The following is a 229,410-nucleotide window of genomic DNA, read 5'->3' on the forward strand; positions in this document are numbered from 1 at the left end:
ACTCCCCATCGTCGTGAAGGCCAAGTAGATGCCACGATTCGAACCCAATCCAGTACGCCGACCCGCGATCGTGGCCGGCGCCTCCTCCGGCATCGGCGCGGCGACGGCGGAGGCGCTCGCCGAACTCGGACACCCCGTCGCGCTCGGGGCCCGGCGCGTCGATCAATGCGAGGCCCTCGCCGCCAAGATCCGCGCGAACGGCGGCGACGCCTTCGCCCACCAGCTCGATGTCACCGACGCGACATCCATCGACAACTTCGTCACGGCGGCTGAAGACGCCCTCGGGCCCACCGAGATTTTGGTCTCCGGCGCGGGCGATATCGAATTCTCACTGGTTCACGACATGGAACCCGAGGTGTTCCTGCAGCAGGTGCAGGTGCATCTGGTGGGTGCGCAACGGCTGGTCCACCGCGTGCTGCCGGGCATGATCCGAAGGCAGCGTGGCGATTTCGTCTTGATCAGCTCCGACTGCGCGGAGGAACCGCGCCCGCGCACCGGCGCATATAGCGCGGCCAAAGCGGGGCTGGAAGCGATGGTCCAGCAGATTCGGATGGAGTTGGAGGGCACCGGGGTCCGAGCCTCGCTGGTGCGGCCGGGGCCGACGCTGACCGGCATGGGCATGAACTCCACCCCCGAAGTGGTCGGCCCGGTGCTGGAGGACTGGAAGGCCTGGGGATTCGCCCGCCACCCATACATGCTGCGCGCCAGCGACCTGGCCGCCGCGGTAATCGCCGTCGTATCCACACCGCGCGGCTCCCATCTCGTGCTGGTCGAGGTCCAGCCCGAGGCGCCGCTGCGACCGATACCGGATTCGAATGACAGGAGCCGACCTTGAGGATCATCGCCGATCTGGATCTATGTCAGGGGCACGCCGTCTGCCAGGACGAAGCGCCATCGGCCTTCACCGTGCCCAAGCGCGGAAAGGTCGAAATCCTCGACCCCGCACCGGGTCCCGACGCACGCGCCGATATCGAACGCGCTGTTCGCTACTGCCCCACCCAAGCGCTGTCGATCCGCGAGGACCCTGGCGGATGGCAGCCGGCGGAGCAGGTAAACACAGCGGTGAAAGGAACACGGTAATGCCAGATTTCGACCGGGCCGAACTCGACGAGATGGTCCAGCGCTGGATCCTGGAGAACCAGCGCTGCGAGGAGAAGGGCGACTGGAAGCCGCTCGCTGAGATGTACACCGAGGACGCCACCTACGGCTGGAACTACGGGCCCACCCAGGAATTCATGGCGGTCGGGCGGGCCGAGATCCGTGAACTCGCGCTCGGTCAGGAGATGGCGGGACTGGAGGGCTGGTCCTATCCGTACCAGCAGTTCGTCATCGATGAGCGCAGCGGCGATGTCATCGGCTTCTGGAAGCAGGTGAGCGACAACAAGCGCCCGGACGGCCGCAATTACAGCCCCGAGGGCATCGGCGGCAGCTGGTTCCGGTACGGCGGTGACTACCAATGGTCGTGGCAGCGTGACTTCTTCGACTTCGGCAATGTCTCGCAGCTGTTCGTCGAGATGATCCAGCACAAGGCGCTCACGCCCGGCATGCAGAAACGCATCGAACGATCCGTCTCCGGTAAGCCGCTGCCGGGCTGGTACCGGATCGGCGAAGCGCCGGTTCCACTGTGGTGACAGATATGTCGAGCGGCTTCGACCAGCTGTCGCGGGCGGAACTGGCGACGCTACTGCCCGAACTGCTGTTGTGCGGGCATCTGATCGACCGATCCGGCATGGCGCACTCCATCGGCGCCTTCGGCCGCGCGGGCATGACGGCCGTCGCCATCGAGGAGTGGCAGCTTGCCAGCCCCGTCTACACCCGCCGCATGCGCGAGGCCCTCGGCTTCGACGGTGACGACGTGCCGACGATCTTCAAGGGCCTGCAACTCGATATCGGTGCGCCGCCGCAGTTCATGGACTTCCGGTTCCGCGTCGACGATCGCGATCACGGCGAGTTCTGGCTCGATCACTGCGGCGCACTGGCGGATGTGGAACCACTCGGCGAGGACTTCGTGGTGTCGATGTGCCACGACATCGAGGATCCGACCTTCGACGCGACCGCCCTCGCCACCAATCCACACGCCCAGGTCCGGCCGATCCACCGACCGCCGCGCCATCCGGCCGACCGGAAACCGGTGTGCGCGTGGACCGTCATCATCGATCCGGCGCATACTCCGCCACCGACGCCACCGAACGCCGCGGCGGTGGCGAACTCCCGAGCCGCACTGCTGCGGTTACGACCGGTCGATAAGGCCGATCCCGGCCACAGCGATTACGCGGGACCACTGCTCAGCGATCTGCGCTTCGCCGACTTCTCGAAATCGGCCCTCGTGCGCATGGCCGATGAGGTCTGCCTGCAACACCATCTGCTCACCCTCGGATTCATGACCGCGGTGCGGCAGCGGGCCGCCGACACCGCGACCGAGATCGGGCGCAAACAATTCACGGGCATCGCCGGACTCACCTCCGAGCGCATTCGCACCGCGCTCGGGCTCGGCGACGATCCGGCCGGACTCGCCCAAGTATTGCGACTACACCCGGCATGGAACCCGCTGCCCTACACCGATATCGACCTCTCGCTCACCGACGACGCGGTGCGACTGCGGGTGCCGTGGCACAGCGACGCCGGCACCGATCGCGCGTGGCCATCGATGATCGATCCCGACCATCTCGCCCCGCTGGAGGCCATGGTGCGTGGCGTGAACCCCCGGTTCTTCGCCCGCTCCGCAACCGCCGACGAACACGGCTGGACCGCCGAAATCGCGCTCGCCGCAGCACCATTCAAGGAGGCGACCGAGGTGGCGATCACCCGGATCAGCACCGGCGCCGCCTTCACCTTCACCGATCGCGGCATCCCACTGCCGCTCACCGTGGTCCGATGAGAGCGAATTGCCATGTCACACAACTTCGCCGACCTGTTCGAGCACTCCGTCGACGCTATGCCGGAGCGCACCGCACTGATCGAGGGTGATATCGCGCTGACCTTCGCCGAGATCGACGCCCGCGCCAATCGACTGGCCGACCATCTGATCTCGATCGGCGTCGGCCCCGGCGTCCATGTGGGTTTTCAGATGCACAACGGCATCGCGACCATGGTGACCCTCATCGCGTGCTTCAAAGCGCGAGCCGTCCCCATCAATATCAACTACCGCTACGGCGTCGACGAGTTGCGCTACCTCTACGACAACGCGGACCTCGAAGTGCTGGTGTACCACGCCACCTACACCGCGGCGGTGCTGGCGGCAGCCGCACAGGCACCCGGACTCCGGCACCTGATCGTCGTCGACGACACCACCGCACCAGATGCCCTGGTAACCCCCAATGTCGCGGCAACCGTCATCGCGACGAACGCCGGAATCCATCGTCCACCAGCAGATCCGGTGCCATACGCGAAGGCCCTCGCCAACGGCGACCCCACCCGCCGCAGCATCGACCGCACCCCCGACGACCTGTTCATGATGTACACCGGCGGCACCACCGGCCGCCCCAAGGGCGTCATGTGGCGACAGGAGGACATGTGGCGCGTCCTCGGCGGCGGCATCGACTTCTATACCGGCGAACCGGTTTCCGACGAATACCAGCAGTCCCGGGTCGGCGCGCAAGGCGAGTCGAGTACGTGGTTCGTGCTCCCACCCCTCATCCACGCCGCCGCGATGATGCCGACCTTCGCCGCCCTGTTGTCGGGCAATGCCGTGATATTCGAACCGAAATTCGACGCACGCCGAGTCTGGCGGGTGGTCGAACAGCGCCGTCCGCAGATCATGGTCATCACCGGCGATGCGATGGCGCGCCCGCTGATCGACGAATACCGCACCGCACCGGTCGACGCCGCCTCGCTCGTCGCCATCGCCTCGGGTGCGGCATTGCTATCGCAACCGGTGAAAAACGCACTGCTGGAACTGTTTCCGTGGGCCGTGGTCTCCGATTCCATCGGCTCCTCCGAAACCGGTTTCGGCGGTATCGGTTTCGCGCAGAAGGACGACAATCCGGGGCGCGGTCCCCGCGTGCAGAGCGGCCGGGGCGCCATCGTGGTCGATGACGCGGGGTGCCCGGTCGAACCGGGTTCCGAAGGCTGGCTCGCCAAGACCGGCGCGGTGCCGATCGGCTATTACAAGGATCCGGCGAAGACCGAGCGACTCTTCAAGACGGTCGACGGCACGCGGATCGTGGTGACCGACGATCGTGCCAAGGTCGAGGCGGACGGTTCGGTGACACTGATCGGCCGCGGCAATATGGTCGTCAATACCGGCGGCGAGAAGGTCTTCGTCGAAGAGGTCGAGAGCGTGGTGAAGGCGCACGACGCCATCTACGACGCCGTGGTGATCGGGGTACCGCACGAGCGCTGGGGCCAGCAGGTGGCGGCGGTCGTCTCCGTCGCCGGCGGCGAACCGGTGGATTTCGCCGCGCTGGAGACCCATGTGCGCCGGCATCTGGCGGGCTACAAGGTACCGAGGAAGATCTGGCTCGCCGAGGTGGTCACGCGGGCGCCGAGCGGCAAGCCGGACTACCGTTGGGCCACGGAGTTCGCGGCCGGTCACGCACCGGATCATCAGGCGGATTGAGTATGTCTCGATGGGCATTCAACCAGGTCATCCCTACCGAGGCTCTGGCAGCGGCAGTGAGAACGTGTTCTAATTCGAGAACATCTGCCGTCGTTGAAAAGTAGGTCTGATGAGCACAACAGAAACCAATAAAGATGCCGCACTCGCCTTGCCCGCCCGGATCACCGCGGAACTGGTCGGCCGACTGACCGATCTGGTCGCGTCGAGCGGAACCGCCGCCCCGTACTCGATGATCGAGGTCTACACCGGAGCCGTCGTCGGCGACCTGCCCCAGTCGACACCGGAGGACCTCACCACCGCCTACGCGACCGCGCGAGCCGCCCAACAGGAATGGGCCACCTGGCCGCTGCAGCGCCGCCTCCGAGTCTTCGAACGCGCACACGAGCTGATCCTCGCCGAACACGAGACCATCGCCGACCTGATCCAGATCGGCTGCGGCAAGACCCGCCGGATGGCCTTCGAGGAGTCCTGCGACGTTCCGATGGTCATCAGCCATTACCTCAAGACCGCGCGCCGGGTACTGAAGCCCAAGCGCCGCGGCGGCCCGGTACCGCTGATCACCACCTCGACCGAGGAACACCGTCCCAAGGGCGTCGTCGCGGTCATCGCACCGTGGAATTTCCCGTTCGCCATCGCGCTCTCGGATTCGATGCCCGCGCTGATGGCGGGCAACGGCGTCGTACTCAAGCCCGATAACAAGACCGCGCTCTGCGCGCTGTTCGGGGTGGAGCTGCTGTACCGGGCGGGCCTGCCGAAGGGGCTGTTCCAGGTCGTATGCGGCGAGGGCCCCGATGTCGGTCCGACGTTGATCGACAATGCCGACTTCGTCATGTTCACCGGCTCCACCGCGACCGGACGGGTGGTCGGCGCGGGCGCGGGCCGCAATCTGATCGGCTGCAGCCTCGAACTCGGCGGCAAGAACCCGATGATCGTGCTGGACGACGCGAATCTCGACGAGGTCATTCCCGGTGCGGCGTTCTCGGTCTTCGCGAACTCGGGCCAGGCGTGTATGCATATCGAGCGGATCTACGTGCAGGACCGCGTCTATGACGAGTTCGTACGCCGATTGGTCACGGCCGCGGACGAATTGAACGCCCACATCGGCGCGGCTTACGACTACACACCGGAATTCGGTTCACTGGTCTCGGTGCCGCATCTCGAGCGGGTAGCGGCCCATGTCGAGGACGCCCGTGCGAAGGGCGCGACGGTATTGACCGGCGGCAAGGCGCGACCCGATATCGGCCCGGCGTTCTACGAGCCGACCGTACTTACCGGCGTCACCCCCGAGATGACCCACGCGACCATGGAAACCTTCGGCCCGGTGGTCAGCGTTTACCGATTCACCGACGAGCAGGAGGCGATCCGGCTCGCCAACGACACCGACTACGGCTTGAACGCCAGCGTCTGGAGCCGAGACCTGACCCACGCCAACCGCATCGCCGCACACCTCGAGGCCGGGAATATCAATATCAACGACGGCTTCGTCACCACCTACGCCGCCAAGGCCACGCCCTCCGGCGGCATCAAACAATCCGGCGTCGGCACCAGGCACGGCGATCAGGGCCTGTTGAAGTACACCGACACCGTCAATATCGGCGTGCAGAAACGCCAATTGATGGCGGCCCGCGCGGGCCTGCCCTACGCCAAGCAGCTGCAGACCACGTTGACGACCCTGCGGCTCATGCGCCGAATCAGGTTGCGCTGAACCGCATTTCACCCAGGAGGTAGCTATGGCAGCGCCCGCTTTCCCGGCAGGCTTCGATTTCACCGATCCCGCGCTGTGGGAAAACCGCATGCCGATCGAGGAGTTCGCGACCCTGCGCCGCACCGCACCGGTGTGGTGGTGCGCGCAGCCCGACGCGACCTCGGGCGGCTTCCGCGACGGCGGGTACTGGGTGGTCAGCAAATACGAAGACGTGAAGGAGATTTCGCGCAGTCCGGAGATCTACTCCTCCGCGCAGAAGGGCGCCATCATCCGGCTGCCCGACGATATCACCCCGGAACAGATCGAACTCACCGGCGCGATGCTGATCAATATGGATGCGCCGAAGCACGCCAAGACGCGCCGGATCGTCTCCAAGGGTTTCACCCCACGTGCGGTAGAGGGCCTGCGCGCCGCGCTGACCGAACGCGCGGCGCGAATCGTGCACGAGGCCAAGCAGACCGGCGGCGGTGACTTCGTCCAGCAGGTCGCCTGCGAACTTCCACTACAGGCCATCGCGGAACTGCTCGGCGTGCCGAATGACGACCGCCACAAGCTGTTCGAATGGTCCAACCAGGCGCTGAACTACGACGATCCGGAGTACGGCGACGCGAATGCCGCCTTCGCCGAAATCCTCGGCTACGCCTGGAATATGGCCGAACAGCGGCGCGCCTGTCCGGTCGACGACATCGTCACTCAATTGGTGCAGGCCGATGTGGACGGCGAGTCGCTCGGCTCCGATGAGTTCGGATTCTTCGTCATCCTGTTGGCCATCGCCGGCAACGAGACCACCCGCAACGCCATCACACACGGTATGAAGGCCTTCGTCGACCATCCGGAACAGTGGGAGCTGTATCGGGAGCAGCGCCCGCGCACCGCCCCCGACGAGATCGTGCGCTGGGCCACCCCGGTGAATGCCTTCCAGCGCACGGCGGCAGCGGACACCGAACTCGGTGGGCAGCAGATCAAGAAAGGCCAGCGGCTGGGAATCTTCTACAGCTCGGCCAACTTCGACGAGGACGCCTTCGAGAATCCGTTCACCTTCGACATACTGCGCGATCCCAACCCGCACGTCGCTTTCGGCGGCACCGGCGCGCATTACTGCGTCGGGGCGAATCTGGCGCGGCTGGAAATCGACCTCATGTTCAATGCGATCGCCGATGTGATGCCCAAGATCAGCCAGGTCACCGATCCGGTACGGTTGCGGTCGGGGTGGATCAATGGAATCAAGAACTGGCAGGTGCGATACGAATGAACATTCGCAACATTCCACTACGTACCCTCTCCGGCGACCCGGCCACACTGGGCGAACTCGTCGGGGACAAGGCGGTACTGCTGGTCAACGTGGCCTCCAAATGTGGTCTGACACCGCAGTACACCGGTCTCGTCGAACTGCAGAAGACCTACGGAGATCGCGGCTTCAGTGTGGTCGGCGTCCCATGTAACCAATTCATGGGCCAGGAGCCGGGCACGGCCGAGGAGATCGCGGAATTCTGTTCGACCACCTACGGCGTCGACTTTCCGCTACTGGAGAAGACCGATGTCAACGGCGAGGAGCGGCATCCGCTCTACAGCGCGCTGGTGGAAACCGCGGATACCGAGGGCGCGGCCGGTGATATCCAGTGGAACTTCGAGAAGTTCCTGATCGACCGGGAGGGTGCGGTGATCGGCCGGTTCCGGCCGCGGACCACACCCGATGACGCGGCGGTCGTATCCGCCGTCGAATCGGTGCTGTAGCAACCAGCAACAGACTTGGGCCGGAGCTCGTGACGCGAGCTCCGGCTCGTTCTGTTCCCCTACGCCATCGCGAAGCGCAGCAGCGCCTGCTTATCCCCCTGCTTGATCTTGCCCTTGCGGTTGAGCACTTCCAGCTGCCAGCTGTCGCCGCTGCGGAAGGCGCGCGCGACGGCATTGGCATTATCGGCGCCGAGCAGCGAGGGCCAGATATCGGCCACCTGCTGGGCGGCGCCACCGGTCGCGTCGTAGACCTTGAAACTGATGTTGTTCGCCTTCTCGAACGAACTGCCCTTCTTGAACGCGGCGGCCACGAAGATGATGGCGTCGATACCGCCGGGCACATTGGCGAAGGTGACGTGCACCGATTCGTCGTCACCGGTGGCGGCGCCGGTCTGCTCATCGCCGGTGTGCTGGACCGAGCCGTTGCCCAGCGGGTCGAGGGAGTCGAGACCGGCGAAACGCACTGGCTCGGAGCCTTGCATCAGGATGGCGATCAGATCCAGGTCCACCCCGCGCTTGCGGCGCAATATGCCGAGCGCGCCGCCGCTGGTCCCGCCGGACGGGTCCCAACTCACCCCGACAGTCAGTTTGGTGATGCCGTTGAGATCCGCGGCGCCATCTTCCTTTTTGAGCGTGATCATGGCATCGACACTACAAGCGATTTCGGAACGACATGCGGCGCAAGTGTTCCGGAACACCCGCGCCGAACAGCCGTTTGTGCACTGTGTCTTGCGCCGCCTGCGGTAGCGGACCGCGCAGGGCTGCTGTAGTTGCACGACCATCGTGCTGTGGTCGTTGCGGTAGCTGTCCGAGGGCTGAGCCGCCTCCCGCGTCGGCCTTGTTGAGCGCCACCACGACCTGACGCGCGAGCAGCACATGCTCGGCCGTCTGCGGCATGACGCCATCCTGCGCCGAGACCACCAGAATGGCCCCGTCGAGCTGGACGCGCCGGTGATCATATTCTTCACGAAATCGGCGTGCCCCGGCATATCGATATGGGCGTAATGCCTGGTGGCGGTCTCATATTCGACGTGCGCGATATTGATGGTTATCCCGCGCAACGCCTCCTCCGGCGCCCGGTCGATCCGCTCGAACGGCACGAAGCTGCCGCCGCCGCGCTCGGCGAGCACCTTGGTGATGGCGGCGGTCAGCGTCGTCTTCCCGTGATCGACATGACCCATGGTGCCGATGTTGAGATGCGGCTTGGTGCGAGCGTAGGTCTTCTTGGACATGACTTTTCCCTGGCTAGGAATGATGGGGGACCTCTCTGCGACGGGCCACCTTCCCCGTCAGAGGTCCCGGGACATCCCGGGGAAGGTCACTTCGGGCGCCGCCGAAGTGCGCCGCAGCCATTGCTGCCGACGCCACCAGGGCAGCCGCCATCGCGCCCGCGACCGCGGACTCCAGAGCGATGGTGTGGCCGAACATGCCGAGAACTGTACGGTCCGAGCCGAACCGGGCGCGAGCGATTTTTCGCTCGCGCCCGGTTCAGCGGGATGACATCAGTTCAGCGGGGCCGAGCGCCACCAGCGCAGGACCTTGTCCTGGGCGCCGGCCAGGCCGTCGGCGTACATCAGGAATTGGGCCCGGTTCTTGTCGCCGGTGAAGGCGGTGACGATCTTGGGGCCGTCGTTGACGAATTTGTAGTTGGTGTAGGACTTTCCGCCGTTGGTGTCGGTCGACTTGGTGGCGTCCGACGGCAGCTTGCTCAGCACGCTCTGCACGTCGGAGGCGTTCTTGTAGACGTAGATGGTGTAGAACGGGTCGTCGTTGTCGCCGCCGCCGTAGCAATCCCATTGCGCGGTCCAGGCGCCGAAGTCCGGGGAGCCCGGTGTCGGCAGGGTCAGGTCGCCGGTCTTGTGGGCGTTGCATTTCGCGCCGTTGTAGCCGACCGAATCGGATTCGCTGGCGGGCACCATGCGCGGGAACTCTTTGCTGATCGCGGCCGCGGTGGCGTCGACGCCACCATTGGACGTGACGGACGTGGTCGTGGTGCCGCCGCCCCCGGAGGTCGACGAACCGCCGCCCGAGACGACGCCGATGATCACCAGCACGATCACCAGCAGAACGACCAGCCCGACACACAGGGCGACGATCAGCCCGGTATTCGACTTGCGCTGTGGCGGCGGAACCGGCCGCACGCCACCGATCGGCGGCCGCGGCGGGCCCGGCGGAGTCGCGAACCCGAGCGGCTGCTGGTTGTAGGGATTGCTCGGATGCGGCTGCTGTTGCGTCGGCGCGGTCTGCATCGGCTGTGGACGCTGCGTGCTGTGTGCGGGATTGACGGTCGTCGGCGCCAGTGGCTGCGGCTGCATGGTCTGCGGTCCGCTGGTCTGCGGATACGGTCCGGCGGTCTGTGGGTATGGTCCCGCGGTCTGCGGGTACGGCCCGTTGGTCACGGGCATCGGCTGCCCGGTGGTCGGGCGCGGGCCACCCGTCACGGGTATCGCCGGTCCGGTGCCGGGACGCGGTCCACCGACCACCGGCATCGACGGAACACTGGGGTTGGTGAGCGCCTGCTTGGCCGCGAGCGCGAATTCCGAGCAGGAGGCGAACCGGTCATCGGGCCGCTTGGCCATGGCCCGCGCCATCACCGCGTCCAGCTGGTAGGGCAGGCCGGGACGCACGCTGCTCAGCGCGGGGGGCGCGGCCTGCAGATGCCCCTGGATCACCGCCGCCGGATTGGTCGCCACGAACGGGCCGGACCCGGTGAACAGCCAGAACAGTGAGCACGCCAGCGAGTACTGATCCGATCGATGGTCGAGCGAGACGCCGGTGAGCTGTTCGGGCGAGGCGTAGGCCAGGGTGGCGGTGAAGGTGCCGGTCTGGGTGAGGTGACCGGTGTCGTCGCGCAGCCGCGCGATACCGAAGTCGGTCAGATAGACCCGCTCACCGCGTCCGCCACCGGAACGGGCCAACAGGATATTCGCCGGTTTCACATCGCGGTGCAGTACGCCCATGCCGTGCGCGTAATCGAGCGCGTCGGCGGTCTCCTTGATGATCTGGACCGCCCGCTCCGGCGGCAGCGACTTCGGATCGACCGACGCGGCGTCGATGCCATCGACGTACTGCATCGAGATCCACAGCTGCTCGTCGTCGAGGCCGCGGTCGTAGACGGTGACGATATTCGGGTGATCGAGCTGTGCGACCAGGTCCGCCTCCCGCTCGAACCGCGCCCGCACCTCCTTATCGAAGAACATCTCCCGATTCAGCAGTTTGAGCGCTGTCATCCGCGGCAACCGCGGATGTTTCGCCAGGTACACCGAACCCATGCCACCGCGACCCAATTGCCGATCGATGACATAGCCGGCGAATACGTCACCGCTGGCCAGCATGTCTGCTCCACTTCCCGCCGCGCATCGGGACCCACCGATGCACTGGCGTACCGCATGAGAATCCGCAATCAGGGCCCTGACCACGGAAAACATCGAAACCTTAGCAGGATTCGCTTAACCCCTGGTTATCGTCCGCTTATCGTTATTCGATAGCGCCCGGCTATGGCGGAGGGCGTGCGGCGGGCCCCGGCGGCGTCCGGCCGGGACGGCGCGGGATGTCGGGCAGCGCGATCGTGCCCGGCCGCACCGGCCGACGCGGCAGCAGTGGCATGCGCGAGCCCGCGGGCTGGGTCGATCTCGGTGATTCGGTCGACTGCGGCGGTTCGCCCCGATTGGTCGGCTCCGTCGGCCGGGTGGTTCTGCCGCGGCCGGCTCGCTCGGCGGCGTTGGGCGGCACGGCATTTCGAGGCGGACCCGCATTATGCGGCGGTTCGTGGCTCGGTCCCACCGGCGGTCGATGCGGCCCCGGCCGACCGTGTTGCGTCGACCCGTTCGCCTGCGGCGGGTGCGGCGTGGACGACACCAACACCCGACGAGCGGCGACGGCGAATTCGGTACAGCTGCCGAACCGGTCCGCGGGGCGCTTCGCCATGGCGCGGGCCAGCACCGTGTCCAACCCGGGCGGCACATCGGGCCGATGGCGGCGCAGCGACGGGATCGACCCGTACAGGTGGCCGTTGATGACGGCCATCGGGTTCGGTCCGTTGAACGGGGCCGTCCCGGTCAACATCCAGAACAGCGAGCAGGCCAGCGAGTACTGATCGGCCAGATAGTCCGGTGTTCCGGTCAGTTGTTCCGGCGCGGCATACGCCAGGGTGGCGGTGATCGTTCCGGCCGAACCCAGCGTGGAGTCGCTGTCGCGCATGCCCGCGATGCCGAAATCGGTGAGCAGCACCCGTTCCGGCTGTCCGATCGGCGCCTTGGCCAGCAGGATATTGGCCGGTTTCACGTCGCGGTGCAGCACGCCGTTGGCATGCGCGAAATCCAGGGCGGCGGCGGTATCGGCGATGATCTGCACCGCGCGTCCCAGCGCGAGCACATTGACATCCGCGCAGGACGCGTCCGCGCCGGGCACGAATTGCATCGAGATCCAGAGCTGTTGATCCTCGGCGCCGCGATCGAAGACAGTCACGATATTCGGATGGTCGAGCTGGGCGACCAGATCGGCCTCACGCTCGAAGCGCTGCCGGATCTCGGCGTCGGTATACAGCTCGCGTTTGAGCAGCTTCAGCGCGGTCAGGCGCGGCAGGCGCGGATGTTGGGCCAGGTAGACGGTGCCCATACCGCCCTGGCCGAGCACCCGTTTGATGGTGTAGCCAGCGAAAACATCGCCACTTCGCAGCACAGTGGATTCACCCCCCATATCGGGTCGAGCACCTGGATCCTACCGATGTATCTGTTCGGGCGGCCCGGACGCAACATCTTCGTTGCGGTCCGTTCCGGCCGTTCGCCGGTAGTCCGAGGCCATGTCGGAGACGTTGTCGGTGGTACTCGATACGCTGGCCCCCATGCGCATTGGAGCACACGTCCGGCTCGACAGCGATCCGATCGGCTTCGGTGAGAAACTCGGCGCCGATGTCATCCAGCTGTTCGTCGTCGACCCGCAGAGCTGGGACAAGCCGGCCCCGCATCCGCGGACCGAGGAGATCCTCGCGAGTCCGATCGATGTGGTGGTGCACTCGTCCTATCAGATCAATGTGGCCAGCCTGAACAACCGCCTGCGCATGCCTTCGCGCAACGCGGTCGCGCAGCAGGCGAAGGCCGCCGCCGAGATCGGCGCGTTCGGCCTGGTCGTGCACGGCGGGCACGTCCGCTCCGACGCCGAACTTGAGACCGGAATCGACAACTGGCGCAAGCTGTTCGAACGCCAGCAGGACAAGGGCGGCTTCGCGGTGCCGATCCTGATCGAGAACACCGCAGGCGGCAACCATGCCATGGCGCGGCACTTCGATTCGATCGGCCGGCTCTGGGACGCGGTCGGCGATTTCGGCGCAGGCTTCTGCCTGGACACCTGCCACGCCTGGGCGGGCGGTGAGGATCTGGTCGGCGTCGTCGAGCGGATCAAGGCGATCACCGGCCGAATCGACCTGGTACACCTGAATTCCTCACGCGATGAGTTCAATTCGGGCGCGGACCGACACGCCAACTTCGCCGACGGCACCATCGATCCGCAACTGCTGGCCGAGGTATGCCGGACGGCGGACGCACCGGTCATTCTGGAGACCCCCGCCGAGGGCGTCGCCGACGATCTGGCGTACCTGCGCGAACACCTCGGCTGACCGGCCTTCGTCGGATGGCGCAGTGTGGCGGGGTCGGCGGGCGTCCTTGGGATCACGGCGACGAAAACCCTGGTGAGGCTCCTGGTTTCGGTGGTGTGCTCGATGGTGCATCAACCGATCTCAACCAGCGAAGGTGATCCCATGACGGTCGACTACGCCACCACAACCGCCACCGTGACCAAACTCGGCGCCCGTATCGGCGCTCAGGTCGACAACGTCCGCTTGGGCGGCGATCTGGATCCGGCCACCGTCGAGGTTATTCGGCGCGCGCTGGTCGAGAACAAGGTCATCTTCTTCCGCGGGCAGGATCACCTGACCGAGGACGGGCAGTACGAGTTCGCGCAGTTGCTCGGCACCCCGACCACCCCGCACCCGACGGTCACCTCGCACGGCGTCAAGAGCCTGGCCATCGACTCCGAGTACGGCCGCGCCAACAGCTGGCACACCGACGTCACCTTCGTCGACCGGATCCCGAAGGCCTCCATCCTGCGCGCGGTCCACCTGCCGTCCTACGGCGGCTCGACCACCTGGGCCTCCACCGTCGCCGCCTACGAATCGCTGCCCGAACCGCTCAAGCGCCTGGCCGAGAGCCTGCGGGCCGTGCACACCAACGTCTACGACTACGCCGCCGTCAATGTCGAGCGCAGCAACCCGAATACCGACGCCTACCGCGCCGAGTTCCAGTCCGACTACTACGAGACCGAGCACCCGGTGGTGCGGGTGCACCCCGAGACCGGCGAGCGCGCACTGCTGGTCGGGCACTTCGTCAAGCATTTCGTCGGCGTCTCCACCAGCGAGTCGCAGGCGCTGTTCCGCCTGTTCCAGGACCGGGTGACCCGGCTGGAGAACACCACCCGCTGGACCTGGCAGACCGGTGACGTCGCCATCTGGGACAACCGCGCCACCCAGCATTACGCCATCGACGACTACGACGACCAGCCCCGCAAGCTGACCCGGATCACCCTGGCCGGCGATATCCCGGTCGGCGTGGACGGTGTACCGAGCACGGCGCTGCAAGGCAATGCCGAGCACTACTCGATCGTCGAGGAAGTAACCCGCGCCGCCTGACAGCTGACCGCCGGTTACCGCAGATGAGGGGACCGGCGGTGATCATCGGGAGCCGAGCGCCAGCGAGGCTGGTAATCGCAATTGGGCGCGCCAGCGACCAATCCGCTGCGGAGTCCGCGGCGGACCACGAAAGCCGAGCGCCAGCGAGGTGTCGTGGTGCGCCGCCCGCCGGGGTGGCGCGATGGTACACACTGATCCCATGAGCATCAGCCCGCTGGACGGGGTTCGCGTCCTGGAACTCGGCAACTACATCGCCGCGCCGACCGCTGGTCGCATCCTCGGCGATTTCGGTGCCGAGGTGATCAAAGTGGAGCGGCCCAAGGCCGGAGATGAGCTGCGCAATTGGCGGCTCTACGGCGGCGATACCTCGATGCTGTACCGCACCATCAACCGGAACAAGAAGTCGATCACGCTGGATCTACGCACGGAGGCGGGCCGCGGCATCGTCCTCGATCTGCTGCGGCAGTGTGACGTGCTGCTGGAGAACTTCCGTCCGGGCATGCTCGAGAAGTGGGGCCTGGGCCCCGAGGTGCTCGACGAGGTCAATCCGAACCTGGTGATCACCCGGATCTCCGCCTACGGACAGACCGGGCCGCTTGCCGCGCGGCCCGGTTTCGCCGCGGTCGCCGAGGCGGTCGGTGGTCTGCGCGAACTCGTCGGCGATCCGGATCGGCCGCCGGTGCGGGTCGGCGTGTCCATCGGCGATTCGATCGCGGGCATCTACGCGGCCTTCGGGACGGTGATGGCACTGTTCCAGCGCGAGCGCAAGCCCGATGCGGCATCCATCCCGCTGGGCGAGCGCATCATCGACGTCGCGCTCAACGAGGCGATCCTGTCGGTGATGGAATCGCTCGTCCCCGACTACCTTGCCTACGGCATCAACCGTGCGCGGGTCGGCGGACGCATGGAAGGCATCGCGCCGAGCAATGCCTACCCGACCAGCGACGGCGCGAGCATCATCATCGGCGGCAACGGCGATGCCATCTTCCAGCGCTATATGGAGGTGATCGGCCGCCCTGATCTGGCCGCCGATCCAGAACTGCGGGACAACGCCGGACGCTGGCGCCACCGCGAACGGCTCGACGCGTCGATCGCCGAATGGAGCGTGCGGCACACTCGAGACGAGGCGCTGAAGCTGCTCGAGGCGGCGGCGATCCCGTGCGGCCCCATCTACACCGCGGCCGATATCGTCGCCGACGAACAGTACAAGGCCCGCAATATGATTCAGCACTTCCCGGTGGATGTCGGTGCGCCGCAACCGAAGACGGTCGGCTTCCCCGGCATCGTCCCGGTGATCGGCGAACAGTCCCTGCCCATCCGCAACGTCGGTCCCGATCTCGGCGAGCACACCCGCGAGGTGCTGTCGGAACTGCTCGGTATGACCGATACCGAGATCGACGGGTTGGCGGTGCGATGACCCGGCGAGTTTACGGCCGCAGGCGGCCCCCCGGCCGCAGTGCGTATGAGCTGCGGGCGCCCGGCCACGCCCGCCCCACGGTGCACCCCACCCCCGCGACGAACGAAAAGCCCTGCGGCGGTGTGATGTGCGTGCCGCCGCAGGCACGCCAGACACCGCCCCACCCCGCGCGGGAGGAAGAATGATCGGCTCGGCGCTGCTGCGCGATGTCACCCTGCGCGACGGACTGCAGCTGACCGGAAAGGTGCTGCCGGTCGAGCGCAAGGTGGATATCGTCCGCCGCCTGCTCGCCCTCGGCGTGCCCGCACTGGAGATCGGGTCGATGGCCCGCCCCGATCTGGTCCCGCCGATGGCCAACACCATGGAACTCATCGCCGCGCTGACTCCCGAAGAGTTGCAGAGCTGTTGGGTCTGGGTGGCCACGCCGCGCCACGTCGAGAAGGCCGCCGCGGTGGGTGTGCGCAACTTCCAATACTGTTTCTCCGCCTCGGACGCGCACAACAAGGCCAATATCGGCCGCAGCACCGAGGACAGCGTCGCCGCCATGCCGGCTGCCGTCCGCCTGGCACACGAGGCGGGTGGCGAGATCCAACTCTGCCTGGCCACCAGCTTCACCTGTCCCTTCGACGGACCGGTGGCGCCCGAGCGCGTCCTCGCCATCGCCAACGACCCGCGCACCGAGGGCGCCGCCGATATCGTCATCGCCGACACCCTCGGCCAGGCGCACCCCACCCAGGTGTTCGACCTCATCACGGCCGTCCGCGAACGAACCCCCAACCGCCGCATCGTCTTCCACGGCCACGACACCTGGGGCATGGGCGTCGCCAACACCCTTGCCGCCCTGCAGGCCGGAGCCACCATGGTCGACGGCTCCCTCGGTGGCCTCGGCGGCTGCCCCTTCGCCCCCGGCGCCAGCGGCAACACCTCCAGCGAAGACATCCTCTTCGCCGCCCGCCCGGACTGGTTCACGCCGACGACGCTGGCCGCTCTCGTAGAACTCACCGAAGACCTACTCGCCGAACTGAACGAACCCAACCGCTCCCGCACCGCCGAAGGCGCCCGCTCCAAGGCCGAAGCCTTCGAATGGGTTATCTGACCCGTAGCCTGCAATAACGACACGGACGGCGGCACCAGCCTCGGTCAAGTCGACGCACGGGGCGACATCGGATTCGGTTGCGCGAGGCAGTAATCCGGCGGCATCGGGGAAGCGCAGCGCGCCGAGGCGGTAGAGGCGGGTGGAGTATGCCTGCTCGTATCCGGACAATGAACGCTCCGACGAACCATCGTCCTAACAGTGGAGCTGGGTCGCACGGTTCCACTGGAACCGGGGACCGGCTACGCCATCCGCGAAAGCGGTCCCTCGGTCGCCTATGCCCTCAACCTTGCGTACCCAGCCGGTCACCGACCAAACTGCAGCACGTCCTCATGACCATTTCGGCGACACCAACTCACGATGTATCGAGCATGCAGGCCACACCAGCGATAGACCACCCCGACGGTCATCGGAAGATCTGGATCATGTTCGCCCCGTTGCTCGATGATCGGGCCTAGATAGGCGCTGGTCACTTTATTCGCGGTGTTGATCCCGACTCGGGCAGCCGTTGCCAGGGTCGAGGTATCGGATGCCCGTCCTGCCGCGATGGCTCCTGCCAGTCGCCCGGCCGTAGTGCCCCGTCGGTCACCGAAGAACTCGTAAAGTGATCGGGGCCTGAACAAAGGCTTCAGATCATAACGACGCCCCACCGCAGCTTCCCTAATCGCATCCAGCAGCGGAGGCACCCCAGAGGATTTCAAATAGATGCCCACTGCCTCGGCTGGACGCAGACGTGCTTCATCTAAGTGATCGCGCTCCATACTGTGCCCTTGCGCGGCGAGCAGGACAGCCGCTTGCCGTTCTTCGCATCGAAGTATGTCCAGAACATCAAGACCATCGAACGTAAGCTCCAGACTGGGGTTGTTCCAGATCAGATCGGCGAGCACGACGTCGAACCGGACTCTGTTGGCAATGTATTGCCGCACAGTCGCCGGATCAACGGCTACCTTAACCGTCGATCCTGTAAAGGTGGCTGACAGGGTCGGCTCGATCACTGCTCCCAACGGTGAAGCAACCAGAATCCGCATCGGCGATTCTACGGGCACAATATTGCTCCTAATTCAGCCGACCGGGCAAGATCGAGCCATCTGTGGTTCATGCCGGGCAAACTTGTGCTTGACACCCGGAAATCAGGCACACAGCCACACGAATTTACCACGGAGACAGCGGATGATGGAGTGGCTGTCGCAAGCTGGTGCACTGCCAGACTTCTACTGCGGCCACACAGGAGGAAACATGAAGAACCGTAAGAACAAGGTTCAGTCGTACACAACCCTCAGCCCTAAGCGCCCCATAAAGCTGATGTACTAGGGCACAATTTGTGTGGGCGCGAATTGTAAACTGAATTTTCGCGCCCATGCAATGCCCCGACGACCGCGCCGGTACGGCTATCCCCGAACCGTTACCATAGCAAGCATTGTCGATCTAATGAGGGTGAATCACGAGTGGCAAGTAAAATTCTGCCGTCGCAAGCTCAACACAGAATACCCCGCTGGTCAACGTACCGGCCATACTTGGACTTCGGCCCGGCCGTCAGTAATGCTCCATTCCACGTGGTCGGATTAGACTGGGCCATCGATGATGCTATCAACGGTACTAATCATCCTGAAATCCAGGCCTCTGTCAATGAATCATTCCGCGATGAGCTAACGATATCGCCGTTGACCGCGTACTCCGTTGATCACCCGAAGGACGTGCCGAGAGATCTTATCAGTAATAGAGGGCGAGCGTTCATCGACGTCCTCGAGTCCCACGGGCGCGATATCTACCCGGATGGTTTGCGGGCGTGTTGGGCGTTAAGTAAGATGGGATACCATCATTTAGTTCTAGAAATTGTACCTGACGATGTCTCACGCGACCTATCGTCTGCGTCATCATCGGTGGATATTGAATTTGCATATCTGCGCACCTGGGCGATGTTCAGGTGCTGGCTCGATGATCCGAGGATACCGTACCGGGTCCAGTCATTCGAGGATATCGCCCTACACGCACCGGTGTCACGACCCAAATTGCATGCCGCCTACCAGGTAGTCATGCAGACCGCGAAGTTCAGCGGCGACCGCGCGAAATGCGGCGAGTGGCAAGAGCGGCACGCGAAGATTCTTTCAGACATCAGCCTAGATCTCGAGCCGCCAGAAATAGCGCGTTTAACGAGTCGGTTCCATCGTGTCGGCGGCTTTCTCCCCCAAATGGACGCCGATGCCGATGGCGTCGAGCGTGAGATGACCCTCGCCGAGCGCGCAATCCGGGACGCACCGGCTCCGGATGAATTCGAAGAAACCGCCCGACTCGAAATGCTATTTCCCTGCATAGAAAGTCGAATGCGCGAGTCGTTATGGCGTGGCGATCTCGACAGCGCAACGAGTCGGGCCGAGGAGTACATCAACATCAGACCAACCGATCCGAAGGGCTGGTCATACCGAGCCGATATCCTCGTGGAACAGGCGCACTTCAATGCCGCAGCCGCGAACTTCGCAATGGCCGCTGCACTCGCGCCGCCAGGACGAAGCATTGCGCTGTACATGCGTGCGCAATGTCTACAACAGGTCGGCGATGATGAAGGGGCACTTCTTTCATTGCTAGACTGCATAGAGGCTGATCCCCTCGCAATCGGCGCAGTCGCCGCAACAGCCGATCTTTCTACTCGAATGGGACGCAAGGAGATAAGCACCTGGTGCTCGACCCGATTGGAAGAGTTGGTCGCAATGTCCAGGGAAGACCATATTCCGTCGATACCCGAGCCGTACCAGAAATACTGATCCTGATCAACGGAGTTGGAAACAAGCATGACGATGCCAATAGCAGGCCATTCGTGGCCGCCGGACTGGTGGGAGAATGTTGAGGACGCCGATGGCGCCGGGCATGCACTTTCCACCGAGGCGGCCTATCATCTGGCCGAACGCGCCAGGAAAGCAGTGCCAGTCACGCGCGTTCACCGTTTGACAGATTTGGGATCAGTCAAAATTCCGGTATGGGCCGCGGTCACGCCGTGCACGAAAGACCTCACGGTTCACTTGGGCAAAGGTAGCAGCGACACACTAGCCGAGTTGAGCGCTATCTTCGAAGGAATTGAGCGATTCAGCGCCGAGAACGTACCTGCACACCAGATCGTGAGCACCGATGAGGACATCGACCTCCGCCGAGAAGTCATACGCAGATTGAGACTGCCTCATATAGAAGCCGAGCTGCTGTCCGACCAGTGGGTCCATGCATGGGATCTGATTCGACACGAGCACACCAGCCTGCCCGCTAAGACGGTACTGTCTCCAGTTGTCGTAGATGGCGTCTATAGAGCCGACACCACCGGGTTGGCTTCCGGAGGTCACCACATTGAGGCTGTGCTACATGGCATATACGAATTGATCGAACGGGATGCCGTCGCAGCATTGGAATTCGACCAACAGTTCGGCAATCGTAGCCGACGATATCGCCCGCAGATACTCCACCTGCAAGAGCACCCGGAGCTCGCATCAATTATCGATCGCATCACGTACGCTGGATTTTCGATATCCGCATTCGGACTAGATGCAGTCGGTCGAACGGCTACGTATTGCGTCTACCTAATAGATCGCATCGGCGCCAACTCGATCGGACATCCGTCGGTGTTCATGGGTGCCGGGTCCGCCAAATCGGGTTCTCGTGCCCTGACGCGCGCAGTATGTGAAGCAGTCCAATCATACGCGGGCTTTACTCTCGGCGCCCGGGAAACATTCGAAGGGTGGTCTGAGGATATCATGGATGACGACGAGAAAATTGAATCTCGTCAGACATATCTGCTCAACCTATTAGATGCAACAAGTGCGCCGCCGGAGAGATCCGCAGCGTTGAGCGGACCCGAGTACGACTCCCTCCTGGAGGAATTGGAGAACTTGATCGACAGATTGCGGGACGATGGTGCAGAAGACATATTCATCGCAGATCTCACAAGACCGGACCTACATGTACCGGTCATTCGCGCAGTAATTCCCTGCCTTGCCCGCCCTCATGGCGCAACATTGTTTCCGACAAGCTTGAGACTCTACGCGCGGATGCTGGATTACCATGTCTGACATAATATTTGTGGGATCATCGCTCGCGCAAGAGGAAGCGAAACAGCTGCATCCAAATGCGCAGATAATGGATCCCGTTCGACGCGGGGAACTCAACGGGTTAGTACTGGGCGATCCAGACACGCCATTTCGCATCTTAGTGGTCGACGGCATCTTCAGCGGTGCATCCGCACCGTCTCCCAGCGAATTCGCGGACCTGAGCTCCCGCCAGCGCGTTTCGCTATATGGGTGCTCCAGCATGGGAGCCGTCCGCGCTGTTGAGTGTGAGCCGGCGGGCATGCGTGGCACCGGAACCGTTTTCCATGGATTTCGATCGGGAATTCTTCGTGACGACACTGAGGTGGCGGTAGCCGTAGATCCCGACAGTGGGTTCAGGTCCGTCACCGTAGCTCTCGTAGACATCAGGTGGTATATCGCCAAACGACGGCGCTCTGCCGGCTTATCCGCGAAGCAGTGCAAAATGATTACGGAAGAAGCCGAACGCATCCACTTTCTTGAGCGTTCAAAGTCCGCAATCCGAGCCATGGCGAGCGCAGCTGAGCTCGACGTCCGTTTCTGGGATCCGCTATTCCACTCAGGAGGCGTCAAGCGCCTCGACGCTATTCGGGCTATTCGAAGAATGGCTGCGACAACTACTGCGTACGAATCAACAATCGCACACTCGAAGACAATTCCGGGACCGCGACCACTTCGCTACATCGACCCGATTCGATCAGACCCGACAACGCAAACGGTCTCTTTCCTAGATTGGTTCATCGGCTCAGGAAAGTATCAACACTGGTTGTGGCCGATTGTCATCGCCAATGCAGGTCTCGTCAGCAACGATATGAAACTGCCGAACGATACAGAGAGCTCGAGGGCCTTCGCCTCCAGAGTAATGCGGGGTCTTATTGCACTGGAAGCCGATACATTGGAGCCACTTATCATCGCCGAACTCGAGTATATGGGGGACTATGCCGCTTGCCGGTTCGAATGGATCGCTGAGCTGAATCTTGCCGCCGAGTGTGGATCGCCCTCATCCGAGGATCTGGCTTTTGCCAAGGAAGAGATCGCGATCGCGCACGGATTCGATTGTTGGGCCGAGATTCGCGCTGCTGACACAGATGGACTCATATATGATTTTTTGCCCACATCGACTGTCGAGCAGGCAGTCCGTCTCCGTGGGGCGGCCCGCACTGCGGCGCGGGCCTTGAGTCCACGAATTCTGCGATGATCCACTGAGAGAGGAGCAAAAGGGCGATCGCTCCTCCCCCAACGCTCGGGACCACAGCTAGCGAGCGGCGATGGATTCGCCGTCCAGCTTGACGAACAGTGGCTTGATCGGTTGCAACTCAATATCGGTGACAAGAGCAGGCCGTTCCCATGCCAAAGCCCCTGCGATTCCCAGTGCGTCGAGAACCTTTCTGCTCGAGGCCGGCAGAAATGGCGACAGGCCGAGTGCAAGGCCGGTCAACGCGCACAGAACGTTGGACACTACCTGCGCAGCCGCTTGCGCATCATGCTTCCGCAACGTCCATGGCGCAGCATCGCTCAGGTAAGCATTGGTGTCCTGAACTGCGGTAAGCATTATCCGCAGCGCACGTCGGATCTCAACAGACTCGAATGCTTTGGCGGATTCGACGAGTGCGGAATCGACTACCGCCATCAAGTTCGAATCCTCGGCTGAGGACAGTTGCGATGGATTCGGCGTCCGGCCGTCGAGCTGCCCGACTGCAAGCGCGAATGTGCGACTGACGAGATTGCCCCAACCGTTCGCGAGCTCGGTATTCACTCGTTCGACGAGCAGATCTTCGGTCAGTTCAGTGTCATCCGCTTCGGGCAAAAGAGTTGCCAAGCCGTACCGCAGAGCGTCGGTGCCGAAGGCCTTCGCATAGTCGACTGCAGGTTTGCCAAGGCCAGCCGATTTGGATGCCTTCTTGCCGCCGAGGAGAACATAATTGTTGGCCGGCACATTGGTTGGCAAGTTCAGACCTTGATGGGCAATAAGCATAGCGGGCCAGATCACTGTGTGGAACGGAATATTGTCCTTGCCCACAAAATAATACGACGCGGTATCGGGACTCACCCACCAGTCGTGCCAGTCGAGCCCGTTCTTATCAGCGTACTCGATGGTAGCCGACAAGTACCCCATCACAGCCTCGAACCAAACATACACCCGCTTGTTCGCATTCAGGCCCAGCCATTCGGGAACAGGAACACCCCAGTCGAGGTCCCGGGATATCGCGCGGTCATGGAGTCCACTGCCAACAAATCCTTCCGTCCATTTCTTGACGTGATTTCTCCATCCGATCTTTGGTCGCACCCATTCGAGTAATGCGTTCTCAATATTCGATAGGCGAAAGAACGCGTGCTGAGATGTACGTAGAACTGGCTCGCTGCCAGATATCTTGCTGATTGGACTTATCAGATCGGTTGGATCAAGAGTTCGTCCACAATTCTCGCATTGATCGCCGCGCGCGTCCTGGTACTTACAATGCGGACACTGACCTTCGACGTATCGGTCAGGCAAGAAACGGTGAGCGATCGGATCGAAATACTGCTCCGTTTCCTTCTGGTAGATATAGCCATTCTTATCGAGAGTCGCGATGAACGATTGAACAACATTACGATGATTCTCGGTTGCGGTGGATGTGAAGATATCGAATGAAATATCGAGAACATTCCACAGCTCATCGAACTTTGCGGAGTATCGATCAACGATCGACTGCGGTTCGAGCCCCTCCGCTTCGGCGCGGACGAGAATTGGAGTGCCGTGGGCATCGCTCCCGGAAACCATAAGTACATCGCAACCCTTGAGTCGCATGTATCTGGCGAATATATCCGCTGGCAAATAAGCCCCCGCCACATGGCCAAGGTGTAATTCCCCGTTGGCGTAAGGCCATGCGACACATACGAGAACCCGCTGTTTGACTTCACCTTCACTCAATGATCGTTCTCCTGAACTTTCCGGTAAGGATGGATCATGGTCTGGCCGACTGGCCTGTCAAGTTCGCGGACCCGTCTACAGTCCGAGAGATGTTGCCATTTCGGCTGCGTGCGGCGTCTGTTCCCAGGTAAAATCAGGATCTTGCCGCCCAAAGTGCCCGTACGATGCGGTTTTGTAGTATATCGGCCTCCGCAGGTCGAGATCGCGAACGATCGCAGCTGGCCGAAGATCAAATATATCGTCAACTACTTCCGAAATGAGTTTTCGATCAACTCGCTCGGTACCAAAGGTGTCGATCATGAGCGATACCGGCCTTGCGACACCGATAGCATAGGAAACTTGCACTTCACATTTCGTGGCAGCACCAGCGGCAACGATATGTTTCGCTACCCATCGCATAGCATACGCCGCCGACCGGTCTACTTTCGACGGATCCTTTCCTGAGAATGCTCCGCCACCGTGCCGACCGACACCTCCGTACGTATCCACGATTATTTTCCGACCAGTGAGGCCCGCGTCGGCATACGGTCCACCGAGGACGAATTTTCCAGTAGGGTTGAGCAGAAACGTGACATCAGGGTCCCGTAGATCCTCAGGCAGAGACGGCATCACCGCTTTGTCGAGCAGCGCCTGCCGAAGATCAGGGTCGACATCGATATCCGGATCATGCTGGACGGATATGACGACTGTCGAAATAGCGGTTGGCCGACCTGCGACATATTCGACTGAAACCATAGCCTTCGAATCGGGGCGGAGCCCGGCGACAACCGCGTTCCTGCGTGCCTCGGACGTCGCCTTGGTGAGCCTGTGGGCAATCGCGATCGGCGTTGGCATCAGCTCAGGCGTTTCGTCACAAGCGAATCCGTACATCATCCCTTGATCGCCCGCGCCCTGTTCATCGAAACTTTCTCCGTCAACTCCTTGGGCTATGTCAGGCGACTGCTGGACCAGGGCCTGCAATATTTGTAGATTTCCTGGCGCGCACGCGAAGGAATCATTGAAGGCTTCGGGCGAATACTCGATTCTTGCGAGCGTGTCGGCAACGATTTGCCCCACATCCACCCGAGCGGTTGTCGTCAACTCACCTGCCACCAGCACAAGATTCGATTTCAGTGCGGTTTCGACCGCCACCCGTGCGGCCGGGTCGGTACGGAGACAAGCGTCAAGGACGCCATCCGAAATTTGATCGGCAATCTTGTCTGGATGACCTTCGCTGACCGATTCACTGCTTATGTAGTGCGTCATGTAGTGGTTCTTCCCGCCGACTGTGAAACACCGGCCAATATTTCGCACCTGCCAGAACGCTGATTTTGACCCAGCAACGGTAGTAGCTCAAAGCCTGTCTGTCTCGGACGCTGCCAGTATGCCGGGCATTGCTCGCCGATACAGCTAGCAGGATCGCACGCCGGACTAGCATATTGGTGTGATCAGCTCAGTATTCAGCTGTGGCGGCAAGATGTTGCCTACTGGGCGGCAGTGGATAGGCGACCAGGCGGCTTCCCCCTTCCCGGTCGGCCGTCCAGCGGCGGCTTAAAGTTCGAGTTCCGCACAGCGAAGTCTCCTCAGACAGCGCGGCATCGGATTCGGTTGCGCGACGCGGCAATCCGGCGGCGTCGGGGGAAGCACGGCGCACCAAGTGGGAAAAGGCGAACACCACGCCGTCGGTCTCGACACCACCGGGAAACGACTGTTCGACAAGGCATTACCGAACGACGAGTCCCGGCTACGAGCGGTGTTCGACCAGCTTGCCGCCCGTGGCCCGCTGCTGATCGTGGTCGACCAGCCCAACACCATCGGTGCGCTGCCGGTCACTGTCGCCCGCGCCTGCGGCCACGACGTCGCCTACCTGCCCGGCCTGTCGATGTGCCGCATCGCCGACCGCTATCCGGGCCAAGCCAAGACCGATTGTGGGCATGATATCCGCGGCGTTCTTCCGGCGGCCTGACCCGAAGACCGATCGGCCGCGTGCCTTCCAGGCGACAAGTCGGCTGTCGGGAGAATGCCGTTCGGTGTCCTCGATCGGGCGCGCTGTGGCCTGATAGGGGCTTGAACTTCCCACCACAGTCCTGCCCGCGCCGCCTCGGAGTCCCGCACGACAGCACTACCGTCGACGCGAGCGCGGCGATCACGAGCAATCATACCCGTTCACGGCGACCGGACCGCGGAAGACACACCGCGCCAACCGAATCCGGGTCGGCCACCACCGTCGCTAGGTCCGCGGCCTATTGCGAGGACTGCAAGCCCCGTGTAACCCGAGGGATCCCGGCGACGACACCAAATCGGCCCGGCCACAGCACCTGCTGCCTATGGTGAGGGATCACAGTCCCCAGGACACCCGAGAGGTCACCGCGCCAGACCCGAACGATCAACCAACGGTTCGATCGTTCGGAGATAAGTAGGGACACGCCCCGTGCAGTTTGCCCCAGCGCTCGGCGAATTCGGTGGCGTCATCGATCACACCCTCGACACCCTCGACACCGTGGGCGACCTCCGCCATCGCATCGGCAACGGCCGCAACACTTCCCGCGGGGAGCGCACCGAGGTATATCCCGCGTCCGGCGGCGCGCATGGCGACACCGACGACCGTCGCATCGTCGTCGTGCACCGACAGGAACCGCGAGTGCTCGGCATCGGTCTGCATGCCGGTCAGGTGATTGGCGATGCCCGTGGTGATCACCGTGTGCCGCAGGGGATCACGCAGCAGGAAGGCCTCGGTGGCCGACCGGAACCGCGCGGCATCGGCGGTGGTCTCGATCCTCATATCGCATCACGCTAGAGCCCGAAAGCCCTGCGCGCTCGTGATTTTCCGGCGTCACCGCAGCCTGGCGACGCCTGGTTCAGCTGGTTCGACCCGCCCCATCGGCGCGTAGCTTCAGCAGGACCAAACCGGCGGTGCACGCCAGAATCAGTCCGGCGACGGTGATTTCGACATGTAGTCCGGCGATGCCGAGTACGGCTCCGACGATGCCGCCGGTGAAAATCAGCCAGGCAAGTATCCGCGACAGCATCGTGGACGTGGTGCGCACTGGCGGGTTCGACACGACTTGCTGCGAAGTTTCCGGGGCCACCGATTCGGCGGCCGTGGCGGAGGCTCGCAACGGAGTTGTCGAGTAAGCTCCCATCATCAACTCCTCGATGACGCCGATCAGAGTATTGCCGTCGCACGAATTCCACCGCGCGTCTCTCATCTAGGTACTGGCGTCTCACGCGTAACTTTGATCACACACGCTACGTCCATGTCGGAGGGTTCGACTGCGACACGTGCCCGCGACACGCCGAAGAGACCAATTCGATATCTGAATTACCAATGTTTAATTTGCGCTGGCGCCGCGGGTGCCCAGCGTGTTCTCACCTGGCCGGAGCGACCGGCCTCGATTATTGTGAGCCCCACTTGAACGACGAGGAGTGTCACCGATGGAGAGCAGCAGGGCCAAGATCGCCGGTCCGGTGATCGCCGCGGGCGCGGTCTCTCTCGGTCTCGTTCTTATCGGCGCCTGCGGGCTCGGCAAGCACGACACCTATGTCGCACCCCCACCGATCAAGTCGGTCGGGGATGCCGCCCCGGTAGTCCGCGACGGCACCACCGCGACAGCGCCGAGAGTGGTCATCCCGCCCTCGCCGAGCTGGCAGGTGGCACCCGCCGGACCGCCGCGCAAGCCGGTCGGCTTCACCGATCCCTCGACCTCGCCGGAGTCGGAGTCGGAGTCCACTACACGAGTGCCGCGGACCATGACGATGCCCGCCACCACCGCGCCCCCACCGATCGTCACCGCGCCCGAGTTCGACCTGCCGACCACCAGGCCGCGGCCGACCACCGATGAGCCGACTACGACTCGACGCCAGGCGACCACGTCAGAGGGTCCGTACGGCGACGACGGATAGCCGACAAACCAACGGCGCGTGCACCATGAGGTGCACGCGCCGCCGTTCGGAGTCCTACAGCTCGGGCAGGTCGTAATCACCGACCTGGCCGGTCAGCACCCGCAGATGCTCCAGCCCGCCACCGAGCGTGCGCTCGATCGCGGTGAGCCTGGCGACGTAATGACTCACCGGATACTCCGCCGTGACACCGATACCGCCGTGCATCTGGATCGCCTCCTGGCCGATGTGCCGAGCCGCGCGCCCCACCTGCAGCCGCGCCCGCGACGCGACCACGGGGTCGTTCGCTCCGTCGGCAATCGATGCGTTCGCGTAGAGGCTCATGCTGCGCGCCAGTTCCAGTGAGACGTACATATTCGCCGCCCGCTGGGTCAGCGTCTGGAACTTCGACAGCGTGACGCCGAACTGCTTGCGTGTCTTCAGATAGTCGGTCGTCAGCCGCAGCGCCTCCTCCATCGCACCGATGGACTCCGCGCACAACGCGGCCTGGGCATGCCCGATGGTCACCTGCACTGCCTCGGCGGCGTCGATATTGTCACCGAGCAATTCGCCGGAGGCCTTGTCGAATTCGATCTGCGCGCCGCGCTGCCCATCGACCGTCCGGTACGACGTGCGCCGCACGCCGGCGGCATCGAGGCCGACCAGGAACAGTCCGGTGCCGCCGGTCGGCAGCACCGCGCTGACCACCAGCTCGTCGGCGCAGTCGCCGTGCGGAACCGGGTTCTTCAGACCCGTCAGCACCCACGAATCGCCCTGCCGCACAGCGGTGGTCGCGAGCTCGGTGGACGGCCAGCGGACACCGGGCTCGGCATGGGCGAACGCGAGCAGCTTGGTGCCGCCGAGGACCTCGGGCAGAATCCGCTGACGCTGTTCGGCACTGCCGACCCGCGCGACCAGACCGCCCGGCACCAGCACCGCGTCCAGCAGCGGCTCCGGCGCGAGCCGGCGCCCGATCTCCTCGAGTACGACCATCGTCTCCACCGGACCGGCGCCGACGCCGCCGTCCTCCTCGGTGAAGCTCAGACCGAGCACGCCGAGTTCGGCCAGCTGGTTCCAGACATCGCGGCTCCAGCCGAGTTCGGTGTCGAGGACCTTCAGGCGGGTCTCGGGATCGTAGTCGCGGGCAAGCAAGTCGCGAACCGTGTCGCGCAGCATGACCTGTTCATCGGTGAGTTCGAAATCCATGGCGGCGCCTCACAATCCGAGGATCGTGGAGGCGATGATGGTGCGCTGCACCTCGCTGGAGCCTCCGTAGATGGTGGTCTTGCGGTAATTCAGGTAGCCGGGACCGCTGCGCTGCGCCCAACCGGGCGAGGCGATGTCCTCGGCGCCGACCGGCAGCGCGTCCTGGCCCGCGATATCGAGCAGCAGTTCGGTGGCGGCCTGCTGCAGTTCGGAACCGCGCAGCTTCAGCACCGACGAGGCCGGATTCGGCTTGCCGTCCGAGGAATTCGACACCACGCGCAACTGGGTGAGCTCCAGCGCGAGCAGTTCGTTCTCCAGCTCCGCGATACGAGCGGCGAACAGCGGATCTTCGAGCAGCGTGCCCGAACCCGATGTCGTCTGGCGCGCGTAATCCTTCGCGACGCCGAGTTTGACCTTGGTGCGGCCGACACCGGTGATGCCGGTGCGCTCGTTGCCGAGCAGGAACTTGGCGTAGGTCCAACCCTGGTTCTCCGCACCGACCAGCTGATCGGCGGGCACCCGCACGTTCTCGAAGAAGACCTCGTTGACCTCGTAGCCGCCATCGATGAGCTTGATCGGGCGGATCGTCACGCCGGGAGACTTCACGTCGAACAGCAGGAAGGAGATGCCCGCCTGCTTCTTCGGTGCGTTCGGATCGGTGCGGACCAGACAGAAGATCCAGTCCGCGTACTGACCGAGCGTGGTCCAGATCTTCTGGCCATTGACGATGTAGGAGTCACCGTCGCGCACCGCGGTGGTGCGCAGCGAGGCCAGGTCGGAACCGGCGTCGGGTTCGGAGAAGCCCTGGCACCACCAGATATCCAGCGCCGCCGTGGCGGGCAGGAAGCGCTCCTTGACCTCCTGGGAGCCGAAGTGCGCGATCACCGGGCCGACCATCTGGGCATTGAAGGTCAGCGGCTCGGGCACCGAGGCCAGCTGCATCTCGTCCTGCCAGAGGTGGCGCTGAATCGGCGTCCAGTCTTTACCGCCCCATTCGACCGGCCAGTTCGGCACGGCTAGACCGTGGTCGTTGAGGATCTTGTTCGCGGTGACGATGTCCGCGCGGGACAGTTCGTGGCCGTACTTGACGCGCTCACGGATGTCGGCGGGAATCTCGGTTCGGTAGAAGTTCCGCAGTTCGTCGCGGAAGCTCACCTCGTCGGGCGTCAAAGATAGTTTCATACACATCTCCCGGTGTGTCTCGTACGTCCGAGTCCAAACCTACCCCCCAGTAATCTCTCATTGTCGACGGGGTCACAGGGGTAGTTCGCGGGTATCCGGCTGCCGAGTCGCACGCCGGATGTCGCATGCCGGATGGTTGGTCGCGACTCCCTGGGCGGCCGCAGCAACGACCTGGTACGTTGTGCTGCACGCGGGTCGGGGATACCCCCGTGGTCGGTATCGAGGAGAACGAGTGAACGGCAGATCCATCGCACGCGCCGCCGCGGCAGTGACAGCTCTCGGCTTCGGTGCGGTCCTGACCCTCACCGGCACGGCGGTCGCCGAGCCCTCTCCCGTCGATACCGGACTCGAACAGCTCACCACCGCCGCCGGTGCCGATCCGGCCGCGCAAGCCGGCGTCGGCGCGCTCGACCAGTTCACCAAGCTGGTGGACGTCGCCGAATTGCACAACGTCGCGGCAGCCTTCACACCCTTCGCGTATGCCGCGCCGACCTTCGGCTGCGGCAGCGTCGGCCCGATCACCACGATCATCGCGGCCGCCTCTACCGACGGCAACACGATCAACGGTGGCGTCGACCCGGTCCCCGGCACCCTGCGATTCAGCGCCACACCGGCGCATTCGGGCTCGCCGCTGTCTTCCGGCCTCGTGGTGGCCTGGCTGAATGTCAATACCGGCGCGAGCGGCCTCACCACCCTCGACGACCGGACCGAACTCGGCCTGCCGACGCTGTCGAAGACCGTGGCCAGCGGCCCCGGCACCGTCATCGCCTCGATGTGGGGCATGATCGACTACCCGTCCGCGCACTGTGTGATGACACCGACGGTCGGGATGTTCTTCGTTCCGAATCTTCCGGTGCAGGCCCCGCCGCCGCCCGCACCCGAGGTCGCACCGGCCGCCGCGGGGGCACCGCAGGCCGCTCCCGCACCTTCGCAGCCCATCGCGGCGCAGGACGAGATCGCCCACCAGACCCCGGCCAACTGAGGCGCGGGGCCCAGCCGGTTCCCTCAGCGCACCTTGCCGAAGAACGCGCGGATGTCGGCGACGTGCATATCCGGGAGTTCCATCGGCACGAAATGGTTTCCGGTATTGCCCTCGGGCCAGTGCGCAATGATGTTGTCGCGCTCGGCAAGTCGCAGCATGAGGGCGGAGCCGCCCGCGTAGACGCCGGTCGGCACCAGCTTTTGCCCTGCGGGCCAGACGAATCCGCCCGCGCCCAAGCCGTTGTACATCGGCCACGACGATGTGCCCGCGGTATTGGTGAACCAGTACAGGCTGATGTTGGTCAGCAGCTGATCGCGGTCCATGACGTCCTCGGCCAGCTCGGCCAGCGGTGTGAATTCGTTGAATTTCTGCATCAACCAGGCCAGCAGGCCGACCGGGGAATCGGTCCACGCGTGCGCGAAAGTCTGTGGCGCGGCATGCAATAGCACGTGATGGTTCACGCCGCCGGTCATCCACCCCTGCATCTGATCCCATTCGGCACGTTCGTCCGGCGCCATGGTCGGCACATCGGCCTCGGTCGGCATGCCGATGCCGCCATCGATATGCACACCGACCACCCGATCCGGTGCGATGCGGGCCATTTCGGGCGCGACGTAGGCACCGAGATCGCCGCCCTGAGTGCCGTAGCGCGCATAGCCGAGCCGGTCCATCAACTCGACCCACATCTCGGCCACCCGGCGCACGGTCATCCCGGTCTCCTTCGGCCCCTCGGAGAACGCGAAACCGGGCACCGACGGGACGACGACATGGAACGCCTGCGCCGCATCCAATCCGTGTGCGCGCGGATCGGCGAGCAGGCCAATGGTTTTGGTGAATTCGACGAACGAGTTGGGCCAGCCGTGGGTCAGGATCAGCGGCAGCGCATCCGGCTCGGGCGAACGCACATGCAGGAAATGCACGTTCAGGCCCTCGATTTCGGTGATGAACTGGGGGAACTCGTTCAACGCCGCCTCTTGGGCCCGCCAGTCGTACCCGGTGCGCCAGTATTCGGCCAGCTCCCGCAGATATTCGACCGGAACGCCGCGCTCCCAGCCCTTACCGGGCAGCTGCGCCGACCAGCGGGTGCGGGCCAGCCGATCGATCAGATCGTCGAGGTCGGCCTGCGGAATGTCGATGCCGAAGGGGCGAATCTCGGTGGTCATTGGTTCTGCTCCTCATTGTCGTGCACTCGGTACGACAACGACCTTAGAATCCATCTAGGACCATCTGTGTCCTAGTTATCTAGAATCCTGAAAATCATGAACGACACCCCCGCCCGCCTGCTGCGCCTGCTTTCACTACTGCAGACGCCACGCGAATGGCCCGGCAGCGAACTCGCCGAACGTCTCGGCGTCACCGACCGCACCGTGCGCCGCGATATCGACCGCCTGCGCGAACTCGGCTATCCGGTCGAGGCGACGATGGGCGCGACCGGTGGCTATCGGCTGGTGGCCGGGGCCGCGATGCCGCCACTGCTGGTCGACGACGAGGAAGCGGTCGCCATCGCGGTCGGATTGCGCGCCGCCGCCGGATCGGCCATCGCGGGCATCGAGGAGGCCTCGGTCCGCGCCCTCGCCAAACTCGAGCAGGTGCTCCCCGCGAAGCTGCGCCGTCGCGTGCGCGCGCTCGGGACCGCGCTGGTGTCCTCCGCCGATGACGGCCCTGTCGTCGACCCCGAGGTGCTGATGGTACTGGCAGCGGCCGTAACCAACAGGGAGCGTGCGCGTTTCGCGTATCGCGGCGAAAGCGGCGTCGAAACCCGCCGCCACGTCGAACCGCTCGGCCTCGTGCCTGCACATCGCCGCTGGTACCTCGTCGGTCACGATATGGACCGCGACGACTGGCGGATCTTCCGCGTCGACCGCATCGACCGACCCCGGCCCACCGGCGCGCGCTATACCCCGCGCGCATTGCCCGCCGCGGATCCGGCCGCCTATCTGGCGGGCCGCCGAACCGATTGGGGCACACCGTCATTCCGTGTCCGCGTGACGATCCAGGCCCCGATCGGCCGCGTCGCGGGCCGTCTCGGCGACTCCCCCGGCGATATCTCGCCCATCGATGACGACTCCTGCCTTTTGGACGCCACTCGCGACGACGACCCGACCTGGTTGGCCCATCGCCTGATCGGTCTGGGCGCTGACTTCCACGTCGACGAACCGCCCGTACTCGTGGACCGGTTGCGCGCCATCGCGATCCGCATCACCGACGCCGTCACCTAGCGCGGAGTTTGCCCATAGCCGAGAGGTTGCACGAGGATAGGAGTCCGATTCCCCGACCGGAGGCCAGTACCGTGCTCGACGCTGACGACGTGCGCCGCATCGCGTTGTCCTTTCCCGAGACCGTGGAGAAGGAACGCTGGCACCATCCCACCTTCGACGTGGCGGGCAAGATGTTCCTCACCCTCCCCGACGATCAGAGCTCCTTCGCCGTGCGCTGTCCCAAACACGACCGGGAAGAACTCATCGCCGCCGAACCGCACAAATTCTGGGTTCCGCGCCATGAAGCCTCGTCATCCTGGGTCCGCGCGCGGCTGTCGGCCCTCGAAGACACCGCCGAGTTGCGCGATATCCTGCTCGACTCCTGGCGGCAGGCCGCGCCCGCCGCCCTCATCGAGGAGTGATCACAGCTCACCGCGTGGATCGGGATGAGCCGATACGTAGTACCAGAGTTCCCAAGGTATTTCAGGTTCGGCGACACGAGCTGTCGGGAAGTCGGCCGGGGTGTCCAGCGCCAAGTCGGCCAGCGCACGATTCACGGCTATATGGAGTTCCAGAGTGAGGCGGCGGCGGCCGGAAGGGCTCAATGCCTGCGCCGTGCGGACGATCGCGCGGACCGTGCGCAAGACGGATTCTGTTGCGGCGGAGACCAGTTCGTAGCATTTGAGCACGGCGTCATCGGGTTCGATAGTCGGGTTCATGAGGGCACCTCCGCAATGCCGACGGCCAGAAGCGCGACTGCACGTCGTTGCAACATGCAACTAGAACCTAGGCGATGTAGTTGCGAATTGCAACGGCTATCGTGGAATCGATGAGACACGACGATCTGCTCGCGAGTAACTGCGCGATCGAGCGCTCCGGTGCCGTACTCGGCGAGCGCTGGGTGATCGCGATCCTGCGCGCCGCCTACTTCCGCGCCCGTACCTTCGAGGACTATCAGCGCAAGACCGGCATCGCGCGCAATATCCTGACCGAACGACTCAACCGACTAGTCGACTACGGCATCCTGGAGCGCCGCGAATACGCCTCGGGCCCCGCGCGCACACTGCACGAGTACCGACTGACCGCGGCGGGCATCGACCTGTATCCGGTCATCGCGGCGATCCTGGCCTGGGGCGAGAAGCACACCGGGCTGATCAACGGCACGCCGACGGAACTGGTGCATCGCGGCTGCGGCGAGGTCACCCACGCCAAGGTGGTGTGCGAATGCTGCGGCGAAGAGCTGCGACCGCATGATGTCGAGGTACGGCCGGGCCCTGGAGCCGAAGATCCCGCGCCCCCATGGGCACCGGTCAAGGTCGACTGAACACAGTCCAGCCACCTTGCGGTTATGCCACGCGCGCGACTTATGTCATGGAGTGTGCTCGATCGCGCAAGATTTGGCAGTATCCACGGATGCCTTTCTTCGACGGAGCGCGTGGCCGGATGCATTATCGGCGATGGACGGTCGACAATCGGGCCGCGGTGGTTGTGCTGCTACCCGGAATGGGCCAGCACAGCGGCCACTACCACCGGTTCGCGCGGGCGACGAAGGCCCTCGGTATCGAGGTCTGGGCGTTGGACACCGCGGGGCACGGGTTGAGCGAGGGCGATCCGAACAATCCCGGAACGCTGGTGGAACTGGTCGTGGACGCGATGCAGCTGGTCGAACTGGTCCGCCACGAACTACCGGGTACGCCGCTGATCCTGATGGGCCACTCGCTCGGAGCGGTCACGGCCTTGGGCATGCTGGGCGCCGCGGTGCCGGATCGCGCCAGCGCGGCCGACGATCTGAGCGGACTGGAGGCGAAGTACCCGCTCACACCGAGCTTGCCGCCGAGCGAGCTGGTCGGGTTGGTGCTGTCCGGCGTGCCGAAGCGCGCACTCGGCGGCGGCGCGCCCGGCGCTGCCGGCACACCGGTGCCGAACACCTTGCCCATCCTCGCCGTGCACGGCGTGGAGGACCGGCGGGCGCCGATCGATGCGATGAAAGTCTGGACTCGGCGCCACGATTGGGTAAGTTTGCGGGAGTACGCCGACGCCGGGCACGACCTGTTGCACGAGCCGGTGCACGCGCGGGTCGCCGCCGACATCGCGGACTGGATGCAGGGTGTCGTCATGGGGTTGGCACGACACCGGTGAGTTGATCACGGCTGCGCGGGCAGCACGATGAGGAAGGGGGCGGCGAAATGTCGGACGTGACGGCGCTGAATCAAGCGATCGACGAAGGCCAGCTCTGGATCGACGGCGTGCTGGTCGCCGAGGGCGCGCACGAACAGTGCGCCAAGCGCTATGAACAACTGGCCGATGAGGTCGAGGCCCAGATAGCCGTATTGAGCGGGGCCGTTTCGCTGCCCGGCTTCGGCGGGTTCGCCTCCGGCGCGGCATTGCGTCGCGGTTTCGAGAACAAGGCGGACGGCGCGATCACTCGATTGCGCGCATACGCCGACGCCGCCAGGGAGCTCGCGCAGACCTTCCGCGCGGCCGGAGCGGCATACACCCGGGCCGACGAGGATCTCGCGGCCGCGGTCGGTCAGGTCGAGGTGGCGGGAGCCGCGCATGCGTAAGATGCCGCACACCGGTGAGAAGACGCCCATTCGGTACGTCGATCCCGATTACACGCAGACCGTCGAGATCTTCGACAACCTGTCGCATAAGGAGATCCACGACGGCGTCCAGCTGATGAATCCGGTCGTCCTGGCCGCCGGACAGCAGGCGTGGCAGGGCAGCTCGACCGGGCTCGCGACCGCAGTCGAGCAGGCGCACAACGAGATTCGGACCGTGCTGACCGACGGCTGGCGCGGTGGCGCGGCCGAATCCGCCGCCGACGCGGTGCGCGAATTCGAACGGCACGGACAGCAACTCGCGGATGTACTGGCCGCGGTCGGGCAGCGGCTCGGTCAGGCGGGTGACGCGGCGGAGGCGCTGCGCGCGGCCGTCGTCGCGCCGTCCAACGACGCACCGGATCTGTCGGGGGCACTGCTGGATCCGACCCGGGCCACCGATAACACCGCCACCCAGAAGATCGCCGACGGCACCCGGCAGGACGTGGTGCAGGCGATGGACAGCATCTACACGAACGCGTTCATCCCGACCGGATCCGGGATTCCGGCCTTCCCCGATACGGTGACCGGCGACGTACCGCAGACAGCGGACACCACGCCCGCCGCAGCGGTCCCCGCCACGACCGGCATCGACACCGGTACGCAAACCCGCACCGCACCAACGGTTTCGACGACGGCTCCCGCGACGACCGCACCGCACACGACCGTCGAGCCCGCGGCGACCGCGCCGACCAAGCCCACTACGACACAAACCACCGTAACCCCGGCGAGCACAGCCGACATCACCCCCGCCACAGCCAAACCCGTTGTGCCCACGGCGGATTCCCCGGCAACAACCACCCCTGCGGCCACCACGCCGACGGCCGCACCGGATCGCGCCGTGCGACCCGGTACCACCGCGCCGGTGGTCACCGCGGCGGCTGCACCGGTAGTCGCCCCGACCGTCCCCGGCGCGGGCAACTCCACCGCCGACGACGAACGCAAACGCGACGAACGCAAACGCGATGTCAGTAGCGACGCGATCAACGGCGCGGGCGCGGGCGCGGTCGGCGGGCTCATGGGCGGCGCGATGGTCGCGGGCGACACCCCGCGCTCCGGCATGAGCACCAGCGCGGCCGCGGCCCGCTCCGCACTGGCCCGCGATGAGGACGACTACGACGACGACTACCACTTCTTCGACGACGATCTGACCTTCCTGGAACCCGCCGACGACGGCGGTGAGCTGATCGGCGATATGGATCCGACGACACCGCCGGTCGTCGGCGAATGGACCGAGCTGGAGTGAACTGGACGCTGACCCCGGACCAGTTCGCCATGGCCTGGGCCCGCACCGATGGCGACCGCATCCCCTATCCCCTCGCCGTTCGACTCTCGGCGCGCGACACCGCCGAGCGCGCCGCCCAACTCCCGGCCCTGAACAGTTGGTGCGACCAGACTCTCGACGCGGATCTGGAAGGGGCACTGCGTGTGCTGGCCCGACCGACCGTGCGCATCGAGGTCTTCGGACAGCGCGATGCGGCCGGACCGGGCCCGGCGCAGGATGGCGTCGGCGAACAGATCGGTGTCGTCGAACAAAGCGGAATCGTCACCACCACCGCGCCGGACCTCGCCGCCGACAGTCGCCCCGTGCGCGTACTCGGCGCGATCGCCGGCGATATCGCGGTCGTCGCCGCGCAGCGCGCGGGTGCCACCGCGGACCGCGGCGGGGATATCCGGCTATTCGTCGATCGGGCGAAAAACCTGTCCGCACGGGCGATTTCGATGCTGCCGGAAAATACACCCGGCACCATGCCCCAGCTGACCGCACCGCTGGCCCGGGTCAACGAGGACAGCCGGGATCTGGTGACGGTGCCGGTCGCCGGACCCGCGACGCCGACGCGGATCCGCAGGCTGCTGCGGCAGCCCCGCGACGGCATCGGTCAGATCGTGGTGTCGGTGCGGCGGGCGGACGGCGAGCTACACCCGTTCGGAGTGCTGTGCTGGATCGACGTGGTCGGTGACGGCCGATACTCGGTGCGCACCGGCGTCGATGTCGACATCATGCCGGTCAACGCCCAACGCTTCACTGCCCAACTCCGGCCGATGGTCACCGCCGCCGAACGCACCCTCGCCCTCGCCGAACGCTGGTAGCGCCATGCTGTGCTGCGTCGCTCTGCTGGGCGCAGGTGACCCACACGCCACCGTTCACGGCGGCGAAGACACGGCCGAAGACACAGCTACGGTGAGGGCGTGCCCCTTTACGAATTCGAAGGCAAACGGCCCCAGGTCGATCCGACGGCGTTCATCGCACCGACCGCGACCTTGATCGGCGATGTGCGCGTCGAGGCAGGCGCCTCGATCTGGTACGGCGCGGTGTTGCGCGCGGACCTCGCGCCGATCACCATCCGGGAACGCGCCAATATCCAGGACAACGCGGTCCTGCACGTGCCCCCGGATGTGCCGATGGAGATCGGCCCGGGTGCGACCATCGCGCACAGCGTGGTCTTCCACGGTGCGTCGGTCGGTGCGGAGGCCATCGTCGGCAATGGGACCACCGTGCTCGATCTGGCCGAAATCGGCGCGGGCACAATGATCGCCGCGCACTCGCTGGTCCCGCCGCACGCCAAGATCCCCGCAGGCGTGCTCGCAGCCGGTGCCCCCGCCGAGGTCAAGAAGTCCATCGAAGGCACCCAGGCCGAAGGGTGGGTCAAACTCAACCCCGGCTTCTACGCCGAACTCGCCCAACGCCACCGCACGGGCATCACCGAAGTCCACTAGCGGCGCAACGCATCTCAGGCGAGCAGCGCGGTGACCTCGTCGTCTTCCAGCTGGTGGAAGTCACGATAGGCGGTGCCGACACCGCCGAGCGAGGGCGGCACCCACGGGCAGAGCACCTCATCGGCCTCGGCGGCGACCCGCCGTAACGCCTCGGCGGAGGACACCGGCACCGCGACCACGATCCGCGCCGGCTGGTGCAACTGGGCGACCCGGCAGGCGACGACCATCGTCGCCCCGGTCGCCATCCCGTCGTCCACGATCACCGCGGTGCGGCCCGCGATCGGAATCGGTTTGACATCGCCGCGCCACACCTCGCGTCGGCGCTCGAGTTCGGCGCGCTCCAACTCCTCGATCTCGGCGAACTGCCGCGGCGTTATCCCGGTGTGCGACAACACATCCTGATTCAGCACCCGGATACCGTCCTCGCCGATCGCGCCCATCGCCAGCTCCGGCTGCCACGGCACACCGAGCTTGCGGACCAGCAGGATATCGAGATCGCCACCGATGACCTCGCGCACCGCCGCGGCCACCGGAACCCCACCCCGGGGCAGTCCGAGCACCAGCGGTTGCGCCGCACGCAGGTGGCCGAGTTCCGAACCCAGCGCGCGACCGGCAGCTGCGCGATCGGTGTAGATCATCCGAATAAAGGCTACTCCGCTACTCGCTCGGTGATCGCGAATCGACGCAATGCCAGACTGGGGTTGGTGCGGCGGACCTGGGCCAGATGATCGAGATCGATGGCCGCGGTGAGCACACCGGGTTCGTCGCCGAGTTCGGCGAGTACCGCACCGGCCGGATCGATGATCATCGATGCGCCTGCGCCGCGCGGCGCGCACTGATCGGCGGCGGCCACGTACACGGTGTTCTCGATGGCGCGGGCGCGCAGCAGCGTAGTCCACTGATCCACCTTCGCCGGACCGGGAATCCACTGGGCGGGCAGCACCAGCACCTGTGCGCCCGACGCCGCGACGCGACGGCAGCCCTCGGGGAAGCGAAGATCGAAACAGGTCTGCATGCCGAATGTCACAGGCCCGACCGAGAATGTGGCCGGGGTCTCGATTTGCCCCGCCTCGACGACATCGGATTCGAGGTGTCCGAACGCGTCGTAGAGATGCACCTTCCGGTACTTCGTCACCAGGTTCGCATCGGGTCCGAGCACGACCAGGGTGTTGCGGATTCGCCCCGACTCCGGTGCCACCTGCTCGACCGTTCCGGCGACCAGATACACCCCGAACTCGCGGGCGATTTCACCGAGTCCGGTGACGAACGGCCCGGTCAGCGGTTCGGCGACCGCCACGACCCGTTCATCGAGCCGGGTGACGGCAAACATCGAGTATTCGGGTGCGACCACCACCTTCGCACCGCGTTCCGACGCGCTGCGGACCTGCTCGCGCAGGGTCGCGAGATTGGCGGACGGATCGGTTCCCGGTGCGAATTGGACCACCGCCACATCCACCGGTGACAGCGCCGGGTCATGATGCGCGGACGCGTTCTCGGGTTGCATACATCTCACCGTATTGGCCCGGTGGCCGGGACGACCACCGCAAGGCAGTAAACTCCTGGTCAATGAGTACCAATCAGGTCGACAGCGTTCCTGGCGACAACGACAGGGACAACGACGGCCCGACTTTCGCCGATCTCGGCATCGATGACCGCGTCCTCGCGGCCATCGCCGATGTGGGCTATGAGTCGCCGTCGCCCATCCAGGCGGCGACGATTCCCCCGCTGCTCGCCGGCGCCGATGTGGTCGGGCTGGCCCAGACCGGCACCGGCAAAACCGCGGCATTCGCCATCCCGATCCTGATGGGGATCGAGCCGACCGGCAAACTTCCGCGCGCCCTCGTGCTGGCCCCGACGCGTGAACTCGCGATCCAGGTCGCCGAGGCATTCGGCCGCTACGCCACCCACATTCCCGGCCTGCATGTGCTGCCGATCTACGGCGGTCAAGCCTATGGCGTACAGCTGTCGGGCCTGCGCCGCGGCGCGCACGTCGTGGTCGGCACGCCGGGCCGCGTGATCGACCATCTGGAGAAGGGCACGCTCGACCTGTCGCAGCTCCAGTATCTGGTGCTCGACGAGGCCGACGAGATGCTGAAGATGGGGTTCCAGGAGGATGTCGAGCGCATCCTCGCCGACACCCCGCGCGAGAAGCAGGTCGCGCTGTTCTCCGCGACCATGCCCTCGGCGATCCGCAGCATCTCGAAGAAGTACCTGCGCGAGCCGGTCGAGATCACGGTCAAGTCGAAGACCTCCACCGCGACCAACATCACCCAGCGCTGGGTGCAGGTCTCGCATCAGCGCAAGCTGGACGCACTCACCCGCATCCTCGAGGTCGAGTCGTTCGAGGCGATGATCATCTTCGTGCGCACCAAGCAGGCCACCGAGGAGTTGGCCGAAAAGCTGCGCTCGCGTGGTTTCTCGGCCGCGGCGATCAACGGCGATATCGCGCAGAACCAGCGTGAGCGCACCATCGGACAGCTGAAATCCGGTGCGCTGGACATTCTGGTCGCCACCGATGTCGCCGCGCGCGGTCTGGACGTGGATCGCATCTCGCACGTGGTCAACTACGACATCCCGCACGACACCGAGTCCTATGTGCACCGCATCGGCCGCACCGGCCGAGCAGGGCGCAGCGGTGAGGCGCTGCTGTTCGTCGCGCCGCGCGAACGCCACCTGCTCAAGTCGATCGAGCGCGCCACCCGGCATCCGCTGACCGAAATGCAGCTGCCCAGCGTCGATGACGTGAACACCCAGCGCGTGGCCAAATTCGGCGATTCCATCACCGAGAACCTCAGCTCGGCGAATCTGGCGCTGTTCCGCAAGCTCATCGAGGATTACGAGCGCGAGCACAACATTCCGCTCGTCGACATCGCGGCGGCACTAGCGGTCAGCGGCTACGACGGCGACAACTTCTTCATGGAGCCCGAGCCGGAGCCGATCGAACGCCCGCAGCGCGAACGCATGCCGCGCGGCGATCGACCCGCCCGCCGGTTCGAGGGCGAGGATCACGGGCCGTCGCATCAGCGCGGCACCGGAGCCGAATTGGCGACCTACCGGATCAGCGTCGGCAAGCGGCACCGTGTGGTGCCGGGCGCGATCGTCGGCGCCATCGCCAATGAGGGCGGACTGCGTCGCAGCGACTTCGGACATATCAGCATCCGCCCGGACCACAGTCTCGTCGAACTGCCGGCCGACCTATCCTCAGAGACACTGGAAGCGTTGCGGCGCACCAGGATCAGCGGCCAGCTGATTCAGCTGCAGCTCGATTCCGGTCCGCCCGGCGGGCGCTCGTTCCGCCCCGGACCGCGTCGCGATCGCGACGGCGGCAAGCGACCGGAACGGCGTAAGCCACGCTCGTGAACCGGGGAGGGGTTCAACGCAGCTATAGCGGCTAGCTACAGTGTTGCCGTCCGTGTCCCGCGAAGACACAGGAGGGCCGCGTTGATCGTGTTCGGTGATCGTGTCGTCTGCTCCGCCGTCGACCTCGTGCGCGCGGCGCAGTGTGAATTCGCGTTGCTGCGTGCCCTCGATACCGAACTGGGCACCATCGCGGGCACGGTGGATGCGGTACCCGATCTGGTGCCGCGCACCGGATTCGACGATTCGCGCGAACGCAGGCTCGCGGACTTCCGTGATCGATTCGGCAGTCAGCTGGTGGAGATCCATTCCGTAGCGACTGCTCGCAGGTCGCTCGAAAGGGCCAGCGTAGCGACTGCTTGCAGGTCGCTCGAAAGGGCCAGCGTAGCGACTGCTCGCAGGTCGCTCGAAAGAGCTAGCACCGCCGAGCACGATCCGGCAGCGCATATCGCCGCACTGCAGGCCGCGCATACCGAGACCATTGCCGCGTTGCGGGCGGGTGTGCACGTCATCCACGGAGCTACCTTCTTCGACGGTCGATTCTTCTGCGCCAGCGACTTTCTGGTGCGCGCGGGCCACCGGGTCCGCTACACCGTGCACGGCACCGCGGCGGGTCCGCCGGATCGGGTCGGCGCGGCACTCGAACTGGCCGCCTGCGCCACAGCTTTGGACAACAGCGGCGCGCTGACCGGTCCCCTGGTCCGGTTACACCTGGGTGATCACAGCACGACCTATGCGCTCGCCGATCTGGTGCCGGTGTATCTGGCCCGGCGCGGGCGCGTCGAACGGATCGTGGAAGACAAACTGAGCGAGCTGCTTCCGGTGCAGTGGGGCGATCCGCGCTATCTCGCCTGCGGGCACTGCCCGACCTGTACCGGCGCGCTCGCGACGGCGCGCGACCTGCTGCTGGTCGCCGGTATGCCGCGCACGGCGCGGGCCAGACTACGTGAGGCTGGGATCAACACCATCGATCGGCTGGCCGGCACCGTGACCACTGTGCCCGGCCTGTCGCAGCGCACCCTCGACACGCTGCGCCGCCAAGCCGAAATCCAGCTGCGCCGCGAGGATTCCGGGCAGCCGACGCACACCCTGGTCGACGCGATCGCGCTCGGCGCGTTGCCGCCGCCGTCACCGGGCGATCTCGCGCTCACCATCGATGAGGGACCGTCGGGTCAGCTGCGCGGTATCGAGGTGGGTGGGCCGGGCACCGTCCATTTGGCCTTCCGTGCCCCGTTCGGGGCGGCACTCACACCGTATCGGGCGATGACCGGTATCGCCGACGAGGCGGCCGGACAGCGGCGGGTGCTGGAAGAGGTGCTCGACTTCGTCGCCCAGCGACTGCAGATGTATCCGGATATGCGCGTGTACCACTTCACCTCCGGCGTGCGCTCGGCGCTGCTGCGGTGGACCGGCAGGCATGGCGTCGGCGCGGAGACCGTCGAGGAGCTGCTACACGCGGGTGTGCTCATCGATCTGTATCCGATCGTGCGCAACGCCCTGCTGATCGGAGAACGCTCCTATCGGCTGAGCCGGCTACGGCGGCTGCTACCGGGTTCCCCTGATACCGAACGCGATTGCGTCACCGTGTTGCGGCTGCGCGACTGGCTGGTGGAGCGGGCGGCCGAACAGCGTGTCGACCCGGACGCGCGCAGCCTGGAGCAGGTGAGTTCGTGGTGTCTGGTGCCACGCCCGGACGAACCGGATACCGCGCCGCCGTGGCGGCCGTCCTCGATCGAGGCCGCGCTCGCGGAATTCGCGGCGGCACAGGGCCAGGCGCACCATCCCGCCGCCCTGATGGCGGCGGCGCTCGGCTATCACCGGCGTGAACGCCAGCCGCTGTGGTGGGCGCATGCCGACCGGCTCAGTCATCCGGTCGACGAATGGGCCGACGCACCGGGGGTATTGGTGGCCGACTGGGGCAAGCTGGACACCAAATGGCATCGCAGCCCACACCAGCCGACGATGCGCAGGTACCTCACGCTGACCGGACGGATCGGCATCGGCTGGGGCGGCGCCGATACCGCGGGCGGGGCGGCGACCAGCACCGTGCTGACACCGGGCACCGCCGTGTACACCTTCTACGATCAGCCGGTCGCCGCCGGAATGATCACCGCGGTCGGCCGGCGCGCGACCGCCACCGCGACCGTGCTCGGCTGCTCGGTGGACGTGAACTTCGACGATGCCGTCCGGCTCGAGGAACTGCTACCGGAGGGCTGCGAACCCTACGACGATCTGCCGACCGCGATCGCGCCCGGGCTGCCCGCCTGGGACGAGAATATCGAGACCGCCGTCGAATTCGCGGCCCAGCAGCTGCTGATGGCGCTGCCGGAGATTCCGGCCAGTGCGGTCTTCGACATCCTGGCCCGCCGGCCACCGCGCCTGCGCAAGGCCGCGAGACTGCCGGATGTGCACGGTGATCACGCGGCGGCGATCACGGCCGCGATGCGCGATCTCGACGATTCGTATCTCGCGGTGCAGGGGCCATCGGGTACCGGCAAGACTTCCACCGTCGCCAGGGCGGTCGAGCGGCTGGTCACCCGGCACAAGTGGCGTGTCGGCGTGGTCGCACAGACGCATTCGACCGTCGAGAGCCTGCTCGACATGATCGTCGCGATGGGCGTGCTGCCGGAACTGGTGGCGAAGAAGGATGTCGAGGCGGTCGCGCCGGAGTGGTCGGTGATCGACGGTTCGCGCTATCCGCGGTTCCTGGACAACGCGGTCAACGGGTGCGTGATCGGCGGGGCCCCGGCCGATTTCGCCGATGACGAGCTGGTGCCCGGCGACGGTCTCGATCTGCTGGTCATCGCCGACGCGGGCCGCTTCCCACTCGCCGACACCATCGCGGTCGCGGTGAGCGCGCGCAATCTGCTGCTGCTCGGCGATCCCGCATCCGCCGCGGCGCGCAGCACGCATCCGGAGCCGGTCGACGAATCGGTACTCGGCTGGCTCACCGAGGGCCGGCACACCCTGCCCGCCGAGCGCGGCTACTTCCTGGACCGCACCTGGCGGATGCACCCGAGCGTCTGCGACCCGATCTCCCGGCTGTACTACGACAACCGCCTGCGCTCCAATGAAACCGTCACGCTGGCAAGGCAGCTGGAGGGTGTCGAGCCGGGCGTGGAGACGGTGCTGGTGCCGCACAGCGGCGATTCGATCGAATCGGTGGCCGAGGCCCGCGAGGTGGTCCGCCGGGTCCGCGCCCTGCTCGGAGTGTCGTGGACGACCGGTGCGATGACCCGGCGGCTGCACCCGCACGACATTCTCGTGGTCGCGCCCTACAGCGCCCAGGTCGGGCTGATCCGAACACTGCTGGCGCGGGCCAAGATCGAGGACGTGCTGGTCGGCACCGCCGAGCGTTTCCGAGGCCGGGAGGCCGCGGTCGTGCTCATGTCGATGACCACCTCCAGCCCCGCCGACGCCCCCTACGGCATGCGGTTCCTGTTGTCACGCAGCATGGTTCAGGCCACACTCTGCCGGGCCATGTGGAAGGCCGTCATCATCCGGTCACCCTTGCTCACCGAATATCTGCCGAGTACCCCGGATGATCTATCCGATCTGGCGACGTTCCTGCGCCTCAGTTGAGCCGATTACCGCTGGTGCGAATCCGGCCGATATCGATGAAATGAGGCGAACCTTATTTATACGTTGGGAAATTTATTCGGACCGGTTGGTTTAATAGCGGTCCATAAGATCCGCCGCAGCAGTATTCGATCTTGTAAATCACCGTCACAATTCGCCATTAGCGACATACGGATAGCGCGGCTGGCTCAGCCGAAGCAGTTGCCCTCACCGCGGTAGGTGGGCACGGTCGTGCGCGTACCGTCCGAGTCGACGAGATGGACCTGGTTGAACCGCTCGCACAGCTCGCCGGCCTTGGCGTGCCGGAACCACACCCGGTCGCCGATCCGGATTTCGGCGGCACCGGACAGCGGAGTCTGCACCTCACCCGCACCCTCGGTGCCGAGCAGCTTCAATCCGTTGGGCCACGCCGGCTTCGGCACGCGGGACGGACCCGTCGGACCGGAAGCGATGTACCCACCGGCGAAAACCGTTGCGATGGACGGTGTCGGCTTGCGCAGCACCGAGGTCGCGAAGAACAGCGCGGGACGCGGGGTGAAGGCGCGGTAGTGATCGAACAGTGTCGGCACATAGAGTCCGGAGCCCGCGGTCACCTCGGTGACGTCCGGATCGGTAATGCTGACCTCGATGGATCCGGAACCGCCGCTGTTGACGATCTGCAGCTTGCCGACCACCGAGCGCACCGCGTCGAGAACTTGCCTGCGGCGCTTGCCGATTTCGGCCGCCGAAGCCCGCTTCACCAAGCGCACAGCGATATTGGCGTCGGGCAGTCCGGCGATCTGCGCCTCATAGGTCATGACGCCGACCACATCGAAACCGCGCTGCAGCGCCGCGCGCGCGAGCGCTGCGGCCTGCTCGGGTGTGCGGACCGGTGAGCGCCGAACACCCAGGTGCAGCGGCCCGATGCGCAGCGAGGCATCCACATCGAGACATACCCGTGGCCGCACCAGATCGGTGCCGACGGCGGCGCGGATCAGTTCCAACTGCGTGACATCGTCGACCATCAGCGTGATCGACTTGCGCAGGGTGTCATCGGCGGCCAGTTCGGCCAGCGCCGCGCGGTCGACCGTGGGATAGCCGAGCAGCACATCGCGGGCGCCGCGGCGCACCAGCCAGATGGCCTCGGCCAACGAATAGGACATGATGCCAGCGAACCCACCGTCCGCCGTGAGTCCGGTGCCGAGCACCTGCTCGAGCACCGCACGACAACGCACCGACTTGCTCGCCACCCGGATGGGCACGCCGCCCGCGCGCCGGACCAGGTCCGTGGCATTGGCGCGCAGCGCGGTCAGGTCGAGAGCGGCCAGGGGCGGGTCCAGCTCGGCCGTGGCCGCATGCAGTGCGCCGATCTCACTCACGGCTGCGCCTCACTGCTGCTCGGCTCCGCCGTGCCCGAAGGCGCTGTGTTGATGGTTCGCTCGCTGCGCTCGCTCACCAGCACAACTCAACCATTAAACTGGTCAAACGTCCAGTATCGCGAGGCGCTATTTCAATCGCCCCGCAAGCAATCGGTACCGAACTCAGATTTCGGCGGCCCGGGTGGCCAGGCTGCTGACCAGGTCGTCGAGCACCACCAGCGTCGTCTCGTCATTGCAATCCGCGAGCCAACGCAGCACGGTGCCCTGCAGCACCGAGACCGCGTAGGCCGCGATGGCATCGACCGGCTCCAGCCACTGCGCGCCCGACCGGTCGGCACAGAGGTCGAGGAAGGTCGCAACCTCGGAGTCCATCTGCCGGAAGGCGGCCGAGGCCCGCGGGTCGGAGGCACATTCGGTCTCCATCTCCCAGCGCTCGGCCAGCAGGTGCACAGTCGCCTCATATGCCCGGACCTGCTTGGCAGGAGCGGACTTGATATGTGGCCAGTACGCGCTGACACCGGCATGCAGCAGCACCCGAAGTGCTCGCACTCCGGTGAAATCGAGCGAGGCGGCCGCCTTCTCGACGGCCTCGCAGATGGTCGGCCGCAGCCTGCCCTCTGCTATTTCTCCACGTGCGCTCAACGACGACTCCCTCGGGGAAAGAACTCGCGCACCACCGTCGGCGCGACTCGCTGAACATGGCGGGCCGCTCTCACGAATCCCCAGCTCGGGAATTTCCTGGATGCCCGGTCCAACATTCATCAATGGTAGAGGGTTTCCGGGGTTTAAGAACAGCTTCTGTGGGTATTTCCAGACTGGAAGAATGTTTTGTTACCCAAACGGAATGCCGCTGCGATCGATCGGTATCCACCGGAATCGCCTCTCTGGGCGTCACTCTCACGCCCGCCCTCGCGAGATAGACCATTGACCACTCTACGGGGCGGGCCGCCACCGCTCCGGTTTTCTGTGGCGGATCACACATCGACACCTCGCAAACTGGACAACAGACAGTTCCACGCCGGATCCGGTATCGACACCAGCAGGACACCGTGGGGTAGATAGCCTGGATCGGTGACTCTCTCGCCATCGGCCGACCAGTTCTACCTGACCGGCACGTTCAACTTCCGCGATCTGGGCGGTCTGCGCACCGTCGACGGCGCGAAGGTTCGCCCCGGCGTACTACTGCGCTCGGCCCAACTGAGCGATCTGGACCTACCCGGGCACGCGATCCTGCACGACCTCGGCGTAACCGACATCTACGACCTGCGCGGGGTGCGCGAGATCGAGCACATCGGCCACGACAACCTGCCCGACGGGGTGCGGCTGAACGTCACCCCGTTCGACTCCAGGATGGCCGAGGCACCGCCGCACGACGCGCAAACCGACTCCGCGTTCACCCACATGCTCGAGGTCTACCGGCACTTCCCGGTGCTGCCCGAGGCGAACTCCGCGATCATCGCCATCGCCGAGACGATCGTGCGCGGCGACGGCGCGGTGCTGGTGCACTGCGCGGCGGGTAAGGACCGCACCGGCTGGGCAATCGCCACCCTGCTGCGCGCGGTCGCGGTCAGCGAGGCCGATGTGCTCACCGACTTCATGGCCAGCAACGACGCCGTGCCCGCGCTGCGCGCCATGATGGCGCCGAAACTCACCGCGGTCGAAGAACTTTCCATCGACATCCTCGGCGTTCGCGAGGATTACCTTCGGGTCGCGACGGATTCGGTGCGCGAGCGGCACGGCGACGTCGAGACCTACCTGAGCGCGATCGGCTTCACCACCGAGCTGCGCGAACGGTTGCGCGATCGCCTGCTCGAGTGAACTAACCCGCCTGCGCGTGCCCGCGCCGGACCAGGCCGTCGGCGTCGATACTGACCTGATCGCCGGTGTGGAACCAGCTGCCGGTGAAGCGGTCCGCGGTGGTCTTCGGATCGTTCCAGTAGCGGCGGGTGACATTGGGCCCGCGACACAGCAACTCACCGTGCCCGGCCTGCGCTTGCGGGCCCCACAGCGCCAATTCGGTACCACCGAAAGGGAATCCGAGCACCGGATCGGCACCCGGTGCGGTATCGGTATCGTCGTCGACGACCAAGCCGATGCCGCTGGTTTCGGTCGCGCCCCAGACCGACCACTGCCGGGCAGCGGGGAACATATCCCGCACGGTGGCGGCCCGCTGCACCGGATCGGTGGGGGCGGCGGCGCGATGGCCCGCGGTGCTGATCCGGACGACCCCGTCGGTGCGCAGCCCCTCGGTGCGCAACTCCGCGAGCTCCGGCAGCAGTCGGGCGAAGATGCGTGGTGTCGCGGAAACCATGTCGATCCGTTCGGAGACGATGGTTTCCGCGAGTCTTCGGCCGCCCGGCGCGAGGACGACGGTGCCGCCGACGGCAAAGGTCGGCAGCAGCTGATCCACGCAGCCGCTCGCATGCGCCAGCGGTAGCAGCAGCAGATTGCGCAGGCCATCGGTCGGCAGGTCGAGCGCTGTGACGACGGAGCGGATTGCCGAGAGCAGGTTTTCGTTGGTCAGCTCGACGCCCTTGGGCGTGGCGGCGTTGGCCGGGCAGACCCCGGCGCCGCTGGTGTAGCACAGCAGCGCCAGATCACTCAGCGCCGCACCGTCATCGATGAAGGCCGCGCCGTCCGGCAGGTCGGCGTCGCTACCGCAGTCGAGCACGAAATCGGTGCTGCTGTCGGCGATCACCCGCGCGGCCACCGCATCGGGCAGTCCGTCGTGCACCAGCACCGGGACCGCGCCGCTGAGCAGCGCCCCGAGGAACGCCTGCACCCAGCGCGCGCCCGTCGGCATATGGATGGCGACCCGGTCGCCATAGCCGATGCCGTGTTCCTGCAGCCCGCCCGCGATACGCGAGGCGGAGCGCCACAGATCCCGATAGCTCAGCCGGGGGCCGCCGATCTCCACCACCGCCTCCCTGGTCGAGAAGGCGTGCACCTGCAGATCCAGGAGTTCGGTCAACGCGGGGGTGAGATTGCCGTATCGCAGCACTCCGTCGGAGCCGCGGGCCAGCGGGGCGTCGCAGGCATGCGAACGATTCGGTGGGTATTCGACCAAGAACTGCGACATGGGTCCTCCGCACACGCCTCGAGCCTTCAGGCTCTTGCGACTATATGACGCGAGTCACACTTTCGCTGGGATAGGCGCCGAACTCGCCGACGCCCGTTCGCGCGTGCCCCGGCTGTTACCGGCCGGTATAGGTGGCCTTTCCAGGGCCGACCTCGAGGAAGCTGCGCACCGCGCCGCGCAGATCGTCGGTGTCGAACAGCGCGCCGGACACCTCGGGCGTCACCGAATCCGCATGGGCAACACCGCCGGACCGCCATGCCCCGATGATCTCTTTGGTCGCCGCATGCGCCCTGGTCGGGCCCTGGGCCAGGCGCTGGGTCAATGCCCGTGCGGCGGCGTCGACATCGTCGTGGATGGCGTTCACCACACCCCAATCGGCCATGGTCGCGGCGTCGTAGAGGTCACCGGTCATGACGAATTCGCGGGCCCGGCCCGACCCCGCGCGCTCGGCCAGCCGCTGCGGGCCGCCCATCGACGGCGTCAGGCCGACCACGGTCTCCACCAGACCGAATTTCGCCTTGGGCGCGGCCAGGATGATGTCGCAGGCCAGCGCCATCTCGAAGGCGGCGGTCAGGGTGAGACCGTGCGCGGCGAAGACCACCGGGCACGGCAGTGCCTCCAGCGGATGGATGATCTGCGCGAACAGGGTGCGCCACAGTTCGGCACCCTGCTCGATATTCAGACCGTCGAAGACGTGCACGTCGACGCCGCCGGAGACCAGCTTGCCCTCGGCACGCAGCAGCACCGCCCGGGGCGGGTTGGCCGAGAGCTCCGCGAAGTCCTCGATCAACGCGTCGAGCATCGACTGGTCGAACAGATTCAGCGGCGGATTGGCCAGGGTGAGAGTCACGACCTCGGCGCCGCCGTCAATGGTTTCCCGGGTCAACCGGGTGGCCTTCGTTTCACTCATTCGGCAAGACTAAGACCTGCGTCTGCGAGACTGTCCAGGTGACCAAGTCGGTATCGGAAACTGCCTCCTACGTCGAGCCGGGCGAATTCAAACGGGATACGAACTACATCACCACCCGCATCACCGCCGACGGCCGCGACGGATATCCGGTCGAGCCGGGCCGCTACCGCCTGGTCGCGGCGCGGGCCTGTCCGTGGGCCAATCGGACGCTGATCGTGCGCAGGCTGCTCGGACTCGAAGAGGTGCTCTCGCTGGGTTTGTGCGGCCCGACGCACGACAAGCTCAGCTGGACCTTCGATCTCGATCCCGGCGGGGTGGATCCGGTGCTGGGTATTCCGCGACTGCGCGACGCGTATCTGGCGCGGTTCCCGGACTATCCACGCGGCATCACGGTGCCCGCAATGGTGGAAGTCGCCACCGGACAGGTGGTGACCAACGACTACGCGCAGATGACGCTCGACTTCGCCACCGAGTGGACCGCGTTCCATCGGCCCGGCGCGCCGCAGTTGTATCCGGAGGCGCTGCGGGCCGAGATCGACGAGGTGAATCTGGCGGTGTTCCGAGACGTCAACAACGGCGTCTACCGGTGTGGGTTCGCGGGCGCCCAGGAGGCATACGAGGCGGCCTACGACCGGCTGTTCGCCCGGTTGGACTGGCTGTCCGAACGCCTGGCCACCCAGCGATACCTGGTGGGCGACACCATCACCGAGGCCGATGTGCGACTGTTCACCACCCTGGTCCGATTCGATCCGGTCTATCACGGCCACTTCAAGACCAACCGCGACAAGCTGACCGAAATGCCGGTGCTGTGGGCCTACACGCGCGACCTCTACCAGACGCCCGGATTCGGTGACACCATCGATTTCGGACAGATCAAGACGCACTACTACGTCGTACACGCCGATATCAACCCGACCGGGATCGTGCCCAAGGGCCCCGAACTGACCAACTGGCTGACCCCGCACGGCCGAGAAGCGCTGGGTGGCAGGCCATTCGGCGACGGCACCCCGCCGCCACCCCCGCCGCTCGCGGAACGGGTGCCTGCCCTGCGCGACCCGGCGTGATGGAAGCGACATGCGGGGAACCCGTTCGACGGGGTACATCGTTGTCATGACGAGTTGATGGCGGTCGGTGCCATAAGGTTCATTCCGTACAGGCGGAAGAGGAGGATATCGCCGTGTTCAAAGGCACGTTCGAGAAGACGGTGGTCCAGCTACTCGATACCGGGTCGCGCCTGCAGGCGCCGGCCGTCGCCAAGTACGTGGACCGGCTCCGGCGCTCGCATCCGTCGGAGAATCCCGCGCAGATCATCGAGCGGCTGGAGAACCAGTATCTGCTCGCGGTGACCGGCAGTGGTAGCGCAGTCGGCGCGACGGCTGCGGTGCCGGGGGTCGGCACCGTGGCGGCGATCGCCGCGGTGAGCGCCGAGACGACCTTCTTCATGGAGGCTTCCGCGGTGTTCACGCTGGCAGTGGCCGCCGTGCACGGGATTTCGCCTGAGGACAAGGAAACGCGCAGGGCGCTGGTGCTGGCCGTCGTGCTCGGCGAGAGCGGGATGGAGATCGTCGAGAAGACCGTCGGTCACTCGGCGAAGAACTGGGGAACGCTGTTCGCCAATAAAATTCCCGGTCTGTCGAGCATGAACGACTCGCTGCTCAAGCGATTCATCATCCGCTTCATCACCAAGCGCGCCGCCCTGATGGCGGGCAAGGTGGTGCCCGCCGGGATCGGCGCGGTGATCGGCGGTTTCGGCAACCGGGCGCTCGGCAAGACCACGATCGGCAATGCGCGCAAGGCCTTCGGACCCGCGCCGGTCACCTGGCCCGCGGACCGGCAGCTGGTCATCGACGCCGATCCGCTGCCCGCGCTCGATCCGATCAAGCCGCAACCCCCGACCACGCCACGATGAGCGCCGGCCGACCGCTCGCGTTCGCCGTCCGCGGCCTGACCAAGCGATACAACCTGGTCACCGCGGTCGAGAACGTGAGTTTCACCGTGCCGTCCGGGACCATGGCCGTCCTGGTGGGGCCGGCGGGCGCGGGCAAGACGACTATTCTGCGGATTCTGCTGGGGTTGCTCGAACCGACCTCCGGTACGGCCGCGGTCGGCGGGCCGGGGTCGGGACGGCGGCGTGAGCCGGAGCGCGGCCCCGCGTCGGCCGTCGGCGGCATGTTGGACCCGCGCGGACTGCATCCGGCGCGATCCGCGCGCGATCACCTGCTGGTGTACGCGGCGGCGGCGGGCGTCGAGGACGCGCGGGTCGATGAGGTGATCCAGGCGGTCGGCCTCGGTGAATCGGCGCGGACGCGGGCGGGCGCACTATCGGTCGGGGCGCAGACCCGGCTGGCGTTGGCGACCGCGCTGCTCGGCGATCCGACGCTGCTGATCCTCGACGAACCGATGGCCGGTCTCGACCCGGCCGAACGCGCGTGGCTGGTGGACTTCCTGCGCCGGCACACCCGACGCGGCGGCACCGTCCTGCTTTCCAGTGAGACCCTGGCGCCGGTGATTCCGATGGCGGACAACATCATCGTGGTGAGCGAAGGTTCAGTGGTCTATCAGGGCACCCCCGCCCGGCTGCGGCGTGGGCATCCCGATCGCCTGGTGGTCGTCGCGTCCACGCCGATCGCACTGGCGACCACGCTGGCCGCTCAGGGCTTCACCGATGCGGTGATCCGGCCCGACGGACGGCTCGCGGTGGCCGAGGCGACCGAGGCGCAGATCCGCGCGGCGGCGGCGGCCGCTCGAGTGCGCGTGGACAGCATCACCGCCGACCAGATCCACCCCGACCGGGTGCTGGCGTCACTGGTCAAACCGGCCCGCCCACCCCAGCCCGCGCCCTATGCCGGAATCGCACCGCACCAACCGACGCCCTACGGGATTCCACGATGATCGCCATCCTGCCCCCGGACCTCGTTCCGGCCGTCAACTCGGAGATCCGCAAGGTCACCACGCTGCGCGCCAGCCGGCTGCTGGCCGCGTTCATTCCCGCGATCGCGCTGGTCGCGAGCACGGTCACCGCGCTGCTCGCCGGACCGGCCGACCCCAAATCCAATCCCGCGACCGGCGCCGCGACAATCGGGCTCTATATCGGTCTCGCCGTCGCGATCGTGCTGGCCGGAGCCTTCGGCGCGGCTGGCGCCGGTGCCGAATATCGTTACGCGACAATGCCTTTGACGGCACTGTTCACCGCCGACCGAGATCGCCTCACCGCCGCGAAATTCCTGGTCACCGCCGGATCCGCACTGGCGACGACCTTCGTGGTGGAACTGATCGCCTTCGCCTGCCTGCTCGGCTTCGGCCACGGCAAATTCGACTTCGGTCTGCGCCTACTCGCCGTCTTCGGCGGCGGGCTGCTCGCCGCGGTCTGCTGGTCCCTGATCGGCGCCGGACTCGGCCTGTTGCTGCGTACCCCCACCGCCGCGATCGCCGCGATGCTCGGCTGGCTGGTGATCATCGAGCCGCTGATCTGGGTCGTCGCCAAGGCCGTCGGCATGGCCGGCTTCGCCACCGTCCTCCCCGGCTCGGCGACCGTCAGCACGGTCGCCGTCGGCTCCTTCAAGGACAGCGACTTCCTGGCCCCCACCCCCGCCGCCATCGTGGTCCTGACGCTCTGGACGCTCGGCATCGGCGGCAGCGCCTGGTGGCTGTTGCGCAAGCGCCTCTGAACCGTCCCCGCCCAACCGGTCGTCGGACAACTTCGCCCGCACAGAACTACTGCGGGAACAAATGGCGTGGTGATCCGTGTAGTTACCGTCGATATGGGGACCGATGAGACGGGTGTGCGGCGGAATTGAGTGATGGCGTGGGCTGGATACGCAGGCTGTGGGCCGAGTGTCGGTCGCACAGGGGGACGGTCGCGGGGATCGCGGCCGCGCTGGTGGCCGGGGCATTGGTGGAGATCGCCGCGCCGTTGTTGACGAAGTGGGCCGTCGATGCGGCGGGCATCGGCGACACCGCGGTGATCGGGGTCGTCGCCTGGCTGCTCGCGCTGGTGGCGATCGGCCGGTTCTCGGCGGCCTTCGGTCGGCGGATGCTGGCCGGACGGCTGTCCCTGGACGTGCAGCATGCGCTGCGGGTGGATCTGCTCGGTTCGCTGCAGCGGCTGGACGGGGCGGGGCAGGACGCGCTGCGGACGGGGCAGGTGGTGTCGCGCTCGATCACGGATCTGCAACTGGTGCAGGGGCTTTTGGCGATGGTCCCGCTGTCGGGGTTGGCGTTGCTGGAGTTTGTGCTCGCCGCGGCCGTCATGGTGTGGTTGTCGCCGCCGCTGGCCGCCGTCGCGCTGTTGGTGGTGCCCGCGATCGGATTGCTGGTCTACCGGATGCGGCCGCGACTGTACGCGGCGACCTGGTCGGCGCAGCAGCGGGCCGCCGAGGTCGCGCAGCATGTCGAGGAGACCGTCACCGGTGTCCGGGTGGTCAAGGGGTTCGGGCAGGAGGCTCGGATGGTGCGCGTGCTGGAACAGCACGGACGCGCGCTCTACGCCGAACGCATGCGCGCGGCCACGATCAATGCCCGCTTCGCGCCCGTGGTGACCACTATTCCGCAGGCCGGACTGGTCGCGGTGATCGTCGTCGGCGGACTGCTCGCATTGCACGATGTCATCGGCATCGGCACCTTCCTCGCCTTCTCCGCCTACGTCACCACCATGACCGTCACCACCCGCACCATGTCATCGGTGGTGATCATGGCCCAGCTGACCAGAGCCGCCGCCGAACGCGTCTACCAGGTCATCGACGCCGCCCCCGAAATCGCCGACCCACCAACCCCAGCTGAGCTCCCCGACGGCCCCCTGGGCATCGACATCGACACCCTCACTTTCGGATTCGACCCCACCCAGCCGATCCTGCGCAACCTCGATCTCACCGTGCACCCCGGCGAAACCGTAGCCATCATCGGCCCGGCAGGCTCCGGAAAGTCAACGCTGTCCTTACTTCTCCCCCGCTTCTACACCCCCGACTCCGGTACCATCCGCCTATTCGGAGCCGAATCCGCCACCACGGGGAGATTCGCGGATGCGACCGCACGGGCCATCGATGCCGCAGCCTCGCCGCCCGCTCACGCCACGCTCGACAAACCGGCGGCAGATTCTCGAAACGCCAACGCCGTGGATATCGCCGACCTCAGTGCGACCGATCTGCGCGCGGCGATCGGCGTGGTGTTCGACGACCCGTTCCTGTTCTCCGACACCATCGCCGCGAATATCGCCCTCGGCCGGCCGAACGCCACCGACGCCGAAATCCGCTATGCGGCAAAGCTTGCCGCGGCCGATGAGTTCATCGCCGAACTCCCCGACGGATTCGACACCGTGGTCGGCGAACGCGGGTTGACGCTCTCCGGTGGGCAGCGGCAGCGGATCGCGCTGGCCAGGGCGCTGTTGGCGCGGCCGCGGATTCTGGTGCTCGATGACGCGACCTCCGCGGTCGACGCGGTCACCGAGGCGGCCATCTTCGACAAGTTGCCGGATGCGGGCGGGCGCACCACGCTGATCCTGGCGCATCGGGAATCCACACTCGCCCATGCGGATCGGGTGATTCGACTGCCCGCACCGGCCGGCTACGTCTCTGGCGAAGTCCCGACCGCACCCGCCGGTCTCGGCGTCCGCACCGCGACCGGCACCAGCGGACCAGGCGGATTCTCCGGCGCCGCAAGTGGTCTCAGCGAAACTCCCGAATTGCGGCGCACCATCGAAGGCCTGCCACCGGCCACCGAACAACCCGGACTGGACGACGAGCGACTGCGGCAACCCGATCCCGGATTCCGGCTGACCCGGCTACTGCGCCCGGTGCGCTGGCTGGTGCTGACCGTCATCACCTTGCTCGCGCTGGACACCCTGATCGGCGTCGCGTTTCCGCCGATCGTGCGCTACGCCATCGATACCGGTGTGAGCGGCCATGATTCGGGCGCGCTGGCCCGAGCCGGTGTACTCGGCGCGGTCCTGGTCGTACTCGGTCTCGCGGTCGGCGCGGCGACCACCGTGCTCACCGCGCGCACCGGCGAACGCGTGCTCTACGGTCTGCGGGTGCGCAGCTACGCACACCTGCAACGACTGGGACTGGACTACTACGAACGCGAACTGTCCGGCCGCATCATGACCCGGATGACCACCGACGTGGACGCGCTGTCGACCTTCCTGCAGACCGGCGTCGCGACCACCCTGATCGGCGTGCTCACCCTGGTCGGCATCGCGGTGGCACTGCTGGTCATCGATGCCGCGCTGGCCGCGGTCGTGCTGATCGCACTGCCGCCGCTGCTGGTGGCGACGATGCTGTTCCGGCGCGTCTCGTCCACCGCCTACACCGTGTCGCGCGAGCACGTCTCGACCGTCAACGCCGATTTCCAAGAGAACGTCTCCGGTCTGCGCGCCGTCCAGGCAAACCGGCACGAGCCGGTCGCCGCCCGCCGCTTCGCCGAATACTCCGACCGCTACCGCGCCAGCCGGATGCGCGCCCAGCGCGCGATCGCGATGTACTTCGCCTTCGTCATCGCCTGGGCCGACCTGGCGCTGGCGGCGGTGGTGTACTTCGGGGCGCGCGAGGTCGCCGATGGTGCGACGACGGCGGGCACACTCATCGCCTTCGTGCTGTATCTGCAGTTGCTGTTCGGCCCGATCCTGCAGTTGTCCCAGGTCTTCGACGGATACCAGCAGGCGCGAGTCGGCCTGCGCCGCATCGGCGACCTGCTGCGCACCCCGTCCTCGATCGCCGCGGATGCTCCGGACGCGGTGGCGATCACCGATGGCCTGGCCGGCGAGGTCGTCCTCGACGACATCCGATTCCACTACCCAGGCACCGAAAAGCCCGCCCTCGACGGAGTGTCACTGCGCATCCCGGCCGGATCCACGCTTGCCCTGGTCGGTCCGACCGGCGCGGGCAAGTCGACCATCGTCAAGTTGTTGGCCCGGCTCTATGACTTACCCGACACAGTTGGCGAAGTACCGGGCCGGACCGACGGCGCGATCCGGGTCGACGGCATCGATATCCGCGACTACCGCCTCGCCGACTACCGGGCCCGACTCGGCATCGTCCCCCAAGAAGCTCACCTCTTCACCGGCGACGTCGCCAACAACATTGCATTCGGGAAACCATCAGCGACCGAGGCGGAGATCGCATCCGCCGCCGCGGCGGTCGGCGCGGCGGACATGATCGCCGCGCTATCGCACGGTATGCGCCACCCGATCGGCGAGCGCGGCCGCGGCCTCTCGGCGGGGCAACGCCAACTGATCGCACTGGCCAGAGCCGAGCTCGTGCGCCCCGATCTGCTGCTGCTCGACGAGGCCACCGCCACCCTCGACCCGGAAACCGAGGCATCGGTCCTGGTAGCAAGCCGATCACTGACCCGGGGCCGCACCACCGTCGTCGTCGCGCACCGCCTCGGCACCGCCGCGCGAGCCGATCGGATCGCCGTCGTGGAACGCGGACGAATCGCCGAAATCGGGCCACATGACATGCTGCTGGCGGCCGGCGGACCGTATGCCCAGCTCTGGGCGGCGGCCAACGAAGCGGGGGGAATATTCTCGAGCGAGGACGGGTCGTCATCTTTGGGATCGGGTTTGTCCGGTGGTCAGTCGGTCCGCTGATTTGCTGCTGGGCCTATCCTCAGAGAGGGCGCATCGGCGCGCATCCGCTGATCCCCGTGCCGGGCACGTCACAAACGTCGCAGCGCGAAGAACGAAATGAGGCGAACACCTGCTGTGAGCAGCTCAACTTCCCAGTTCGGACAGAACCAGTGGCTAGTCGATGAGATGTATCAGAAGTTCAAACAGGATCCATCTTCCGTCGATGAGAGTTGGCACGAGTTCCTCGCCGATTACACGCCTGAGGTCACGGGTGATTCTGGTAACAGCCAGAGCGCCGGGGCCGCGCCCGCGCAGGTGGCCACTCCGGCTGCGGCTCCCGCGCCGGTGACCGCGACACCCGCACCCGCACCCGCACCGGCACCCGCACCCGCCGCCGCGGCTCCCGCACCGGCAGCGCCGGCGGCCAAGGCCGCCGCGCCCGCGAAGGTCACCGCGCGCGCACCGCAGACCACCCCGGCGCCGACCTCGAACGCCGCGCCGACCTCCGGCGCGCCGAAGCCCGCCGATACCGCGACGGACGAGGCGAAGATCCTGCGCGGCCCGGCCGCGGCCGTGGTCAAGAACATGTCCGCATCGCTGACCATCCCGACCGCGACCAGCGTGCGCGCCATTCCGGCGAAGCTGATGATCGACAACCGGCTGGTCATCAACAACCACCTGGCTCGCACCCGCGGCGGCAAGATCTCCTTCACCCACCTGCTCGGCTACGCGATCGTGCAGGCAGTCAAGGCCTTCCCGAACCTGAACCGGCACTTCGCCGAGATCGATGGCAAGCCGAACTCGATCACCCCGGCGCACACCAACCTCGGCCTCGCCATCGACCTGGCGGGCAAGGACGGCAACCGCTCGCTGGTCGTCGCCGCCATCAAGGGCTGCGAGACCATGACCTTCGGGCAGTTCCACACCGCCTACGAGGACATCGTGCGCCGCGCCCGCGACGGCAAGCTCGGTATCGAGGACTTCACCGGCGTCACCATCTCGCTCACCAACCCGGGCACCATCGGCACCGTGCACTCGGTGCCGCGGCTGATGCCGGGCCAGGGCGCGATTGTCGGCGCCGGCGCGATGGAGTACCCGGCCGAGTTCCAGGGCATGAGCGACGAGCGCATCAACGAGCTCGGCGTCGGCAAGCTGATGACCCTGACCTCGACCTACGACCATCGCATCATCCAGGGCGCGGAGTCCGGCGACTTCCTTCGCACCATCCACAACCTGCTGATCAGCGATGAGTTCTACGACGAGATCTTCCACGGCCTCGGCGTGCCCTACGAGCCGGTCCGCTGGCGCAAGGACGTCAAGGAACGCGGCGTCGACAAGAGCACCCGGGTGCTGGAGATGATCGCGGCCTACCGCAACCGCGGCCACCTGATGGCCGATACCGATCCGCTGCGGCTGGTCAAGGACAAGTTCCGCAGCCACCCGGACCTCGATGTCACCCAGCACGGCCTGACCCTGTGGGATCTGGACCGCACCTTCGACGTCGCGGGCTTCCACGGCCAGGAGCGGATGAAGCTGCGCGATGTGCTCTCGGTGCTGCGCGATGCCTACTGCCGCCACGTCGGTGTGGAGTACACCCACATCCTGGAAACCGAGCAGCTGCAGTGGATTCAGGAGCGGGTCGAGCAGAAGCACGTCAAACCGACTGTCGCGCAACAGAAGTACATCCTGAACCGACTCAATGCGGCGGAGGCGTTCGAAACCTTCCTGCAGACCAAATACGTTGGTCAGAAGCGCTTCTCGCTCGAGGGTGCCGAGGCCGTCATCCCGATGATGGACGCGACCATCGACCAGTCCGCCGAGCATTCGCTCGACGAGGTGGTCATCGGTATGCCGCACCGCGGTCGCCTCAATGTGCTCGCCAATATCGTCGGCAAGCCGTACTCGAAGATCTTCACCGAGTTCGAGGGCAATATGAACCCGGCCGCCACGCACGGCTCGGGTGACGTGAAGTACCACCTCGGCGCGCGCGGCACCTACCTGCAGATGTTCGGCGACAACGAGATCGAGGTCTCGCTGACCGCCAACCCCTCGCACCTGGAAGCGGTCGACCCGGTCCTCGAAGGCCTGGTCCGTGCCAAGCAGGACCTGCTCGACAAGGGCGACGGGCCGGAGGGCTTCTCCGTCATGCCGCTGATGCTGCACGGTGACGCCGCGTTCGCGGGTCAGGGTGTGGTCGCGGAGACGTTGAACCTGTCGGGTCTGCGCGGATACCGCGTCGGCGGCACCATCCACATCGTGGTGAACAACCAGATCGGCTTCACCACCGCACCGGACAACAGCCGCTCCACCGAATACTCCACCGATATCGCGAAGTTCATCGGTGCGCCGGTCTTCCACGTGAACGGTGACGATCCGGAGGCCTGCGACTGGGTGGCCCGTCTCGCGGTGGACTTCCGCCAGAAGTTCCGCAAGGACGTCGTGATCGACATGGTCTGCTACCGGCGTCGCGGCCACAACGAGGGCGACGACCCGTCGATGACCCAGCCGGAAATGTACGACGTCATCGACACCAAGCGCTCGGTGCGCAAGGCCTACACCGAGAGCCTGATCGGCCGTGGCGACATCTCGCTGAAAGAGGCCGAGGACGCCCTGCGCGACTACCAGGGCCAGCTGGAGCGGGTGTTCAACGAGGTCCGCGAGCTGGAGAAGTACGTTCCGGAGCCGAGCGAATCGGTCGAGGACGACCAGCAGGTGCCGACCACCATCCTGACCGCCGTCGATAAGACGGTGCTGCAGCGCATCGGCGACGCCTTCCTCAATGTGCCGGAGGGCTTCAGCGTGCACCCGCGCGTCAAGCCGGTGCTGGAGAAGCGGCGCGAAATGGCCTACGAGGGCAAGGTCGACTGGGCCTTCGCCGAACTGCTCGCCTTCGGCACACTGATCGACGAGGGTGTCGCGGTGCGCCTGACCGGCCAGGACTCGCGTCGTGGCACCTTCACCCAGCGCCACTCGGTGATCATCGACCGCAAGACGGCCGAGGAATACACCCCGCTGCACAACATCGGCAGCAAGAACCCGGGCTGGTTCGCGGTGCACGACTCGGCGCTGAGCGAATACGCCGCCGTCGGCTTCGAATACGGCTACTCGCTGGGCAATCCGGACGCACTCGTGCTGTGGGAGGCGCAGTTCGGTGACTTCGTCAACGGCGCGCAGTCCATCATCGACGAGTTCATCTCCTCCGGTGAAGCCAAGTGGGGTCAGCTCTCGGAGGTCGTGCTGCTGCTGCCGCACGGTCACGAGGGTCAGGGCCCGGACCACACCTCCGGTCGCATCGAGCGGTTCCTGCAGCTGTGCGCCGAGGGTTCGATGACGGTCGCCGTGCCGTCCACCCCGGCGAACTACTTCCACCTGCTGCGCCGCCACTCACTGGACGGCATCCGCCGCCCGCTGATCGTCTTCACCCCGAAGTCGATGTTGCGCAACAAGGCCGTGGTCTCGGACCTGAAGGACTTCACCGAGTCGAAGTTCCACTCGGTCTTCGACGAGCCCACCTACGAACAGGGCATCGGCGACCGCGCCAAGGTCAAGCGCGTCCTGCTCACCAGCGGCAAGCTCTACTACGAGCTGGTCGCGGCGAAGGCCAAGGACAGCCGCGAGGACATCGCCATCGTCCGGATCGAGCAGCTCTACCCGCTGCCCAAGTTCCGGTTGAACGAGGCCCTCGCCGGTTACCCGAACGCCACCGACATCGCCTGGGTCCAAGAGGAACCGGCCAACCAGGGCGCCTGGCCCTTCTTCGGCCTGAACCTGCCCGAGCTGCTCCCGGAGCGCTTCACCAAGCTCCGCCGCATCTCCCGCCGCGCCATGTCGGCCCCGTCCTCGGGTTCCTCCAAGGTCCACGCCGTGGAGCAAGCCGAGATCGTCGCCGAGGCCTTCGAGCCGACGGCGTAGTTCTTCGCTGACCCGACGCCGGGCCGAATCTCCTCTCCCCGAGAGCGATTCGGCCCGGCGTTGTCCTGTCCGGCTCCGATGGACATCGCCGATAGCGCCGAGTAGCTTCCGACCTTGTGAGCGAAGTAGGGGGTTCGCCCAGCCAAAGCATGTCGGTTGTTCCCGAAAAGGTGCGTGACGTCGGCAAATACGTCTATGACTTGGCTGAGGCGCTTCGGTCGGCACTCGATTCCACGGCGAAGAATGTGGACGCGGTAGCCGAGGGAAGCTGGACCGGTGACGCGGCAACCGTGTTCGCCACCGGCTGGACCGAAGTCCATGATGGTGGCTTCCAGATCATCACGGCGTTGACCGGTATGGCCGAGAACCGCGAGGAGGTTCCTCGCAGATCAGGACGCAGATCGGCAAGTCGTTTCAGAGCGGGCTCTGACGCGAGTTCAGCGGTCCGTGGATGGGGCGGCGGGTTGGCGGGGCTTGGGTTCTGGGGTGCCGTGCGCGATGGCGTGGATGGCGTGGCGGAGGAGGGCGGTGATGTGGTGGGGCGGGGCGTCGTGCAGGGCGTCCAGTTCGAGTAGGTGTCGGCCGATGACGGTGCCGATGGTGAGGGCGCCGATGAGGCCGGCGCGGAGGTCCGCGTCGTCGGCGGCCAGGTGCTGGGCGGCCTGGTGTTGGCGGGCGACCATGGCGGAACGGACTTCGGCGGCGGCGTCGGGGTGGGTGAGCATGGAGCGGATCGCGGTCAGTGCGTCGGTGGGCTGCTCGGCGAGTTTCTGCTCGAGCGCGGCCAGTAGCTGTTCGGCTGCCTCCGGTGGCGTCCCGGTGATCAGTTCGTCCTGTTCGAATTGTGCGACCTGGGCGAACAGGTCGTCTTTGGATCCGAAGTAGCGCATCACCAGCCCCGGGTCGGTGTCGGCCGCCGCCGCGATCGCGCGGATGGTGGCCCGGTCATAGCCGACCTCCGCGAACAGCCGCCGCGCCGCGTCCAGGATCCGGGATCGGGTGCGGTCGCGCTGTTCGGCGCGGCGGGTGGGATGGGAACTCATGCATTCAGTCTACGGTCGTTGACCGAACGCGGATAAGTCGCTACTATTCAGTCAACGATTGTTGACTGAAAATAGGTGACCGATATGTGGCATACGATCCTGCTGTCCGCGCTCGCCGGCGTACTGGGCGCCAATGCCGTCCCGCACTTCGTCAAAGGCATGGTCGGCGAACAGTTCCCGAATGTGTGGGGCAACGACGCACTGCGCAATGCCGTGGCCGGCACCTTGGGACTCACCCTCGCGGTGGTGATCGGTTACTGGGCCGATCTGCCCGCACATGCTCTCGCCGGTATCGCCGGCGCCTTCGCCGGGGCGCTGCCCATGGCGGTGTTCCACGGGCTCGGCGGCGCGTATCGCCTCAACTCCGCCTTGGGTTTGGCCAATCCGCCAGGCGCCGCCGTACCGCGTTGACCTACGCCACGGCGAGCACAGTCGAAAATCCGCTGCGATACCTAGCGCGGAGGCGAACCCGCGGTTTGTCCCGAATGCTGACCGCCCTGGCTGTCGGAGCGCGATACCTCGGTGACACCGGGGACCCGGTTCTCCACGACGAAGGCAGCGCGGGTCGAGATGGGGGCGCCGGGTCGGTGGATGTAGGGGACCACACGAAAGTCGTTGTGCCACAGGCCGTGATCCAAGGAGGCTCGGGAGTAACCACGTTGGGCGTTGAAGAATTTCAGGTCGGGGTTGGCGGATAGCAGGGTGTGGCCGGTGGGGGTCATATCGGTTCCATTGCCGCCGGTGGTTATCGAGGTTCCGATGAATTCGGAAGCTACGACTGGGGATTCGGGGGCGGCATAGTCGGAGCGGAGGTTGGCGGCGTGGTTCTGGTGGCGGTCGCCGGTGATCACTACGAGGTTGTGGACATTGCGGTCGGCGGCGGCGCCGAGGATGGTATTGCGGTCGGATACATATCCGTCCCAGGAGTCGGTGCCGGTGGCGACGCCGGGGCCGAGGTCGAAGTCGGATTGGGCCATGGAGACCTGGTTGCCGAGGATCTGCCAGCGGGCGGTGGAGTTGGTGAAGCCGTCGATCAGCCAATCTCGTTGTTGTGCACCGAGAATCGTGCGATCGGCGGCGAAGCGGTCGGGGCAGTCCGCGACCAGGCCGCCGTCGCCGCAGGCCTGCGCGGTGCGGTATTGGCGAGTGTCGAGCATGGTGATTTCGGCGAGGTCGCCGAAGGCGTAGCGACGGTGGATGTGCATGGTGGAGCCGGAGGGCAGGGCCGCGATGCGCAACGGCTGATGTTCGTACAGCGCTTGGAAGGCGGCGGCGCGGCGGCCGCGAAAGAGCTTGGGGATGCGGTAGATATCGAACCCGAGGCCGGGCGAGTCTCCCGCCCAATTGTTGTCGAGCTCGTGATCGTCGAAGGTGACCAGCCAGGGGAAGGCGGCGTGGGCGTTTCGCAACGGCTGCTCGGCCTTGGCCTGCGCGTAGCGCAGTCGGTAGCCGGGTAGGTCGACGGCTTCGGCTTGGAATTGCGGCTCCACCGACACGCCTTCGCGGCCGCGCGTCCAGCCCCGTTCGTAGATGTAATCACCGAGGTGCACAACCAGATCGAGGTCTTCGGCGCTCATGTGCTCGTAGGCGGTGTAGTAGCCGGATGTCCATGATTGGCAGGACGCGAAGGCGAAACGCATGCGTGCGGTGGGCTGCCCCAGCGCGGGTGCGGTGCGGGTCCGGCCGACCGGTGAGATCGCCGAGCCCGCACGAAATCGGTAGAAATACCAGCGATTGGGCTCTAGCCCGCGCACTTCGGGGTGCACGGAATGCGCGAGCTCGCGGGTCGCGACCGCTGTCCCCCGCGTCGCCACCTGCCGAAACTGCTCGTCATGGGCTACCTCGTAATCGACGGTCACCGGATGTTGTGCCATGCCGCCGAGCCCATCGGGAGCGAACGGATCGGGAGCCAACCGCGTCCACAACACCACGCCATCCGAGGTCGGATCACCCGATGCAACCCCGAGAGTAAAAGGGTCCCCCAGCCGCCGCGGCGCCCGGAACCACCCGCTACTCGCCGCCGACGTACCAACCAGCACCGCAACCGCTCCAGCGGTGCCGGATCTCAACAACTGCCGCCGAGACAGGCCCATACGTCAGGGTAGCGAGTAGACCACCGGAGCCATCCGGTTCGGACTATCGGTGCGGCTACCCCCGTCAACAGCGCAGGCCGTGCGATACTGCTGTTCCCGCCGCCCAGGCGGCGCTTCGCGCGACCCCCGGACATCGCGTTCTCCGTGTCCGATCCAAAGCTCAGAGCACGTTGGTAACATCATTCTCCCAATCAGAGAACGACGCTCGCGCGCCGATCGGAGGCCTGCCATGAACCATCGCCAGTGGATGCGCGCGGACCAGGACCCGCAGCGCGGCTCGCTACCGGGATAGGTCCTGTCCCACTCATCGGGCGCGCCCGGGACGATCTCGCTATGAGCACTATTGTGACCATCGCCTCTATCGCTGGGGGTGATTGAAGGAGTATAATGACGTCTTCTGATAGTGACGCGTTGTTCAAGGCCCTACTGGGCTCGGCTACTCGACTTTCCTTCGACCCGAGAGACCCCCTGGTCTACGAACCTGGATCGAATGACAGCCGGCTTCATGGGATGACGCCCGAGTGGTCACCGCTGTTCGGAACTCGAACTTGGGCAGGCATGTCCGAGGATGAGCGGATTCGGCTCACCAGATGCGAGGTTGCCCAGTTCCTGGGCGTTGGAATTTGGCTGGAAATGGGGCTACAGGTAGCACTGTTGCGTAAAAATCATAGTTCGGACCCGGCGCGGCCCGACGTCAAATTCCTGTTCAACGAGTGCGCGGACGAGAATCTGCATTCGTTGATGTTGGTCAATGCTGTCGACAGCATCGGATCGCGTTTCTATCCACGTGACCGCATACTTTCCGTCCTCGGATTTCTGTTTCGGTCGTTCGCCTGGGAGGAGGCGGCGTATGGAATCGTCCTGGCCGGAGAAGAGATTTTCGATGTCATGCAACGCGACTGGATGGCGAGCGAAAACGTCGCCGAGCCCATTCGCCGGACTTCTTATATCCACGTTGTCGAAGAATCCAGGCACATGGTGTTCGCGCGCCGAAAGATTCGCGACCGGCTGGCCGGAACTTCAAGTCTTCGACGTTATTTCAGTTCGCTGGTCATCGCGATAGGCACGCACGTGATAGCGAAGAGCTTGATAAATCGCAGAGTGTATGAAGATCTGGGCTTGGACTGGAATGCGGTAAAGCTCGATATCGATGCCAATGAACACCACAGGATGATGTTCCGAAAGGCTGCCGAGCCCTTTATAGAATTTATGAACAAAGAAGGTCTGCTGAATTCGAGCGCGCGCTGGGTTTACCGGAAGTCGAATCTTCTCTAGACAGGTCAGGGTAATTGGCACACGTTATCTTGGGGCACTGCTGTAAGGATGCGTCTTGTGTCAAGGCGTGTCCGCAGAACTGTATCCACCCAGCCCCGGGTGAGCCCGGTTTCGAAACTGCGGAAACACTGCACATAGACGCTCGGTCATGTATCGACTGCACCGCCTGTGTGGACGCGTGCCCGGCCTCCGCCATCAAACCCGAGGGTGCGCTCACCATCGCCGAGAATCGGTACGCCGTCCGGAGCAGAGAGTTCTTCGCGCCGAAACCGGTCTTCCTCGGCCCGGCGCCGCAGCGCGCGAGCTTCGAGCAACCATTGGGAAGCCCGTACGATCGGCTGCGGATCGCCGTCATCGGGTCGGGACCGGCAGCTCTGTATACAGTGCGCGAATTGCTGCGCCGATCGAGTTCGGTCCGCGTCACGGTGTTCGAACAGCACGGCGAGATCGGGGGCCTGCTGCGCAGGGCCGTCTCGCGTGACCATGCCGAGATTCGAGATATGATCCGGCTCTTCGAAGTGCCGTTCAAGGATGACCGTGTCGAAATTGTCTTCAACACCGAAGTCGGTATCGACGTTTCCGTTGCCGACCTCAGAACCAGCTTCGACGCCGTAGTGCTGGCGTCCGGCGCGTTGGAACCGCGGAAAATCGGTTTCGCTGACACAATGCGTCGCGTTGGGGTATATGAGGCGAAGGACATCCTATTCGCCGAGAATTGCGGCTTGTCCGACCCACTCTCGCATGGACCTATCGGACCCAAGTGCGTAGTCGTCGGCGCGGGAAATGTGGCACTCGATGTTGTCAGACATGTCTCGCGGATTCGCGCCGGTGCCGCTCGCGGAGAAATGGTGACGGACCTGGTCGTTTTGTCGCGGTCGGCTCCGGAACGTACATCGTTCACACCGTCGGCGCTCTATGAGCTTCTCGATCTCGAGGATATCGAAGTGCTGCTCGACGGGGCCGGAACCGCCGTGAACGCGCGCGCGACCAGTCCACTACTTCGGGATATTTCGAAATTACCTACCGTCGATATTTCCGACGACGGCAACCTGTCGAAGGTATATCGGGGCAAGCTTCGTGTCATCTTATCCTTCGGAAACGATGTGACAAATATCGAAGGAACGAGCCTCGGGGAACTTGCCGTAGTAACAGCCTCGGGACGAAGGTTGATCGCGAACTCGGTGATCTGCGCGGCAGGCTTCACGACCAAGGAGATCGACGGTATCCCAGTGAGCGAGAACGGGGCCGTGCTGAATCGGCGAGGAAAAGTGGTCTCGCGCGAGACCGGCGAACCGCTCGAGCGGTTGTACGTTGTCGGCTGGGCGAAACGGGGCGCCACCGGCGGAGTAGGCGACAACCGCGTCTGCGCGACGGAAACGGTTGCGCAGTTGGCAGCGGACCTCGCAGCGGACCGCCCTCATCCGACACCGACCTGCTTGATTTGAACCGCGCCACTCGACTGAACCCACTGGATGATGCTGCCCCGTGGCAAGTTTCGGACGTGCTGGTGGGGTTACCACCTAGAGTGAGGGAACGGCGCGATGGCGGTTGTGCCGTACATCGCGTTGCGGAGAAGGGCCCCGTGTCAGCTGCGTTGGAGAATGAAGAAGGATTTGCGTTCGTCACGATGGGGCTGGGGTGGGACCCCGAAGCCCTTCGGTGGCTGGGCGGTAAGCCAGATATCGACCTGAATGCCGCAGCGCTGTTGTTCACCGGCGACTCCATCGCGGATGTCGTTTACCACGAACAACTTGCGTCGCAGGACGGGGCGGTTCGGCTGCTCGGAGACAACACGACCGGGGAGGGTGAAGGGGACGACGAACTGATCACCGTCGACCTGACCCGACTGCCGCCGACGGTGACCACCGTGTGCTTCGTCATCACTTCCTACACGGGCCAACCGTTCGGACAGATCCAGAATGCGTTCTGCCGCTTGATCGATGGCATGTCGAACACCGAATTCGCCCGCTACGAACTGGACGGCGGTCGCGGATCGACCGGCTTCGTCATGGGCAAACTGTTCCGCTCCGCACAGGGCTTGTGGTTGTACCAGCCGATCGCCGAAACAATTCAGGCGAAGCACCCCGTCGAAGCCGTCCACCAACTCGCCCCCTACCTGCCCTGACCTGCCACCCGGCCCCGGGTATACGCCGACGAAAGGCGACAATCCCGCGCGACCGGTCACCCACGCAGAGCCGCGGCGAGCGCGGGATTGAGCGAAAGCGCAAGGGCGAGTAGCGATTCGACCAGCAGATCGACCAACTGCGCCCGGATGATCGTCTCGTTGCGCAGCCAAGTGAGGGTGGTCTCCTCCACGAAGGCGATCCAGCCCCGCATGGCAAGGGTCAGGCGTGGACGCTCGGCGTCATCGATCGGCACCGGCGCTTCGGTGAGAATGATGCCGATAATGGCGTCGCGGGTCTGGTCGACCAGTGGAACCAGTTCCGGAGTAACGCTGGCGGGACCGCGCAGCAGCGATACGTAGGAGTTGCGGTTCTCGCTGACATAGTCGATATACCGCTCGATCGAGTCGCGCAGCATCTCGAACACACCGAGCGAGCGGTCGGGCGCGACGCGCTCCAGCAGCTCGGCGTTCGCCTGCCGGACGATCGCCGACTGGAAGTCCTGTTTCGTCGGAAAGTAGTGGAAGAGCAGTCCGCGGGAGATCCCCGCCGCTTCGGCGATCTCGGTGATCGAGATGTCTTCGATGGCGCGTTCGCCAAGCATCTTGGTGCCCAAGGTGATCAGCTGCGTGCGACGTTCTTCCGGGCTGAGGCGGGTTCGCTTCACCATGTCACCGACACCTTTGCTACGCACACCGACATCCTACTGAACAACAGTCAATACTGTTGACTCATGCTCAATAAGACCGTACGCTCGCTTATATGAGTCGTAGGGTTACAGACAAAGCTGTCGGCGACCGGCCAGCCCGCCACGTCGAGACCATCATCATCGGCAGCGGATTCGCTGGTCTGGGCCTGGCGATCCGGCTGAGCCAGCAGGGCCGCAATGACTACCTGGTGCTGGAACGCGGCAGCGATGTCGGCGGCACCTGGCGCGACAACACCTATCCGGGTGCAGCCTGCGACGTGCCATCACAGCTGTACTCGTATTCCTTCGCACTGAACCCGAACTGGTCGCGCTCGTTCTCCAAGCAGGGCGAGATCCAGCAATACATCCAGGGCGTCGCGAAGCGGTGCAACGTGCTCGACAAGCACCTGTTCAACTGCGATGTGACCCACGCGCGCTGGCACAACGCCACCAACCTGTGGCAGATCGAGTCCAGTCAGGGCAGCTTCACCGCGAACACCCTGGTCTCGGCGGTCGGCGGACTGTGCGAACCCGCGCTGCCGGATATCAAGGGCATCAACGGTTTCGAGGGCGAACTCTTCCACTCGGCCCGCTGGAACCACGATGCCGACCTGACCGGCAAGCGCGTCGCCATCATCGGCACCGGCGCTTCGTCCATCCAGATCGTGCCGTCCATCGCGCCGAAGGTCGCGCACCTGGACGTCTACCAGCGCACCGCGCCGTGGCTGCTCCCCCGTATGGACCGCCCGTACACGCTGCCCGAGCGTCTCGCCTTCCGGCACATCCCCGGTTTCCAGCGACTCTCGCGCGCGGCCATCTACGCCGCCCGCGAGACCCAGGTGGTCGGACTGGCCAAGGTCCCCGCGCTGATGGAGATATTCGAGCTGATGGCGAAGGTCAAACTACGGCGTCAGATTCGCGATCCGGAGCTACGTGAGAAGGTCACCCCGGACTTCCGGATCGGCTGCAAACGCATGCTGATCTCCAACGATTACTACCCGGCGCTGAGTCGCCCGAATGTGGACGTGGTCACCGACGGCATCGCCGAGGTGCGCAAGAATTCCATCGTCACCAAGGACGGCACCGAGCGCGAGATCGACGCCCTCATTGTCGCGACTGGTTTCCATGTCACCGATTCACCGGCGTACGACACCATCGCCGGTAAGGACGGACGCACGCTCAGCGAGGTATTCGACGAGATCGGCCAGCAGGGCTACAAGGGTTCGGCCATCGCGAACTTCCCCAATATGTTCTTCCTGGTCGGCCCGAACGTCGGTCTGGGCCATACTTCGATGGTCTACATGATCGAATCGCAGATCAACTACATCGCCGACGCGCTGGCCACCGTCGACCGGCTCGGCCTGCGCACCGTCGAGGTCAAACGCGACGTGCAGGACTCCTATAACAAGGAAATTCAGGGCAAACTGGTGAAGAGCGTGTGGAACACCGGTGGCTGCGCCAGCTGGTACCTGGACAAGCACGGCAACAACACCACGCTGTGGCCGGATTTCACCTTCGAATTCCGCAGGCTCACGAAGAGCTTCGACGTCTCCGCCTACGACACGACGACCGTCGACACCTCCCGCGATGAATTGAAAGTGGTGGCAGCACAGTGAGCGATGATGCTTACTTCAAAGGCAAAGTTTGCGTGATCACGGGGGCGGGTTCCGGTATCGGTCGAGCACTCGCCGAGAACCTGGCCAAGCGCGGAGCCAAGCTCGCGCTCTCCGATATCGACACCGACGGCCTAGCCGAGACCGTGCGCCGCTGCGAGGTGTACGGGGCCGAGATCAAGTCCGACCGACTGAATGTGGTCGAGCGCGACGCCGTTCTGCTCTACGCCGACGCGGTCAAGGCACACTTCGGCAAGGTGCACCAGATCTACAACAACGCCGGCATCGCCTACCACGGTGAGGTGATCCGCTCGGAGTTCAAGGACATCGAGCGCATCATGGATGTCGACTTCTGGGGCGTAGTCAACGGCACCAAGGCGTTCCTGCCGCTGCTGATCGAATCGGGCGAGGGCCACGTCGTCAACGTCTCCAGCCTGTTCGGCCTCATCGCGGTCCCCGGGCAGAGTGCTTACAACGCGGCCAAGTTCGCGGTGCGCGGATTCACCGAATCGCTGCGTCAGGAGATGCTGGTCGGCAAGCATCCGGTCAAGGTGACCTGTGTGCATCCCGGCGGCATCAAAACCGCCGTCGCCCGCAACGCCACCTACGCCGATGGCATCGATGGCACGAGCGCCGCATCGATGTTCGACAAGAAGCTGGCCATTCACACGCCGGAGATGGCCGCGCAGACCATTACCGAAGGCGTCCGCAAGGGGCACGGCCGAGTGCTGATCGGCTGGGAGGCCAAGGTGCTGGATCTGTTCGTCCGGGTCACCGCCTCCGGCTACCAGCGCATCGCCGCCGCGGTGAACCGTCCCTTCCTGCCCTGAGCCCTGCGGCCGGGGCGACCGGGCACGCACGCCCGGGAATCGAGGAAAACCTATGCGTGACATCAATATTCCGCTACCCATCGCGCGGACGCTGCTGACTCCGATCTTCCGAGCCACGCTGAACGCGCGGCTGCCATGGCAGCTGCAGCGGCTGCTGCTCGATATCGGTTCGCGCGCACAGTTTCGGCCCTCGGGCACGGTCGTGCACCGGCTGCGGCTCGGCGGCCGGCCCGCGGAACGGATCACCGCAGGCTCGGCCGAGCCGGGCCTGCTCAGAGGAGCCGTACTCTATCTGCACGGCGGTGGCTACGCGGTCGGATCGCTCGCGACGCATCGCTCGTTGGCGGCCCGCCTGGCCCACGAAACCGGTTGCGCCGTCTACGTTCTCGACTATCGGCTGGCACCGGAGCATCCGTTCCCGGCCGGGCTCGACGACGCCGAGGCAGCCTTCATGGAGCTGGTCGGCAATATCGGCTACCGACCCGAACAGATCGCGCTGTCCGGCGATTCGGCGGGTGGCGGGCTGTCGCTGGCCACCGCGCAGCGCCTGATCGCCGAACGCGGATACACCCCGGCGGCGCTCGGCCTGATCGCGCCGTGGGTCGACCCGAATCAGGTCCCGGAGCAGTTCCGCGATCTGGTGATCAGCCGTCCATGGTCGCGCGCCTGCGCCGCCGCCTACCTCGGCGACGGCGACGGGAAGGACACCGGCTACGCACCGCTGCACGGCGAGCTGACCGGATTGCCGCCGACCTATGTGCAGGTCGATGTCAGCGAGCTGCTGCACGCGCAGTGCGTGGAGTTCGTGGCGGCGCTGCGGGCGGCGGGTGTGCACGCTCGGTTCACCGAGAGCCAGGGGCTATGGCACGTCGCGCAGCTGCAGGCCGCGCTCGTCGGCCCGGCCGCGGCGGCACTGACCGAATTGGCCGATTTCCTGCGCGAAGCAGTCCAACCGGTCTCGTTGCGCGACCTAGGATAGGTCTGTGAGCAGGCCGCTGGTTTCCAACCGGACATGTTTCTGGTGGGCGCGCTGACGTCCACGTCACAGGTGTCGTAGATTACTGGCGAGTAAACCCACGTGGAAGGGCACTGATGCGAGAGTTCGAAGTCCCGGCTTCCTACACCATTCCGGAAGACGCGAACAATTCCGATAACGTCTTCCGGCACGCCGAGCAGTCGCCCGGTGCGGTGCTGTTCAACGTGTCGAACGGTAGCGGCTGGCGGGAAATCAAGGCGGCGGAATTCGCCACGGCGGTCACCGGTGTGGCCAAGGGTCTGATCGCCTCGGGCATCGAACTCGGCGACCGCGTCGCCATCATGGCCCCCACCCGCTACGAGTGGGCGCTGCTCGACTTCGCCGTCTGGGCCGCCGGTGGCTGCACCGTCGCCATCTACGACAGCTCGGCCGCCGAGCAGGCCAAGTGGATCCTGCAGGACTCCGCCACCAAGCTGCTGGTCGTCGACTCCGACAAGCACCGCAAGGTCATCGACGAGATCGAGGCGGGCACACTGCCCGATCTGAAGGAAACCCTGCAGATCGACAAGGGCGCCATCGACGAGTTGATCACCCGCGGCGCCGATCTCGACGACGCGGCCGTGCACGCGCGCCGCGCCGAGGTCAACGCCAAGTCCCCGGCCACCCTGATCTACACCTCGGGCACCACCGGCCGTCCCAAGGGCGTCATGCTCTCGCACGCGAACCTCTACGCGGAGTCGCAGTCGGACCGGATCGCCCTGAAGCGCTACGTCACCGAGGGCAAGAAGACGCTGATGTTCCTGCCGCTGGCGCACGTCTTCGCGCGTGCCGTCACGCTGGCCGCGTTCGACGCCAAGGTGATCGTCGCGTTCACCGCCGACTGGTCCACCCTGGTCGAGCAGTTCGGCAGCTACCGCCCGCACTTCATCCTCGCGGTGCCGCGCGTCTTCGAGAAGGTCTTCAACGGCGCCAAGCAGAAGGCGCACGACGGGGGCAAGGGCAAGATCTTCGATGCCGCCGCCGAAACCGCCATCGCCTACAGCGAGACGCTGGACAACGGCGGACCGGGCCTGGTGCTCAAGCTCAAGCACACCCTGTTCGACAAGCTCGTCTACGGCAAGCTGCGGGTCGCGCTCGGTGGGCAGTGCGAGGCGGCGGTTTCCGGTGGCGGACCGCTCGGCGCGCGCCTGGGCCACTTCTTCCGCGGTGTCGGCGTCACCATCTACGAGGGCTACGGACTCACCGAGACCACCGCGGCCATCACCGTGAACACCCCCGGCAATATCCGCGTCGGCACCGTCGGCAAGCCGATCGAGGGCCATGCGGTGAAGATCGCCGAGGACGGTGAGCTGCTGGTGCGCGGATCGGTCGTCTTCAACGGCTACTGGGGCAATGCCGAAGCCACCGAGGACGCCTTCGCCGATGGCTGGTTCAAGACCGGTGACCTCGGCGCGATCGACGGCGACGGATACGTCACCATCACCGGCCGCAAGAAGGAAATCATCGTCACCGCGGGCGGTAAGAACGTCTCCCCCGGTCTGCTCGAGGATTCGCTGCGCGCGCACCCACTGATCAGCCAGGTCATGGTGGTGGGCGACGGCCAGCCGTTCGTCGGCGCGCTGATCACCCTCGATCCGGAGGCGCTGCCAGGCTGGAAAGAACGCAATAGCCTGCCGGTCGACACCCCGATCGAGCAGCTGATCGAGAACCCGGCGCTGGTCGCGGAGATCAACGCCGCGGTCGCCGAGACCAATAAGAAGGTCTCGCACGCCGAGGCGATCAAGAAGATCCGCATTCTGCCGGTCGACTGGACGCAGGAGACCGGTGAGCTGACGCCGAAGATGTCGCTGAAGCGCGCCGTGGTGATGAAGCAGTACGCCACCGAGGTGGAGAAGATCTACGGCTGAGGCCGGCTTTCGAAGGCGCCGTCCGTGAATCATGGACGGCGCCTTCGCTTTTGCGGCCGAGTACTGCGCCACCGTCGAACCAGCTGTCCGCCAAGGGCACGAGGTCCGGCCACCTCACGCTGTACTCACGGTCCCGCGGCGAGCCAGTGCCACCAGGCCGACGACTGACGCACACGTCACCGAATGGTCATACTCCCCCGACCCTGCGCGGCAGTACGCTCGGACCATGGCTGAACTGCGCTTTCGGGTGATGGCGGGCATCGTCGCCGCCGGTCTGGCACTCGGTGTCGCCGAACTGCTTGCCGCCTTCATCGGCCCCGACAGCGCCCCGCCCAACGCGCTCGGCTCGACCGTCATCGACCACACCCCTGATGGCGTGCGCGAATGGGTGATCCAAACCTTCGGCACCAACGACAAAACTCTGCTCTTCACCTGCATGGCGCTCGTGGCGGTACTGGTCGCCGGATTCGCCGGCGCGGTCGAACGAACAGCGCACCCCCGAGGATCCTGGTTGCTGGCCGCCCTCGGCCTGCTCACCGCCGCCATCGCCATCGGCCGCACCGGCCTGTCCGCCGCCTGGCCCACCATAATCGGCGTCGCCGCAGGCATTTACGCACTGCGTGTGCTCACCGCCCGCATAGATGACGCGGTCGCCACTACCCTGACTGGCTCTCCCCGACCCGAGGCACCAACGGAAGCCAGCACATCCGACGACGGCACATCGGCAAGGCCGCAGACCTCGGGCTCGAGTTCGGCATCATCGGCAACCCCGGAAGCCACTGCCCACGGCAGCGCCTCATCCAGCCCGGACGCGTCAGCTCCAGCCGCATCCAGTGCGATCGAACCAGCGACCGAGCAAGCGGTGAGCGACACCGAATCCGGCACGAAATCACCGTCACTCGCGACGCCGAGATCCACTGCTGACTCGCCCCGGGGCGCTGCGGCAGGACCAGCGGCCCGTGCTGTCGCGGCGGCCGAGACAGCACCCACACGACAGATTGCCACCGAGCGGTCGGTCGCGCTGCCGCAGCGGCGACAGTTGCTGCGTGGCATCGCTATTACCGGTGGGCTGGCATTGCTCAGCGGAGTCGGTGGACGGTTGATCGGGGCGCAGCGGCGGAATGTGTCCGGTGAGCGGGCGGCGATTCAGTTGCCCGAGCCGAGCGCTCCGGCGGTGCCGCTCGCGCCCGATACGGATCTGAAGTTGCCGGGGCTGACTCCGTATCTGACCTCGAACAGCGATTTCTATCGGATCGATACCGCGCTCATCGTGCCGCAGGTGTCGGTCGACGATTGGTCGCTGCGGATCCACGGGATGGTGGATCGCGAAATCGTCATCGGCTGGGGCGATCTCGCCAAGCGGACGGCGGTCGAGACCTTGGTGACGCTGGCCTGTGTCTCGAATCCGGTCGGCGGCGATCTGATCGGCAATGCGCGCTGGCGCGGTTATCGCCTGGCCGAACTGCTCGCCGAGGCGGGACCGCATCCGGACGCCGATATGGTCCTGTCGCACAGCATCGACGGTTTCACCGCGGGCAGCCCGCTGGCCGTGCTCACCGACGGCCGCGACGCGCTGCTCGCGGTCGGCATGAACGGCGAACCACTTCCGGTCGCCCACGGCTACCCGGCCCGCTTGGTCGTCCCCGGTCTCTACGGCTACGTCTCCGCCACCAAATGGGTGACCGAACTGGAGATCACCCGCTTCGACCGCGCCACGGCCTACTGGACCCGCCGCGGCTGGTCCGCCAACGGCCCCATCAAAACCGGCACCCGCATCGACACCCCGCGCGCACGCGGGAAGGTGAAACCGGGCTCGACCCCCATCGCGGGTGTCGCCTGGGCCCAACACCGCGGCATCCGAGCCGTCGAGGTCCAAATCGACGACGGCCCATGGCAACCCGCCCGCCTGTCCACCGAACAATCCATCGACACCTGGCGCCAATGGGTCTACGACTGGAACGCCACCTCCGGCTCCCATACCATCCGCGCCCGCGCCACCGACGGCACCGGCGAAACCCAAACCGCCGATCGCGCCCCCGTAGTCCCCGACGGCGCCACCGGCTACCCCTCCGCCACAGTCCAAGTGGGCTGACTCGAGCCGATACGCGTGTGCCCCGTGCGCGAACGGCGCACGGGGCATACGGAACTCAGGCGGCGACGGTGTCGGCCTTGGCGAGTTTGTCCTTCGGGCCCGCCGACAGCGATTGGCCGTGGCGGACGAAGAGGGCCGAGGCGATCACGCCGATCAACAGGATGCCCGCGGGGAGCAGGATGGCTTGGCTCAGTGCGGTACTGAAGGCGTCCTTGACGAATTCCGGGATCGGGCCTTGTCCCGCACCGCCTTCGGCGACCTTGCCACCGCCGAGACCGTTGGCGGTCATGCGGGCCGCGATCAGCGCACTGATCGCGGCGCTGCCGAGCACCGAGCCGACCTGACGGGTCGTGTTGTAGATGCCCGCGCCCGCACCCGCCTGCTGGACCGGCAGGTTGTGCGTCGCGGTCGAGGCCAGCGGTGCCCAGATGCAGGCGTTGGCGACACCGGCCAGCGCGGCCGACAGCAGGAACCACACGATCGAGGAATGCGGGTCCATCACCGCCGAGAACCAGAAGACCGAGGCCGAGAATCCGATGAACCCGATGGTCGGCACGATGCGCGGGTGCAGCCTATCGGCGAACTTGCCGATGATCGGCGCGAAGATGCCGGTCACGATCGCCATCGGCGCGAAGACCAGCGCGGACTTGGTCGGTGACATCTCGCGCACCGCCTGCAGATAGAAGTAGGACGGCACCATCATCGAGGTCACGGCCGCGCCCATCGCCGCGATGGCCACATTCGACAGCGCGAAGTTGCGGTCGCGGAACAGGCCGAGCGGCAGCAGCGGCTCACCGGTATTGCGCGCCTGATTCACCACGAACACGGCCAGCACGACCAGACCCGCGCCGATCATCAACCAGATCCGCAGCGACCAGTCGTAGGTGCTGCCCTCCTGGATGCCGAACACCAGCAGGAACAGTCCGATACCACTCAGCAGCACGCCCGGGATGTCGAACTTGTGCTCATGTGTGGGCAGCGACGGCACCAGCCACGCCGCCAGCGCGAAGGCGACGATGCCGACCGGAACGTTGACGTAGAAGATCCACTCCCAGCCGAGCCCATCGACCAGCACGCCGCCGAGGATCGGGCCGACCAGCGTCGCGAGACCGGCCACGCCGCCCCACAGGCCCATGGCCGCGCCGCGCTTGTCCGGCGGGAACGTCCTGGTGATCACAGCCATGGTCTGCGGCGTCATGAGTGCGGCGCCGAGCCCCTGCACGGCCCGCGCGGCGATCAGCATCGCGATCGATCCGGACAGACCGCACCACAGCGATGCGCCGGTGAACACCGTCAAGCCGATCAGGTACATATTCTTGGGACCGTAGCGGTCACCGAGTCGGCCGGTGACCAGCAGCGGCACCGCGTAGGTCAGCAGGTAGGCACTGGTCACCCAGATCACCTGGGAGATGTCGGCATCATGGAAGGCCCCGAGGATCGCCGGGTTGGCGACCGCGACGATGGTCATATCCAGCAGGATCATGAAGAAGCCGACGACCAGCGCGAACAGCGCTAGCCACGGGTTGCGTTGAGTGGTCATGGATCGGGTTCCTATCTGGGAAGTTGGTCCGGATGCCGCGGGGCGGCGGATCGAATTCGGGTGCGGCGGTGCACACTCCCGCACGCCTGCGCACATCAGGGGGACGAAGCTCCGGTCTTCGTCGAGCGCCGCGGCACCGGCGGTGGTTCCGCATGCCCGTCGGTGGCCCAGGGGTGATGGTGGTCGGGGGTGATCCGGGCACCGGTGACCGGATCGAATTCCTCCCACTCCAGCTCGTCACTGTCGAGTTCGGAGATCAGGTTCTCCACCCAGGCGATCTCGGCCGTGACGGTGGCCTGCAGGTACGGGAGCACGATCCAGAATCGACGCGGCACGGAGTGCTCGCCCGCCCACCGGCACATCATCGCCACCTCGGCGAGGTCCTCCGAAAGCTTTTGGACGCGCTCGCGCAACAGCGCGACTACATCCGGTCTCGGCAGGTTGTGCGCCTCCGCGAGCGCGACCGGGAACACCGGGAACTCCCGCGCCGGACTACGCAGCAGCTCGGCAATCCTGGAACGCAATGCCTCCCGGCCACTTTCGGTGATCCGATAGGTGGTGCGCTCCGGGCGATTGCCCTCCCGGTCGACGCCTTCGGACCGCACCAGTTCCTGGACCGCCAGCCGCGCGACCGTGTGATAGAGCGAGCCCGGTCGCACCTTCACGAGCAGATCCTCGTGCCGGGCGATCAACAGCTGATACATCTCATAGGGATGCATGGGCCGCTCTTCGAGCAGCGCGAGCACGGAAATCGCCAATGGCGTCACCGTCGGGTGCGCGTGCTGCCCCATTCAGTCACCTCCTGCACAACGCTCGCGACGGGCGAGCCATCGATTCCTGAGAGCACGCACAGTAGCCCTGGCCACCGACATACTCCGTATCAAATACTCCGCGTGGAATATACGGCGCGGAACAGTCCGGCCGCAAGGACTGATCGCTAGACCAGACAGGGATCGGCGACATGACGATGGTCCCGAGCGGTACGCCGCCCGGGACCAGGGATTACCGGATGAAAGAGCTAGAGCGCGTGCTGATCCAGCCAGGCGCGCGCCACGTCGGCGGCGGCCGCACCGTCGCGGACCCGCTGGATCATCCCGACCAACTCGTCGGTGGCGAGTTCGCCCGCGACATAATTCAGCTTCCGGATCTGCTGATCATCGAGCAGACCCTTGCGGTACACCGCGAGCACGTTCTCGGCGCGCACGGCGTAGTCGCCATCGGAGAGCACGATCAGCCCATCGGTCGAACCGGAGGCCAGCGTGGGCGGCCCGGTCAGTATTCCGGCCTGGATCTCGCCGTCCAGCAGGGCCTTTCGCAAGGCAGGCGCATCGGGATAGGCGCTGGTCCCGGCGAAAGCGCAGCCGACAACCGACACCGGCCCGGTGGGCGCGCGCAGCACACCGGGTACCGGAGCCACCCCGGCCTCGATCTCGCCGCAGTGCGGTGTGAGCGCGCCGACCGACCGCACGTTGTCCCGAGTCGCCGCGGTCTCAGCCAGCAGCACCCGCGGTCGCATATCGGTGCCGTCGGCCGGATCGGAGACCGCGAGCCCTTCCGGCAGCGATCGACTCAGCTCCTCGGTCACCGACAGCCGCACCGGCTCCGATTTGTCTGCCACCTCCGGCGTTCGCGCCCGCGCATTCCCGTTCAGAAAGGTGAGCAGTTCGCCGCTGTGCTCACCGACCACCGCGACGGCACCCGAGTCCAGCGCACCGAGATAGTCCGCGCGATTGCCGAGATTCGCGGTGATCGAAGTGCGCGCGCCGGTGCGCGCCAATGCGCCGGAATAGATTTGCGCAAGCAGATTTGATTCGGCCGAATCTCCGGCGCCAACCACTATCGTCGAGCCCTGATTGTCGTTTCCACAGGAAACGGCCAGTCCGACGGCCGTCACGACCAACACCCGAGCCAGCACCCGCCTCGACGCGGTCAACACCATCCGGCGACACCAACTCTCTGTAGCGAACAGGAACACCATGCAGCGGGCAATATGAACAACCAGAATGTACCGGGTGGCCCGAACGCTGATGGGCTCAGCGTTCACGGCTCCTCGCACCGCCCGTCCATGCCGGAAGGACTCCAGTGAAAACCACGATCACCCCCGATGCCGCGAGGCACGGGCGGTTTGCGCTGCGGCTGACGCTGCGCACCGCCCGGGTCCTCATCGCCGCCGCGGCACTGGCCGCAGCCATGATCCTGTCCGCGTGTGGCAACTCCGATCCGCTTGCGGCCAAGGGCGATTGTGCTGGCGACACGCTGATCGTCGGCTCGGCGAACTTCCCCGAATCCGAGACGGTCGCGAACATCTATGCGGAAGTGTTGAAGGCCAACGGATTCAAGGTCGACACCAAGCTGAACATCGGCAGTCGCGAGGCCTACATTCCGGCGCTGCGCCAGTGCGCGATCTCGGTGATCCCGGAGTACAACGGCAACCTGCTGCAGTATCTGGACAAGAACGCCACCGCGACCAGCTCCGCCGACGTCGACGCCGCGCTCACCAAGGCGCTCGGCTCCGAACTGGCCGTCGGCACGCCGGCCCCGGGTCAGGACTCCGACGCGGTCGTCGTCACCAAGGCCACCGCGGAGCGCTGGAACCTGCACAGCATCGCCGATCTGGCCGCGCACACGGCCGAGGTGAAATTCGGTGCGCCCGCCGAATTCCAGGAGCGCGCAGGCGGTCTGCCCGGTCTGAAGAAGAATTACAGCCTCGATATCGCCGCCAACAACTTCGTCCCGATCGCCGACGGTGGCGGCCCGGCGACCGTGCGCGCGCTGGTCGACGGCTCGGTGACCGCGGCCGATATCTTCACCACCTCCCCCGCGATCGTGCAGAACAACCTGGTTGTGCTCGAGGATCCGAAGCACAATTTCCCCGCGCAGAATGTGGTGCCGCTGTTCAACGCCGCCAAGAAGACCGACAAGGCGCTCGCCGCGCTCAACGCCGTCTCCGCGAAACTCACCACCGACGAGCTGATCAAACTCAACGAGGCCGTCTCCGGCAGTAGTAAGACCGAACCCAAAGCCGCAGCGCAGCAATGGGTTGCGGCCCAGGGTCTGAATACGCCGACCGGATAGGAACCAGCGTGTCCGATATCGAATTCCGCGGTATCAGCAAGACCTATCCGGATGGCACCCATGCCGTTACCGACCTAGATCTGCGCATCGAATCCGGCTCGTTCACCGTCTTCGTCGGACCGTCGGGCTGCGGCAAGACCACCTCGATGCGGATGATCAACCGGATGATCACGCCTACCACGGGCACCATCACCATTGCCGGACAGGATATTTCGGCGGTCGATCCGGTGCGGCTGCGACTCGGTATCGGGTACGTGATCCAAAGTGCTGGATTGCTGCCGCACCGCACGGTCGTCGACAATGTCGCGACCGTACCGGTGCTGCGCGGCGATTCGCGCAAGGCCGCCCGCGCGGCAGCGCTGGAGGTGCTGGACCGGGTCGGGCTGGACCGCTCACTGGCCGGACGGTATCCCGCGCAGTTGTCCGGCGGCCAGCAGCAACGCGTGGGGGTGGCCAGGGCACTGGCCGCCGATCCGCCGGTCCTGCTGATGGACGAGCCGTTCAGTGCCGTCGACCCGGTGGTCCGGGCCGAGCTGCAGCTCGAAATGCAAAGGCTGCAAGCCGAATTGCACAAGACCATCGTTTTCGTCACCCACGATATCGACGAAGCGATCACCCTCGGCGACAAGGTCGCGGTGTTCGGCCGCGGCGGGGTGCTGCAGCAGTACGATCCGCCGCAGCATGTATTGGCCCAGCCCGCAACGGATTTCGTCGCCGACTTCGTCGGCCGGGACCGCGGCTATCGCGGCCTGTCCTTCCGGACCGCCGATACTGTTCCGCTACACGAGATCCGGACCGCGACGGCCGACGAGGTGACCGAACTCAGGCTGGAACTGGGTGATTGGGTGCTGATCGTCGACGCTTCCGATCGGCCGACCGGATGGATCGATGTGACCGGCGTGGAGTCGGTGCGGGCCGGTCGTGCCCTGGCCGACAGCACGGTCGCAGGCGGATCACTGTTCACGCCCGCGGGCGACCTGCGCCAGGCCATGGACGCGGCGATCTCCGCACCATCGGGAATCGGTGTGGCCGTTGATGATTCCGGCGCGGTGCGCGGCGGTGTGCTGGCCACCGAGGTACTGCAGATCCTGGCCGCCCAGCGCGCCGCCGAAGACGCCGAACGCAACCGCCTCGCCTTCGAACAGGGCCTCGCCCCGGTGGACGGCATCGCATGAGCCGCGGGCGGCCGTCGATTTCGCGTGCGCCCGAACGCGGCGGATGGGTGGAGACGACGTGCGGTATCTGATAGACAACTTCGCCGAGATCATGGGTTTCACCAAGACCCATCTGTATCTGGCATTGGTGCCACTGGCGCTCGGCCTGGTCATCGCGATTCCGGTGGGCGCGTTGGTGCGCCGGATCTCCTGGCTGCGGCGCATCACGGTGACCGTGGCCAGTCTGTCCTACACCATCCCGTCACTGGCGCTGTTCGTGATCATTCCGCCGCTGGCGGGGATCTCGACCATCGATCCGCTGAATGTGATCATCGCGCTCACCGTGTACTCGACGGCGCTGCTGGTGATCGCGGTGCCGACGGCGCTGGATTCGGTATCGCCCATCGTCGTCGACGCCGCCGATGCCGTCGGGTTCAGTGCGCTGCGGCGCACGGTCACCGTCGATATGCCGTTGGCCATACCGGTTTTCGTATCCAGCCTGCGTGTCGTGGTGGTCACCAATATCGCGATGGTTTCGGTCGGCGCGCTGATCGGTGTCGGCGGACTCGGCAAACTCTTCACCCAGGGCTACCAGCGCGACTATCCGGACGAGATCATCGCGGGCATCATCGTCACACTGGCGCTGGCGCTGATCTTCGACCGGCTGGTCTACGCCCTCGGCCGCTGGGCGACCCCGTGGGCACGCGCGGACGCCAGGGCCGCCAAAGCGAAAGGCGCTGCCGCATGAACCTTTTCATCGACGCCTGGCACTACCTCACCGACGGCGCGAACTGGAGCGGCCCGGCCGGCATCGAACACCGCATCGGCGAACACCTCTGGTACAGCTTCCTCACCATCGTCTTCTCCGCGGCGGTCGCGATCCCGCTCGGTTTGGTGATCGGGCATACCCGCCGGGGTGCCGCGGTGCTCGTCGGCTTCGCCAATGCCATGCGCGCCCTGCCGACCCTCGGCCTGCTCACCTTCCTGGTACTGCTGCTCGGCCTCGGGCTGATCCCGCCACTGCTCGCCCTCGTGACGGTCGGCATTCCACCGTTGCTGGCCGGTGCCTACGCCGGAATCGCCAATGTCGCGGCCGATGTTGTCGACGCCTCACGCGCCATGGGCATGACCGAACGCCAGATCCTGTTCCGGGTCGAGGTTCCCAACGCGCTGCCGATCCTGCTCACCGGTCTGCGCGGGGCCACCCTCCAGGTCATCGCCACCGCGACCATCGCCGCCTTCGTCAACCTGGGCGGCCTCGGCCGCTACATTTTCGACGGCATCGCCGTCTACCGCTACGACCGCGTCCTGGTCGGCGCACTCCTGGTCGCCGCCCTCGCCATGCTCATGGACGGCCTACTGGCCTGCACGGTCTGGGCCAGCGCTCCCGGCACCGGTCGCCTGCGCCGCGCGAACGGGGCGATCGTCACGCCGGCCGCCATCCTGCAAACCACGGACTGAACCGGTCAGGCGTAGGGATCGGTGATCTCACGCAGCCGGTTCAACGCATCTCGCAACTGCCGCATGCGCTGTGCGCCGAGGTGCGTCGCCCACTCGGTCTGGATCCGCTCGGCGATGGTATTCGAGTAGGCCGCGATCTTCTCCCCTCGTTCGGACAGCTTGACCAACCGAGCCCGGCCGTCGCTCGGGTCCGGTACGCGCTCCACGTAGCCGGTGCGTTCGAGCTGGTCGACAAGGAATCCCGCGGTCTGTTTGGTCACCTGGGCCTGTTGGGCCAAGTCGGTCAGGCGGGTGCCGTCGGGACCGATGCGCGCCGCGAGCCGCGCCTGGGCGATGGTGACGTCGTTGTACCCGGCCTCGGCGAGGTCAGCGAAGATCCGGTCCTCCATCGATCGGTGGGCGATGAACATCAGCAGGCCCACATTCATCTCGTCGTCGGCCATTCCACTCCTTGACATATGGTCAGAGCAACTTACTATATTGGTAAGTCTATCTGACCAATACTACGGGAGGCGTCCCGTGTCGGCACCAACACAACCGGACCACCTGCGCCAGATCGATCGGGCCACGGCATCGACTTCCATTGACCGGGAGATACCATGGACCGCGAAACCTGTTGGCAGGTCATCGAACAGCAGCGCCGGGCGATTGCCGACCTGCTGACCGACCTCTCGCCCGGCCAGTGGGAAACGCCCTCACTGTGCGCGGGCTGGCGAGTCCACGAAGTCGCCGCACACGTCGCGCTGACACCGCAGCCGCCCCCGATCGGTGTCATGCTCGGCGCCACAATCCGCGCTCGCGGCAACTACAACCGCCTTATCGATGAACTCACCAGGTACGGCGCCGATTATCCTGCCGCGGAACTCATTTCACTGCTCCGCGCCAACGCCGCCTCCCGGAAACTGCCCAAGCTCACCAACTACCGCAACATCCTGTTCGACACGATGGTGCACGGCCAGGACATCGCGATACCGCTCGGTCGCACGATCGACATCGAACCAACCGCCGCTGCCGCCGCGGCCGCCCACGCGGCGACGATCGGCTGGCCGGTCTGGGACAAGCACCGCCTCGACGGAATCCGCCTGGTCGCGACCGATATCGACTGGACCCACGGCAACGGGCAGGAGATCCGCGGCCCGATCATCGCCCTATTACTCCTGATCACCGGCCGCACGGCGGCGATGGACCTGCTGTCCGGCGAGGGCGTCACGCCCATGGCCGCCCGCCTGCGACCTTGACCCCTGTTGTGATCTAGGACACGATGTGTCCAGGCCGTAGGACTCGTCAGCCCGTGGGGCTCGGCGCATCTGTGACACCTCGTGTCGAGTTCCTGCGCAACCTCGAGTCCTGCGGGTTCATTCACCCGAGACAGGAGGTTTGCCGTGCAGAACCGTCCTTTGAAGGCGCGCGACATCATGCATGCGAGCGCGGAGTGGATCCCCGCCGACGAAACGCTGGACCGAGCCGCGCAGATGATGCGCAGGCTGGATGTCGGCGCGTTGCCGATCGGCAACAACGACCGCCTCGTCGGCATGCTGACCGACCGCGACATCGTCGTGAAATGCATTGCGATAGGCCATGATCCGAGCAAGGTACGGGCAGGAGACCTGGCGGAGGGCACACCGCGCTGGGTGTCCGACGACGCCGACGTCCGCGAGGTACTCGACCTGATGGAGCGGGATCAGATCAAGCGGCTACCGGTGGTCGACGCCAAGAAGCGGCTGGTCGGCATGATCTGTGAATCGGATATCGCCAAGAACCTCACCGACCGGGAGATCGCCCAGTTCGTCTCGGCCGTATCCGTACCGCACTGACCCACGACGAAATGCGGGGCCGCCCACCATCGTGGACGGCCCCGCCTTGCCGAATAGGACTACGCGACACCCTCCGCACGAGCGGCGGCCGCGACGGCCTCGGCGACGGCCGGGGCGACACGGGGGTCCAGCGGGCTGGGGACGATCATCTCGGGGCCGAGTTCGTCGGCGACCACATCGGCAATGGCGTTTGCGGCGGCGATCTTCATGCCCTCGGTGATCCGGCGAGCACCCGCGTCCAGTGCGCCCTTGAAGACGCCGGGGAACGCGAGCACATTGTTGATCTGGTTCGGGAAGTCGCTGCGCCCGGTGGCCACGATCGCCGCGTACTTGTGCGCGATCTCCGGGTGGATCTCCGGGTTCGGGTTCGACATCGCGAACACGATCGACTCCGGGGCCATCGACGCGATGAACTCCTCGGCGATGGTGCCCGCGGACAGCCCGACGAACACATCGGCGCCGGCCAGCGCCTCGGCGGCGCCGCCGGTCAGCCCGCGCGGGTTGGTGCGCTGCGCCAGGTCGATCTTCACGTCGTTGAGGTCGGCGCGGTCGCGGCTGACGATGCCCTTCGAGTCGAGCACGGTGATGTCCGCGACGCCCGCGGCCAGCATGATGTTCGTGCACGCCACACCGGCGGCACCGGCGCCGGACACCACGACCTTCAAGCCGTCGACGCCGCGGCCCTGCACCTTGGCCGCATTGTTGAGGGCGGCCAGCACCACGATGGCGGTGCCGTGCTGGTCGTCGTGCATGACCGGGCAGTCCAGCGCCTCGATGAGCCGCTGCTCGATCTCGAAGCAGCGCGGCGCCGAGATGTCCTCCAGATTCACCGCGCCGAAGCTCGGGCGCAGCCGGATGACCGTCTCCACGATCTCGTCGACGTCCTTGGTGTCCAGCACGATCGGAATCGAGTTCAGCCCGGCGAACTTCTTGAACAGCGCCGCCTTGCCCTCCATCACCGGCAGCGCGCCGCGCGGGCCGATGTCACCGAGGCCGAGCACCGCGGTGCCGTCGCTGACCACGACGACGAGCCGGTCGGTCCAGGTGTAGCGCTTGCACAGCGCCTCGTCCTCGGCGATGGCCAGGCTGACCTTCGCCACACCCGGGGTGTAGGCGATGGACAGGTCGCGCTGGGTCTCCAGTGGTGCGGTGAGTTCGACCGATAGCTTGCCACCGAGATGTCCCGCGAAAATCTCGTCGTGCGTGATTTCGGAAAGGCTTGCAGTGGCATTCGGTGCGTCAGTCACAGGTGACACGATTTCACTCCTGCTCGGGTCGGACAAACCGGAGGACGGTTACCGCCGGGTAATGGATACTTGTTGATTCATACGCTCATCGAGTGCGCTGACCGGGACGTTTCGAGACCGGAGGCGTCGGACATCCGACGGCCGAATACCGGAACGTGGCGCGGCACTGATCCGCAGCGCGAGAGCCGGACGGGTGTGTCCGTACAGAGCATGCAGATCATTTCGAGCGACCTGCAAGCAGTCGCTAGCGCGGGTGATCCTCGGGTCACAACGGTGCGTCGTGAGGCGGAGATCGCCGTTGTCCCCGAACCCGGCGGTGGCTTGGGTGGGAATCCGCAACATTCTGCCAGCTGGGCGGACGCATTGCCAAACCGGCGTGTCGTGTCCCGGCCGCGCGTCATCTTTCGAGGGTAAGTCGCCGGAATTACCAGGGGGTAAGCAGAAACTCGCGGTTCGGCGACGACATCCGGTGAGCTGTCACATCGGGAGCGGATCCGCCGCGGTGAGCTCGGGCCGCGGCGACGCCTCGGCCAGTTCCGCGGCAGGTGGCGGCGTGTCCGAACGTACCCAGACCGAATCGAGTCCGCCGGAAGTGAGCCGCACCCGCCAATCGTCGGTCGCGCCGGGATGATCGGTGCGCCGGTGCATTCCGCGGCTCTCCGTGCGCGCGAGCGCGCTGTATTTCGTCCAGCGCGCCACCGCGAGCAGCGCCGCCGCCTGCCTGGCGCGCAACCGATCCGCTCCGGATCCGCCGAGATCGAATTCGGCCCCCGGCCACATGCCATCGAGTTCGGCGATGCTGTCGCGCAGACTCCCCGCACTGCGCCAGTAGCTGCGCCGCAGCGGCAGCGTGTGTTCCTGCACCAACCCGACCACCGCGCGCGGGTCGATGCGGGCCACCGGATTCAGCCCGGCCCCCGCCACCTCGCGCACCGGACCGGTCATACCACGCCCGTGTGCGAATCGCGTGGCGCCCTTCCCGGCCCAGACTCCCGAGGCGATGGCCCAGGCCCCGCCCTGTCCACCGAAGCCGCTCACCGCACCGGTGATCGGCTCCCGCGTGGTCACATCGCCCGCGGCGTAGAGTCCGGCCACCGTGGTCGCGCAGTCCGTACCGGCGATGCGCAGTCCGCCGGTCCCCCGGACCGTGCCCTCGAGCACCGCGCGCAGCGGCACCCGGCGGGTGCGGTCGACCAGACCCTGTCGCGACAGCCAGCGCCGGACCGCGTACGGCACATCGTCCAATGCCGCGAAGATCCGGCGGCCGTCGGCGATCGCGGCGAATGCCGCGGCGCGATGGCCGGTGATTTCCGCGCCGGATTCGTCGTAGAGCGTCGCGAAGTGCAGGGCGAGTCCGGGGGCGAAGGCATTGCGCGGCGAAGGCAGCATCGGCGCGAGACCGTAGGCGCTGGAGAATTCCATACCCGACAATTGCGCGCCCGCCTCGGCGGCAAGCAGCAGTCCGTCACCGGTGTCGACATCGGTGCCGGCACCGCCGGAGAGGAAGGCGCAGCCACCGGTGGCGACCACGACCGCGCCGGCCCGGATGGTCCACGGGCGAAAGTTGTTGTACTGCTGCACCCCGGCCGCCCCGGCGATCACGCCGTCACGATCGACGAGCAGTTGCAGCGCGGGATGGTGATCGAGCACGCGCACCCCCGCGTCGAGCAGGCTGTGGCGCATCCGCCGCAGGTAGCTCGCGCCATCGAGGCAGACCCGCAACGAGGTCCCCGTGGCATTCGGTCCGTTGCCCTCCCCCGGAAACCGAAACCCCCACTCCACCAACTGTTCTACCCGCCGATGGGTCTCGTCGAGCACCCGCAGCATCCACTCCGGTTCGGCGAGCCCGCCACCGTGCGCATACGCGCGGCGCACCGCCTCGTCCCTGGCGGGTCCCGGCGGGATATTCCACAGCGAGATCGTCCCGCACGCGGTCGGCCCACTCGCACCGCAGCGCCCCTTGTCGACGAGCATCACCCGGGCGCCGGCGGCGGCGGCCGAGACGGCGGCCCAAGCTCCGGCGGGACCACCGCCGAGAACGAGCACATCCGTCTCGATTTCGTTCACAAGGAGAAATGTTCGACCACAATTCACGCGGCCGCAACCTTTACGGATATATCAGCCCCACCACTGCGTCCAGAGCAATAATCCAGCGACAATGAAAACGACCAGCGATCCGGATAAAGCGGCCAAACCCCGATGCTGATCCGAAAAAATTTGTGCCGCAATGCCGATCACGGAGGCGGCGATATGCCACGTCACCGATTCGCTCCCCGGTCCGGGAAAGTCGCGCCGAGCGGCGATTATCGCGGTACCGACAACCACGAGGGCCAGCACGAACATCCCACCGGCGACGATTCCGCTGAGTCCGCGCAGCACCCTCACGAGGCGATCACCGGCACTCCCGTGGCTTTGCCCGCGAGTACCTCGAATTGCGCGGGATCAGTGGTGAATTCACCGAGCCGAATGGTTTTGTTGGCGCCGTGATAGTCCGACGAGCCCGTGGTGATGAGTCCGAGTTCGGCGGCCAAATCCTGCAGCAGCGCACGGTCGGCGGCGGCATGGTCCGGATGATCGATCTCGAGACCGCCGAGTCCGAGCGTGGCCAGTTCGCGAATATCGTCGAATGCGAGCAGCCGACCGCGCTTACGCGCCCTGGTATGCGCGAGCACACTGACCCCGCCCGCGGTCGCGATCATCTCGACGGCCCGGCGCAGCGGCGTATCGGCCTTCTCGGCGTAGTAGCGACCGTGCGGGGCGAGTAGTTCGACGAAGGCCGCGTCGACACTCGGCACCACTCCGGCCTCGACCAGTGCACGCGCCAGATGCGGACGCCCCGCCGACGGTCCGGCCGAGGCGAGCACCGCGTCCGGATCGATGGGTAGCCCGTCGGCGCGCATCCGCTCGGCCATCGCGCGCAACCGCTGCACGCGTTCGGCGCGCAAGCGCTCGCGCTCGTCGGCGAAGCACCGGTCGGCTGGGTCGAACAGGTAGGCCAGCAGATGCACCGGGACCGGCCAGCCGTCCTCGCCCAGGCCGATGCACGACATCTCCATACCGCGCACCAGCGTCAAACCCGTCGGCAGCGCGTCGACCGCCTCGGTCCACCCGGCGGTGGTGTCGTGGTCGGTGATCGCGACGACATCAAGTCCTGCCGCTGCCGCGTTCCGGACGAGTTCGGCTGGGGTATCAGTGCCGTCGGACGCGGTGGAATGGGTATGCAGGTCGATGCGCACGCCTTCAGTCTTACAGTGCCGCTCAGCGCGAGCCGCACGCGCACGCGACGTAGCATCGACCGGTGCCATCTATTCCGCCGCTACCGTCGTTCCGCAGCCAGGGCCGAGCGCATACGCCGCTGCCCCGCATCATGGTCCCCACCGCACGTGCGGTGATCGATTGCGCTGTCTACGTCGACGGCAGACGGCTACCCGGCCACTTCAGCCATGCGGATGCGATGGCCGAGGTCAGCAATCGCGGAACCGGATTCGTGTGGGTCGGACTGCACGAGCCGGACGAATACCAGATGGCCGATGTCGCGAAGATATTCGAGTTGCATCCGCTGGCCGTCGAGGACGCGGTCAAAGCCCATCAGCGGCCGAAGCTGGAGCGCTACGACGACACCCTGTTCCTCGTCCTGCGCACTGTCAGCTACGTCCCACACGAAATCCACTCGGTCAGTGAGATCGTCGAGACCGGCGACATCATGGTCTTCACCGGACCCAACTTCACGGTGACCGTACGCCATGGCGAGCACACCGGACTCGCCGGTGTCCGAAAGGAGTTGGAGAGCCAGCCCGAGCAGCTCATGTACGGTCCCGGCGCGGTCTTGCACGCGGTCGCCGACCACGTCGTGGATTCCTACATCGAGGTGGCCCAGTCCGTCGAGAACGATATCGATGAGATGGAGGAAGAGGTCTTCACACCGCGCAGCAAGGTGGCCATCGAATCGATCTATCAGCTCAAGCGTGAGGTCGTAGAGCTGAGGCGCGCGGTCAATCCACTCGCGAGTCCGCTCGAAGCACTCGGCCGCAATACGACAATGCCATTGCCCAAGGAGATTCGGCGCTATATGCGCGATGTCGCCGACCATCACACCGCAGTGGCCGAGCGGATCAACGACTTCGACGAGGCGCTCAGCGCGCTGATCAGTGCGGCCCTCGCCAAGGTCGGTGTGCAACAGAACACCGATATGCGCAAGATCTCGTCCTGGGTTGCCATCGCGGCGGTGCCGACGATGATCGCGGGCATCTACGGGATGAACTTCGAGCATATGCCGGAGCTGAAGCAGGTCTGGGGCTATCCGGCGGTGCTGCTGCTCATCGCCACCATCTGCGTCGGGCTGTACATCAATTTCCACCGCAACAACTGGCTGTGACCAACAGCGGAATCTACAGCGACGCAGCGCCTCTCGCGGGATCGCGCACGTCGATTCCGGCCTCCGCCCATGCTTCGCGCAACGCCTGCGCACCGCGCACCCGCACCCAGGCCGCCTCGGTCGCGGTCACCGGCACCACCGCGAGATACCGGACCGGTTCGGCGGGCTCGGGCAGCACCACCTCGGGAATCTCGCTCTCCCCCAACAACACCGCGGTGAACGGCGAATCCCGCCACATCGGCTCACCCAGATCCAACAGCGCATCGGCTTGCAGCACAACGCCTTCCACCGCGGGCGCCGCGACGAGCACGCCGAGTGTGCGCGCCAGTCCGGAACTCGGTCCGACCCCGGCACGCAGTGTCAGCACCAATTCGGCGCGCGGCCCGCGCACCGGATCGGCGTGCAGGTCACCGGGATCGCCCATGGGATGGCGTGATCCGCCGAGGGTCACGTAGTGCACCAGCTCCGCGCCCGGGATGCGCAGAATCTCGATCGGTTCCAACCCGAGGAAGGTCACCGACGCCGAGTCGACGGCCGCGGTGTCCACGCCGAAATGGTCCAGCATCTCGGTACGGACCCTGTCCACTACTTCCATGCGCTCAGATCGCCAACCGCGCCAGCATGTCCCGCGCCTGCTCGGCCGACTTCGGGTCGCACAGCACGTCGTATCGCCCCGCCACCAACTGCATGGTGGAGGCGAAGTCGCGCTGCCCCTTGGTCGCCGCGTACGGGATCGAGGTGGAGATGACGCCGAAGATGATGCCGCCGACCAGGCCGACCAGCACCGGCGCGAAGCCGCCGCTGGTGGTGAAAAGGCTCAATAGAAGGCCGAGGAACAGGCCGAGCCACGCGCCCGAAACAACCCCACCGCCGATCACCTTGCCCCAGGTCAGCCGGTACAGCACACGCTCGACCTGCATCAGGTCGACGCCGACGATGGTCACGTCTTGCACGGGGAACTGGTTATCGGCCAGGAAATCGACGGCCTTCTGCGCCTCGGCGTAGGTCGGATACGAGCCGACCGGCCACCCCGACGGCGGCGTCGGCAGGCCTTGGCGCGCGCGATTCGAGTTCCCCAAGGGATTCGTCATATCTCTATTCTGCTATTCCGAACCGATGTTCGGGGGTGTGAAACGCGTCGTACCCATCATTCGGGCGGCTCTACCCTTGGCCTTATCGATTATCTTCTTGCTGCTACCGGGGCAGGCGAGCACCGAGCGGCGCGACTTCATGATCACTCCCGTCGATCGTGGCATGGGTGCCTACCCGCGGCCCGCGAACCTCTAACCTGACAGCCATGGCAACAACCAGGGTGTACGTCGCCAGACTCGCCGGGCTGGTGGTACTCGGCCCCGACGGCGAGTCTATCGGCCGCATCCGTGACGTCGTCGTGGCCATCCGCTATGACCGCCAGCAGCCTCGGGTGCACGGTCTCGTCGTCGAATTGCCGTCCCGGCGGCGGATTTTCGTGCCGATGCTGCGGGTGACCACGATCGAACCCGGTGTCGTCGCGCTCAATACCGGCACGGTGAGCCTGCGCCGCTTCCACCAGCGCCCCGGCGAAATGCTGGCACTCGCGCAGATCGTGGATTCCTCGGTACGCGTTGACGATCCGGATCTGCCGGACCTCGCGGACATCGATGTGCTCGTGGTCGATCTCGGCATCGAACAAACCCGGACCAGGGACTGGCGGGTGACCAGGGTCGCGGTGCGCGGACACCGCAGGCTCGGCCGCCGCCGCACCGTGCACGTGGCGGACTGGACCCAGGTCAGCGGGCTGACCCCGTACGAGATCGGCCGCCCCGGCCAGGACGTCACCCAGCTGCTCGAACAGTTCGAGGGCATGCGCCCCGCCGATGTCGCGCATTTGCTGCGCGAACTGCCGGAGAAACGGCGCATCGAGGTGGCCATCGCGCTCGACGACGAGCGACTCGCCGATGTCGTGCAGGAACTCCCCGACGACGACCAGGTCGATCTGCTCGGCCACCTCGAAGTGCGCCGGGCCGCAGATGTGCTCGAGGCGATGGATCCCGACGACGCCGCCGACCTGCTCGGCGAATTGCCGACCGGCGAGCGGGAATCGCTGCTCGCGCTGATGGATCCGGAGGAGTCCGAACCGGTCCGCAGGCTGCTGCAGCACTCCCCCGACACCGCGGGTGGTCTGATGACCCCGAAACCGGTGGTGCTGACCCCGGCCACTACCGTCGCCGAAGCGCTGGCCCGCGTGCGCAACCCGGATCTGACGCCCGCGCTGGCCTCCATGGTGTTCGTGGTCCGCCCGCCGACCGCCACCCCGACCGGCCGGTTCCTCGGCTCGGTGCACCTGCAGCGACTGCTGCGCGAACCACCGGCACACCTGGTCGGCGGCATCCTCGACACCGATCTGGCTCCGCTGCGCCCCGATCTCCCGCTCAGCGCGGTGACGCGCTACTTCGCGACCTACAACCTGGTCTGCGGGCCGGTGGTGGACGCGGAGAACCACCTGCTCGGCGCGGTCAGCGTCGACGATGTGCTCGATCATCTGCTGCCGGAGGATTGGCGCGAGCAAGAGGATATGGCGCACGAAACGATCCCTGGGCACGAGGGGGCCGACGGTGAGTGAGAAGAGTCCGGCGCGCCAGCGTCTGGAAACGCCGCTGGAGTACCGATTCCGCTTCGACTACGACGCCGAGGCGCTGGCCCGCTCCAGCGAGCGCGTCGCCCGATTCCTCGGCACCGGCCGCTATCTGGCGATCCAGACCATCGTGGTGATCATCTGGATCGTGCTGAACGTCTTCGTGCTGGCGCTGCGCTGGGACCCGTATCCGTTCATCCTGCTCAATCTCGCGTTCTCCACCCAGGCCGCTTATGCCGCGCCGCTGATCCTGTTGGCACAGAATCGGCAGGACAACCGCGACCGCGTGTCGCTGGAGGAGGACCGCTCCAGGGCCGCCCAGACCAAGGCGGATACCGAATTCCTCGCCCGCGAACTCGCGTCGCTGCGGATCGCGATCGGTGAGGTTGCTACGCGCGACTACCTGCGCCGGGAACTGGAGGAGATGCGGGAGGTGCTGGACCGGATCGAGGCCGCCGAATCCCCGGATCGCGAATCACAGGCCGATAAACCCGCCAAGGCGCCTCGCAAGAAAACCTCCGGCCGAAAGCCAGCCGTAGACCCGGTTTCACCGCCAGTTGCTGACGATTGACAGGAAATGCTCTATAACATTCTGACCCACGGGTAACCTAGACGGCGTTGTCCCGAGCGGCCGGCCAGGGGATGTCCCGGACAGACGCTCCCATGACGTCGAGGATTGGTGTGGCCGAATGCGAATATCTGCTCCGATAACCGTCTCGGCCCTGGTCGTCGCGGGTCTGGTCGCTACCGGCTCCGCCACCAACGCCACCCAGTCCAACACTCCGGACAAGGCACCCGAGGCGCTGCTCGCGGCGTCGACCGGTCCAGCCGCCACCGACGGAACATCCGGCAACACCGCCGACGTGCCATTGTCTCGGACAGTTGGTCTCCTTCCGGTCACGCCGGAAATGCCCCGCAAACTTCGAGCAATGACTCCGCTCGCCGATGGCACACCGTTGTTCGCGGGTTCGGTGCCGTTGCAGGACATCGCGTTACCAGCCACCGGCGGTGCGTTGGGCATTCCGGAAATCGTGCTCGCGGCCTATCGCAATGCCGAACTCGCACTGGAATCCTCGATGCCCGGCTGCGGCCTGTCCTGGAGCCTGCTGGCCGGAATCGGCCGGATCGAATCGGGCCATGCGGGCAGCGGCCGCACCGATGCCGCGGGCACCACAGTGACACCGATCTTCGGCCCCGCCCTCGACGGCTCGCTGCCGGGCAACGAGGTGATCAAGGCCGCCGACGGCAGCGCGGTGCGCGCCATCGGCCCGATGCAGTTCCTGCCCGGGACCTGGGGCCGGTACGCCGCCGACGGCAACGGGGACGGTATCGCCGATCCGCACAATGTCTTCGACGCCTCGCTCGCCGCGGGCAAGTACCTCTGCTCGGGCGGGCTGAACCTGCGCGATCCGCAGCAGGAGCTGCGCGCGGTGCTGCGCTACAACAACTCGCTGTCCTACGCGGCCAATGTATTGAGCTGGTCGGCGGCCTACCGCACCGGCGGCACGCCGAGCCAGGTGCGGATCTCCCCCGATCTCATCCCGCCGGGCACCGCGCCGATCCAGGCGAGCCCGGATATGTTGGCCACGTCCACCACTGCACCGGCGACCACCACCGAGTTGGCACCGAACAGGGCGACCCCGCCGACACCGACCCAGGTGATGATCATCATCCCCGGCCTGCCGCCGATCCCGTGCGGCATCTTCTGCCCGCCGCCCGCGCCCAAGCCGCAGTGCGATACCCAGCAGGTGGCACCCACGCAGCTGCCCGCGCCCGGCGATCTGGCACAGTCGCTCGCCGCACTGGCACAGACCTTCGGTGCGGGCAACGGCGAGCCGAAGAATCCCCAGCAGCCAGCTCAGCAGCAGCCAGATCCCGAGCACCCGGATCAGCAGCAACCGCCGCAGCCGCAAGTCGCCAACTGCACCCCGGCCCAACCGAATGCGAACCAACCGGGGGCGACGCAGCCCGCACCCATGCCCGACGAGCAGATCCCCGCGCAATCGCCGGGCGAGGCGGCGCAGAGCACCCCGGAGAAGACGCCCGAGCCCGGCCTGCCCGGCGCACCCGAGCCGGCACCGACCGAGGCCGCGACGCCGCCGCCCGCACCGGGCATCACGCTGCCGTTCGGCATCGTGATCCCGCTGCCCGCACCGGCCCAGTAGGGCTCACCAGGACCGATACCCGATAGTAACGCCACACTCGAAACCCGATAACGAAGCAGTAACAAAAAGGTCTCGAATGAGGTAACCTCTACTTCGTCCATCACGAAGGGCTCGTTGCCGAGTCAATTGGAGGGTCACCGCACAGTGGGGCGTCACCGTAAACAGTCGCCTGCGACCATCAAGCGCAGCTCCGTTATCGCATTGACCGGATTGGTTCCCGCTGGACTCGTGGCAGTCGCCGCATCCGACGGGGGCAGCGCCAATCAGAGCGCATCTTCTGTCCTGCAACATGTTTCGGGGGACGATCAGGACGACCAGGGGCCCAGACCCGAGGTCGCCGCGGAACCGGAAGCGGCGACCGAATTCGTCGCGCACGCCATGGCAAAGCAGGTGCCCAGTGCGCCGCCGGTGGTGAAAACCGTTGCGCTGCCGGATGGTAGGCAACCGGCGGCATTGCCGCCCGGCCCGCTCGGCGTTCCCGGCGTCGCCGTCGCGGCCTACCAGAACGCCGAACGTACGCTCGCCGCGGAGAATCCGGTCTGCGGCATCCCGTGGTATCTACTCGCCGGCATCGGCCGGGTCGAGTCGACGCACGCCTTCGGTGGTAAGGCGGACACGGACGGGAATCCGCTGACGCCGGTCTACGGACCGGTGCTCGACGGCAGCCTCTCGGGCAACCACGTCATCCGCGATTCCGACGGCGGCGCGCTGGACGGACTCAGCGGATACGACCGCGCGATCGGCCCGATGCAGTTCCTGCCGGAGACCTGGAAGCACTACGCCGCCGACGGCAACGGCGACGGTATCGCCGATCCGCAGAACCTCTTCGACGCGGCGCTGACCGCCGGAAAGTACTTGTGCGACGGCGGGTTGAACATGCGCGATCTCACCCAGCAGACCCGCGCGATTCTGCGCTACAACAACTCCATGGCCTACGTCGCCAATGTGATGGCGTGGGCCGGGTCCTACGCCTCGGGCATCGCACCGAAGCCCGGTGACCTGCCGCGAATCTGACACGACGTAAAATTCCTGTTATGCCAGTGGTAACGGAAGTGGATGTGCGGGGCGCCCTCGCAAAGGTCGACGATCCCGAGATTCGCAAGCCGATCACCGAACTGGGCATGGTGAAGAGCATCGCGATCGGTGCCGACAGCAATGTCCATATCGAGGTCTACCTGACGACGGCGGGTTGCCCGCTGCGCACCGAGATCACCCAGCGGGTGACCAAGGCGGTCGCCGACGTCGCGGGCGTCGGCGCGGTCACGGTCGAACTAGACGTGATGGACGACGAGCAACGCACCAATCTGCGCAAGCAGCTGCGCGGCGACTCCGCCGATCCGGTGATCCCGTTCGCCCAGCCCGGTTCGCTCACCCGTGTCTACGCGGTGGCCTCGGGTAAGGGCGGCGTCGGAAAGTCCAGTGTCACGGTCAATCTCGCCGCGGCCATGGCCGCGCGCGGATTGTCGGTCGGTGTGCTGGACGCGGATATCTACGGCCACTCGATCCCCCGGATGCTCGGCACCGACGCGCGACCGACACAGGTCGAGCGGATGATCATGCCGCCGCAGTCACACAATGTGAAACTGATCTCGATCGCGCAGTTCACCCAGGGCAATACGCCGGTGGTGTGGCGCGGTCCGATGCTGCACCGCGCGCTGCAGCAGTTCCTCGCCGATGTGTTCTGGGGCGATCTGGATGTGCTGCTGCTCGATCTGCCGCCCGGCACCGGCGATGTCGCGATCTCCATCGCGCAGCTGATTCCGAACGCGGAGATCCTGGTCGTCACCACCCCGCAGCCCGCGGCCGCCGAGGTCGCCGAGCGCGCGGGTGCGATCGCGCTGCAGACCCGCCAGCGGATCGCGGGCGTCATCGAGAACATGTCCTGGCTCGATCTGCCCGACGGCACCCGGATGGACCTCTACGGCTCTGGTGGCGGTCAGGCCGTCGCCGAACGCCTCACCCGCGCGGTGGGCGCGAATGTGCCACTGCTGGGCCAGATTCCGATCGAGCAGTCGTTGCGCGAGTCAGGCGACGAAGGTACCCCGATCGTGCTGCGCGATCCGGAGAATCCGGCCGCCAAGGCGCTGCTCGAGATCACCGAAAAACTCGCCGTCCGCCGCCGCGGTCTCGCGGGCATGTCCCTGAGCATCGACACCACCCGGCACTGATCCGCCTCCTCGAATATCCAGGCTATGTAAATGCATGCGACGTAGGTCCTGCGTCACTGTCTGCTCGAGTCTTGGGCGTACCCGACCAGCTACCCATCCTCGTGCGAAATCAGTCGTCCCGATGGATTTCGAAGGCTGATTTCCGCGGGGCAGCGCGTGGCTGGTGTCGGGGCGAGCCAATAAGCTCGGGTGCATGCTCACGCTGCTGCTGTACGTGTTGATCGTCGGCTTGGTCGCCGCGGTGTTGTTCTTGCTGGCCAGTGCGGTGTTCGGGCGGGCCGAGGAACTCGGACCGCTGCCCGAGGGCACGACGGCCACCGTGCTGCCCGCCGAGGGAATCACCGGCGCCGACGTTCGCGCCCTGCGGTTCCAGCAGGTGGTGCGTGGCTATAAGGCAGGCGAGGTCGACTGGGCACTGACCCGCCTCGCCGCCAGGATCGATGAGCTGCAGTTCCAACTGGCCGAAGCCCGCTCCGCCCAGCCCCTGAACTCCCAGCACCAGCAGCCGCAGGCACCGGCCCACCAGCAACCCACAACCATCCCACCCAACGGCACGACTACACAGTCACACAAACAATTCCCCCAGTCGGACGCACCAACCGCCCAATCACACGCACCGACCGCGCATCCGCAGCCCCCGACCACTCCGCCCAACGGCACGATCGCCCATCCGCAGGCACCGAGCGGCCACCAGCAACCCACGATGGCCCATGGCGTAATTGCCCAGCCGCAGGCACCAAGCGTCCAGTCACAGGCACCGAGCGTCCAACCGCCCGGCTCGGTCACCCAGCCGCAGGCACCGAGCGTCCAGTCACAGGCACCGAGCGTCCAGCCGCCCGGCTCGGTCACGCAACCGGAGGTGCTGACCGGCCAGCCGTACACGCCGGTCACTCAGCCGTACCTTCCGGCCGCCCAGCCGTCCGTAACCCAGTCGCACGCGCCGCTCGCGCCGCCCTATCCGCCTGCCGTCCACCCGCAGGGGCAGTTCGGGCTGGATACGAAATGACCGCCGAGATCGCCGGGAACGTGGTGGGGACGACCGAGTCCGATGGCAGGATTCGCTGTCCGTGGTCGGCGGGGTCCCAGCTTTATCGCGACTATCACGATCTCGAGTGGGGTAAGCCGCTGCACGGTGACGACACCATGTTCGAACGGATGTGCCTCGAGGCGTTCCAATCGGGTCTGGCGTGGATCACCATCCTGCGTAAGCGACCGGCGTTCCGCACCGCGTTTGCCGGGTTCGCGATCGACCGGGTGGCCGCCTTCGGTGCTGACGACGTGGCCCGGCTGCTCGCCGATCCCGGTATCGTCCGCAACCGAGCCAAGATCGACGCGGCGATTGCCAACGCGCGGGTCGCGGCTGCGCTCGATATCGGACTCGACGAGTTGATCTGGTCCTTTGCACCGGCGCCACGGCCACGCCCGCGCGCGGTCACCGATGTGCCCGCGACCACTCCCGAATCCGTAGCTCTGGCAAAAGAATTGAAGCGGCGCGGGTTCCGCTTCGTCGGCCCGACAACCGCCTACGCGCTGATGCAGGCGACCGGAATGGTCGACGATCACCTGGCAGATTGCTGGGTCCCGTAGCGACTGCTCGCAGGTCGCTCCAGATCGTCAGCGGTGAGTGGCCCAACACAGGCCGAGCGGTCACATTTCGAACTCAGGTATCCGTCCACTCCGGCGATAGGGAAGAATAGGCCGGGTGTAGCTCGCCAAATGCCGGCGGGCTCGCTTGTTGGTGACAGCACGAGTTCCAAGAAAGTGCGCAGGATATCGCGCAGATCTGGAGGGAGCAGAGGATGGCGGCCATGAAGCCCCGCACCGGGGACGGTCCCCTCGAGGCAACCAAGGAAGGGCGTGGAATCGTAATGCGGGTTCCACTCGAGGGTGGCGGGCGTTTGGTCGTTGAGCTCACGCCGGATGAAGCGGCAGCGCTCGGTGACGAACTGAAGAGTGTCACCAGCTGATCCCGCACGCGGCGCACTCGCTGCGGTGGCCGGTCTGCTGGCCTGCCCGGAATGTGGCTCCGGTATGGAGTCGCGGGACCGGATGCTGCGCTGCGGACACGGGCACAGTTTCGACGTCGCCAAACAGGGTTACGTCAGTCTGTTGACCGGCGCGTCGACGAAGATGACCGGTGACACCGCGGCGATGCTCGACGCGCGCGCCGCGTTCCAAGGTGGGGGACATTTCGCGCCGATCGCCGATGCGGTGGCCGCGGCGGTCGCGGCCGATGCCCCCTCCGGTCCGGTGCTCGACGGCGATGCCGTGCTGGAGGTCGGTGCGGGCACCGGCTACTACCTGGCCGCCGCGCTCGACACCGTCCCGGCCATCGGGATCGCGTTGGATGTGGCCAAACCTGCCGCCCGGCGCGGCGCCCGCGCCCACCCGCGCGCCGCCGCGATACTGGCCGACGCTTGGCGCGGACTGCCCGTTCGCGACGGTGCGCTGCGCCGAGTGCTCTCGGTATTCGCACCGCGCAACCCGAGCGAGGTCGCCAGGGCCCTCACCACCGATGGCAGGTTCGTCGTCGCCACCCCCACCCCACGCCACCTGGCCGAGCTGATCGGTCCATTGGCCATGGTGACGGTCGACCCGGACAAGGATCGACGACTCGGCGAAGCCATGTCCGGCCACTTCACCCCCGTCGAGCGCACCCTCGTCGAGTACTCGATGAAACTCACCCGCGCCGACGTCGGCAACGTGGTCGCGATGGGCCCCTCCGCCCACCACCCGACACCCCACCTCGAGGCCATCCCGGAGACCCTCGAGGTAACCGCCTCGGTCCAGATCTCGACCTACCAGCCGAAAGGTCAGGCCTTGCGAAGTCCGTCGTAGATGGCGACGGTTTGAGCCGCGATCTGGAGCCAGTCGAATTCGGCGATCGCCCGGTGGCGTCCGGCCGCACCGAATTCGGCGGCGAGCACCGGGTCACCGGCGACCTCGTTGACCGCATCGGCGAGGTCCTGTTCGTACTGCGGCGCCGCGTGCACGTCGTAGTGCACCAGGCGGCCGGTCTCCCCGTCCACGACCACCTCGGGAATGCCGCCCACATCCGAGGCCACCACCGCGGTCGCGCACGCCATCGCCTCGAGATTCACGATGCCGAGCGGCTCGTACACCGAGGGACAGACGAACACCGTGGCCGCGGCCAGGATCTGGCGGATCTGCTCGGTCGGTAGCATCTCGCGCACCCAGAACACATTGCCGCGCACCCGACTGAGTTCGGCGACCGCCGCGGCGACCTCGGTCTCCAGCTCACGGGTATCCGGCGCGCCCGCGCACAGCACCAACTGGATCTCCGGATCGAAGTCGCGCGCCGCGGCGAGCAGATGCCCGACGCCCTTCTGCCGGGTGATGCGACCGACGAAGGCCACGATCGGGCGGTCGGTACGCACCCCCAGTTCGCTCAGGATCGAGCGCGATCCACCGACCGGCGGTCCGGGATGCCAGACGGCGGCGTCGATGCCGTTGCGCACCACGTGGACCCGGTCCGGATCGATGCTCGGGTAGGCGTCGAGCACATCGTGGCGCATACCCTCGCTCACCGCGATAATCGCGTCGGCGTATTCGACGGCGTTGCGCTCCGACCATGAGGACAGCCGGTAGCCGCCGCCGAGCTGTTCGGCCTTCCACGGCCGCCGCGGCTCCAGCGAATGCGCGGTGAGCACATGCGGGATCCCGTACAGGGTCGCGGCGAGATGTCCGGCCAGCCCGGTATACCAGGTGTGCGAGTGCACCACGTCCACCTGCCCCGCGGCATCGGCCATGCGCAGCTGGGTCGACATCATCTGCAGCGCCGCGTTGGCGGCGTAGAGCATCGAATCCGGTTGGTGCACTACGGCATCGGTGCGCGGCACGCCCATGCAGTGCACGGTCACCTCGCACAGCTGCCGCAACTGCGCGGCCAACTGGGTGACGTGCACACCCGCCCCGCCGTACACCTCGGGCGGAAATTCGCGCGTCAACATCGCGACGCGCAGCTGGTCGTGATCACCGGCTGCCGCCGCCGCATCCCCGCCGCTCGTGCCGAATCTCACGGCTTCAAACTAGACGTTCACTTGTGCATGGGCCACCTGTACCCGGGTTGCGCGGTAGTTTGGCAGGTGTGAGGAGCCAGCCGCACGTACTCGGGATCGTGCTCGCCGGTGGCGAGGGTAAGCGTCTGTTCCCACTCACCGCGGATCGCGCGAAGCCAGCAGTGCCTTTCGGCGGCGCGTACCGCCTGATCGATTTCGTGCTCAGCAATCTGGTGAACGCGGGCTATCTACGGCTGTGTGTGCTGACTCAGTACAAATCGCATTCGCTGGACCGGCACATCTCGCAGACCTGGCGGCTGTCGGGTTTCGCCGGCGAATACATCACCCCGGTGCCCGCGCAGCAGCGGCTCGGCCCGCGCTGGTACACCGGCAGCGCCGACGCGATCATGCAGTCGCTGAACCTGATCTACGACGAGGATCCGGACTACATCGTCGTCTTCGGCGCGGATCATGTGTACCGGATGGATCCCGAGCAGATGGTCCAGCACCACATCAACTCCGGCGCCGGTGTCACCGTGGCCGGTATCCGGGTGCCGCGCAGCGAGGCCAGCGCGTTCGGCTGCATCGATTCCGACGAGGCCGGCCGGATCACCCAGTTCCTGGAGAAGCCCGCGCATCCGCCCGGTACGCCGGACGATCCGAACGTCACCTTCGCCTCGATGGGCAACTACGTCTTCACCACCAAGGTGCTGGTGGATTCGATCCGCGCCGACTCCGACAATTCCGATTCCGATCACGATATGGGCGGCGACATCATTCCCGCGCTGGTCGCCGCGGGCGAGGCCTCGGTCTACGACTTCGCCGACAACGAGGTGCCCGGCGCGACCGAACGCGATCGCGGCTACTGGCGTGACGTCGGCACCATCGACGCCTTCTACGAGGCCCATATGGATCTCGTCTCGGTGCACCCGGTGTTCAACCTCTACAACAAGCACTGGCCCATCCGCGGCGCGGCGGAGAACCTGCCGCCCGCCAAATTCGCCCAGGGCGGGCTGGCGCAGGAGTGTGTGATCGGGGCCGGATGCATTCTGTCGGCCGCGACCGTGCGCAATTCGGTGCTCAGCTCCGGTGTCATGGTCGATGACGGTGCGACCGTCGAGGGCAGTGTGATCATGCCCGGCGTGCGCATCGGTCGCGGCGCGGTGGTGCGGCGCGCGATCCTGGACAAGAACGTGGTGGTCGGCGAGGGCGAGATCATCGGCGTCGATCTGGACCGGGATCGGGAACGTTTCGCGGTCAGCAACGGCGGCGTTGTCACGGTAGGCAAGGGCGTCTGGGTCTAGGCGTCATGGGCGCCGGGCAGAATCCGCGGCCAGGCCTGTCCGGTGATCATGCCGCGCGCGGCCACCTCGGAGAGCCGGGCCAGCGCCGCGGCGGATGCGGTCGAACTCACACCGACGCTGAGCAATTCGATCCACATCCGGTTGATATCGACGGCGCGAACGGCCGCGAGCACCTGCGCGTCGAGCGGCACGCCGAGTGCGCGATCGACGAAGTCCGATCGGATGCCGCCGATTTCGGTCGTGCGCTCCGGAAAACAGTGCCCGTGGTCGATCGCAATCGGTGTGCCGTCGCGGCCGGTGCGCCACGAGCGCGGACCACGGTCGTAGTTGCCGATGATGTAGTCCAGCACCGCCATCTGATCCCGTTCGCGGCGCGAATACTCCGCAACGGGTCGCGCCTCGGTCGAATCCGCCAATAGCCGAACCGCTTCCGGGTCGGCCGAGTCGACTGCTGGTATCCGGCCGAATCCCAACGTCCGATCGATGCGCCCGACGGCCGACCGGTGGGCCTTACGTTGGATCGACATGCGTCGGACAGAACGGCGCGCAGGGACCGGGGGTTCTCGGCACGGTCGTCGGCGTCTTATCGCCGAAATCGCCGGTGACAACCAGCACCATCAGAATGACCGCCAGCGCGAGCACTAGTACGAGTACGACCGCGGACCGACCCCAGTTGATCGGACGCGGTTCTCCATAGTCGTCGTTGCCGAACATCGAACCTCTCCCCTATGTCCATCTCCACGACAGGACATCCTGATACCCCTTGATACCCACTCGGGAGCGGTTTGCGCGCAATTTTCCAGTTATGGCGCGGGTTTCGGTGGCGCGACGGTTGCTGTGCAGAACGGTTCACAAGGCCCGGGAGTCAGCGGAACTTTTGTCCGATCGGTGCCGAAATCGGCATTGCTGACCCACATCAGCACCACCACGGCGACCACCATGGTGAAAATCAGAAAGCCGAGTGCGGGCAGCAGACAACCACCCCGCAATCGTCCTTCATTGATCGTGTGGCCGATATGGCCGATTTCGAGGATCTCGGATCCGCGCTCCCACACCATGGGCATACCTTGCCGTCGTCGAACCTGGCATCACATCGGATACCCGTCGGACGGCGGCGCAATCAGCACGCGGCACACGAAATCCGCACGGCCACAACGACTGTGAATAGCCAGACGGTTACTAGCCGCGCGAGGCGCAGAGCAAACCGTCGCCGACCGGGATCAGCACGCTGGTGAGTTCGGGATCCTCGGCGATGGCCCTGGTGGCGGCCCGCACGGCTTGGGTCGCCGGATCGCGCTGGGCCGGGTCCGGAACGCGACCGCCGAGCAGGGCGTTGTGCAGCAGGATCGCGCCGCCCGCGCGCAGCAATCGCACGGCCTGCATGACGTACTGCGGATGCTCGAGCGGGGCGGCATCGATGAAGACCAGGTCGTAGGCGCCATCGGCGAGCCGAGGCAGTACATCGAGGGCACGGCCGTTGATCAGCCGGGTGCGTGCGGTCGGGATCTCCGCGGTGCGGAACGCCTCCTTGGCCGCGCGCTGATGCTCCGGCTCGGAATCGATGGTGGTCAGGGTTCCGTCTTCGCGCATGCCATCCAGTAGCCACAGTCCGCTGATCCCCGCGCCCGTCCCCACCTCGACCACCGCTCGCGCGCCGAGGAGCTGGGCATACATGCTCAGCAACGCACCGACCGAGGGTGGTACGGGTACCGCACCGAGTTCAGTGGCCCGCTCACGCGCGTTGACGAGAACCTCGTCTTCCACGACGGATTCTTCCACGTAGGAGAGATTTCGCTCCAGGTTCGATGCCACGCCTATGAGGCTAGGCCAGAGCGCCTCTCCACGCCCTCAGCCGACTACCGAGCACCGGGAATGTCGCGCAAGTCCGGATAACAACGCTTTGGGACTCGGCGACTTATCTAGTGAGTACATGGGTAACTCACCGGGTACGCCCAGAACTCGACGATGTCGGAACATCCGGCCCGCAATGCGACGTCCGCGGCTCCTATTGCGGCAAAAGATCCGGGGAGGCGGGGGAGCCGGCGGCGAGATTCTCAGGTGTCCCTCAGGGTCTCCACACCCCCGGCATATCGAGGCACGAAAGAGTATGGGCAAGCAAGACCAGCTGACCGCCCGGCGCGGGGACGCGGGAACAACGACATACGGCTTGTCGGTTGTATCCGTACGAAACGATCCGAGACCCGGATCGCCAACAGGTTCTCAGCCACGGTCCCGAGTAGGAGGTATCACCATCCACATGGTCGATGCGGCGCGCGAGTTCGCCACCCTGCCAGAGCAAGTCCAGCCGATGGAGGCTGATATGAATGACGATGTCATCGATGTCGAGCTGACCGGCACCGCGGCTTTCGACGCCACGGGCGACCGTTCGGCGATGCCCTCCTGGGACGAATTGGTCCGCGAACATGCCGACCGGGTGTACCGGCTGGCCTACCGTCTTTCCGGCGACGCGCAGGACGCCGATGATCTGACTCAGGAAACCTTCATCCGGGTATTCCGCTCGCTGTCGAATTACCAGCCGGGCACATTCGAGGGCTGGCTGCACCGCATCACCACGAACCTGTTCCTGGACATGGTGCGCCGGCGCAACCGGATCCGGATGGAGGCGCTGCCCGAGGACTACGACCGGGTACCCGCCGAGGGACCGAGCCCGGAGCAGGCCTACCACGACGCCCGGCTGGATCCGGACCTGCAGTCCGCGCTGGATTCGCTGGCACCGGAGTTCCGCGCCGCGGTCGTGCTCTGTGACATCGAGGGTTTGTCCTATGAGGAGATCGGTGCGACGCTCGGGGTCAAACTCGGCACCGTGCGCAGCCGCATCCACCGCGGCCGTCAGGCGCTGCGCGACTACCTTGCGCATAATGGAGTTGAGCAGCGGTTCGCCGCTGACGCGAACATAGGGTGACCCGGCGGGAGCCGAGCTGCACCCAGCGGCCGAACATCCGTCCGGCCGTGCGCTCTATGGATGATGTCGGTTGGAAGGGTGAGCACCGAATGAGTGGCGACGCCAGCACGTCAGGTCGTCCCCGTTTCCGTCCCACCGAGCATCTGGCCAGCGAGGCGATCGCGGCCTATGTGGACGGCGAACTGCGGATGAATGCCTATCTGCGTGCCGCCCAGCATCTTTCCGTCTGCCCGGAATGCGCGGCGGAGGTCGAGGCACAGCAGCAGGCGCGGATCGCACTGCGCCGGGCCGGTCAGGTGTCGATTCCGACCGATCTGCACGACAGCCTCACCCGTATCCCGCTGGCCGAACTGCCGGGCGGCGCGACGAGCGCGACCTCGCGGCCGCCCACCGGAAGCCCCCGCAACGAGGCGGTTTTCGGTTTTCTGACCGATTCGTTCACCGCGACCCGGTGGACAACCTGGTGGCGCAAGTAGAGTTTGCCGAGTGACCACCGAATCGACGAATTCCGGGCCGTCGGAATCGCGGCCCTCCGCAGGCGATACCACCGATTCGGCGGCCAGCAGGGGGACGCTGGGTTCACCCACCCCGCCGGCTGCCAGCCCACTGAGGCCGTCGGACGCACCCGTACTCGGACCGCGACCGGTCTATCGGCCCCATGTCGACAGTCACACCACCCATGCCTTCCGCCGCCCCTCCGGACAGGCCGGCTCGTTCTCCGAACAACCGAAGTCCGCGACCGGTGCCGGCGCCCCGCAGGTCGGCCCGGAACTGCACAACAGCCCCCCCGACGCCGTCCTGGCCGAGGCCTTCGGACGCCCGGCGGGCTCCACCGATCTCCTGCAGCGTGATCCCGACGCCACCGACCAACCCGCACCGGTCGCCGGTCCGGCCGATCCGTGGCGCGATCCCGACGCCGCCGCGCGCCTCGGCGCACCCGCTGTGCCGACGCCCCGGCCCGCGCCGCTGCCGCAGGCACAAAAGCTCTCGGCCAGGGAGGTGCTGTTCGGCTCCCGGGTCGCGCCCAAGGCCCTGGCCCTGCTCGCCGTCGTCGCACTGGCCGTTGGCGTGCTCGGCGGTCTGGTCGGCCGGTTGACCGCGGAGGCGACCTCGCCGCTGACCTCGCGCAAGGTCGCGCTGGAGCAGAGCGGCGATATCGAGCGCCCGCACGGTCTGATCGCCAAGGTCGCCAATGCGGTGCTGCCCGCGGTGGTGTCGATCCGGGTCACGGTCGGCGATAACGGCGCGACCGGTTCCGGTGTCGTAATAGACGGCGCGGGCTACATCGCGACCAACAACCACGTGATTTCGATGGCGGCACAGGACAAGTCGAACCGGGCCGCCATCCAGGTGACCTTCTCCGACGGCAGCCGGGTGCCCGCGAATATCGTCGGGCGCGATCCGAAGACCGATCTGGCGGTGCTGAAGGTCGATGTGAAGAATCTCACTGTCGCGAATCTGGGCAAGTCCAAGGACGTCCAGGTGGGTGACGACGTGCTGGCGATCGGTTCGCCGCTCGGCCTGAGCAAGACCGTCACCTCCGGCATCGTCAGCGCGCTGCACCGTCCGGTGGCGCTGTCCGGCGAGGGCAGCGATACCAAGGCCGTCATCGACGCGGTGCAGACCGACGCCTCGATCAACCCGGGTAACTCCGGTGGTGCGCTGGTCGACATGGAGGGCCGGGTCGTCGGCATCAATACCGCGATCCGCAGTGAGACCGGCGGTTCGGTCGGGCTCGGCTTCGCGATTCCGGTCGATATGGTGACCTCGATCGCGCAGACCCTGATCCGCGACGGTCAGGTGCACCACCCCAAGATCGGTCTGAGCGCCCGCACCAAGCAGGTAGCCAACGATGTGATGAGTGGCGCCGCGGTGGCCGACGTGGAACCCGGCGGTCCGGCGGCCAAGGCCGGGATCGTCGAGAACGACGTCATCGTGAAGATCGGCGATCGCGAGGTGACCGGTCCGGATGAGCTGGTGGTGGCCGTGCAGCAGCGCAAGATCGGCGAGACGGTGAACGTGCAGTTGATCCGCGATGGCAGGCAGGTCGACGTGCCGGTCACGCTGGAATCGGACTGATCGCGCGGTGCGATCCGGCGCGGCTCGAGCAGTTCTGCCCAGGTAGCCTGGTCTCGTGTTCAGCAACATCAGCTGGGGCGAGATGGTCATCCTCCTCGTCGCCGCCCTCGTGATCCTCGGCCCGGAGCGACTGCCCGGCGCGGTGCGCTGGACCACGCAGAGCCTGCGCAAGGTTCGCGACTACGCCAGCGGTGCGACCCAGCAGTTGCAGCAGGAACTCGGCCCCGAATTCGAGGATCTGCGTAAGCCGCTCGCCGACCTGAACGAGCTGCGCCAGATGTCGCCGCGCCAGATGGTCACCAAACATCTTCTGAATGGCGACGATTCGGTTTTCCGCGATTTCGAGAAGGCGATCCCGGACAAGCAGGACTTCCTCGGCACCAACAGCGGCATGCCGGACTACTCGATGCCCAAGCTCGAAAAGCCGTTGGAGCGCAACGAACGTCCGCCGATAGACACCGACGCGACGTGAGCTGTCAACCGGGCTAGACGCCTGGAAGTGTCGAGATGTCTAGACTTCGCACATGTCGGCCGATGACGTGGCGCGCGTTTTCGCGATCGAAGATAAGGTCGAGCGACTCAAGGCGGCCACCGATGGGGTGGCGGCGGCCCAGCAGACCATCAACGAACTCACCCGCATCCGCAGGGCGGTGATCAGGGAACTTCATGCCGAAGGCTGGACCTTCGCCAGAATCGGTGCGGCGGCGGGACTTTCCCGCGCGCGGATCCACCAGGTGAGTACCCAGGGTCCCGCACCGGAAGGTCTGTTCTTCGGGCACGGGTCGCTCACGGTGCTCGCACCGGAGGTGCGTGGCGGCCGGGTGCTCGGCGCTCCGGACCCGAGCGCGGCGCAGCGACTGGTCGAGTTGCTGCGCGAACTCGGGTTCACCGCGACGGTCGAGCACTTCCTGCCCGGACGACCCGTCGATCTGAATCGGGACGGGCTGATCGTGCTCGGCGGGCCCGAACTGTCGCCAAGTGTGCGGCAGTTGATCACGGCCGATCCGCGGCTGCGGCGGGCGGTGGCGCGGGCCGGGGACGCCCGGCGCGGCATCGAGGACCGCGCGGCCAGGCGGGTATACCGGCCGGGCGGACCGGAACCACACGACATCGCCTATATCGCCCGTCTGCCGCGCCCCGACGGCCGCGGCACCGCGCTGATCATCGATGGTCTGCATCCACCCGGCTCCCTCGGCGCGATCCGTTTGCTCGCAACCAGATTGGCCACGCTGCACGAACGCGCTGCCACGCATCTGTTCTCGGTGCTCGTCGCGGTCCGTTACGACCGCGCCACCGGGGAACCGGTCGATGCCGATCTACTCACCCCCGTGTACCGACACGACGCCGAACCCAGATCGAACTCGGGCCTGAGACGCTGAGCTGTTCGCTTGACGGACACCTTCTGGCAATCAGATTCGGCGGCGCCCAAGTACGCGACGCCGACGTCGGCTGAGCTCGCCATATATTCAGTCGTATTCGAAGAGTGCAGGTAGACCACATCGGTTTGCAATCAAACCGTGATGTGTCCCACATCACCAAAACCTTACATCCGACCCCGACTACCGCAATGCTGAAGTAGCTAGTCGATAACTAACGGTGGTAGGTGGGTCCAGATGAATGTTCTACGTCCGATGAGAGCTAGAACCGCGTCGCTGTCCGCTCGGTCCGAAATCGGGTTGGGCTTCGATCTCCAGACCGATGGTTCCGCCACGGAACCGACGACCGCCACCCACCGTGTGACCTACAGCGATCGACTCAAGCTCTTCCTCGGTCCCGCCGATTCCGTGACCAACTTCCTGCGTCCGCTGCGCAGGCTGAACGGGTTCGACTACTACTCGGTGAATCTCACGCGGCTGCCGTTCCCGATGCCCGCCGCCGAGATCACCGCGATGATCAGCGCAGCGCCCGGCACAGACTATGTGCAATGCACCGGCGCGGCCGATGTACTGGCGATCGAGCTGCGCACCACGATCGACGGGCGGCCCCGCCGGTACCTGCTCGGCCTGCCCGGCGACCGCCTCGGTTATCCGGGTGTCGATGTGCCGAACGGCCCCGATCTGCTGCGCGTCTACCCCGACGAGGTGTTCACCGCCGAACACGCCGCGGAGGTATTCGCGACCTACTTCCGCATGGGCGATATCCCGACAGGCTTCCAACTCCGCGAGGTTGTCGAATGATGGGGATCCGAATGAGGTGCATCTTGGGCAGGCAGCCATGAACGCAATCGTGATCGTGACTGTCGTACTGATCGTGGTCGTCGGGCTGGTCACGGCGGCAGGCCTGCTGCTCCGGCCACGTACTGTGCGCACCCACCCCGCCGAGCACACCCATGTGACTGTGGCGGACCTGCAGGCGCGGTTGGCCGAGGAGGCGGAACGACTTCACCCGAATGCCCACTCGGACGATCCGGAGGCAGCATTGCGGACTGATCCCGCGCACAGGGGGACCGACGGGGTGGGTGAGCACACGGGGATGGCAGACGGCGAAGCCGGCGGGGTGGGTAAGCACAGCGACGGACCACACGACCTCAGTCGCAGCGCATAAGAACTGGTCGGTAGCTACGCTGATGGCAGCGACGATCACGCTGCCGTTTCACGTCGAATCCGCCTTCGGTTCGGTGACGATCCGCCCGAGAAAGGATCGGTTGCCGTGCGCACGATACTCGAACAGTTGGTGCTGCTGGCCGGTCGTGGGCCGGTCGCGTTGGCCCGCATCGTGGATGCGACCGGGCCGGGACCGCGCGAGTTGGGCGCGGCGATGGTGGTTACCGATAGCGCGGTGCTCGGGTCGCTTTCGGGCGGTTGTGTCGAGGCCGCGGTGGTCGAATCCGCACGGGAAGTACTGGTCAGTGGGCACGCGGTTTCGGATCGGTTCGGCTATGCCGAGGCCGATGGTTTCGCGGTGGGTCTGACCTGCGGGGGTGAAATCGAAGTCTTCGTCGAACGGGTCGACAGCACACGGCTGCCCTTGCTCGTCACATTGCGGGCGGCGATCGACGCGGGCGCGCCGGTTTCGCTGGCCACAGCACTGGACGCGGCCCCGGACTGGAAACTCTTGCGGCCCGGCGATTCCGAACCATGGCGTGGCGTCGACCGCGACGCGCAAGCACTGCTCACCGCCGGACGCAGCGGCCTGGTGGGCTCGGACGAATGCGAAGCGGTCCACGGGCCGCGCCCTCGCGTCTTCGTCCAAACCTTCGCCGCCCCGGCCCGCATGATCCTGGCGGGTGCCAATGACTTCGTCCGCGCCCTCGCCCGCACCGGCCGCCAACTCGGCTACCGAATCACGGTCGTCGACGCTCGCGAAACCTTCGCCACCCCAGCCCGATTCCCCTCCGCCCACGAGGTTGTCGTCGACTGGCCCCACCGCTACCTGACCGCCGAACACGCCGCCGGCCGCATCGACCACCGCACCGTGGTCTGTGTACTCACCCACGACACCAAATTCGACGTCCCGATGATCGTGGCCGCCTTGGCAATCGAGGAAATCGCCTTTGTCGGCGCACTGGGCTCCCGCCGAACCCACCATGAGCGCACCGACCGACTACGCGCCGCCGGTGTCAGCGACGATCAACTGTCCCACCTGAAAAGCCCACTCGGCCTGGACCTCAACGCCCACACCCCCGACGAAACCGCCATCTCCATCGCCGCCCAGATCCTCGCCGAACGCGGCGGTGGATCGGCTCGCCCACTGGCACGAACGGATGGCCCGATTCACCACTGACCGTTCGTTCGAGAGCTTGGGACAGGCCGTCGCGTGAACCTCGATTGTCGTAACGAGGTTCTTCCTGCTTCGAACGGTGGCACCGAGGATGCGGGCCGCCCCGGCCGGTGAGCCAGGACATGTCCGCACGAGTGCCCATGTCCCCGATGCCCGGCAGCCGCACGGTCCGCGCATCGACGGGCTCGGCACGGTCGGTGTCGTAGCGGAACCGGCTGTCGTGCTTACGTTTGCGCCAACCCCGGATCAACGGATCGAACCCCGAGTGCAACGGCACCCGGGGATCGATGTCCATCCGACCGCCTAGCCGGCGGCGCGGAAACCTACGCGGCGGCCCAAGCCGGGCGCAGCGTATTCATCGGTGGCCGATCGTCCAGCGACACCTTGGTGCTGTGCGCGGTGAAGGCATCGCCGATCAGTGGGAACTGGGTCAGCGCCGCACCGGAATCCGGGACACCGCTGCGGCCGAGCACGGTGCCGAGGATCTGGCGGCTCATCACGCCGAGATCGGCGAGCGGGCGGTTGCGGTGCGTGCGCACGCCCAGGTTCACCTGACCGATCGCGGACAGGCCGAGGCGGTCGTAGGTGTCCAGGAGCAGGCCAATCTCCACGCCGTAGCCGGGGGCGAACGGTACCGAGGTCAGCAGTTCGCGGGTGCCCGCGTATTCGCCGCCGAGCGGCTGCAGCACCTGTGACAGTTCCGGGCGCAAGGCCGACAGCAGCGGCCGGGCGACGAGTTCGGTGACGCGCCCGCCACCATGCGCGTCCACTGCACCGGCCTGCCGCAGCGGCCTGCGGTAATAGGCCTTCACCAGATGCATATCGTCGACCAGCAGCAGCGGGCCGAGCAGTTTGGGCACGAAGGCCGGATCCGGATCGATGAGATCGGAGTCGACGAAGGCGATGAGGTCGCCGCTGGTCACGGCCAGCGAGCGCCACAGCACCTCACCCTTGCCCGGCATCGGCTCGAGTTCGGGGACGGCCTGTTCGCGGCTGATCACCTCGGCGCCCGCGGCCAGCGCGCGTTCGGCGGTGGCATCCGTCGAGCCGGAGTCGAGCACGATCAGTTCGTCGACCAGGGTGCCGAGCAGCGGCCGAATGCTGGCCACCACATCGGCGACGGTGTTTTCCTCGTTCAATGCGGGCAGCACCACGGAAACGGTGCGACCGGCTTTGGCGGCGACGAGTTCGTCGACCGTCCAATCGGGGGTGTCCCAAGTATTCGTCGTCGCCCAGGCGGGGCCGTAATCCCGACTATGGGAGTGATGGAAATTCATACCAGACCTCGCAAGGTTCGTGCGGGGGGCCGGATGCCCTGTATCGCGGCGATCATGTCCACGACGCGCCGGGTCGCGGCAACCTCGTGGACACGGAAGACTCTGGCCCCGGCGGCTGCCGACCATGCTGTTGCTGCCAATGTGCCCTCCAACCGTTCGGATAGACCGACACCTAAAGTCTCCCCGATAAAATCCTTATTACTCAGCGCCATCAAGACTGGCCATCCGGTATTTACAAGAACGTCGACTCCCCGCAACAACTCGAGCCCGTGGTAAGTGTTCTTGCCGAAATCATGGGTCGGATCGATCAGAATCGAATCCTTGCGAACCCCGGCTGCCACCGCATGTTCTGCGGCGCGGAGCACGGTTTCGGTTACTTCTGCCACCACATCGGCGTAGCGCACCCGATGCGGCCGGGTGCGCGGGACCGCCCCGCCGGTGTGGCTGCACACGATCCCGACGCCGCGATCGGCGGCCACCCGGACCAGATCCGGGTCGGCCCCCGCCCAGGTGTCGTTGATCAGATCCGCGCCCGCGGTCACCGCGGCCTCGGCCACTTCGGCCCGCCAGGTGTCGATGCTGATCAGTAGCTCCGGGTACTTGTCCCGGATCGCCGCGACGAACGGGACCACCCGGCGGGCCTCCTCGACCGCGTCGACCAGGGTGCCCGGCCCGGCCTTCACCCCGCCTATGTCGACCAGGTCGGTGCCTTCGTCGACCGCCCGCGCGACCGCGTCCATGGCGGCCGCGTCGGTGAATGTGGCACCCCTGTCGTAGAACGAGTCGGGGGTGCGATTGACGATGGCCATCACCAGCGCCCGATCCGTCGCCACCGGCTTGCCGCACAAGGTCGGAAGCGGCGCTGCGGTGGGGCTGAACATGGCTCCGACTGTACCTAGTCCTGTAACACGGCCCGAGGGAACGGTTGTGGACGATGGATTCTTGGGACGCGCGACAACCGATCTCGCCCGCACCTGGATATCTGGTCGGGTGCGCCCAACGGCCTGTGGGCACATGCTCTCCGGTCGTCAGCGCACCCGGCGACCGGCGACACTTGGGCGGCGGCCCAGCGAGGGTGAACGGTAGCGTGGGCGCCATGTCCACCGAAGCCGCCGACAACGAGATCGCAAGCACGCCGAAGTCGACACCCAAATTCCGCGGACCGATCATGTTCCGCCGCGATCGCAAGCCGGGCGGCACCGCCGACCAGCACCTCCTGGACAGGCACGATCCCAGCGATTGGGTGCATACCGATCCGTGGCGGGTACTGCGCATCCAGGCCGAATTCGTCGAGGGCTTCGGCGCGCTGGCCGAACTGCCGCGCGCGGTCACCGTATTCGGCTCGGCCCGCACTCCGGCCGGTCATCCGGAGTACCACGCCGCCATGGCCATCGGTGGCGCGCTGGCACAAGCCGGATTCGCGGTGATCACCGGCGGCGGCCCGGGTGTGATGGAGGCGGCCAACCGCGGTGCGTCGGAGGCGGGCGGGTACTCGATCGGACTCGGCATCGAGTTGCCCTTCGAGCAGAGCCTCAACGAGTGGGTCGATCTGGGCATCAACTTTCGCTACTTCTTCGCCCGCAAGACCATGTTCGTGAAGTACTCGCAGGCATTCATCTGTCTGCCGGGCGGATTCGGCACGCTGGATGAGCTCTTCGAGGCGCTGACCCTGGTGCAGACCCGAAAGATCACCCGCTTCCCGATCATCCTGTTCGGCAGCAAATACTGGGCCGGACTGGTGGACTGGCTGCGCGATTCGCTGGGCGGCTCCGGCAAGATCGCACCCGGCGACCTCGGCCTGCTGCACGTCACCGACAGTGTCGAGGAGGTCGTGCAAATCATCCAGGCGACGGCCGAAGCGGACAATCGCGCCGATGCCATCGGTACGGAGGATCAGTGGTGAGTGAGCGCCCGTACGCGGTCTGCGTCTACTGTTCGGCCAGCACCGCCGACCAAGCCCTGCTCGCGCTCGCGGCCCGCGTCGGCACCGAGATCGCGAGGCGCGGTTGGCAATTGGTCTCCGGCGGCGGTCACGTCTCGATGATGGGCGCGGTCGCGACCGGCGCCCGCGCCGGCGGCGCGCACACCATCGGCGTGATCCCGAAACACCTGGTGCACCAGGAAGTAGCCGATGTCGACGCCGATGAGCTGATCGTCACCGACACCATGCGCCAGCGCAAACAGGTCATGGAGGATCGCGCCGACGCCTTCCTCACCCTGCCCGGCGGCATCGGCACCCTCGAGGAATTCTTCGAAACCTGGACCGGCGGCTACCTCGGCCAGCACGACAAGCCGGTGGTGGTGCTCGATGCGGACGGCTTCTTCCGAGGTCTGTTCAGCTGGTTGGACGAGCTCTACGATCGGGAGTTCGTGTCTCAGTCAGCCAGGGACCGGATCACCGTGGCCAACGATCTGGCAGCGGCCTTCGCCGCACTGAACCCCGGTGCGGCGCGCGAACCCTGACCGAAACTCCGAGCACGGCACCGCCTTCGACGAGGAGATTGCACGCAGTGAGCACCGACGCCCGCCCGACGGTCAGCCTATTCGATATCGCGAAACAGTTGCCGCGCATGGCCTTCGACGCGCCATCCATGCTGCGTGGCGCACGCGGCATGCGGGTGGGGCCGGACGACGAGTCCTCGGTCGGTCTGTACTTCCAACGCACCGCACACCGGCATCCGGACCGTCCGTTCCTGCGGTTCGAGGGCACGAGCGTCAGCTACGGCTCGGCCAATGCCCAGGTGAACCGGTATGCGGCAGTGCTCGCGGACCGGGGCGTGCGCCGCGGTGACGTGGTCGGCGTGCTGATGACCAACCGCCCCGAAACGCTGTTCGTGGTGCTGGCCTCCGTGAAACTCGGTGCGACCGTCGGCCTGCTGAACCACCATCAGCGCGACCAGGTGCTCGCCCACAGCTTCGGGCTACTCGACAGCGTGCTGAACATTGTCGGCGAGGAATGCCGAGCGGCCTTGGACTCACTCGCGGAACCCCTTGCCAACGTGCTCTTTTCGCAGGATCTACACAAGGCCGCCGAGGACGCGGACGCCGCCGACCCGCCGAGCTGCGTGCAGATCACCGCCAAGGAACGCGCCTTCCTGATCTTCACCTCCGGCACCACCGGACTGCCCAAGGCCAGCGTGATGACCCACCTGCGCTGGACCAAGAGCATGTCCGGACTCGGCGGACTCGGAATTCGCCTGCGCGGCAATGACACGCTGTATTGCTGCCTGCCGCTCTACCACAACAACGCACTCACCGTCGCGCTGTCGTCGGTCCTCGCCGCGGGCGGCACCTTCGCACTCGGCAAGCAGTTCTCCGCCTCCCGATTCTGGGACGAGATCATCCGCGAGCAGGCGACCGCGTTCATCTACATCGGTGAACTGTGCCGCTACCTGCTCAATCAGCCGGTCAAGCCGACCGATCGGCAGCACCGCGTCCGGCTCGCAGTCGGCAACGGCCTACGCCCGGAACTGTGGGACGAGTTCAAGAACCGCTTCGGCATCAACCGGATCGTCGAGTTCTACGGCGCCAGTGAAGTGAATATCGCCTTCGTCAATGCGTTCGGGGTGGACCGCACCGCCGGCTTCGGACCGCTGCCCTACGCCATCGTCGAATACGACGACGCGACCGGAAAGGCCAAGCGCGATAAGAACGGTCGGCTGCGCCGTGTGCCCCGCGGCGGCGTCGGCCTACTGCTGGCCCAGGTCACCGACCGCTCGCCGGCCGACGGCTACACCGATAAGGCCGCGTCCGAGGCGAAGCTGGTCCGCGACGGCTTCACCGACGGCGACGTCTGGTTCGATACCGGCGACCTCGTCCGCGATCAAGGCTGGCACCACATCGCCTTCGTCGACCGGCTGGGCGACACCTTTCGTTGGAAGGGCGAGAACGTCGCCACCACCGAGGTCGAGGGCGCGCTGGCCGAATCCGACGCAATCTCGCAGGCGGTCGTCTTCGGGGCGGATATCCCCGGTACCGACGGCAAGGCGGGCATGGCGGCGGTGACCCTGTACCCGGGCGCCGAATTCGACGGCCGCGCACTGGCCGAACTGGCCTACTCGCGGTTGCCCGGCTACGCAGTGCCCCTGTTCATCCGGGTCGTCGCCGAGCTGGAGCAGACTTCCACGTTCAAGAGCCGCAAGGTCGAACTCCGCAAGCAGGGTTATGCGCCCGACGCCGACAGCACGCTGTACGTCCTCGCGGGGCGCTCCGACGGCTACGTCCCCGCCTACGACGAATACGCGGCCGATGTCGCCGCGGCCCGAGCGCCCAAGGGCTAGCACCGATGACTCGGCGCAGGCGGGCCCGCGAATTCTGATAGCCGTCTACTTCTGTGCAGACAACTTACGTCCCACTGCCACGACAGGCAGCCATCGGCGGGCAACGCGGAAACACCAGTAGGTATGGACGACCATGGCCCCGCCCTCGACGGTCGAGGACCGGGGCCGCTCGTTTGCTGCCGACATATGTGCATGCTTTGCGGCACGAATTCAGCGAGCGCCGGTGAGGTAGCCGCGCAGCACCTCGGTGACCGAGGTGATCTGGGCGGTGGGGACGTGTTCGTCGCGCTTGTGGGCGAGGTTGGGGTCGCCGGGGCCGAAGTTCACGGCCGGGATGCCGCGGGCGGCGAAGCGTGCGACGTCGGTCCAGCCGTATTTGGCGCGCACGCTGTCGGTGCCGACAATGGCGATCAGGTCCTTGGCGGCGGGGGCGGACAGGCCGGGCAGTGCGCCCGCCGCGGCATCGGTGACCTCGAAGCCGAGTTCGAGTCCGTCGAAGACCGCGCGGACGTGGTCGGCGGCCTGCTCGACGGTGCGGTCGGGGGCGAAGCGGAAGTTCACGTCGACCTCGGCCTCGTCCGGAATCACATTGCCCGCGACGCCACCGGAGACGCGGACCGCGGACAGGCCCTCGCGGTAGACGCAACCGTCGATATCGACCTCGCGCGCCTTGTAGTCGGCGAGTCGCCGCAGCACCGGGGCCAAGCGGTGAATCGCGTTGTCGCCCTTCCAGGATCGCGCCGAATGGGCGCGCACGCCCGGCGTCGTGAGGCGAACGCGGAGGGTGCCCTGGCAGCCCGCTTCGATGACGCCGCCGGACGGTTCGCCGAGGATCGCGAGATCGCCGACGAGCCAGTCGGGCAGGTCGCGCTCGATGTGATTGAGGCCGTTGTACTTCGCGGCGATCTCCTCGCAGTCGTAGAAGATCAGGGTCAGATCGTGCACCGGTTCGGCGACGGTCGCGGCCAGATGCAGGAACACCGCGTCACCGGATTTCATATCGACGGTGCCGCAGCCATAGAGCTGTCGCTCCCCTGCCTCATCGACGAACCGGCTCGGCACGTTGTCGGCGATGGGCACGGTATCCAGGTGCCCGGCGAGGATGACGCGCGTCGGCCGCCCGTGGTCGGTGCGGGCGAGCACCACGTTGCCGTGCCGCAAGACCTCGAACCCCCGCGTCTGCTCGCGCAGCGCCCGCTCGACGACGTCAGCGATAGCCGCCTCGTCCTGCGACACACTCGGAATGTCGACCAGAGCCGCGGTCAGTGTGATGGGGTCGGCGCGCAAGTCGATGGTCACGCGCCCAGCCTACGACCGCGACCGGTCGACGTGGCTCACCACGGTGGCGGGCAAGTGGGTAACCTCTTGTGACGTGAGCATTCAGGGAGCAGCAGCAGTCGGTATCGCCAATGTGACCGCGGACGGGACCGTCTTGGATACCTGGTACCCCAACCCGGAGCTGGGCGCGTTCGGCGACACCGGTACCAAGCGCCTGGACGACGCGCCCGCGGAGTACGCGGCGCTGCTCGGATTCGACGAGGCACGCGGGGTCGATGTGATCGCGGTGCGGACCACGATCGCTGATCTGTCCGCGGCACCGGTCGACGCGCACGATGTCTACCTGCGGCTGCATCTGCTCTCGCATCGGTTGGTCAAGCCGCACGAGGTGAGCCTGGACGGGCAGTTCGGGCTGCTCAGCAATGTGGTGTGGACCAATCATGGTCCCGCCGCGGTGGAGGGTTTCGAGGCTACGCGCGCCAAGCTGCGCGCTCGCGGGCCGGTCACCGTGTACAGCATCGACAAGTTCCCGCGGATGGTCGATTACGTGGTGCCCTCGGGGGTGCGGATCGGCGACGCCGACCGGGTTCGCCTCGGCGCGCATCTGGCCTCGGGAACGACCGTCATGCACGAGGGCTTCGTGAACTTCAACGCGGGCACGCTCGGCGCGTCGATGGTCGAGGGCCGCATCTCCGCGGGCGTCGTGGTCGGCGACGGCTCCGATATCGGCGGCGGCGCCTCCACCATGGGCACCCTCTCCGGCGGCGGCACCACCATCATCTCCATCGGTGAGCGCTCCCTGCTCGGCGCGAACTCCGGGCTCGGCATCCCCTTCGGTGACGACTGCGTCCTGGAAGCCGGCCTCTACCTGACCGCGGGCACCAAGGTCACCACCCCGGATGGCACCGTGGTCAAGGCCGCCGCGCTGGCCGGCCAGAACAACCTGCTCTTCCGCCGCAACTCCACCACCGGCGCGGTCGAGGTCGTCCCCCGCAAGGGCACCGGCATCGAACTGAACGCCGCCTTGCACGCCAACGACTAGACCAGCGGCTTGCCGAGCCGGTGCCGCCTGCGCATGTCGTACAGGTAGAAGTTCATCGGAAACAGCCTGATCAGCTTCGGAAGTCGGCGGTGCACGGCGCCGATGACGCGCAGCACCCGGTTGGCGAAGCGATCCTGGCGCACGGTCCAGTTCATCCGCATTTCGGAACGCAGGTGCGGCGGCAGCAGGCTGGTGACGAAGAACCGCTGCAGCGGGACGAAAACGCGCAACGGCCAGGCGACCATCTTCAGATCGATGAGATCGTTGAAGTACGCGCGGGTGCGCGCGTCGACCGTCCTGGTCGCGAGATTGGTATTCCAGTACTCCTGGAACGCTTTTCGATCGGCGGGCCACATCTGCGGCCGCATCTGCAGGGTGGTGCCGAGCCGAGCGGCGTACTGGTAGAACACCTCCGCGGCATCCTCGTCCATCGGGCCGTGCAGTCGTTCCTCCAGATCGACTACGCCCCAATACAAACAGGCCGCGACCCACAGTTGCAGCTTCGGGTCGAAGGCGTTGTATTTGACCGGAGCGCCGGGCTCGGAATGAACCGCTCGATGTGAGCCGTTGACGGCCGCACGGTAGAGCGCGCGATCCTCCTCGGTGCCCATCAGCGCCACCGCGAGATAGGTCAGGGTGGTGCGCGTCCGCTTCCACGGGTGCACATCGATCCGGCCGGACTCGACCGTGCTCTCCATGACGCCATAGGCGACCGGCTTCAGGCTGAGTTGCAGGATGACATTGGCCGTGCCGCCGAGGAAAGCCGCTACGCCGCTCCACAATTCGTCCATGGCGAACTCGTCGACGGTGCCGTAGCGGCAGGTGGCTGGGGGTTCGGGCGGCTCCTCGCGAAGGGGCAAGGTCATCGTTGGCCTCGGCTTTCCGGGTCGGTCGGCGACGATAGAGCGATGAGAAGATTTGTGGTCAACCTTCTCATCGTCTCGATAGCCTGTCAAACGATCGCTCGGTTGGGCCGCCCTACACGAGCGGTTTACCCGAACGGATGCGCCTTCGCACATCGAACATGTAGGCATTCAACGGGAACATCCGCACCAGCTTCGGTAGTCGGCGGTGTACCGCGGAGATAGTGCGCAGCATTCGGTCGAAGCGGCGCTGATCGGCTTCGGTCCAGGTCATCCGCATCTCGTCGCGCAGGTGCTGCGGCAGCAGGCCCACCACGATGAACCGCTGCAGTCCGGCGAAGACGAACCGAATCGGTCGCGGCAACATCTTCAGGTCGATGAGGTCGTTGAAGTAGTCGCGCAGGGCGGGCTCGATACCGTGTTTGGGCAGGTTCTCGTCCCAATACCGATGGAACGCCGCGCGGTCGGCGGGCCACATCTCCGGTTGCATCTGCAGGGTGGTGCCGAGTCGGGCGCAGTACCGGTAAAAGGCCTCGGCGACATCGGGTTTCATCGGGCCGTGCAGGCGGGCGTAGAGGTCCTCGATACCCCAGTAGAGGCAGGCGGCGACCCACAGTTGCAGGGCGGGGTCGAAGGCGTTGTACTGCACCGGGCTCGCCGCGGTCGAGCGCACGGCGCGATGGGACTGGTCGACCGCGTCCCGGTAGCGCGTCCGCTCGTCCTCCGAACCCATCAGTGCCACCGCGAGATAACTCAATGTGGTGCGCAGCCGTTTGATCGGATGCAGGGTGACCTTGCCGCTGTCGACGGTGCTCTCCAGCACGCCGCGTCCGACCGGGCGCAGGCTCAACTGCATGATCACATTGGCGGTGCCGCCCAGGAATGCCGCGATGCCGTCGATGTAATCTTCGACGGTTTCCGGAGTTATGGGCTCGACGGGGGTCGGGCCGATGCGGTCAGGATGCGACCGGTAGTCGTCGCGCAGTGGTTCGGTCATCGTTGACCTCGTCTTTCTGTGGCCGTCAGGTCGATGCGCGGTCGGTGAGAAGATTTGACATCAACCTTCTCATTGCCACGAAGCGCTGTCAATTACGCTATCGGCGCGCTATCCCGGGGTTCCGGGGTGGCAGTGGCTGATGGCATGCGATGCTAGCGGTGTCATCGTGTCACCGGACCGGAATAGGTGGGAATTATGGCGAGGCTGACCAGACTGCTGGCCCTGGTGCGTAGCACCGGTCTAGAGGACCGCAATCAAACACGGGTGCTGGACGCTGCCTTGCTGGCGTTTCTGGACTTCGGCATCAAGCGGACCAGCATGGTCGAAGTCGCACGGCGGTGCGGACTTTCGCTGGCCACGCTCTATCGGCGCTTCGCGAGCAAGGCCGATCTCATTCAGGCGGTCGCGCTGTGGCAGGCGCGGCAGTTCATCGACCAGGTGGACGCCGCGTTGCAGCGGCAGGTCGATCGGGACGCCGGCGCCGAGGATCAGATCGTCGAATTGTTCGTCGTCTTCCTGGACGGGTTGCGCGGCAACAAGTTGCTGGAGCGCCTGTTGAAGACCGAGCCGGAGATCGTGCTGCCGTATATGACGGTCAAGGGTGCCCCGGTCATCGAGCTCGGCCGTGACTATCTGGCCGAATTCATCACCCGGCTACAGGACGAGGGCAAGCTGCCCGAGTACGACCCGGCGCCGCTCGCCGAGATGGTCGCGCGGACTGCGCTGTCGATGGCGCTGACGCCGCAGACGGTCATCCCGCTGGATGATGACGCCGCGATGCGGCGGTTCGCGCGCGACCACGTCGCCGTATCGTTCCGGATCTAGTCAGACCAGGCGCAGACCGAGCCGCCGCCGGACGCGCAGGTCCCACAGGTAGGCGTTGATCGGAAACATCCTGGCCTGCTTCGGCATTCGCGCCGTCACCGAACCCAGCGCGTGCAGGAGTCCGGCGAGTATCCGATCCTCGCGCGCGCTCCAGGTCATGCCCATCTGGTCGCGTACGTGCGCGGGCAGCAGGCCGGTGACCACGAAGCGGTGGAATCGGGCGAAGGGCCAGCGGGCGGGGAGCGGGAGCATCTTCAGATCGATGAGGTCGTTGAAGTAGTCGCGGATCGGGGGATCGATGGTGGTCTTCGCCAAGTGCTCGGCCCAGTACGCGTCGAAAGCGGCGGGGTCGGCGGGCCACGCCTCCGGGCGCATCTGCAGTGTCGTGCCCAGGCGAGCGCCGTAGTAATAGAAGGCCGTAGCGTCGGTCTCGTTCATCGGGCCGTGCATGCGCTCGTAGATATCGCGCGCGCCCCAATACAGGCAGGCGGCCACCCAGAGCTGCAGTTTCGGGTCGAAGGCGTTGTACTTCACCGGACTCGCCGCGCTCGACTTCACCGAGCGGTGCGATTCGTTGACGGCGTCGCGATAGGCCGTACGCTCGTCGTCGGTACCGAGCATGGCGACCGAGAGGTAGGTGACGGTGGTGCGCAGCCGTTTGAACGGATGCAGCATGACCTTGCCGCTGTCGACGGTGCTCTCCAGGACGCCATAGCCGACCGGCAACGTGCTGAGCTGCAGGATGACATTCGCCGTGCCGCCGAAGAATGCCGCGATGCCGTCGATGTACTGCTCGACATCGAAGGTGGACGCGGGTTTTCCGAGCGGACTGGTCATCGTCGACCCCGTTCTCGTCGGCGAGAAGGATATGGGTCAACATTCTCACTGCCTCAGTGGGGTGTCAACGGTCACATTCGGCCGGTCGTGTCGTGGTGGGCGGAATGGTCGGGTCGAGTACTCGCGAAGTAGCGTGAGCGAATGTCGTTCGGTCCGCCGCTGCTGCTTCGTTCGCTCAACCCGCTCGCCGTCGCCGCCGGGGCGGATATTCCCGATGCCGTCACCATCGATGGGACAACCTTGTCGCGCAGCGATCTGCTCGGCGCGGCCACATCGGTGGCCGAGCGGATCGCGCGCGCGGATCGGGTGGCGGTGTTGGCCCGGCCGACGGTGACCACGGTGCTCGCGGTGGTCGGCTGCCTCATCGCGGGTGTGACGGTGGTGCCGGTGCCGCCGGACTCCGGGACCGCCGAGCTGGCGCATATCCTCACCGATTCGGGTGCTCAGGCGTGGCTCGGCGAAGCGCCCGAGGGTTCGACGCTGCCGGTGGTGCCGGTGCGTGTGCATGCCCGCTCCTGGCACACCTATCCCGAACCCGACTCGGCCGCACCGGCATTCGTGCTCTACACGTCAGGGACCACCGGTTTGCCAAAGGGCGTCGTGCTCAATCGCGGCGCCGTCGCGGCCGGGTTGGACGCGCTCGCCGATGCGTGGGCTTGGACGGCGAATGACGTTCTCGTGCATGGACTCCCGCTGTTTCATGTGCACGGTCTGATCCTCGGCGTATTGGGTCCGCTGCGGGTGGGCAGTCCACTGATCCACACCGGGAAGCCGACGCCGCAGGCGTATGCGCAGGCCCGCGGCACGCTCTATTTCGGGGTGCCGACGGTGTGGTCGCGCGTCGTCGAAGATCCCGATGCGGCAAGACGATTGGCCGATGCGCGGCTGCTCGTCTCGGGCAGTGCACCGCTGCCGGTGCCGGTCTTCGAGCGGCTGCGCGAACTCACCGGCCACGCGCCGATCGAGCGCTACGGCATGAGCGAAACAATGATCACGCTCTCCACTCGTGCCGATGGGGAACGCCGCCCCGGGTGGGTCGGCACTCCTGTTGTGGGCGTGCGGACTCGGCTGCGCGATGAGGCGGGCGCGGACGTCCCGCATGATGGCGAGAGCATCGGCGGCTTGCAGGTCCGCGGTCCGATGCTGTTCGACGGGTATTACAACCGGGCGGCGGCGACCGCCGAATGCTGGACCGATGACGGCTGGTTCAAGACCGGCGATGTCGCGGCCATCGACGCCGACGGCTACCATCGCATCGTCGGCCGGGAGTCGGTCGATCTCATCAAGTCCGGTGGCTATCGCATCGGCGCGGGCGAGGTCGAGACCGTACTGCTCGGACATCCCGATGTCGCGGAGGCCGCGGTGGTCGGCCTGCCCGACGCCGACCTGGGGCAGCGCGTCGTCGCGTTCGTCGTACTGCGCGGCGCCGCACCGGATTCCATCGAGAAGAGCCTCATCGAGCAGGTGGCCGAACAACTTTCGGTACACAAGCGCCCGCGCGAGGTCCGGGTGGTGGATTCGCTGCCCCGCAATGCCATGGGCAAGGTGCAGAAGAAACTCCTCGGCTGACTTGACCTCGATGTAAGTTGAGGTAACCAGCGTGAGTCGAGGACGTCCGAGAAGGACGGTGCCTCCCAACTCGACGATCGGGAGACACGCTGTAGTCAGGACTTGCTGACCAGCGCGCGCAGGAAGAACGTGAGGTTGGCCGGGCGTTCGGCGAGGCGGCGTGTCAGATAGCCGTACCACTGGCTGCCATAGGGCACATACACCCGCATGGTGTTGCTCGCGGCCAGCCGCAGCTGCTCGACGTCGCGAATACCGTAGAGCATCTGATGCTCGAAATAGTCTGGGCCACGGCCGGTTTCGGCGGCCAACTGCTCGGCGGCGAGGATGAGCACCGGATCGTGGGTGGCCACCATCGGGTAGCCGTCGCCGCCCATCAGGATCTCCAGACAGCGCAGGTAGGAGTCGGTAACCTCGGCGGAGCGCTGGTAGGCGACGGTATGCGGTTCCCGATAGGCGCCCTTGCACAGGCGAATTCGGGAATCCGGGCCGGACAGCTCCCGACAGTCCGCCTCGGTGCGATGTAGATACGCCTGCAATACCGCACCCAGCCAAGGGAATTCGGCCCGCAACTCGCGAATCGTGGCGAGGGTGGCATCGGTGGTGGTGTGGTCCTCGGCGTCGACCGTGACCCACACCCCGGCCCGAACCGCCTCGGTGCACAGGATGCGCAGGTTCTCGGTGGCGATCGCGGGACCGTCCGGGGCCAGTGCCTGCCCGAGCGCGGACAATTTCACCGACACCTCGGTACGCGCCGCCGCACCGGTCGCACCGTTCAACGCCGCCAAATCGTTGATGAGCGAAAGGTATTCGGTGACCGTGGCATCGGCTTGGGCGCGGTCGGTGGTGTTCTCGCCGAGGAAGTCGACGCTGATCAGCCGACGGCTCGCCAGCAGCTCGCGCACCACCGGGATCAACTCGTCGCGGCCCTCCCCTGCCACGAAGCGCCGCACGATCTCCGCCGTGATCGGCGTTCCGGTGAGCACCCGCTTCATCCGGGGTGAGGCCGACGCCGCGAGGATGACCGGCCGCAGCGGGTTCATTCCGACTCCATGTGCGGATACCGGTGCTCACCCGGCGGCACGAAGGTCTCCTTGATCGTGCGCGGCGCCACCCAGCGCAGCAGGTTGAGCGGTGAACCCGCCTTGTCGTCGGTGCCGGAGGCGCGCGCACCGCCGAAGGGCTGCTGACCGACCACCGCGCCGGTCGGCTTGTCGTTGACGTAGAAGTTGCCGGCCGCGAAGCGCAGTGCGGCCGAGGCCTGTTCGACGGCGTGGCGGTCCTGGGCGAAGATCGCGCCGGTCAGCGCGTACGGTGCGGCCGACTCCACTTCGGCCAGCATCGCGGCGTAGGAGCCGGGTTCGGCGTCGTCATAGACGTGCACCGCGAGGATCGGGCCGAAGTACTCGGTGGCGAAGGCCTCGTCATGCGGATCGTCCACCAGCAGCACCGTCGGCCGCACGAACCAGCCCTCGCTGTCGTCGTATTCGCCGCCCGCCGCGATGGCGATGCCCGCCGACCTGGCCCGTTCGATGGCGGCCACATTCTTGTCGTAGGCGCGCCGATCGATCAGCGCCCCACCGAAATTCGTCAGATCGGACACATCGCCGTAGCTGAGCTCGCGGGTGAGCTGGAGGAAGTCATCGCCTATCGTGCGCCATACCGACCGCGCGATATAGGCGCGCGAGGCCGCCGAGCACTTCTGGCCCTGATATTCGTAGGCGCCGCGAATCAGCGCGGTACGCAAGGCATCCGGGTCGGCGGACGGGTGCGCGACGATGAAATCCTTGCCACCGGTCTCCCCGACCAACCGTGGATACGAATGGTAGCGGCCGATATTCGTGCCGACCTGAGACCACAGGAACTGGAATGTCTTGGTGGACCCGGTGAAATGGATACCCGCCAGCCGCGGATCGGCCAGCGCGACCTCCGACAGCTCGACACCGTCGCCGGTCACCATATTGATGACGCCCGGCGGCAGTCCGGCCGCCTCGAGCAGCCGCATCGTGTAGAACGCCGAGAGCGTCTGCGTCGGCGAGGGCTTCCACACCACGGTATTGCCCATCAGCGCGGGCGCGGTCGGCAGATTTCCGGCGATCGCGGTGAAATTGAACGGGGTGATCGCATAGACGAAGCCCTCCAGCGGGCGGTAGTCCATCTGGTTCCACACCCCGGCGCTGGATTGCGGCTGCTGCTGCAGAATCTGGCGCGCGAAGGCCACATTGAACCGCCAGAAGTCGACCAGCTCGCACGGTGCGTCGATCTCGGCCTGCTGGACTGTCTTGGATTGACCGAGCATGGTCGCGGCGGCGACCGTCTCGCGCCACGGCCCGGCCAGCAGATCGGCCGCCCGCAGGAAGATGGCGGCGCGCTGGTCGAAGGCCATGGTCCGCCAACCGGGCGCCGCCGCGAGCGCGGCCTCGATGGCTCCGCTGGCTTCGGAATGGGTGGTGTCGGTGTAGGTGCCGAGCACCTGCCGGTGTAGGTGTGGGGCGACGATATCGTGCCGAGCCCCGATGCCCGGTCGGTGTTTACCACCGATGACCAGCGGAATATCGAGGGATTCGGCGGCGATGTCGGTGAGCTTGGTGGTCAGCAGCTCCCGCTCACGGCTGCCTGGCGCATACGAGTGCACCGGCTCGTTGCTCGGAATAGGGACTACCGTGACAGCGTCCATACTCCAGGCTAACGCCGTTCCACGGTCGTCGCGTGCGACTGCGGGCCGTGTCGGCGACACCGAGATGACAAAGAACGCCTAGTCGGCCGTGAGGCGTCGCGCCGCCGCGGCGACGCGCTCGTCGCTCGCGGTCAGTGCGATGCGCACGTACTCGCCGGCGCCCGGTCCGTAGAAGTCGCCGGGGGCGGCGAGGATGCCGCGCTCGGCCAGCCAGTCCAGTGTGGTCCGGCAGGGCTCACCCCGGGTGGACCACAGATAGAGGCCCGCCGCCGAGTGATCGATACGGAAACCGGCAGCCTGCAAGGCCTTTCGCAGCACCTCGCGCCGCACACGGTAGCGCTCGCGCTGCTGCGCCTCGTGGGTGTCGTCGCCGAGCGCCGCGGTCATGGCCGCCTGGATCGGGAACGGCACCATCATTCCGGAGTGCTTGCGCACCTCGAGCAGTTCGGCGACCAGCTCCGGATCACCCGCCACGAACCCGGCCCGGTAGCTGGCCAGGTTGGAGGTCTTCGACAGCGAGTGCACCGCCAGCAGACCGGTGTGGTCGCCGTCGCACACTTCCGGGTCGAGGATGGAGACTGCTCGTCCGTCCCAGGCCAGGCCCAGGTAGCACTCGTCGGAGGCCACGATCGCGCCGCGTTCCCGCGCGAAAGCCACGACCTTGCGCAGATGCTCGACACCGAGCACCTTCCCGGTCGGATTCGACGGGGAGTTCACAAAGATCAGGGCGGGCGAGCGCGGACCGAGTTGGGTCAGTCCATCGGCTCGCACCACCTGCGCACCAGCCAGTAGCGCACCCACCTCATAGGTCGGGTACGCGACCTCGGGAATGACGACCAGATCGTCCGCGCCGAGTCCGAGCAGTCGCGGCAGACCGGCGATCAGTTCCTTGGTACCGATCACCGGCAGCACCGCGGCCGGATCGAGTTCGGTGATCCCGTACCGCCGCTTCAGCGCGTCGACCGCCGCCACGCGCAGTTCGGGGGTGCCGTGCGTGGTCGGATAACCGGGCACGTCGGCGACCGAACTCAACGCCGCGCGGATCAACGGGGCCACCGGATCGACCGGAGTGCCGACCGACAGGTCGACAATCCCGTCCGGATGCGCGGCGGCCTTCGCCTTCACCGCCGCGATGGTGTCCCAGGGAAAATCGGGTAGCAGACCGCTGACCCGGCGACGCGACGACACGTCAGAGCTCATTCACTCGCCATCGGCGGCAGCTCTTTGATGAACGGCGGGTCGTAATCCACCTTGCCGACCTTCGTCGCGCCGCCGGGCGAACCCAGCTCGTCGAAGAAGTCGACATTGGCGTTCACGTAACCGCTCCACTGATCCGGGGTGTCGTCTTCGTAGAAGATCGCCTCCACCGGGCACACCGGCTCACATGCACCACAGTCCACGCACTCGTCGGGATGGATGTACAGCATGCGACCACCCTCGTAGATGCAGTCCACGGGGCATTCTTCGATGCATGCCTTGTCCTTCACGTCAACGCACGGTTCAGCGATGATGTACGGCACTGCCGCTCTCCTAGTCTGTCCTCACGGGGATAATCCGCCCGGCGTCACACTATCCCGGCAGCTCAGGTTACTCCCGGTCAGCCTGTCCTAACTAACTTTGTTCCGCACGCCACTCGGTGGATACGAAACCCCCCTTGCATCCGCATCTTTGCGGATCGCCACAGCGCGACGACCGGGAGTCTGGTATCGGCCCGGTGCCGCTAGCCCACCGACAGTGGCAGCGCCGCAGAGATCTTCCGTTGCGGCACCCCGTAGGTGGTGGTGCGCTCGCGCACCGGACGGCCGATGCCATCGGCGATCTCGGTGAGTTCGGCGACGGTCTTGGCGGACCCGTGTTGGGATCCGGCCATGCGGGAGATGGTCTCCTCCATCAACGTACCGCCCAGATCGTTGGCGCCGCCGTTGAGCATGGTCCGGGTACCCGCGGTGCCGAGCTTCACCCAGCTGGTCTGGATATTGTCGATCCGGCCGTGCAGCATGATCCGCGCCAGGGCGTGCGCCGCCCGGTTGTCCCGGATGGTCGGCCCCGGCCGCGCCGCGCCCGCCAGATACAGCGGCGAACTCTGATGCACGAATGGCAGCAGCACGAATTCGGTGAAACCGCCCGTCTCGTCCTGGATTCCGCGCAGCACCCGCAGATGCCCGACCCAATGCTTCGGATTGTCGACGTGGCCGTACATCATCGTGGAGCTGGAGCGCAGACCCACCTGATGTGCGGTGGTGATCACCTCGATCCACGCGGAGGTGGGCAGTTTGCCCTTGGTGAGCACCCAGCGGACCTCGTCATCGAGGATCTCCGCGGCCGTGCCGGGAATCGTGTCCAGCCCGGCTTCCTTCAGCGCGACCAGCCAATCGCGGATGCTCTGCCCGCCGCGGGACGCGCCGTTCACGATCTCCATCGGGCTGAAGGCGTGCACATGCATCGACGGGACCCGCGCCTTGATCGCCCGCACCAGATCGGCGTAGCCGGTGACCGGCAAGTCCGGATCGATACCGCCCTGCATGCAGATCTCGGTCGCGCCGTCGACATGCGCCTCCCAGGCGCGGTCGGCGACCTCGTCCATGCTCAGGGTGAACGCGTCGGCGTCACCCTTGCGCTGGGCGAACGCGCAGAAGCGGCAGCCGGTGTAGCAGATATTGGTGAAGTTGATATTCCGGTTCACCACGTAGGTGACCTCGTCGCCGTTGACATCGCGACGCAGTTGGTCGGCCAGCGCGGCCACCGCGTCCAGCGCCGGTCCCTCCGCCGTGGCCAACGCGAGGTACTCGGCGTCGGTGAGGCCGGCCGGATCGTGCTCGGCGGCCCGCAGCGCGGCCAGCACCTCCGAATCGAGCCGCTCCGGTGTCGCGACGGCGAGATCACGAGCCTGCTCGCGGATGGTGTCCCAGTCGCCGAAGGCCCCGACGATATCCTGGCCGAGCCCGGAATCACTGCGGCTCTCGGTATTTCGACCCTCGGTGTCGATCGCGGTGTTGAGGTCGACGCGCCCGGCCGAGTCCCAGGACTCGTCCGGCTCCTGCCAGGGCAGGCCGACCGGCAGCGCGTCCGGATTCGCCAGACCGGTCTTCGGATCGGTGAGCGCCGCGACGTGCGCGCCGATGCGCGGATCGACCCACGGATTGCCCGCGCGCACGTATTTCGGGTGCGCGGAGGTGCGTTCGACCAGCTCGTAGCCCATGGACTCGGTGATCTCGCGCAGCGTATCCAGGTTCGGCCACGGCCGTTCCGGGTTCACATGGTCGGGGGTGACCGGCGAGACGCCGCCCCAGTCATCAATGCCCGCGTCGATCAAGGCACGACATTCCTCGTGCGACACCAGGTTCGGCGGCGCCTGCACCGGCACATCGGGTCCGAGCAGCAGCCGGGTGACCGCGATGGTGGCCAGGAACTCGTCCAGGCCCGCGTCGGGGACATCGCGCATGGCGGTGTCGTCCTTGGCCCGGAAGTTCTGGATGATCACTTCCTGAATATGCCCGAATGCCTTGTGCTGCTTACGAATCGCCATGATCGACTCGGCGCGCTCGGTCAGTGTTTCGCCGATGCCGACCAGAATGCCGGTGGTGTAGGGCACCGAGAGCCGACCCGCGTCGGTGATGGCGCGCAACCGGACCGCCGGATCCTTGTCCGGACTGCCGTAGTGGCAGTTGCCCTTCTCGGTGAACAGCCGGGTCGCGGTGGTCTCCAGCATCATGCCCATGGACTGCGCGACCGGCTTGAGCCGGGAGATCTCCGCCCAGCTCATCACGCCCGGATTCAGATGCGGCAGCAGGCCGGTCTCCTCGAGCACCATGATCGAGACGGCGCGCAGGTAATCCAGCGTGGAGTCGTAGCCGCGCTCGTCGAGCCACTGCGCGGCCTCGGGCCAGCGGTCCTCGGGCCGATCACCCAGCGTGAACAGCGCCTCCTTGCACCCGAGTGCCGCACCTTTGCGCGCGATCTCCAGCACCTCATCAGGCTCCAGGAACATGCCCTTGCCCTCGGCGCGCAGCTTGCCTGGCACCGTGACAAAGGTGCAGTAGTGACACTTGTCCCGACACAGCCTGGTCAGCGGGATGAAGACGTTGCGCGAGTAACTGATGGTCTTCGGCCGCCCCGCCGATGCCAATCCGGCATCACGCACCCGAGCAGCACTGCGGCTCAGGTCGACGAGGTCGTCGCCGCGCGCGTGCAGCAGCACTGCGGCCTCGTCCACGTTCAGAGTCACGCCATCCCGAGCACGCCGCAGCGCCCGACGCATAGCGGACTGAGCGGGCGGCGGGGAGGGAATGCTCGGGTTCGGCAGTTCGGTCACGTCCTCGATCATGCGCTAACCATCCGGACCTGTCTCCTTCCGAGGGCTTTGAGCGAGGACAACCGTCCGCCACGCCACGGTATTCCGACGGGTACGGGCCAGCTGACTCTGCTCGTCGGCGCACAATGCCGCGGCGGGTTCTCGTGGCTCGAGTGCCTCTCCCAACTTGTCAGACCGTGGTCCCAGAATCGTCGCCATGCAGTTGCGGCACAAGTTCCGCCTATACCCCTCGGTCCATCAAGGGCAGTCCTTGGCACAGGCGTTCGGCTGCGCACGAGTGGTGTACAACGACGCGTTGGCCGCAAGGAAACGGGCATTCGCGGAGGGTATGCGGCTCTCGGACGCCGAGTTGTGCCGGGCCCGGGATTGATAACTGTGAGTTACGACGCACCATTCCGATGATGAGCCGAAGACTTCCCCCGCGGGTCCGGGAGCGTTGAGCGATAGTTGGCGGCACCGTAAGGGGATTGGCGCGCGACGTGGAACGATGGCAGATATGTCGCAGCCGCGCACGATCTTGGCCGATCCGGCCTGGCGTCCGAGTCCCAAGGCCAAGGTGTTGTGGACGATTCAGGCCGCGTTGGGGTGGATCGTTCCGTTCGTGGCGCTGATCGTATGGGTCGCGTTCGACGGCGACCGCCGTGGGGCACAGCTGGTGGTGTTCGTGGTGGCGGTGGTGCTCGCACTGGTGAGCATCGGTGTGGTGCCTATGTGGCGGTATGCGGTACATCGGTGGGAGGTGACCGATGAGGCGGTGTACACGCGGGTCGGGTGGCTGACGGTGCAGAGCCGGGTGGCGCCGATTTCGCGGGTGCAGACCGTCGATACCGAACGCGGGCCATTGGAGCGATTGCTCGGGCTGGCGACGGTGACCGTGACGACGGCGTCATCGGCGGGGGCCGTGCAGATCTCCGCGCTCGATCTGCCGGTCGCCGAGCAGACGGTGACCCGGTTGACCGAGATCGCCGCGCTGCATCGGGGGGATGCGACGTGAGTGCTCACCTGCCCGAAACCGATGGCGCGTCCGAAGCGGATCAGCCGTGGTTGCGGCTGGATAAGCGAATGCTGTTGGTACACCCCGTCACCGAGGTGGTGAAGTTGATTCCGGTGCTGATCGTATCGGTGATCCTCGGCACCAATACCGGCAATCACCTATGGGGTCTGATCGCACTGGCGCTGATCGTCGGCTTCGCGCTGACGCGCTGGTTCACCACCACCTATCGGGTCGGACCGACCCATGTCGAGTTGCGCACCGGGCTGATTCAGCGCAAAAAGCTGTCGGTGCCGCGCTCGCGGATCCGATCGGTCGATATCGAAGCCGATCTGCTGCATCGGGTGCTCGGGCTGGCGGTGCTGGCGATAGGCACTGGGCAACAGGCGGATTCGGGTGAGAAGTTCAAACTGGACGCGTTGGCCGCGGGTGCCGTGCCCGAGTTGCGGGCGGTATTGCTCGCGCATACCGCCGCCGCGCCCGCGGCCGCGGAACCTGCCACGGTGGATCTGCTCCGAAAAGGCATGCCGGAGTACACACCTCGCGAGATCGGCCATTGGCGGGCGAGTTGGGTGCGTTACGCGCCGCTGTCGCTCACCGGTTTCGCGATCATCGCGCCCATCGTCGGTGTGGCGTTCCAATACGGCATCGGCCAGGTCCTGTTCCGTTCCGACGCCGTGCACAGCATCGAGGATGGCAGCACTGTCTTCATCGCGGTCGCCATCGCACTGCTGGTCATCGCGATCGTGGTGATCGTCAGCCTCGCGGCCTGTACTCGTTATCTCACTACGTATTTCGGCCTGCGCGTGCTCGATGACGACCGCACACTGCAGTTGCGCCACGGCCTGTTCACCACCCGCCAGATCACCCTGGACCTGGCCCGCTTCCGCGGCGCCACCGTCAACGAGCCGCTGCTGCTGCGGCTGGCGGGCGCCGCTGAACTCGAAGCCATCATGACCGGTCAGAGTCCGCGTCAGAAGATTCTCCCGCAGGCCCCGCGCGCGGCGATCGAAAGCACGCTCGGCGAGCTGCTCGCGCCGCGCGGCACAAGGGGTTTCGCTTCGGCATCCGGTAGCGCGGCGGACACGACGGTGCGGCAACAAGATTCGGTGTCGGGGCCGGGTGCGACACTGGGTACCGCGCCTCTGGTGGCGCACGGCCCGATCGCCCGTCGCCGCCGGTACACCCGCGCGTTGAGCCCGATCCTGATCGTCGCGGCCGCCATGCTCATCGCAACCCTTGCGGGAGCGGACTTTTCACCGTGGTGGTGGCTGCTGCCCGTGCTCGCGACCCCCGTCGCCGCCGCACTGGCCGCGGACCGCTACCGCGGACTCGGTCACACCGTGCTGCCCGCTACCGGGAGCGGCCCGGCCTGGCTGATCACCCGCTCCGGTTCGCTCGACCGCGACCGCGACTGCCTCGAGGCCCCCGGCATCATCGGCTGGACCGTCCGCCAATCCTTCTGGCAGCGCCGCGCCGGCGTCGCCACCGTGGTCGCCGCCACCGCCGCGGGCAAGAAGCACTACCTCGTCCTCGACATCCCGATCGAACAAGCTTGGGACCTGATCGAATCGGCGACACCCGGCCGCCTCGGCACCCGCTGACGCCGACCGCTGCGGGCCACGATCGATGTCGCACAGATCGAGTGAACGCCGCGCAGAGGTTGCAGCTTGTGTGCGGACGTCACTGGGTATGCGACGAACGGTGAGTCAGCTTGTGGCTGAGTGCGCCCGATTGGACTGGTGTCGCTGATCGATTGCCAGCGCCGTGCCGAGTTCAATGGTGAGTGTGGTCGAGACCTCGGTATCGCCGACGCGGGAGTTGCCAATCGCCGATCGCCGGGTGCGGCGGCTGCAGAAAGGCGATAAGTACCGGCTGACCGCGATCGGCGGTTTGGCGGCGTTATCGCTGGACGCGCTCTCCAGTGTGGCCTACGGGCCGGAGGCGATCGTGCTGGTGCTTGTCGCGGCGGGTGCGGCGGCGGTGTCGTGGACGTTGCCGGTGTCGCTGGCGATCGCGACGCTGTTGCTGGTATTGGTGTTGTCGTATCGGCAGGTGATCGCGGCGCATCCGGACGGCGGCGGATCCTATGCGGTGGCGAAGAAGGATCTGGGTCGCGGCGCCAGCCTGCTCGCCGCGGCGAGTCTGGTGGTGGACTATGTGCTGACCGTCGCGGTCAGTCTCGCCGCCGGTGCGGCCAGCTTGGCCAGTGCGTTCCCGGCGCTGGCCGATCACCTGCTGCTGATCACGTTGATCGGACTCGCGGTGCTGACGGTGATCAATCTGATCGGGGTGGCCGAATCGGCGAAGGTGCTGATGGGACCGACACTGCTGTTCATCGTCGCGATCTTCGCGGTAATCGTGGTCGGGTTGTTCCGGCCGGAACCGGTCGCGGTGATCGGCACCGATCTCGGCCCGAGAGTGCCGTTCGACTCCGTGGGAATCTTGTTGCTGCTCAAGGCATTTTCCGCGGGCTGCTCGGCGCTGACCGGTGTCGAGGCGATCGCCAACGCGGTGCCGTCGTTCCGAACTCCCGCCGTGCGACGGGCCCAGCACACCGAGATCGGCCTCGGTGTGCTGCTGTGCTCGATGCTGCTCGGTTTGGCCTTCCTGATTCGCCACCATCACGCGGTACCGCGCGGTGACGTAACGCTGCTCGCCCAACTGTCGGCGGCGGCATTCGGCACCGGCTGGCCGTTCTATGTCACCAGCCTGTCCGTCACGCTAGCCCTGTGCCTGGCCGCCAACACCAGCTTCGGTGGCCTGCCGGTGCTGTTGTCTCTGCTGGCGAAGGACCATCGCGTCGCCCACCTGTTCGCGTTGCGCTCCGAACGCCCGGTATTCCGCTACGGCGTTGCGGCCCTTGCCATCCTGGCGGCCACCGTGCTGATCGTGGTCGAGGCCGAAACCCACCGTCTGCTACCGGTTTACGCGGTCGGCGTCTTCATCGGCTTCACCATCAGCCAGACCGGCCTGGTGCGCCATTGGCGCGAACAGCGCGGCTCCGGCTGGCTCCGGCGCGCCACCCTCAACGGCTTCGGCGCGATACTCACCGCGGTCGCCGCCGTGGTCCTTTTCATCGAAAAGTTCAACGAAGGCGCATGGCTGCTGCTGATCATCGTGCCCGCGTTGATAATCCTGTTCGCCCGCACCGAGAACTACTACCGCAGCGTCGCCGAACAACTCGGCCTCGGCCGAATCCCGTTCCTGCCACCGCAATCACCGGATCAACAACCGATGCTCATCGTGGTCCCGGTAGTCGCCGTCAGCGAAGTCACCGCGCGCGCCCTGCGCACCGCCCAATCCTTCGGCGGCGAAATCGTCGCCGTGGCAGCCGAAATCGACCCTGCCGCGACCCGCCGCCTGAGCGCCCAATGGAAGGAATGGGATCCGGGCGTACCCCTGACGGTTCTGCCCTGCCCCCGCCGCAGCCTCGTCGCCACCCTCGTCGGCTACGTCCGCAACCAGACCCGCAAGGGCCGCCAGGTCACCGTCCTACTGGCCCAAGTCGAAGCCGACCGCTGGTGGCAACGCCCCCTCCACAATCCCCGCGGCCCCGTCCTGGCCGCGGCCCTGCGCGCCCGCACCGACGCGGTCATCGCCACCCTCGCCATTCGCCTCGACTGACCGGCGCGTCGGTACCATCCGGCACCGACCGGCCCGACCTATAGAAATTCTGCGGTGCGTTTGCCGATGGCGGCGCTGAGTGCGTCCAACTCGGCCAGCACGTCGGTGGCGGCCCAGATTCGATTTCGTTTGCTCTCCGACAGCATTTCGAGGATCCCGGCATCGGTCAATCTGCCCAACGCCCGATAGACGCTCGCTTAGGTAGTGCCCGCGATCCGTTGTGCGGCATCTTCGTGTACGCGTGCTACGGCTCCTGCGGTGTTGTAGTCCAGCTCGGCGATGACCGGCGGAATCGACACTCGGATGGGTCCGAGCGTCCGATCCGCGACCATCGCAGACGTCCCAGAATGCAATTGCTCAGCGACTGAACAGGCCGGCGTTCGCGCGGAAGTACAGGTAGAGCAAGGGCGGGGCCAGGCCGCAGAACAGGAGAAGTAGTGTGCGCCAATCGCTGCCGAGCATGATGTCGCCGCCGGGGCCGGTTACCGAGCAGGCGAGGAAGCCGAAGGTCCACGCGCCCAGCGGAAGTAGGGCCGCGCCGATGCGGTGGGTCACCGAGCGGACGCCCATGACCAGCAGCACGTTCACGACACCGGCCAGCACCGCCGACAACGGAAACGCGACGGTGCCGAGGTAGGTCGGGAGGTAGAGCACTTCCAGGGCCAGGGTGATGAGGCCGTTCAAGACCAGGACACCGATGATCACCGGGCCCAGCGGAAGCGGCCCGGGCTCGGAAACGCCATATGCGCGGCTCGTGTGCTCGTTGACGGTTGCCCTCACGCGACCGGCGGGAAGCCGAGGAGAGTGAGCAGATGGCTCTGCATGTCGACAAACGCGTACAGCACCGACATATAGAGGTCGTGCTGTTGCTGTGCGCCAGGGCGCAGGCTGTCCACGAAGGCAGCGATGGCGTTCTGAAGATCCCAGTTGTACATGATCGGAGTCTATTCCGGACTCACTCACCTTCAATGGGGATGTTGGCGACGACCGGGAACTCGCCGGTGTAGCCGTTGCGCATCTCGACGATCGCGAGAACCCGCTTGCGAGCGGCGAACCAGCCGATGATCAGCGCCGGAATGATCACCACCAGAGCGGTGACAGTCCAGGTGCCGACCGCATAGTCGACGCCGGTGCGCACCACCGTTGCCGAGGCCGAGCGCTTGGGCGCAAAGGTATTGGTGCCCACGACGAACAAATCCGGCTTGGTATTCGATCACCTCACGGACACCTCGGGCAATCAATTCGCTATCTTCACCCCGCCGCCAGCGGCCTGAGCCCTAGTGGTAGTGCGTCGTGATGCGGCCCACCACCGCCGCGAAGTCGCGGGTGAAGGCAGCCGGTTCGTCGGCGTCGAGGGTGGCCAATTATCCTTTCAGCTAAACATCAGCTACTAATATCGACATGGGCGCCACGCCAGGAGGCCACGGCGCAGTAGAGCGGTCGACTATCACAGTGAAAGGGAAATATCCCATGCAGCGATCCACTCTCTACCGTGCGCTCGCGGTCACCGTGACCGCCGTCGTCGCAGCCACCGGCGCACATCTCATTGCCGGAGGCAGCACTGCGTCGTCACAGCCGTGGCCCGGTAACAGTAGCGCCGAGCAATTCACCCTTGCCGCAGACAAGTCGGGGCACCGATGGGCGTCCACCGCGTCCGCCACCATAACGCCCGGGGTGCAGACCAATACCCAGGGTGGGAGACAGTGCACGGCGAACTACACCTTCGTCGACGATGCCGGCAACGTGTACCTCGGCCAGGCCGCACACTGCGCGGGCACGGGTATCGGCGACCTGACAGACCCCGACGGCTGCACCGCCGACAGTCTCCCCCTCGGCACCGCGGTCACCTTCAACCGTGGCGGCCTACTGATGTTCCCGGGTGAGGTCGTAGGCACCGGTCAACTGGTCTATAGCAGCTGGCTGGCCATGCGGCAGAGCGGCGAGCAGGACCACAATACCTGCGCCTACAACGATTTCGCGTTGGTGAAGGTCGCCCCCGAGGACGTCGGCAAGGTCAACCCGAGCGTGCCGTACTGGGGTGGTCCCGTCGATATCAACACCACCGGAACCGACACCGGTGACCGTGTTTACGGTTACGGCAACTCCGGCCTGCGCTTCGGAATCGCCGAACTGTCCCCTCGGACCGGCCAGACCAAGGTCGACGCGCTTGCTACCGCCGGTTGGACACACGCGCTGACCACGCCCATGCCGGGGATACCCGGCGACAGCGGCAGCGCCTTCCTCGACCGCAACGGCTGCGCCCTCGGCACGCTGTCGACTCTGGGCATCGGTGTGCCGATCGTCAACAACATCGGTGACATCAGCCACGAACTTGCCTACGCCCGAGCGCATTCCGGCATCTCGGGACTCTCGCTGGTCCTCGGCACCGAACCGTTCAACCCGAACCGCTGAGAGGAGCTGTCAGCTACGACGATGTCGAGTGGGAACAGCTCATGCAGAGTGCGCCCCGAGCTCGCTGTGGGGGTAGTTTACGAAAAGATAGCGAGCCCGGGCGCACCCCATGCGGAACGCCGGACGATCCAGCTTGCCCTGCTTCCACCAGCGCCACAGCTGGCAGAGCACGATGGTGGCCCAGGAGGCGATGCTGCCGAGGCAACGATCAGGAGCCGCTCGAGGTATCAGGGCAGGTGCTACAGCCCCGCGAACAGATCGTGTTCGCGCCCGTCCGGCCCCACCGGACCGCGCTTACCACGCACGAGCACGAAGTGCTCCTCCGGAAGTATCGGCTGCGCAACGTTATTGGAGAGCGCGAACTCCCGGCCCGACGGCGCGACCGTCACTTGCGTGGCATGTGCCCGCAGCGCCGCCCGCTTGGCGGCGACCGAATCGGATACGTCGATGGTCGTCGTCACCGTATGACTCGGCACGCTCGCGAGTTCCCGCTCGGCGGGCAACCGCCAGCCGCGCGGCAAGGCACCGGGCAGCCCCTCCACGGTCCGTCGGGCCAGCGCCGCCGTATACAGCCGCAACATATCGCCGTCGGTGACCGTCCAATAGAACTTCGGGGTGTCCCAGCCCTGTTCGGCCGCCGCGGTGACCGCCGCCGAGGTGACCCAGTGCGCCCGAATATGGTCCGGATGGCCGTAGCCGCCGCGCGGGTCGTAGCCGATCACCACCTCGGGCCGCAGCTCCAGCACGATCGCGGTGAGCGCGTCCACCGCCGCGGCGCCGGAGTGCACGAAGGCGCGCGGATGCTCCGCCGCCGGCGTGCCCGCCATACCGGAGTCACGCCACCGGCCCGCGCCACCGAGGAATCGCGGCGGTCCGGCGTTCAGCGCCGCCAGCGCCTCGACCAGCTCCGATATCCGGTACCCGCCGAGCTGATCGGCGTGCTCGGCGGTCAATTGCGCCCACTCGTCCCCGATCACCTCGCCCTCTTCACCGAGCGTGCAGGTCACCACGGTCACCGGGATGCCGCGACGGCGGTAGTGCGCGATGGTGCCCCCGGTGGTGATGGACTCGTCGTCCGGGTGGGCGTGCACCAGCAGCAACCCGCCCGTCACGGAATCCTGCGCCACATCGCCACGTCACCGAAGATGCCGACCTGGATGGCTCCGCTCAACGACGCACCGTCCACCCGGGGGCCGGCGGCCGCGACGACGTTGTCCTGCACGATCGGCAGCACCGTGGCCAGCGCCCACAGCTTCGGCTCGGCATCGGCCAGCGCCCGGCCGACCTCGATACCGCGCAACGCCTCATCGATCGAGGGCTGTAGTCCGGGATCGCAGACGCCGGACAGATTGCTCGGCGCCTTCTTGGCCGCCTCGATAGCGGTCTGCGAATTCCCGTTGGTGGCACCGGTTTCCACCGGCGGGCAGGCGTAGCGGGAGGCGAGCACGGTGGCCGGATCCGAACCGGCGACCTCCCAGCCGACGATGGCGTCCACACCGCCGTCGGTGAGTTCCTTGCCGTAGAGCGTATCCGCGGCCAGGCTGCGCACGGTGGCATCGATTCCGGCACTGCGCAATTGGTCCGCCGCGGTGTTGGCGACCGCGAGTGCGGTGGCATCACCGGTGACCGCGCCGATCCGAATCGTCAGCGCCTTACCGTTTTTCACGACCGCCCTCGGCTGCGGCGCGGGCGAGGTCGGCGAGGTCGGCGGCGGCGTTTCCGGCGTGCGGCCATAACCCGCCTCGCCGAGCAGCGCGAAGGCCTGCTCCGCGGACGGCCGCGGCGGCGCGGTCGGCGCGTATCCGGGATCCGATGGTGTCAGGATCTGCGCGTGCACCGGTTCGACCCAACCGCCGGTCTGCCCCGCGACAGTGGCCAGCAGCGTCGGATCGATCAGCGCGGTGACCCCGCGCCGCACCCGGGCATCGCTGAGATCGCCACTGCGCCCGTTGATGGCGAACTGGAGCTCGCGTGACTGCGGCATGATCGCGGTGCGCACCGACGGGATCGCCGCCAACTGCGCCTGCGTCGCGACACCGCCGTGAACCAGCGCCATCTGGGCATCGCCGGTGCGCAGCGAATCGGCCAGCTGCGCGGGAGTTCCGCCGCGGCGGAACAGGATCTGATCCGGCGCGGCGGGCGTACCCCAGTACCGGTCGTTGCGTTCGAGCAGGATCTCATCGCGTCCGCGATCGGCCGACTTGATGCGGAAGTTGCCGCCCGATACCGGAATTCGCTCGACCAGGCCGTTCGCGAAACCGCCCGGCTGATCCTTGATCAGATGTGAGGGCAGCAGATTCGTGAACAGCTCACGCCAGGCGGGGTAGGCCTCGGTCATGGTGACCGTGACCGTCTTGCCGCCACCGGAGGAATTCACATCCGAAATATGCCGGTAGCCAGCGGGATCCACCACACCCGGCTGGGTGATCATCTGCTGCCACAGGAACCGGAAGTCCTCCGCGGCGATCGGCGCGCCGTCGGACCAGTTCGCCTGGTTACGCAGCGTATAGGTGATCGTGAACGGTTCCTGCGCGGTGACATCGGCCGACACCACCAGCGCCGTATCCGGCACCCACTCGGTGGCGCCGGGCACGGCCGGATTCGGCACCGGGCGGAACGGACTCGGCAGCACCATCGAACTCACCGCCGCGGTGGCCGGCGACTGATCGGACCGCAGATGCGGATTGAATCCGATGCCGATGTCATCGATGGCCACCACGACGGTGTTCTTATCCGGTTTGGCCGGTGTCGTCTTGGGACTGTCCGTGCTCTCGATCGGGGGTGGCGGATTCGCGGTACAACCGGCGAGCACCGTTGCCGAAGAACCGAAAAGGCCCAGCGCCGCCATCACCATCAGGATCGCGCGCATTGTCACCCGTCGTCCGGCGCGTGCGGTCAGGCCCGGAGGAGGCAGCCTGCGTAACCACGCAGAGCCCCGCACGTGCCAAATCGATTCAGCCCCCGAGCTCACGGTCGGGACTCTACCTTGCCGCTGCCGACCCACTCGCGAACTACAGCGCTGCCCGATCCCGGGCCTTCCGTCGCGACAGCTCGCGCCCACGTTCGGTGGCACCGAGGATCGCCTTGCGCACCCGCACGATCTCCGGCGTGACCTCGACGCACTCGTCGGCGGCGCAGAACTCCATCGCCGCCTCCAGGTCGAGCTGCAGCGGCTTGGCCAGCGTCTCCATCACGTCGGCGGTCGAGCTGCGCATATTGGTCAGCTTCTTCTCGCGGGTGACGTTGATATCGAGATCCTCGGCGCGCGGGTTGATCCCGACGACATGACCCTCGTAGGTGTCCGCGCCCGGCTCCACGAAGAACTGCCCGCGGTCGGCCAACTGGATCATGGCGAACGGGGTCACCGAGCCGGCGCGATCGGAGACCAGCGAACCCGTGTGGCGGGCCCGGATCTCCCCCGCCCACGGCGCGTAGCCGTGCGAGACCGCGTTGGCGATGCCGGTGCCGCGGGTTTCGGTGAGGAAGTCGGTGCGGAAGCCGATCAGGCCGCGCGAGGGGACGATGAACTCCATCCGCACCCATCCGGCGGCGTGGTTGTTCATCTGCACCATCTTGCCCTTGCGGGCGGCGAGCAGCTGGGTGATCGCGCCGAGGTACTCGTCGGGGCAGTCGATGGTCAGCTCTTCGTAGGGCTCGTGCACCTTGCCGTCGACCTGCTTGGTGACCACCTGCGGCTTGCCGACGGTCAGCTCGAAGCCCTCGCGGCGCATCTGCTCGACCAGGATGGCCAGCGCCAGCTCACCGCGGCCCTGCACCTCCCAGGCGTCCGGGCGGCCGATATCGAGCACGCGCAACGAGACGTTGCCGACCAGTTCGGAGTCCAGTCGCGACTTCACCATGCGCGCGGTCAGCTTGTGGCCCTTCACCCGGCCGACCATCGGTGAGGTGTTGGTGCCGACGGTGACCGAGATGGCCGGCTCATCGACGGTGATGCGCGGCAGCGCGACGGGATTGTCGATATCGGCGAGGGTGTCGCCGATCATGATCTCCGGGATGCCCGCGATGGCCACGATGTCACCGGCCTCGGCGACCTCACCGGGCTGACGTTCGACGCCGATGGTCTGCAGCAGTTCGGTGATCTTGACCTGCTTGACGCCGTCGCCGTGCATCCACGAAACGTTCTGGCCCTTGCGCAGTTCACCGCTGTAGATGCGGACCAGCGCGAGGCGGCCGAGGAACGCCGAGGCATCGAGGTTGGTGACGTGTGCCTGCAGCGGCGCGGTCGGATCGCCCTTGGGCGCCGGAATGTTCTCCAGCAGCACGTCGAACAGGGCGTCCAGGTTCTCCGCATCCGGCGCGTTGCCGTTCTCGGGACGTTCCTTGGAGGCCTTGCCCTCTCGGCCGGAGGCGTAGAGGACCGGCAGATCCAGCGCGAGTTCGGCGGCCTCGGCGGCCTCGTCGTCCAGATCCGAGGCGAGGTCGAGCAGCAGATCGTGGCTCTCCTCGACGACCTCTTCGATGCGGGCGTCGGGCCGGTCGGTCTTGTTCACCACCAGGATGACCGGCAGCTTCGCCGCGAGCGCCTTGCGCAGCACGAAGCGGGTCTGCGGCAGCGGTCCCTCGGACGCGTCGACCAGCAGCACGACGCCGTCGACCATGGACAGACCGCGCTCGACCTCACCGCCGAAGTCGGCGTGGCCGGGGGTGTCGATGACATTGATCACGGTGACCGAACCATCCGGGTGGTGCCGGTGCACCGCGGTGTTCTTGGCGAGAATGGTGATGCCCTTCTCGCGCTCGAGGTCACCGGAATCCATCACCCGATCGACCAGCTCGGCTCGCTCGGCGAAAGCGCCGGACTGGCGCAGCATGGCGTCGACCAGCGTCGTCTTACCGTGGTCGACGTGGGCCACGATGGCGACGTTGCGAAAATCGCGTGCAGACGACACGCCTCAATCCTCCTGCTGTTGGGTGTTGATGCCGGCCGACCCCTGCAAACAGGTGGACAATCGATACTCACCGGGCATTGCGGCCAGTTACACAGTACCGGTAACCGGGCGGGTCGAAGACCACGCGCTCTGCTAAGGGTACGCTAACCAATCATGGGCAAGGTCAAAGCGAAGCAGGTTTCGAGCCTGAAACCGAAGAAGAAGTGCTGTCGGAAGAAGACGCGCTGCTTGAAGTGCCCTGTTGTCATCATGCGGATGAAACGCCTGGAAGCGACCGGTTGCTGCGGTAAGGAACTGAAGAAAGGCCTCAAGAAGGCACGCGCCGCCTGACCGTTCGAGCCGACGAAACCGCCATGTCACCAGCATTCCGCCGTGCCGCCCCGGCGCTCGGAGTACAACCAGGGTATGAGTGCTCCCAAACTAACTGAGGCCGAACTCACCCAAGCTCTGACCCAACTGCCCGACTGGACCCGCTCCGGCGACACCATCACCCGCACCATCGAGGCCAAGACCTTCCCCGCGGGCATCGAACTCGTGCGCCTGGTCGCCGATGTCGCCGAGGCCGCGAACCATCACCCCGATATCGATATCCGCTGGCGCCGGGTGAGCTTCACGCTCTCGACCCACGACTCCGGCGGGCTCACCGCGCTGGACGTATCGCTCGCGCGCGAAATCGACCGACTGGCGGCACAATCCGACTGATCAGGCGTTGCGTTCGACGACCACCGGGGCTGCGCTCTCGCGGTCCGACCATTCGTTGCGGCCCGCCCAGATCACCCAGCCATAGAACACCAGCACGCCGAGCACATCGACGGTGCCGAGCCAGGACAGCACACCCGGACGCGAGATGGTCCAGATCGAGTGCTGAGCGAACGACAGTACCCACGGCACCCCGATCAGGGTGGTGACCAGCCAATAGCCCGCGAGAATCCGCGCGCCCGGCGCCCGCCGCAGCGGACCGTGGACCAACCACAGCACCGTGGGCAGCAACCACACCCAGTGATGCGACCACGAGATGGGGGAAACCAGCAGCCCGAACAGCTGCACCACGATCAGCGTGCCCAGCCGATCATCGGAATCCAGTGCGCGCCAAGCGAAGAAGGCCAGGATCGCAACCACCACGACGGCCGCCAGCCACCACGGCCCGGACTGGACGTCATAGCCGAGTAGACGGCTCAGCGCACCGCGCAGCGACTGGTTCCACACCGAGCCGACCGGACCGATTCGATCCGCGTCGCCGAGCAGCGTGCCGAAGTACCGCTTCGCCTCTTTGTGGTTGATCAGGAAGCTGATCCCGACCGTCGCGCCGAACACCACCGCCGACCACACCGCGGTTCCCCAGCGCCGTCGAGCCACGAAGTACAGCCCCGAAATCGCCGGCGTCAGTTTGATTCCCGCGATCACACCGATCAGTCCACCCGATAGCCACCAGCGCGAGCTGCGCACCGCGAGCATGGCACCGAGCACCAGGAAAACATTGACCTGGCCGTAGTCGATCGTGGTCCGCACCGGCTCCATCCAGATGCCGATGGCGGTCCACCAGACGGCGGCGGTGCGCCACTGCGGCTCCCGCATCCGCTCCTTGCCGAGGATCAGCTCGAAGGCGATCCACACCACCACATACAGCGCGGCGACGATGGCCAGCAGCCAGAGCACCGCGATCAGCGTGAACGGCAGATAGTGCAGCGGGAAGAAGACCAGCGCCGCGAACGGCGGATAGGTGAACGGCAGCGGGAAGTCCGGCGTCTTCTCGGCGTAGGTGAAGTCGTAGAGTCGGTCGGTCAGCAGGGCCGCCGAACCATCGACATAGACGTGCAGGTCGACGAGGTTCATCCCGTTCTTCGACAGCAGCATCCACAGCAGCCTGGCCAACACGGACAGACCGAGCACCGGCACAGCCAATCGGAGGCTTCGGTTCAATTCGCAGGCTTTCGAGTCGGTTCCGGGTCGTCGGCCTGGTTCCCGCGCGGTTCGGGCATTCGGCGACAGAGAGCTGAAGGCTTCGACTAGATTAACCGCCGTCTCGAGAGATCCCATCAATCCCCTGCACTGCCCCGGCGCCAGCACTCATGCGCGGAGTGGGGTAGCTTGCGTAGCCGCAACAGCCCGCGCCCGCCAATAATCACCGATAACATTTGCATCACCTTTCACTCTGGTAACATACGACCGCGCTACGGTCTGATATCACTGATCGTCCACAACAGAATTAGGGGCACGGCGGCTGTACACACGGCGCTCATGTCCCTAGAGTGACCCCGAAACGATGGCTTTTTGCATCGCTCCTGTGATGTACCCGAGGTTAAGGACGGCTAGACCAGTGCTTCGCACCCGAGGATCGCGGATCTTGTTGTCCGCGCTCGCCATCGCAGCGAGCGCTTCGCTCGCCGCGCCGTCGACGGCAGTCGCGGCACCGGCCCCCGCGCCCGTCGCACCGAGGAACACCATTCCCATGGTTCCCGAGGGCGTCCCGATCGATGTGCTCGCCGCATTGGCCCCGGCCATCGTCGGTGCCATCGCCGGACCGGCCGATGCCAAGCCGGTCGCCGATGCCAAGCCGGTCGCCGACGCCAAGCCGGTCGCGGATGCGCCGAAGAGCGCCATCCTCGATCAGGCGCGGGCACTGCTGGCGACGCTGAACCTGCCTCCGCAGATCAAGTCCACGCTGGAACGGATCATCACCTTCCTGGATGGCAGCGGTGGCGGCGGACCGGAGGTCCCGCAGGGCGGTCCGGTCATCGCCCAGTTCCTCTACCCGACCATCGGTAAGGGCTGCATCGGCACCGGCGCCGATTCCATCGGCACCGCGCTCGCCGTCCCCGGCCCGGCCACCCTGCCGCCGCCGGGACCCGCGGCCGGTCAGACCGGATTCGTCTTCACCGCGCTCGGCACCAAGTCGCCGACACCGGAGCAGAACCCGCCGATGACGGTCCAGTGGCTGAACCTCGACACCCGGCAGACCGGCATCCTGCCGCTGACCGACGAGGCGAAGATCAACCCGGACGGCCCGGCCACGCTGTCCGCGATCGCCGACACCGGCTCGGGCCGGGTCGTCGCGGTGGTCTCCGGCTCGCTGACCACCAAGGCCGATGACGCCGATCCGCGGACCTGCTCGTTCCTGCCGACGCTGGGTTTCTTCACCGTCGCTTGAGTGCTGCCGCGAAGCCCGGCGGTCCGGACGGACCGCCGGGCTTTGTTCGGCGTCGACACGGTGGATCAATCGGTGCGATAGCTCGCCGCTCCGGAAAGACTGTGGTAGACAAAGGCTATGGCGACTGTCGAGGCTTCGCTTCGGTCCCGTTCTTCGATCCGCCCGGGTCGCTCGATCCGGAGTAGGCGTTCGCATCGATCGATCCTGTCCTTCCGCTCGGAAGGCTCGATACTGTCGATCGGCTCCGCCTACTCGATTCTGTCGATCGGCAGCGTCGGCTCGGTCCTGTCCATCGGTGCCGTCGGCTCGTTCGGCTCGGTGATCTCGTCGTTCTCGATCGGCAGCCTCGGTTCGGCCTTCTCCGGCATATCCCAGTGGTCCCTGTTCTCCTGGCGCGGCGACCACGAAGCCCCCGACAACCGGCCCATCCTGCGGGTAGTCCCCGACGACGAGCCCGAACTGCGTTTAGCCCCCACCTGCCACTGCCAGACCTAGCCGCCGCGCCGGCTCACCATTGGCCGTATTCGGCGGCGAGGATGTTGTTGATGTCGACGCCGACGCCGTCGATGGCGCGCTGATCGATCTCGATCTGATGCAGGTGTGCGGACGGGTGCACGAAACCCTTCGGTGTGCCCCAATTGTGCTGCCAGTACCAGGCACCCAGCCCCGCGGCGCGCGCCAATTCGATGGTCGGCGCGTTGGCGTAGATGCCGACGTTCTCCTTGCCGATCACCGACTCCCAGCCGAGGATGTACGGCGCGATCATGGCGGCAAAATCGACCGGTGTCGGATTGTCGTCGATGGAGGCGTAGATCGGCCGGTTCGCCGGACCGCCGGCGGCCAGGTGCAGCTCCAGACCGCGCGCGGCATGCTTCTTGCCCGCCTCCAGGCCGCCGCGCCAGTCGGCGGTAGCCCCCTTGCCGAACTGGTAGTTCGACACGATCGTCAGACCCGCGGCATGCAGTTGATCGACCTCGCTGGCGCGCAATGGCTTACCCGCCATCCATTCGGCGCCGGGGCGGCGATCGGAGACGTAGCGGATCACGCCGACATGACCGTCGTCCCTGATCGAACTGGCGGCGGGGATGCCACCCGCATAGTCGACGAGGGTGCCGAGCACACCGCTGGCCGCGGCCCGTGGCGCGGTCAGCCCGACGGCGGCGGCCGCGGCGGTGTAGGCGAACAACTGGCGGCGAGACACAGAAATGGAACGCATCGCAGGACTCCTTCGCGCAACCCGGACATGGATAGCAGCGTGCCCGGCGCACCTTCCCCAAGGTTCACTCGCGCGCCGGTAGCCTCGAACGTGCACTCATTTCACCATATTCACATGTGAACCGCTAGACCCACCGGAAACATGATTCACACTCGCCACATGCGTAAAATGAGTCGCGCTAGGCGATACCGTCGATCCGCGCCGCGACATCGATCGTGCGGCCCGAGCTATCGCTGAGCTCCTCGCGCACTACCCCGGCCACCTGCGCGAGGACCTGCTTCTTGATGCCGGCGAGCGCCCCGAGTGTGGCGGCCCGCATCCCGTGCGCCTTGAACTCCAGCCGCAGCTCATCCGAGGCGGGTGGCGGCACATCGATGACCACCAGTAGCGGATCGGCCGCCCGCGCGATCAGCACCAACGGGATCTCGACATCCGCGCGATAGCGGTTGGTCTTGAGCACATCGACGGTGATGTCCAGACTCACCGGCAGCGTCAGGTCGAAGGCCACCGGCTCATCCGACCGATCCGCGAGCTGCGGTATCCGAACATTCCCCCGCACCGTGACCGTCGCGGAGTTGCGCGGCCCGGTCCGGAACGGTCCGACCTCGATCGGACGGCCCGCGATCTGCTCGATGAATTCGAAGACCCGATCCCTGGTCACGATGCGCGAGAAGAACTGGTGCCCGAATTCGTCGTAGCTGATCCAGTCGAACTCGGCCTGGGTGGCGCGCTCGGAGCGAACTCCGTTGATGATGGCCTCGACGTCGAACACCCGGCCGCTGCGCGTCTGCGGATCGGCGAGCATCGCGTTCACCCGATTGGCGACCTCGCGCTGCACCACCCCGGCGATCGGGTCGAGCAACCACTCCCAGGCCGAGGCAATGGCCTGGGCGCGCAGCACGAAGCTGACGTCGCGGGCGGTGATCGGCGGGATATCGATCACGATGAGCAGCGGATGGGCGGTGCGCGCGTGCAGCGTGAGGTCGATTTCGGTGACCGCCTCCAACCGCAGTTTCCGCCCACCGAGCAGTACCTTCACCGACATCGACAGCGGCACGGTGACCTCGAAGGTGACATGCGGGCCATTGCGCAGGACGACCGGTTTGCCCACCTTGCCCTCGGCGACGAACCCGGCCAGTCCGGCCGGGCCGAGGGAGAACGGGCCGATCGTCATGCCGCGACCGGTCATGCTGGAGACCGCGGCCTCGATCCGATCCGCCGTCACCGCGTGGGTGACGAACCGCTCCCCGAAATCGGCATAGTCGATCCACGTGGGATCGTCGGTCGTTTCCTCGGTCGGCTGCATCAGAGTTTCCGAAACCCTCACCTCTCAACGGACACCCGACACGGTACGCGACGCGGATTTCCAGAAGGCGGGGCCGACGCGCCCCGATCAAGGGTCCCTGTCCTGCTGATGAGGGGGTAGCAGGACAGGGACCGGACGGCGGCGCTGCCGGGCGCCGCCTGCTCAATGGTAAGTGTTAACCGAGAGCTCGCCGACCACGCATCCACACTAGGAAGACCGGCTGAGCGGCAACACTATTCACAAACGACCGAACCCGACGATCCCGGGTGTCACCGCCAGCGGGAAGCGGTGCATCGCGATCTCGCCGAACTCGTTGCCGCCGATCGTGGTCACCACCCCGTTATCGGCCGTGACCACAATATTCGTGTGCTGACCAAAGGGACTCTGCTCAGCGTAGAGCAGTACGTCACCAGTGCGCGGCTGATATCCGGAACCGATCGGTACGAAACGATCCGCGCCCTGGTAGTACTCCTGCAGCGTGTAGACACCCGGAATCCGCCACGATCCGGAATTCGGATTCGCCAGGGGCGCATCCGCCTCCCGCAGCACCCAGCTGACGAAGTCGGCGCACCACGGTTCGTCGACCCCTTCGGCGTACTTCGGACCGTCGCCCGGTGCCTTGAATTCCCGTTCGAGGACCGTGACGATCCGTCCCTGCGTGAGGTCCAGCCTGGACCCGTCGATCGCAGGAAATGCGGTCAAGCGGTCTCCGGCGATTGCGGGTTGTGCACGATCCTGCCACCAGCGCACCCCGACCACACCGGCCGCCACCAGCGCAACCACCAGCATGCCGAGCATCGGCCACACATACCGTCGCCGCTCGGTCACCTCATGCACCGGCATGCTCCCCTCCAGGATTCGACTCTTGATCAGTAGGACGAATGGGCCCGCCCCGAGGTTCCCGCGGGTGTGGTTGAGGTTGGCGACTGTTCCGAATTTCCTTTCAACGCATGACATTCAGTGATAGCCTGCGGTGGTCTTGGGATGCGGCGAAAACCAAACCGTAAGTTGGGAAGTCGTTTTTGTAGGTCGTCCAGGCGAGTTGCGTCGGACGTAAAAAGCTCGATGGAAACCATGTAGAACCCGGCGTTGCCGGGCGGTGGTATTGCCACGAGCAGACCTGCGACTTCAGTTGCAGGCCAACCCTGGTGGAGTAATTTGTCAGGTCGTGCAAGCGTGCCGCACATTTGACACGTTTCACGAACGGAGGTACGGCCCTGGACACACTGTGGACATTCGTGGTGCATCGGCGCGCACAGCTGATCACCGACTCGTATCTGCACGTCTCGGCGGTGGTGCAATCGATGCTGCTGGCGACGCTCGTGGCCGTGCTGATCGGCGTGCTGGTCTATCGCAGCCCGTTCGGCTCCTCGGTGGCGACCGCGCTGGCCAGCGCCATTCTCACCGTCCCGTCGTTCGCGCTGCTCGGTCTGCTGATTCCGTTCCTCGGTCTCGGCGTCGGCCCGACCATCACCGCACTGGTGCTCTACGCCCTGCTGCCGATTCTGCGCAACACCATCATCGGACTGGCCTCGGTCGATCCCGCGATCGTCGACGCCGCGCGCGGGGTCGGCATGAACCGGCTCCGCGTGCTCGCGCGCATCGAACTCCCGCTGGCCTGGCCCTCGATCCTGACCGGGATGCGCGTCAGCACCCAGATGATCATGGGCATTCTCGCCATCGCCGCGTACGCCAAGGGGCCGGGCCTTGGCAATCCGATCTTCTCCGGCCTGGCCCGGCTCGGCAGCCCGAATGCGGTGCCGCAGGCCCTGGTCGGCACGATTCTGATCGTCGTGCTCGCCCTGATACTCGACGGGATCTTCGTCATCGTCGGACGACTCACCACCTCGAGGGGAATTCGTGACTGATACCGAGACCCGCGGCGACACGACGGCATCGGCGGTATCCGGCGTCGAGATCGTGCTCGACGCGGTCACCAAACACTATCCCGGCCAACGTGATCCGGCGGTCGACCGGGTGTCGCTGACCATCCCGGCGGGTGAGATCGTCGTCCTCGTCGGACCGTCCGGCTGCGGCAAGACCACCACCATGCGGATGATCAACCGGCTCATCGAGCCGACCTCGGGCATCATCACGATCGGCGGTCGCGACGTCACCGGCGAGAATCCGGACCAATTGCGCAGGGGCATCGGCTATTCCATTCAGCAGGCCGGGCTGTTTCCGCATATGACGGTCGCGAAAAACGTTGCGACAGTGCCGGGTTTGATCGGCTGGGACCGCAAGAAGGTCGCCGCGCGGACCGATGAAATGCTCGATCTGGTCGGCCTGGATCCCGATACCTACCGCCACCGCTACCCGCGCCAGCTCTCGGGTGGCCAGCAGCAACGCGTCGGCGTAGCCCGCGCGCTGGCCGCCGATCCGCCGGTGCTGTTGATGGACGAGCCGTTCGGCGCGGTCGATCCGATCACCCGGGGCCTGCTGCAGGACGAGCTGCTGCGCCTGCAATCCGAACTGGGCAAGACGATCGTCTTCGTCACCCACGATTTCAACGAGGCGGTGAAACTCGGCGACCGAATCGCGGTGCTGGGCAATCAATCCCGCATTCTGCAGTACGACACCCCGGCCGCGATCCTGGCCGATCCGGCGGACGAGACCGTGGCCGGTTTCGTCGGCGCGGACGCCTCGCTCAAGCAGCTCACCCTCACTCGGGTCCGCGATGTGGAGCTCGGCAGCTGCCCCACGGCACTCGAGACCGATTCGGTCGACAGCCTCCGCGCGACGCTGGCCGGGCGGGACTGGCCGTGGGCGCTGATCCTGGACGCGCAGCAGCGGCCGCTGCGCTGGGTGTCGAGTGCGCAACTAGCGCAGGCGAATTCGTTGCGTGACAGCGGTTCACCGGTCGGTGAACAGCTATCGCTGCAGTCGACCCTGCAGGATGCCTTGGAGGCCTTGCTCGCCGAGCAGACGGCGACGGCGGTCGTCACCGGTCGGCGCGGCGAATACGCGGGTTTGATCACGATCGACACCCTGGTCGGCCACCTGTCTGCCATGCGTGCCACGCACGCCGGCGCGGAGACGGACGCGCCGACATGACCACGGCCACCACCGCACCCGCCACGGCCTCGCCGACGACACTGCGGAGGGCCGAACGTATTCGGCTGCTCGTCCAGCCCGCGCTGGTGCTGGTGCTCACCGCGGGCGTGCTGGTGTGGGCGTTTCGGCGCGACCTCACCGTCACCCAGCAGGCCAGCATCAGCGTCTCGAATATCGCGACCGTCACCTGGCAGCATGTGTTGATCACCGCGACGGTCGTGGTGATCGTCATCGCGGTCGCGGTGCCGCTGGGCACACTGCTCACCCGGCCCGGATATCGCCGCCTGGCACCGCTTTTCGTCGGCATCGCCAATATCGGCGCGGCAGCGCCGGCCATCGGTCTGATCGTGCTGTTCTATCTCGCGACCCGCACCACCGGGTTCTGGATCGGCGTCGCGCCGATCGCCTTCTATTCACTGCTTCCGGTGCTGCGCAATACGATCCTGGGCTATCAGCAGGTGGATCGGACTGTCATCGATGCCGGGCGCGGCCAGGGGATGTCGGCGCTGACGGTGTTGCGCCGCATCGAATTTCCGCTCGCCGTCCCCTACATTCTGGCCGGACTGCGCACCTCCCTCGTGCTGGCCGTCGGCACCGCGACGCTGTCGTTCCTGGTGAGCGCTGGCGGACTCGGCATTCTGATCGATACCGGGTACAAGCTGCGCGACAACGTCACGCTGGTGGTCGGGGCCGTGCTCGCGGTCGCGCTCGCACTGCTCGTCGACTGGCTGGGTGCGCTGGCCGAGCAGTATCTGGGTCCGAGGGGGTTGAAATGAGGGCGTGGGTACTGGGAATCGCGACCGTACTAGCGTTGAGCGCCTGCGGATTACAGTCCGGCAGCGCGGTGCCGTTGCGGGTGGGTCCCGGCAGTATCCGTCCGGTGCCTGAGCTCGACGGTGTGTCGATCACGGTGGGCTCCAAGGACTTCACCGAACAGAACATCCTCGGATACCTCATCGAATTCGCCCTTTCCGCGGCCGGTGCGCAGGTTCGGGATCTGACGAATATCCAGGGCTCCAACAGTGTTCGCGATGCCCAACTGCACGGTCAGATCGATATCTCCTACGAGTACACCGGAACCGGGTGGATCAACTATCTCGGCAACGAGACTCCGGTGCCGGACGAGGTGGGGCAGTTCGAGGCGGTCCGGGACGCCGACCTCGCCGCGCACGGCATCGTGTGGACGGATATGGCGCCGATGAACAACACCTACGCGCTGGTGATGAGTACCCGCACCGCGCAGGAGACCGGCGTTGTCACCTTGTCCGACTATGCCCGGCTGATCACCACCGATCCCGATGCCGCGGCGACGTGCGTCGGCACCGAATTCAATGTGCGCCAAGACGGTTACCCGGGAATGGCGCGCAAGTACGGTATCGATGTCGGCAAGGTGCACAAGCAGATCGTGCAGGACGCGGTGGTCTATCAGGCCACCGCCGATGCCAAGCAGTGCCGGTTCGGCTCGGTCGCCGCGACCGACGGCCGGATCCCGGCCCTCGGGCTCGTGCTATTGAAGGATGATCTCGGGTTCTTCCCGAAATACAATGCGGCACTGGTGATGCGGAAATCCTTCGCCGACGCCCACCCACAGGTTGCCACCATCATGGAGCCGATCTCCAAGAAATTGACGAACGAGGCGATCACCGAATTGAACCGGCAGGTCGACGTCGATGGGCGGGAACCCGCGGAAGTGGCGCGCGACTGGATGGTCGCCGAGGGCTTCGTCACCGCCCGCTGACCGGGCTGAACTACGCCTGCGGGTCGCGACCCAGGTAGCGCAGCAGCTCATCGACCGTGGTGTCGCCCGACTCACCATCGACGATGGCGGCGTACGCACCCCACTGACGCAGCGGCTCAACGATTTCTGCCTCGGGTCCGCCGCCGGGCGCCGGATTCGCGGTCCGTGCCGCGGTGAGCAGGTGGTCGGCGAGTTCGTCGTCGAGCGGGGAGGGCTGTCCGGTGGCGATCGCGATATCCCAGGCGTGGACGGCCGCGTCCAGCGCGCACATCAGCGCGGCGACCGGAGTCGGCAGCGCGCCATGTGGCAGCGGGGTGGGGACGGTCTCGGTCTCGTCGGTGACCGTGGCCCAGGCGGCCGCGGTCTGCTCGATCGCATCCCGCACCAGCGCGGCGGCGGCGCCGTCGATCGCGCCGGACGGGGCGAAGGGGTTGTATGCGGGCCCGTTTCCGATACCGAGCGCCGCGGCGTAGGCGAGTTGATCACCCGCGGCGTGCTGAATCACCTGCGTGACATCCCATTCCGAGCACGGGGTCGGCAGCTGCCACTGGTCGTCGCCGATGCCCGCGACGACCTCGGTCAGCGCGCGGTAGGAGGTGGTGAGCGCATCGCGCCAGACGGGACGCAGGGTCGCGGTGGCGGCGGTCGTGATGTTCATGGCGGGCCTTTCGAGCTGTGCTGACTGCTTCTTGCTGATGTCACCAAGCCTATGAGGCCATTAGGCTAGTTTTGTTCCTAATACATCGGCTCCGGCCAAAAAGATTTCGGGAGGCGACGGTGGCGGCCACCACAACGCGAGTCCTTCGCTTGCTATCGCTGCTGCAGGACCGCGCCCATACCGGCCGTGAGCTGGCCGAACGGCTGGACATCACCGACCGCACCCTACGCAACGACATCCAGCGACTGCGCGAACTCGGCTATCCGGTGCACGCCGAACGCGGCGCGATCGGCGGCTATCGACTCGGCCGCGGCTCGACCATGCCACCGCTGCTGCTCGATGACGACGAGGCAGTCGCGGTGGCCGTGGCGATCGGCCTGGCCGAGGACGGCTCGACCGGGATCGCCGATATCACCGCGAACGCGTCGCGCGCACTGGCGAAGCTCGAGCAGATCCTGCCGAAACGCTTGCAGCGCAAGGTGACCGCGCTGCGCAGTGCGACTGCGATCGGACCGGCGACCACTGGATCCCGCGAACCGGACGCTCCGGTCCCCGCCGCCGTGCTGAGCACCCTCGCCGGCGCCATCCGCGACGGCGCGACCGTGCTGATCGGCCTGAATGCCGACGCGGACAACGAAATCGAGCCCTACCGGCTGATCAACTGGCAACGCCGCTGGTATCTGGTCGCCTACGACCTGGAAACCCATTCCTGGCGAGCGATTCCCGTCGCCCAGGTCCAGCGGGCCGTCGCGGGCGCGCGCCGCTTCGCCCCGCGGTCACTGCCCGACGACGATCTGGTGGCCTTCGTCATGCGCCATATCGCCAGCACCGGATGGAAGGTGCATGCCCGGGTCACGGTCCTCGCCCCCGCCGAAACGGTGATCGCCCGGATCAACCCGGCCGTCGGTGTGGTGGAGGCCGTCGACGCCGGTACCTGCATCCTGTTGACCGGCGCGGACGCCCTCGAGACCATCGCCATCTACCTGAGCATGCTGATGATGGACTTCCGCGTCGACGGCCCGCCGGAGCTGGTCGCGCATCTGCGTACCCTCGCGCGGCGCTATACCGAGTCGGTGGAACTGGCGCCGTAGCGCTATCGACCTGGCAACCCGATCCAATCGAGCGGGCTTCGACCGTTTCGCGGCGGCATATCGCGATGGCATGGCGTTCAACGACAACGGGACCGATCCTCGTCGTTGCGGATCGGTCCCGTTATCGTTCGAGCGCTAGCGCCCGATGATCAGGCGTGCCCGGCCATATCGGCGGCATCCGCTGCCTTGCGCATCGGAATGATCAGCGTCAGCACGATCGCGACCAGGGCCGCCGCCGTGGCGATCAGGAAGGTGGTGTGGAAGCCGTCACGCGAGGGCAATACGTGCGGGCCGAGCTGCATCGTCATATGCGCCAGCACCACGCTCATCACGGCCGCCGAGGACGAGGTGCCGATCGAGCGCATCAGCGAATTGAGGCCGTTGGCCGCGGCGGTCTCGGTGATCGGGACCGCGCCCATGATCAGTGCGGGCATCGCGGCGTAGGCCAGGCCGACGCCACCCGCGACGATCATCGACGCCACCATCAGCTCCCAGACACTGTTCATCAGCACCACGGCGCACAGGTAACCGACCGCGATCACGGCCGAACCGAGCGCCAGCGTGACCTTCGGGCCGCGCACCGCCGAGAGTCGCGCGGAGACCGGCGACAGCAGGATCATCACGAATCCGGTCGGGGCCAGCGCCAATCCGGCATTGACCATGGACAGGCCGAAGCCGTACCCGGTCTGCTCCGGCGCCATCATCAGCTGCGGGAAGGTCAGCGACATGCCGTAGAGCGCGAATCCGACCGCGATAGTAGCGACGTTGGTGAACAGCACCCGCGGCCGCGCCGAGACCCGCAGGTCGACCAGCGGCGAGCGCTGCTTCAGTTCGAAGTAGCCCCAGATCAGGAACACCAGCACCGACAGCCCGAACAGGCCGAGCGTGCTCGCACTGCCCCAACCCCAGTCCGCACCCTTGGTGATCGGAATCAGCAACGCCAGCAACGCGATCGAGAGCCCGACCGCACCACCGAAGTCGAAGCGCGCGGGGGTCCGCACCGGCGACTCCGGCACGAAGACGAAAACCACTACGGCACAGATGACACCGAGCCCGGCCGAGGTCCAGAACAGCATGTGCCAGTCCGCGTTCTGCGCGATCGCCGCCGCCAACGGCAGGCCGAGGGCACCACCGACGCCGAGCGTGGCGCTCATGATCGCCATCGCCGAACCCACCTTTTCGGCGGGCAATTCGTCGCGCATGATGCTGATGCCGAGCGGGATCGCACCGACGGCCGCACCCTGCAGCGAGCGCCCGATGATCTCGGGAACCAGCGAGGAGAACAGGGCACAGACCACCGAACCGGCGACCAGCGACACCAGATTCGCGAACAGCACCCGGCGCTTGCCGAACATATCGCCGAGTCGGCCGCTGATCGGGGTCGCCACCGCACCGGCGAGCAGGGTCGCGGTGATCACCCAGGAGGCGTTGGACGCCGAGGTACCCAGCAGCGACGGCAGCGTGGGGATGAGCGGAATGACCAGCGTCTGCATCAGCGAAACGACGACACCCACCAGGCCGAGGGTCGCGATGACCAGGCGGGGTGTGGGACGGCGCCGGACGTCGGTTTCGGTGACGGTCGAAGACGCGTCGGCTGCAACAGTCATGAATGTGTACGCTACACATCATATGTATCATGCACAATTTGCTATCTACGTGATCCAGCCGACATAGTGTGGGCCATGCCCGAACCAGGACCCGCGGATAATGACGCGCTCACCCGCCTCGTCTTCGAGCTGACCCTGCTGTCCCGGCACTTCCCCGCATCGCTGCTGCGGCGACCGGGCTTCCAGCTCGACCGGTCGGCATATCTGATCCTGACCAGGTTGGAGATCGACTCCCCACTCAGCCTGCGCGAGCTGTCAGAGGCCTTCCGGCTCGATATCTCGACCATCAACCGGCAGGTCGCGGCCATGCTGAAGCAGGGCCTGGTGGAACGCGTCCTCGATCCGGCGGGCGGCATCGCCCGCAAGATCCGGGCCAGCGCCAAGGGCCTGGAATTGGCCGCCGCCGATCGCGAGCAGAGCCTTGAGAGCATCGGCGCGGTCGTCGCCGACTGGGACGCCGCCGATATCGCACAGCTGAGCGAGCTCATCTCCCGTTTCAACGTGTCGATCGAGCACGTCGAAGAGAACCCGTGGCCGCGACCGCCTTGCGCCGAGTAGCGCACCGCCCGCGACGTCGGGCACTATCGCTGTCGTGAGGTTCGGGTTCGGGACGATCGCGGCAACACTTGTGGCGGCATCGCCGCTCGCCGTCGGCTGCGGACTGAGCACCGAGGCCGACGAATGGGATGGCTGGACCGTGACGGTCTATTACACCGCCGTCGAGTCGTATCACTCCGGTCCACGCGAAACCGTGCGTGGCTGCAGCGATCTCGAATGCACCGACGCCAATATCGAAATCGGCACGCTGCCAGAAGCTTTCGTCGACGTCGTGCGCGACGAAGGCAGCGGCCGGATCACCAGTGGCGAGCATGCGGGCGATTACCTGAACTGGTCCTACGATGTCGGCTTCTGGCTCGACACCGAGCCGCGCGATACCCGCGGCCAGGCCCTGCACCCGTTCGAGAGTGCGGCGGCGGACGACATCGACCCGGGAACTCGGCTGCGGCTCACCGGTTGTGGGACCACCGACCGCGAATCCGAGGATGTGTGCGCCAGATTCAGCGCCGCGACCTGGACGATCGGCGACGAATTCACGCCCGGACTCGGCGGGCCGCGGCATCTGGATGTCTACATCGGCGAGGAGACCTCCGAAAGTTTCACCGAGGGACCGGATTTCGTGACGTTCACCGAGGCGACGCTCGAACCCGTTGCGCCTTGAGCTTCATCCTGCTTCGAGATAGACGCCGGGCGTGATGCCGTAGCAGCGCCGGAACCAGCGGGTCAGATGGGCTTGATCGGCGAATCCGGCCTCGACGGCCGCCGCGCTGATCGGTCGGCCCGCGGCGATCAGTCGGCGGGCCGCGCGCAGGCGCAGTAGTCGTTGATAATCGCTGGGCGCCAGACCGTAATTGGTGCGGAAGGCGCGGTACAGCGCGAATCTGCTGCACTCGGCGGCCTCGGCCAGATCGTCCATGGAGATGGGATCGAGATAGCGGTCGTGCAGTACGGCGCGGACCCGGCGGGCGATCTCGGATGCCGAACCATCCTGCATCACTGCGGCTTTCGCAGTTTTGCGGCTACCACGCTGCACCAACGCCGCCACCGCCGCGGCCAACGCTTCATCGGCGGCGAGCTCGGTGGCGGGGCCGATCAGACTCGCGCACAACCTGCTCAATGCCGCCGATAGCACCGGATCCGGCAGCACCGGGTCGGCGAACAGCGGCAGGCCGGTCGGTCGGCCCGCCCGATCGGTGAGCAGATCGGTGATCAACTCGGGACCGATGTGGGCGATCCAGTAGGTGAATCCGAGTTCGGTCGTGCTGTGGCCGTCGTGCGGCTCATCCGGATTGAAGGCCATCACCATGCCTGCCGCGCTGGTGCGCGTCGCACCGCGACAGTCGAAGGTCTGCGCGCCGAATTCGGTCAGCCCGAAGGAGTAGGTCTCGTGACTGTGCAGGTCGTAGACGTGGCGCTGGAAATGCGCGTGCATGACCTCGACCGGCCGGTCCGCCATCCGCCGGTAGTCGACCCATTCGTGCTCGGTCACCGATCCATTGTCCCCGCACCAGCGTTCAATACTTTGCCTCGACCCCCGCCGAGGATCGAATCCGTGCGTATCAGATTGCTTTTGGTGCTGGTCATGGCGTTGTGGGGCAGCGCGTTCGCGTCCTCGAAGCTGGCGGTGAACGAGGTGCCGCACGAGGTAGCCGGCTTCCTGCGGTTCCTGATCGGCACGATCGTGCTGCTCATTGTGCTGCGGGCGCCGCGCCTGCCCGTCGCCGACGGCGTTCGCGCCGCCGGCCTCGGGCTCGTCGGGGTGTTCGGCTACAACTTCCTGTTCTTCCTCGGGCTGTCCCTGGCCCCCGCGGCGGACGGCAGCGTGATCGTGCCGATGGCCGCGCCTATCTTCACGGTCGTCGTGACGGCGCTGCGCGGCCACACCCGCCTGTCCCCGATCAGAATCATCGGCCTCACCACCGCGATCGCGGGTGCGGGCGTCTTCTTCGCCGGCATCCCCACCACCGGCGCCAACCGCCTGCTCGGCGATCTCGTCTTCCTTGCCGCGGCAGCCTGCTGGGCGAGCTACACCATGCTCGGCGCGCCCCTGCTGGCCAGGCTCTCCGCCCCGACCGTCACCGTATATGCCACCGCCGCGGGCACTCTCGCCCTCGGACTCTTCGCGGCACCGGCCCTCCCCGATGTCCCGTGGTCCGATCTGAGCCTCGAATTCTGGCTCAACCAGGCCTATCTCGGCATCCTCCCCACCGCCCTGGCCTATGTCCTCTATTACCGCGCGGTCGGGCAGGTCGGTCCGGCCACCGCGTCGGCGGCGATGTTCCTCGTCCCCGCCTTCGGCCTCACCTGCGCCTGGATCCTGCTCGGCGAATCCATCTCCCCTGTCCAAGCCCTCGGCGCCGCGCTGATGTTCGTGGGCGCCTGGCTGAACACCCGGCGCGCGGCACCTCGCGAACCGACCCCGCGCGAGCCCGTGAAGGTGCATCCCTAGCGGGTCGGATGCCTGCTGACGACGCATTTGCGGGCGGCACAGCAGTCTCCGGCGCTGGCATCCTGCGCCAACCCGCGCGAAAATATTCGCGCCGGACCGGACCACCTCGCCCTCGCCGATCGATGACGTTGCGCCGCATGTGAAACATGCATGTCGCGTCGGTGCGGCGATGCACATAGGCTTGCGCCGTGATTTCCGGGCGGACAGTGGTCGACGGGCGTTTCGAGTTGCTCGAGCCGCTCGGCAGCGGCGGCATGGGGACGGTGTGGCGGGCGTATGACCTCGCACTGCATCGCGAGGTCGCGCTGAAAGAAGTGCGGGCGGACGAAGCGGATGGTGCGGCCGGTTCATCGGGCGTGCACCGGGAGCGGGTGCTGCGGGAAGCCAGGGCGCTGGCGCGGATCGGTCACCCGAATGTCGTGGCCATTCACCACATCGTGGATTCGCCCGAGGTAGCCCACCCATGGATCGTCATGGAGCTGGTTCGCGGGCAGAGTCTCGCCGATTACTTGGCCGGTGGCGTGCTACCCCCGCCGCGAGTGGCGCAGCTCGGCCGCGGCATCCTCGCCGCCCTACGCGCCGCACACCAGGTGGGCGTGCTGCATCGCGATATCAAACCCGCGAATGTGCTGCTGCGCGAGGATGGTTCACCGGTTCTGACCGACTTCGGTATCGCGGCGATCAACGGCATGAACGGGTTGACCTCCACCGGAAGTGTGGTCGGCTCGCTGGATTATGTTGCGCCGGAACGACTCAGCGGTCAGGAGGGGCATCCGGCCTCCGATCTGTGGTCGCTGGGGCTGGTGCTCTACGTCGCGGTGGAGGGGTTTCACCCGATGCGGCGTGATTCGACTGTCGCCACGCTCGCGGCCGTCATCAGAGGTGAGGTGCCGCCGCCGCAGCGGGCCGGAGTGCTGACAAACGTACTCGCGGCGTTGTTGGTGCCCGATCCGGATCGGCGGCCGAGCGCGGAGCAGGTCGATCAGATGCTCGCGCGGGCAGTTGGGGCGGCGGGGGTTGTCGGTGCGGCAGGTACGTTCGATCCGCCGAGCGCGGGCGGCGGTTTCGGTGCGGTCAGCGCACCGGGTGGGTTCAGTGCTCCTGGCGTGATCGGTACGCCCGGATCGATGGGTGTGCACGGCTCGATCAACACGCCCAACTCGATCGGTGCGCACGGCGCGAACAGCACACCCGGATCGATGAGTGCGCACGGCGCGATCAACACGCCCAACTCGATCGGTGCGCACGGCGCGAACAGCACGCCCGGATCGATGAGTCCGCGCGACTCGATCACGCCCGGCTCGATGAGTCCGCACGGCGCCAACAGCACACCTGGCTCGATGAGTCCGTACGGCGCGATCAATACACCCGGCGCGATGGGTGCGCCGAGCCCGCTCGGTGCATCCCACGCACCCGGTGCCGCACCCCGGCTACCCGGCCCCGCGGATTACCCAGCGCGCAAGCCGCTCTCGCGCGGGATCGCACTGGGGCTCGTAGCTGCTGTTGTCGTCGCTGCCGTTGTCGTCGCGATCGTGATAGTGGCACTGCGACCCGACTCGACCGGCAACCAGGCCGGTCCGAGCAATCCCCCCGCCACCGGCGATTCCCCCGCAACGAGCCGATCTGTGGGCCCGACGTCCGCGGTACCCGGGACCGGGAACGCTGTCGACCTACTCACCCCGAACGGCATCCGACAGGCGATCACCGCACTCGAAAAGGTCTCCGGCAGTCAGGAATTCACCGAGGCGACGTTCTATCCGACCTACGCCAACGTCGGCGCACCGGTCGCCGGCAAGCCCACACTCTTCGACCTCTTCGTCTACCGCGACGGCAACGGCAGCCGAAAGGGCGCGGGCGGCGCGCTGTCCAACCCCGCCACGGTCAAGCTGAGCGCGATCAATTGGGACGCACTGCCAACCCTGCTCCGAACCGCCGAGGACAGCCTCGGCATCCCCACCCCAACGATGCGCTACGTCATTGTCGATCCCTCCTGGACCTTCAACAATGACCAGCCGACTGTCATGGTCTACCTGACCGACGCCTACGGCGGCGCATACCTAGCGGCCAACACCGACGGCACCGTGGTGACGATGTACCCCAGGGGACGCTGACCCGCCCCACACCGTCAGATATTCGTTCCAGGAATAACGCACCGTCCGTCGGGCCCGATGGTCCCGATGATCATCCCGTCCGACAACGTACAGAAGCTGTCGACCGGTACACATTCACGATGCGTGTTCATAACCATATTGGTCCCACACGGCGTACCAGGATCATCCGGTGCGGCCTGCGCTCCAGCGGCAACGGCCAAGGGTACGGCGAACCCCGCGAATATGGTGACGAAAAGAAGAGCGAAACGAGATATGATTTGATCTTCCAAAATGGCGTATCCCAATGAGTTCTTGCTATTCACACCGTCCGATCATGTGCGTCGAGCTCGTAAACGCCTAGAACCCGTCCTGACCAGCAGAATCGTACTCGCTCCCCGATCGACGATCAGCGGGGGATTCAGGTAGAGCACTACTCGATACTTGCCGACTCGACGAGCCCACACTCGTCCTGTGTCCACTGGATCCAAGAACATCGTCATCTGTCTCGACGGGACAGGTAATCAGCTCCGCGCCAGTGGCAGCACGAATGTGGTCCGCCTATTCGAGATGCTGGACCTGAGCGATTCCGCGAAGCAGATCGCCTACTACGACCCGGGTGTCGGCACATTCAGTGCTCGGGGTGCATGGTCGCCCACGGCCCGATGGTTTTCGCGGATGCTCGGATTGGCGCTCGGCAGCGGGCTGCGGTCGAATCTCGCCGAGGCCTACTCCTATTTGATCGAGCACTGGCAACCAGGCGACCGAGTATTCATATTCGGATTCAGCCGCGGTGCGTACACCGCGCGCGCCCTGGCCGGACTGCTGCACGAGCCGGGCCTCTTGCGTCCGGGCAGCGAGAACCTCGTCCAATATGTTGTCAGCGCATACACGCGCAAAGCTACGGACTGGCCAGAGTTGCGCCGATACGCCCGTACCTTCTGCTCGAAGTCCCAGCACGGTGACTTCTCGATTCCCATCGAATTCCTCGGCGTATGGGACACGGTCAAGGCGGCCGGTCTGCTCCGCTGGGAACTCCGCTGGCCCTTCACCAGGCAGGTGCCCAACGTGGTGAAGGCGTGGCACGCCGTTTCCATCGATGAGAAGCGCCGTCCGTACGAGGAATACCTGGTCATGCCCAAGGGGGACCGTCCGGTTCTCACCGAGGCCTGGTTCGCCGGTGTTCATTCCGACGTCGGTGGCACATTCGAGGACGATCCGAAGCTAGCCGAGATCGCGCTGAAGTGGATCGCGGACGGCGCACTCGAGTCCGGATTGCTGCTGCGGGCCGAGGCATATCTGCGGACCTGCGCCGTCGACCCGATGCACGCGAACGGCCGGGTGCACCGAATGGGGTGGATCTGGGCCCTGCTCACCTACCGTCGGCGCAAGGTTCCATCGGGTGCCCAAGTGCACACGAGCGTGCGGTCCCGGTGCACGACCGACCCGAACTATCGGAAACGAATCCCCCAAGACATCCGGTGGGAGGACGAACAATGGACCAAATTGCGCATGTAGCGGCGACCACCGCGGCTGGCCCGCGGACATCGGCGTGCGGCAATAGCGGAATCGGCCCGCCGGCCCGGCGCAGGCTGCGCACCTTCGCATTCGACCCGATGTCGACACGTCTGTCCGGGCGGTTTCTCACGCTGGACATCCCCTTCGAATGCATCCGCGGCCCCGGACCCGACGGTGGACTCGTACAGGTGGTCGACTTCGACGCCAGCCGCGATGCCTGGTACGAGCCGGTCGACCTCGACGATCCATTTGTGTTGGCGCAAGACGGAATTCGTCCGACGGAGGGTGATCCGCGGGCGCATCAACAGGTCGTATACGCGGTGGCAATGAGTGTCATCGAACGGTTCGAACGATTCATGGGACGTCGATTCCGTTGGCACGGCGACCAGATCCTGCGCCTCGTCCCGCATGCCTTCGAGGGGCAGAACGCCTATTTCGATCCGCGGCGCCGCGCCGTGCTATTCGGCTATTACCAAGCCGATGCCGAGAACCCCGGCGCGAATCTCCCCGGCCAGGTCATTTTCACCTGCCTGTCGAGTGACATCATCGCGCACGAGGTGACGCACGCGATCGTGCATCGAATCCGGCGGCTCTACAACGAATCCACCAACCGAGATGTCTTCGCCTGGCACGAGGCCGTTGCCGACTTGATGGCCCTGTTCCAGCATTTCGCACACCGGGATGTAGTACTCGAGGCAATCGCGAACACCTCGGGAAAACTCGAGAACAGCGCGGGACTGCTGGAATTGGCCAGGGAATTCGGCGAGTCGACCGGTCGCGGCGCCGCACTGCGTTCGGCGATAACGGACCCGAACCGGACGCCGGATAGATTTCGCGCGGCACAAGAGCCACACGAGCGGGGCGCGTGTTTCGTGGCGGCGGTATTCGACGCGTACCTCGACGCCTACCAGAATGCGATCGCGGACCTGTTGCGGATCGCCACCGGTGGAACCGGCATGCTTCCGGCGGGTCGCCTGCACCCGGACCTCGTATCGCGGCTCGCCGACGAGGCGGTGAAGACCGCGGACCGGATTCTCGGAATGGTCGTGCGTGGATTCGACTATCTCCCGGTCATCGACGTGACGTTCGGCGATGTGGTGCGCGCGATCGTCACCGCGGATCGCGGCCTGTACCCGGAGGACCGGCTACATCTGCGCAGCAGTCTCGTCGAGGCACTGCGGCGGCGCGGCATCTGGCCGATCAGCGTCACCTCGTTGACCGACGAGGCGCTGATCTGGCAGCAGCCGGATACCAGGCTGAACCTCAGCGAGGGCGATCATCCGGTGGACTTGTCCAGAGTCATCCTGTCCGCATCGAAGGATCTCGACCCGATCGGCAACCCCGGCGAATTACGCACACCCTCGTTACCCGACGGCAACGGCTCCGCCGGGCTGGCCGGCACCCAGACGCGGCGTTCCGTTTTCGAGCAAGTCGCCAAAGACCTCATCGCCTGGGCCCGTTCGAACGCACCCCAACTCGGGCTCGATCCGAACTTCGCCATCAGCTGCGAAGGAATCCACGTCTCATACCGGCTGGCGGGTGATCGGCTACCGCGTCCCGAACTGGCCATTCAGCTCCTGCAACGCCGCGCCGACCTCGAAGAATCGACGCCGGGAAAGCATCCGGTGATCCGCGCCGCCACCGCTCTGGTCGTCAGCGCCGATGGGAGTGTGGATTACGTCATCGCGAAGCCACTGCCGCTGAGCGATGAGTCCTCGGCCGACGACGACGCCGCACGGCCACTACACGAAGCGGGCAAACTACGACTCGCCGCGATGCGTGCTTGGTTCGACAGATTGGAAGCCGACGACGCGCTGAGCGCATGGACTGCCGAGCACGCGATCCACCGCCTCGACTTCGCCGCGATCCACTCGGAAACAGATCAGTAGGTGCGATATGTCAACGCCGACAACGATTGCCGTGCGGATGTACAACGTCGGATTCGGCGACGCCTTCACCGTGACGGTCCGGCGCAAGCACGAAACGTGGCGAATGTTGGTCGACTGCGGCGTACACAGCCAGGGCCAGGCGCGCCCGATCCGTGACTCCGTGCAGGCGATCATCGCCGACCTGGCCGAGGCAGATCCCGGTCACCGACCGCATCTCGACGTCGTCGTCGCCACCCACCACCACGCCGATCACATCACCGGCTTCGCCTGCGCGGAATGGGAGCAGGTCGAAGTCGACGAGGTGTGGGTGCCGTTTGTCGAGGACCCCGACGACGCGGACGCGCGACGGATCCGCAGCGGGCAGGACGATGCCGCGCGCGGCCTGGCCGCGCTCATCGACCGGCGCGTCCATCGACTCGACCGCATTCCAGCGGCAGTCGAACAGGCACGCGCATTCGCGCTGAACTCGCAAGGCAATGCCGCCGCGACCGATCGCCTCCTGGGCCGGAACCAGAAGGGGTTCGCAGCACCGCATCGGGTGCGGCACCTGCCGAGCAAGAAGCAGACGGAGAACAAGATCACCGTGGCTCGCGTAGGGCTCGTCGCACACATCCTCGGCCCACCGCGCGATACCCAGTTCCTCAAGCGAATGGATCCGCCCGCGAAGCAGTCGTGGCCACTGGTCAGGGGCGGCACCGCCACGGACACCGACGACACGCCCACACCGCTGTTCAACCGGCGCTACATCGCGCGGAATCCCTTGCCGGGCAGGCTGCCCAAGGCGAAGGCGGATCTGCACCTGGACAAACTCGTCACCGACGACGACCGATTGCTGCGCGCCGCCTCGATCCTCGAGAACGCGGTCAACAACACCAGCGTCTTCTTCGTCCTCGACATCTCCGGAACCCGGCTGCTATTTCCCGGAGACGCGCAACAGGGCGCATGGGAGCACGTACTCGCCGACACGAAAAACGTCGCTCTGGTTTCCGATTTATCTCTATACAAGGTCGGACACCACGGTTCCCACAACGCCACCCCCCGACGTTTCATCGAAACCGATTGGCAGACAAACGGATACGCGATGATCCCATTCGGCCTCGTCAAGCGATGGGCAAAAACGATCCCGAAGAAGTCCCTCCTCGATTCGCTCGCAGACCACGACCACACCGTCATCCGAGCAGACATATCCCCCAAGCCCGTCCCCAACAAGATCGCCGTCAAGGATGACATCTGGACCGAGGTGACCCTCACAGCTCAATGATCCACGTCCTTGCGGCCGCATTCCACGAGGAAGCCGTATTCATCGACCTCGCACAATAAGCCGTCTGTTCGAGCGGATTACGCGACGAGGGTGAGGTGGGCGCCCTCGACGCTGCTGGTACCGCCTGCACGGGTCAGCAGGCGGGCGATGGCCTCGGCGACCTGCGTCGGCTGCTCGAGGATCACCGAGTGACCGGCGCCCTCGACCATCACGTAATCCGCGTACTCGACGGCGGCGGCCATCGCGACGGAATGCGACGGTGGCGTCATCAGGTCGGCGGCGCCGCACAGCACCAACGTCGGGATCTTCGAGAGCAGAGGAAGGGCGTCGGTCTGGTCATAGACCATGAAGGCGCTCAGGAAGCTGGCCATCGTCACGATCGGCGTCTCGTTGTGCATCGCGTTGGCAAGGGTGAGCACGCGGGCGCTGACCTTGCGGTCACCGAATTCGGCGGTCCGGATGATCGGGGCGAAGACCTTGCAGGCCATCAGCTTCGCACGGTGCATCGCGACCGGCGCCCGTCGGACGGCGGCCTGGAATACCGAAACGACCGGGTTGCGCAGGAGGCGGCCGAAACCGGCGTCGGCGAGCCCGCTCGCCGCGGTCGCGATGAGTGCGACGCCGACGATGCGAGTGCCGATCTCCTGCGGGTTCTGGCTGGCGTAGGTCAGCGTGGTCATACCGCCCATCGAGTGGCCGACGAGGACGACCGGTCCGGTGGGGGCGACGGCGTCGAGAACGTCGCGCAGGTCGTGGCCGAGTTGCTCCAGGTTGTAGGTCTTTCGCGACGCCGTGGCGGAGTCGCCGTGGCCGCGGTGGTCATAGCAGACGACCCGGGCGTCGGGGTATTGGCGCAGCAGCGCGTCGCGGACGTAGGTCCAGGACTCGGTGCGCAGGCAATGTCCGTGCACGAGGACGACCGTGAGGTCCGCATTTCGTGGGCCGTATTCGCGAACCGCGAGTTCCACACCGTCTTCAGTCGAGACCGTGGCACGATGTTCTGCCGAGATGACAATTGTGCTGGTGATCGACATGGGATGCTCCGGTTCGCTGGCGGTGACAGGTCTAACTGTCCGCCACTTTCGCCCCCGGTATCAGGCCCCCGAGTGCTGGGCTCGCTCCCCCAAGGTGGTGCAAACCACCACCAAGGTGAGGCCTGTTGCACATATCGCGCTGTTCGAAGCCGTCACACACGCCACCGAATAGGCCAGCAGGGGCGTGATGGTGCGCGAGGGAAGCCGCGACGACAGACACCTCAACGACGGCGCCGCAGCCTCGACGCGCGGTGAAACGTCTCGAGGCGTCATCCGAGCGACTGTGACTGGGCACCGCTTGCCAGCAGAGGTTATTTCGCTTGGAATACAACGCGCTCGGTCGTTTCGACCTCGGCACATCTCAGGCGAACAACCTCGCCAGCGTGGGCTTTTAGGGCGCGGGCTCGAGTTTGTCGTGCCACTGAGAGGGCACGAGCAGCGATTCGGCGGTAAGCGCACCCAGGTCGCGGACCTCGAGAGGTTTCTTGTTCCCGCTCCAGGAGACGACCTGTACCGGCTTGACCTGATCGAGGAACAGGTAGTAGCCCTGCTCCGGCCCTTCCCGATAGCCGGTCGTGGGGAGGTGCTTCCAGCAGTATCCGGCCATATTCGCGTGTTGGTTGAGGTCGGCTTCGGTAGTCGACGCACGCACCTCGACCATGCGCACCCAATCATCGGTCCAACCAGCCGCCCGCGTGACGTCGATCAGCTTGGCTCCCACCTCCCCCTTCGCGACCTCACGCAACTTGGCATCGAAACTGCGGTTCGATCCAAGCGGCTCAACTTTGCTGTCGAAATCGAAAGTGCCGGTACAGGTTTGCTGCGACGACTCACCGGCGCTGGAAGTGCACGCGACAAGGATCGGCACAGCAACGATGGCCAAGAGAAGGTAGCTCAGTTTCGCCATGGGTTCATCGCTTTCCCGGCAGCGGGATCTCGACGCCGGCGGGCTGACCGGTCTGGCTCTCGCTCACGGTGTTGCTCCAGGTAATTTGCGGTCGGCTCTGTGTGCCGGTGCCGAGGACGATCGCTTGTCCACTACTGATGTGTTCAGCAACCTTCTGCGCCAGCTCTTCAGGAGTTGCGTTCGAGTTCGCCACACCGATCTTTCGGCCCTGTTCGTTGTTGTACAGATCCATAGCCTCGCGATGCGGCGGGTTCCCACCTATCTTTTCATGGCTCGTGGTGTACGTCTCGGTCCAATCCTCGCCGAACTTCTGCGTCATCAATGCATTCCAGTACGTGTGCCGGAATGCGTCACCATGCCCGTCCAGGTATGAGGTCGGATACCGCTTCTTGGCTTCATCCTCCGCCCGCGAGGTGATATCGAAGAAATCCTTCAGACCGGGAATTCCCTTCTTGGAGTACAGGTTATCGAGCGCCCTGGACTCCTCCTCGGTCATCAGAGTGGCCTTGAAATCCGGGATCGCCATCCGAATGACGTCGAGCAGTGCGCCGTCCGACGGCCAGATCACTGGATTGGAGCTCGACGTTTCGGTTTGATAATCAGTGAGTATCTTGGCCAGGTTCGGATCGGACGGGGTGCCAGACACACCTTGCTTTACTGAATCGGCCAACTTCTCCAGTATCCGCCCAAGGTTCTCCGACCCGGTAAGATCGGCCTCTTGAATCCTGGTCAGTGCCTGACGAATTGCCTGTGTCAGCCGGAACTCCTCCAACTCCTTTGTCGCAACGGCAGTAGCGGGAGACCACCAATGCTCCTTCATGGTCTCCCAATTCGACTGGCGCGAAAGCACTTCGCCGTCTGGTTCGCAGAATAGATCCCAGTCCGAATCCTCGACCTCTTCGAGCCACCCACGGATCTCTCCGATCTTCCCTTCAATGGTCTCGCAGACGGAGTTGATCGACTTGGCCATCTCCTCGTAGACGTCGACGGTTCTGAAACCATCCTTCTTGTCCTGATCACCGCGCTCGCGCACGCTATCGCCCGATTTGCCTTCGAAATATTCGTAGGACTGCTCGACCTTGCGTCCAGCATCAGCCATTTCCGAATCGATCTCACCCGACACGCGCTTCACAATCGATGCCACATCACGGGCCGGGCCGAGATTCCAACCCAGCACCTGAGGAACTGTGAGGGGATGATCCTCGTGAAATCCGCTCATCGCTCCCCCACCTGCCGCAAGCGAGTCGCGCTGGCTTGGTCCTGCTGCTCGAAGGCCGTGGCCTGCTGTTCGACCACACCAGCGAGCTCTCGCATTCGGCCGACATGAAAATCCACCACACGGTCCAGCGCTTCGAGGGTCTCCTGGATACGAACCCCCGTAGAAGAACCCGACAGTTTGTCCCGCGCATCGTCGCGACTATCCTTCGCGACCGGTGCCTTACCAGCGATGGCGTCCGAGTGAGCCCGCACATCGGCCGCCAGCTTACGCATCCTCGCCGGGTCGACCTCGAACACCGGATCACCATACCTTCGGTTTCCCTTGCCGCACATCGCAAGTCGCGTACGACAGACTTACCTACAGAGCGTCTTCGCGAGCCGCTGCGCTAACTATGCCGCCTCGGCGCGTCCCGGTTGAGCTCTGTATAGACACGTTCGGCCTCAGCCTGAGCATTTCCATACGCGATCCGGTGTTGATCCGCAATCAGCAGCTCGAGCCGCCGAGCCCCCGCTTCCAGCGCATACGGCTCGATACGCAGGGCCATGATCGTGCCGCGAGCATCGGCTTCGACATACACGCCACCATCCGACGATCGGGAACTGCCCCGCACATCAGAGACCGCGGCGTTCAATCGTTCGAGATGCGCGGCTCGACGCTCGGCGTATTCGTCCACTGCTCCCCCACTCGATCGACACACAGATCTTCTTCGACGTACAGCGGAACACTATCGGCCACAAGTTCGCAACGGCAAAACCCTGGTGTCGATGCCGGACTGTGGCGCTGCAATAGGGCGGGATCTCGAGCTGGCCCAGCGTCTCGAAGTACGTCGTCGTAGGTGCCGAAGATCCCGACCGCCATCGAGATGAACGCGAACGAGATCGCAAACACCTGAAAGGAACCCAGAGTTCGCTTCAGCTCCGGTTTGTAGCCGCTGTCTCGACATTCTCGATCGGCGATCTGCGCGCCCATCACGTTTTCTGCCGTCATCTCGGCCGCCTCACGTTGAATCGGGATTGCGGGAGAAGTCGAAACGCCTGAAAGGGCCCGATATAACGAGACCCGTTCCGCGGTAAGAGCCAGACCGGTCTGGTTTCATCCTCCCCCCACGGCTACGGATGTCAGCGGTTCGGCCCCTGAACACTCCGCTAGCACGGCGCACCGAACGCGCCCGCATGCCCGGAAGATGTGCCTGGACAGCGTACGTTCGATGTACGGGTCCAGCGGTTCCTGATCGCGGCGGGCAGTGAGCTCGGGCGGATCGGCGCGGCTCAGCTCGCGACAGGGCGGGGCGATCCGATGTTGCGCGAGTACGTGGCGCAGCGTGTGGACGCGGTGGTCTACCGGCGGCTCGACGAGCTGTTCCGGGACGGGCACCGGCGGGACTGCTGCCGTCGCCGCCTGAACTGCTGGGTGAGATCACCCGCGGCGCGTTGGAGCGGCTGCTCACCTCGCAGTTGCCCCACGAACTCGACTGGACCGCAGCCGATCTGCTGCGGGCGACGGTCGACATCGTGCTCTACGGGGCGATCCGCCCCGCACATCGCGGCATCGACGATGAAGAACTCGGGGCGGTCATGCCGACTGCCCACGATGATCAGCAGGAGGTGGAACTGTGACTGGGACAACCGGCAGGGTGGCATTGGTAACAGGGGCCAGCAGTGGAATCGGTGCGGCCACCGCGCGCCTGCTGGCCGCGCGAGGGATGCGTGTGGTGGTCAATTACCTCCACAGCGGCGCGGCAGCCGAGGAGGTCGTGGCCGGCATCGAGGCCGCAGGCGGCCGGGCTATGGCAGTGCAGGCCGACGTGCGCGAGACAGCGGCGGTCGAGACCATGATCGAACAGGTCCAGGCGGCGTGGGGCGGCACCGACGTGCTCGTGCACAACGCGCTCACCCCGTACGCGATCAAGCCGTTCCAGGACATGACGTGGAAAGAACTGGGCGGCAAGCTCGACGACGAGATGCGTGCGGCGTTCACGGTCACCAAAGCCGTCCTGCCCGCCATGACCGACCAGGGCTGGGGACGCCTGATCTACCTCGGCACCGGTCTGAGTCGCCAGCCCCGAGCGGGCATGATCGCATTGGGCACAGCCAAAGCGGCATTGGCGCAGTTCGCCCGGTACCTCGCCCAGGAACTGGGTCCGCGGGGCATCACGGTCAACGTCGTCGAGCCCGGCCCGGTGGAGGACACCCGCATCGCGGGTGTGCTCGACGACGAGCGCAAACAGCGACAAGTGGCCGCCACCCCCCTGGGCCGCTTGGCGCACACCGGCGACGTCGCCCAAGCGGTCGCCTTCTATGCCAGCGAGGACAACGCCTTCATGACCGGCACCACTGCCGCGGTCAACGGCGGGATGTCCATGTACTGACGCCTCGCTGTCCTCCACGCACAGGCCATACCGTCCGGGTCCGGCCGATGGCCGGACCGCATCCGGCACACGTCACCTCAGCACCATGGGCGAAAGCGGCCCGCGGCACACGGCATGCGCGGCGCATGGCGGGTGACACGATGAAGGAGGAACGTTCATGTACACGATCGATCTCGCCTACGTCGGGCGGGGATTGCACGAGGAACTGGTTGCCTACATCGCCGACCAACAGGGCTACTACGCCGACGAGGGCGTTCACGTCGCGCTGCGCGACGGCTGCACCTGGGACGAGGAGCGGCTGCGCCGCGGCGCCACCATCGGGCTCGGCCGGGCACTGCTGTCCCGGCTGGTCAATGGAGTCCCCTGGGTCGCACTCAATGTCAACACCCACCGCCCGCTGTTCTGGTTCCTTGCCCGCCCCGGCCTGACCTCCCTCGCCGATCTGGCCGGTCGGCGGCTGGCGGTACACGCCCCCCACACCGCGCCCGGTTGCTTCGCCCGGATCACGCTGCGCCACGCCGGTCTCGACCCGGACCGCGACATCCACACAATCATCCGCTCGCCCGGCGATTACGGCATGGACCTGCGCTGGCTGCACGAGGGCAGAGTCGATGCCGCCCTGGTCGGCAGCACGATGGCACCGGAGGCAATAGCCGCCGAGCAGGGCTGGCAGGTGCTGGCTTGGGTCGGCGACTATTTCCAAATCCCCACCGTAGGTGTGGCCGTCGACCCCACCTACATCCGCCCGGACGACCCCGCGGTCCAGGCCGTCGTACGAGCCCATCGGCGCGCGCTACACGTGATCCACAACGAACCCGACACGACGGTGCGGTATCTCCAGACGTTCCTCGGCCGACATACCGCGGACGAAGTCCGGGCCCACTGCAAGACGTTCATCGCACCGTATTTCACCACCGACGGCCAAGCCGACCTTGCCGTCGGTGCCACCGCGATCACCGCGGTCGCCGCCGAACTCGGTGTCCCCGACACCCTCACCGCAGCCGAGTTCTACCGCACCACAACCACCACACCCTAGGAGCCCGCGACGACTGCGCCGCAGCAGCGGTTGAATTACAGGGTCATTCAACTCGGCTCGTTCGGTGCACATGCCATCCTCGAGGTAGGCGCGGGCCGCGTCAGCTCACGCGTCGGTGAGGTCGTCGATCCCGACCTCGTCCTGGACGGCCCCCGCAGTCTCGGTGTCGCCACACCACCATCCGCACCGCACTCCAACGGCACCGCTTACGTGCCACGGTCCTTGCATCGCGAACCACCGGTTTCGAGTAACGCACTACCCACGACACCGAACGCATCACGGATCCATCGTGGTCATACGCACGCCAAATACCCACGAAGGAGTACATCATGTGGTCGGTGCGACTGATAATCGGAGTCCTTGCGGTCACCATTTGCGTGGGGACGTCTTTGTCGACCGGTGCCGGGAGGGCCGCCGCCCTCCCGCCAGCAACGAAAGAAATCATTGCAGCCGCCGAGGAGGTTGTCCCTCCATTAGTCAAGAGGCTGGGTCTGGGGGGTACGTTCATAAAGACGATCGAATCGCTCTTCGAATCACAGGCGACGAAATTGACGCCAGTGAAAGAGAGTGTTGAGCTGAACAAATTTAAAACGGAGTGGACCTCGTTTCAGCCAAGGAAGCCACCGTCAGAAGAAGTGGCACCGGTGCGGGGAAAGTTGCCAAGCGCGTACAAGCAGGCAGGTCAGATGCTGTGCGGAACCGCTCTGGACCTGCTTAGCAACCCCAACCAAGCCAGATGGGAATATTTGATAAAGCAGGTCAACAACCAGATTGCAGCACAGAATCCACTCGGGAAAAACCTTGTCATCTATTCCGAACTCAACGATATCTACGAGAAATTCCGGAGCGGTTGCTATTGCGCCGCGACGGCTGAGCTTGCTGTCTTCTTCGCAAAGCAGCGATATTGCGAAGGCGAAGAGTAGCTCGAACCGGCTGCAGCACATTTCGGGGTTTAGCCCCAATGCCGCTCAGTTAGTTGTCCTGCCCGGTTGTCAACCGGGCAGGATGTAGACGATGGCGGTTTTGTAGTTGGTGCGGTCGATGTCGCCTTTTGGCGCGATGTTTGGAGATCGCGCGTTCCTTGCTGCGCTCGACCCACCGCTCGCTGCGGCAGACCCGTCAGCCGCGTGTGCGCCAGCCGCTCAACCCAGCTGGAGAGGTCGTCGGGCGGGACCTGCATACCGGTCGGCTACCACTACCACCCGGGACCAAGGTGCCACTGATGCATATGTACACGAACGACGTGACACCCAAAATCAGTGTGCCCATGTGCGTCCGATGCTGCTGACCTGCTCGACTTTGTCGCTCGTACCAGCTTTCCGCCGAGAACGTCGCCACCCCGCTCGCGGACTGGAACGATGCTGGTGTGGGCCGCAGCCGAGCACTTCCTTATTCAGAGCTGCGGGCGAGCAGTCCGGCCATGAGATGGCCGGGTGTCAGCGCTGCCGAACGAGACTTCGTCCGCAGATACTGTGCCGCTCAAACCGCATCGGTGCTTCAAGCCCCGAGTGCCCTCAAACGTTGAAGCGGAATTCGACTACGTCGCCGTCGGACATAATGTAGTCCTTACCCTCCATGCGGACCTTGCCTGCCGCCTTGGCGGCGGCCATGGAGCCGGCGGCGATGAGGTCGTTGTAGGCGACTACTTCGGCCTTGATGAAGCCGCGTTCGAAGTCGGTGTGGATGACGCCTGCGGCCTTGGGGGCGGTGTCGCCTTGGTGAATTGTCCAGGCGCGGGCCTCTTTTGGACCTGCGGTGAGGTAGGTCTGGAGGCCGAGGGTGTGGAAGCCCGTGCGGGCCAGGGCATGGAGGCCGGGTTCGGTTTGGCCGATGGATTCCAACAGCTCCAGCGCGGATTCGTCGTCGAGTTCCAGGAGTTCGGCTTCGACCTTGGCGTCGAGGAAGACCGAATCTGCTGGTGCGACAGCGGCTTTCAGATCGGCGACCTTTGCCTCGTCGGTGAGTACGGACTCGTCGGCGTTGAAGACGTAGAGGAACGGTTTGGTGGTGAGCAGCGAAAGTTCTTTCAGCAGTTCACCATCCAGCTGCGCGCGGGCGGAGAAAAGGGTCTTACCGCTGTCGAGAACGGCCTGGGCTGCGTTGGCCGCGTCGAGCAGCGGCTTGCGATCCTTCTTGACCCTGGCTTCCTTCTCCAGCCGCGGAATCGCCTTCTCCAACGTTTGCATATCGGCGATGATCAGCTCGGTCTCGATCACCTCGATATCGGCGAGCGGGTCGACCCGGCCGTCGACGTGCACCACATCATCGTCGGCGAAGACGCGCACCACCTGGCAGATGGCGTCGGCTTCGCGGATATTGGCGAGGAACTTGTTGCCGAGCCCGGCGCCCTCGGAGGCGCCCTTGACAATGCCCGCGATGTCCACGAACGACACCACCGCGGGCAGAATGCGCTGGGAACCGAAGATCTCGGCCAGCTTGTCCAGCCGCAGGTCGGGCAGCGGAACCACCCCGACGTTCGGCTCGATGGTCGCGAACGGGTAGTTCGCCGCCAACACGTCGTTCTTGGTCAGCGCATTGAACAGCGTCGACTTTCCGACGTTGGGCAGGCCGACGATTCCGAGGGTGAGACTCACGAGGAGCAGAGTCTACGCGGCGTGACATCGGTCTACCGCAGCGCGCCGGGCGAGAGACCATTGGAACGACCGCTTAAACCCACAGAATCGCGTGTAGCACATCCGTAGCACTACTGTAGGCATCTCGGTATGATGGCGCGATGGGCACACCCGCCGAGCTGCCGGAAATTCCGCAGCGCGAACTTCGCAACGACGCCAGCCGAATTCTGCGCGAAGTCCGAGCCGGACGTTCGTACACCGTCACGGTCGACGGAACCGCAGTCGCCGATCTGGTGCCGCACCGCCAGCTCAGGCGGCGGGCCGCAGTGCCTCGCGACGAGGTCATCGCGGCATTCGCGGGCCTTTCGGGCAGCAGCGACGAGAACGAATTCGTCGACGACTCGCTGTACGACCCATACGACCGCGCCAATCGCCGAGGTGAGTTCACACCCGGAAGCGACGCGTGACCGCCGCCCACGAGCGGGGCTTGGTCGACACTGATGTCGTTATCCTCATCGATGCTGTCGCCCCCGCCGAGCTGCCCGCAGAGATCCTGATCAGCTCGGTGACAATGGCCGAACTCGCCGCCGGACCGCATTTCACGACGGATCCAGGCGAGCGCGCCAGGCGAATCGAGCGTGTCCAGAATGCTGAAGCATTATTTGAACCGCTATTGTTCGACACCCGCGCTGCCAGACGCTACGGCCACGTCATCGCGGCTGTCCTGGCCGCCGGACGAAGTCCGAAGCCACGCAGGATCGATCTGATGATCGCGTCGATAGCTTCCGTGCACCAGCTGCCGCTGTTCACGGTCAACCCGGCCGACTTTGCCGGACTGGACGAGCTCGTGACGGTAATGCCAGTGACCCATCCGGACGCACGCTGAGTCGATCAGGGGATCAGGATGACCTTGCCGAGGTTGGTGCGGGCCTCGATTGCGGCGTGCGCCTGCGCGGCGTCTTCCAGGGCGAACTCAGCGTGGACGGCGGGGCGGAGTTGGCCGGAGGCGAAGTATTGCCAGAGTTCTTGGCGCCAGTGTTCGTAGAGGTCCGGGGAGTTGCGGGCGATGCGGGCCATCTGGAAACCGATCACCGATTTGGCGCCCGCGAGCAGATCGTAGGCCTGAATGGTGCCGCCGCCGGAGCTGTAGGCGACGAGTCGGCCGCCGGAGGTGAGGGCGGCGATGGCCGGAGTGAGGAGGTCACCGCCGACGGCCTCGAGGACGTAGTCGACTGGGTCACCCCAGGATTCCTGCTCGTAGGCGACCACTTCGTCGGCGCCGAGGTCGCGCAGGAAGTCCGCTTTGGCGAGATCAGAGACCGCGGCCACGACGCGTTCCGCCCCGCGTACCCGCGCCAATTGCAGGGCGAGGTGCCCGACACCGCTGGCGGCGGCCGTGATCAGCGCCGACTCGCCCGACTTCGGGTTGGCGGCGTCGAGCGCGCCGAGCGCGACCAAACCGCTGCGGACCAGTGCGACGGCGTCGACGGCCGAGGCACCGTCCGGAATCGGCGAGGCCATCGCCGACGAGAGCAGTGCGTAGTCGGCATAACCGTGGCCGAAGACCAGACCGGTGACGCGGTAACCGGGCATGCAACTGGTAACGCCGTCACCGACCGCGACCACTTCACCCGCAATCTCGCCACCCAGCGCGATCGGCTCACGTGGCTCACGCACTTTGCGCACGACCGGCAAGGTCACACCAACCGCGTCGACCCGGACCAACAACTCCCCGGGGCCGGGCGTCGGAACCTCGGCCGATACGACCTCGAGCACCTCCGGACCACCGCTGCGCTGGTATTGAACCCGCCGCATCACACCTCCAAAAATCCTTAGGAGCGGTAAAGGTAGCTCGCCGCTCCGACAACTCCCCAGCCCTTCACCCACCCGAGTGCGATATCTCACCGCCAGATCGACCTGCGTGAGAGGCACAGATGACACCTTCGCCCTGACTCTCCGTCCGGCCGATCTGAAGCCGCCATCGAAGCGCCCGAACCCATCCGCGCGAACTACCGCCCGAGCCACCCCAGCCGTACGAACCACGCAAGCCGTTGCGGAACCACCCGAGCCGTGCGCACCGTGGGAGCCGCGCACATGCGAACCGCGCGTCACGCAGATTGCGACAGCGCCCAGCCCAGCCGGATCCGAATGCCCGGCGTGCCACCGAGAGCCATCCACGTGACGCACTCGGTGGCCCTCCGCACGGACTGCGGCAACGCCTCAACCCAGCCGGATCTGAAAGCGCCAGCCAGCGTTTGTGCGAAACGACCGGCGAGTCCATCGCGGCCATCGCACCGCCGCCACCAGCCAGAGCGGCTCCCCGTCCGTCGAACAGCGGATGACCCGAGGCCATCGACGAGGACCCGCGGACGAGTCAGCCATGTTCCGTCGACATCAGCCGGCGCGGCTATCCCTCAACGTCGCCAGCTGACCGAAAGAAGTTCACCTTGCGATAGCGGCCAGCGGCGTAGCGTTCCCGATATGGAGCCGACCACCGAAGTGGTGACGGCACGACCGGCACCCGCGCTCGCGGCGTTCATCGACCGCTACACCGGATATCGACTGTCCGGGTTCGCGCCCGGACTGCATCGGGGACTGCCCTCGCGGCATATGACGTTCATCGTCGCCATCGGACCGACCATCGACGTTGTCGCGCAGACGGATCCGCGCCAGACCCCGGATGCGTACGGTTGCGTGCTCAGCGGGCTGCAAGCGAGTTCGGCGACCATTTCGCACAACGGCTATCAGGAGGGCGTGTCGATCGCGCTGACGCCGTTGGGTTGCCGAACCCTGTTCGGGATGCCCGCGGGCGAACTCTGGAACACCTCGGTGGAGTTCGCGGATGTGGTCGGTCCGGCCGGGCGCAAGCTGTGGGAGCAGCTTCAGGAGCTGCCCGCTTGGCCGGATCGTTTCGCGGCCTGCGATCGGGTGCTGACCGAGTTGGCCTGTCACGACCGCGTTGTCACGCCCGAATTGACTTGGGCCTGGCGAACTCTGGTCGATTCCGATGGCACCGCGACGATCGGCCCGCTGGCCGAGGAGATCGGCTGGAGCCGCCAGCATCTGGCACGCCGTTTCGGCACGGAGTTCGGCCTGAGCCCGAAACTGGCCGCGCGGATCGCCCGGTTCGAACGCGCCCGGCACATGATCGCGCGCACCCCGTCTTTCGTCACCATCGCCCAGGTCGCGGCCAGCTGCGGCTACTACGACCAGGCCCATCTGAACCGCGACTTCGCGGAGTTGGTCGGCTGCAGTCCGACCATGTGGCTCGCCGAGGAGATTCCATCTGTCCAAGACGACACCGGGGTCGCTGGATGAGGCTGGGGATATGACGAATCCAACAACAACACCAAGTACCACCCGCACCGCGATCTGGCCCTGCCTGATCTTCCAGGATGCCCGCGCGAGCTCGGAGTTCCTGGTCAAAGCCTTCGGCTTCGAGCTCACCGGGCTCTACGCCCGCGATGATGATCCTTCGATCGTCGAGCACGGCGAACTGCGCTGGCCGCTGGGCGGCGGCATCATGTTCGGCTCGGCGGGCCGCAACGACACCGAATTCGGGCGCCGCGCCATCGGAAACGACTCCGTCTACGTGGTGTGCGAGAACCCGGACGAGTTGTTCGCCAAGGCCACGACGGCAGGCGCCGAGGTCGTGCGCGGCCTGCGGGACGAGGACTACGGCTCGCGCGGCTTCTCGGTCCGCGATCCGGAGGGCAACCTCTGGAGCTTCGGCACTTATTGGGGCGAGTAGTCAGCGACCGCCGAGGCCCGACGCGGCAATGCCACGAACGAAGGCACGCTGAGCGATGGCATACACGACCACCAGCGGCAGCAGAATGACCACCGCAGCGGCCATGAGAATCGGCCACTGCGTGTGGTACTGCCCCTGCAGCCGGACCAAACCCAGTGTCGCGGTGGCGATGTCGTTGCGCTGAATCATGATCAACGGCCACAGGAAGTCGTTCCAGACATTGATCCAGGTGAGTACGCCGAGCACCATGAGCGCGGGCCGAGTGTGCGGCAACAACACTCGCCAGAACACCTGCCACGTGGTGCAGCCGTCGACGATCGCCGCCTCCTCCAGTTCGGCGGGGAGCGTGCGGAAGAACTGGCGCATCAGATAGGTACCGAAAGCGCTGCCGAACAAACCTGGCACGATCATCGCCCAAGGTGTATCGACCCAGCCGAACGCACGCATGAGCAGGAATTGCGGGATCACGGTGACCGTCAACGGCACCATCAGCGTGCCGAGATAGGCGAGAAACAACACCTCCCGCCCACGGAATCGCAAGCGCGCGAACGCATATCCGGCCAGCGCGCAGAAGAACACCTGTCCCGCCGTCACACACAGCGCGTAGCACGCGGTATTGGCCAGCATCCGCCCCAGCGGCAGCAGTTCGAAGACCTTCCCGTAGTTGGACCACTGCGGTCGCGCGGGAACCAGTGTCGGCTCGGTGATCTCACCGTCGCGCTTCAGGGATCCCGACAACGCCCACAGGATCGGCGCCAACGCACACCAGGCGATCCCGATGAGCGCCGCGTAGAGCAGCAGCCCGCGCACGGTCCGACGCAGGATCGCTCGCTCGACCCGACTACCTGCAATGGGCGCACTGACCAGCCGCACCAGAAGTGACCGCCGGACAACCTCATACGCGTTCATGCCTCCGCCTCGCTGGCGCTCGGCTCCGACATGACCGCGATGGCGGCTGTGTCCATTGATCGCTCGCCGCGCTCGCTCACAACTCCACCTCCGCCCGGCGCGCGAACCGCAACTGCGCCAGCGTCAGCACCAACAGGATCGCGAAGATCACCCAGGCCAACGCCGCCGCATAGCCGACTTCGTAGAACCCGAAAGCGTTCTGGAACAACATGATTCCGAGCAGATAGGTCCCCGTCTCCGGCCCACCGTTACCGCCGGTCAGCGCATAGGCCTGGTCGAAGGCCTGAACCGAATTGATAATGGTGATAACGAAAACGAATGACAGCGGCCCGCGAATCAACGGCAGGGTGACCGACCAGAACCGCTGCAGCGCCCCCGCCCCATCGATGCGCGCCGCCTCGTACAGCGTCTCCGGCACCCCCTGCATCGCGGCCAACAGGATGACGGTCGCGAAAGGCACACTCTTCCACACGGTCACGATACTCAGCGAGACCAGCGCCCAATCCGGATCGGTCAGCCACGGCACCGGATCGATCCCGACCCAGCCGAGAACGATGTTGAGCAGCCCGTCATCGGTGGTGAAAATGAAACGCCACACCACGGCCATGGCAACGGTCGAAGCCACCAGCGGCAGGAATGCGATGGTCCGAAAGATCCCGATCCCGGCCAACTTTCGATTGAGCACCGCCGCCACCGCCAGCCCGATCACCACCGTCGGCACCAATGTCAGCACGGTGAACACCGCGGTATTGCGTAATGCGATGAGAAACAACGGATCCGACACGAACAACCGCCGGTAGTTCGCCACCCCGACAAACCGCGGCGCACTGAACAAATCCCACGAATGCAAACTCAGATACAACGAAACCGCCAGCGGCCCCAGCAGAAACACCACCACCGCAGCCACATTCGGCCCCACGAACACCCACCCCGCCCGCTCCCGCCGCCGCGCCAGCCGTCCCCGCTCGCGCGGCGCCGCGCGTGGCACACCACGGCGGGACCTGCTCGCAGTTTGCCGCGGCGATGCACCACTCGGCGGAGAGTGTGTCATGGAGTTTCCAGAAGGGTGTTGATGTCGGTGGTCAGGGAGGGGCTCACGGATGCGGCGGTGGCGGCACCACGTAGGACGCGGTTTCCGCCGCGTTCCAATAGTGCCGAAACCTTGCCCCACACTGGAGTTATCGGCAGTGCACGGGAGTTCTCCGGTCCCTCCGTGAACACCTGGAGGTTGCCGATATCGCGATGGGCGGCGGCGAATCCGGGTGCTGCCATCGCGGATTTCAGCACCGGTACGAACAGACCGGAGGCGGCGATTATGGCCTGCCCGATCGGGCCGGTCGCGAATTTGACGAATTCCCAGGCCTGTTCGATGCGCGGACTATCCGCGGCAATCGACAATCCGGTGCTGCCGACATCGGTGATCGCGCCGGGACCGCCGTGTGGACCGACTGGCAGCACCGTCACATCGATCGGCAACTCATCGTGCCCGGCGAATTCGGAATACAGCCAGTGCCCACCCATCGCCATCGCCGCACGCCCGCGCCGGAACAGATCCGGTGCCGAAACCGATTGCTGATCAGCGACTTTCGGCGCCACGCGATGGCGAAGCGCGAGATCGGCGTAGAACTGGAATCCCTCGGCGAACCGCGGATCGGCAAGATTGGTCCTGGTCGGATCCACCGGCGGCATGAACCACTCCGCCCCGTTGTTCATACCGAAGCAAGCGGCGGAGAAGTACGGCACCCATGCGTCGACGAATCCCCACTGCCGGGTCTGCGTGAGTGCCCGTGCCGCATCGAGGAATTCGTCGAACGACCAGGCATCGTGCCACCGCACCGGTGCGCGCACGCCGGCGTCGGCGAACAGCTTCCTGTTGTAGTAGAGGAACACCCCCGACCACTGCTCCGGCAGCGCGTATTGCCCACCGGCATAGGTGAAGGTGTCATACAGCGTCGGATAGCTGTCCGCACGCAATGCGGCGGCGTACTCGGGATCCCGGTCGAGCAGGGTGCGCAGGTCCAGCAGCACCCCTCGTTCGGCGAGTCCGGCATAGAGCAACTCCCACGCCATCATGACGTCCGGACATTTGCCACCCGCGCAGTAGGTGAGCATCTGCTGCAGTGGGTCCGGCCCGGACATGATGGTGCGGATCCGAATGTCGGGGTGCCGCTTGTGGAACTCGTCGATGATCCGCAGCCGGACCCGCGCCTCCTCCGGCCTGGCCTGGAAGAAGAAGGTGAGCGCGTCGTCATCGGACGCACAGCCGGTCGCGGCAAGCAGCGGCGCGGCAAGCACCGAGCCGAGCAGTGTGCGCCTGCGCAACGGAGCCCTCCTCCAGGGCGGATGTGGAGCTTGGCGGAATCGCATGGCAGCATACGTTTGGCAACACCGAGGTGACCGCCGACACACGAACAAAACTTAACGTTGTCCTAAGGCGACGGAAATCGGCCACGGTCGCCGTCACCAATCGGATACGTTGTCACGTGTTTCAGCAGGATCCTGCGCGTTTTCAGGAGAGTAGACGGATGGCGACAATCGAATATTTGCGGACGGATCCCGATCTGCCGCCCGTCGGGGTGGTTGATCAATCCCCGATCACGCCACGAAAGAAGGCGATCTTCGCGGCGATCGCGGTCGTCGGCGCGATCGCCTGGGCCGTCCTCGCCATCTCGCGTGGTGAGAACGTCAACGCGGTGTGGATCGTGATCGCGGCGGTCTGTACCTATGTGACCGCCTACCAGTTCTACTCCAGGCTCATCGAATACCGGATCACCAAGCCGCGCGACGATGTGGCCACCCCCGCCGAGGCCATGGAGAACGGCAAGGACTACATGCCGATGGACCGGCGGGTGCTCTTCGGGCACCATTTCGCCGCCATCGCCGGCGCGGGTCCACTGGTCGGACCGGTCCTCGCCGCGCAAATGGGCTACCTGCCCGGCACCATCTGGATCATCGTCGGTGTGGTCTTCGCCGGTGCGGTGCAGGACTATCTGGTGCTGTGGGCCTCCACGAAGCGTCGTGGTCGCAGCCTCGGGCAGATGGCCCACGACGAACTCGGCCCGATCGGCGGCGTGGCCGCGATCATCGGTGTGCTGGTGATCATGATGATCCTGCTCGCGGTGCTCGGCATCGTGGTCGTGCAGGCGCTGGCCGCGGTCAAGGGGCCGGACGGCACCCTGCACGGCGGCAGCCCCTGGGGTGTGTTCTCCATCGGCATGACCATCCCGATCGCGCTGTTCATGGGCCTCTACCTGCGCTTCGTCCGGCCGGGCAAGGTCGGTGAGATCTCGGCCATCGGCTTCGCCCTGCTGCTGCTGGCGATCATCTCCGGCCGCTGGGTCTCCGAATCCGGTTGGGGCCGTGACCTGTTCACACTCTCGGGCACGACCATCGCCTGGCTGCTGATCATCTACGGTTTCGTCGCCTCGATCCTGCCGGTGTGGCTGCTGCTCGCACCGCGCGACTATCTGTCGACCTTCATGAAGATCGGCACGATCGGCCTGCTCGCCATCGGCATCGTGATCACCATGCCGGTGCTGAAGGCGCCCGCGGTGTCGCAGTTCGCCCACAACAGCAACGGTCCGTCCTTCGCGGGCAGCCTGTTTCCGTTCCTGTTCATCACCATCGCCTGTGGCGCGCTGTCGGGTTTCCACGCACTCGTCTCTTCGGGCACCACGCCCAAACTGCTGGAGAAGGAGTCGCATGCGCGGATGATCGGCTACGGCGGCATGCTGATGGAGTCGTTCGTCGCGGTCATGGCGATCATCACCGCGAGCATCATCGACCAGCACCTGTACTTCGCGATGAACGCGGGCGCCGGGCTCACCGGCGGCACCGCCGAGAAGGCCGCCGCGTACACCAATTCCCTTGGCCTGAGCGGCGATCCGATTACCGCGGGTGAACTCACCCAGGCCGCCAAGGACGTCGGCGAGACCAGCATCATCTCGCGCACCGGTGGCGCGCCGACGCTGGCGGTCGGCATGTCGGAGGTGATGTCGCAATTCCTGGGCGGCTCCGGACTGAAGGCGTTCTGGTACCACTTCGCGATCATGTTCGAGGCGCTGTTCATCCTCACCACCATCGACGCCGGTACCCGTGTCGCGCGCTTCATGCTCTCGGATTCGCTCGGCAACCTCGGCGGCCCGGCGAAGAAGTTCAAGGATCCGTCGTGGCGGCCCGGCGCCTGGCTCTGCTCGGCCGTGGTGGTCGCGGCCTGGGGCTCGGTGCTGCTGATGGGTGTCACCGATCCGCTCGGCGGGATCTACACGCTGTTCCCGCTGTTCGGCATCTCCAACCAGTTGCTGGCCGCGATCGCGCTCACCGTGGTGCTGACCATTCTGATCAAGAAGGGCCTGATGAAGTGGGCGTGGATTCCCGCGCTGCCGCTGATTTGGGATCTGATAGTGACGATGACCGCGTCCTGGCAGAAGATCTTCTCCGCGGACCCGAAGATCGGCTACTGGAAGCAGCACAGTAACTACGCCGCGGCGCGCGAGGCCGGGAAGTTGCTCGCCCCCGCCAAGAATGCCGACGATATGGACAAGATCGTGCGCAACACGTTCATCCAGGGCAGCTTGTCGATCATCTTCGCGGTGTTGGTGCTGATCGTCGCGGTGGTCGGTGCGGTGGTCTGCTACCGGACCTGGCGGGCGGGCGGCGGGCCGAGCAGCGAATCGCCGGAGGAACCGTCGAAGATCTTCGCGCCGCGCGGGTTCATCGCGACCCCGGAAGAGAAGGCGGTGCAGAAGGAATGGGATGCCCTGATCGAATCGGGGCAGGTCCGCGCGCCGGGCGCCGCGCATTCGAAGGGCGCGCCAGCGGAAACAGCGGGGCCGGCGCCACATTGACCGCAGCATCGCCGCCCAGTGACGGCCGGTCACCCCGACCGGCCGTCGCTCGGCGTCTGCGTGCGGCCGGAAGTACCTGTGCCGCAAAGGTTCGCGCGTTCGGATCGTGGTTCAACGCGGTGCTCGGCGGGCAGGATTATCAGCGCTACGTGGACCATCTGCAGCGCAACCATCCCGGATGTGAGATCCCGTCCGAGCGTGAGTATTGGCGTCGACGTCATGCCGACGCGGACAACAATCCGCAGAACCGCTGCTGTTGAGCCGCCATTCGGTGTGATTGCGCTGCCGATAGGTTGGGTCCGTCGCCCGATCTGGGCCGAAACCTGATCCAGCGCGGGATAGTTCGAGGCACCTGGGACTAGAACGTGCCATGCCGTTCCGGTGCGCGACTGCTCGATACGCGCCCGGGTGAAAATGAGCCACAACGGTCGGGCGCGGGACTACTCGATCCGCAGCTGGGCGTCGGGCGCACCGCCCTCATGGTCCAGCAGCCAGCGTTTCACCGGCAGGCCCCAGCGGAACCCGCCGAGCGCGCCGCCGATGCGCAGTACACGGTGGCAGGGCACGAACAATGCCGCGGCATTGCGGGCGCAGGCGTTGGCGGCCGCGCGGGTGGCGTCCGGGCGTCCGGAGATGGCGGCGTATTCGGTGTAGGTGACCGGGGCGCCCGCTGGGATCTTGCGCAGCACTTCCCATGCGTACATGAGGAATTCGCCGGATTGCTGGCGAACCTCGATGGGATCGATGGCGGTCAGCTCGCCGCGGTGGTAGGCCGCGATCGCGCGGCTCACCGCGCCGAGTTCGTCGCGCTGGCGCAACTTGCCGGGACGCAGACTCGGGTGGATCAGCTGCCGCAAGTTTTCGGCGTCGGTGGTCCAGCCGGAGGCGAGTACGACGCCATCGGCATCGACCAGCGCGGTGAAGGGGCCGATCGGCGTCTGCGAGGTCGCGAAATCAGCTGTCTGTGGCGCGGTCACGATCTGGCCTTCGCTCTCGATGCGGCGACAGACTTCGTCGCGAGTGACTTCGGTGGGGTGGCTTTACGACCGGCGAGTGCGGCCTTCCACAGGTGCATGGACAGATACGAGCGCCACGGCGCCCAGCGCGCGGTATCGGTGAGGTCGACCCCGAGCAGTGCGGCGCCCTGGCGGACAACGAGATCGGTATCGAGCAGGACATCCGGATCGGCCAGCAACCGCATGCTCACGTAATCGGCGGTCCACGGTCCGACGCCGTCCAGCGCCAATAGTTCGCGGCGTAGATCGTTGGCGGTGCGGCCCTGATGTAGCACCAGATCGCCGGAGGCGAGCGCCGCGGCTACGCCGATGATCGAGCGGATTCGACGCGCCGGGCCGGTCAGTACCTCGGCCCCGCGTTCGGCGATCACGGCCGGGGTCGGGAACAGCCGCGAGACCGGTCCGTCGATCGGCTCGCCGAGCGCCTCGACCAGCCGGGCCGTGTGGGTCGCGGCCGCTGAAACCGAGATCTGCTGCCCGATCATGGTGCGCAACAACAACTCCGGACCATCGAGACAGCCCGGCACCCGGATGCCTGCGGTGAACGGCGGGCGCGCGGGAGCGCGGCGCGCGGTACTCGCGCCGACGTTGAACGGGTGGCCGGCCGGTGCCGAACCGGCATCGGGGAGATCTTGCGCGGAGGTTGCCATGGCGGGCGGGTCGGCGGGCACCACGCCGAGCGCCTCATCGATGCCGACCGGGTCGGCGTCCAGATCCAGCAGGTGCCGCAATCGGGCGACGGTGGGCGCGAGGTCGCGCATATCGTGCAGGGACAGTTCGGCGCGCACGTGATCGCGCTGGAAGCTCAGGCGCGTGGTCGCATGGCCGTGCGGCGTGCGCACGCTCCGGGTATAGGCGCGGTCCTCCCACAGTTCTATGCCCGGCGCCACATGTGAGGAGAGGAACCACTCCAACCAACCCCGGTCCAGCGGTTCCCGGAACGGGAGTCGCAAGGTGAGTGAACCGTTGGTGGCGGGCACGACGTGATTGCCCGAGCGCGTCACCCGCTGCGCCTCGGTGCGCATGATGGTGGGGCTGACCGCAAACACCTCGCGGACGGTGTCGTTGAACTGGCGAATGCTGGCGAATCCGGCCGCGAAGGCGATATCGGACATCGGCATATTCGTGGTCTGGATCAGCAGCCGCGCGGTGTGCGCGCGATGGGCCCTGGCCAACGCCAGCGGGCCGGCCCCCAGTTCGGTGGTGAGCACTCGGGTCAGCTGGCGCTGCGAGTAGCCGAGGGTGGCGGCCAGCGCGGGTACGCCGCCGCGCTCGATGACGCCGTCACCGATCAGCCGCATCGCCCGCGCGGCCAGATCGGCCCGGGTGTTCCAGAGTGGCGAACCCGGTGCGGCATCGGGCAGGCAGCGGCGGCAGGCGCGGTATCCGGCCTGCTGCGCCGCCGCGGCGGTCGGCAGGAACGTGACGTTCGTCGGTTTCGGCGTGATCGCCGGACATGAAGGGCGGCAATAGATTCCGGTAGTTCGCACCGCGGTGAAGAACTGGCCGTCGAATCGGGAGTCCCGGGTCGACACCGCCCGATAGCAGCGCTCGAAATCCAAAGCCGTGATCGTCACCCAATCCACAATGGCAGTAACCGGCACCAGGCGCTAGCGGAAATCCGCCACATACCCACGCGGTGTGGCTGGACCAGGACAGGCTGCGAGTGGCCGGAGCGCCTATTCTCGCGGCCAATATGCGGTATCCCGCTGATCAGCGCTCAGCACGACCGCAGGGGTAGCGCGGGCCGATCTGCCCGCTCATCGCGAACACGGGTATGCCGCAGATGATTGCCATGATGTTCAACCCGATTCCGGCAGCGGTCGCACTCGGCACGTATGGCGAGCGCGACTCATTGTGCCTGCAGTGGGGCCAGTACCCGGGGGCCTGAACACCCATTCCCGCAGCGAATACCTGAAGCGCAGGTATGGCGGTGCAAGCTGGCGGGCGCCGCGGTGCCGGTCAGGCGACGGTGGTGCGGAGTTGGGAGCCTGCTCGGCCGCGGATGACGTGCAGGCGGCTGGGGATGCGCTGGCGCATTTCGTCGACGTGGCTCACCACGCCGACTACGCGGCCGCCTGCGCGGAGTTCGTCGAGGACGCCCATCACCGCGTCGAGGGTGTCGGCGTCGAGTCCGCCGAAGCCTTCGTCGATGAAGATGGTGTCGAGGACCACGCCGCCGGATTCGGCGGCCACGGTGTCGGCGAGGCCGAGGGCGAGTGACAGTGCGGCCATGAAACTTTCGCCGCCGGAGAGGGTTTTGGCGGGGCGGATGGCGCCGGTGTAGTCATCGCGGATGTCGAGGCCGAGGCCGCCGCGACGACCGCGTGGGCCTGCCTTGTCGGAGTGCACGAATTCGTAGCGGCCGCCGGACATGCGGCGCAGGCGAACGGATCCGGCCAGTGCGACTTCCTCCAACCTTGCGGCGAGTACATAGGAACGCAGTGACATTCGCCGGTTGTTCTCACCGCGACCCGCGACCACCTCGGCGAGCCCTGCCAGTTCCTCATGGGCGCGCTGCACCGGCGCGATCCGGTCTACCGCGGCCCACAGTTGACCGCCCAAGTCCTCCAACTGGTTCACTCGCCGCGTGGCCTCGGCGTGCGCGGCGACCGCGGCGTTCAACTGGGCCTGCGCGGCGGCGACGGCGGTCTCCAGCTCGTCGAGATCGCCGGGTTCGGTCGATGCGGCGGTTCGGATCTCCGGCTCCGCCAGCACCGCTTCCGCATGCGCGCGAGCCCGATCGGCCGCGACCAATTCCGCGTCGATCTCCTGCTGCCGCTGCGTGGTTCGCGAGGCGTCGGTGACTACCCGCGCATAGGCCGTCAACAAAGCGACATCATCACGCGGCACCCTCGCATTCGGTGACGCCGAAGCGGCGGTGTCCGAATCGTCGGCGACCGGGCGATCGGCCACGTCGCCCACGCCGGCATCGTCGACCCCCGAAGCATTCGGGACAACTACCCGGCTCGGCGCTGGTGCACCAGCCTGATCACCGGACGGCGCCTGCTCGATGACGAAACCTGCTGCGAGTGCGAGGCTTTCGACGCGATCGGCGATGACGGTGACTTGCTCGGCGGCGGCCGATGCGTCGTTGCGGGCGTCGCGGAGGGCGGTGGCGTCGCCGATCAGAGTGTTGAGCCGCGAACGGCGGCGGTCGATGGTTTTGTCGGCGCCCGCGGCGGTGTGCAGGCGGTCGGTGAGTTCGGTCAGACGGGTGGTGGTGGCGGCGATGCGGGTGGTGACGGTGCTGCGGCGGGTGTCGGATTCGCGGAGTTCGTCGTGCAGGCGGGTTTCGTCGGTGCGCAGGCGGGACAGTTCGGCGGTGAGGCTGTCGGCGAGGGCGGCGAGTTCGGCGGCGTCCTCGTAGCGGTCGGTGGCGGTGCGCAGGGCGGCGGCCAGTTCGACTCGGTCGGCGTCGCCACCGCGGGCGATGAGGGCTTCGATTTCGCGTTCCAGGCCGGTGATTCGGGCCAGCACCCGGTCGCGGGCGTCTTCGGCCGTACGTTCGTCGGCCGCTGCCGCCTCCTCGGCATCCTTCGATACCGCGCTGGCCCCGGGGCGAGCGGGCGCGGGGTGGTCGGCGGATCCGCATACCGTGCACGGCTGTCCGTCGGTCAGCTGACCGGCGAGCTCCGCCGCCATCCCGGCCAGCCTGCGCTCACGCAGCTCGAGGACGCGTTCCTTGGCATCGTTGTGGGCGGTGCGGGCCGATTCGAATTCGATCCGGGCGTGGTCGAGAGTTGTTCGGTGACCGGCGAGTTCGACCGCGGCCGTCGCCGCGATCTGCAGGCGTTCGCATTCGGCGGTCAGCGCGGGCAGTTTGGTTGCGGCCTCGGTGGTTTCGCGCAGCCGGGCGTCGATGGTGGCGATCGATTCGGGCAGCTGCTGGCGCAGTCGGGTCAGTTTGTCCACGCGGCCGGACAGTGCGGCGTCCTCGTCGCGCAGCTCGGCAAGTTCGCAGGTGAGCCGAGTCGCGGTGGCCGCGTCGGCGCTCACCTCGTCGAGCGCACCGATCTGAGCGCTCCACCGCCTGATGGCCGCATCGACATCGGCGGCCGCGGCGACGGTCGGTGCCCCGTCGGGGCCGGGCTCGACCGTGACGAGTTCATTGCCAGCAACATCCGCACCTGCGGGCTCGGCCAGCAGTACAGCCAATCGTGCTGCGATGCGGTGGGTTTCGTCGGTCTTGCGTCTGGCGTGCACCACCGCGGTGCGAGCTTCATCGATCGCCTCGGCGACCGGTGCGGCCCGGCGGGCGAGTTCCAGTTCGGCCTGCAGATCGGCACGGTGATCGGCGGCGGCCGCGTATTCGTCGAGCCGCTGGCGGGCGGCGGTCATCCGGCGGCGCAGTTCGTGCAGGCGACGTTGTTCCTCGGCGAGGGTTCTGGTGCGCGCCGATTCCTGTTGGCACCGTTCGGCTTCCGCGGCAGCGGTGGTGAGGGTGTCGCGCGCGGTCGCCAGCAGATCCTGCGACCAGCCGATCGCTTCCAACGGACCGACGGATTCGGCCGCGGCCTCCCCTGAGGCAACCGCCACCTGGGCGATCAACCGGTCGATGCCCTGCTTGCGGGACTCCACCTCGGCGGCCGAGGCACGACGCCGATCGGCCAGCCACTGCTCGGCGCTGCCGAATCGCTCAGTGTCGAAAAGCTTTTCGAGCAGCTTCTCGCGGTCCTCGTTCTCCGCGCGCAGGAACCGCGCGAAATCACCTTGCGGCAGCAGTGCGACCTGGAAGAACTGATCGGCGCTCATGCCGAGCAATCGGATGATCTCGTCCCCGATATCGGTGAGGCGAGCAAGGTTCGTGCCACGCCCGTCCAGCCATTCCAGTGTCGCGGCGGCGTTCTCCTTGACCCAGCCGCTCTTGGCCCGCTTACTCGGCCGCTGGAATTCCGGCGAACGCGTCAGTCGCACGCGACGGCCGCCGAGCGTGGCCTCGAGCACCACCCGCGGCGGCGTCTGCTCATCGGCATGATCCGAGTGCAGCCGCTTACTCTCGCCCCGTGCGCCCGGCACGCTGCCGTACAGCGCGAACGCGATGGCGTCGAGCACCGTCGTCTTCCCCGCGCCGGTCTGCCCGTGCAGCAGGAACAGCCCATCCGCCCCGAGCGCGTCGAAGTCGACAACCGTGGTCTCGGCAAACGGCCCGAACGCGGTCATCTCCAGCCGGTGCAGCCTCATGCAACGCCCCCGGTAATCGCTGTCCACGGGGCGGGCGCAACGCCGACCGGCGTCCGGCGAACTGAGCAGAATTCGCTCCCCGCGCCAGCGTCCACGGCAGATCTGCCGCGAGGACCGATGTTCGGCTCCGACGGCCCCGCAATGCGACTGGCTCCGGGGCCGCACCCGGACTCGATTCTCCGCAGCACGCAGCGCACCCCGGTACCGATCGCCGGTCTGGCTGGGCATGCTTCGCGGGCCGGCCGATACCCGCTCACGCGGAGAGTTCCCCGGCGAGGGTGACCGCGGCGGGAACGACCCGATCGGGTTCGGCGACCGCGGCGGCGAGTGCCCGTTCCAGCCAGGCCATTTCGCCCGGGGTGGGTTCGCCGCGGACGTCGGTGAGGAAGCTCTGCGCTACTTCGGTATCGCGGCGACCGTGCACGCGCTCACGGTAGCGCAACTCCGGGTTGCCTTCCGGGCGTGACCATTCCACGTGGACCGCGTGTGGGAAGCGTTCGCGCAATTTGCGCATGGCGTCGACGGGGCGGGCGTAGTCGGTCAGCGTCGCCGAGACGTAGTGCTCCTCGGCCTCGGAATGGGCTGCGTCGGTGAGCAATTCGTCGAGGGTGCCGGTGAGGCGGCTCAAGCCGCGCACGACTGGAAGGTCGCGGCGCTGCACCGAACGCAGGCCGGTGGCATCCAGATCGACGAGCCAGACGGCCTTGCGGTGGGAGGTCTCGGCGAACGAATACGGCAGCGGGGAACCGCAGTAGCGCACCGATTCCGACAACGTCTGCGGCGAATGCAGATGGCCGAGCGCCACATAGTCGATGCCGTCGAACGCGGACAACGGCACCGTCTCCACCCCGCCGACCGAGATCGAGCGCTCCGAACCGGTCGCCGCGCCGCCGACGACGAAGGCGTGCGCGAGCACCACCGTGCGGGTACCCGGACGCTCGGCGATATCGGCCCGGATCCGGCTCATCGCCGCGTCCAGAATGTCCGCGTGCGAACGCGCCAGTGGCGCACCGAGTTCGGCGCGGGTGATCTCCGGCTCCAGATAAGGGATGCCGTAGAACGCGATCGCACCGTGCTCATCGGACAGCAATACCGGCTGATCGGCGGCGGCGACGGTGGTGCGCAGATGCAGTCCGCCCGCCGCCGCGAAACTGGCACCCGCGCCGAGCCGCGTCGGTGAGTCGTGATTGCCGGAGGTCGCGATGATCTGTGCCCCCGCCGCGCGGATGGCCTCGAAACCCTGGATACACACCGCGATCGCGTCGGCACTGGGTATCGACCGGTCGTACACATCCCCCGGCAGTACGACCACGTCCACCGACTCCGCGGCCACCAACGCGGCAACGGCCGCGAGCGCACGAGCCTGATCGGCGAGCAGATCGACTCCATGGAATGTGCGCCCGATGTGCCAGTCCGAGGTGTGCAGCATCCGCATGGCGCCAAACCGTAGGCGAACCCACCGACAGACTTCAATTGCTGTGCCCGCCGTGTCGGATAGCGGTACCTCCCCTCCGGCGTGTTCACGGCGTTTCTCGATGACTGCGCGACACATTCGCGGGCGCAGTCTCGCCACGCAGCCGTGCAACGACGGGCCGCGAACCGAGATCGGACAACGCCCCGCTCGATTTGCTGCGCCATCTCCGTGACCAACGGAACAGTCCGAACCCACGGCTCCCAGCTATTTGCCGACGCGCTGCTGCCCGATAGCTCGCGGAGTTCGAACTTTGTCGGTGGGGTGGGGCACTATCTGCGCTATGACCGCACCGATGCTCGTCGCACTGATGCTGGTATTCGCCGCTGGGGTAGGGCTCGGGTGGCTCGGGCATACGGCGCGCGCCGGGCATCGGGCGACGGCGGCCGAGGCGAGACTGGCCGCGGCCACCGACAACGAGCGGCTACTGCGGCAGTCGCTCACCGCGGCGAACGAGGATGCGGCACGCAGACATTCGCATGCGATCGGTGCCATGGTCGATCCGCTGCGCGAGGCCGTCGGCGCGCTGAACCAGCACATCCAGCAGGTCGAACACCATCGCATCAACGCCTATTCGAGTCTGCGCGAACAGGTCGCAGGCATGCAGCGCACCTCGCATCAGCTGACCAGCCAGACCAGTCAGTTGGTCGCCGCATTGCGCGCGCCGCAGGTACGCGGACGCTGGGGTGAGATCCAGTTGGAGCGAGTGGTGGAGCTGGCGGGCATGACCAGACACTGCGATTTCGACACCCAGGTGACCAGGGCCGCGCGCGGCGACGGCACGACCGAACGCACCGGCATGGTGCGCCCGGATCTGGTGGTCAACCTCGCGGGTGGCAGGCAGATCGTCGTCGACGCCAAGGTGCCGTTCACCGCATATCTCGACGCCACCATGTCCGATGACCCGGACGAGCGCGCCGAACTACTCGGCAGGCATGCCAAACATCTGCGCGCCCATATCGATCAGCTGGCCGACAAGGCGTATTGGCTGGCCTTCGATCCCACACCGGAGTTCGTGGTGCTGTTCGTGCCGGGCGACCCGTTCCTCGACGCGGCGCTGACCACCGATTCCGGACTACTCGAGTACGCCTTCGGCCGCAACGTGATCCTCGCCACTCCCACTACTTTGATCGCATTGCTGCGCACGATCGCGTTCGGGTGGCGACAGGAGGCGTTATCCCGCGATATGGCAACCGTGCAGCAACTGGGCCGCGAGTTGTACAACCGGCTCGGCATGACCGGTCGGCATCTGGACCGGCTCGGCGCGCAACTCGGTAAGGCCGTCGACGCTTTCAATTACACCGTCGCGTCGGTGGAGTCACGAGTGATGGTCACCGCGCGCAAACTCCACGATCTGGAAATCGCCGAACAGGAGGTGCCAGCAATCCAGCGGGTCGATACCTGGCCGAGGGCAGTCGGCTTCGCCGACGCCGACGATTAGCCCGGACGACCGCCGTGCCGTAACACCGCCGAACGCGGCGGCAGTTAGTGTCATAGTGTGGCTGTTTCCCAACGTGTGCGAACCCAGGTGCTCGCGCCACAGCGTTCGATCCTGCCCTCGGTACCGGGTATCCCGGCCGGGGCAGCGGTCCTGATCGCGGTCGCGTGCACGTTTCTGGGGTTCCTGATCGATGCCCACGGCGAAAGTAACGAGCTGACCGGGACGTTCAACGCGTTGTATGTCATCGGCTGCATCGCGGCGGTGCTCGCCGTTCGCTACCGCGGACTGTTCACGACGATGGTGCTGCCGCCGCTGCTGCTGTTCATCGCGGTGCCGCTGGCTTATCAGCAACTGACCGGTCACACCTCGACCGGTATGAAGGACATCCTGCTGAACCTGGCGATCCCGTTGGTGAACCGCTTCCCGGTGATGGCGTTGGCCACCGTGCTGGTCCTGGCGATCGGCGGTGGACGGATACTGCTACATCGGCGCGGGGAGGCCGCCGAGCGCACTGGTGAAGCCCGTAAGGGCACCAGTTGGGGCCGCAGCAGCACACTGAAGCGGCCGCGGACCGAACGCACCGAAGGCGGCTCACTTGCCGACTCCGCGCGCCGCCGCACCCGCCGTCCGCAGGTCGATCCCGCGGACCTCGATACCGATCTGCATCTGCCGCGACCATCGCGTCGCGCGGCGTCGGAGGTCGCGGACACACCGCCACGCGTAGGCGGCGCGGCCAAGACCGGCCGAGCCGACGAGCGCCCGGCCCGCGAGGACCGACCGGCCCGCGTCGAGCGCCCGGCCCGGGATCGACAGCCGAATACCCGCGCCACCCGCCCGGCAGCGGCAACCTCTCGGGCCGAAGGAGATTCGAGCCGGGCGGCCACCACCAGGCGGCGCGGCGAGGTACCGCCGCCGCATCCGCAGCCCAATGTCCGCTACCGCGAACGCGATTCGAGCCGTACGGAGCGACGGCGGCCGGAAAACCTTTAGCCGGACGGCTTCTCGTCCACTGCGCCCTCCGCGCGGAAACCCTGGCTCGAACCAGACAGCCCCCGGCCGAACTCAGCGACGCGAAGCGCGCAGCTCCCGGGGCAATGCGAAAACCAGCGTCTCGTTGGCGGTGGTCACCGGCTGCACATCACCGAAACCGTGCTCGGCCAGCAGATCGAGCACCCCGCGCACCAGGATCTCGGGCACCGAGGCACCGGAGGTGACACCGATCGTGCGCACCCCGTCCAACCACGCCAGATCAACCTCGCGGGCGTAGTCGACCAGGTGCGCGGCCTTGGCGCCCGCACCGAGCGCGACCTCGACCAACCGCACCGAATTCGATGAATTGCGCGAGCCGACCACGATCACCAGATCGCATTCCGGCGCCATCGCCTTCACCGCGATCTGCCGATTCGAGGTGGCATAGCAGATGTCGTCGCTAGGCGGATCCTGCAGCGTCGGGAACCGCTCCCGCAACCGCTGCACCGTCTCCATGGTCTCGTCGACACTGAGCGTCGTCTGCGACAGCCAGATCACCTTCGACTCATCACGCACGGTGACCCGGTCGACCGAATCCGGCCCGTCCACGAGCTGCACATGCTCGGGCGCCTCCCCCGCAGTGCCCTCGACCTCCTCGTGCCCCTCGTGACCGATCAGCAGAATGTCGTAGTCGTCACGGGCGAAGCGCTTGGCCTCCTGATGCACCTTGGTCACCAGCGGGCAGGTCGCATCGATGGTGCGCAGATTGCGCGCCGCCGCCGACTCGTGCACCGCGGGTGAGACACCGTGCGCGGAGAACACGACCAGCGCGCCCTCGGGCACCTCATCGGTCTCGTCGACGAAGATCACGCCCTGCTCGCGCAGCGTCTCCACCACGTGGCGGTTGTGCACGATCTCCTTACGCACGTAGATCGGCGCTCCGTGCTTGTCGAGCACTTTCTCCACCGTCTCCACCGCGCGGTCCACACCGGCGCAGTAGCCACGCGGCTCCGCTAGCAGCACACGCTTACCACCATCGGCATCGGCGGATCCGGAACCAGCCGAGCGGGCGATTCCGACATTCAAGGGGATGGCCGAAGACATGCCACTCAGCTTACGTGCGTCCGGCGAACCCGGGACGGCCGGTCACCGCCTCCGCCAGGTCATTCTCGACACACTCGTACCGACGGAAAACGCGGCCGATTGATGCAGAACCCCGGGCGCGTGCGGTCAAGCCCGGGGGAGGCAGGCTGCGTAAGCACCTAGGGGCCCGCTCGCGCCGTATCAAATTCCGTGTCTGTGACACTGGTGCTTTGCATAACATCCCGTATCGGGCAGGCTAGGAGCATGTTTCGACCACCGTTCCTGGCCCGGGTCGCTGCCGGAGCCGCCGTATACGCCATCGAAGAAACCCGTCGGTTACCCACTGCCGCAATGAATTTCCCGATCACCGCGATCAGCCAGATGCTGCAGACCACCATGCACGTCCAGCAGTTCGTGACCAGCCTCGCCCTCAAGGGCGACGGCGTCTTCGACCGTCTCACCAACTCTCCCGTCGAACAACCCGAGTGGGCGACCTTCGACGAGGACGCGGACCCCGAATTCGCCGCGCCCGCCCGCACCAGCAGTTTCGACCTGTACGCCGCCGACGAAGCCGCCGAGTTCAGCAAGCCCGACACCCTGTCCACCGAAGCCGCCGCCCGTGCCGGTGAGCGCAATGGTCACGCCACCTCGGTGCAGACCATCGCCGAGCCGGAGACCGAGGTCGCCGCGGCCCCCGAACCCGAGCCCGAGGTCGTCGAGCCCGAGGTAGCCACCCGCTACGACTACGCCAATATGACCCTGGCCCAGTTGCGCGCCCGCCTGCGCATGCTGACCGTCGATGACCTGAACGCACTGCTGGACTACGAACAGCGCACGCGCGCCAGGGCGCCGTTCGTGACCATGCTGACGAATCGGATCGCCACCGTGCGGGCCCAGTGACAGAACCCCCCACGTCATCGTCGACGGTTGGCCGGGAACCTTCCGGCCAACCCGACCGAACCGCCGCCCCTGCGTCGCAGAGCGCGCCCACCAACTCCGCCGAACACCCGATGCCGGTGCGTTCGGTATCCATCAAGGTCGCGCAATGGATCGATCGGCTCGGCAGCATCTGGGTCGAGGGCCAGATCACCCAGATCAACCTGCGCCCCGGCACCAGCACCGCATTCCTGGTGCTGCGTGACACCTCCGCCGATATGTCGCTGTCGGTGACCTGTCATCCGGACCTCATCCGCCGATCCGAGGTCCCGCTGCAGGAAGGCAGCCGGGTCGTCGTCTACGGCAAACTCGCGTTCTTCACCGGTCGCGGCACGATTTCGTTGCGCGCCATGGAGATTCGCCCGGTCGGTATCGGCGAACTGCTGGCCCGCATCGAACGTTTGAAGGCATTGCTCGCCGCGGAGGGACTCTTCGATCCCCGGCTGAAGCGGCCGATTCCGTTCCTGCCCAAGACCATTGGACTGATCACCGGCCGCGCCGGCGCCGCCGAGCGTGATGTGCTGACCGTGGCCCGCAACCGTTGGCCCGCAGTGCGTTTCGAGATCCGCAATACCGCGGTACAGGGCCCGAGCTCGGTCCCGCAGATGCTGCAGGCGCTGGCCGAACTCGACCGCGATCCGGCCGTCGAGGTGATCGTGCTGGCCCGCGGCGGTGGCAGTGTCGAGGATCTGCTGCCCTTCTCCGATGAGGCGCTATGCCGCGCGATAGTCGCCGCGACCACCCCGATCGTCAGCGCGATCGGCCACGAACCCGATAACCCGCTCTGCGATCTCGTCGCCGACCTGCGCGCGGCCACCCCGACCGACGCCGCCAAGCGCATCGTGCCCGATGCGGCCGCCGAACTGGCCGGGGTCCGCGATATGCGGGCCCGCGCCGCCGCCGCGCTGCGCGGCTGGGTCGATCGCGAGACCAGGGCGCTGGCGCAGCTGCGCTCCCGGCCGGTGCTCGCCGACCCGCTGCGCGAACTCGACCGCCGCTACGACGAGATCGAGCGCCTGCGTACCGCCGCGCGCCGCACCGTCGAACAGTTGATCCGCACCGAAGACACCGCCACCCGCCACCTGCGCGAGAAACTCACCGCCGTGGGACCGGCCGCCACCCTGGCCCGTGGCTACGCTGTCGTGCAGCGCGTCAACGGCAAGCAGCGGCATGTGGTCCGCTCGATCGAGGACGCGCCGGCGGGCAGTCAGCTGCGGATCCGGGTCGCCGACGGCGCGATCACCGCGGCGGCATTGGGCACGCAGGCATTGGGCAAGACCGACACCGGGAGGAACTGACCTTGGCCGACTCCGGCAAGGACGACGAACTGGCCGAGATCTCCACCTTCGGCTACGAACGCGCCCGCGACGAACTGGTCAACGTCGTGAAGATGCTCGAACAGGGCGGCCTCGACCTGGACGAATCCCTGGCACTGTGGGAACGCGGCGAGGCCCTGGCCACCCGCTGCGAGGAGCATCTGGCCGGCGCGCGCCAACGCGTCGAGAACGCGCTGTCGCGCACCGATCTGGAAGGCAGCGAATGACCATCCGCCGCGCCACCCCCGATATCCGCACCGATGACATGGCGGCCAGCCGCGAGTTCTACAAACGGCTCGGCTTCGACGAAGCGATGGACCTCGGCTGGGTCGTGACAATGGCATCCCCGGCTAACCCGACCGCCCAGGTCCTGCTGCTCGGCCCGGACGCCGAGCAGCCGCAACCGAATATGAGCGTCGAGGTCGAGGATGTCGACGCCGTGCACGCGGATATGGTCGCCGCCGGCGCCGACATCGTCTATCCACTGCGCGACGAGCAGTGGGGCGTACGTCGCTTCTTCGTCCGCGACCCAAGCGGCACCATCGTGAACGTGGTCAGTCACCGCGGACCAGGCGCGGACCCGCTTGCCGATGTGCGCCGCCGCATGGATCAGCGCTCTGTTGATACCGAGGGCCGCGCGAGCGCGGCGTTGCAGAAGTTGCGCGACGACGAACGCTACTGATGATCTGCGCGGACACACTGGACTGGAATCAGCCGACCTCACCGCATATGACAAACGACCCTGTGCCGCAGCCGATGCGGCCGGACTGAATTGCGTAGTGCCCCTCTGACTACGGCTTCAGCGGCTGGGCGGCCGCGATGGCGGCGGCGAGGGTGGTGAAGCCGGCGTGGTTGCCCGCGCCGGTGATGAGCACCCGGGACTGGCCGAAGTCGGCGATCCACGCCGTCTCGGAGCCCTGTTCGGCGTAGACGACCCACTTCTGGTCACCGACCTGCTCGGTGCCGGTGCCGTAGCGGGAGCCCAGTACGAAGCGGGACAACGCTTCCTCGGTCGCACTGCTCTGGCTCATCCGCAGGTAGGTGCCCTGCGGCGTGATGAAGCCGACTGTGCTGACCGGTCCGCCGCCAGTGCTGGTGATGGTGTCGCGGCTACCGGAGTTCGGCGTCCACCCCTCGGGCAGGCTCGGATTGCGGATCGGGAACGGCATCGACTTGGCGTCCACCGACAGCGCCGTGTTCACATCGAAGTGCGGAATCTGGCCTTGCGTCGGTCCCTTCGCGGCGAAGCTGCACTGGCTGGCGAGCCCGGCGAAGACCACGGCGATCAGCACCAACGGGATCAGCGACCAGAACAGATCCCGGTAGTCGTTGAGAATGCGTGGCTTTTGGTACGACACGCTCCCAGTATCCACGCCCGCCCAGTCGGGCTCGACCATAGGTGTCCGCAGTACCTGATCGAGAGCGGTGACGCTTCTGAGAGAATCACTGGTAGCAACGACCGTAGGAGGCACACCGTAATGACGGCATCTTCGCCCGCACCCAGCCGCCGTGAGGCACCCGACCGTAACCTCGCGCTCGAACTGGTCCGGGTCACCGAGGCCGGTGCGATGGCCGCGGGCCGCTGGGTCGGCCGCGGCGACAAGGAAGGCGGCGACGGCGCAGCCGTCGACGCCATACGGCAGCTGGTCAGCTCTGTTTCCATGCGCGGCATCGTGGTCATCGGTGAGGGCGAGAAGGATGAAGCGCCCATGCTCTACAACGGTGAACTGGTCGGCGACGGCACCGGTCCCGAGGTCGACTTCGCGGTCGATCCGGTCGACGGCACCACACTGATGTCGAAGGGTTCGCCCGGCGCCATCGCGGTGCTCGCGGTCGCCGATCGCGGCGCGATGTTCGATCCGTCCGCCGTGTTCTACATGGACAAGATCGCGGTCGGCCCGGAGGCCGCCGACGTGATCGATATCTCCGTACCGATCGGCGAGAACATCCGCCGAGTCGCCAAGGCCAAGGGTCTGTCGAAGTCCGATATCACCGTCTGCATCCTGGACCGCCCTCGGCACGCCGAGCTCATCCAGCAGGTGCGCGAGGCGGGTTCACGGATCCGGCTGATCGGTGACGGTGACGTAGCCGGTGCTATCGCGGCCGCGCGTCCCGACTCCGGCACCGACATCCTGGTCGGCATCGGCGGCACCCCCGAGGGCATCATCGCCGCCGCCGCGATGCGCTGTATGGGCGGCGAACTGCAGGCCAAGCTGGCGCCCAAGGACGACGAGGAGCGACAGAAGGCGATCGACGCGGGCCACGACCTGGATCGAGTGCTCAGCACCACGGACCTGGTCTCCGGCGACAACGTCTTCTTCTGCGCCACCGGCGTCACCGACGGCGACCTACTACGCGGCGTCCGCTACTACGGCGGCGGCGCCTCCACCCAGTCGATCGTGATGCGCTCCAAGTCGGGCACCGTCCGCATGATCGACGCCTACCACCGCCTCACCAAGCTGCGCGAATACTCCTCGGTCGACTTCATCGGCGACGAACACGCAGTCCCCCCACTCCCCTGATCCCAGCGGCAACCAAGATCCGACAAGACGCGCAGGCCCCCTGCGCGTCTTTTCTTTTGCCCGACACCGCCCTCCGTGCGCCCCACCTGGTGTGCGCCAACGGTTCCGGGCACACCGGGTTCGGGGCAGCGAATGTGGTGGGCCGAGGGTGGCGCGGCTCCGCGATGGTGCCGTGGCCGCTCGGTATTCCGGGGCCCTGTGTGCGAATCGCCTCAGGCGTGGCAGCCCCATGGGAGTCACCTCGGGCATAGGGTCGAAATCATGACGACCGAGGAGACGCAGTACCGCATCGAACACGACACCATGGGGGAAGTCCGTGTACCCGTGCACGCGTTGTGGCGGGCGCAGACCCAGCGGGCCGTGGAGAACTTTCCGATCAGCGGGCGCGGGCTGGAGCGGGCGCAGATTCGCGCGCTCGGCCTGCTGAAGGCCGCGTGTGCGAAGGTGAATCGGGATCTCGGACTGCTCGATCCGGCGAAGGCGGACGCGATCATCGCCGCCGCCAATGAGATCGCCGATGGCCTGCACGACGACCAGTTCCCGATCGATGTCTTCCAGACCGGCTCCGGCACCAGCTCGAATATGAACGCCAACGAGGTGATCGCCTCGATCGCCAAGGCGAACGGCCTGACCGTGCACCCGAACGACGACGTGAATATGTCGCAGTCGTCCAACGACACCTTCCCCACGGCAACCCATCTCGCCGCCACCGAGGGCGCGATCAAGGATCTGATCCCGGCGCTGGACCATCTGCGCCTGGCACTGCTGGATAAGTCGAGCGAGTGGCGCACCGTGGTGAAGTCCGGGCGCACCCACCTGATGGACGCCGTACCGGTGACCCTCGGCCAGGAGTTCGGCGGCTATACCCGCCAGGTCGCGGCGGGTATCGAACGCATCATGGCGACGCTCCCCCGGCTCGGCGAGCTGCCGATCGGCGGCACCGCGGTCGGCACGGGGCTCAACGCGCCCGACGGATTCGGCACGAAAGTCGTTGCCGAACTGGTCGAGTCGACCGGTATCGATGCACTGTCCGAGGCCACAGATCACTTCGAGGCGCAGGCCGCGCGCGACGGTCTGGTGGAGGCCTCCGGCGCGCTGCGCACAATCGCGGTGAGCCTCACCAAGATTGCCAACGACATTCGCTGGATGGGGTCGGGTCCGCTGACCGGACTCGGCGAACTCCAGTTGCCCGATCTGCAGCCCGGTAGTTCGATCATGCCCGGCAAAGTGAATCCGGTGCTGCCCGAGGCGGTCACCCAGGTTGCCGCGCAGGTGATCGGCAATGATGCGACTGTCGCCTTCTCCGGTGCGAGCGGGGCATTCGAGTTGAACGTCTACATCCCGGTGATGGCACGGAATCTGCTCGAGTCGATTCGCCTGCTGGCCAATGTCTCCCGGCTGTTCGCCGATAAGTGCATTCGAGGGTTGGTCGCGAACGAAGACCATTTGCGAACCCTGGCCGAATCCTCGCCGTCCATTGTGACTCCGCTGAACTCAGCTATCGGATATGAAGAGGCCGCCGCAGTCACCAAAGAGGCTTTGAAGCAGCGCAAGACAATTCGCCAGACGGTCATCGATCGCGGCCTTATCGACGAAAAGTTGACCGAGGCAGAACTCGACCGCCGACTCGACGTGCTGTCGATGGCGAAAGTACGAGACGAAAAGTAGCGAACAAGAGTCGAGCGTCACGTTGGGCCTCGCATACTGGCCCAACGTGACGCACGAGACCGTTTCGCGCGGTTATTTCAACCGCATCAGGCGTGCGACGAGGTCCGCAGCCGCGCAAGCTCCGCGCGGGCCTTCTCACCCACTTCGCCGATATCGGTTCGAGTGAAGAACTCCCACCGTTCCAGCAGCGGAGTGAAGACCAACTCGCCCTCCTTGGCGCCGTCGTAGATGCCCGCCTCGGCCAGCACCTCGTCACTGCTGCGCCCATCAGGCAGCGCAACCGTTGGCACGTGGAAGCTCGCCACGCTGTCGGCGATGGCGCGCATCGTCTGATCCGGCGCGATGCCGAACGCCGCGGTGATCAGCTCCGCGAAGAAGATCGACTGCAGCTCATCGTCGACCGCGATGCGCTCGGCGATGGCGGTGACCATCTTGTTCTCCCCGAGCGCGGCGGTGTTGCGATGCCGGATCGCGGCGGCCGCCTCCTCGAACGCACAGGTGGCCAGCAGGTCGAGCAGGTGCAGTGCGGGCCGCCGGAAGCCCTTGGTCATATGTTCCATGCGCAGCCGCTCCAACTGCACCGGATCGACCGATCGGGTGACCATGAGGTAGTTGCGAATCATGATCTCGTGCCGGTTCTCCTCGGCCGTCCACCGGCCGACCCAGCGCCACCACGATCCCGTGCGCAGGTACTTGCCGATCTCGCGGTGATACGAGGGCAGGTTGTCCGCGATGAGCACACTGACCGTCAGCGCCAGCTTGGCGGTTTCACTCAGCTCGGATTGCTCCGGCTCCCAATCGACTCCGCCGAGGAAGCCGAAATTACGGCCGTCGTCCCACGGCACGTAATCGTGCGGCTGCCAGCCGTCGGCCGCGGCGATATGGCGCCCGAGGTTCAGTTCCACCTCGTCCGCGAGGGCCGCGAGCAGTTCGCGGTCGGTCAAGAGAGTTTGCACTAGCACAACCTAGCGGCCGGGCCCGCGATGCGGGGATCTACGGATAGGAACGGTATCGGCGTCCGAGCGTACAAGCGCTGGCCCTTTCGAGCGAGCCGCCCGCATTCACCAGCGGTGAGCGCGCCCGGACGCCGTGCCACGGGTCAGGACTTCGGCGTGACGGTCGTATTGCCGTCCACCCAGGTGATGGTGCCGCTGGCGAAATCGCTCTGCTTGCCGCCAGGGATGTCCTTCTCGTCACCGGTCGGGTAGCCGAGCTGGCCACCGGGGCCGCCGTTGTCTTCCCACGCCTTGCGGATTTCGCCCCAGACGATGTGCGCGCCGGTGTCCCTGCTCCAGACGATCGCGCCGCCGGTGAAGTCCTGCCACCTGCCATCGCTCGGGCCGTCCTCCTGCTCCTTCAGCGGAGCGCCGAGCGGACCGGTCGGACCGCCGGACTGTACGTACTTGTCGAAGATCGTGCCGGTGACGGCGATTTCGCCGCCCTGGGTGGCGATCTTCGTTTCTCCCGCCGCGCCGGACATATGCTCCTCGCCGTGGCCGACGGCCGCCGAGGTGGTCGTCATGGACGCGGCGGAATTCGTGTCCTTGTCGTCGTCCTTGCTGCAGCCCGCGGCCAGCAGCAGTGCCGCGGCCGCGATGACCGCGCTGAATCCAGCCGTTCGTCGAGCGAAGTGGTGCATTTCCATCCTCTCGAAAGTGGCTACCGATGCCAGCGCGGACGCGGTGACATCGCGGGTAGCCTAGGCCGATGCCCGGCAACGGCCCGGCGAATCCGCATAAGACTCGCCGGGCCGGTGCTGAACAGGTATCACGCGGATATTACCCGCTCGATTGTGAGGTGAAACACACGCTGGACGGTTGCTCTACTCGAGTGCCCGGCTACGCGCTCGGGCCGTACTCCTCCAACATCTCGGTCACCAGCGCCGCGATCGGCGACCGTTCGCTACGGGTCAGCGTGATGTGCGCGAAAAGCGGGTGTCCCTTGAGCTTTTCGATCACTGCGGCGACACCGTCGTGGCGGCCGACCCGCAAGTTGTCGCGCTGGGCCACATCGTGAGTGAGTACCACCCGCGATCCGGTGCCGAGTCGGCTCAACACCGTCAACAGCACATTGCGTTCCAGCGACTGCGCCTCGTCCACGATTACGAACGAATCGTGCAGCGAGCGACCGCGAATGTGGGTGAGCGGCAAGACCTCCAACATATCGCGGGCGAGCACCTCCTCCATCACCTCGCGACTGGCCAGCCCGTCGAGGGTATCGAAGACCGCCTGCGCCCAGGGGCCCATCTTCTCGCTCTCCGAACCGGGTAGATAGCCGAGATCCTGACCACCGACCGCGTACAGCGGACGGAACACCACCACCTTGCGTTGCGTGCGGCGCTCCAGCACCGCTTCCAAACCCGCCGTCAGCGCCAGCGCGGACTTACCGGTACCGGCCCGGCCGCCGAGCGAGACGATGCCGATGCTCTCGTCCAGCAGCAGATCCAGGGCGATGCGCTGTTCGGCCGAGCGGCCGTGCAGCCCGAACGCCTCGCGCTCACGAACCAGCTGCACCCGCTTGTCCGGGGTGACCCGCCCGAGCGCACTGGAGCTGGCGCCGAGCAACCGGATCCCGGTGTGGCACGGCAGTTCCCGCGCCTCGTCCAGATCGATCACGCTCTCGGTGTAGAGCTGATCGATCTGGCCTTTGGAGACATCGATCTCCGCCATTCCGGCCCAGCCGGAGGTCACCACGTCCTGGGCGTGGTATTCGTCGGCGTGCAAACCCACCGCACTCGCCTTGACGCGCAAGGGAATGTCCTTGGACACGAGCACCACCTCGCGGCCCTCGGCCGCCAGGTTGAGCGCACAGGCCAGGATGCGGGAGTCATTGGTGTCGGTGCGGAATCCGACCGGAAGTACCGCGGGGTCGGTGTGGTTGAGTTCCACCTGCAACGTTCCGCCCTCGGTGCCGATGGGCACCTGCTGATCCAGCCTGCCGTGCTGCAGGCGAAGATCATCGAGGTTGCGCAGCGCTTCGCGTGCGAACCAGCCCAGTTCATGGTGGTGGCGTTTGCCTTCGAGTTCGCTGATCACGACCAGCGGTAATACGACATCGTTTTCGCCGAACCTGGTGAAAGCCCAGGGATCGGACAATAGAACCGAGGTGTCGATAACGAAGGATTTCGCACCGGAATTCTGGGAATGCGAGGGGCGGGCCCCCTTCGCGGCGGCTTCGCCTTTCGCGGAGCTGGAGTGCGCCGAGGGAGCGGGAACGGAGCGTGCAGCAGTCACGGTGGGCTCCTTTGTGTTCGCGCGGCACCCGCACGAACGATCTCGCTGGACCGGTCCGTCCTGATGGAATCCGACTTGCGTCAGATGCCACGAGGGCCGGGTGCCGGCCCTCTCGTACTGAGTAGCTCAGTCACGGTTCAGGACCTCCCGTACGAGCCACACCGACGCGGCCCGCACCACCGACGCTACCGCCGACTGCCCGGTCTCCGCTCGGGCACAGGTAGGCGTGTCCGTGAATTTGTCGTTAACCCCTGCTTCGGACAACGGATGGATCCGCGCCGCGCAACGGATAGAGTCGCTGACATGGCCAGTATCGAGGAGTTGGAGCAACTGTCGTCCAAGGAGTTGCACGAGCGCGCGGTGAAGCAGGCCGTGCGCCACGGGGATCTGAAGTTTCTGTGGCGGCTGGCCGAACGGATCCCGGTGGCGGAGGTTCAGGCCGGGGATCTGGGCGAGAGCGAAGCCGATATCAAGAACGTGGTGCTGCTGATCGACGACTACATCCACGCCGGCGACGGCAGGCTCGCCGAAGCGCTGCGCCCCTTCTACATCGAGTATCTGACCAAGCGCGGCTGACGGATTCACCGAGGCCGGTCGCCTGGCGACTCCGGGGTGCTACCCACTCGACCAGCGCCGATGCGCCTCAGTTGCCGGGCAGTACCGCGCGGACCAGTCCGACGACCGTGCCGCGCAGGAAGTTCTCCCAGCTGAAGTGGTCGTCCCACAGGATGATTCGGCCGTCGCGCAGTTCGAAGGTGCCGCAGACCCAGAAGCTGATCCGCAACGGGCCGACGCGCAGGATGTCGGTGCGGTCGGTCAGCACGATGTCGCCGTCGGCCGCGATGTGATGCATCTCGGCCGCGAAACCGATGCTGTCCCGATTCATGCCGCGCAGAATCTTGCGGGTCAGACCGCCGCCGACCGTGGGCAGCGAGGTGTTCTTCCAGACGACCTCGGGGTGCAGGAGGTCGATGGCCTCCTCCACGGCACCGAGTTCCAGCGCGGCGAAGAACTCCCGCACCGTGGTGATCGCTTCCTGTTTCAGCTCGAGTTCCTCGGTCATGCTCCGAGCGTAGGCCGTCGCCGTAGCGCTCGACAGTGCCCACCGAACCTCACCGCGATTCGCCGCGGCGCTGATCGATGAGCACGGCCAGGCCGTCGAGCACACGAGCGATACCGAAGTTCAACGCGTCGTCGGGTCCTCCGGCGAACGGCGGTTCGGATGTCGCGGACGCCTCCTCGGCGAAGGCCGCGACGACCTCGGGATAGCGGTCGCCCGCCGCAGTCATCATCTCGGCGAACTGTGCGTTGAACTGCACGGACGTATCGCCTCCTGCGGAGCTGACCTGCTGGGCCAGGCTGCGAACGTGCCCGTTGAGCAGCACGATGGTGTCCAGCCGCTCGGATCCGTTCAGTCCGGTGTCCTTGAGCGCCACCAGCGCGGCCTCCGTCCACCCCATCTCATTGGGCCCGATGGGGCGCAGTCCGGTGGTGAGTTCGATCGCCCAGGGATGGGCGGTGTAGCGCTCGAAAATCGTCTGGGCCCAGCGGCGCAGCGTGCCGCGCCACTGTTCTTCGGACGAATCCGGCGGCGCGGCATCCATATCCGGCGGCGCCCCCATGGCCGTGTCGAACATCAGCGCCGTGAGCTGTTCCTTGCCGGGCACATAGCGGTACAGCGACATCTTGGTGAAGCCGAGGCGTTCGGCCAGGCGCTGCATGGACAGATTCGCCAGGCCTTCGGCGTCGGCGAGGGCAATGGCCGCGCCGACGATCCCCTCCAGTGAGAGCGCGGGCTTGGGCCCGCGCTTGGGCCGCTGCTGGGTGCCCCAGAGCAGCTCGACGGTGGTCGGTGACGGCATCTCCACATCCTTCCGGAAAGCGCGTTGACAAGTAACTGTGTCTACCATACTCTAATTCGTGTCCAGCAGATACAGATTCCATCGGACGCAGATACTGACATCAGGAGACATCATGCGTAACAAGTCCGTTCTCATCTCCGGCGCGAGCATCGCGGGCCCCGCCCTCGCCTACTGGCTGAATCGCTACGGGTTCGATGTCACCGTGGTCGAGCGCGCCTCGTCGCTGCGGCCCGGCGGCCAGGCCGTCGACTTCACCGGCGAAACGCACCGCAAGGTGCTGGCGGGCATGGGCATCCTGGACGACATCTACGCGCATCGGACCGGCACGACCGATATCGCGATCGTCGACGGCACAGGTGCGCGGCAGGCGATGATCTCCGGCGATTTCACCGGCGGCGACGTGGAGATCCTGCGCGGCGATCTGGCTCGGATCATGTACGAAAAGACCTGCCGGGACTGCGAATACATCTTCGGCGACTCGATCAGCGCACTGACCGAAACCGATGACGGCGTGTGGGTCGAATTCGAGAAGGGCGCGCCACGCGGCTTCGATCTGGTCTTCGGCGCCGACGGAATCCATTCGCGGGTCCGGCGTTTGGCGTTCGGACCGGAACAGGACTTCGTCAAGCACCTCGGCCACTACTACTGCGTCGCGGGTGCTAGTCCGTGGGCGACGAAGTCCGCGGGCACTCCCGAGCGGATGACGGCCTACGGCTACAACGAGCCGGGCAAATGCGTCATCACCGGCGGCTCGAAGGCACAGCAGCTCTACATCTTCGCCTCGCCCGAACTCGATTACGCCCGCGACGATGCCCAGGCGCAGCGGCGCATCGTCAAGGAGACCTTCGCCGACGTCGGCTGGGAGGCGTCGCGCATGCTCGCCGAAATGGACGATTTCGACGACTTCTTCCTGGACTCGATCAGCATGGTGCGCAAGATGAAGAGCTACAGCCGTGGCCGGATCGCGCTGGTCGGCGACTCGGGCTACGGAAACACCCTGGGCGGCTTCGGCACCGGGCTCGCGGTGCAGGGCGCCTACATCATCGCCGGTGAACTCACGCTCGCCGATGGTGACTACCCGGCGGCCTTCGCCCGCTACGACGAGCGCATGCGCGCCCTCACCAAACTCGCGGACTACAGCAACGCCGGGCGCTTCTTCGCGCCGAAGACCGCGCTCGGCATCAAGTTCCGCAACTGGTTCCTGCACTCGTGGATGTTCGACATGACGGTGAAAATGACCGAGAACGTCAAGACCATCGAACTGCCGGACTACCCGGCGCTGGTCGCGGCGGCCGATGCGAACTGACACCGGCTCCACCCCGGCTATCCGCGGACGGATGGTCTGGCGCGGCGAGATCGGCTGTGTTTCGATGGAACCGGGGTGGGGTCGGGTGCGTCTATAAGGTCAGACGGCACTGACGGAAGGGGCTGGGTCGGCCATGACAGCACAGACGGACGGCCGCGTGATCACCGATCCCGAGAACGCGCAGAACTTTTCACACGCGGAGATCAAACAGGCGGCCGACCAGATGAATCCGGACGGACTGGACGGTGCGTTCGATGCCTGGTCGGCCATCGCGGCGGCGGTGACCAAGGCGGGGCAGCAGTTCGAAACCGCGATTCAGCAGGCGGTGGACCAACATTGGGAAGGCGCCGCGGCGGACCAGGCGGTGCGCGGCATCCGGGATTACGCCACGCGGGTGGGTGAGCTGGGCGAGTCACTGGATCAGCAGTCGACGCCGCTATCGGCGGCCGCGAGTGCCGCGGGGCGGTTCAAGGTGGCGGTGCCGCCGGTGGTGGAGACGTCGAGCAATCCACGCGGGCCGGAGCTGCGGAATACGCAGGAGGAGCAGGCTCGCGATGATATGAGCACGCTGTATATCCAGCCGTATGGGAGTACGGCGCCGGCGATTCCGACGTTGCCGCCGCCGGTCGATCCGATTTCTGTGCCGTCGGGGGTCGGGACTTCGCCGAGCGATACCGCGGTCGGGACCGGGCCGAGTAAGAGCGAGGACTCGGGCAAGGCGACCGAACCGGGTAAGAGCGAAGAGTCGAGTAAGACCGAGGACGCGGGGAAGGCACCGGACGCTGGGCAGACGGACGAGACCGGTAAGAGCGAAGCTGTTGCTCCACAGTCCGTTTCGCCGACGCAGAACAGCTCGTCGACTACACCGGCCTCGTCTACGCACAGCTCGACGACGTCGACCGTTCCCTCGACCGGCTCGCCGCCGACCTCGGTCACCACTGTCACACCGGCTGGGATCACGCCGGGGACATCGAGCCGTCCCGGAACCTCCCCGAGTCTCGGCGGGACGCCTGGTGGTGGCGGGTCGACACCAGGTAATGGAGGGACGACACCCAGCCCTGGGAAGTCGGTGCAGGGCACCACGCCGGGGGCGGCCACTTCGACGCAACCCGCGAGCGGCACACCGAGTCGGGTGGGCGCGGCGGGTGCCTCGGGATACTCCGGGATGCTTCCGCCAGGGGCACGTGCGCGGCGCGGGGCGGACGGCGAGCACAAATCGGCGACCTACCTGCGCACCGAGGAACATGGCGAGGAGCTCATCGGCGAGGTGGACAAGACCGTACCGCCTGTTCTCGGGGCCCAATGATGGCGCAGTGGGCCTTGTCCGCCGAGCAATTCGCGGCGGCCTGGTTCGGCACCGGTCTGGACCGCATGCCCTTTCCGTTTCGCTTCACCAGCCGCTTTCCCGGACTCCACGAATACCACGCCTATCAGCAGAAATTCCGCTCCGAACTGGCCCGCGAGGACCATGCGCCGCTGCAGCGTGCCCTACAGGTGCTCGCCCGACCCGAATGGCGCATCGAACTATTCGGCATCGACAACACGCGCGGTGCGGTCGAGATGCGTGCCATCGCCTGCGCCACCCGCAGTGGACCCGGCGTCATCGCGTTGCAATCGGCCGCACCCGACGGCGGCAAAGTGCGCCTGCGCCGCGTCCGCATAGACCAACTCGCCACCGAACTGGTCCGTCTGCTCCCGGACCCGCCGCCGGGCATCGCCGCCGAAAAGAGCTATCTACTCGACGATCTCAACGACGACCGCCCCGACCCCTTCGGCAACGCCCCCTCCCGCGCCATCCAGGACCGCTACCGCCGCTTCTGGCGCCAACCCTGCGATACCAGCGGCACCGCAACCGTCCTGGTCGGCCCCCGCAACGCCGAACCACTGCGCACCGGAAAGCTGCGCTGGATAGACACCAAGGACGGCCGCTACTGCGAGGTCCCCGCCAACCGAGCGCTGATGATCCGCCCCGCCACCACCGCCGATATCACCCGATATCTGGATGACTCCATCGTCCGCGCGAAAGCCCGCATCGACCAGTAGGTTTGCGCGCGGAGCTGACGATCTCAACGCATCCCGCCGGCCGACCGCACGAGCACACGAAATCGCCTGGGATTCCAGCCGGATGGCGTTGGATTCCCAGGCGATTTCCGAGATCTGATGAGATCAGCCGAGCAGACGCCAGTCCTCGAGGCCCTCGTAGAGCGGGAGGTCTTGGGCAAGCTTGCTGACCCGGGCACGCAGCGCGTCGATGTCGGAGCCGCCGGCCAGGGCGGTGGCGATGATGTCGGCGACCTCGGTGAACTCGGCATCGCCGAAGCCACGGGTGGCCAGTGCGGCGGTGCCGATGCGCAAACCGGAGGTGACCATCGGCGGACGCGGGTCGAACGGAACGGCGTTGCGGTTCACTGTGATTCCGGTCTCGTGCAGCAGATCCTCGCCCTGCTGGCCGTCGAGTTCGGAGTTGCGCAGATCGACCAGCACCAGGTGCACATCGGTGCCGCCGGTGAGGACGCTGATGCCCTTGTCCTTGACGTCGGCGCCGCCGAGACGCTCGGCCAGGATCTTCGCACCGGAGAGGGTGCGCTCCTGCCGCTCGCGGAATTCGGCGCCCGCCGCGATCTTGAACGCGACAGCCTTGGCGGCGATCACATGCATCAGCGGGCCGCCCTGCTGCCCCGGGAACACCGAACTGTTGAGCTTCTTCGCGAACTCCTGCTTGGCCAGGATCAGACCTGAGCGCGGACCACCGAGGGTCTTGTGCACGGTCGAGGACACCACGTCGGCGTAGGGCACCGGTGAGGGATGCAGACCGGCCGCGACCAGACCGGCGAAGTGCGCCATATCGACCCACAGCTTCGCGCCCACCTCGTCGGCGATCTCGCGGAACGCGGCGAAGTCCTGATGCCGCGGGTAGGCCGACCAACCGGCGACGATCACCTTCGGACGCGCGGCGAGCGCGGTCTCGCGCAGCTCGTCCATATCGATGCGGTGGTCTTCCTTGCTGACCCCGTAGGAGTGCACCTCGTAGAGCTTGCCGGAGAAGTTCAGCCGCATACCGTGGGTGAGGTGACCGCCGTGCGCGAGGTCGAGGCCGAGCAGTTTGTCGCCCGGCTCCATCAGCGCCATGAGCACCGCGGCGTTGGCCTGTGCGCCGGAATGCGGCTGCACATTGGCGAATTCGGCGCCGAAGAGTTCCTTGGCACGATCACGGGCGAGGGTCTCGACGACGTCGACGTGCTCGCAGCCACCGTAGTAGCGACGCCCCGGGTAGCCCTCGGCGTACTTGTTGGTGAGCACGCTGCCCTGAGCCTGCAGCACCGCGCGCGGCACGAAGTTCTCCGAGGCGATCATCTCGAGGGTGTCGCGTTCGCGGGCGAGTTCGCCTGCCATCGCGGCAGCGACCTCCGGATCGAGCTCACCGAGGGATTGGGTATTGACAGAGGCGGTCGTCTGCGTCACCCGATCGAGTCTATTGGCCGTCGGCGCAGCGCCGATCAGGGGGTTCTGTGTCTCGGTATGCATCGCAACCTCCGTGGCCCCGGGGGTGCGCACCCCAAGGCCCTAGGCCCGGCACCCAGGCGCGCGGTGCGGGGCGAGGGTGCTTCCCGGTGGTTGCTTCCACCTCGAGTGCGCCAGTCGCGGTCCTGTCATCTTATCCAGAGCGCAGCAGCGGAACGAGATTCGCCACCACATCCTCGAGCGGCTGCGTGGATTTCATGGCCCGCGCCTGCACGATCGCGCCTTCCAGCGCACTGATCGTGAAGCCCGCCAGCGAGCGCGCGCGTTCGGGGGCGATCCCGTCGGCCGCCAAGGCCGCCGCAAGCCGGTCGGTCCAGTCGGTGAAGACGGCGCCCGCGGCCGCCTGCACCCGCGGTTCGGATTCGGCGAGGGCGGCGCCGACGACCGGACAACCCGCGGTGAACGAGGTCTTTTCCAGCGCGTGCCGCCACCAGCCGACGAGTTCGGCGATCCACTGCTCGGCCGGTCCGGAACCGGTGATCCGGTCGATCACCCCGGCCAGGCGTGCGCCCGCCGTCGTGGTCGCGGTCTCGACCAGCTCACTCTTGCCGGACGGAAAGTGCTGGTAGAGCGAATTGCGGGAGGCGTGACTGCGCTCGAGCAGGGCGGCGAGCCCGGCGGCATGCACACCCTGTTCACGTATCAGCTCGATGGCGCTCTCGATCAGCCGGTCGCGCGGACCCACGGTCATCGACGGCCTCCCTGCCCGATAGTTGCGTGAACCGATCGGTCCATGCTCCAATCATGACAGATGTGGACCGATCGGTTCACCGAAAGGACGGAACTCATGAGTTCGCCAACCTCGGCCGAGCCGGTCGACCTTGCGCAACTGTCCGGACTCGAACTGCTGCGCACCGCGATGACTACGAAATCGCGCCCGCCGTTCATCGGCGATCTGCTCGGTATGGAGGTCGATCTGCTCGAACACGGCAACGTTGTCTTCGGGCTGGCGACCCGCCCCGATTTCGCCAATCCGCTCGGCACCACGCACGGCGGCATCTGCGCGACGCTGCTCGATTCGGTGATGGGCTGCGCGGTGCACACCACCCTCGACGCCGGTGTCGGCTACACCACGCTGGAACTGAAGATCAACTACATCCGGGCGGTGCCGACCGACGGTCGTCGCCTCACCGCGACCGGCACCACCATCCATGTCGGGCGCACCACCGCCACCGCCGAGGGCCGCGTCGTCGACGACCAGGGACGACTGGTCGCGCACGCCACCACCACCTGCGTCATCTTCCGCTGACGAAGTTCATCAGCAAAGCGCTGGAATCCGACCCGATCTCGGTGCGGATCGCCAGCGTGTGAGTGATCCAGCGGCGGGTCACATGGTGCGGACCGCGCCGGGGGTGAGGGGTTCGTCGAGGAGGCGACGGAAGCGGTCGGCGCGATCATCGGCGTCCACCGCGCGGTCCAGCCAGCCGCCGAGCAGGCGGTAGCCCTCGACGTAGGTGCTGATGTAAGCGCGCCACAGCGGCGAGGAGAGGAACCGCAACGACTGACGTGCGCGTTCCTGCGTGGTCAGACCCCAGCGCTGCAGGAATCCGGCCACCTCGTCCGCGTCGCGATGCTGATCGTGCAACAGCAGCGCGGCATCCTGCCTGACCCCGAGCAGTTTTGCGGAGGCGTTCGAAAGCTGTTCGGCGCGTTCACCTTCGAAGCGCAACCCGAGATCGGCGTAGATCTCCTGCGCCCACTTGCCCCAGCCGGGTCCGACGATCGAGCGCAGCGCCAGATCCGCCAGCCCCTCCGCCATCAGGCACTGCGGCGTATTCACCAGGAACAGCGTCTGCTCGGCCTGCCCGGCCGCGACCAGCCCGGCCTCCTTGCGGCAGTGCTCGGTGTGATGCCCCGGGTAGGACTCGTGCGCGATGAGGGTGGGCAGCTGCGCCATATGTTGTTTGAGGTCGGAGTTGATCGCCACCCGGGAGTGGTAGTTGCCCAGGTAGTAGTTGAAGCCGGACCACGGCTTGTCCCCCACCACCTCATAGGTGACGTGCTCGTGGTCGGGCAGTGGATAATGCTCGCGCACCAGTTCGCGCAGCGCACTCGAGAATGCCTCGACGCAGACGCTCAATCGCTCCGGCGGAACCTCATCGGCCTTGCGGAACGCGGTCACCCGCTCGTCGAGCGGTCCGTCGCCGGTGAGCACCTCGTCCATCTGCCGGTGCGCCTCGCGGTAGTCCTCGACATCGCCGGGCGCGATCTCGACATCGAAGTACGCGCGCACCTCGTCGACGAATCCGATGTCGTCCCCGGCGAACTTGCGCCCGGAGCATTCCAGCGCGCGCAGATGCGCGTCGAGGAATTCCGACCGCCGCGGCGCCAACCCGGCTGCTGGCAGTTCCGCGCGCAACGACGCCGCCCGGCGCGCCAACTCGCGCGGCTGCGGGACCGGTGCGTTGTCCACCTCGCGACGCAGCGCCGGATCGCCGGTATAGGCGTCGACGAAACCTTCCTCGAGCCGGTCGAATGCCAAGCCGAGTCGCAGATACTCGGTCACGAGGGGATGCGCTTCCATGCCCGCCGACATTAGCCGGTAGCGGCCTCGGCATCGACTGGTTACCAACCGGTAGCAGCACCCCCGTGTTCCCACCGATGGTGACGCAGAGCAGAATCCGGCTATGCGAGAGCTAGACCGAATCTCACACAGTCGGCGCGTGACGTATGCGTGTTTGCCTGAGCGGAGTGTCGGGTAAGTGGCACGAATGGGTGAGCCGAGTCCCTATGTGGAATTCGACCGGAAACAGTGGCGCACGCTGCGTAAGTCGACTCCGCTGGTGCTCACCGAGGAAGAACTCATCGGTCTTCGCGGCCTCGGCGAACAGATCGATCTGGAAGAGGTCGCCGAGGTCTACCTCCCGCTCGCTCGGCTCATTCACCTGCAGGTCGCCGCACGTCAACGGCTGTTCGCCGCGACCGCGACCTTTCTCGGGGAGAAGCATCCCGATCAGCAGGTGCCATTCGTGATCGGTGTCGCAGGCAGTGTCGCGGTCGGAAAATCGACGACCGCGCGCGTACTGCAAGCGTTGCTCGCACGGTGGGATCACCATCCGCGTGTGGATTTGGTCACAACCGACGGATTCCTTTATCCCACCACGGAACTGACCCGGCGCGGCATCATGCACCGCAAGGGTTTTCCGGAAAGCTATGACCGCCGCAAACTTCTGCGCTTCGTCACCGAGGTGAAATCCGGTGCGGCCGAAGTATGCGCGCCGGTGTATTCGCATATCTCCTACGACATCGTGCCGGGCAAGTTCCACTGCGTGACTCAGCCCGACATTCTCATCGTGGAAGGTCTCAATGTGTTGCAGACCGGTCCGCGGTTGATGGTCTCGGACCTGTTCGACTTCTCGATCTACGTCGACGCCCGCATCGAGGACATCGAGAAGTGGTATGTGCAACGGTTTCTCACGCTGCGCGAGACCGCGTTCGCCGACCCGAACGCGCATTTCCACCACTACGCCGGTTTCACCGACGAGCAAGCGACGGCCACCGCGCAGGAGATCTGGAACTCCACCAACCGGCCCAATCTGGTGGACAACATTCTGCCCACCCGCCCGCGCGCGACGCTGGTGTTGCGCAAGGACGCCGACCACACCATCAACCGCCTGCGGCTGCGCAAGCTCTAGAGCTTCCAGGCCGCGTCGAGGCGGGCCCCGACGTCGATATCGCGTACGGCGGCGATATGCGGTTTGCGGATTTCGGCGGCGATGTAGCGCGCCACGAACCGCCGGATCTCATGGTCGACGCTGGCGAGGATGCGTAGGAGTTGACCCCGCTTAGTCGCGATGGCCACGTTGACGCGGACATCGCTCGGGCGCGGCTCAGTGATATCGATAACAACCCGCAGCGGCTCGGCGGTACGGACCGTCAGGTGCAGGTGCACGTTGCCGTCGACGTGGAAGCGATGCCGATCGACAGCGAGGTCGAGCAGCAGATCGACATCGAGCGGAATGATCAACTCGAAGGAGATGACGTCGTCGACATACCGGAGCAGCTTCGGCTCACCTAGTCGTACCTGCGCGGCGACCTTCGCCAGCCTGCCGGGCCCGACGCCGATCGGGCCGAAATCGAAGGCGGCACCGGTCAACTGGGCGAAGGCGCCGGAAATGCGCTGCTCCGAGGCCGCGTACTCCAGGAAACGCCTGCCGAATTCCTCGTAGCCGATGTAGGCCATCGGCCCATCCCCCTTCGGCGCGGGCACAGCATTCGACTCGTCCACAAACCGGACGGTACGCGAATGCCGTTGCGTCAAACGCCGAAACGGCGATGCCTGGCGGCGAAGTCGCGCAACGCGCGCAGGAAGTCCACCCGCCGGAACTCCGGCCAGTACGCCTCGGTGAACCATATCTCCGAGTATGCGCTCTGCCACAGCAGGAATCCGGAAAGCCGCTGCTCACCGGAGGTTCGAATGACCAGATCCGGATCCGGCTGGCCGGAGGTGTACAGGTGCTGGCCGATGGAGTTCACCGTGATCGACTGAACCAGATCCTCACCGGTCTCCCCCGCCGCCATCTCCTGGCGGACCAGCTTGCGGGCCGCGTCCGCGATCTCCTGCCGACCGCCGTAGCCGACCGCCACGTTGATATGTACGCCGTCACGTCCGCTGGTGCGCTCGGCCGCGGTGCGCAACCGCTTGGCGACCAACTCCGGAAACCCGTCGAGCGAGCCGACGATGCGCACGCTCCAGTTCTGTTCCGGCGCGGAAAGTTCCTCGACCACGTCGGTGATCACCTCGAACAGGGTCTCCAGTTCGTCGGGATCGCGCTGCAGGTTCTCGGTGGAGAGCAGATATACGGTCACCATCTCGATACCCTCGTCGGCGCACCAGCCGACGAGTTCGGCGATCTTGAGCGCACCGACCCGATGGCCATGGCTCACATCGGTGAAACCGTTCTCCCTGGCCCAGCGCCGATTACCATCGCACATCACCGCGACGTGCCGGGGATGTTGTTTACCGGCCAGCTGCTTGGACAGCCGGGCCTCGTAGATGCGGTATGGCAATCCACGCACCTGACTCGGAAGCTCCACGGCGACCAACCCTACGCCTCAGCGGCACGATCCCGGCACCGGCCGCATATCCGGGTACAGTGGCTGACGATCACCAACTTACGGTACCGTAGGTTACTGGTTGGTATTACTAGGAGGTAGCTCGTGTCCGAATCGGTCGGCACAGCGATCGCGAATACGGCGACGCTGATCAAGCCGCGGATGCGGGGCTGGATCCACACCTGGGCCGTCGGCATCGCGGCGATCGCCGTGATCGTGCTGGTCACCAAGGCCGCGACCGTCTCGGCGACGGCGGGCTGGTCCACCATGGTGTACGGGCTCACCGTCTGCGGGTTGTTCGGCATCAGCGCCGTCTATCACCGGGTGACCTGGGCGACCACGAACGCGCGGATCCAGATGAAGCGCGCCGACCACTCGATGATCTTCCTGTTCATCGCGGGCAGCTATACGCCGTTCGCGCTGCTCGGGTTGCCGGGGCGGACCGGGCAACTCCTGCTGCTCGTGGTGTGGATCGGCGCGCTCGCCGGGGTGGCATTGAAACTGTTGTGGCCCACCGCACCGCGCTGGGTCGGGGTGCCGCTGTATCTGCTGTTGGGTTGGGCGATCGTGCCGGTGGCCGGACAGTTGCATACGAATGTCGGGATCGCGCCGCTGATCCTGCTGCTCATCGGTGGACTCGTCTACAGCGGTGGCGCGATTCTGTACGCGACCAAATGGCCCAATCCGTGGCCGACGGTCTTCGGACATCACGAGTTCTTCCATGCGGCGACGGTGCTCGCGGCGGTGTGTCATTACGCGGCGATCTGGTTGGTCGTGGTGCGCTGATCGTTTCGAGCGACCTTCGAACAGAGGTTCGCGACGGGGTCGGCGCGCTGCCCGGACCGGAGGTACTGGTCGGCGGCGTGACTGCCGAGTTCGCGGATATGTCCGACGAGATCACCGCGAAACCGCCACTGGCGATCGCACTGGTCTTATGCTGCTCGTTCGTGTTCCTCATTGCTGCCTTGCGCAGCATCGCGCTGCCGATCAAGGCGATAGTGTTGAATCGGCTGGCCGCCGGCTCGGACCTCGGCACGTGCGTGGGTGTTTCAGTGCGCATGAACGCCGGGGCGCTGTGATCACCAAGCTGGTTGTCTGGGCGCTGAATGCGCGGTGGGGTTTGTCGGCGGTGGTGATGGCCGCGAACCTCAGCGGGCTTGCGGTGATCGTCACCGAGCTGTGGCTCAGCGGGTTTCTCGGCCGGCTCGGGGACGACTGGCGTCACACCGTCGGGCTGGTGGCGATCTATCCGGTGGTGGGGTTCGTGGGCGGGATCGGCCTCGCCATCCGGGATCGCACGGTGTACTTCGGGTGGCTCGATGATGGGCGCGAACCGAGCGTCGAAGAGGCGCGCCGACTGCTGCGTCTGCCGATCGCGATCACGATCAAGGCGCTGGCCAGCTGGATTCCGGGTGTCATCGTGGCAGCCGCGACGTTTTCGCATCTGACCGCACACAACAGTCCGGCGGTGACCGCGGCGCTATTCACCCTAGGTGCGCTCCAAACCGCCGGATTCACCTTCCTGATCGTCGACCGGCTGATCCGCCCCACCATCCCGATCGTGGCCGAGGTGCTCGGCGGCACCATGCACTGGAGTTCCTCGGTGCTGGTCCGGGTCGTGATGACCTGGGCGGTAGCGGGTGCGATGCCGCTGTTGATGCTGATCGTGGTGCTCGCCGATCCGGCCTCGGGCGCGCCGGACCGTATTCGCACGGCCATCTACCTCTCCGGTGTCGGCTTGGGCGCCGGTGCGCTGGCGACCGCCTTCCTGGCCCGCTCGGTCGCGATGCCGATGTACACACTGCGCCGGGCGCTGGACCGGATCACCAAGGGCGAGTTGGATGTTCGGGTGCCGGTGGGCAGCACCAGCGAGATCGGGCGGCTGGAGAACTCGGTCAACGAGCTCGCCGCCAATCTGCGCGAACGCGAGCGGATGCGGGATGTGTTCGGACGTCACGTCGGTACCGAAGTCGCCGAGCGAGCGCTGGCGGGTGGGCTCGATCTGACCGGTGATGTGCGGGAGGTCTCGGCGCTGTTCGTCGACGTCACCGGGTCCGTCGAATTGTCCAGCGGGTTGAAGCCACAGGAATTCGTCGCCAAGCTCAATCGGCTGCTCGCGATCGTCGTGGCGGCGACCGAGGAGAACAACGGGCTGGTCAACAAGTTCGAAGGCGATGCGGCACTCTGCATCTTCGGCGCGCCTATTGCCTTGCGGGACAACGCGACCCCCGCGCTGCGGGCGGCTCGGCGGATCCGCGACGAGGTGATCGCGACCGGCGAACTGGATATCGGCATCGGCGTCGCGCGGGGTCTGGCGTTCGCGGGTGACGTCGGCTCCGATACGCGCTTGGAGTACACGGTGATCGGCGATGCCGTCAACGAAGCGGCCCGGCTGACCACCGAGGCGAAAGAGGTGCCCCGGCGAATCCTGGTGAGCGGCTCGGTGATCGAGGCCGCGGCCGAGCACGAGCGCGCCGAATGGACCCTGTACGACCACATCCTGCTGCGCGGAATGCCCGAACCCACCGCCTGCTGGACCGACGTCGAAATCTCCGACACCCCCGCGGCCAACGCAACGGCACCCGATACCGACGACGCGACGGCCGTCAGCGCGATCGCCGAAGTACGCACCGCGACAACCGAATCCCCGTCCTCGAATTGAGTTGGTTCGTCCTCGTACTGGATCGCGGTGACACGCAGCGCCTTGCTGCAATTGTGGGGGCATCGCACCGGGATGGGTCCTTCCAGACGCGCCGCGGATCAACGCAACCAGCAAGAAAGGCCGACAACTTCCGCCGCGATATCGGAGACCCGGCGGCCGTCGGTGCGCACCCGGTGGACCCGGTCCGGTGCCTCGGCATCCAGCTTGGCGGCCATAATCCTGCTGCGCTCCACATGTCGGTCCAGGGCGGTGCCGATCTCTCGACCGGCCAGCCGCTCAGCCGCGGTCGAGTCCGCACAAGTCAGCAGAACCGCAGTGACTTCCGGCTCCTCCCCCATCGCCGCGACGAGTTCGCCGAGCACCTCCTCGAACACACTCGCAGTATTCGTGTACACCATCCGCCGATATCCGAGCGCCCGATAATTCGCCCACATCGCACCCAGATTTCGCTCCGCGAGACCGTGCTCCCACGGCGCCGGATAGGCCTGATCCAAATTGTCGCCCTCGATCAAACAATGCTGCACCCCCGCAGCCGAAAGCTGCGCATGAACCTCGAAGGCCACAGTGGTCTTCCCGACACCGGACCGCCCACCGAGAAACAAGGCCTGACTACACACGTCCACCCCACCACTCTCCCCCACCACCCCCATCCGCCGCCTCCATCGCAACCGACTTCCCGCCTGCCTCGATGCCATGCTGCCGCAAACCGTCCGACACCCCCACATACTTCGCAACCGATACACGAGGTCGCCACGCTCTGCGGGGGCAACTGCGCGATCCGGCAGACAGGCTGCTGGACACAGAGCAGTCCGCACAGTGGAGCAAGCTGTCGCACACCATGTGGCAGCCGCGCACAGGGTTCTATGTGCGAGGTGGACGCGCTCTGCGGCAGTTCTTCGGGCTGCCGCGTTGGCGGGAGGTCAGGGGCGGTTCAGGGAGGCCTGGAGGTCAGCGGATGTGCGTACAGGGAGGTCGCAGACCGAGCCGCGGCAGACGTAGGCGGCTGGTGCGCCGTCTGCGGTGGGGCGGTCCGCCAGGAGGGGGACCGAGTCCGGGGGTGCGGCGATTATGACTGTGCCGCCGGGGGCTTCCGTGCGGGCGGTTGCGATCAATTCCCTTGCTGCGGTGGACCTGTCGGAAGTGGTGGGCTCTGTTGGAGTGGGTAGGGCGATGGCGATTTGGAGGGGGCCGCGCAGGGCGGCTTCGGCGACGGTGAGCCACTGGCCTGCTGAGCGTGGGGCACGGGCCAGGACGACCGCGCCGCGGGTCAGCGTCTGATCGGCGAGTTCGCGGTAGCGCAGTGCGGGTTCCGGGGCGCTGGTGGCCGCGGCGGTGAGGAGGGCTTCGGCCAGGGCGGAGGCGCCGGCGGGGGTGGCGCCGTCGATGGGGTCGCGGGGACGGGTGACGAGGGTTTCGGCGTCGTCGGCGGTGTCGAACCAGCTGCCGGGCGAGGTCGGATCGGCGAAGTGGTGAATTGCCTTGTCCAGCAGGCGTTGTGCGTGTTCGAGCCAGTCGAGTCGGCCGGTGGCCTGATGCAGGGCCAGCAGGCCGGTGACCAGCCAGGCGTAGTCCTCCAGCACACCAGGAGATGTGCCGACGACACCACCGAGGGAGGCGCGGCGCACTCGGCCGTCGACCACGTGTTCGTCCAGCAGGAAGCGAGCACAGCGGGCGGCGGCGTCGACCCAATCATCGTGCTGAAGTGCCGAACCCGCTTCGGCGAGAGCGGTGATGGCCATGCCGTTCCAGGCCGTCACGACCTTATCGTCGCGGTCCGGCTGTGGGCGTCGAGCGCGTGCTTCGCGCAGGGTGGCGCGGATTCGTTCGAGGCGCTCGCGGGCGGCCGCGGCGGTAGCCGAGTCGGATAGCGCGTCGGGGTCGGCGTATCGGGTCGGGATCGAGGTGCCCTGTTCGAAGTTTCCGGCGGTGGTGACGCCGAAAACCTCAGCGGCCCAAGCGCCGTCGATAGGGCCGAGTTCGCCGACCAGCTCGGCGGGGGTCCACACATAGGTCGCGCCCTCGACTCCGGGACCACCCGGCTCGAGGTGCGTGTCGGCATCCAGCGCGGAGGCGAAGCCGCCGTGGTCGGTGCCGAGATCGTCGAGGATGAATTCCACCGTCTCGCGAGTAACCCTGTGCGCCAATGACTCTCGGTCCGCCGACGGCGTCCGGCGGGCGAGATGCGCATAGGCACGCAGCAATTGGGCATTGTCGTAGAGCATCTTCTCGAAATGCGGCACCACCCAGGCGGCGTCGACCGAGTAGCGGGCGAACCCGCCACGCAGCTGGTCGTAGATGCCGCCCCGGGCCATGGCCTCGGCGGTGCGGGCCACCACGTCGAAGATCGATGTCTCGCCGGTCCGCTCCCAACCGCGCAGCAGGCCCGCCAACAACGCCGACGGCGGAAACTTCGGTGCGCCACCGAATCCGCCGTGCTTGGCGTCCTCGTCGCGGATGACCGCGGCGATCGCGTGATCGAGCAGTTCGGCCGAGATCGTCACGTCGGCATCGGGCAGTCCGGCGGCCTGCGCCCGCAGCGCGTCGGTGACTTGGGCGGCGGCCTTGTGCACCTCGTCGCGCCGAGTGCGCCAAGTATCGGTGATGGCGGTCAGCAGCTGGGTGAACGACGGCATCCCGCCGCGCGGCAGCTTCGGGTAGTAGGTACCGCAGTAGAACGGTTCGCCGTCCGGGGTGAGAAAGCAGGTCATCGGCCAGCCGCCCTGACCGGTCATCGCCACCGTGGCGTTCATATAGACCGCGTCCAGATCCGGACGCTCCTCGCGGTCCACCTTGATGCACACGAAGTTGTCGTTCATCAGCTCGGCCGTCGGCACGTCCTCGAACGATTCGTGCGCCATCACATGACACCAGTGACAGCTCGCGTACCCGATGGACAGCAGAATCGGCACGTCCCGCGCGACCGCCTCCGCCAGCGCATCAGCATCCCACTGCCGCCAATCGACGGGGTTGTCAGCGTGCTGACGCAGATAAGGCGAGGTCGCACTGGCCAATCGGTTCACGCTTCCAGCCTCCCACACCCGTCGAGCACACCCCGCGAGCCACACACGACCCCTGCGACCGAGGACAGGCGATCACCACATAGGCCCTCGCCCATCCGAGTCCCGGCTCGTGGGCCAGCACATGGTGATCAGTGCGCCATCACCTGACCTGATCGGTGAGCTCGTCACCCACATCGACGTATTCCGCCGCCATCGGCAAGCTCACGACGTGAGCGACACGTCCAGGGGGTTCTGACAGAACCTGCCACCTGCGCCGATCCGTACCTACCGTGGAGGCATGGCCCATAACAAGATCACCTTGAACAACCGCGTGGACATGCCGGCCATCGGCCTCGGTGTATTCCAGACCCCGCCCGACGCCACGACCGCCGCGGTCGAGGAAGCGCTCGACCGCGGCTACCGCCATATCGACACCGCCGCCGCGTACCTCAACGAGCGTGAGGTCGGCGAAGGTATCCGCCGCTCGGGCGTCGCACGCGAGGACGTATTCATCGAGACGAAGGTCTGGATCAGCGACTACGGCTACGGCGCCACATTGCACGCCTTCGACAAGAGCGCCGGCAAGCTCGGCGTCGACCAGCTCGACCTGCTGATCCTGCACCAGCCGCTGCCGAGCCGCTTCGATCTCACCCTCGACGCCTACCGGGCGCTCGAGCAGCTGCTCTTCGACGGCCGGGTGCGCGCGATCGGTGTCAGCAACTTCATGCCCGAGCACATCGACCGTCTGCTGAACGAGACGTCCGTGGTGCCCGCCGTGAACCAGATCGAGTTGCACCCGTACTTCCAGCAGACCGCGGTGCAAAAGGTGAACGCCGAACACGGGATCCTGACCCAGGCGTGGTCGCCGATCGGTGGCATCACCTCCTATCGCGATGCCGAGAGGCGCACCTTCGACGACCCGACGCTGCTCGAAATCGCCAGTGCGCACAGCAAATCCGCCGCGCAGGTGATGCTGCGCTGGCATCTGCAGCAGGGCCGGTCCGTGATTCCGAAGTCGACCAAGCCCGCTCGCATCGCCGAGAACTTCGATGTCTTCGACTTCGAACTCACCACCGAACAACTCGCCGTGATCGACGCACTCGACACCGGAGTGCGCGGCGGGCCGGAGCCGGACAGCATCACGCTCGAGGCGTACGGCCGCGAGATTCCCGAGGCGTAACCCAGGCTGCGGTGCGAGCCGGGTGTCCGCGGCCACCACGGTGACCGGAACGGACAGGTCAGGTGACCATGCCGCGCTGGCCCGAGTCCAGTAGGGACGGGACCGCCAGTGCGGCGGCCATCGACATCGCACCCCCGAACGCCCCACCACCGACGCCCTCGAACGCCTCGCCACCTGGGCTGCCACCCTGAACCGAACCAGCGAACTCCCCAACCGTGCCACCGACTAGAGCTGCGCGGGGCCGGCCACTGGAACTTCGAGCGCAGGATGTCGGCAGCGAACGGGTCGGCGCACACCCGAATCCGATCGTGCATCACTGCAGCCTCGATCGCCTATATACCGCCCCTGCCGACAACCCCGCAGCAGCGGTTCGCCCTTCCGAGCAACCCTGTGACATCCGGACATCGAAACCCCACCCCCTCAGTAGCTTTCACTTCCCGAACCCGATTCTGCTTCGCCGACAACAGAAGTCGCGAGTAGCCCGCTACCTGATTCCAGCGCCGATGGACGTCGACGGCGTGAACCAGCGTGCGGTCGTCAGTTGTGAGCAGTGCAGCCAGCGCCTGCCGCAGGTTCACCTCGAGCGCCGCACGAACCCGGGCCGCGTACGCACTGTCATCGGCGACTCCAGAAGCCATGGCACGCAGCGTGATCCACCTCAGGAAAGTCAGCGGACCGCCGATCACGAGCGCGGCGTAGACATCTCCCTTGACGACCAGGGCGATACGGTCTGTAATCCCACTCGCCTCGCCCCCGTCAGGGTGGGCGCCTGGCGCGTCAGCCAGCCGAGTTGCGCGGCGATGCCCTGCGCCAACGTGGTGCGCGGTTGCCAGCCGAGCACGGCGAGGGCCCTGGCGGGATCGGCGCGCGTCTCGGTGACGTCACCCGCGCACGCGGGACCGTGTTCGACCCGAACCGAACGACCGGTGAGCCGTTCTACGGTCGCCACGACATCCAGAATCGAGGTGCTGCCGTAGCCGCCGCCCACGTTGACAACCTCGGCACCGGCCGGGATACGCCCGGCCGTCACGGTTGCCGCGACGACATCCTCGACGTAGGTGAAGTCACGCCGCTGGGAGCCGTCGCCGTGGACCCGGATCGGTATGCCGTCCAACGCCGCCCGCAACACCCGGTGGATCAGCATGTCCGCGCGCTGCCGCGGCCCGTACACGGTGAAATAGCGCAAGGCCACCACACCGGTGGCCGCATCGGGCCGCTCGGCGTGAGCCAGACACAACCGCTCCGCCGCCAATTTCGTTGCCCCGTACGACGAGGCCGGACGCGCCGGACCGTCCTCGCTGAGCATCCCGCGACCGACATTGCCGTACACGCTGGAGGACGACGCCACAACCAGGCGACGGACACGCGCTCGCACGCAGGCGTCGGCGAGCCGCTGGGTCGCCACCACATTGGACATGGCGTAGTCGCAGAACTCGACACCCCACGGCGGTTGGACCCCGGGCACACCGGCGAGATGAAAAACCGTATCGGCACCCTCGACCAGCGGCTCCAAGGACAGTTGGTTCAGGTCACCCGGAATGAACGTGAATCCGGGTGCGGCGAGGCAGAATTCGAGGTTCGCAGCGGCTGTCCGACTGCTGGCCGGGTCCCGCCGATCCACACCGAGGACATGCCTGCCCTCGGCGAGCAACGCCTCGGCCAGGTGTGAACCGATGAACCCGGCCGCACCGGTGACGACCACATGACCGCCCGGTACCCGACGGGTCCTCACCGCACTGCCAGGTTCATGCTGAACGTCCACCACCAGGGATGGCGATCGCCCAATCGCTGCGCGGCCTGCCGCAGCCGCGGTAAACCGAACCTCTGCTCGCCAGCCCCCTGCTCGACGATGACCAATTCCATCTCGCACGGGTAGTCGACCGCCGGCACCGCTTTCACAGCGCCGCTGAGTGTCGCGAACTCGTTGTAGATGGGCATCAGGACGGACAGCTTCATGCATCCCACCGGCAAATTTCGAGTCGGCATAGCAGATTCCCGCCATTCTGGTAGTCAACGTGTTACGCCATCCGTTTGGTACATCGGGTCGGACACCGTACGCGTATTCGATGCCGTAAAAGGTCTGGATCGGACCAGAGAACAATTTCTTCGAAATCGGATGCGTACAGCAGCTGGAGTATGCTTCGATCTCGCGGTTCCGCATGCCCGTTTTCGAATGATGAAGGGGTCGGACATGTTTCACACGACGGCAGCGCTGGATCGAACCGGCCTTTTCGCCGGTCTGCATGATTGAGTCGGCATAGGCCGAGTCGACCGTTGTTGCACGTTCGGAATCGATGAACCCGCAGGACATCTGCGGATCGAGTTCCCGCGCAATGAAATTCGAGGCCGATTTCAGAATATCGTTGGTCTCCTTCAGATCTCTGCTTCGACAGACGCCGGTATTTCGTCGGCGTCGGCACGCCGCAGAAAAAGGGACGGCACGGCACCGATCTGCGCTACGTGCACGCCGTGGTAGACACACTGGGACCGCTGCTCGAGCGGCCGTCGGTGATCATCGGCAAGTCCACGGTGCCGGTGGGTACCCAGCCGAACTGGGGCGCCGGCGATGCGATGGCGTTCCTGCGCGATGTGGACAACATATCAATATGCGCCGCCGAACCAAGGTGGCCGAGATAGCAACCCAGGCGTGCGGCGAGTCGCTGCTGGGAGCGAATATCGCCATGCCGGGAACCGCCGTCGAACCCCCCGATGACCTGCTCGACGAGCGCCGGAACGATCTCGAACGCATCGCGGGATACGCCCTGCTGGTGTGTCGGAGCCGCGCAATCGTCGCACGCTGACAGGATGAACTCGGCGTCATCGGTTGGGTCTCGAGGTCGACGCCCGTGGGTGAGTCAAGCGTCGTCGGTCCGCTCGTACGTTGTCAACGCTGATCGAGGAGAGG

Annotated in this window: 215 protein-coding genes, 7 pseudogenes and 1 riboswitch (1 of these 223 cut by a window edge); of the genes and pseudogenes, 128 read left to right on the forward strand and 94 right to left on the reverse strand. The window is 66.2% G+C overall.

What is annotated here, in order from left to right:
• From OG874_RS27625 to OG874_RS27665, 9 genes are all read left to right on the forward strand, one after another.
• A protein-coding gene (locus OG874_RS27625) for a cytochrome P450 (RefSeq protein ID WP_330250031.1) crosses the window boundary here: on the forward strand, positions 1-28 show its 3' portion. It extends 1,178 nt beyond the left edge of the window; 28 of the gene's 1,206 nt are visible here — the last part of the coding sequence; the start codon falls outside the window, past its left edge; it ends in the stop codon at positions 26-28.
• The gene (locus tag OG874_RS27630; protein ID WP_330250032.1) at positions 29-835 is read left to right on the forward strand and encodes an SDR family oxidoreductase; all 807 of its coding nucleotides are present in this window, start codon (positions 29-31) and stop codon (positions 833-835) included. It abuts the gene before it with no gap.
• Complete coding sequence (locus tag OG874_RS27635; protein ID WP_330250033.1) at positions 832-1,080, forward strand: ferredoxin; 249 nt, start codon at positions 832-834, stop codon at positions 1,078-1,080. Before OG874_RS27630 ends, OG874_RS27635 begins: the two co-directional genes overlap by 4 nt.
• Positions 1,080-1,631: a nuclear transport factor 2 family protein gene (locus tag OG874_RS27640; RefSeq protein ID WP_330250034.1), complete on the forward strand. Its 552-nt coding sequence runs from the start codon at positions 1,080-1,082 to the stop codon at positions 1,629-1,631. Before OG874_RS27635 ends, OG874_RS27640 begins: the two co-directional genes overlap by 1 nt.
• Before the next feature lie 5 nt (positions 1,632-1,636).
• A complete protein-coding gene (locus OG874_RS27645) occupies positions 1,637-2,878 on the forward strand; it encodes a hypothetical protein (RefSeq protein ID WP_330250035.1) in 1,242 nt (413 codons plus the stop codon).
• Positions 2,879-2,890: 12 nt separating this feature from the next.
• Positions 2,891-4,558: an acyl-CoA synthetase gene (locus tag OG874_RS27650; RefSeq protein ID WP_330250036.1), complete on the forward strand. Its 1,668-nt coding sequence runs from the start codon at positions 2,891-2,893 to the stop codon at positions 4,556-4,558.
• Positions 4,559-4,667: 109 nt separating this feature from the next.
• Positions 4,668-6,263 carry a succinic semialdehyde dehydrogenase gene (locus OG874_RS27655; protein ID WP_330250037.1) on the forward strand — a complete coding sequence of 532 codons (1,596 nt, stop codon included), beginning with the start codon at positions 4,668-4,670 and terminating at the stop codon, positions 6,261-6,263.
• A 25-nt stretch (positions 6,264-6,288) separates the two neighbouring features.
• The gene (locus tag OG874_RS27660) at positions 6,289-7,515 is read left to right on the forward strand and encodes a cytochrome P450 (protein WP_330250038.1); all 1,227 of its coding nucleotides are present in this window, start codon (positions 6,289-6,291) and stop codon (positions 7,513-7,515) included.
• The gene (locus tag OG874_RS27665) at positions 7,512-7,997 is read left to right on the forward strand and encodes a glutathione peroxidase (protein WP_330250039.1); all 486 of its coding nucleotides are present in this window, start codon (positions 7,512-7,514) and stop codon (positions 7,995-7,997) included. The genes OG874_RS27660 and OG874_RS27665 overlap by 4 nt, the downstream gene beginning before the upstream one ends.
• 59 nt (positions 7,998-8,056) lie before the next feature.
• Here OG874_RS27665 and OG874_RS27670 read toward each other — a convergent pair whose 3' ends face one another.
• The 4 genes and pseudogenes from OG874_RS27670 to OG874_RS27685 form a co-directional block, all read right to left on the reverse strand.
• Positions 8,057-8,902, reverse strand: coding sequence for a TerD family protein (locus tag OG874_RS27670; RefSeq protein ID WP_330250040.1), 846 nt, complete (start codon positions 8,900-8,902; stop codon positions 8,057-8,059).
• Positions 8,829-9,229, reverse strand: a pseudogene (locus OG874_RS27675) (GTP-binding protein); the annotation flags it as partial. The pseudogene OG874_RS27675 and the gene OG874_RS27670, both read right to left, overlap by 74 nt.
• A gap of 270 nt (positions 9,230-9,499) precedes the next feature.
• Complete coding sequence (locus OG874_RS27680) at positions 9,500-11,332, reverse strand: serine/threonine-protein kinase (protein ID WP_330250041.1); 1,833 nt, start codon at positions 11,330-11,332, stop codon at positions 9,500-9,502.
• 160 nt (positions 11,333-11,492) lie between these two features.
• Positions 11,493-12,695, reverse strand: a complete 1,203-nt coding sequence (locus OG874_RS27685) for a serine/threonine-protein kinase (RefSeq protein WP_330250042.1) — start codon at positions 12,693-12,695, stop codon at positions 11,493-11,495.
• 145 nt (positions 12,696-12,840) lie between these two features.
• On the opposite strand from OG874_RS27685, the gene OG874_RS27690 reads away from it, so the two are divergent.
• From OG874_RS27690 to OG874_RS27705, 4 genes are all read left to right on the forward strand, one after another.
• On the forward strand, positions 12,841-13,611 hold the full coding sequence (locus OG874_RS27690; protein WP_330250043.1) for a deoxyribonuclease IV: 771 nt from the start codon (positions 12,841-12,843) through the stop codon (positions 13,609-13,611).
• Between the two features lie 141 nt (positions 13,612-13,752).
• The gene (locus tag OG874_RS27695; RefSeq protein ID WP_330250044.1) at positions 13,753-14,679 is read left to right on the forward strand and encodes a TauD/TfdA dioxygenase family protein; all 927 of its coding nucleotides are present in this window, start codon (positions 13,753-13,755) and stop codon (positions 14,677-14,679) included.
• A gap of 199 nt (positions 14,680-14,878) precedes the next feature.
• Positions 14,879-16,096 carry a CaiB/BaiF CoA transferase family protein gene (locus OG874_RS27700; RefSeq protein ID WP_330250045.1) on the forward strand — a complete coding sequence of 406 codons (1,218 nt, stop codon included), beginning with the start codon at positions 14,879-14,881 and terminating at the stop codon, positions 16,094-16,096.
• Positions 16,097-16,277: 181 nt separating this feature from the next.
• Complete coding sequence (locus OG874_RS27705; RefSeq protein ID WP_330250046.1) at positions 16,278-17,192, forward strand: hydroxymethylglutaryl-CoA lyase; 915 nt, start codon at positions 16,278-16,280, stop codon at positions 17,190-17,192.
• Between the two features lie 302 nt (positions 17,193-17,494).
• On the opposite strand, the gene OG874_RS27710 is transcribed toward OG874_RS27705, so the two are convergent.
• The gene (locus OG874_RS27710) at positions 17,495-18,217 is read right to left on the reverse strand and encodes a response regulator (protein WP_442943434.1); all 723 of its coding nucleotides are present in this window, start codon (positions 18,215-18,217) and stop codon (positions 17,495-17,497) included.
• Between the two features lie 486 nt (positions 18,218-18,703).
• On the opposite strand from OG874_RS27710, the gene OG874_RS27715 reads away from it, so the two are divergent.
• From OG874_RS27715 to OG874_RS27725, 3 genes are all read left to right on the forward strand, one after another.
• Positions 18,704-19,948, forward strand: coding sequence for a hypothetical protein (locus tag OG874_RS27715; protein WP_330250048.1), 1,245 nt, complete (start codon positions 18,704-18,706; stop codon positions 19,946-19,948).
• A gap of 27 nt (positions 19,949-19,975) precedes the next feature.
• Positions 19,976-21,238 carry a YcaO-like family protein gene (locus OG874_RS27720; RefSeq protein WP_330250049.1) on the forward strand — a complete coding sequence of 421 codons (1,263 nt, stop codon included), beginning with the start codon at positions 19,976-19,978 and terminating at the stop codon, positions 21,236-21,238.
• Positions 21,239-21,305: 67 nt separating this feature from the next.
• Complete coding sequence (locus tag OG874_RS27725; protein ID WP_330257443.1) at positions 21,306-22,451, forward strand: TfuA-like protein; 1,146 nt, start codon at positions 21,306-21,308, stop codon at positions 22,449-22,451.
• A 57-nt stretch (positions 22,452-22,508) separates the two neighbouring features.
• Here OG874_RS27725 and metG read toward each other — a convergent pair whose 3' ends face one another.
• Positions 22,509-24,164 (reverse strand): methionine--tRNA ligase, encoded by a 1,656-nt coding sequence (metG, locus tag OG874_RS27730; RefSeq protein ID WP_330250050.1) that lies wholly within the window; start codon positions 24,162-24,164, stop codon positions 22,509-22,511.
• Positions 24,165-24,239: 75 nt separating this feature from the next.
• Positions 24,240-25,409: a methionine adenosyltransferase gene (gene metK, locus OG874_RS27735; RefSeq protein ID WP_330250051.1), complete on the reverse strand. Its 1,170-nt coding sequence runs from the start codon at positions 25,407-25,409 to the stop codon at positions 24,240-24,242.
• A gap of 331 nt (positions 25,410-25,740) precedes the next feature.
• Between metK and OG874_RS27740 the strand changes: the two are divergent.
• Positions 25,741-26,070: pseudogene (locus tag OG874_RS27740) on the forward strand (IS110 family transposase); the annotation flags it as partial.
• Positions 26,071-26,529: 459 nt separating this feature from the next.
• On the opposite strand, the gene OG874_RS27745 reads toward OG874_RS27740, so the two are convergent.
• A complete protein-coding gene (locus OG874_RS27745; RefSeq protein WP_330250052.1) occupies positions 26,530-26,925 on the reverse strand; it encodes a hypothetical protein in 396 nt (131 codons plus the stop codon).
• Between the two features lie 76 nt (positions 26,926-27,001).
• A complete protein-coding gene (locus OG874_RS27750; protein WP_330250053.1) occupies positions 27,002-27,352 on the reverse strand; it encodes a hypothetical protein in 351 nt (116 codons plus the stop codon).
• Between the two features lie 226 nt (positions 27,353-27,578).
• Between OG874_RS27750 and OG874_RS27755 the strand changes: the two genes are divergently transcribed.
• Complete coding sequence (locus OG874_RS27755; protein ID WP_330250054.1) at positions 27,579-28,046, forward strand: hypothetical protein; 468 nt, start codon at positions 27,579-27,581, stop codon at positions 28,044-28,046.
• 54 nt (positions 28,047-28,100) lie between these two features.
• On the opposite strand, the gene OG874_RS27760 is transcribed toward OG874_RS27755, so the two are convergent.
• Both OG874_RS27760 and OG874_RS27765 read right to left on the reverse strand, forming a co-directional pair.
• Positions 28,101-29,228 (reverse strand): acyl-CoA dehydrogenase family protein, encoded by a 1,128-nt coding sequence (locus tag OG874_RS27760; protein WP_330250055.1) that lies wholly within the window; start codon positions 29,226-29,228, stop codon positions 28,101-28,103.
• A gap of 9 nt (positions 29,229-29,237) precedes the next feature.
• Positions 29,238-30,410, reverse strand: coding sequence for an acyl-CoA dehydrogenase family protein (locus tag OG874_RS27765; protein ID WP_330250056.1), 1,173 nt, complete (start codon positions 30,408-30,410; stop codon positions 29,238-29,240).
• Between the two features lie 232 nt (positions 30,411-30,642).
• Here OG874_RS27765 and OG874_RS27770 point away from each other — a divergent pair, with 232 nt between their 5' ends.
• A complete protein-coding gene (locus tag OG874_RS27770) occupies positions 30,643-31,392 on the forward strand; it encodes a hypothetical protein (RefSeq protein WP_330250057.1) in 750 nt (249 codons plus the stop codon).
• 23 nt (positions 31,393-31,415) lie between these two features.
• On the opposite strand, the gene OG874_RS27775 is transcribed toward OG874_RS27770, so the two are convergent.
• Entirely contained in the window at positions 31,416-32,555 is a 1,140-nt protein-coding gene (locus OG874_RS27775) for an epoxide hydrolase family protein (protein ID WP_330250058.1), read from the reverse strand.
• Between the two features lie 96 nt (positions 32,556-32,651).
• Here OG874_RS27775 and OG874_RS27780 point away from each other — a divergent pair, with 96 nt between their 5' ends.
• Together OG874_RS27780 and OG874_RS27785 are read left to right on the forward strand one after the other, a co-directional pair.
• Entirely contained in the window at positions 32,652-33,611 is a 960-nt protein-coding gene (locus OG874_RS27780; RefSeq protein ID WP_330250059.1) for a helix-turn-helix transcriptional regulator, read from the forward strand.
• Positions 33,612-33,682: 71 nt separating this feature from the next.
• A complete protein-coding gene (locus OG874_RS27785) occupies positions 33,683-34,012 on the forward strand; it encodes an MmcQ/YjbR family DNA-binding protein (RefSeq protein WP_330250060.1) in 330 nt (109 codons plus the stop codon).
• Here the strand turns inward: OG874_RS27785 and OG874_RS27790 are convergent, their stop codons facing one another.
• Entirely contained in the window at positions 34,013-34,309 is a 297-nt protein-coding gene (locus tag OG874_RS27790; RefSeq protein WP_330250061.1) for a hypothetical protein, read from the reverse strand.
• A gap of 110 nt (positions 34,310-34,419) precedes the next feature.
• On the opposite strand from OG874_RS27790, the gene OG874_RS27795 reads away from it, so the two are divergent.
• The 6 genes from OG874_RS27795 (at position 34,420) to OG874_RS27820 (ending at position 38,908) form a co-directional block, all read left to right on the forward strand.
• The gene (locus tag OG874_RS27795) at positions 34,420-34,914 is read left to right on the forward strand and encodes a winged helix-turn-helix transcriptional regulator (RefSeq protein WP_330250062.1); all 495 of its coding nucleotides are present in this window, start codon (positions 34,420-34,422) and stop codon (positions 34,912-34,914) included.
• Between the two features lie 89 nt (positions 34,915-35,003).
• Positions 35,004-35,729: an alpha/beta hydrolase gene (locus OG874_RS27800; RefSeq protein ID WP_330250063.1), complete on the forward strand. Its 726-nt coding sequence runs from the start codon at positions 35,004-35,006 to the stop codon at positions 35,727-35,729.
• 47 nt (positions 35,730-35,776) lie between these two features.
• Positions 35,777-36,154, forward strand: coding sequence for a hypothetical protein (locus OG874_RS27805; protein WP_330250064.1), 378 nt, complete (start codon positions 35,777-35,779; stop codon positions 36,152-36,154).
• Positions 36,147-37,436 carry a WXG100 family type VII secretion target gene (locus OG874_RS27810; protein WP_330250065.1) on the forward strand — a complete coding sequence of 430 codons (1,290 nt, stop codon included), beginning with the start codon at positions 36,147-36,149 and terminating at the stop codon, positions 37,434-37,436. Before OG874_RS27805 ends, OG874_RS27810 begins: the two co-directional genes overlap by 8 nt.
• Positions 37,433-38,281, forward strand: a complete 849-nt coding sequence (locus tag OG874_RS27815) for an ESX secretion-associated protein EspG (RefSeq protein ID WP_330250066.1) — start codon at positions 37,433-37,435, stop codon at positions 38,279-38,281. The genes OG874_RS27810 and OG874_RS27815 overlap by 4 nt, the downstream gene beginning before the upstream one ends.
• 99 nt (positions 38,282-38,380) lie before the next feature.
• On the forward strand, positions 38,381-38,908 hold the full coding sequence (locus tag OG874_RS27820; protein WP_330250067.1) for a gamma carbonic anhydrase family protein: 528 nt from the start codon (positions 38,381-38,383) through the stop codon (positions 38,906-38,908).
• Positions 38,909-38,922: 14 nt separating this feature from the next.
• Here OG874_RS27820 and OG874_RS27825 read toward each other — a convergent pair whose 3' ends face one another.
• Positions 38,923-39,546, reverse strand: coding sequence for a phosphoribosyltransferase (locus tag OG874_RS27825; RefSeq protein ID WP_330250068.1), 624 nt, complete (start codon positions 39,544-39,546; stop codon positions 38,923-38,925).
• Between the two features lie 11 nt (positions 39,547-39,557).
• Entirely contained in the window at positions 39,558-40,412 is an 855-nt protein-coding gene (locus OG874_RS27830) for a carbon-nitrogen hydrolase family protein (RefSeq protein WP_330250069.1), read from the reverse strand.
• Positions 40,413-40,474: 62 nt separating this feature from the next.
• Between OG874_RS27830 and OG874_RS27835 the strand changes: the two genes are divergently transcribed.
• Both OG874_RS27835 and OG874_RS27840 read left to right on the forward strand, forming a co-directional pair.
• On the forward strand, positions 40,475-42,268 hold the full coding sequence (locus OG874_RS27835; RefSeq protein WP_330250070.1) for a DEAD/DEAH box helicase: 1,794 nt from the start codon (positions 40,475-40,477) through the stop codon (positions 42,266-42,268).
• Positions 42,269-42,355: 87 nt separating this feature from the next.
• Entirely contained in the window at positions 42,356-45,847 is a 3,492-nt protein-coding gene (locus tag OG874_RS27840; RefSeq protein WP_330257444.1) for an AAA domain-containing protein, read from the forward strand.
• A gap of 185 nt (positions 45,848-46,032) precedes the next feature.
• Here OG874_RS27840 and OG874_RS27845 read toward each other — a convergent pair whose 3' ends face one another.
• Complete coding sequence (locus OG874_RS27845) at positions 46,033-47,202, reverse strand: amino acid deaminase/aldolase (RefSeq protein WP_330250071.1); 1,170 nt, start codon at positions 47,200-47,202, stop codon at positions 46,033-46,035.
• Between the two features lie 162 nt (positions 47,203-47,364).
• Entirely contained in the window at positions 47,365-47,844 is a 480-nt protein-coding gene (locus OG874_RS27850) for a TetR family transcriptional regulator (protein WP_330250072.1), read from the reverse strand.
• A 429-nt stretch (positions 47,845-48,273) separates the two neighbouring features.
• On the opposite strand from OG874_RS27850, the gene OG874_RS27855 reads away from it, so the two are divergent.
• The gene (locus OG874_RS27855) at positions 48,274-49,020 is read left to right on the forward strand and encodes a tyrosine-protein phosphatase (RefSeq protein WP_330250073.1); all 747 of its coding nucleotides are present in this window, start codon (positions 48,274-48,276) and stop codon (positions 49,018-49,020) included.
• A 1-nt stretch (position 49,021) separates the two neighbouring features.
• On the opposite strand, the gene OG874_RS27860 is transcribed toward OG874_RS27855, so the two are convergent.
• Both OG874_RS27860 and OG874_RS27865 read right to left on the reverse strand, forming a co-directional pair.
• Entirely contained in the window at positions 49,022-50,281 is a 1,260-nt protein-coding gene (locus tag OG874_RS27860; protein ID WP_330250074.1) for a class I adenylate-forming enzyme family protein, read from the reverse strand.
• A 115-nt stretch (positions 50,282-50,396) separates the two neighbouring features.
• A complete protein-coding gene (locus OG874_RS27865; RefSeq protein ID WP_330250075.1) occupies positions 50,397-51,191 on the reverse strand; it encodes an enoyl-CoA hydratase/isomerase family protein in 795 nt (264 codons plus the stop codon).
• Positions 51,192-51,229: 38 nt separating this feature from the next.
• Between OG874_RS27865 and OG874_RS27870 the strand changes: the two genes are divergently transcribed.
• The 7 genes and pseudogenes from OG874_RS27870 to OG874_RS27900 form a co-directional block, all read left to right on the forward strand.
• On the forward strand, positions 51,230-52,255 hold the full coding sequence (locus OG874_RS27870; protein ID WP_330250076.1) for a glutathione S-transferase family protein: 1,026 nt from the start codon (positions 51,230-51,232) through the stop codon (positions 52,253-52,255).
• A gap of 113 nt (positions 52,256-52,368) precedes the next feature.
• On the forward strand, positions 52,369-53,100 hold the full coding sequence (locus OG874_RS27875; RefSeq protein WP_330250077.1) for a hypothetical protein: 732 nt from the start codon (positions 52,369-52,371) through the stop codon (positions 53,098-53,100).
• Positions 53,097-54,083, forward strand: coding sequence for an ABC transporter ATP-binding protein (locus OG874_RS27880; RefSeq protein WP_330250078.1), 987 nt, complete (start codon positions 53,097-53,099; stop codon positions 54,081-54,083). Before OG874_RS27875 ends, OG874_RS27880 begins: the two co-directional genes overlap by 4 nt.
• A complete protein-coding gene (locus OG874_RS27885) occupies positions 54,080-54,859 on the forward strand; it encodes an ABC transporter permease (RefSeq protein ID WP_330250079.1) in 780 nt (259 codons plus the stop codon). The genes OG874_RS27880 and OG874_RS27885 overlap by 4 nt, the downstream gene beginning before the upstream one ends.
• Before the next feature lie 125 nt (positions 54,860-54,984).
• Complete coding sequence (locus tag OG874_RS27890; RefSeq protein ID WP_330250080.1) at positions 54,985-58,773, forward strand: ABC transporter ATP-binding protein; 3,789 nt, start codon at positions 54,985-54,987, stop codon at positions 58,771-58,773.
• A gap of 165 nt (positions 58,774-58,938) precedes the next feature.
• Positions 58,939-62,664 carry a multifunctional oxoglutarate decarboxylase/oxoglutarate dehydrogenase thiamine pyrophosphate-binding subunit/dihydrolipoyllysine-residue succinyltransferase subunit gene (locus OG874_RS27895; RefSeq protein ID WP_442943119.1) on the forward strand — a complete coding sequence of 1,242 codons (3,726 nt, stop codon included), beginning with the start codon at positions 58,939-58,941 and terminating at the stop codon, positions 62,662-62,664.
• A gap of 149 nt (positions 62,665-62,813) precedes the next feature.
• Positions 62,814-63,020 (forward strand): annotated as a pseudogene (locus OG874_RS27900) (WXG100 family type VII secretion target); the annotation flags it as partial.
• 81 nt (positions 63,021-63,101) lie between these two features.
• Here the strand turns inward: OG874_RS27900 and OG874_RS27905 are convergent.
• Positions 63,102-63,707, reverse strand: coding sequence for a TetR/AcrR family transcriptional regulator (locus OG874_RS27905; RefSeq protein ID WP_330250082.1), 606 nt, complete (start codon positions 63,705-63,707; stop codon positions 63,102-63,104).
• Positions 63,708-63,791: 84 nt separating this feature from the next.
• Between OG874_RS27905 and OG874_RS27910 the strand changes: the two genes are divergently transcribed.
• Positions 63,792-64,118, forward strand: coding sequence for a hypothetical protein (locus OG874_RS27910; RefSeq protein WP_330250083.1), 327 nt, complete (start codon positions 63,792-63,794; stop codon positions 64,116-64,118).
• A 41-nt stretch (positions 64,119-64,159) separates the two neighbouring features.
• Here OG874_RS27910 and OG874_RS27915 read toward each other — a convergent pair whose 3' ends face one another.
• Positions 64,160-65,800, reverse strand: coding sequence for an alkaline phosphatase D family protein (locus OG874_RS27915; RefSeq protein ID WP_330250084.1), 1,641 nt, complete (start codon positions 65,798-65,800; stop codon positions 64,160-64,162).
• Positions 65,801-66,187: 387 nt separating this feature from the next.
• Between OG874_RS27915 and OG874_RS27920 the strand changes: the two genes are divergently transcribed.
• Genes OG874_RS27920 through OG874_RS27930 form a run of 3 tightly spaced genes read left to right on the forward strand, consistent with a single transcriptional unit; the run spans position 66,188 to position 69,200 of the window.
• Entirely contained in the window at positions 66,188-67,075 is an 888-nt protein-coding gene (locus tag OG874_RS27920; protein ID WP_330250085.1) for an AurF N-oxygenase family protein, read from the forward strand.
• 29 nt (positions 67,076-67,104) lie between these two features.
• Positions 67,105-68,520 carry an FAD-dependent oxidoreductase gene (locus tag OG874_RS27925; RefSeq protein ID WP_330257445.1) on the forward strand — a complete coding sequence of 472 codons (1,416 nt, stop codon included), beginning with the start codon at positions 67,105-67,107 and terminating at the stop codon, positions 68,518-68,520.
• Positions 68,517-69,200 (forward strand): TerD family protein, encoded by a 684-nt coding sequence (locus OG874_RS27930; RefSeq protein WP_330250086.1) that lies wholly within the window; start codon positions 68,517-68,519, stop codon positions 69,198-69,200. Before OG874_RS27925 ends, OG874_RS27930 begins: the two co-directional genes overlap by 4 nt.
• 56 nt (positions 69,201-69,256) lie before the next feature.
• On the opposite strand, the gene OG874_RS27935 is transcribed toward OG874_RS27930, so the two are convergent.
• Entirely contained in the window at positions 69,257-69,868 is a 612-nt protein-coding gene (locus tag OG874_RS27935) for a TetR/AcrR family transcriptional regulator (protein ID WP_330250087.1), read from the reverse strand.
• Between the two features lie 92 nt (positions 69,869-69,960).
• On the opposite strand from OG874_RS27935, the gene OG874_RS27940 reads away from it, so the two are divergent.
• The 5 genes from OG874_RS27940 to OG874_RS27960 all read left to right on the forward strand — a co-directional run bounded on the left by OG874_RS27940 (position 69,961) and on the right by OG874_RS27960 (position 77,304).
• Positions 69,961-71,502 (forward strand): flavin-containing monooxygenase, encoded by a 1,542-nt coding sequence (locus OG874_RS27940; protein ID WP_330250088.1) that lies wholly within the window; start codon positions 69,961-69,963, stop codon positions 71,500-71,502.
• On the forward strand, positions 71,499-72,329 hold the full coding sequence (locus tag OG874_RS27945) for an SDR family NAD(P)-dependent oxidoreductase (protein WP_330250089.1): 831 nt from the start codon (positions 71,499-71,501) through the stop codon (positions 72,327-72,329). The genes OG874_RS27940 and OG874_RS27945 overlap by 4 nt, the downstream gene beginning before the upstream one ends.
• A gap of 52 nt (positions 72,330-72,381) precedes the next feature.
• Positions 72,382-73,308 (forward strand): alpha/beta hydrolase, encoded by a 927-nt coding sequence (locus OG874_RS27950; RefSeq protein WP_330250090.1) that lies wholly within the window; start codon positions 72,382-72,384, stop codon positions 73,306-73,308.
• Between the two features lie 113 nt (positions 73,309-73,421).
• Positions 73,422-75,212 (forward strand): AMP-dependent synthetase/ligase, encoded by a 1,791-nt coding sequence (locus tag OG874_RS27955; RefSeq protein WP_330250091.1) that lies wholly within the window; start codon positions 73,422-73,424, stop codon positions 75,210-75,212.
• Positions 75,213-75,438: 226 nt separating this feature from the next.
• Positions 75,439-77,304, forward strand: a complete 1,866-nt coding sequence (locus tag OG874_RS27960) for a molybdopterin-dependent oxidoreductase (protein WP_330250092.1) — start codon at positions 75,439-75,441, stop codon at positions 77,302-77,304.
• A gap of 55 nt (positions 77,305-77,359) precedes the next feature.
• On the opposite strand, the gene OG874_RS27965 is transcribed toward OG874_RS27960, so the two are convergent.
• The 3 genes from OG874_RS27965 to OG874_RS27975 form a co-directional block, all read right to left on the reverse strand.
• Positions 77,360-78,844, reverse strand: coding sequence for a DHA2 family efflux MFS transporter permease subunit (locus OG874_RS27965; RefSeq protein ID WP_330250093.1), 1,485 nt, complete (start codon positions 78,842-78,844; stop codon positions 77,360-77,362).
• Between the two features lie 95 nt (positions 78,845-78,939).
• Positions 78,940-79,635 carry a PadR family transcriptional regulator gene (locus OG874_RS27970; protein ID WP_330250094.1) on the reverse strand — a complete coding sequence of 232 codons (696 nt, stop codon included), beginning with the start codon at positions 79,633-79,635 and terminating at the stop codon, positions 78,940-78,942.
• A 227-nt stretch (positions 79,636-79,862) separates the two neighbouring features.
• Positions 79,863-80,888, reverse strand: a complete 1,026-nt coding sequence (locus OG874_RS27975) for a glycine betaine ABC transporter substrate-binding protein (protein ID WP_330250095.1) — start codon at positions 80,886-80,888, stop codon at positions 79,863-79,865.
• A gap of 98 nt (positions 80,889-80,986) precedes the next feature.
• Here OG874_RS27975 and OG874_RS27980 point away from each other — a divergent pair, with 98 nt between their 5' ends.
• The 4 genes from OG874_RS27980 to OG874_RS27995 are packed head-to-tail and all read left to right on the forward strand — an operon-like array spanning position 80,987 to position 84,534.
• Positions 80,987-81,919 (forward strand): ABC transporter substrate-binding protein, encoded by a 933-nt coding sequence (locus tag OG874_RS27980; RefSeq protein ID WP_442943435.1) that lies wholly within the window; start codon positions 80,987-80,989, stop codon positions 81,917-81,919.
• A gap of 8 nt (positions 81,920-81,927) precedes the next feature.
• On the forward strand, positions 81,928-83,094 hold the full coding sequence (locus OG874_RS27985; RefSeq protein ID WP_330250096.1) for an ABC transporter ATP-binding protein: 1,167 nt from the start codon (positions 81,928-81,930) through the stop codon (positions 83,092-83,094).
• Between the two features lie 58 nt (positions 83,095-83,152).
• Positions 83,153-83,821, forward strand: a complete 669-nt coding sequence (locus OG874_RS27990) for an ABC transporter permease (RefSeq protein WP_330250097.1) — start codon at positions 83,153-83,155, stop codon at positions 83,819-83,821.
• Positions 83,818-84,534, forward strand: coding sequence for an ABC transporter permease (locus tag OG874_RS27995; RefSeq protein WP_330250098.1), 717 nt, complete (start codon positions 83,818-83,820; stop codon positions 84,532-84,534). The genes OG874_RS27990 and OG874_RS27995 overlap by 4 nt, the downstream gene beginning before the upstream one ends.
• A 5-nt stretch (positions 84,535-84,539) precedes the next feature.
• Here the strand turns inward: OG874_RS27995 and OG874_RS28000 are convergent, their stop codons facing one another.
• Positions 84,540-84,977 carry a MarR family winged helix-turn-helix transcriptional regulator gene (locus tag OG874_RS28000; protein ID WP_330250099.1) on the reverse strand — a complete coding sequence of 146 codons (438 nt, stop codon included), beginning with the start codon at positions 84,975-84,977 and terminating at the stop codon, positions 84,540-84,542.
• Positions 84,978-85,133: 156 nt separating this feature from the next.
• On the opposite strand from OG874_RS28000, the gene OG874_RS28005 reads away from it, so the two are divergent.
• Together OG874_RS28005 and OG874_RS28010 are read left to right on the forward strand one after the other, a co-directional pair.
• On the forward strand, positions 85,134-85,772 hold the full coding sequence (locus OG874_RS28005) for a maleylpyruvate isomerase family mycothiol-dependent enzyme (protein WP_330250100.1): 639 nt from the start codon (positions 85,134-85,136) through the stop codon (positions 85,770-85,772).
• Positions 85,773-85,949: 177 nt separating this feature from the next.
• Positions 85,950-86,348 carry a CBS domain-containing protein gene (locus OG874_RS28010; RefSeq protein ID WP_330257447.1) on the forward strand — a complete coding sequence of 133 codons (399 nt, stop codon included), beginning with the start codon at positions 85,950-85,952 and terminating at the stop codon, positions 86,346-86,348.
• Positions 86,349-86,407: 59 nt separating this feature from the next.
• Here OG874_RS28010 and OG874_RS28015 read toward each other — a convergent pair whose 3' ends face one another.
• From OG874_RS28015 to OG874_RS28030, 4 genes are all read right to left on the reverse strand, one after another.
• Positions 86,408-87,604: an NAD(P)-dependent malic enzyme gene (locus OG874_RS28015; protein ID WP_442943121.1), complete on the reverse strand. Its 1,197-nt coding sequence runs from the start codon at positions 87,602-87,604 to the stop codon at positions 86,408-86,410.
• 468 nt (positions 87,605-88,072) lie between these two features.
• A complete protein-coding gene (locus OG874_RS28020) occupies positions 88,073-89,662 on the reverse strand; it encodes an FAD-binding protein (protein ID WP_330250101.1) in 1,590 nt (529 codons plus the stop codon).
• Between the two features lie 51 nt (positions 89,663-89,713).
• Entirely contained in the window at positions 89,714-89,980 is a 267-nt protein-coding gene (locus OG874_RS28025; RefSeq protein ID WP_330250102.1) for a hypothetical protein, read from the reverse strand.
• Positions 89,977-90,831 (reverse strand): PHP domain-containing protein, encoded by an 855-nt coding sequence (locus tag OG874_RS28030; RefSeq protein ID WP_330250103.1) that lies wholly within the window; start codon positions 90,829-90,831, stop codon positions 89,977-89,979. Before OG874_RS28030 ends, OG874_RS28025 begins: the two co-directional genes overlap by 4 nt.
• Positions 90,832-90,893: 62 nt before the next feature.
• On the opposite strand from OG874_RS28030, the gene OG874_RS28035 reads away from it, so the two are divergent.
• A complete protein-coding gene (locus OG874_RS28035; RefSeq protein WP_442943122.1) occupies positions 90,894-91,970 on the forward strand; it encodes a magnesium and cobalt transport protein CorA in 1,077 nt (358 codons plus the stop codon).
• A 13-nt stretch (positions 91,971-91,983) separates the two neighbouring features.
• On the opposite strand, the gene OG874_RS28040 is transcribed toward OG874_RS28035, so the two are convergent.
• Positions 91,984-92,565: a suppressor of fused domain protein gene (locus OG874_RS28040; protein ID WP_442943124.1), complete on the reverse strand. Its 582-nt coding sequence runs from the start codon at positions 92,563-92,565 to the stop codon at positions 91,984-91,986.
• 4 nt (positions 92,566-92,569) lie between these two features.
• Positions 92,570-93,061, reverse strand: a complete 492-nt coding sequence (locus tag OG874_RS28045) for a general stress protein (protein WP_330250104.1) — start codon at positions 93,059-93,061, stop codon at positions 92,570-92,572.
• 206 nt (positions 93,062-93,267) lie between these two features.
• Between OG874_RS28045 and OG874_RS28050 the strand changes: the two genes are divergently transcribed.
• The 9 genes and pseudogenes from OG874_RS28050 to OG874_RS28090 all read left to right on the forward strand — a co-directional run bounded on the left by OG874_RS28050 (position 93,268) and on the right by OG874_RS28090 (position 101,755).
• Entirely contained in the window at positions 93,268-94,572 is a 1,305-nt protein-coding gene (locus tag OG874_RS28050) for a magnesium transporter MgtE N-terminal domain-containing protein (RefSeq protein ID WP_330250105.1), read from the forward strand.
• A complete protein-coding gene (locus OG874_RS28055; RefSeq protein ID WP_330250106.1) occupies positions 94,565-95,155 on the forward strand; it encodes a DUF1003 domain-containing protein in 591 nt (196 codons plus the stop codon). The genes OG874_RS28050 and OG874_RS28055 overlap by 8 nt, the downstream gene beginning before the upstream one ends.
• A 118-nt stretch (positions 95,156-95,273) precedes the next feature.
• Positions 95,274-96,749, forward strand: a complete 1,476-nt coding sequence (locus tag OG874_RS28060; protein ID WP_330250107.1) for a lytic transglycosylase domain-containing protein — start codon at positions 95,274-95,276, stop codon at positions 96,747-96,749.
• Positions 96,750-96,893: 144 nt separating this feature from the next.
• Complete coding sequence (locus OG874_RS28065) at positions 96,894-97,763, forward strand: lytic transglycosylase domain-containing protein (RefSeq protein WP_330250108.1); 870 nt, start codon at positions 96,894-96,896, stop codon at positions 97,761-97,763.
• Between the two features lie 20 nt (positions 97,764-97,783).
• On the forward strand, positions 97,784-98,917 hold the full coding sequence (locus tag OG874_RS28070) for an Mrp/NBP35 family ATP-binding protein (protein ID WP_330250109.1): 1,134 nt from the start codon (positions 97,784-97,786) through the stop codon (positions 98,915-98,917).
• A 193-nt stretch (positions 98,918-99,110) separates the two neighbouring features.
• Positions 99,111-99,401, forward strand: a pseudogene (locus OG874_RS28075) (DivIVA domain-containing protein); the annotation flags it as partial.
• A 518-nt stretch (positions 99,402-99,919) separates the two neighbouring features.
• Complete coding sequence (locus OG874_RS28080; RefSeq protein ID WP_330250110.1) at positions 99,920-100,504, forward strand: DNA-3-methyladenine glycosylase I; 585 nt, start codon at positions 99,920-99,922, stop codon at positions 100,502-100,504.
• Positions 100,505-100,716: 212 nt separating this feature from the next.
• Positions 100,717-100,884 (forward strand): DUF3117 domain-containing protein, encoded by a 168-nt coding sequence (locus OG874_RS28085; RefSeq protein WP_011211259.1) that lies wholly within the window; start codon positions 100,717-100,719, stop codon positions 100,882-100,884.
• Entirely contained in the window at positions 100,871-101,755 is an 885-nt protein-coding gene (locus OG874_RS28090) for a putative RNA methyltransferase (RefSeq protein ID WP_330250111.1), read from the forward strand. Before OG874_RS28085 ends, OG874_RS28090 begins: the two co-directional genes overlap by 14 nt.
• Here OG874_RS28090 and glgA read toward each other — a convergent pair.
• Positions 101,731-102,900 (reverse strand): glycogen synthase, encoded by a 1,170-nt coding sequence (gene glgA, locus OG874_RS28095; protein ID WP_330257451.1) that lies wholly within the window; start codon positions 102,898-102,900, stop codon positions 101,731-101,733. The genes OG874_RS28090 and glgA overlap by 25 nt on opposite strands.
• 125 nt (positions 102,901-103,025) lie before the next feature.
• Here glgA and glgC point away from each other — a divergent pair, with 125 nt between their 5' ends.
• Entirely contained in the window at positions 103,026-104,240 is a 1,215-nt protein-coding gene (gene glgC / locus OG874_RS28100; protein WP_330250112.1) for a glucose-1-phosphate adenylyltransferase, read from the forward strand.
• Here the strand turns inward: glgC and OG874_RS28105 are convergent.
• The 4 genes from OG874_RS28105 to OG874_RS28120 all read right to left on the reverse strand — a co-directional run bounded on the left by OG874_RS28105 (position 104,237) and on the right by OG874_RS28120 (position 106,052).
• Complete coding sequence (locus tag OG874_RS28105) at positions 104,237-104,767, reverse strand: hypothetical protein (protein WP_330250113.1); 531 nt, start codon at positions 104,765-104,767, stop codon at positions 104,237-104,239. The genes glgC and OG874_RS28105 overlap by 4 nt on opposite strands.
• The gene (locus OG874_RS28110; RefSeq protein WP_330250114.1) at positions 104,751-104,954 is read right to left on the reverse strand and encodes a hypothetical protein; all 204 of its coding nucleotides are present in this window, start codon (positions 104,952-104,954) and stop codon (positions 104,751-104,753) included. The genes OG874_RS28105 and OG874_RS28110 overlap by 17 nt, the downstream gene beginning before the upstream one ends.
• A gap of 89 nt (positions 104,955-105,043) precedes the next feature.
• On the reverse strand, positions 105,044-105,298 hold the full coding sequence (locus OG874_RS28115) for a hypothetical protein (RefSeq protein WP_330250115.1): 255 nt from the start codon (positions 105,296-105,298) through the stop codon (positions 105,044-105,046).
• 121 nt (positions 105,299-105,419) lie between these two features.
• Positions 105,420-106,052 carry an O-methyltransferase gene (locus OG874_RS28120; protein ID WP_442943126.1) on the reverse strand — a complete coding sequence of 211 codons (633 nt, stop codon included), beginning with the start codon at positions 106,050-106,052 and terminating at the stop codon, positions 105,420-105,422.
• Between the two features lie 496 nt (positions 106,053-106,548).
• Between OG874_RS28120 and sigE the strand changes: the two genes are divergently transcribed.
• From sigE to OG874_RS28160, 8 genes are all read left to right on the forward strand, one after another.
• On the forward strand, positions 106,549-107,163 hold the full coding sequence (gene sigE, locus OG874_RS28125; RefSeq protein ID WP_330257453.1) for an RNA polymerase sigma factor SigE: 615 nt from the start codon (positions 106,549-106,551) through the stop codon (positions 107,161-107,163).
• A gap of 89 nt (positions 107,164-107,252) precedes the next feature.
• Positions 107,253-107,639, forward strand: coding sequence for a hypothetical protein (locus OG874_RS28130; protein WP_330250116.1), 387 nt, complete (start codon positions 107,253-107,255; stop codon positions 107,637-107,639).
• Between the two features lie 10 nt (positions 107,640-107,649).
• Positions 107,650-109,242, forward strand: coding sequence for a trypsin-like peptidase domain-containing protein (locus tag OG874_RS28135; protein WP_330250117.1), 1,593 nt, complete (start codon positions 107,650-107,652; stop codon positions 109,240-109,242).
• Between the two features lie 55 nt (positions 109,243-109,297).
• Positions 109,298-109,714, forward strand: coding sequence for a Sec-independent protein translocase protein TatB (tatB, locus tag OG874_RS28140; protein WP_330250118.1), 417 nt, complete (start codon positions 109,298-109,300; stop codon positions 109,712-109,714).
• Between the two features lie 52 nt (positions 109,715-109,766).
• Positions 109,767-110,621 (forward strand): hypothetical protein, encoded by an 855-nt coding sequence (locus OG874_RS28145; RefSeq protein WP_330250119.1) that lies wholly within the window; start codon positions 109,767-109,769, stop codon positions 110,619-110,621.
• 252 nt (positions 110,622-110,873) lie between these two features.
• Positions 110,874-111,419, forward strand: coding sequence for a hypothetical protein (locus OG874_RS28150; protein ID WP_330250120.1), 546 nt, complete (start codon positions 110,874-110,876; stop codon positions 111,417-111,419).
• A gap of 37 nt (positions 111,420-111,456) precedes the next feature.
• Positions 111,457-111,786, forward strand: coding sequence for a hypothetical protein (locus tag OG874_RS28155; protein WP_330250121.1), 330 nt, complete (start codon positions 111,457-111,459; stop codon positions 111,784-111,786).
• Between the two features lie 105 nt (positions 111,787-111,891).
• Positions 111,892-112,965, forward strand: a complete 1,074-nt coding sequence (locus OG874_RS28160; protein WP_330250122.1) for an XdhC family protein — start codon at positions 111,892-111,894, stop codon at positions 112,963-112,965.
• A gap of 320 nt (positions 112,966-113,285) precedes the next feature.
• On the opposite strand, the gene OG874_RS28165 is transcribed toward OG874_RS28160, so the two are convergent.
• Together OG874_RS28165 and folP are read right to left on the reverse strand one after the other, a co-directional pair.
• Positions 113,286-114,239 (reverse strand): glucosyl-3-phosphoglycerate synthase, encoded by a 954-nt coding sequence (locus OG874_RS28165; protein WP_330250123.1) that lies wholly within the window; start codon positions 114,237-114,239, stop codon positions 113,286-113,288.
• Positions 114,236-115,120, reverse strand: a complete 885-nt coding sequence (folP, locus tag OG874_RS28170) for a dihydropteroate synthase (RefSeq protein ID WP_330250124.1) — start codon at positions 115,118-115,120, stop codon at positions 114,236-114,238. Before folP ends, OG874_RS28165 begins: the two co-directional genes overlap by 4 nt.
• Before the next feature lie 215 nt (positions 115,121-115,335).
• On the opposite strand from folP, the gene OG874_RS28175 reads away from it, so the two are divergent.
• From OG874_RS28175 to OG874_RS28185, 3 genes are read left to right on the forward strand one after another with little or no spacing between them, the layout of a single operon-like run.
• Positions 115,336-116,142 carry a TIGR00730 family Rossman fold protein gene (locus OG874_RS28175; RefSeq protein ID WP_330250125.1) on the forward strand — a complete coding sequence of 269 codons (807 nt, stop codon included), beginning with the start codon at positions 115,336-115,338 and terminating at the stop codon, positions 116,140-116,142.
• Complete coding sequence (locus tag OG874_RS28180; protein WP_442943127.1) at positions 116,136-116,702, forward strand: TIGR00730 family Rossman fold protein; 567 nt, start codon at positions 116,136-116,138, stop codon at positions 116,700-116,702. The genes OG874_RS28175 and OG874_RS28180 overlap by 7 nt, the downstream gene beginning before the upstream one ends.
• A gap of 47 nt (positions 116,703-116,749) precedes the next feature.
• Positions 116,750-118,519 (forward strand): long-chain-acyl-CoA synthetase, encoded by a 1,770-nt coding sequence (locus OG874_RS28185; protein WP_330250127.1) that lies wholly within the window; start codon positions 116,750-116,752, stop codon positions 118,517-118,519.
• 210 nt (positions 118,520-118,729) lie between these two features.
• Here OG874_RS28185 and dapE read toward each other — a convergent pair whose 3' ends face one another.
• The gene (gene dapE / locus OG874_RS28190) at positions 118,730-119,818 is read right to left on the reverse strand and encodes a succinyl-diaminopimelate desuccinylase (RefSeq protein ID WP_330250128.1); all 1,089 of its coding nucleotides are present in this window, start codon (positions 119,816-119,818) and stop codon (positions 118,730-118,732) included.
• A 73-nt stretch (positions 119,819-119,891) separates the two neighbouring features.
• Between dapE and dapD the strand changes: the two genes are divergently transcribed.
• Positions 119,892-120,839, forward strand: a complete 948-nt coding sequence (dapD, locus tag OG874_RS28195; RefSeq protein WP_330250129.1) for a 2,3,4,5-tetrahydropyridine-2,6-dicarboxylate N-succinyltransferase — start codon at positions 119,892-119,894, stop codon at positions 120,837-120,839.
• Here the strand turns inward: dapD and OG874_RS28200 are convergent.
• Both OG874_RS28200 and OG874_RS28205 read right to left on the reverse strand, forming a co-directional pair.
• Entirely contained in the window at positions 120,836-121,705 is an 870-nt protein-coding gene (locus OG874_RS28200; RefSeq protein ID WP_330250130.1) for an oxygenase MpaB family protein, read from the reverse strand. The two genes, dapD and OG874_RS28200, sit on opposite strands and share 4 nt — an antisense overlap.
• Before the next feature lie 112 nt (positions 121,706-121,817).
• The gene (locus tag OG874_RS28205; RefSeq protein WP_330250131.1) at positions 121,818-122,699 is read right to left on the reverse strand and encodes an oxygenase MpaB family protein; all 882 of its coding nucleotides are present in this window, start codon (positions 122,697-122,699) and stop codon (positions 121,818-121,820) included.
• A 195-nt stretch (positions 122,700-122,894) separates the two neighbouring features.
• Between OG874_RS28205 and OG874_RS28210 the strand changes: the two genes are divergently transcribed.
• Positions 122,895-123,524, forward strand: a complete 630-nt coding sequence (locus tag OG874_RS28210) for a TetR/AcrR family transcriptional regulator (RefSeq protein ID WP_330250132.1) — start codon at positions 122,895-122,897, stop codon at positions 123,522-123,524.
• Here the strand turns inward: OG874_RS28210 and OG874_RS28215 are convergent, their stop codons facing one another.
• Positions 123,525-124,361: an oxygenase MpaB family protein gene (locus OG874_RS28215; RefSeq protein ID WP_330250133.1), complete on the reverse strand. Its 837-nt coding sequence runs from the start codon at positions 124,359-124,361 to the stop codon at positions 123,525-123,527.
• A 141-nt stretch (positions 124,362-124,502) separates the two neighbouring features.
• Between OG874_RS28215 and OG874_RS28220 the strand changes: the two genes are divergently transcribed.
• On the forward strand, positions 124,503-125,930 hold the full coding sequence (locus OG874_RS28220) for an acyl-CoA synthetase (protein WP_330250134.1): 1,428 nt from the start codon (positions 124,503-124,505) through the stop codon (positions 125,928-125,930).
• Between the two features lie 95 nt (positions 125,931-126,025).
• On the opposite strand, the gene OG874_RS28225 is transcribed toward OG874_RS28220, so the two are convergent.
• From OG874_RS28225 to OG874_RS28245, 5 genes are all read right to left on the reverse strand, one after another.
• Entirely contained in the window at positions 126,026-126,970 is a 945-nt protein-coding gene (locus OG874_RS28225) for a proline dehydrogenase family protein (protein ID WP_330250135.1), read from the reverse strand.
• Positions 126,967-128,604, reverse strand: a complete 1,638-nt coding sequence (gene pruA, locus OG874_RS28230; protein WP_330250136.1) for an L-glutamate gamma-semialdehyde dehydrogenase — start codon at positions 128,602-128,604, stop codon at positions 126,967-126,969. The genes OG874_RS28225 and pruA overlap by 4 nt, the downstream gene beginning before the upstream one ends.
• 78 nt (positions 128,605-128,682) lie before the next feature.
• Positions 128,683-129,804: a succinyldiaminopimelate transaminase gene (gene dapC / locus OG874_RS28235; protein ID WP_330250137.1), complete on the reverse strand. Its 1,122-nt coding sequence runs from the start codon at positions 129,802-129,804 to the stop codon at positions 128,683-128,685.
• Positions 129,801-130,124, reverse strand: coding sequence for a ferredoxin (gene fdxA, locus OG874_RS28240; RefSeq protein WP_014987978.1), 324 nt, complete (start codon positions 130,122-130,124; stop codon positions 129,801-129,803). Before fdxA ends, dapC begins: the two co-directional genes overlap by 4 nt.
• 200 nt (positions 130,125-130,324) lie before the next feature.
• Complete coding sequence (locus OG874_RS28245; RefSeq protein ID WP_330250138.1) at positions 130,325-132,928, reverse strand: bifunctional FO biosynthesis protein CofGH; 2,604 nt, start codon at positions 132,926-132,928, stop codon at positions 130,325-130,327.
• 184 nt (positions 132,929-133,112) lie between these two features.
• Here OG874_RS28245 and OG874_RS28250 point away from each other — a divergent pair, with 184 nt between their 5' ends.
• The 4 genes from OG874_RS28250 to OG874_RS28265 all read left to right on the forward strand — a co-directional run bounded on the left by OG874_RS28250 (position 133,113) and on the right by OG874_RS28265 (position 137,534).
• Positions 133,113-133,286, forward strand: coding sequence for a helix-turn-helix domain-containing protein (locus OG874_RS28250; protein WP_330250139.1), 174 nt, complete (start codon positions 133,113-133,115; stop codon positions 133,284-133,286).
• A 126-nt stretch (positions 133,287-133,412) separates the two neighbouring features.
• A complete protein-coding gene (locus OG874_RS28255; RefSeq protein WP_330250140.1) occupies positions 133,413-133,910 on the forward strand; it encodes a PH domain-containing protein in 498 nt (165 codons plus the stop codon).
• A 68-nt stretch (positions 133,911-133,978) separates the two neighbouring features.
• Complete coding sequence (locus OG874_RS28260; RefSeq protein ID WP_330257454.1) at positions 133,979-135,511, forward strand: PH domain-containing protein; 1,533 nt, start codon at positions 133,979-133,981, stop codon at positions 135,509-135,511.
• A gap of 175 nt (positions 135,512-135,686) precedes the next feature.
• Positions 135,687-137,534, forward strand: a complete 1,848-nt coding sequence (locus OG874_RS28265; protein ID WP_442943436.1) for an APC family permease — start codon at positions 135,687-135,689, stop codon at positions 137,532-137,534.
• A gap of 38 nt (positions 137,535-137,572) precedes the next feature.
• On the opposite strand, the pseudogene OG874_RS28270 reads toward OG874_RS28265, so the two are convergent.
• The 4 genes and pseudogenes from OG874_RS28270 to OG874_RS28285 form a co-directional block, all read right to left on the reverse strand.
• Positions 137,573-137,764, reverse strand: a pseudogene (locus OG874_RS28270) (Fic family protein); the annotation flags it as partial.
• A 127-nt stretch (positions 137,765-137,891) separates the two neighbouring features.
• Positions 137,892-138,239: a hypothetical protein gene (locus tag OG874_RS28275; protein WP_330250142.1), complete on the reverse strand. Its 348-nt coding sequence runs from the start codon at positions 138,237-138,239 to the stop codon at positions 137,892-137,894.
• A gap of 71 nt (positions 138,240-138,310) precedes the next feature.
• Positions 138,311-138,469: a hypothetical protein gene (locus OG874_RS28280; protein WP_169338103.1), complete on the reverse strand. Its 159-nt coding sequence runs from the start codon at positions 138,467-138,469 to the stop codon at positions 138,311-138,313.
• 20 nt (positions 138,470-138,489) lie between these two features.
• On the reverse strand, positions 138,490-138,729 hold the full coding sequence (locus tag OG874_RS28285) for a hypothetical protein (RefSeq protein WP_330250143.1): 240 nt from the start codon (positions 138,727-138,729) through the stop codon (positions 138,490-138,492).
• Between the two features lie 275 nt (positions 138,730-139,004).
• Between OG874_RS28285 and OG874_RS28290 the strand changes: the two genes are divergently transcribed.
• Complete coding sequence (locus OG874_RS28290; RefSeq protein WP_330250144.1) at positions 139,005-139,946, forward strand: hypothetical protein; 942 nt, start codon at positions 139,005-139,007, stop codon at positions 139,944-139,946.
• A 239-nt stretch (positions 139,947-140,185) separates the two neighbouring features.
• On the opposite strand, the gene mshB is transcribed toward OG874_RS28290, so the two are convergent.
• From mshB to typA, 3 genes are all read right to left on the reverse strand, one after another.
• Positions 140,186-141,073 (reverse strand): N-acetyl-1-D-myo-inositol-2-amino-2-deoxy-alpha-D-glucopyranoside deacetylase, encoded by an 888-nt coding sequence (gene mshB / locus OG874_RS28295; protein WP_330250145.1) that lies wholly within the window; start codon positions 141,071-141,073, stop codon positions 140,186-140,188.
• Complete coding sequence (locus OG874_RS28300) at positions 141,055-142,815, reverse strand: ABC transporter family substrate-binding protein (RefSeq protein ID WP_330257455.1); 1,761 nt, start codon at positions 142,813-142,815, stop codon at positions 141,055-141,057. The genes mshB and OG874_RS28300 overlap by 19 nt, the downstream gene beginning before the upstream one ends.
• 142 nt (positions 142,816-142,957) lie before the next feature.
• Positions 142,958-144,856 carry a translational GTPase TypA gene (gene typA / locus OG874_RS28305; RefSeq protein ID WP_330250146.1) on the reverse strand — a complete coding sequence of 633 codons (1,899 nt, stop codon included), beginning with the start codon at positions 144,854-144,856 and terminating at the stop codon, positions 142,958-142,960.
• 153 nt (positions 144,857-145,009) lie between these two features.
• On the opposite strand from typA, the gene OG874_RS28310 reads away from it, so the two are divergent.
• The gene (locus OG874_RS28310) at positions 145,010-145,186 is read left to right on the forward strand and encodes a hypothetical protein (RefSeq protein WP_330250147.1); all 177 of its coding nucleotides are present in this window, start codon (positions 145,010-145,012) and stop codon (positions 145,184-145,186) included.
• A gap of 75 nt (positions 145,187-145,261) precedes the next feature.
• Entirely contained in the window at positions 145,262-145,558 is a 297-nt protein-coding gene (locus tag OG874_RS28315; RefSeq protein WP_330250148.1) for a 4a-hydroxytetrahydrobiopterin dehydratase, read from the forward strand.
• On the opposite strand, the gene OG874_RS28320 is transcribed toward OG874_RS28315, so the two are convergent.
• Positions 145,559-146,893, reverse strand: a complete 1,335-nt coding sequence (locus OG874_RS28320; RefSeq protein WP_442943128.1) for a mannosyltransferase — start codon at positions 146,891-146,893, stop codon at positions 145,559-145,561.
• Positions 146,894-147,173: 280 nt separating this feature from the next.
• Here OG874_RS28320 and OG874_RS28325 point away from each other — a divergent pair, with 280 nt between their 5' ends.
• Positions 147,174-148,004 (forward strand): Rv1157c family protein, encoded by an 831-nt coding sequence (locus tag OG874_RS28325; RefSeq protein ID WP_330250149.1) that lies wholly within the window; start codon positions 147,174-147,176, stop codon positions 148,002-148,004.
• Between the two features lie 117 nt (positions 148,005-148,121).
• The gene (locus OG874_RS28330) at positions 148,122-148,499 is read left to right on the forward strand and encodes a hypothetical protein (RefSeq protein WP_330250150.1); all 378 of its coding nucleotides are present in this window, start codon (positions 148,122-148,124) and stop codon (positions 148,497-148,499) included.
• Between the two features lie 13 nt (positions 148,500-148,512).
• Here the strand turns inward: OG874_RS28330 and OG874_RS28335 are convergent, their stop codons facing one another.
• The 3 genes from OG874_RS28335 to OG874_RS28345 form a co-directional block, all read right to left on the reverse strand.
• Positions 148,513-149,220: a DUF1906 domain-containing protein gene (locus OG874_RS28335; RefSeq protein WP_330250151.1), complete on the reverse strand. Its 708-nt coding sequence runs from the start codon at positions 149,218-149,220 to the stop codon at positions 148,513-148,515.
• Positions 149,221-149,398: 178 nt separating this feature from the next.
• Positions 149,399-150,526 (reverse strand): hypothetical protein, encoded by a 1,128-nt coding sequence (locus tag OG874_RS28340; protein ID WP_330250152.1) that lies wholly within the window; start codon positions 150,524-150,526, stop codon positions 149,399-149,401.
• Between the two features lie 237 nt (positions 150,527-150,763).
• Complete coding sequence (locus OG874_RS28345; RefSeq protein ID WP_330250153.1) at positions 150,764-151,369, reverse strand: CHAP domain-containing protein; 606 nt, start codon at positions 151,367-151,369, stop codon at positions 150,764-150,766.
• Between the two features lie 374 nt (positions 151,370-151,743).
• On the opposite strand from OG874_RS28345, the gene OG874_RS28350 reads away from it, so the two are divergent.
• From OG874_RS28350 to OG874_RS28365, 4 genes are read left to right on the forward strand one after another with little or no spacing between them, the layout of a single operon-like run.
• Positions 151,744-152,394 (forward strand): ABC transporter permease, encoded by a 651-nt coding sequence (locus tag OG874_RS28350; RefSeq protein ID WP_330257457.1) that lies wholly within the window; start codon positions 151,744-151,746, stop codon positions 152,392-152,394.
• Positions 152,387-153,580: an ABC transporter ATP-binding protein gene (locus tag OG874_RS28355; RefSeq protein ID WP_330250154.1), complete on the forward strand. Its 1,194-nt coding sequence runs from the start codon at positions 152,387-152,389 to the stop codon at positions 153,578-153,580. The genes OG874_RS28350 and OG874_RS28355 overlap by 8 nt, the downstream gene beginning before the upstream one ends.
• Positions 153,577-154,356 (forward strand): ABC transporter permease, encoded by a 780-nt coding sequence (locus OG874_RS28360; protein WP_330250155.1) that lies wholly within the window; start codon positions 153,577-153,579, stop codon positions 154,354-154,356. The genes OG874_RS28355 and OG874_RS28360 overlap by 4 nt, the downstream gene beginning before the upstream one ends.
• Entirely contained in the window at positions 154,353-155,318 is a 966-nt protein-coding gene (locus OG874_RS28365) for a glycine betaine ABC transporter substrate-binding protein (RefSeq protein ID WP_330250156.1), read from the forward strand. Before OG874_RS28360 ends, OG874_RS28365 begins: the two co-directional genes overlap by 4 nt.
• A 10-nt stretch (positions 155,319-155,328) precedes the next feature.
• Here the strand turns inward: OG874_RS28365 and OG874_RS28370 are convergent, their stop codons facing one another.
• Positions 155,329-155,976, reverse strand: a complete 648-nt coding sequence (locus OG874_RS28370) for a TIGR03086 family metal-binding protein (RefSeq protein WP_330250157.1) — start codon at positions 155,974-155,976, stop codon at positions 155,329-155,331.
• A 119-nt stretch (positions 155,977-156,095) separates the two neighbouring features.
• Here OG874_RS28370 and OG874_RS28375 point away from each other — a divergent pair, with 119 nt between their 5' ends.
• Positions 156,096-157,067, forward strand: coding sequence for a helix-turn-helix transcriptional regulator (locus OG874_RS28375; RefSeq protein WP_330250158.1), 972 nt, complete (start codon positions 156,096-156,098; stop codon positions 157,065-157,067).
• Between the two features lie 149 nt (positions 157,068-157,216).
• On the opposite strand, the gene OG874_RS28380 is transcribed toward OG874_RS28375, so the two are convergent.
• Positions 157,217-158,674, reverse strand: coding sequence for an MFS transporter (locus OG874_RS28380; protein WP_330250159.1), 1,458 nt, complete (start codon positions 158,672-158,674; stop codon positions 157,217-157,219).
• A 75-nt stretch (positions 158,675-158,749) separates the two neighbouring features.
• Here OG874_RS28380 and OG874_RS28385 point away from each other — a divergent pair, with 75 nt between their 5' ends.
• Complete coding sequence (locus OG874_RS28385; RefSeq protein ID WP_330250160.1) at positions 158,750-159,232, forward strand: MarR family winged helix-turn-helix transcriptional regulator; 483 nt, start codon at positions 158,750-158,752, stop codon at positions 159,230-159,232.
• A 34-nt stretch (positions 159,233-159,266) separates the two neighbouring features.
• Positions 159,267-159,893: a hypothetical protein gene (locus tag OG874_RS28390; protein WP_330250161.1), complete on the forward strand. Its 627-nt coding sequence runs from the start codon at positions 159,267-159,269 to the stop codon at positions 159,891-159,893.
• 3 nt (positions 159,894-159,896) lie between these two features.
• Here OG874_RS28390 and OG874_RS28395 read toward each other — a convergent pair whose 3' ends face one another.
• Positions 159,897-160,721: an AraC family transcriptional regulator gene (locus OG874_RS28395; RefSeq protein WP_330250162.1), complete on the reverse strand. Its 825-nt coding sequence runs from the start codon at positions 160,719-160,721 to the stop codon at positions 159,897-159,899.
• 63 nt (positions 160,722-160,784) lie between these two features.
• Here OG874_RS28395 and OG874_RS28400 point away from each other — a divergent pair, with 63 nt between their 5' ends.
• Positions 160,785-161,681: a DMT family transporter gene (locus OG874_RS28400; protein WP_330250163.1), complete on the forward strand. Its 897-nt coding sequence runs from the start codon at positions 160,785-160,787 to the stop codon at positions 161,679-161,681.
• A 188-nt stretch (positions 161,682-161,869) separates the two neighbouring features.
• Entirely contained in the window at positions 161,870-163,792 is a 1,923-nt protein-coding gene (locus OG874_RS28405; RefSeq protein WP_330250164.1) for a serine/threonine-protein kinase, read from the forward strand.
• A gap of 14 nt (positions 163,793-163,806) precedes the next feature.
• Here OG874_RS28405 and OG874_RS28410 read toward each other — a convergent pair whose 3' ends face one another.
• Positions 163,807-164,094: a hypothetical protein gene (locus OG874_RS28410; protein WP_330250165.1), complete on the reverse strand. Its 288-nt coding sequence runs from the start codon at positions 164,092-164,094 to the stop codon at positions 163,807-163,809.
• Between the two features lie 148 nt (positions 164,095-164,242).
• Here OG874_RS28410 and OG874_RS28415 point away from each other — a divergent pair, with 148 nt between their 5' ends.
• Genes OG874_RS28415 through OG874_RS28425 form a run of 3 tightly spaced genes read left to right on the forward strand, consistent with a single transcriptional unit; the run spans position 164,243 to position 168,436 of the window.
• The gene (locus OG874_RS28415; RefSeq protein ID WP_330250166.1) at positions 164,243-165,286 is read left to right on the forward strand and encodes a DUF2235 domain-containing protein; all 1,044 of its coding nucleotides are present in this window, start codon (positions 164,243-164,245) and stop codon (positions 165,284-165,286) included.
• Positions 165,265-167,175 (forward strand): hypothetical protein, encoded by a 1,911-nt coding sequence (locus tag OG874_RS28420; RefSeq protein WP_330250167.1) that lies wholly within the window; start codon positions 165,265-165,267, stop codon positions 167,173-167,175. The genes OG874_RS28415 and OG874_RS28420 overlap by 22 nt, the downstream gene beginning before the upstream one ends.
• A 7-nt stretch (positions 167,176-167,182) precedes the next feature.
• Entirely contained in the window at positions 167,183-168,436 is a 1,254-nt protein-coding gene (locus OG874_RS28425; RefSeq protein ID WP_330250168.1) for a hypothetical protein, read from the forward strand.
• Between the two features lie 77 nt (positions 168,437-168,513).
• Here OG874_RS28425 and OG874_RS28430 read toward each other — a convergent pair whose 3' ends face one another.
• From OG874_RS28430 to OG874_RS28455, 6 genes and pseudogenes are all read right to left on the reverse strand, one after another.
• Positions 168,514-169,470, reverse strand: coding sequence for an alpha/beta fold hydrolase (locus OG874_RS28430; protein WP_330250169.1), 957 nt, complete (start codon positions 169,468-169,470; stop codon positions 168,514-168,516).
• 391 nt (positions 169,471-169,861) lie between these two features.
• Positions 169,862-170,215 (reverse strand): hypothetical protein, encoded by a 354-nt coding sequence (locus tag OG874_RS28435; RefSeq protein WP_330250170.1) that lies wholly within the window; start codon positions 170,213-170,215, stop codon positions 169,862-169,864.
• Positions 170,216-170,381: 166 nt separating this feature from the next.
• Complete coding sequence (locus OG874_RS28440; protein WP_330250171.1) at positions 170,382-171,596, reverse strand: DUF6973 domain-containing protein; 1,215 nt, start codon at positions 171,594-171,596, stop codon at positions 170,382-170,384.
• Complete coding sequence (locus tag OG874_RS28445) at positions 171,593-171,892, reverse strand: hypothetical protein (RefSeq protein WP_330250172.1); 300 nt, start codon at positions 171,890-171,892, stop codon at positions 171,593-171,595. The genes OG874_RS28440 and OG874_RS28445 overlap by 4 nt, the downstream gene beginning before the upstream one ends.
• A gap of 89 nt (positions 171,893-171,981) precedes the next feature.
• Complete coding sequence (locus OG874_RS28450; protein WP_330250173.1) at positions 171,982-172,173, reverse strand: hypothetical protein; 192 nt, start codon at positions 172,171-172,173, stop codon at positions 171,982-171,984.
• Between the two features lie 227 nt (positions 172,174-172,400).
• Positions 172,401-172,583: pseudogene (locus OG874_RS28455) on the reverse strand (amino acid permease); the annotation flags it as partial.
• A 443-nt stretch (positions 172,584-173,026) separates the two neighbouring features.
• Here OG874_RS28455 and OG874_RS28460 point away from each other — a divergent pair.
• The 4 genes from OG874_RS28460 (at position 173,027) to OG874_RS28475 (ending at position 175,923) form a co-directional block, all read left to right on the forward strand.
• Positions 173,027-173,212, forward strand: coding sequence for a hypothetical protein (locus OG874_RS28460; protein ID WP_330250174.1), 186 nt, complete (start codon positions 173,027-173,029; stop codon positions 173,210-173,212).
• Entirely contained in the window at positions 173,209-173,964 is a 756-nt protein-coding gene (locus OG874_RS28465) for an SDR family NAD(P)-dependent oxidoreductase (RefSeq protein ID WP_330250175.1), read from the forward strand. Before OG874_RS28460 ends, OG874_RS28465 begins: the two co-directional genes overlap by 4 nt.
• A gap of 157 nt (positions 173,965-174,121) precedes the next feature.
• Positions 174,122-175,000: an ABC transporter substrate-binding protein gene (locus OG874_RS28470; RefSeq protein WP_330250176.1), complete on the forward strand. Its 879-nt coding sequence runs from the start codon at positions 174,122-174,124 to the stop codon at positions 174,998-175,000.
• Positions 175,001-175,329: 329 nt separating this feature from the next.
• Positions 175,330-175,923, forward strand: a complete 594-nt coding sequence (locus tag OG874_RS28475) for a hypothetical protein (protein WP_330250177.1) — start codon at positions 175,330-175,332, stop codon at positions 175,921-175,923.
• A gap of 591 nt (positions 175,924-176,514) precedes the next feature.
• Here OG874_RS28475 and ychF read toward each other — a convergent pair.
• Positions 176,515-177,594, reverse strand: coding sequence for a redox-regulated ATPase YchF (ychF, locus tag OG874_RS28480; RefSeq protein WP_330250178.1), 1,080 nt, complete (start codon positions 177,592-177,594; stop codon positions 176,515-176,517).
• A gap of 140 nt (positions 177,595-177,734) precedes the next feature.
• Between ychF and OG874_RS28485 the strand changes: the two genes are divergently transcribed.
• Together OG874_RS28485 and OG874_RS28490 are read left to right on the forward strand one after the other, a co-directional pair.
• Positions 177,735-178,040, forward strand: a complete 306-nt coding sequence (locus tag OG874_RS28485; RefSeq protein WP_330250179.1) for a type II toxin-antitoxin system Phd/YefM family antitoxin — start codon at positions 177,735-177,737, stop codon at positions 178,038-178,040.
• The gene (locus tag OG874_RS28490; RefSeq protein WP_330250180.1) at positions 178,037-178,459 is read left to right on the forward strand and encodes a type II toxin-antitoxin system VapC family toxin; all 423 of its coding nucleotides are present in this window, start codon (positions 178,037-178,039) and stop codon (positions 178,457-178,459) included. The genes OG874_RS28485 and OG874_RS28490 overlap by 4 nt, the downstream gene beginning before the upstream one ends.
• A 5-nt stretch (positions 178,460-178,464) precedes the next feature.
• On the opposite strand, the gene OG874_RS28495 is transcribed toward OG874_RS28490, so the two are convergent.
• Positions 178,465-179,388 (reverse strand): quinone oxidoreductase family protein, encoded by a 924-nt coding sequence (locus OG874_RS28495; RefSeq protein WP_330250181.1) that lies wholly within the window; start codon positions 179,386-179,388, stop codon positions 178,465-178,467.
• Positions 179,389-180,054: 666 nt separating this feature from the next.
• On the opposite strand from OG874_RS28495, the gene OG874_RS28500 reads away from it, so the two are divergent.
• Positions 180,055-180,891: a helix-turn-helix domain-containing protein gene (locus OG874_RS28500; RefSeq protein ID WP_330250182.1), complete on the forward strand. Its 837-nt coding sequence runs from the start codon at positions 180,055-180,057 to the stop codon at positions 180,889-180,891.
• Between the two features lie 10 nt (positions 180,892-180,901).
• Positions 180,902-181,324, forward strand: a complete 423-nt coding sequence (locus tag OG874_RS28505; RefSeq protein ID WP_330250183.1) for a VOC family protein — start codon at positions 180,902-180,904, stop codon at positions 181,322-181,324.
• On the opposite strand, the gene OG874_RS28510 is transcribed toward OG874_RS28505, so the two are convergent.
• The 3 genes from OG874_RS28510 to OG874_RS28520 all read right to left on the reverse strand — a co-directional run bounded on the left by OG874_RS28510 (position 181,325) and on the right by OG874_RS28520 (position 184,600).
• A complete protein-coding gene (locus OG874_RS28510) occupies positions 181,325-182,233 on the reverse strand; it encodes a carbohydrate ABC transporter permease (RefSeq protein ID WP_330250184.1) in 909 nt (302 codons plus the stop codon).
• Between the two features lie 76 nt (positions 182,234-182,309).
• On the reverse strand, positions 182,310-183,188 hold the full coding sequence (locus tag OG874_RS28515; protein WP_330257458.1) for a carbohydrate ABC transporter permease: 879 nt from the start codon (positions 183,186-183,188) through the stop codon (positions 182,310-182,312).
• Positions 183,189-183,280: 92 nt separating this feature from the next.
• Positions 183,281-184,600: an ABC transporter substrate-binding protein gene (locus OG874_RS28520; RefSeq protein WP_330250185.1), complete on the reverse strand. Its 1,320-nt coding sequence runs from the start codon at positions 184,598-184,600 to the stop codon at positions 183,281-183,283.
• A gap of 158 nt (positions 184,601-184,758) precedes the next feature.
• On the opposite strand from OG874_RS28520, the gene OG874_RS28525 reads away from it, so the two are divergent.
• Both OG874_RS28525 and OG874_RS44895 read left to right on the forward strand, forming a co-directional pair.
• The gene (locus OG874_RS28525) at positions 184,759-187,080 is read left to right on the forward strand and encodes a carbon starvation CstA family protein (RefSeq protein WP_330250186.1); all 2,322 of its coding nucleotides are present in this window, start codon (positions 184,759-184,761) and stop codon (positions 187,078-187,080) included.
• Positions 186,984-187,340, forward strand: coding sequence for a YbdD/YjiX family protein (locus OG874_RS44895; protein WP_442943130.1), 357 nt, complete (start codon positions 186,984-186,986; stop codon positions 187,338-187,340). Before OG874_RS28525 ends, OG874_RS44895 begins: the two co-directional genes overlap by 97 nt.
• A gap of 180 nt (positions 187,341-187,520) precedes the next feature.
• Here the strand turns inward: OG874_RS44895 and OG874_RS28535 are convergent, their stop codons facing one another.
• The 4 genes from OG874_RS28535 to OG874_RS28550 form a co-directional block, all read right to left on the reverse strand.
• Complete coding sequence (locus tag OG874_RS28535) at positions 187,521-188,057, reverse strand: methylated-DNA--[protein]-cysteine S-methyltransferase (protein ID WP_330250187.1); 537 nt, start codon at positions 188,055-188,057, stop codon at positions 187,521-187,523.
• Positions 188,054-189,682 carry a DNA-3-methyladenine glycosylase 2 family protein gene (locus OG874_RS28540; RefSeq protein ID WP_330257460.1) on the reverse strand — a complete coding sequence of 543 codons (1,629 nt, stop codon included), beginning with the start codon at positions 189,680-189,682 and terminating at the stop codon, positions 188,054-188,056. The genes OG874_RS28535 and OG874_RS28540 overlap by 4 nt, the downstream gene beginning before the upstream one ends.
• A 376-nt stretch (positions 189,683-190,058) precedes the next feature.
• Entirely contained in the window at positions 190,059-193,280 is a 3,222-nt protein-coding gene (locus OG874_RS28545) for an AAA family ATPase (RefSeq protein ID WP_330250188.1), read from the reverse strand.
• A gap of 253 nt (positions 193,281-193,533) precedes the next feature.
• Positions 193,534-194,715: an exonuclease SbcCD subunit D gene (locus OG874_RS28550; protein WP_330250189.1), complete on the reverse strand. Its 1,182-nt coding sequence runs from the start codon at positions 194,713-194,715 to the stop codon at positions 193,534-193,536.
• Positions 194,716-195,034: 319 nt separating this feature from the next.
• On the opposite strand from OG874_RS28550, the gene OG874_RS28555 reads away from it, so the two are divergent.
• Both OG874_RS28555 and OG874_RS28560 read left to right on the forward strand, forming a co-directional pair.
• The gene (locus OG874_RS28555) at positions 195,035-196,192 is read left to right on the forward strand and encodes a DNA recombination protein RmuC (protein WP_330250190.1); all 1,158 of its coding nucleotides are present in this window, start codon (positions 195,035-195,037) and stop codon (positions 196,190-196,192) included.
• Positions 196,193-196,249: 57 nt separating this feature from the next.
• Complete coding sequence (locus tag OG874_RS28560; protein ID WP_330250191.1) at positions 196,250-197,182, forward strand: DUF6542 domain-containing protein; 933 nt, start codon at positions 196,250-196,252, stop codon at positions 197,180-197,182.
• 72 nt (positions 197,183-197,254) lie between these two features.
• Here OG874_RS28560 and OG874_RS28565 read toward each other — a convergent pair whose 3' ends face one another.
• Positions 197,255-198,265 carry a 4-hydroxy-3-methylbut-2-enyl diphosphate reductase gene (locus OG874_RS28565; RefSeq protein WP_330250192.1) on the reverse strand — a complete coding sequence of 337 codons (1,011 nt, stop codon included), beginning with the start codon at positions 198,263-198,265 and terminating at the stop codon, positions 197,255-197,257.
• A gap of 243 nt (positions 198,266-198,508) precedes the next feature.
• On the opposite strand from OG874_RS28565, the gene OG874_RS28570 reads away from it, so the two are divergent.
• The 4 genes from OG874_RS28570 to OG874_RS28585 all read left to right on the forward strand — a co-directional run bounded on the left by OG874_RS28570 (position 198,509) and on the right by OG874_RS28585 (position 201,178).
• A complete protein-coding gene (locus OG874_RS28570; RefSeq protein WP_330250193.1) occupies positions 198,509-199,144 on the forward strand; it encodes a lipid droplet-associated protein in 636 nt (211 codons plus the stop codon).
• Between the two features lie 110 nt (positions 199,145-199,254).
• Positions 199,255-200,478 carry an exodeoxyribonuclease VII large subunit gene (xseA, locus tag OG874_RS28575; protein ID WP_330250194.1) on the forward strand — a complete coding sequence of 408 codons (1,224 nt, stop codon included), beginning with the start codon at positions 199,255-199,257 and terminating at the stop codon, positions 200,476-200,478.
• A 2-nt stretch (positions 200,479-200,480) separates the two neighbouring features.
• Positions 200,481-200,723, forward strand: coding sequence for an exodeoxyribonuclease VII small subunit (locus tag OG874_RS28580; RefSeq protein WP_330250195.1), 243 nt, complete (start codon positions 200,481-200,483; stop codon positions 200,721-200,723).
• Positions 200,720-201,178 (forward strand): VOC family protein, encoded by a 459-nt coding sequence (locus OG874_RS28585; RefSeq protein WP_330250196.1) that lies wholly within the window; start codon positions 200,720-200,722, stop codon positions 201,176-201,178. The genes OG874_RS28580 and OG874_RS28585 overlap by 4 nt, the downstream gene beginning before the upstream one ends.
• A 109-nt stretch (positions 201,179-201,287) precedes the next feature.
• Here the strand turns inward: OG874_RS28585 and OG874_RS28590 are convergent, their stop codons facing one another.
• Positions 201,288-201,854: a DUF4245 domain-containing protein gene (locus OG874_RS28590; protein ID WP_330250197.1), complete on the reverse strand. Its 567-nt coding sequence runs from the start codon at positions 201,852-201,854 to the stop codon at positions 201,288-201,290.
• Positions 201,855-201,974: 120 nt separating this feature from the next.
• Between OG874_RS28590 and glpX the strand changes: the two genes are divergently transcribed.
• Entirely contained in the window at positions 201,975-203,018 is a 1,044-nt protein-coding gene (glpX, locus tag OG874_RS28595; protein ID WP_330250198.1) for a class II fructose-bisphosphatase, read from the forward strand.
• A gap of 261 nt (positions 203,019-203,279) precedes the next feature.
• The gene (locus tag OG874_RS28600) at positions 203,280-204,686 is read left to right on the forward strand and encodes a class II fumarate hydratase (protein ID WP_330250199.1); all 1,407 of its coding nucleotides are present in this window, start codon (positions 203,280-203,282) and stop codon (positions 204,684-204,686) included.
• An 86-nt stretch (positions 204,687-204,772) separates the two neighbouring features.
• On the opposite strand, the gene OG874_RS28605 is transcribed toward OG874_RS28600, so the two are convergent.
• The 3 genes from OG874_RS28605 to OG874_RS28615 all read right to left on the reverse strand — a co-directional run bounded on the left by OG874_RS28605 (position 204,773) and on the right by OG874_RS28615 (position 207,919).
• A complete protein-coding gene (locus tag OG874_RS28605) occupies positions 204,773-205,642 on the reverse strand; it encodes an acyl-ACP desaturase (RefSeq protein ID WP_330250200.1) in 870 nt (289 codons plus the stop codon).
• A gap of 143 nt (positions 205,643-205,785) precedes the next feature.
• The gene (locus OG874_RS28610) at positions 205,786-206,325 is read right to left on the reverse strand and encodes an LGFP repeat-containing protein (RefSeq protein WP_330250201.1); all 540 of its coding nucleotides are present in this window, start codon (positions 206,323-206,325) and stop codon (positions 205,786-205,788) included.
• A 199-nt stretch (positions 206,326-206,524) separates the two neighbouring features.
• Positions 206,525-207,919, reverse strand: coding sequence for a PhoH family protein (locus tag OG874_RS28615; RefSeq protein WP_330250202.1), 1,395 nt, complete (start codon positions 207,917-207,919; stop codon positions 206,525-206,527).
• A 303-nt stretch (positions 207,920-208,222) separates the two neighbouring features.
• Here OG874_RS28615 and OG874_RS28620 point away from each other — a divergent pair, with 303 nt between their 5' ends.
• Positions 208,223-208,495: a hypothetical protein gene (locus OG874_RS28620; RefSeq protein WP_330250203.1), complete on the forward strand. Its 273-nt coding sequence runs from the start codon at positions 208,223-208,225 to the stop codon at positions 208,493-208,495.
• A gap of 67 nt (positions 208,496-208,562) precedes the next feature.
• On the opposite strand, the gene OG874_RS28625 is transcribed toward OG874_RS28620, so the two are convergent.
• Complete coding sequence (locus OG874_RS28625; protein ID WP_330250204.1) at positions 208,563-208,982, reverse strand: limonene-1,2-epoxide hydrolase family protein; 420 nt, start codon at positions 208,980-208,982, stop codon at positions 208,563-208,565.
• A gap of 49 nt (positions 208,983-209,031) precedes the next feature.
• On the reverse strand, positions 209,032-209,781 hold the full coding sequence (locus OG874_RS28630) for a TetR/AcrR family transcriptional regulator (RefSeq protein WP_330250205.1): 750 nt from the start codon (positions 209,779-209,781) through the stop codon (positions 209,032-209,034).
• A 112-nt stretch (positions 209,782-209,893) separates the two neighbouring features.
• Between OG874_RS28630 and OG874_RS28635 the strand changes: the two genes are divergently transcribed.
• From OG874_RS28635 to OG874_RS28645, 3 genes are all read left to right on the forward strand, one after another.
• Complete coding sequence (locus tag OG874_RS28635; RefSeq protein ID WP_330250206.1) at positions 209,894-211,087, forward strand: FAD-dependent monooxygenase; 1,194 nt, start codon at positions 209,894-209,896, stop codon at positions 211,085-211,087.
• Between the two features lie 133 nt (positions 211,088-211,220).
• On the forward strand, positions 211,221-212,393 hold the full coding sequence (locus OG874_RS28640; protein ID WP_330250207.1) for a PPE domain-containing protein: 1,173 nt from the start codon (positions 211,221-211,223) through the stop codon (positions 212,391-212,393).
• Positions 212,390-213,130, forward strand: a complete 741-nt coding sequence (locus OG874_RS28645; protein ID WP_330250208.1) for an ESX secretion-associated protein EspG — start codon at positions 212,390-212,392, stop codon at positions 213,128-213,130. The genes OG874_RS28640 and OG874_RS28645 overlap by 4 nt, the downstream gene beginning before the upstream one ends.
• A 123-nt stretch (positions 213,131-213,253) precedes the next feature.
• On the opposite strand, the gene glyA is transcribed toward OG874_RS28645, so the two are convergent.
• Together glyA and OG874_RS28655 are read right to left on the reverse strand one after the other, a co-directional pair.
• Entirely contained in the window at positions 213,254-214,549 is a 1,296-nt protein-coding gene (gene glyA, locus OG874_RS28650; protein ID WP_330250209.1) for a serine hydroxymethyltransferase, read from the reverse strand.
• Positions 214,550-214,655: 106 nt separating this feature from the next.
• Positions 214,656-214,740, reverse strand: a riboswitch (ZMP/ZTP riboswitch).
• 2 nt (positions 214,741-214,742) lie between these two features.
• Positions 214,743-215,300: a TetR/AcrR family transcriptional regulator gene (locus tag OG874_RS28655; RefSeq protein WP_330250210.1), complete on the reverse strand. Its 558-nt coding sequence runs from the start codon at positions 215,298-215,300 to the stop codon at positions 214,743-214,745.
• Positions 215,301-215,396: 96 nt separating this feature from the next.
• Here OG874_RS28655 and OG874_RS28660 point away from each other — a divergent pair, with 96 nt between their 5' ends.
• Positions 215,397-215,858: a PaaI family thioesterase gene (locus OG874_RS28660; RefSeq protein ID WP_330250211.1), complete on the forward strand. Its 462-nt coding sequence runs from the start codon at positions 215,397-215,399 to the stop codon at positions 215,856-215,858.
• Positions 215,859-215,936: 78 nt separating this feature from the next.
• Here OG874_RS28660 and OG874_RS28665 read toward each other — a convergent pair whose 3' ends face one another.
• The gene (locus OG874_RS28665) at positions 215,937-217,133 is read right to left on the reverse strand and encodes a DUF885 domain-containing protein (protein ID WP_330250212.1); all 1,197 of its coding nucleotides are present in this window, start codon (positions 217,131-217,133) and stop codon (positions 215,937-215,939) included.
• 178 nt (positions 217,134-217,311) lie between these two features.
• On the opposite strand from OG874_RS28665, the gene coaA reads away from it, so the two are divergent.
• A complete protein-coding gene (gene coaA / locus OG874_RS28670) occupies positions 217,312-218,244 on the forward strand; it encodes a type I pantothenate kinase (protein ID WP_330250213.1) in 933 nt (310 codons plus the stop codon).
• On the opposite strand, the gene OG874_RS28675 is transcribed toward coaA, so the two are convergent.
• Together OG874_RS28675 and OG874_RS28680 are read right to left on the reverse strand one after the other, a co-directional pair.
• Positions 218,241-218,792, reverse strand: coding sequence for a hypothetical protein (locus OG874_RS28675; protein ID WP_330257461.1), 552 nt, complete (start codon positions 218,790-218,792; stop codon positions 218,241-218,243). The genes coaA and OG874_RS28675 overlap by 4 nt on opposite strands.
• Positions 218,793-218,866: 74 nt before the next feature.
• Positions 218,867-219,655: an isoprenyl transferase gene (locus OG874_RS28680; RefSeq protein ID WP_330250214.1), complete on the reverse strand. Its 789-nt coding sequence runs from the start codon at positions 219,653-219,655 to the stop codon at positions 218,867-218,869.
• Between the two features lie 114 nt (positions 219,656-219,769).
• On the opposite strand from OG874_RS28680, the gene trhA reads away from it, so the two are divergent.
• The 3 genes from trhA (at position 219,770) to OG874_RS28695 (ending at position 222,326) form a co-directional block, all read left to right on the forward strand.
• Positions 219,770-220,450 carry a PAQR family membrane homeostasis protein TrhA gene (gene trhA / locus OG874_RS28685; RefSeq protein ID WP_330250215.1) on the forward strand — a complete coding sequence of 227 codons (681 nt, stop codon included), beginning with the start codon at positions 219,770-219,772 and terminating at the stop codon, positions 220,448-220,450.
• Positions 220,451-220,527: 77 nt separating this feature from the next.
• Positions 220,528-220,743 carry a hypothetical protein gene (locus OG874_RS28690; protein ID WP_330250216.1) on the forward strand — a complete coding sequence of 72 codons (216 nt, stop codon included), beginning with the start codon at positions 220,528-220,530 and terminating at the stop codon, positions 220,741-220,743.
• Entirely contained in the window at positions 220,740-222,326 is a 1,587-nt protein-coding gene (locus tag OG874_RS28695; RefSeq protein WP_330250217.1) for an adenylate/guanylate cyclase domain-containing protein, read from the forward strand. Before OG874_RS28690 ends, OG874_RS28695 begins: the two co-directional genes overlap by 4 nt.
• A 98-nt stretch (positions 222,327-222,424) precedes the next feature.
• Here the strand turns inward: OG874_RS28695 and OG874_RS28700 are convergent, their stop codons facing one another.
• Positions 222,425-222,976 (reverse strand): adenylyl-sulfate kinase, encoded by a 552-nt coding sequence (locus OG874_RS28700; RefSeq protein WP_330250218.1) that lies wholly within the window; start codon positions 222,974-222,976, stop codon positions 222,425-222,427.
• A gap of 270 nt (positions 222,977-223,246) precedes the next feature.
• Positions 223,247-225,346 carry a thioredoxin domain-containing protein gene (locus OG874_RS28705; protein ID WP_330250219.1) on the reverse strand — a complete coding sequence of 700 codons (2,100 nt, stop codon included), beginning with the start codon at positions 225,344-225,346 and terminating at the stop codon, positions 223,247-223,249.
• A 277-nt stretch (positions 225,347-225,623) separates the two neighbouring features.
• On the opposite strand from OG874_RS28705, the gene OG874_RS28710 reads away from it, so the two are divergent.
• Positions 225,624-226,505 carry an aldo/keto reductase gene (locus OG874_RS28710; protein WP_330250220.1) on the forward strand — a complete coding sequence of 294 codons (882 nt, stop codon included), beginning with the start codon at positions 225,624-225,626 and terminating at the stop codon, positions 226,503-226,505.
• Between the two features lie 682 nt (positions 226,506-227,187).
• On the opposite strand, the gene OG874_RS28715 is transcribed toward OG874_RS28710, so the two are convergent.
• Both OG874_RS28715 and OG874_RS28720 read right to left on the reverse strand, forming a co-directional pair.
• Complete coding sequence (locus tag OG874_RS28715; RefSeq protein ID WP_330250221.1) at positions 227,188-228,237, reverse strand: NAD-dependent epimerase/dehydratase family protein; 1,050 nt, start codon at positions 228,235-228,237, stop codon at positions 227,188-227,190.
• Positions 228,234-228,461 (reverse strand): glycosyltransferase, encoded by a 228-nt coding sequence (locus OG874_RS28720; protein WP_330250222.1) that lies wholly within the window; start codon positions 228,459-228,461, stop codon positions 228,234-228,236. Before OG874_RS28720 ends, OG874_RS28715 begins: the two co-directional genes overlap by 4 nt.
• A 444-nt stretch (positions 228,462-228,905) precedes the next feature.
• On the opposite strand from OG874_RS28720, the pseudogene OG874_RS28725 reads away from it, so the two are divergent.
• A pseudogene (locus OG874_RS28725) lies at positions 228,906-229,064 on the forward strand (UDP-glucose 6-dehydrogenase); the annotation flags it as partial.
• A 47-nt stretch (positions 229,065-229,111) separates the two neighbouring features.
• A complete protein-coding gene (locus OG874_RS28730; protein ID WP_330250223.1) occupies positions 229,112-229,306 on the forward strand; it encodes a hypothetical protein in 195 nt (64 codons plus the stop codon).
• The last annotated feature ends 104 nt before the right edge of the window (positions 229,307-229,410 follow it).

The organism is Nocardia sp. NBC_00565 (assembly GCF_036345915.1).
Lineage (GTDB): Bacteria > Actinomycetota > Actinomycetes > Mycobacteriales > Mycobacteriaceae > Nocardia.

What these genes read in the sequence shown, in the direction of transcription:
- OG874_RS27630 (WP_330250032.1), top strand. Translation starts at nt 29, where the DNA reads ATGCCACGATTCGAACCCAATCCAGTACGCCGACCCGCGATCGTGGCC.
- OG874_RS27640 (WP_330250034.1), top strand. Translation starts at nt 1,080, where the DNA reads ATGCCAGATTTCGACCGGGCCGAACTCGACGAGATGGTCCAGCGCTGG.
- OG874_RS27645 (WP_330250035.1), top strand. Translation starts at nt 1,637, where the DNA reads ATGTCGAGCGGCTTCGACCAGCTGTCGCGGGCGGAACTGGCGACGCTA.
- OG874_RS27650 (WP_330250036.1), top strand. Translation starts at nt 2,891, where the DNA reads ATGTCACACAACTTCGCCGACCTGTTCGAGCACTCCGTCGACGCTATG.
- OG874_RS27655 (WP_330250037.1), top strand. Translation starts at nt 4,668, where the DNA reads ATGAGCACAACAGAAACCAATAAAGATGCCGCACTCGCCTTGCCCGCC.
- OG874_RS27660 (WP_330250038.1), top strand. Translation starts at nt 6,289, where the DNA reads ATGGCAGCGCCCGCTTTCCCGGCAGGCTTCGATTTCACCGATCCCGCG.
- OG874_RS27665 (WP_330250039.1), top strand. Translation starts at nt 7,512, where the DNA reads ATGAACATTCGCAACATTCCACTACGTACCCTCTCCGGCGACCCGGCC.
- OG874_RS27670 (WP_330250040.1), bottom strand. Translation starts at nt 8,902, where the DNA reads ATGGCGTCATGCCGCAGACGGCCGAGCATGTGCTGCTCGCGCGTCAGG.
- OG874_RS27680 (WP_330250041.1), bottom strand. Translation starts at nt 11,332, where the DNA reads ATGCTGGCCAGCGGTGACGTATTCGCCGGCTATGTCATCGATCGGCAA.
- OG874_RS27685 (WP_330250042.1), bottom strand. Translation starts at nt 12,695, where the DNA reads ATGGGGGGTGAATCCACTGTGCTGCGAAGTGGCGATGTTTTCGCTGGC.
- OG874_RS27690 (WP_330250043.1), top strand. Translation starts at nt 12,841, where the DNA reads ATGCGCATTGGAGCACACGTCCGGCTCGACAGCGATCCGATCGGCTTC.
- OG874_RS27695 (WP_330250044.1), top strand. Translation starts at nt 13,753, where the DNA reads ATGACGGTCGACTACGCCACCACAACCGCCACCGTGACCAAACTCGGC.
- OG874_RS27700 (WP_330250045.1), top strand. Translation starts at nt 14,879, where the DNA reads ATGAGCATCAGCCCGCTGGACGGGGTTCGCGTCCTGGAACTCGGCAAC.
- OG874_RS27705 (WP_330250046.1), top strand. Translation starts at nt 16,278, where the DNA reads ATGATCGGCTCGGCGCTGCTGCGCGATGTCACCCTGCGCGACGGACTG.
- OG874_RS27710 (WP_442943434.1), bottom strand. Translation starts at nt 18,217, where the DNA reads ATGCGGATTCTGGTTGCTTCACCGTTGGGAGCAGTGATCGAGCCGACC.
- OG874_RS27720 (WP_330250049.1), top strand. Translation starts at nt 19,976, where the DNA reads ATGACGATGCCAATAGCAGGCCATTCGTGGCCGCCGGACTGGTGGGAG.
- OG874_RS27725 (WP_330257443.1), top strand. Translation starts at nt 21,306, where the DNA reads ATGGATCCCGTTCGACGCGGGGAACTCAACGGGTTAGTACTGGGCGAT.
- metK (WP_330250051.1), bottom strand. Translation starts at nt 25,409, where the DNA reads ATGACGCACTACATAAGCAGTGAATCGGTCAGCGAAGGTCATCCAGAC.
- OG874_RS27745 (WP_330250052.1), bottom strand. Translation starts at nt 26,925, where the DNA reads ATGAGGATCGAGACCACCGCCGATGCCGCGCGGTTCCGGTCGGCCACC.
- OG874_RS27750 (WP_330250053.1), bottom strand. Translation starts at nt 27,352, where the DNA reads ATGAGAGACGCGCGGTGGAATTCGTGCGACGGCAATACTCTGATCGGC.
- OG874_RS27755 (WP_330250054.1), top strand. Translation starts at nt 27,579, where the DNA reads ATGGAGAGCAGCAGGGCCAAGATCGCCGGTCCGGTGATCGCCGCGGGC.
- OG874_RS27760 (WP_330250055.1), bottom strand. Translation starts at nt 29,228, where the DNA reads ATGGATTTCGAACTCACCGATGAACAGGTCATGCTGCGCGACACGGTT.
- OG874_RS27765 (WP_330250056.1), bottom strand. Translation starts at nt 30,410, where the DNA reads ATGAAACTATCTTTGACGCCCGACGAGGTGAGCTTCCGCGACGAACTG.
- OG874_RS27775 (WP_330250058.1), bottom strand. Translation starts at nt 32,555, where the DNA reads ATGACCACCGAGATTCGCCCCTTCGGCATCGACATTCCGCAGGCCGAC.
- OG874_RS27780 (WP_330250059.1), top strand. Translation starts at nt 32,652, where the DNA reads ATGAACGACACCCCCGCCCGCCTGCTGCGCCTGCTTTCACTACTGCAG.
- OG874_RS27790 (WP_330250061.1), bottom strand. Translation starts at nt 34,309, where the DNA reads ATGAACCCGACTATCGAACCCGATGACGCCGTGCTCAAATGCTACGAA.
- OG874_RS27795 (WP_330250062.1), top strand. Translation starts at nt 34,420, where the DNA reads ATGAGACACGACGATCTGCTCGCGAGTAACTGCGCGATCGAGCGCTCC.
- OG874_RS27800 (WP_330250063.1), top strand. Translation starts at nt 35,004, where the DNA reads ATGCCTTTCTTCGACGGAGCGCGTGGCCGGATGCATTATCGGCGATGG.
- OG874_RS27805 (WP_330250064.1), top strand. Translation starts at nt 35,777, where the DNA reads ATGTCGGACGTGACGGCGCTGAATCAAGCGATCGACGAAGGCCAGCTC.
- OG874_RS27810 (WP_330250065.1), top strand. Translation starts at nt 36,147, where the DNA reads ATGCGTAAGATGCCGCACACCGGTGAGAAGACGCCCATTCGGTACGTC.
- OG874_RS27825 (WP_330250068.1), bottom strand. Translation starts at nt 39,546, where the DNA reads ATGATCTACACCGATCGCGCAGCTGCCGGTCGCGCGCTGGGTTCGGAA.
- OG874_RS27830 (WP_330250069.1), bottom strand. Translation starts at nt 40,412, where the DNA reads ATGCAACCCGAGAACGCGTCCGCGCATCATGACCCGGCGCTGTCACCG.
- OG874_RS27835 (WP_330250070.1), top strand. Translation starts at nt 40,475, where the DNA reads ATGAGTACCAATCAGGTCGACAGCGTTCCTGGCGACAACGACAGGGAC.
- OG874_RS27860 (WP_330250074.1), bottom strand. Translation starts at nt 50,281, where the DNA reads ATGTCGCAGTTCTTGGTCGAATACCCACCGAATCGTTCGCATGCCTGC.
- OG874_RS27865 (WP_330250075.1), bottom strand. Translation starts at nt 51,191, where the DNA reads ATGAGTGAAACGAAGGCCACCCGGTTGACCCGGGAAACCATTGACGGC.
- OG874_RS27880 (WP_330250078.1), top strand. Translation starts at nt 53,097, where the DNA reads ATGAGCGCCGGCCGACCGCTCGCGTTCGCCGTCCGCGGCCTGACCAAG.
- OG874_RS27885 (WP_330250079.1), top strand. Translation starts at nt 54,080, where the DNA reads ATGATCGCCATCCTGCCCCCGGACCTCGTTCCGGCCGTCAACTCGGAG.
- OG874_RS27895 (WP_442943119.1), top strand. Translation starts at nt 58,939, where the DNA reads ATGTATCAGAAGTTCAAACAGGATCCATCTTCCGTCGATGAGAGTTGG.
- OG874_RS27905 (WP_330250082.1), bottom strand. Translation starts at nt 63,707, where the DNA reads ATGAGTTCCCATCCCACCCGCCGCGCCGAACAGCGCGACCGCACCCGA.
- OG874_RS27910 (WP_330250083.1), top strand. Translation starts at nt 63,792, where the DNA reads ATGTGGCATACGATCCTGCTGTCCGCGCTCGCCGGCGTACTGGGCGCC.
- OG874_RS27915 (WP_330250084.1), bottom strand. Translation starts at nt 65,800, where the DNA reads ATGGGCCTGTCTCGGCGGCAGTTGTTGAGATCCGGCACCGCTGGAGCG.
- OG874_RS27920 (WP_330250085.1), top strand. Translation starts at nt 66,188, where the DNA reads ATGACGTCTTCTGATAGTGACGCGTTGTTCAAGGCCCTACTGGGCTCG.
- OG874_RS27935 (WP_330250087.1), bottom strand. Translation starts at nt 69,868, where the DNA reads ATGGTGAAGCGAACCCGCCTCAGCCCGGAAGAACGTCGCACGCAGCTG.
- OG874_RS27940 (WP_330250088.1), top strand. Translation starts at nt 69,961, where the DNA reads ATGAGTCGTAGGGTTACAGACAAAGCTGTCGGCGACCGGCCAGCCCGC.
- OG874_RS27950 (WP_330250090.1), top strand. Translation starts at nt 72,382, where the DNA reads ATGCGTGACATCAATATTCCGCTACCCATCGCGCGGACGCTGCTGACT.
- OG874_RS27955 (WP_330250091.1), top strand. Translation starts at nt 73,422, where the DNA reads ATGCGAGAGTTCGAAGTCCCGGCTTCCTACACCATTCCGGAAGACGCG.
- OG874_RS27960 (WP_330250092.1), top strand. Translation starts at nt 75,439, where the DNA reads ATGGCTGAACTGCGCTTTCGGGTGATGGCGGGCATCGTCGCCGCCGGT.
- OG874_RS27965 (WP_330250093.1), bottom strand. Translation starts at nt 78,844, where the DNA reads ATGACCACTCAACGCAACCCGTGGCTAGCGCTGTTCGCGCTGGTCGTC.
- OG874_RS27970 (WP_330250094.1), bottom strand. Translation starts at nt 79,635, where the DNA reads ATGGGGCAGCACGCGCACCCGACGGTGACGCCATTGGCGATTTCCGTG.
- OG874_RS27995 (WP_330250098.1), top strand. Translation starts at nt 83,818, where the DNA reads ATGAACCTTTTCATCGACGCCTGGCACTACCTCACCGACGGCGCGAAC.
- OG874_RS28000 (WP_330250099.1), bottom strand. Translation starts at nt 84,977, where the DNA reads ATGGCCGACGACGAGATGAATGTGGGCCTGCTGATGTTCATCGCCCAC.
- OG874_RS28005 (WP_330250100.1), top strand. Translation starts at nt 85,134, where the DNA reads ATGGACCGCGAAACCTGTTGGCAGGTCATCGAACAGCAGCGCCGGGCG.
- OG874_RS28010 (WP_330257447.1), top strand. Translation starts at nt 85,950, where the DNA reads ATGCATGCGAGCGCGGAGTGGATCCCCGCCGACGAAACGCTGGACCGA.
- OG874_RS28040 (WP_442943124.1), bottom strand. Translation starts at nt 92,565, where the DNA reads ATGGAAGTAGTGGACAGGGTCCGTACCGAGATGCTGGACCATTTCGGC.
- OG874_RS28045 (WP_330250104.1), bottom strand. Translation starts at nt 93,061, where the DNA reads ATGACGAATCCCTTGGGGAACTCGAATCGCGCGCGCCAAGGCCTGCCG.
- OG874_RS28050 (WP_330250105.1), top strand. Translation starts at nt 93,268, where the DNA reads ATGGCAACAACCAGGGTGTACGTCGCCAGACTCGCCGGGCTGGTGGTA.
- OG874_RS28060 (WP_330250107.1), top strand. Translation starts at nt 95,274, where the DNA reads ATGCGAATATCTGCTCCGATAACCGTCTCGGCCCTGGTCGTCGCGGGT.
- OG874_RS28070 (WP_330250109.1), top strand. Translation starts at nt 97,784, where the DNA reads ATGCCAGTGGTAACGGAAGTGGATGTGCGGGGCGCCCTCGCAAAGGTC.
- OG874_RS28080 (WP_330250110.1), top strand. Translation starts at nt 99,920, where the DNA reads ATGACCGCCGAGATCGCCGGGAACGTGGTGGGGACGACCGAGTCCGAT.
- OG874_RS28085 (WP_011211259.1), top strand. Translation starts at nt 100,717, where the DNA reads ATGGCGGCCATGAAGCCCCGCACCGGGGACGGTCCCCTCGAGGCAACC.
- OG874_RS28105 (WP_330250113.1), bottom strand. Translation starts at nt 104,767, where the DNA reads ATGTCGATCCAACGTAAGGCCCACCGGTCGGCCGTCGGGCGCATCGAT.
- OG874_RS28110 (WP_330250114.1), bottom strand. Translation starts at nt 104,954, where the DNA reads ATGTTCGGCAACGACGACTATGGAGAACCGCGTCCGATCAACTGGGGT.
- OG874_RS28115 (WP_330250115.1), bottom strand. Translation starts at nt 105,298, where the DNA reads ATGGTGTGGGAGCGCGGATCCGAGATCCTCGAAATCGGCCATATCGGC.
- sigE (WP_330257453.1), top strand. Translation starts at nt 106,549, where the DNA reads ATGGAGGCTGATATGAATGACGATGTCATCGATGTCGAGCTGACCGGC.
- OG874_RS28130 (WP_330250116.1), top strand. Translation starts at nt 107,253, where the DNA reads ATGAGTGGCGACGCCAGCACGTCAGGTCGTCCCCGTTTCCGTCCCACC.
- OG874_RS28145 (WP_330250119.1), top strand. Translation starts at nt 109,767, where the DNA reads ATGTCGGCCGATGACGTGGCGCGCGTTTTCGCGATCGAAGATAAGGTC.
- OG874_RS28150 (WP_330250120.1), top strand. Translation starts at nt 110,874, where the DNA reads ATGAGAGCTAGAACCGCGTCGCTGTCCGCTCGGTCCGAAATCGGGTTG.
- OG874_RS28155 (WP_330250121.1), top strand. Translation starts at nt 111,457, where the DNA reads ATGAACGCAATCGTGATCGTGACTGTCGTACTGATCGTGGTCGTCGGG.
- OG874_RS28165 (WP_330250123.1), bottom strand. Translation starts at nt 114,239, where the DNA reads ATGAATTTCCATCACTCCCATAGTCGGGATTACGGCCCCGCCTGGGCG.
- folP (WP_330250124.1), bottom strand. Translation starts at nt 115,120, where the DNA reads ATGTTCAGCCCCACCGCAGCGCCGCTTCCGACCTTGTGCGGCAAGCCG.
- OG874_RS28175 (WP_330250125.1), top strand. Translation starts at nt 115,336, where the DNA reads ATGTCCACCGAAGCCGCCGACAACGAGATCGCAAGCACGCCGAAGTCG.
- OG874_RS28200 (WP_330250130.1), bottom strand. Translation starts at nt 121,705, where the DNA reads ATGACCTTGCCCCTTCGCGAGGAGCCGCCCGAACCCCCAGCCACCTGC.
- OG874_RS28205 (WP_330250131.1), bottom strand. Translation starts at nt 122,699, where the DNA reads ATGACCGAACCACTGCGCGACGACTACCGGTCGCATCCTGACCGCATC.
- OG874_RS28210 (WP_330250132.1), top strand. Translation starts at nt 122,895, where the DNA reads ATGGCGAGGCTGACCAGACTGCTGGCCCTGGTGCGTAGCACCGGTCTA.
- OG874_RS28215 (WP_330250133.1), bottom strand. Translation starts at nt 124,361, where the DNA reads ATGACCAGTCCGCTCGGAAAACCCGCGTCCACCTTCGATGTCGAGCAG.
- OG874_RS28220 (WP_330250134.1), top strand. Translation starts at nt 124,503, where the DNA reads ATGTCGTTCGGTCCGCCGCTGCTGCTTCGTTCGCTCAACCCGCTCGCC.
- OG874_RS28225 (WP_330250135.1), bottom strand. Translation starts at nt 126,970, where the DNA reads ATGAACCCGCTGCGGCCGGTCATCCTCGCGGCGTCGGCCTCACCCCGG.
- pruA (WP_330250136.1), bottom strand. Translation starts at nt 128,604, where the DNA reads ATGGACGCTGTCACGGTAGTCCCTATTCCGAGCAACGAGCCGGTGCAC.
- dapC (WP_330250137.1), bottom strand. Translation starts at nt 129,804, where the DNA reads ATGAGCTCTGACGTGTCGTCGCGTCGCCGGGTCAGCGGTCTGCTACCC.
- OG874_RS28245 (WP_330250138.1), bottom strand. Translation starts at nt 132,928, where the DNA reads ATGATCGAGGACGTGACCGAACTGCCGAACCCGAGCATTCCCTCCCCG.
- OG874_RS28250 (WP_330250139.1), top strand. Translation starts at nt 133,113, where the DNA reads ATGCAGTTGCGGCACAAGTTCCGCCTATACCCCTCGGTCCATCAAGGG.
- OG874_RS28255 (WP_330250140.1), top strand. Translation starts at nt 133,413, where the DNA reads ATGTCGCAGCCGCGCACGATCTTGGCCGATCCGGCCTGGCGTCCGAGT.
- OG874_RS28260 (WP_330257454.1), top strand. Translation starts at nt 133,979, where the DNA reads ATGCTGTTGGTACACCCCGTCACCGAGGTGGTGAAGTTGATTCCGGTG.
- OG874_RS28265 (WP_442943436.1), top strand. Translation starts at nt 135,687, where the DNA reads ATGGTGAGTGTGGTCGAGACCTCGGTATCGCCGACGCGGGAGTTGCCA.
- OG874_RS28280 (WP_169338103.1), bottom strand. Translation starts at nt 138,469, where the DNA reads ATGTACAACTGGGATCTTCAGAACGCCATCGCTGCCTTCGTGGACAGC.
- OG874_RS28290 (WP_330250144.1), top strand. Translation starts at nt 139,005, where the DNA reads ATGCAGCGATCCACTCTCTACCGTGCGCTCGCGGTCACCGTGACCGCC.
- OG874_RS28300 (WP_330257455.1), bottom strand. Translation starts at nt 142,815, where the DNA reads ATGCGCGCGATCCTGATGGTGATGGCGGCGCTGGGCCTTTTCGGTTCT.
- OG874_RS28310 (WP_330250147.1), top strand. Translation starts at nt 145,010, where the DNA reads ATGGGCAAGGTCAAAGCGAAGCAGGTTTCGAGCCTGAAACCGAAGAAG.
- OG874_RS28315 (WP_330250148.1), top strand. Translation starts at nt 145,262, where the DNA reads ATGAGTGCTCCCAAACTAACTGAGGCCGAACTCACCCAAGCTCTGACC.
- OG874_RS28320 (WP_442943128.1), bottom strand. Translation starts at nt 146,893, where the DNA reads ATGGGATCTCTCGAGACGGCGGTTAATCTAGTCGAAGCCTTCAGCTCT.
- OG874_RS28330 (WP_330250150.1), top strand. Translation starts at nt 148,122, where the DNA reads ATGGCGACTGTCGAGGCTTCGCTTCGGTCCCGTTCTTCGATCCGCCCG.
- OG874_RS28335 (WP_330250151.1), bottom strand. Translation starts at nt 149,220, where the DNA reads ATGCGTTCCATTTCTGTGTCTCGCCGCCAGTTGTTCGCCTACACCGCC.
- OG874_RS28340 (WP_330250152.1), bottom strand. Translation starts at nt 150,526, where the DNA reads ATGCAGCCGACCGAGGAAACGACCGACGATCCCACGTGGATCGACTAT.
- OG874_RS28345 (WP_330250153.1), bottom strand. Translation starts at nt 151,369, where the DNA reads ATGCCGGTGCATGAGGTGACCGAGCGGCGACGGTATGTGTGGCCGATG.
- OG874_RS28360 (WP_330250155.1), top strand. Translation starts at nt 153,577, where the DNA reads ATGACCACGGCCACCACCGCACCCGCCACGGCCTCGCCGACGACACTG.
- OG874_RS28365 (WP_330250156.1), top strand. Translation starts at nt 154,353, where the DNA reads ATGAGGGCGTGGGTACTGGGAATCGCGACCGTACTAGCGTTGAGCGCC.
- OG874_RS28370 (WP_330250157.1), bottom strand. Translation starts at nt 155,976, where the DNA reads ATGAACATCACGACCGCCGCCACCGCGACCCTGCGTCCCGTCTGGCGC.
- OG874_RS28380 (WP_330250159.1), bottom strand. Translation starts at nt 158,674, where the DNA reads ATGACTGTTGCAGCCGACGCGTCTTCGACCGTCACCGAAACCGACGTC.
- OG874_RS28385 (WP_330250160.1), top strand. Translation starts at nt 158,750, where the DNA reads ATGCCCGAACCAGGACCCGCGGATAATGACGCGCTCACCCGCCTCGTC.
- OG874_RS28420 (WP_330250167.1), top strand. Translation starts at nt 165,265, where the DNA reads ATGGACCAAATTGCGCATGTAGCGGCGACCACCGCGGCTGGCCCGCGG.
- OG874_RS28425 (WP_330250168.1), top strand. Translation starts at nt 167,183, where the DNA reads ATGTCAACGCCGACAACGATTGCCGTGCGGATGTACAACGTCGGATTC.
- OG874_RS28430 (WP_330250169.1), bottom strand. Translation starts at nt 169,470, where the DNA reads ATGTCGATCACCAGCACAATTGTCATCTCGGCAGAACATCGTGCCACG.
- OG874_RS28440 (WP_330250171.1), bottom strand. Translation starts at nt 171,596, where the DNA reads ATGAGCGGATTTCACGAGGATCATCCCCTCACAGTTCCTCAGGTGCTG.
- OG874_RS28470 (WP_330250176.1), top strand. Translation starts at nt 174,122, where the DNA reads ATGTACACGATCGATCTCGCCTACGTCGGGCGGGGATTGCACGAGGAA.
- OG874_RS28475 (WP_330250177.1), top strand. Translation starts at nt 175,330, where the DNA reads ATGTGGTCGGTGCGACTGATAATCGGAGTCCTTGCGGTCACCATTTGC.
- OG874_RS28485 (WP_330250179.1), top strand. Translation starts at nt 177,735, where the DNA reads ATGGGCACACCCGCCGAGCTGCCGGAAATTCCGCAGCGCGAACTTCGC.
- OG874_RS28495 (WP_330250181.1), bottom strand. Translation starts at nt 179,388, where the DNA reads ATGCGGCGGGTTCAATACCAGCGCAGCGGTGGTCCGGAGGTGCTCGAG.
- OG874_RS28500 (WP_330250182.1), top strand. Translation starts at nt 180,055, where the DNA reads ATGGAGCCGACCACCGAAGTGGTGACGGCACGACCGGCACCCGCGCTC.
- OG874_RS28505 (WP_330250183.1), top strand. Translation starts at nt 180,902, where the DNA reads ATGACGAATCCAACAACAACACCAAGTACCACCCGCACCGCGATCTGG.
- OG874_RS28510 (WP_330250184.1), bottom strand. Translation starts at nt 182,233, where the DNA reads ATGAACGCGTATGAGGTTGTCCGGCGGTCACTTCTGGTGCGGCTGGTC.
- OG874_RS28520 (WP_330250185.1), bottom strand. Translation starts at nt 184,600, where the DNA reads ATGCGATTCCGCCAAGCTCCACATCCGCCCTGGAGGAGGGCTCCGTTG.
- OG874_RS28525 (WP_330250186.1), top strand. Translation starts at nt 184,759, where the DNA reads ATGGCGACAATCGAATATTTGCGGACGGATCCCGATCTGCCGCCCGTC.
- OG874_RS44895 (WP_442943130.1), top strand. Translation starts at nt 186,984, where the DNA reads ATGGGATGCCCTGATCGAATCGGGGCAGGTCCGCGCGCCGGGCGCCGC.
- OG874_RS28545 (WP_330250188.1), bottom strand. Translation starts at nt 193,280, where the DNA reads ATGAGGCTGCACCGGCTGGAGATGACCGCGTTCGGGCCGTTTGCCGAG.
- OG874_RS28550 (WP_330250189.1), bottom strand. Translation starts at nt 194,715, where the DNA reads ATGCGGATGCTGCACACCTCGGACTGGCACATCGGGCGCACATTCCAT.
- OG874_RS28555 (WP_330250190.1), top strand. Translation starts at nt 195,035, where the DNA reads ATGACCGCACCGATGCTCGTCGCACTGATGCTGGTATTCGCCGCTGGG.
- OG874_RS28565 (WP_330250192.1), bottom strand. Translation starts at nt 198,265, where the DNA reads ATGTCTTCGGCCATCCCCTTGAATGTCGGAATCGCCCGCTCGGCTGGT.
- OG874_RS28570 (WP_330250193.1), top strand. Translation starts at nt 198,509, where the DNA reads ATGTTTCGACCACCGTTCCTGGCCCGGGTCGCTGCCGGAGCCGCCGTA.
- xseA (WP_330250194.1), top strand. Translation starts at nt 199,255, where the DNA reads ATGCCGGTGCGTTCGGTATCCATCAAGGTCGCGCAATGGATCGATCGG.
- OG874_RS28585 (WP_330250196.1), top strand. Translation starts at nt 200,720, where the DNA reads ATGACCATCCGCCGCGCCACCCCCGATATCCGCACCGATGACATGGCG.
- glpX (WP_330250198.1), top strand. Translation starts at nt 201,975, where the DNA reads ATGACGGCATCTTCGCCCGCACCCAGCCGCCGTGAGGCACCCGACCGT.
- OG874_RS28600 (WP_330250199.1), top strand. Translation starts at nt 203,280, where the DNA reads ATGACGACCGAGGAGACGCAGTACCGCATCGAACACGACACCATGGGG.
- OG874_RS28610 (WP_330250201.1), bottom strand. Translation starts at nt 206,325, where the DNA reads ATGCACCACTTCGCTCGACGAACGGCTGGATTCAGCGCGGTCATCGCG.
- OG874_RS28620 (WP_330250203.1), top strand. Translation starts at nt 208,223, where the DNA reads ATGGCCAGTATCGAGGAGTTGGAGCAACTGTCGTCCAAGGAGTTGCAC.
- OG874_RS28625 (WP_330250204.1), bottom strand. Translation starts at nt 208,982, where the DNA reads ATGACCGAGGAACTCGAGCTGAAACAGGAAGCGATCACCACGGTGCGG.
- OG874_RS28630 (WP_330250205.1), bottom strand. Translation starts at nt 209,781, where the DNA reads ATGCCGTCACCGACCACCGTCGAGCTGCTCTGGGGCACCCAGCAGCGG.
- OG874_RS28635 (WP_330250206.1), top strand. Translation starts at nt 209,894, where the DNA reads ATGCGTAACAAGTCCGTTCTCATCTCCGGCGCGAGCATCGCGGGCCCC.
- OG874_RS28640 (WP_330250207.1), top strand. Translation starts at nt 211,221, where the DNA reads ATGACAGCACAGACGGACGGCCGCGTGATCACCGATCCCGAGAACGCG.
- OG874_RS28645 (WP_330250208.1), top strand. Translation starts at nt 212,390, where the DNA reads ATGATGGCGCAGTGGGCCTTGTCCGCCGAGCAATTCGCGGCGGCCTGG.
- OG874_RS28655 (WP_330250210.1), bottom strand. Translation starts at nt 215,300, where the DNA reads ATGACCGTGGGTCCGCGCGACCGGCTGATCGAGAGCGCCATCGAGCTG.
- OG874_RS28660 (WP_330250211.1), top strand. Translation starts at nt 215,397, where the DNA reads ATGAGTTCGCCAACCTCGGCCGAGCCGGTCGACCTTGCGCAACTGTCC.
- OG874_RS28665 (WP_330250212.1), bottom strand. Translation starts at nt 217,133, where the DNA reads ATGGAAGCGCATCCCCTCGTGACCGAGTATCTGCGACTCGGCTTGGCA.
- OG874_RS28675 (WP_330257461.1), bottom strand. Translation starts at nt 218,792, where the DNA reads ATGGCCTACATCGGCTACGAGGAATTCGGCAGGCGTTTCCTGGAGTAC.
- OG874_RS28700 (WP_330250218.1), bottom strand. Translation starts at nt 222,976, where the DNA reads ATGGGGGTGGTGGGGGAGAGTGGTGGGGTGGACGTGTGTAGTCAGGCC.
- OG874_RS28710 (WP_330250220.1), top strand. Translation starts at nt 225,624, where the DNA reads ATGGCCCATAACAAGATCACCTTGAACAACCGCGTGGACATGCCGGCC.
- OG874_RS28720 (WP_330250222.1), bottom strand. Translation starts at nt 228,461, where the DNA reads ATGAAGCTGTCCGTCCTGATGCCCATCTACAACGAGTTCGCGACACTC.
- OG874_RS28730 (WP_330250223.1), top strand. Translation starts at nt 229,112, where the DNA reads ATGCGCCGCCGAACCAAGGTGGCCGAGATAGCAACCCAGGCGTGCGGC.